Origin of the sequence: Microbulbifer sp. GL-2 (assembly GCF_007183175.1) — a bacterium.
In the GTDB taxonomy this organism is placed as follows: domain Bacteria; phylum Pseudomonadota; class Gammaproteobacteria; order Pseudomonadales; family Cellvibrionaceae; genus Microbulbifer.
This window is the reverse complement of sequence record NZ_AP019807.1, coordinates 2299041-2529726: the sequence shown is the minus strand read 5'-3', so window position 1 is coordinate 2529726 and position 230686 is coordinate 2299041. Positions and strand designations below refer to the sequence as shown.

Genomic DNA, 230686 nt, shown 5'->3' with positions numbered 1-230686 from the left:
CCCTCAAGCTTAACAATAAACAAAGCCAGGCAATCCCATATTCACCTAGTGAAAAATATTTCCTGCAAAGATTACTCTTTGACTTTTCCTCGCATCGTTTTCACTTGAGAGCGCCTATTTTTACTTTGTAGCCGTCTCTCTTTTGCTCCACGGCTAGGTTTGGTGGGAATGCGGCGCTTAGGAATTTCCGCTGCTTGCTCAATCAACTGCTGTAAGCGTGACAAGGCATCTTCTCGATTTTTTTCCTGAGTACGGAAATTCTGGGCTTTTATTACCACTGTACCATCGGAGGAAACCCGCCTATCGCTTAATTGCAGTAATCGCTGTTTTATCTTTTCTGGAAGTGATGACGCAGGGATGTTAAAGCGAAGATGAATAGCACTGGAAACCTTGTTAACATTTTGGCCTCCCGCGCCTTGGGCGCGCACCGCACTGAACTGCACTTCATCCAAAGGTACCTGGATTTTTCGCCGGGCATTCAACATATCACTCCCAATTCTATAAAAACAATCAGCTCGCGCTTGCTTCTGAAAAGCACTTATGCAGTTTAAGGTAATTTCTACTTAACGGTGAAAAAAGCCACAGGTTCGGTACCTAAGTACCTATTATTTCTGCCAGAGTACTTTACACGATGAAGGTCCAGCGCCTAACTGCGAAGCGAGTAATTTTAGAGTTACTACGCATTTACCTAAAAACAATCATTCAGTACTATTGCGCCACTTTTGTAGAGTGCCTCTCAAAGCCACTTCAACACTGACGTGACCACGCAGACAGCCTCTTTGACCGTGACTTATTTTATTGTCCTGGTCAAATCCGCTAGTATTGCCAAGCTTCCTTGAGGTACAGGAACAAAAAACAATAAAGACGTACACCCCGTTGTTTCCTCTGGACTCCTCCCGATGTCTCCCTGGGTGTGCGATTACCGCGACTAGGAGAAAACCATGCCCAACGTCAAACGCAGCCTCGCGGCCGCTATTGCACTTGTGACCATGACCAGCGCCTCTGCATTTGCAGAGGAATCAGCTTTTAGCCAGGTTATTGCCTTTGGTGACAGTCTGACCGACGTAGGCAACTACGACGTATTTACCAATGGTGGTGATGCCAACGATATTGCCATCAATATCCTTTCTCAAAATCTGGGACTGGGACCTGTGACTGCTTCCTGCTCTGGAATGCAATCTCCTTTCTGCCTACCTGTTGTTGATCCAGCACTGAGCACTGCAGAACTTGAAGACTCAGTTTCAATGCAGGTTACCAGCGGTGCACTGAATGCTGGAAGTGTTTGGGCTGTAGGTGGCCACAAAGCTGCTGATGTATTAATGAATGTAATCGGCACCGAGAACTACACAGCTTTCCTTGAAGCCAATGGATTGCAAGATAGCCCTGCCCGACACAATGTCCTCAGCGCGCTGATGCCCCATGTGGGAGCTGATGGCCTTCCAGCCTACCCAGAACCTCAGCTTTTGGGCCTACTGCTTCTTAAACAGGAAGAAGCTAAGCAACTGGCAATAAAAGCGCAAACTGCACAATCACAAGGTGATTTGGCCACTGCACTTGCTCTAGGCGAGCAAGCGAAAGCAGCCAAGAACGAAGCTGAACAAGCATTACAAGCCATTATTGCCTCCACCGGTACCTCTGGAAACCCACACCCTTTGGGCCGGGGCTACCTGGAAACCACCTCTGGAACAGCTGATGCCAATGCCCTCTACTGGGTCAATGGCGGTGGCAACGACCTGCTGAGTGGCTTCCAAAGTGTCGCTGACGGTGAGATGAGCCTGGACGAAGCTACCGCTGAAATCGGTATCGCCTCCGCTATGCTGGCAACTGCAGCCGGCGCCCTGTCTGGCGCAGGCGCCAACTATATTCTGGTATCCAATGTACCCGATATCAGTAAAACACCTGCTGTTTATGCAGCAGCTAAAGAAGCTGTTGAATCCAGCGAGAGCGCAGCTCAACTTGAGGCAGCCGTAGCCGCAGGCCTGATGACACAGGATGAAGCCGACGCAACTCTAACGGCTGCCATTGATGAGGTTCTGGTAGATGCCAGTAGAGCCTCCGAAGCCTTTAACGCCAGCCTGCTAGCCCAAGCCAAAGATATTGACGGCGTGCTGATGGTCGATCAGGCCGGCCTGCTCAAGGTAGCACTGGAAAACGCTGGCCAGCTGGGCCTTTCCGCTGAGTTCGACCAAAGCCAGTACTGCTACGACGGCAGCGGTGGTGAATGTATTGAGCACCCGGTTTACGGTATCAGCCAGGATACTGCTGACGCCTCCAAACTGGTCTTCAACGACACAGTACACCCTACCCAGGTTGGCCAGCAGGTACTCGCCGACTACTATACCGCCATCGTGAACGCGGCCCAGGTTGCCGGCCAGTTGCCCGATATCGGTGCCCAGGCGGCCCGCACCCACACCAACAGCCTGGATGAAAACCTCGCCGGCGTACGTTACAGCCAGGCCCAAACTGGCGTGTTTGTGGGCAGCGTCTTCGGTGACATTGATTACGATAACGGTTTTGCCGCAGATATGAGCGGAGATAGCGATGCCAACCTGATCGGTATGACTTATGCTCTGCGTGACAATCTCGAGCTTGGCTTGGCAATAAGCCGCTCCGATATCGATGTGGATAATGCCCGTTCCGATATCGAGTCTACCTCTACCAACTACAGCCTGTTTGGTCGTTTCCACCACGATATTTTCTTCGTAGAAGGTAGCGCGACCCTGACCGATGTCGATTTTGACCAAGTGAATCGTGCCCTGACCCTCGGCAACAGTTTCTCGTCTGAACTGGAGGGGGATACCTCTGGTGAGAACACTACCCTGAGCCTGACCGCCGGTGCCAACCTGTTTAGTTATTCCAGCTTCCAGTTTGGTCCCTTCGTTGGCGTAACCAAAGCCACCATGGAAGTGGACGGCTATACCGAAGATTCCATCGAAGGCTTTACCTATACCAACCAGGCCGGCAATGAGTTTGACCCTCTGGGTATGAACTACGGCGACCAGGAACGTCGTTACACCACCATGCGTTTTGGCGCCTTTGCCAACAAAAGCTGGAACACCGTTAATGCCTACGCCCAGATCTGGTATGAGGATACTCGTGGCAACGACGAAGACACCCTTGAGGTGGGCGTTAAGTCTATGGCGGGCAACATGAATGCCATGCCCAGCTACTCCAGCGTGGACCAAGGACTCTTCGACGACGGCATGGGCTTGATCGCTGGTATTCGCTGGCAGGCGGCTGAGGCCATCGCCCTGAGTGCGAATGTGACCTCTCGCCCAACGGCAGAGACTGCATCCGTAAACGTAACCTACCGCTTCTAATCCGGCGATAGTGTTTCCGTTTGTGCCCCCCGATTTGGGGGGCACTCTTCCCTCCCCCCGCTCCCCTCTTTGCTACTAACTCTTCACAAACACTCGCCAAGAAGTGCCTCCCAAGGCAAAATAAGTGCCCAATTCACTCACTAACTGGGCCCAATATGTTTCAAATAAATACGCCCAATCTGGTTTTGCTCGAGCTTGGCACTGGCGATGCAGATCTAATGCTCAACTTGCTTAACGATACCGATTTTTTACGAAATATCGGCGATCGCGGTGTGCGCAACCTGGAACAGGCGGGTGAATATATTCAGGCTGGCCCTGTCGCCATGTATCGACAACACGGTTTTGGCCTTTATAAAGTACAGCTTAGTGATGGTACCCCCATCGGCACTTGCGGCCTGATCAAACGCGACGGCCTTGATGATGTAGATATTGGCTTTGCCTTCCTGCCACAGTACCGCGGTAGAGGCTACGCCCTGGAGGCCTCACAAGCCATAATGCGCCACGGACATAAAGCCTTGGGCTTGGCGCGTATTGTCGCTATCACCCGCCCTGACAACACCCCCTCAGTGAAGCTATTGGAAAAGATCGGGCTAAAGGCTGAAAAGAGAATCACCATGCCAGGAGAGACTGAGGCGCTGCTACTGATGGCCTGGGAAGCGAATACAGAAAGAGATTATATAAAAGAGGAATAGGCGCAAAGTTTTTACATACTCAGAAGTTATTAAAAATCTTGTTTCAGCTCCAGCCCTCGGCATTATTTTTTTCTAGTATCGAAAAATTTACCCGTAAACCAATACCTTACAAAGATTGTGGTTACTTCGTTGACATGCTGAAGAGCTGGGCTAGTCTCCTTCTTACCAACCAGGAGAAGACAACCATGATTATCGCGACAGATATGCCTGAAGTCAGCAAATGTGCCGCTACTCAATGCGCCTACAATGCCGATGACGCTTGCCACGCCAGAGCGATTACAATCGGCGATGGGGCAGATCCCGATTGCGATACATTTTTCACCAACTCAAAACATACACGCAGCTCTCGCACTGCTGGCGTTGGCGCCTGCAAAATGGAGGACTGCAAATTCAATGATGACTTTGAGTGCTCCGCCGAGAGTATTCAAGTTGGACACACTGGCAAATCGAATAACTGCCTGAGTTACACTCATTAAGCGGGCGCAACTACTCCAGCCTCAATCAAAAATCTTATAGCCCAATTTAAAAAGCCCGACAAAAATCATTTGCCGGGCTTTTATTTCTATGCGTATTAATAAGCAGGCTAATTTAACTTTCCCACCAGCCTCAATTCACTGCCTGCAAATCTGCTTTTTCTTTCTGTAGGCTGTCACTACCTCGTGGCTCCCACACAATACCTTTCACATCGGAAAACTGCCTGAATAAATCTTTATAGTGAGCATCCAATACTTTTCGTTTGATTTTCAGAGTTGGGGTAAGGAATTCATTTAAAGGAGTCCACTCCTCCTTGCAGATAAACATCGTCTTGATACGTTCGTGATGGGGTAAGCGCTCATTAACCGATTCCAATACTCGGTGAAGTTGTTCATTGACCTCGGCGCGGGGCATTCTCTCTGCAGTTTCAGACAGAGTAGCTAGCATTACCGGCTGATCCATACCATGTCCCAAAACGCACAGTTGTGCCAGAAGAGTCTCGTTGCCAAAGTGGCCCTCCAGTCGGCTGGGCTGGATAAACTTCCCTTTGCTGGTTTTAAAGGTTTCGGAAATTCTCCCGGTAATATGTAACAGCCCATCCCCATCAATATAGCCTGAGTCTCCGGTGTGGTAATAGCCATCACGGATAACTTCCGCTGTTTTCTCAGGCTCCAAGTAATAGCCCTTCATAAGGGAGCCACTCTTGAATAATATTTCTCCCTCATCAGAAATCTTCAACTCACAGCCATGGTATGTTTTGCCTACCGTACCCGGTACGGGGTCCTCTCCAGGCAATACAAAGCAACCGTAAATAAAATTTTCTGTCATGCCGTAACCATCGGCGATCTGCATGCCCATACGCTCATACCAGCGCAACAGCTCTATGGAAATAGGTGAAGCTCCCGTTACCAGCATCCTCGCCTGATCCAGACCAAGTCCAGCACGCACCTTGTTCTTTAGCCAGCTACTGAGCCCTGGTATGCGCAGTAAAACATTTTGTAGCGCGGGCGGAATTTTTTCATCAATGCCTTCTTTAAACTTGGTCCACAACCTGGGAACCGAGAAAAACATTGTAGGCCGGGTAAGCTGTAAGTCCTCTAGGAAAGTATCCAGGGATTCGGGGAAGTGTACCGGGGTGCCCGAATAGAGACAGTGAAATTCAACCAGAATACGCTCTGCAGCATGGGCTAGTGGCAGATAGGAAAATACGCGATCGGAATCATTGAACCCATAGCCCCGAATCATATTTGGCACAACAAAAATGACTGATGACCAGGTATGCATAACGCCTTTCGGGTTTCCAGTCGTCCCGGAGGTATACATTATGGTGAAAAGGTCATCCTCATTGAATACCGGGCTCTCCTCGTAACGCTCACTGGAGTTAATAATCTCCTCCAGCTCTTTATCACAGTGGACTTCACAGCGTTGAATAGCCACGCTCGACAAAGTGTCAGCTACCTCCTGCAACGCAGCATTGTTATCGGTGGCACCACAGAAAAGGATTTTTGATTCAGAGTGCTGCAAAACGTAGGACATGGAAGAAGCAGATTGCCCAGGATATAAGGGGACACTGACCATCCCTGCCAGCATGATACCTACATCGACAATAATCCAGTCGGCGCAGTTTTTCGCGTGAATAGCGATACGGTCTCCGGGCTCAAATTGACTGCGCAGATAACCGGCAATTCTCCGGGACCTATCCATTACTTCACGCCATGTATACTCACGCCACTGGCGACGTTGCATCTGGCGGAGAAATACCGTTTCCGGCTCTTCGGCCTCTCTCTTATAAAGAAGCTCCAGAGGCTGGAGGCCCTTCACCTGCTCGTATCGTTCTTCCGGGGTCATCGCTTTCCTCACTCATTATTGTGTTTATTGTGATTTGGTACGTTCCAGCGCTCTCCATATCCTGCACCCAGGTACTACATGGATTCGGCGTACTGCGTCTAAGGTATTCACCCAAAGTGCCGCTTCGAACTAAATTACCACTTTAGCCTGCCATGGAAAGGCCCTTTTCCGGGAAATGGCAGTCGTGACACATAAGAAAGGCAGAATCTTCTTATCTTTATTGTTGATTCAAAGTTACTGAAGTTCAGTGATTAGTGCAATTCCTCACCTCCATCAGGAAACTTCAATTCTTCTTGAATTAAAATAGACTGACCAGTCTCAATCAAAAAAGAAGTTAGACAAAGTAAATCATACTTTGGGGCATTACAGCTTTCAGCCCAATTAAGGAGCTTGACTTTTGGTACCCAGTCACCCCCAAAGAAACCACCAGCTAGCTCACAAGTAAATCAAAATCGATACCAATCTACTGTATAACCCCTTAACGGTAGACTCTTTAAAAGGAGCAATATTCGACAACCTTAAATTTTTTATAGCCAAAAAAATGAGACTGCACAAAAACAAATAACCAATAAAATAGAAAGACCAGGTTTATTTCGAGAAAACATTCTCATAAATCAAAAATCTAGTTTGTCATACAATAGATCTTTTGACAGCCCCTCATACAATCGAAAAATCGAGATCTATTTCAGTCCGAAATCCCGTTCAGCCTGATAGAGAAGTTATTTCAGTTTTTTATATATAGCCGAATTTTAGCTATCACAACTTAGTGAGTATTGGAGGGCTGGAAAACAGGAGAGGCCTATTAGAGGGAAAATTTCAACAACACACCTTACAAGCATCAGGTAGAGGAAATTAACAAAGGGAATAAAACAGGAAGAAAAGGACAACCTCAAAATATACGAATAAAGAAGTAAGCTAAAGGCAAATGGGGTTCCTCCCATTTGCCCCTCCGAAATACTAACCTACCTTTTCCCCATGCGCCTGCTTATCAGCATGGTAAGAAGAGCGCACCAAGGGGCCACAAGCAGCGTGCTTGAAACCGATTTTTTCAGCATAACGACGATACTCTTCAAACTCATCCGGGTGTACATAGCGCTGAACAGGCAAATGCTCCTTGCTCGGCTGTAAGTACTGACCGATGGTGAGCATATCGATATCGTGCACACGCATATCGTCCATCACTTGGAAGATTTCTTCCTTTTCTTCACCGAGTCCCACCATCAGGCCGGACTTGGTTAATACATCCGGGCGACGTTTTTTGTATTCCTGTAACAGTTTCAGAGACCACTTGTAGTTGGCACCTGGGCGGGACTCCCGATAGAGGCGGGGTACAGTTTCCAGGTTGTGGTTAAACACATCCGGCGCTTCCTTTTCCAGAACATCCAATGCCGCATCCATACGCCCGCGGAAATCCGGGGTAAGGATTTCTACCTGCAGGTTTGGTGAAAGATCGCGGGATTCACGGATACAGTCGGCAAAATGCTCTGCACCACCATCGCGCAAATCATCACGATCAACCGAGGTAATTACCACATAGCGCAAGCTCATAGCTGCAATGGCTTCCGCCAAGTTTTTCGGCTCTTCCGGGTCCAGGGGGTTAGGTTTACCGTGGCCCACATCGCAAAATGGGCAGCGACGTGTACATATTTCTCCCATGATCATAAAGGTGGCAGTGCCACCACTAAAGCACTCACCCAGGTTCGGGCAACTGGCTTCCTCACAGACGGTAGAGAGCTTTTGCGAGCGCAGGATACTCTTGATACGGTCCACTTCTTTAGACGCGGGCACTTTGACTCGAATCCAATCCGGTTTGCGCAGGACGGTATCACTGGCTATTACCTTAACCGGGATGCGCTCGACCTTCTCACCATCACGGAGTTTCTCCCCCTGCTGGAGGCGACGGGTGCGCTTTACCGGCACCAGATCGGGTTTATCAGCCATTACTTAATTCCTGCTGTTCCGCGCTCAGTTGCGCCAAAGTATATTCATCTAGCGGCTGCCACTCTGCCGGTGACAACTCAAGAGTACGCAATAATTCACGCACAAAAATCTCTGCCACCTGTTGCCAGCTGGGCAGCTCCTGCAGTAATTCCGCCATCTGCACCATTTGCATACCGGCGTAACCACAGGGGTTGATACGAAGAAAAGGGGCAAGGTCCATATCGATGTTGATGGCGATACCATGGAAGCTACAACCACGGCGCACACGCAGTCCAATTGAGGCAATTTTATTGCCGCTGCGCGGACCATCAGTCAGGTAAACTCCCGGTGCATCTGCACGGGGCGCTGCCGCGATGCCAAATGTCGCGAGCATCGCCACGGTGGCACATTCCAGCGCAGTAACCAAGTCGCGTACGCCAATTTTGGCCCGGCGCAGGTCCAACAGCGGATAAACCACCAACTGGCCGGGGCCGTGATAGGTAACCTGTCCACCACGATCCACCTGGACCACGGGGATATCACCAGTATTCAGCAGATGCTCAGCTTTACCGGCCTGCCCTTGGGTGAACACTGGCTCGTGCTCCACACACCAGATTTCATCAGCGCTGTTGTCATCGCGCACATCGGTGTAGCGGGACATAGCCTGCCAAACGGTCTCGTAGTTCCGCCGGGCGAGATTGCGCACAATGGTCATCAGAGCACCATATGAACCGCAGGGTGCTCTTTCAGCTCCTCAAACAGGGCTTTGAGCTGGTCTTCACCGGTAGCGAGGATAAAGAATGTCATCGAAGTGAATTTACCGGTACTACTGTCGCGCAGGGTAATCCGATCCTCTTCCAGCCCAGGGGCATGGCGGCGCATCACATCCAGCACAAATTCGTGCGCTTGATCATTGGCATCCCGCACCACTTTGACCATATAGTCTTCGCAGGGAAATTCAATTTTCGGGGGTTGCTGATTGGGGTCTTGGCTCATACCGCTCTCCGAGGTCCGGCTGTCAGATATCGAGAAAAAGCTTAGGCACAGCCGGGCGGCGATTATACAGCGAGCGGTGTATAGAGGACAGGGAGTAACGGGGGAAGTGGACAGGGATTTCGGGGAGCTGGCCAGGGGCGGCTGGGAAACCACCCCGGCTTAAACGGCTTGATAAAACTCAGCTGAAGAAACCTATGACAAAGCGCTTGATGGAATCCCACATACGCTTGAAGAAGCCAGCACGCTCAACCTCCTCGGCGGCAACTGCTTTCACATCGGCAACGGTCTGTCCATCCAGGGTCACAACCACTTTGCCCACAGGCTGTCCCTTCTTGATCGGGGCTTCTAATTCGCCCTCTACGATCAGGTCAGCTTTGATGCCCTCCTCTCCACCACGGGGGATAGTGACGAAGATATCTTTTTCTACTGCGATACCTACACTGGGCTCCTTACCGCCCCAGACACGCTCAGTTTGCAAGACCTCGCCCTGACCATAAACCTTGTGGGTCTGGTAGTAACGGAAACCATAAGCCAGTAACTTCTGGGTTTCTGAAGCGCGTTTTTCATCACTGTCAGTGCCAACTACGATGGCAATCAGACGCATTCCACGCTTCATCGCCGAGGCTACCAGGCAGTAACCAGCCTCTTCCGTATGCCCGGTCTTGATACCATCGACAGCAGAATCGCGCCACAGCAAGCGATTACGATTGGGCTGGTTAATACCGGAGTAGCTGAAATACTTCTCAGAGTAGATATCGTAGTGCTCCGGGTGATCCATAATCAGCGCGCGGGCCAGGACACCCAGATCGCGGGCAGTGGTCAGGTGGCCTTCCGCCGGCCAGCCAGTGGCATTGACGAAGTGGGTGTTCTCCATGCCCAACAGCTCAGCCTGCTGGTTCATTACCTCGGCAAAAACTTCCTCGCTGCCAGATACATGCTCAGCCAGGGCGATACTGGCATCATTACCGGACTGGATAATTACACCGCGCATCAGGTCGATAACCGGGACCTGGTCGCCAACTTTAACAAACATCTTCGAGCCGCCCTTGCGCCAGGCCTTCTCTGAGATGCGTACCTTGTCCTCTTCCTTAACGCTACCCTTCAGAATTTCTTCCGAGACAATATAGGCCGTCATCATTTTGGTCAGACTGGCGGGGGGAACCTGTTTATCAGCATCCTGTTCCACCAATACCTGACCGGTATTGGCATCCAGCAGCAGGTAGGAAGTGGCCGCCAACTGAGGTGGAGCCGGGATAAGTGATTGCGCCTGGGCCAGGCCCGCACAAAGCATCAGGAAAGAACAGGCGATAATCCGTGTGATCATAGGTGAGAGTCTCGTTAATCCTCGTGTTCGTAGGCTGGCTGTTAACCCAATATCCATTTTAAAAGATTAATACACGACCACGATTTATCATCAAAGGTCGCCAGCCAGTAATACTGACAAAATACAAGAAAATTCACGCCAATGCGCAGTATTTTGTGAACGGCAATTTAGTTGACCGTCGCTCGCGACAACAGTCATTGACTACCTGGGCACTTTTGCAAGGCCCCTGAAACAACAACCCAGGTTACTTATTCGTATACCACCTGGGGGTCACCAAGCTGGTTTTCCTGAACAGTTTCCCGCGCAGTAGCCAGGGCCCTCTGCTGAGAAATAGGTCCAATACGGACCCGATAAAAGGTTTTGCCACTGCGCTTTACAGGACTGACAGACACAGGATAGTCAATTGACGCAGCCAGTTGGGCACGGACCTTGTCTGCCTGGCTGGCATTGCTATATGCACCAACCTGGAGATAGGTGTTTTCAGGCAGCTGTATCGTCGTATCCTGCGGCAAGCCCCCTATTACATCACCGGCCAGCAAAGTCTCGGTTACTGGTGGCAGTGAAGCCGGGTCCAGCGCTTCCACTTCCACGCGGGCCACCCCCTTATCCACATAACCCAATTTCTGAGCGGCAGTATAACTTAGGTCGATAATGCGCCCATGTACAAAGGGGCCCCGATCATTTACGCGCACAATAATACTGCGGCCATTATCTAAGTTGGTTACCTTGGCATAACTGGGTAGGGGCAGAGTTTTATGTGCCGCGGACATAGCGTACATATTGTAGATTTCGCCATTAGCCGTGCGGCGGCCATGAAACTTGGTACCGTACCAGGAGGCCTGGCCACGCTCCTTATAACCTTTGACGGCGTCACGCACATGATAAGTGACACCTCTTACCTTGTAAGGGGATTTATTACCGGCCGGACCGATAGGCTCGCGTACAGGGGTAGGCTGTGGCGTGGCCAACATATTCACTGGCGCCGACGGTCCACTATCCTTTACACGGTCAAAGTCCGGTTTGGCCTGCTTGCCAGGCTGGGTTTGCGGCCCCCCACAGGCCACTAAAAACAGGGCAGCAAGAAGAACTCCACGCCGCGTATTGCACTGAAACATAATTCCCCCGGCGCGCGGCAACCTGAGGCTGCCGTCTCCTAACCGCTATTATCTGAAACTGCTTAACAAAATAAAAAGTATTCGATTACAGGCGGCACCTTTGGTTCCCCAACAGTGGTAACTTTTGCCTGTGCGCAGCTTTTGCGCCCTGCTCAGGATTTCCCGCCACGCGCTTTGACGATTTCCTGGGCCAGCTCGTTAACCGCCATAGCGTAGAGGCGGCTGCGGTTGTAGGTGGTAATGGTGGAGAAATTATTAAGTCCCAACCAATACTGCTTGCCCTGCTCTGTCTGCAGCGAGAAAACGATAGCCGGCATTTCCGGCGCTACCTGACTGGTAGCGTTGAAACCCTTCTCCGCCAGCTCTCCTACTGTCCATTCAGGCTGCAGAGTGTCATTGACGATAGTCATATCTGCATTGGGGCGGGGGCTCGCCAGTACCGTTACCGGCTCACCCGGTTTCCAGCCGTGTTTGGCTAGGTAGTTGGCCACGCTGCCAATTGCGTCAGTGGTGTTATTCCAGATATCCACCTTGCCGTCATTGCTGAAGTCCACGGCATAGGCGCGGTAGCTCGAAGGCATAAACTGGCCATAACCCATGGCCCCGGCATAGGACCCCTTCAGCGCAAGGGGATCCATTTCCTGATCGCGGGTCAGGAGCAGATAGTTTTCCAGTTCCTTGGTAAAAAACTGCGAGCGGCGCGGGTAATTGAAGGCCAGGGTGGAGAGGGCATCCAGCACCCGGTAGCCACCCATATTGCCGCCGTATCGGGTTTCGATACCGATGATTGCGACGATCATTTCCGCCGGCACACCGTATTTATTCTCCGCCTCGGCCAGGGCTTCCGCGTTTTTATCCCAGAAGTCAACGCCACCAGCGATACTCTGCGGGGTCAGGAATAATTTGCGGTATTCATACCAGGGCTTGGCCTTTTCCGCAGGTCGCTTGATCGCCTTGAGAATCGAGTCTTTACGTTTGGCTTCACGCATCAACTCTTGAAGCTCTTTGCGATCAAATTGGTGCTCTTGCACCATGTACTCTACGAATTTCTGTGCATTCGCATTGTCACCGTGACCGGGCTCCTGTGCACAGGCGGCCAGGGCCAATCCCATCCCAACCAATAGTCCCGAGGTCCACTTCAAAACGACCGCTCCTATCTTCATCTCGCGTCTCTTTACATCCAGTTATTTAATGGTCAGCGCAGACAGCTATCAAAAGTGCACTCTGCGCCGCTCTGTCCCTACAGCCATGAGGATACCGAATCCAGCCATTAAGGTAATCAGTGAGGTTCCCCCGTAGCTGATTATTGGTAAGGGTACCCCCACCACTGGCAGTAATCCTGTAACCATACCAATGTTTACAAACACATAGACAAAAAAAGTGAGCGTTATACTCCCCGCCAATAAGCGCCCGAACAGGTGTTGCGCCATAAAGCTAATATAGATGCCTCGCGCTATAACCAGAATGTAAAGTAACAGAAGTAACAACACACCGCGCATACCCCACTCTTCCGCCAATACCGCGATAATAAAATCGGTATGGCTTTCCGGTAGGAAATCCAATTGAGACTGGGTTCCCTGCAAATACCCCTTGCCGTAAACACCACCTGAGCCAATGGCGGCTTTGGAATTGAAAATATTCCAACCGGCACCTAAGCGGTCATCATGGGGGTTGAGCAGGGTCAGGATTCGTTGGCGCTGGTAGTCGCGTAATCCCCACTGCCAGATAGGCCAGGCGGAGACCAGTGCACCCAAACCGGCGGCGCCGATCATCTTCCAACTCAGCCCCGCCAGATAAAGTGCAAATAATCCAGAGGCCGCAATCAGAATCGAAGTACCCAGATCAGGCTGACGTACAATCAATGCAGCGGGTATCGCCACTATGGCCAGAGCGCCCAAAACAGTCATCAACGACGGCGGTTGCGCGCGCTGATGCAGGAAGGCAGCCACCATCATTGGCACTCCCAGCTTCATCACTTCAGAGGGCTGGAAGCGAAAACCGGCAATCTCGAGCCAGCGCTGGGCACCCTTGGCGCCAGTGCCAAAAAGCAGTACCCCCACCAGTAGGGCACAACCTCCCAGGTAAGCCCAGGGCGACCAGCGCCGGAAAAAATCCAAGGGAACCTGAGCGACAATAAACATGCCCATAAACGCCAGGCACATAAAAATCGATTGTCGCCGCACATAATTCATATCGCCACCAGAAGCACTGAATAGTACTCCCAAACCTACCGAGGCCAGCACCAACAAAAGCACTAGCAGTGGTACATCGATATGCAGGCGGCGGGCCAGGCTCACCGGTTTTCTGAGACTGCCGTGTGCATCGGACAGTCGGTGGGAAAAATCGCGGCTACCCATTGCCCGCCCCCTCAGTAAAACTCACATCCCGAGCCGTCTTCACCTGTGTCTCGGTGCGTGGCACCCACTCGGCAAACAACTCCCGCGCCACCGGTGCGGCCACCGCACCGCCGGCCTCTCCATTCTCCACCAGGACTGCCACTGCGATACTCGGCTTATCCACAGGTGCGAAAGCTACGAACAAGGCGTGGTCCCGGTGGCGCTCCTGCAACGCTTCAGAATCGTAGCGCGCGCCTTGAGCAATGCCGACCACTTGAGCCGTACCCGACTTGCCGGCAACACGAAAATCCAGATCTTTGCCTGCCCGTTTCCCGGTACCGAAGCTGCGATTGACCACAGCCTCCATCCCCTCGAATACCAGATCCCAGTTGCCAGGGTGGGCTTCCAGGTTATGCAGTATTTCCGCTGGCTGCTCGACACCGTTGATAGTTTTCACCATCTGTGGGCGGTAGTGAGTACCGCGATTGGCAATGGTGGCGGTCATCACCGCCAACTGCAGTGGGGTAGCCAACACAAAACCCTGCCCCAACACCGTATTCAGGCTGTCCCCGGGGAACCAGGGCATCCCCCGTGCGCCGCGCTTCCAATCCCGCGAAGGGAAAAGGCCGGAGCGCTCCATCGGCAGATCGATGCCGGTTTTGGAGCCCAGGCCGAAGTGGGCGGCCATGTCATGCATGCCATCAATATCCCAGCGGTGCGCCATATCCCAGAAATAAACATCGCAGCTCTGTGCCATTGCGTGGATCAGGTCGACCTTTTCTCCGTGACCCCAGCGAATATGGTCGCGGTATATCCGCGGATCATTTGGCAGCTTGTAGAAGCCCGGATCCTTGATTTTGGTCTCGCGGGTGATAAGTCCCGCCTCGAGGCCACCAAGGCTCATCAACGGCTTCAGGGTCGAGCCGGGAGGGTATTGGCCCTGCACGGCGCGGTTAAACAAGGGGACGTCGAGAGAATCACTGAGGGCGCGATAGTCAGCAAAGCTGATTCCGGTCACAAACAAATTGGGATCAAAAGAAGGTTTACTTACAAAGGCCAGTACCCCCCCGGTATTTACATCAATAGCGACCACCGCACCGCGGCGATCACCAAGAGCATCGGAGGCCACCTGCTGCAAGCGCGCATCCAGGTGTAGGGTCAGGGCGGCGCCAGGCTTGGGGTCCTGGCGCTCCAATACGCGTAACACGCGCCCGCGCGCATTGATCTCCACATTTTCATAACCCACCTCACCCAGCAGGGTCTTTTCGTAGGAACGCTCCAGCCCCACTTTGCCAATACTGTTGGTACCGCGGTAAAGGCGCACATCCTCTTGGGTGAAGTTGCTCAAATCGCGGTCGCTGATGCGTCCCACGTAACCAACACTGTGAGCGAATAAATCCCCCAGCGCATAATGACGCACCAATTCTGCCTGCACGGAAACACCGGGCATACGAAATTGATTGACACTGATACGCGCAATTTCCTCTTCACTCAAACGAAAACGCAGAGGCACCGGCTCAAACGGTCGCGGGCGTTTCATACGCTTGCGGAATTTGGCCACATCGCTGTCATCGAGGCGGATCAGGTGACCGATCAATTCCAATGTGGCATCGAGGTCCCGCACACGTTCACGCACGATGGATAGGTTATAGCTGGCGCGGTTATCCGCTAGCAACAGGCCGTTGCGATCGTAAACCAGTCCCCGGGTAGGCGCGACAGAGCGAACCTGGATGCGGTTTTCATCGGACTGGGTCCGGTAATCATCGTAATTAACAACCTGCAGGTTGTAAAAACGTGCGACCAAAACACCCAACAGCACAATCACACCGACGATAGCCACTAACATACGATTGCGAAATAACCGCTGTTCCGTGTGTGGATCCTTGAGGTGGTGGTCGTGAGGCATTGGAATTTATTTGAATGATTTTGACTGGCGCGCGAAAAGTCTAATCGCCCTACATTACCACAGGGCGCGTACGGAGAGAGAACCCCAGTTGGCAAATCTCCCCGCAATTCATCGCAAACGTTTTACTTGTGGTAGGGGTGTCCTGCCAGCAGTGTCCAGGCGCGGTAAATCTGCTCGGCCAAAACTACCCGCACCAGGGGGTGTGGCAGGGTTAGCGGTGACAGGGACCAACGCTGGCGTGCCTTGCCCAGGCACTCCTGGGAAAGACCGTCGGGACCGCCAATCAGTAGGCTGACGTTCCCGCCCAACAATTGCCAGTCGCGCAGCTGACCTGAAAGCTGTTCCGTACTCCAGGGCTTGCCCATCACATCCAGAGCCACTACATGATCACGTGGGCCGAGAGTTGTGAGCATCGCTTCGCCCTCTTTCCTGCGCGCTTTCTCGATCAGCGCAGCAGAGCTTTTCTGGCCGCGCTGCCCCAAAGGGATTTCCACCATTTCCAAGGCAATTTCGCGGGGCAAGCGCTTGGCATATTCTGCGTAGCCTTCCTGCACCCATCCCGGCATTTTTCCCCCGGCGGCGAGAATACGGATCTTCACCTTACTCAGCCCTGGTGCGGATCGCTGCCATCGGCCCCATCGCGGGTATTCGGCGTCATGGACCAGAGTTTTTCCAAGTCATAGAAGTTGCGCACATCTGCCTGCATCACATGTACCACCAGATCACCATAATCTACCAGCACCCACTCGCCCTGTTCTTTACCTTCGACACCAATAGGGCGCACCCCCTCTTTCTTGATCTCTTCCACCACATTATCCGCAAGGGACTTTACCTGGCGGTTGGATGTGCCGGTACAGATCACCAGATTATCCATCACATCGGAGAGTTCGGACACATCCAGGGCAACGATGTCCTTGCCTTTCAGGTCTTCCAGAGCCTTGAGCGCGATATCTTTAATATTTGTCATAACACCTTAATTCATTACTGGTCACCAGTGGCGACCGCTTTTGTGTAGAGTTGATGGTCTTCAATATATTGCAGCACTGTAGCCGGCAACAGGAATCGCGGCGACTGGCCGCTGCCAAGTAACTGGCGAATTTGTGTGGCTGAAATAGGCAGCATGGTCTGCTCGCGCAGTACCAGGCGACCAGAGGCCAGCTCGTGTAAATCGGCAAGGGTGCCGCGATGTTGCAACAGCAACTCCGCCAGTTCCGGATTGCCGTTTGCTTCATTCACCTCGGGTAACTGCCAACCCGGCCTGGTAACCACCACCAGGTGCGCAAGCTCCAGCAGGCGCTGCCAGCGATGCCAGCGATGCAGGCTCAGCAGGGAGTCCAACCCCATACAGAAACTCAGTGACACCTGCGGACCCAACTCCGCACGCAGCTCCTCAAGAGTATCCACTGTATAGGTATCGCCGCCGCGGAGCAGCTCCCGCTCGTCCAGTTGCAGCTCGTCACAACCCTGCAGGCCCAGAGCCAGCATCGCACAGCGCTGATGCGAGGAAACTCCAGGAGTTTGACGATGACGCGGCTGATGGCTGGGCAACAGGCGCATTTCATCGAAGCCTAAGGCCTGGCGCAGCTCGAGCGCCATGCGCAAGTGGCCAAAGTGCACTGGATCGAATGTGCCTCCGAAGAGGGCTATGCTGTGCCGCTTAGTCGCCAAAATTACCTCTTCAATGGCTGCCAGGGTTCGATCGGGATTAACGGCGGATATGGCCATCCCCGAACACAATCCACTTCTGCGAAGTAAGCCCCTCCAGCCCTACCGGGCCACGGGCGTGGATTTTATCAGTACTGATACCTATTTCCGCCCCCAAGCCGTATTCAAACCCATCGGCAAAGCGGGTAGAGGCATTGACGATCACTGAACTGGCATCCACTTCCGCCAGGAAGCGGCGGCTGCGGCTGTAGTTTTCAGTGACAATCGCCTCAGTATGTCCGGAACCGTAGCGGGCGATATGGTCCATCGCCGCATCCATATCCGTCACCACCCTAATTGACAGTACCGGAGCCAGGTACTCCTCACTCCAATCACTTTCACTGGCTTCAATGCACTGCGGTAATATCTCGCAGGTGCGAGCACAGCCGCGCAGCTCGACGCCCTTCAGCGTATAGGCCTCAGCTAATCGCGGCAAAATTCGCCCGGCAATATTTTCCGCTACCAGCAGAGTTTCCATCGCATTGCACACACCATAGCGATGGGTCTTGGCATTCAAGGCAATCTCAAAAGCCTTTTGCTCGTCAGCAAGATCATCGATATAGACATGGCAGACACCGTGCAGGTGCTTGATCACCGGCACACTGGCCTCGCGGCTGACCCGCTCAATCAAGCCGGTTCCACCGCGTGGCACAATCACATCCACATAGTCCGGCATGGTAATCAGGGCACCTACCGCTGCCCGGTCGGAAGTGTCCACCACCTGCACCGCCGTTTCCGGCAATTCCACTTCACGCAACCCTTGGGTGATACAGGCGGCAATGGCCTGGTTGGAGTGCAGTGCCTCGCTGCCACCACGCAAGATAGTGGCATTACCGGATTTCAGGCACAGGCTGGCCGCATCAATGGTCACATTGGGACGGGACTCATAAATAATCCCCACCACCCCCAGCGGCACACGCATTTTACCTACCTGAATGCCACTGGGGCGATAGCTGAGGTCTTCAACTTCACCCACCGGGTCCGGTAGGTCCGCGACCTGTAGCAACCCCTCGATCATGCCGTCGATACGCTCATCGTTAAGCTCCAGGCGGTCGAGCAACGCCGCATCCAGGCCGCGCTCACGCCCTGCCTGCATATCTAGCGCATTGGCCTCTGCCAGCTGAATGCGTTGGGCTTCCAGTTGGGCGGCAATCGCCCGGAGGGCGCGGTTCTTACTGTTGGTATCGGCTCTCGCCATCAGTCTCGAAGCAGCGCGGGCGGCACGGCCCATCTGCTCAAGTTTGACGCGGGTGGATTGCAGATCAGTGTTGTCGGTGGTGGTCACTTGGCTCTCCGTGCGAAATCCGATCGGCCGCGAAGTATACCCCAGTGACAATCGGTTTGAACGGCATAAATCTGAGCTCCCACTGCGGCGCTGGAAGCGCTCTCACTCCCTTGTCCAACGGTCCAGGTTCTCGGCGATACTGGCAAGACGCACTAGCGGGTCCTCGACGGCTAGCAACTCCACCCGGGCCTTATCTTCAAGCGGCAGTAACTGGGCGAGCTGCCAGGACAGAGCATCGGCGGAATCGACATTATCGAACTTAAGTGACAACATCTCGGCGCGCTCTTTCAACTCGTCGAGCACCACCATCAGGCCGTCACAATCTACAGGGATAGGTTTAGGCGCATCATTTGGCAACCATTCGACTTCACCCAGTAACAGGCCATCATCGGCCCGCTCGGTACCTGTAATACGAAAGCGGCGCCTGCCAACCACTTGCACATTCAGTAGCCCCCCTTCTCCCTGGCTCCAGTCGACGATACGCACATAGACCCCAAGCGGCCACACTGACGCGTGCCCCACCTCCCCACCGGAGCGAATCAGCACAACGCCAAAGCCGCTATCGCTTTTCAGGGATTCACTAACCAGGTGCAGGTAGCGCTGTTCAAAGATGCGCAGTGGCAGGGTGACGCCCGGATACAGGGCCATATTCAGGGGAAAAAGAGGGATCTGTTGCAATGCGTCTTCTCACTGATTTGCTGATTCTGTAAAGATACCACCAGCAGCGACCCAGCTGCGGTGACAGAAAAGGCGTTTTTACGCCAATCCACTAAACTGCGATGAAGTTTCCGCTTTGTTCAGGCAATTGGCAGTGGCGTGCTCGCCATACACCCATTAAGCTGCTGCCGTTTATCAACCTAATGGAGACTATTGATGCCCACAGCAACAGCCCGCCATATCCTGGTAGAGAGTGAAGACAAGTGCCTGGAGCTGAAGCAGCAGATTGAGAACGGCGCTGACTTCGGCAAGGTTGCCGAGCAATTTTCCCAGTGCCCTTCCGGCCGCTCCGGTGGCGACCTGGGTGAATTCAGCAAGGGAATGATGGTTCCTGAGTTCGACAAGGTCGTATTCTCAGAGGAGCTGCACAAAGTACACGGCCCGGTGAAAACCCAGTTTGGCTACCACCTGCTGGAAATCACCAGCCGCCAGGATTAATTCAGCAAGAATTAACCTACAAATAAAAAGCCGGGCTCAAGCCCGGCTTTTTATTTGTAGGAAAGAAAATCCCCTCAAGCCTTAGCTGCGCCCTCTGGGATTTCAGCTTCCCTTTTGCCTTTATCCACAGAGTCTGCTCCCAGGGGCTTAAACATCACCAGTAATAATGGCAACAGAGTAAGAGACCCGAGTAACGCCGCTGACATTGCCAGCGCGGTCAGCAAACCAAAATAAATCGACGGCACAAACTTGGACAGCGCCAGGATTGAGAAACCGGCAATAATCGTGATCGCTGTGTAGAACATGGCACGACCAATAGTCGCGTGGCTGCGATGCATGGTCGCCAGGTAGTTGCCGTCTTTAGCGAACTCAGCACGGAAGCGGTAAAGGTAATGAATCGCGTGATCTACACCGATGCCTACGGTAATCGCCGCAATGGTGATCGTCATCATATCCAGCGGAATACCTGCAAGGCCCATTCCACCCAACACCACACAAGCCGCCAGCATATTCGGCACCAGCGCGATAATGGCGATCGACAGGGAGCGGAACAGCACCAGGAACATCAGCAGGATACCCACAAATACCGCACCCAGGGTCAGAATCTGGGACTTGAACAGGCTCTGCAGCATATTGTTGTAAAGCACCAGCAGCCCGGTCTGGTGAATATTTTCCGGCGCTATGCCCATCTCGTTGTGGGCGTAATCGTAGATACGCTCGATCAATTCACCGCGACGCAGATTCGGATCGGTTTCCATTACCCTCAGGGTGATACGCGCCTGGTTATTCTCAGCGGAGAGATAAGGATTTACCAGCACGCTGCGGATTTCCGGCGGCAGACTGGTGTTGGCCACTGCCAGCTCAAAGTCATTGAGCTGGCCGCCTTTTAAATCGCGGGCCACCTTGAACAGGGTTGCCAGGGACTGCACCTTGCCAGTTTCCGGCTGCTGTTCCAGGTAATCGTGTAACTGTTCCAGTTTGGTGAGGCCAGCCACAGTAAACCAGTAACTCTGTTCCTGGGACTCCTCTTCTCCACCGAAGGGGTCATCAGAGGCAAAAGGATCTTCCTCTACTGCAAACGGATCTTCTTCCGCCTCCATGGCAAAGGGGTCTTCCTCCCCTTCGAAGGCCGGCTCCTCAATCTCGGGCTTATCGAGGATGATATCCAGAGTTACAGTGCCACCCAGGCGGCGATCAATCACCAGCATGCCCTGGTAGATTTCAGTGGAATCGTCGAAGTAATCAATAAAGCGGTTTTCCACCTTTAACTGTGAAAAACCCACCACACTGACCACTGCCGCCAGCAAGGCAACACCCAGCACCACAAACTTATGGCGCTCGGCAAAACGGGAGAAGCGCAGGGTAAACGCGTGGGAGTTATCCTCGCTCACTCTGCCCTCACGCTTGGGAAGAATCATCAGGAAGCTGGGAATGATCAGGAAAGACAGCACCAGGGCCAGGGTTACCCCCATGGTCATCATCCAGCCGAAATCGATTACCGGGCGAATGCCACTTACCACTAGTGAAACGAACGCAACAATCGTGGTCAGGGCGGTGTACAGGCAGGGTTTGGCCATAAAGCGCACCGTCTGCAACACCAACTGCTCGCGTCCCCACTGAGGGTTCTGCGCGATATATTCGCGGTAGCGCACAGCCAGGTGGATAGTGATGGCCAGGGTAATAATCAGTAGCAGTGCAACAAAGTTGGCCGAGATCACTGTCATGCGCCAGTCGAGCCAGCTGAGTAGGCCCAGGATCATTACTGCGGTAGTGACGCAGGTAAGCAGTGGCAGCAGCACCCAGCGCGGCTGACGGAAGATCAGCAGCAAGGTAAGGATGATAAAGGCGAGGATACCCACACCGAACACTACCAGGTCGCTCTTGATAAACGTAATCATGTCCGAGGTGATCATGGTCACGCCGCCGAGGAACAGTTCCGCCTCGCCTTTATAGCCGGTGAGTATACCGCGCACCTCATCAACCCGCGCCCGCGCTTCCAGCTCCTGGGCAGTTCGATGCTGCAAATAAACAGCGCTCACCTCTTCCAGACGCGCAGTTTCTTCTGGGCTCAAACCTTCTCCATTGCGCTTACGGCGCAGGGCATCGCGCTCGCGCACCAGCTCAATTCCGCGGCTGTCCAGTTTCAGGTTGGCGAGCAGCGCTGTGGTCTGGCCGTCGGGGCTAAGGATCAATTCGCGATAAATGGGACTGGAGAGAAACTCCTGGCGCGCCAGGTCCCTGTCTGTATCCGCTTTGGACAAGGTGCGAATCTCATCCGTGATATCAGTAAGGGACAGCTTGGGACTATAAAGCAGTGGTACATCCAGAATGGTCTGCACGCTGGAAACACCGTCCACTCCAGCCAGTTCATCGCGCAGTTTGCCCAGGGTCTCCAGGGATTGATCGCTGAACAGGTCGCCGTCCTTGTAGCGGTAGGTCACTACAAGAAAGTCGCCACTGGCGTAGCGCTCGGAGATCTCACGGAAGTAATCCAGGGATTTGTCCGCTTCCAGGGTAAGGGAATCCGCGGAAGCATCAATTTTAAAGCGGGGCAGACCGAGGGCCGCCAACAGGGTGAGCAAGCCGACAACCAATAGCACAGCCACCGGCCGTTTGGTCACCAGGTATTCATAGCAGGTCTTGAAAGCTGACAGCATAAGTTTCCGCTTTTATCCAATAAATCAGTGGGCCGCAATGCGGCGCATATTTTGATCGCCCTGGCAGTGGTTAGGCAAATATAAAATTTGCAATCTCACGGCACTATTGGAAATATTTTCAGGGAGTGTCGATATGTCCCAGGTCGCGCCCGGGAAACAGCAGGTCCCGTACGCGCCGCTTGAGCTCTTTTGCTTCGGGAAAGCCGCCATCGCGCTTGCGCTCCCAGATCAAATTTTCACCAATACAGACTTCGAATACTCCTCCAGTTCCGGGTTGCAATGCAACCTGTTGCAAATCATCGGCGAAGGTATACAGCAGTTCCTGGGCCATCCAGGTGGCGCGCAGCATCCAGTTGCACTGCACACAATAGTGAATCGTTATGCTCGGTTTCACAGTTTCAGCCCCCCATTGGCCTATTCACCCCAATATGGAAGTAGCTTCTGTTCTACGCCCAGCTGGTCGAGCAGCCGTGCCACCACAAAGTCGACAATATCCTCAACCGTACTCGGCTTCTGATAAAAACCGGGGCTGGCCGGCAGGATCATCGCGCCCATACGAGTCAGTTTGAGCATATTTTCGAGGTGAATCTCCGAGTAAGGCGCTTCGCGCGGAACCAGTATCAGCTGACGGCGCTCTTTCAGGGCAACATCGGCAGCGCGCTCAATCAGGTTATTGGAAGCTCCGCAGGCAACTGCTGACAGAGTGCCTCCGCTGGCCGGGCAGATCACCATACTGGCCGGCGCACCAGTGCCGGAGGCCACAGGAGAGAACCAATCGCGTTTACCAAATAAAGTCAGCTGGCCTTCCTTCGCAGCAAAGCGGTCGGCGAGAAAGCTCTGTAGGCTATCATCATCCCCCTCGGGCATCTGCAGGTCGGTTTCCGTATTGATCACTACCTGAGCCGCCTCGGACATCAACAACCAGACACGTACGTTGGATGCGAGCAAGCACTGCAACAGACGCAGGCCGTACTGGGCCCCAGAGGCCCCGGTCATCGCCAGGGTAACGGTTTTATCGAAAGTGGGCTGCTGCAAGGTCATTCCCTCGAGTTTTGCGGTAATAGACTTACAATTTTTTTGCCGGGATTGGGGTTCAGACTGGGCGATTGTATTTCTGTTCCAGGGCGCCGATCAGGCGCTGGTGGATACCGCCGAAGCCGCCGTTACTCATCACCACGATATGGCTACCTTCACCGGCGAACTGGAGTACCGATTCCACTCCGCCCTCAATGGTGTCAAAAATGCTCGCAGGTACCGAAGAGTGATGGGTCACTTCCTCCAGAGACCAATCCATCCCCTGGGGCTGGTACCAGAGCACCATATCTGCACCGCTGCAGGAATTCGCCAGTTTGCCCTGGTGAACACCCATGCGCATGGTGTTGGAGCGCGGTTCAATCAAGGCAATAATCTTGTCCCCTCCGACCTTGGCTCGAAGGCCGTTAAGGGTGGATTCGATTGCGGTCGGGTGGTGAGCAAAATCGTCGTAAACACGGATACCGGCTACTTCACCAAGGCATTCCATACGGCGCTTAACCCCTTGGAAACGGCCCAGTGCGGCGGCACTTAACTCCGGCACCACACCCACATGACGTGCCGCTGCCATAGCGCCAAGGCCGTTGAGCACATTGTGTATACCGGTGAGATCCCACTCCACCCGGGCCACCTTGGCACCTGCAAACTGTACATTAAAGCTACTGCCATCCGCCGCAATATCCACCGCGCGCCAGTCACCCATACCAAGGCCCTCCTGGCCGGCTATGCCGAAGCGCTGCACCTCGCTCCAGCAGCCCTGTTCCAGCACCTGTTCCACATTTTCCTCAGCAGCTGAAACAATCAGACCATTTGCCGGCACTGTACGCACCAGGTGGTGGAACTGGCGCTGGATCGCTGCCAGGTCATCAAAGATATCCGCGTGATCGAATTCCAGATTGTTGATAATGACCGTGCGCGGACGGTAGTGCACAAACTTGGAACGCTTATCGAAGAAGGCGGTATCGTATTCATCCGCCTCTACTATAAAGAAGGGAGATTCCCCCAGGCGCGCCGAAACACCAAAATTACCCGGCACGCCACCGATCAGGAAACCCGGCTGCATATCCGCAGCTTCCAAAATCCACGCCAACATACTGGCTGTGGTGGTTTTGCCATGGGTACCGGACACCGCCAGTACCCAGCGCCCGCCGAGAAAATGGTCACATAGCCACTGGGCTCCAGAGGTGTAGGGCAGCCCCTTCTCCAGTACAGTTTCCACTGCAGGATTACCGCGGGACATGGCGTTGCCAACAATCACCAAATCCGGTGCCGGCTCCAACTGACCCGGGTCATAACCCTCGGTGATCTGGATACCCGCCTGCTGCAACTGAGTGCTCATGGGAGGGTAGACATTAGCGTCACTGCCGGTGACCCGGTGTCCTTCGGCCACGGCCAACTGGGCCAGGCTGCCCATAAATGTGCCGCAAATACCTAAAATGTGGATATGCATGGCGGAAATCTGTACTCCTGCTGGTTGCGGCGCAAGCTTAACACGGCAAAACAGGCCAGTAATTGCCAAATCCCCCGTTTGCCATGCAATTTAATCGCTATTCCATTAGACTCCGCCCCCGCACTGATCGGCCTCATCCCCTGTACGGTGGTAGGAGTTTTCCAAAACGGCCGACACCCGATACAAGCTCCCGGAATCCCTCACTGGTGCAAAAGTAACAATGAGTACCAAGCGGACAACCGGATCGGGTTACCTCCCTAGATTTCTATGAAAACAGGATAACCATGTCGAAGAAGAACGCCTTTTACGCGCAATCCGGTGGCGTAACTGCCGTGATCAATGCCTCCGCCTGCGGTGTAATTGAAGCTGCGCGTGAGAACCAGGACAAGATTGGCAAAGTCTACGCGGGGCTGAACGGTATTCTCGGCGCGCTGCGCGAGGAGCTGATCGACGTGAGCCTGGAGAGCGTGGAAGATATCTCTGCATTGCGCCACACGCCGTCCGGTGCCTTCGGCTCCTGCCGCTACAAGCTGAAGAGCCTGGAAGAAAACCGTGCGGAATACGAGCGCCTGATCGAAGTCTTCAAGGCCCACGATATCGGTTACTTCTTCTATAACGGTGGCGGCGATTCTGCAGATACCTGCCTGAAAGTATCCCAGCTGTCCGAAACCATGGGTTACCCCATCCAGGCCATCCACATTCCCAAAACTGTGGATAACGACCTGCCGCTGACCGATAACTGCCCCGGCTTCGGCTCTGTAGCGAAATACGTAGCAGTTTCCACCAAGGAAGCCGCCATGGATGTAGCCTCCATGTGCGCCACCTCCACCAAGGTCTTTATTTTGGAGGTGATGGGTCGCCACGCGGGTTGGATTGCCGCTGCCGGTGCGCTGGCCCAGGAAGAACAAGGCGATGCCCCACATATTATCCTGTTCCCGGAAGTGGCCTTCGATAAAGAGAAGTTCCTTGCCAAGGTGCAAAAGACCGTAGATGAGAACGGCTACTGCGTGATCGTCGCCTCCGAAGGTGCCCAGTACGCAAACGGCACCTTCCTTGCCGATGCCGGCACCACCGATGCCTTCGGCCACAAGCAGCTGGGTGGTGTGGCGCCTACCCTCGCCAATATGATCAAGAGCGAGCTGGGCCTGAAATACCACTGGGCCCTGGCAGATTACCTACAACGTGCCGCTCGCCACATCGCCTCCGCCACCGACGTGGAGCAGGCCTACGCCGTAGGCCGCGCCGCTGTGGAAATGGCGGCAGCTGGCAAGAACGCTATTATGCCGGCAATTATCCGAGCGGAAGGTCAAGAGTACAGCTGGTCTATCGCAGAAGCGCCGCTGTCTGAAGTGGCTAACGTTGAAAAATTCATGCCTGAAGAATATATCAGCGAAGACGGCTTCGGCATTACCGAAGCGGGACGCGAGTACATGCTGCCGCTGATCCAGGGTGAGGACTACCCTCCCTACAAAAACGGTATCCCTCAATACACCAAGCTGAAAAAGCAGCTGGTGGAAAAGAAACTGGACACTGAGTTTAAAGCGTAATCTAAAAACTCTTTAGCCTGGATTCAAAAAGCCCCCGGATAAAACCGAGGGCTTTTTTGTTGGCACAATTTAAAAAATCAGTTTTGTAATCCTTTGTCCGACCAAACTGCAAATTCATTGCCGCATGGCTCGGTAAAATGAAAACGTCTGCCTCCGGGAAAGGGAAAAATAGGTTTTACCACCCTGGCTCCACAACGCTCGACTTTTTGCAATGTATCTTCCAGGTCAGAACTATATAAAACTATCAGCGCGGCACCGCTGGCCGTAGAGCTGTGCATATCTCCCTGAAAAAAACCACCATCCAATCCTGCGCCGGAAAAAGCTGAGTACTCTGGGCCATAATCAGTAAATTGCCACCCGAAGGCCTCAATAAAAAAAGCTTTGGTCTTTTCCAAATCCCTGGATGGGAATTCAACATAATTAATCTGTTCATGATTATCCATATAACCCTCTCCCGGTATTTATATTAAATTCTATCTAACCCTTAACGGGCTTGCCCGGCGTATCCACTACTCGAAAACTGCCATTAGCAACCGCCAACGGCCTATCATTGTGCATAATCACCGCACGATCCATCATCAGGTCAAAATCCAACATGGCATAGAGAACTACACTACGCCGCCCCTGGTAGATATCCGGCCGATAAACCAATGCAGCCATGCGCACTCCCATTGGCGCATACGAATAGCTGGCCTCGCCAACCAGTTTGCCATCGGCTGTGACATAACAACTGGACTCAGTTTCGTAACTGACAATATGAGTGGATAGATCGGGGAAATCCCCCTCTTCGGAGTAATGGGTGCCAGTCCACTCCAAACTAAGACCACTTAAGCTTTCAAATGTGCGCGACATAGAGGTGATACCCAGACAATTTTCTCTTCACCAGTATGGTCGCCCTGTCTGGAAACAGAGCAAACGAAAATGAGAAAACTATTAGGGATGATGGTATCGACAGAGCAGAGAATAAAAAAGACCGCACCACCAGGGTGCGGCCATTCGCTTCTAGGGAAAAGCTATCAACTTCAAGAATCCTGGAGAAGCGGCGGCAGGGAGTTGATAACCCCACCGCCAGGACAACCAGAATATTTATTATTAATCAAAAATTGATATATATCAGCGTGGCCAGGAAATTTTGACTTCACGAGAGGCGCTATCTTCAGCACCCTCGCTATCACTCACTGTGAGAGTAATTTCGTAATTTCCAGTTTGCGAGTAGCGGTGTAACGCCCAGCGGCCACTACGTTGTACGCCATCACCAAAACCCCACTGATATTGAAGTTTGTTATCACCATTGTATTGACTGCGATCCTCTACCCATACCCAGCGAAAAAAGCGACGTAATTTAAAGTTCGCCTGCAGTGAAGCGATATCATCTTTCACTTCCACAATTTGCTCTGCGGTGGATACTGCACCACGATCATCTTTTACCTGCAAACGTACCAGGTAGCTGCCAGGGACCTCGAAGCTGTGACTGGGATTTTGCTCTGTGCTGGTTACTCCATCGCCAAAGTCCCAAGACCAGTTCACCAGGTAGCCATCTTCATCGTTACTGTTGTCGATAAAGTTGAAAGTAAGATCCACGGATTCCCAGCTGAATTCAGCCGTGGGAGCCAGATTATCCGCTCCCAGATCCAGTTCAACAATTAAAGGATCGTGATCCGATGCGCGGAATGGTCCGCTGGAGTAGAGGTTTTCCTGCTGCTCTACACTCTTATATTCAATGTTGTAATCCAATACGCGCGGCTCATCGGCATTGGTGTGCCAGTCCACTGCAGCGGTAACCAACGGAGCCAGGGAAGCACTGGCGAGAGCGTGATCCAGGTAACCGGACTGGCCGTCATAGACATAGGAGTACGCTTTGCCCGCACCGTACCACTCCAGCAGGTCGGTATAACCCGCATCTTTCAAAGCAGTTATAGGGTTTTCCATGGCGTAGCTGTTGAGGTCACCCAATACCAGCACGCGGTCGATACCGGTTCCTGTAGGGTTGCTATCGATCCAGCTAACCAGTGCATCAGCAGCCAGGGTACGCAGGGAATTCCAGCAACCCTGGCCATCCCCTTGATCACTGTTAAGGCTGCCATCACTTGGGCAGCTGCCCTTGGATTTAAAGTGGTTCACAATCACGGCGAGACGCTCACCGGAGGAAACCTCAGCAAATGCCTGTAACAGCGGCTGGCGATTACCATCGTCGAAGGGATAATCCTGCAGTGTGGCAGCACTGCCGATCGGCATAACACGGTCGCTGCGGTAGATCATACCCACGGCAATTTCATCATCACCGAGCTGTGTGAGATCCGGACTCACAAACTGATAATCCTGGCCAGAGCCATTACTGTTCAGTCCATTTACCAAATCCTGAATAGCACTATCACTACCGTAACCATCGTTCTCAATTTCCATCAGGCCAATGACATCGGCATCCATACGCAGGATTGCAGAAATAATTTTATCTCTCTGGCGTTCGAACTCTTCCGGGGTGTCAGCACCACGTGCAGTGGGGAAGCCGCCCCCGTTACCATCGCCATTGAAGTAATTCAGCACATTAAAACTGGCAATACGCAGGCTGCCATCACCAGGCAGGACAGGAGCTTCATCGCGCAGGTTTACGGAAGAAAACTGCGGTACCTCAACTGGGTGTACTCGATAGGCACCAAACCCATAAGCCATCACGCCGGTAAGTTCTTCCAGAGTATCGCCACTGCGCAGTGTGTTGTATGCGCTCAAACCCGGTGCCGGATAAGGCATTTCCTCAGGATTTTGTACGGTGGAGCCATCATCCAGAATAATTTGATTGAGCTCGTTGGCCGCCGCCTGGGCAATTGCCGCTGAGCCGGGAGCATTATTGTGGGTAGGGATGTAAAGTCTGCCGCTGGAAAGAATAATCTCACCATAACGGCCCAGGTTGTAGTGACCATTGACTGTCAGGTTTTGCGGGAATTTCACCAGCATACCCTCGAGCTGCTCCTGCTCTTGGGCTGAGTTAAATGGCATCTGCACATTGGCAGCCGTTACCTCGTAACCGCTACCGCAAACACTGACACCTTCCACCTGATTCAGCTCGGTGAAATCGTAAAACTCAGCAACAATACCGCCAATCCGCACCAGATCTCCAACCTGAACATCCACCCCGAAAGCATTATCGTGGATAAAAAGACCTTCAGAGGTCGAGTCCCGGCCATCCTGATCACTATCCTCTTCCTGCAGGAAGAAGCCGGCAAGGCCGGTATTGGAATCTTGGAAATTGCCAACTACTACGGCTTCAATTTCGTGACGTTCACCTTCCAGCGAACTTGCGAACCCTTCACCCTGTACCTGACTGATTAGTGTCGCGGCATCACCACAGGCACCTAACTCGATTCCACCGCTGCCATCGCCACCGCCTGTATCACCCTCAATATGCCAACCCAGGTTATCGAAGTTGTTCTGGCCAACACTGGACCACTCCCGGGCGGGATTGAACGCACTACTGCTATCGGTACGACCACTGACCACATCCAGGTTACGTATCAGAGTCTGATTCTGGGTACCGACACTACTATTGCCCCACTGGCTACCGGGATCAGTACCAATTTGACCAATTACATCGACGAAACCGTTAGGGCCAGCAAGTGCTACCGCATCGTCACCATTGAACAGGCCACCGCTATAAACCTGGTCGGCGACATCCAGCATGGCTGCATCAGAGCTGCCGTGGGCGAGAACAAACACTTCATCATCACCCAGGGTTCCAGAGAGTGTGATATTAACAGCGGCAGAATCGGAACCATTGAAAAAAAGCTGTATCGAGTAATTACCCAGATCTACAGCCGCTCCGGTACCGTTATAGATTTCCAGTGCCTTGTTATTGCCGCTGCCCTCGATATATTCCGAGATTATGAGGTCGTTGGCCTGGACCTCTTCAGCCATCAGTGGAAGACCCAGGGCTGCCAGAGCAGCCAAGCCAAATTCTTTCATCGCCATTTTTTCCCAATTGCCGGATTCGCATTTAGCGGCGCAAAGAGTGGCGGGGAATTCCTAAATTTCGATGAAACAAATGTTAAGGTTAAGTTTCAGTGACTCGACTTGGCGACTCATCCTCAATTTGCACTCAACTTGAATAGCAAGCTCTCTCCCTTTAACAAAAAGACAAGCTAATAGTTGCATTTATCACCAGATAATATACATTCACTTATATAAGCACTTATATAAATATTAAATTATGGAATACAGCCAATTGGGAACTCGCCTCAGACATTTGCTTGAGCTACTGGATGGCGATGTCAGTAAGAGCTATAGCAACTGTGGTATAGAAAATTACAAACCGCGGTATACCCCAGTAATGCGCACTCTAATGCGAAAAGGCGACGTTACCATCGGCGAGATAGTAGCCAGTGCTCAACTGTCCCAACCTGCTGTCAGCCAAACCGTTAAAGATATGGTGAAACAGGAGCTGGTAGAAATAGTGAAAGGAGTAGATGCGAGAGAGCGCAAGGTTCGACTGACCCACAAAGGCGCATCACTTCTACCGCGCTTGAAAGCTCACTGGCAAGCCACTGTGTATGCAGAAAACTCCCTAAATGCAGAATTACCCATACCTTTGTCAGACCTGCTGGATACCGCCATCAATGCCCTGGAAAGAAACCGCTTTCAAGATCGTATACAGGGGCAAATACCCGAGGAGATCAAAAAACAATGAAGTCAGTCATAGCTCTTGTTCTGCCCTTACTGTTCTCTGCACTTTCAGGCCAAGCCGAAGACAAATGCCAGTTCAATACCAATTCAGTCATCAAAGCGGCATCTGCCGCTGTCAGAGATAAATACGTACTGGCAGATAAAGCTGATATCCTGTCAAAACAAATAGCTGAATTAGCAGACTCCGCCGAATTAGAGCAGTATTGCAACAATACCCAGACATTCTCCAAAAAAATCACTGATAAAATCCGCAAGTTATCCGACGACAAGCACTTCTACTTGGAACATGTTGGAGACCAGGATGAGTCAAATAACTGGATAGAACAATGGCGAATAGAAGCCCCAAAAAATAACTATGGAGTGAAGAAAATAGAGATATTATCTGGCAATATCGCCTATATATCCCTTTCCTCTTTCCATACTTTTGAAAATGCCAAGCCCACCCTAGGGGCAGCTTTTACACTAATCCAACACAGTAACGGCCTAATTTTGGACCTGCGTAACAATGGTGGAGGCGATGAAAATACTGCAGGTGCTATTCTGGAATCCCTTATCGATACCACTAAGCCGCTCCCCTTTGTAATAGAAAGCAGGCAAAAGAAAATAAAACCAAGTCGTATCACCACCCTACCCTGGCCAGCCTATGGTACGGATAGACCACTGGTGATCTTGATTAACGACCGCTCCTTTTCCGCAGCTGAAAGTGTTGCATTCTCGCTGCAGCAATTGGGCAGAGCCAAAATTATTGGCACTGCCAGTGCTGGCGGGGCGCACATGATGGATACACCTCAGTCCCTACCCTTTGGATTTGAAATTGGCATTCCCAATAGCCGTCCGGTTTCTATATTGACTGAAGGCCCGATTAATTGGGAAGGGAACGGTGTAAAACCAGACATTGAAGCCAACGACCTGAAGAGCCTAGAAGTCGCCTTAAACATTATTAAAAAGCAATTAAATCCTCAATAAACTTATAGGCCAGTACAATGAAGTCATATTAATAAAAGTTACCGTCTTTTGTAGAGCACCGCATTTGAAGAACTGATAGCCTCCATGCGACAAAATAAACTTGCTCTACTACAGATGGTCCGCCAACCTCCTGGCCATAGAAATAGATCACAAGAACTCACAGCCCCAAAAAAGACTTAACTCTTTAAGGAGTTGGAAATTCTGATTTTTAAGAGACACCAACATCCAGATCCAACACCAATAAATATTTGTATTCTAACCCTAGAATACACCGAGGTTGATGCAAGAGCGTTACAGATTCCTGCAGACACACTAATTCTTTGCAAAAGCATGAAAAGAACTTTACCCGGATAATTCATAAAAAATGATCAACTTTACACAAAATATTTTAGACTCACACCGACAGATTTTCATGAAAAACATCCAGCAGGTGAGTCTAATTGGTTTATAGATCTTTTAAGCATGCAGGATTAGAGGTACCATCAACGCCCACATCATTATTACTCCAGGTGTTTAACTGATTGGTGCAAAACGCATTTTCATTGCTATCCCGCAAATCATCCTCTCCATTACCCATGGCTGTGTTATTTTTAACGGTATTACCTATACTTCCACCAAAAATTGCTATACCATCATCAAAGTTCTCATTTACTTTATTATTCTCGATTACATTATTCGTACTATTGCTAGCTATAAGTATTCCGACTAGCCCATTATCAAATACAATATTTCCAGAAATGAAATTTGAATCACTCGTCATTTGAATCCCTTCATTGCGATTAAGGCTAACAAAATTACCTGTTACTGTTGCCCCACCAGAATCTACCCCTAGACTGATTCCATCATCATCAGTACCCACAATATGGTTGACGGTTATGGTTGTAAATTTTCCCTCAACAAGAACCCCATCGCTACCGGTGGCGCTAACATAGTTATTATTGATATTGTTAAAATCTGCTAGAGGGTTAACTAGCACTCCCGCTCCACCGGCAGAAACACCAAGTCCAACTATTTCATTTCCTGTAATAAAATTATAACTGCTCGAAATTATAATTCCGTTATCGATGAAATCTGTTATTTCAGAATCAATAATGGTATGAGTTCCCTTGCCTGCCACGCTGACACCATTTGGGCAAGATTCAACTTTCCCATTAATCATACTTGCTGATACCCCTTTAATAAGTATTCCGCTTTCCCCTTCGCCACTTAACGGTGTACAAGTAACTTTCCCGGCGCCAAGCATACGCAGACTACCAAATGGGCCAACTATAGTAAGTGCATAAGGATTGGCGGCTGAGAGAGGGCAATTAAGCTCCTCCACAAGTAAAGTAGGAGTATTGATAGTATCGTAACATTCAACAGAAAAAGCATATGAAGATGCGAAAAATCCGCAGGCCAATATAGAAGATGTGAGCAACGACTTTGATTTAGATTTCATAATGAAGTCCTTTTACAATTTAGAGAGATAAGTGCGCGCCATAAAAAAATACTTAGCGACTGACAAAGATTACCAACCTATAAAAATTTATTCTCTCAATTTAAATATCGAATTGAAATTTACCAAGTCGCTTTAATCATATTTACTAATTCAACCCACTATTTAAATATCAACAAATGAAATTATAAACTTAATGGAATATACCAACAGCCAAAAACCTTAATTCTAGTTTTAAACTTATGTATTTTGGGCCAATTAAGATATTTTCGTAGTCACAAATACCTTACAAACTAAAGAGAAATTCGCCGCCTAAGTAACTCCTCATGAATCTGGAAGACTGAAGGTACCAACCTTAAATAGACGTCGGGTGAAAAGGACAAACAGACCTAACTCCGCTCCACACGGGTAAATTCTGATCTTCCTAGTTGCCCGTAGGTGCGCCACTCCGGCTCTTAAAAGAGCCCTCCTCTATGGTCAATCGCATTAACGCTGTGCCCTTGTGCTCCTGAGTGCTGGGAAGGTGGACTTGCTCCCATCGGGATGGCTCAATATCGTTCATAATGACTTTAAAAGCCTCATCAAACTCCCGGAAATCATGTACACGCTCCCCACGACAAAACAACACTGCCGAGCGATAGTTGGCACTGTGGTGAAAAGCAGATTTTGCCAGCATCCATTCATCGTATTGCGCAAATGAAATACAGATTGTTTCCCCCGCATCTACTAGCTTCTGCAAACGGCTTTTATTTGTCACATGGAAATACAGGAAGTCACTCTTGCGCCATACAGTCAGTGGAATAATGATCAGCTGCCCACCCTGAGTAAACCCAACATGACCGAGCCTCAGCTCATCAACCAATTGATATACATCTTTACGTTCGTAGCCCGCTCATTTTGCAGCTCTGTACACTATGCTTTTCGCTGTGGTAGGTAGTTCATGAGTGCTATTAATGGCTGCATCCATAAAACCTCCTGATAATGGCAGATAGAGGATGAATACCGTCAATATAGGAAGCTGATCGTACCCTGATAAGATCCAGTTTTAACAATCGTGTGGTACCAGTTTTGAGCACACCTGACCTTATTGACCGGACCCTGGCAACACTTACAAACCCAGCTCCATCCACTCATGGCGAATCCCTTCTGAATGTGGTTGCCCTGATAAAAAGCTCCACACAAGGAAAGATCCTCCTTACCACATCAACTCACCAGTACCCTATGGGCAGAGTTATCCCTGCAGGTGACCGCCTAAAACTGCCCGACTGGGCTATCTGGTTGCTCCTGAAGCACTTGTGCAGGTTTTTGCATACGCGAAAGAAATGTTCACGGGACACCTACCATTGCTTTCCCAGGCCGTAGTGCCTGACTTTATCGCAGAAGGGCATTACGCAAGGCATTTACGTAGGATCTGTATTGGATATCGAGAAAAATAGATGCATTTTTGTCAGCTGATACGCGATGAATTGGAACCACAGGCAAAACTGATCGCCAGTAGTACAGGAATGCACGTAGTGTTTGCAAAGCCTAATTGGAACGATTCCGATTTATTAAAAAAACTTTCATTATGGGGGCGGGTGGCAGCACGCCTCTGTCATTGTTCTACTTAACTAAAGTGATAAATTCTGGCTTGGTTCTGGGCTTTGCCAATACACCTTTACAGAATCGCAAAGCGTGTGTAAGAACTCTAAAGAAGTTATTGTTATAATGAGATTAACTAATGATGAAACACTTTCATTTGCATGCGTCCAACCGACTTAAAAGAGCAACCAAAAATGAATAAAAAGCTAATACGACGCGGACTTATAGCATCTGGACTGATAAATATCGGCGCTGTTCTTATACTTTCAAGAGGCTTTACCAACACTGCTATTAATGAAGCCGATCCAGTAGTGATGTCAAACTTTGGTCTACTTATGATTATGGTGTGGGGTTTAGCTTTTCTTGGCGCTTCAACCATTCCATCAAACATAAAATGGCTAGCTGGTGCTTTTGCAGTAGAAAAGCTGGTTTATACCATCACTTGGATACGATGGATATCAGAAAACAGCCTAACGCAAATTTATGCCACAGATATTTTTGCAGGTGTTTTCTATAGCGTTTATGGTCTGAATGATTTCTTATTTATGTGTTTCTTTGTTTGGGTTTATTTATATTACTCAAAAACAAAAAACAATTAACAACTGAAATTTCTTTAGATCCAGAATAGCTTACCAATTACTCAAACTGGATCAGATCCTCCTTAATGTTGAAGCACCGAAACCACTCCAACCTGGGGAACCTATAAGACTGAAGGTACCAACCTTAAATAGACGTCGGGTGAAAAGGACAAACAGACTTAACACCGCTCCACACGGTTAAGTTCTGATCTTCCTTATTGTCGGTAGGCGCTCCACTCCGGCTCTTAAAAGAGCCCTCTTCTATGGTCAATCGCATTAGCGCTGTGCCCTTGCGTTCCTGGATGTTGGGAGGGCGGACCTGCCCCCACCGGTCAGGCTCAATATCATTCATAATGACTTTAAAAGCCTCATCGAACTCCCGGGAGTCATGCACACGTTCCCCACGGCAAAACAACACTGCCGAGCGATAGTTGGCGCTGTGGTGAAAAGCAGATTTTGCCAGCACCCATTCATCGTATTGTGCAAATGAAATACAGATTGTTTCCCCCGCATCTACCAGCTTCTGCAAACGACTTTTATTTGCCACATGGAAATACAGGAAGTCTCCCTTGCGCCATACAGTCAGTGGAATAATGACCACCTCCCCACTCTGGATAAATCCAACATGACCAAGCTTCAGCTCATCTACCAGCTGATACACAGCCTCCTTTTGATAGTTAGCTCTCTTTGCCGCCCGGCGTACCCTGCTCTTTACAGTGGTAGGCAACTCAGGGCCAAATTGATTGGTAGTGTCCATAAAAACCTCCTTACTAACCGCTGCTCATTCAATCTATGTCGCTAATCTAAGAAGTTACTGGTATTCTGAAAAGGTCCAGTTTTTGCTCTTTCATGGTGCCAGTTTTGAGCGTTCCAGACTTCACTGACCTAACCCTGGATCGGGCCCAACCACTACAGGCCCAGCTGTATCGAATACTTGTACAGCGCATTTGCAGTGGTCGGTTGAGCACCGGCAGTAAATTGCCATCTTCCCGCAGAATGTCGGCGTCTCTGGGAGTGAGTCGCAATACCATCACACAGGTATTGGAACAGTTAAAGGCCGAGGGCTTCCTCACCAGCAGATCTGGTCAAGGCGTGTTTGTCTCTGCATCACTGCCGCCACATGTGGAAGCCCCCCAACGAATGAGCTGGCAATCGAATACTGATCATCCGCCACAGCTGTCCACTTTCGGGAAATCGTTAAGAGATACACCGCCTGTCAGGGAGAGGCTATTGCCCTTTACACCGGGATTACCGGATCTCGATAGCTTTCCTTTTCATCTATGGAATCGCCTCTATCGGCGGCATCAAGACAGAACAGCACTCATCGGCTATGGCCCCAGTGAGGGCTATCAGCCATTAAGACAGGCATTGGCAGAATACTTACGTAACTCCCGGGGAGTCCGCTGTAGCGCCGAGCAAATCATTATTACTAACGGTGCCCAGGAATCCTTGAGTCTTTGTGCACAAGTCATACTAAATCCGGGGGATACCGTAACCATGGAAAACCCCGGCTACAGACGAGCACGCATCGCTTTTCAATCCGCCGGTGCAGACCTCCATTTGGCAGGACTAAAAAATGGCTCTCTGGATGTAGAATCACTGACAAAGCACAATCACACCGCCAAGCTTCTCTATACCACCCCTACACACCAATATCCGATGGGTGGAGTAATGCCTGCCAGTGACCGCTTAAGGCTGCTGGACTGGGCAGCAAGCTCTGAAGCCTGGATATTGGAGGATGACTACGACAGCGAATTCTCATTTGTACACAAACCCGTGGCAGCGCTGCAAGGAATGGCGGAGGACACACCTGTACTTTATATGGGCAGCTTTAGCAAAACTCTTCAGCCCGGTATTCGTCTGGGCTATATGGTGGTTCCCAAATCAGTGATACAGGTATTTAACCACGCCAAAGAGATGCTATCTGGTCACTCACCCCTTCTTTCCCAGGCCATAGTTGCCGACTTTATTGAAGAGGGACATTTCGTACGACACCTGCGTAAAATGCGCATCAACTATCGGGAAAAATGGCTGCATTTTTGCGATTTGGCACGAGATAAACTTGAACCCCAGGCGCAACTCATCGCAAGTAGTGCCGGAATGCACTTGGTACTCGCCACCCCCGGCAGGAATGACCTAGAACTGTCAAAGCAATTAGCCCAGCACCGCTTCGGTAGCACGCCACTTTCTTTTTTCTACCCCGATAAATCATTGAACCATGGCCTGGTATTAGGGTTTGCCAATACCAATAAACAGCAACGAGAGGACTGTATAGAGCTTCTGCAGAGTTTTTTAACACACTCATTCAGCTAGCAAACTTTCAATATCATTATTATTGGCAACAGCATTTCTATGCCATGGTCAGCAGAAAATATTGTTAGTGTATCTCCTATATACACTCTCCCTGCACATGGCTGGCCAGCCCTAGCCTGAAGTTATCCACACTTTCCTATTGCCGATAAAGACAACAACTTGGATGGATACACGCTGAAATAGCGAACTTTTTTGGCACAGGTATTGATCTATGGGGATCGAATTCAACTAGGCTAGGATTTATGCACAATTCCAGCCAAACTTTAGATACTAATCAGGGTAAAGCAGCGCCTTCGTCAACGGCATGGCTAGCCATGATAAGCCTTTTTTTAGGCGCCGCTTGTATCCAACTGGTCATTATGCGCTGCCTGAATGGCAAGATGGCTCCGCAGGCCTTTGCAGCCGTATTAGAGCAGCATATTCGAACGGAAGAAGTCCCCGCAGCTCTTAAATCTTTAGCCATATTTTTCACCCCGCACATCACGATCCTGACCTACTCACTGCATTTTGCCATTCTACTTGCCGGGGTACTCTTAATATTGCGGGTATTAATGACTCTAGGCGCCCTACTCATGTTTGTGAGCTTCATAGTATTATGGGGCTTTACTTATATGGGCGAAAATAGCTGGTTCTTTGAGTTTTTATCACCGGCTTTGTATGCATTAGTCTTAGCGGTAAGCATCTGTAGCTTCACCCCGAACATTCAGAAACCATCCGATCAAGCCTCATCCCATCCAACGCCCTATCACCAGCGTCTATTGGGCAGTATTCTGGCACCCGATATAAGCTTTTTGTCCTGGTGCCTCTGGGTGATTGTGGCATCTAGCGTGTTGTTCGCGATATTTTTGATGTCGCGCAACGGCGGCAATCATATACTTCTAGCCAGCCTTTTATCCAGTATCACCATTGCCGCCCTAGCAATACTTTCAAAATTTTTAGACCGATATCGCATGATCTTTCAGACAGAACAATCCAACCTACTGGTAGGGCATTGGATTAACCTGTTCACCATCACCATTGGTGTTATGTTGATTTTCCAGGTTTATGAAGACAGCTTACTGAACTGGTTTACCGTAGAGGGCTATAGAGGGCTGGTGAACACCTATGTAGAATACGGAAACACCCCGCTATGGTTTCGCAACGTATTAGCCTGGGTTGCAGAGCATGCCAATATTTTTATGCCCATTCAAAGGGTTTTCGAAGTCTCTGCCGCAATCTGCATGGTCATACTAGTTTTTCGTTTTCCTATTGTTCTATTGACCACTGGGCTATTCGCCATTCTCTCCTTTACCGAATTCGGAGTAACCAATGTTTGGCCCCCAGCCCCTGGCAAGCCCCCGGCCTGGGTGTTCGAGCTACTACTCACAACTTTAGTGAGCTTAACCTGTGGCCTTTATTATCTTTTCGATGCTTTAAAATACAAATCCTGGCGTTACTGGCTGCTTGGTTCCAAGGTGTTTGATTCCATATCTAAGCTGGATAAATATCTATTGTTTATCTTGTTTTTCATCCTGGAAATAATTGTATTTTCAGTGAGCCCTATCAGCAAAGAAAATGATATATTAGCATTGCACTTTGCAGCACTCACACTGATCCCTTTATTTTATATATTGACATTATTAGATGTGCATAGAAAAGATAGTAAATAGCATTAATTTTTCAGCAGCCCGGCCCTCCCCCCACTTATCACCTCGAAAACAATGCTCAATAAAAATCATAAACCCCCCAGCATCTAACAAATTATTTCACGCCACTTTTAAATCAAAATTTTTTCTTTATAAAAAACCGACAGGCACATAAGATACCATTTCGCATTTTTAGATTTATTTCTCACAGAAGAAATTGTTAATGGCATTTAAGCCTGAAATCGATTTATTTAAGCACGCTTACACATAAAACTCTCAACTTTAAATGTAGATAGGATAGAATCTGATTTACCAGCAAGAAATCTTTTTTTGGGGGAAAATTTTTCTTCAGAAAAAAGGCGATCTGAACTCGAAAAAATTCAGGTTAGGCAAGGGTATAAAGTGGATGGTATTAGTTGATGGCGAAGGAACTCCATTGAGTGGCGTCATTACTTCGACCACACCAGCAGAAGTAAATTTATAACAACCACTACCGGGTGTTATCTAAAAAAATAACGTATGGAGCATAACAAAGCTGCAAATTCAGACCAGTTAAGCTACAGTTTACCCCGTTGTGGGATTTACCTGACTTTTCCTCATCTTAGGAATAAAATGGAACCTTCGAAACAAGATGGCAGAAAGCTTAGAAGGTATGTGTGATATTGGAAGCGTTGAGCAAGCTTTTACATGGCTAGGAAATTGCCGTCGTTTAGCCGTCAGGTGGGATCGCTATTTATCTTCTTAAAGGGCTTTCTCCATATTACCTATATGTTAGTTACATTAAAGAAATTCTGAAATATATTTTCATAATTATGAAATAAAAATGCGCCCACAATGTGGGCGCATTAAGTTTCTACACTAAATCTTAATTTGTAGTATAACTCCAAACTTTGGATGCATCATCTCCACATTCTACCTTACCGAGAAGCATCGTATCTGTTCTGGATGGATTAGTCTGTGGAATCAAGCAAGTCCCTGTCGATCTATTTTTTATCTGAAAATAGCTACCACCATCAGACAAGGTATATGGGCCAATGAAATCCCAGGTAGTGGAGCTCTCTATATTATTACTTAGACCCAAACTGTTATGCCCAAAGCCTAGATTCAAATCTTGTATATAAGAATCCGCAATGCGATCCCAAATTAAGTATCCACCCTCATGTTTCGTTACAGCTATGGATCCATAAGCGCAACTACCCACTCTAAATGCATCAAACTCACCACTTAGATCATCTCTATAACGAGATAAGCATAAATTCTCTCCTCCCGTTATTCCTGAAGGATGAATGCCTATAAGCTCACCATCGGCTTTGCTAGGTAAATCGACAGTCTCTAAAGCGAAGAACTCTGTCTCAGATGGAACCATTCCGCAGTTAACAGCAACTAAGCTAGAACTATCGCTATTATAGTCAAGACACTTTCCAGTATATTTATTTTGCAAACGGAAAATACCATTGGTATCCAAATCCATCATATACCATGTGGCTACATCACCAAGCCCGCTTACAAATCTTATTCCATCTTCTTTATCCTTTAAATTTCTACCATTACGTGTTATCCGGTACCCGTCGTTGTATTTTGCCAGTTCATAGAGAAATGCATTATCATCACAACCTACTACACCTGATGTTCCAAAGCATACATCTGCTTCTGCATGTCGGATACGAACGAAGGCCTCTTCATCGGGAATATTTACACCGTCAACCTCCCAGATGGAGCCATCTTCGCAATTGCCTGCAGCAAGAGATCCAGCTTCATTTACAATCAGGCACCTTCCCGTATTCGCATTTTTAAATTCAAAGTATGGATTAAACCAGGTTTGAGGCTCTGAAAAAAGTTCCCATACTGAATCTGCTCCCAAACCACTGCGTATAACAAATCCTTCTGCATCCTCGCCTTTATCTTTAAAATTGCGATTATCACTGAGCCTGGTTATTTTAAATCCATCACCATAAGGCAATATAATAAAATGATTAGCCTCTATATCACAATATTTGTCAACTTTTCCATCTAAATTAACACATGTATCAGTTGGCATATGTCTAAGTCTTACGCCAGCGAAACTCTTTACTGCAAACGCATTGAAAAATTCAAATGAATCCTCGGAAATTTGGAATTTTGCCTCCGGCATATCGAAATTGTAACGATCCCATTGATCTGCAACATGCACAAGATCTCTGAAAATCATGTTGCGCTCAGCTTCGCTGGAAAATAAACTGATGTTATTAAGACTATCTAGATAAATATCACGACTCTCATTACATATAGAATCATTTGAATAATTATGGAAATCCTTTAACCATTCATCTCTAAATAAACCATTGCTACATGCGGTTACAAGAGACCGTCTATAGTCATTCAATTTCGTATTTGTAAAATCAAGAGTAGCTGATGCCATGCCAGGTACAGCACCTTCAGAAATTTTAATACCGACCTCACTCAATAATGCATTGTGATCAGTACTTTCATTAGCCGTGATAATTTTATCATATACTTGATACGTATCAAATCCTGCTCTACAGTCACTCTCGTCACCGTCTGGTATGTTTAAATAATCTGCTACATCTTCTCCCAGCATCTCAATCGAGTACAATATATCCTGAGAGATCATCTCCGTCGGTTCAATATTATTCCAGGTTGGATACTCTTCTCGATTGTAACAATAACGATTGTATTCTTGCCTATGAAGCAATTCTAACTGGATAAGAGAAACATATGTAGGGACGAGCTCATTAATCAGTTTACCATAGGATTCAGGAGTTGTGGCACCGATGTCCACATTATTAAGCTCGTTCTCCAGATATCCAGACCAAGTAATTGAAAGGTCTTCTAATTGTTCAGCTAACTCTACATGCTTTTCGTATCTTTTGAAAATTGCTATTTCAGTTTTTGCATCATCGAAAATAGATTTTAATGTTTGTTGTGCGGCAGTGGTAACATTAAGTTCTAATGATTGGAGACGTGAATTTAACTGTTCTAAACAGCCCACAATTTCCGGATCAGCTCCAGGTCTTTCTTGAAATGTCCGCCCTTCTGCAGCCTTAAAAGCAAAAGGAAATACCGCAGATAATGCTGATAAAGGAGAAGCATCCAAAACTTCCTCCATTAACATACCTGCCATAACGAGCCCTACACCCGCCCCATCGTATCCCACAGTTGATGTAGCCTCTCTGGTGGCATAATCATAACATGCGCCAGATAATTCGGTCGCATTTACCGACTGGTTTGAAATTGCTAAGGCTACAGCCGCAATCAGCCCGGCTCCCTTTAAAGGTTTCATAACTCGTTGACCCTATATTTTTCTAAAGGAGTCATCAAGATAATCTGATATTTTTAGAAACGTAAGTTCCAGTATTGAAAAAAATATAGGTCCAGTATCAAATAAAAATCTATCAAGATTACTGTTAATAAATTAGTTACAGATGATACTTTTTGGCAGGAAAAAGATGGTAAGCACTCACTCAAGCCTTTAAGTGACAAACATGACAGATTAACAATCTACTTGAGGATAAATGATATCCTATAAAATTAATTTTATTCTTTGAAATTTATCAATGATGAGCATACCTGATTTTAATGATTTATTAATAGACAAGAGAAAACCGATCAAAGAACAACTTTATTATGCTTTCCTCGAGCGAATTGTTAATGGTCGCCTGGAGACAGGTTCAAAACTACCATCTTCAAGAAAAATATCTGAATATTTATGTATCAGCCGCAGCACTGTCATTCGAGTAATTGATCTATTAAAAAAAGAAGGTTTTTTAACAAGCAAACCATGTAGCGGAGTGTTTATTACCGATAAGCTGCCTACTTATACTTTTGATATTCCATATAAATTTCGAGCTGAAAAATTTAAAAAAAACACCAACTATTTGCCAAGTCTGTCAAACTATGGTGAGTCACAAAATGTATTAGCAATAAATAATTCGCCTTGGCCAGAAACATTGCCTTTTTCTCCAGGGTTGCCAGATCTAAAAGCATTCCCAAACCGGGCATGGAATGAGTTATACCGAAAGAATATAGGAAAAATCTCAATTGATCATTTCAGTTGCTCAAGTGGCTACTTACCATTAAGGGAGCAAATATCTAAATATTTATGTAGTTATCGAGATTTAAATTGCACACCAAATCAAGTCATCATTACCAGTGGTGCTCTTGAGTCATTGAATTTGTGCAGCAGGGTCTTATTAGATCCTGGTGATACTGTACTAATGGAAAATCCAGGCTATAAAAGAGCAAGACATTTATTTGCTGCAATGAATGCAAACATAGAGTTAGTAGCACTAAAGAAAAGGTATATATGTATAGAAGATCTATCAAAGAAAAATATGAGTGTAAAGCTCCTCTACATTTCCCCGAATCATCAATATCCATTAGGAGGAATTATCCCCATTAAAGAAAGATATACTTTATTAAATTGGATAACAAAGTCTAATTGCTGGGTAATAGAAAATGATTATCAGTCTGAATTTTTGTTCAATAGAAAGAGTAGGGATACCCTGCAAGGCTTAAAAAAAAATATCCCCATAATCTATGCTGGTGGATTTAGTAGGACTCTAATGCCTGCCTTACGCTTAAATTATATTGTTGTCCCCAAGGAGGTAGCATCAACCTTTGTAAACGCAAAAGCACACATATCTGGTCCGTCTCCTTCCATATATCAAGCAGTATTATCTGATTTTATAAAAGAAGGGCACTATATAAAACATTTACGAGAGATGCGCAATTCTTACTTTGAAAAATGTAATCACTTTTGCAGCCTTATTAGTAGAGAACTAATAACCTCGGTAAATATTATTTCCAGCAACTCACCAATGGACATTGTAATTCAACTTAAACACCATGATGATGTGGAAATCTCAAAAAAACTATTTAAATATGGATTTGGAAGCACCCCTATTTCCCCATATTATTATGCAGGATATAAAAAATCAGGCTTAATAATCAATTGCGCTAACTCGACAAAATCCGAGAGGGAGTGCTTTATATTTTGTATGAAGAAAATTTTAAAAAATTAATTTTTACTCAAAATCACTTGGCAAAAATGTATTTCTCAAACAGATGTGCCTGATTATTAGCTCTTATTCACTGTTCATTTCTCTATGCTACATTCTTTGATACAAACACACTTTAAATTCACTTGTGATGCTGCATTAAATGTTTAATTGGGTTGAACCTTAATGAAATTAAAAAAATTTACTAATCTTATATTGTCTCAAAAATACCCTTTGCAAAAACAAATTTATAATTTCATTATAAAGCTTATAGAAGATGGTGAACTGCTGCCAGGAAACAGGTTACCTTCCTCAAGAGTCTTGGCCAATTATCTGGACGTTAGTCGAAATACTATTATTCAAGTAGTAGAGAAATTGATAAAGGAAGGGTTTTTAGTAAGCGAAGCTCAAAAAGGAATTTTTATAAATTCAAATATCACAATCTATAAGAAATCAAAGGAAGGCATTCAAAAAGTCAATGTAACTAATTGTAATGTTAAATCTCTTCCCGGTTTATCAAGTTTTGGTGAGTCAATGAAGAGATTGCCTTTGGTTAAATCACATTGGAGTAGTACGCTTCCTTTTTCACCAGGTTTGTCCGATCAAAATACTTTTCCTTACGATAAATGGCAGAAATTATATCAGATGCATCAAGGCAGGATCTCCGTAAGTGGATTTGGTGACCCAAGAGGTTATGCTCCTCTCAGAGAGAAAATTGCAGAATACTTGCGTGTTTCTCGTGGTGTTCACTGCACAAAGGATCAAGTAATAATCACAAACGGGTGTATGGAAGCTGTAAATCTGTGTTCAAAGGTCATATTGAATCATGGAGATTCGGTGCTTATTGAAAATCCTGGATATCCTCGTGCATATCAAGTATTCAGTGCGCTTGGCGCCAATATAAATTTGGTCGAACTAAAAAATGGATGTACAAATACTGATGATATAAAAAATTACAAATTATCAGGAAAAATTCTATACCTTTCTCCTACTCGCCAATATCCTACAGGAAGTATAATGGAATATGAGAATAGGGTTAAGTTACTTCAATGGGCTACTAAGAACAACTGCTGGATTTTAGAGGATGATTATAACATTGAATTTTCAAAAAGAAATAATTTAGTAACCCCCCTACAAGGATTGATTGAAAATTCCCCAACACTTTATATGGGTAGTTTTGATAGAATTTTAATACCCAGTATACGATTAGCTTATCTGGTAGTTCCCGAGCATGTAGTACCAGCTTTTATAAACATAAAAAATATTCTCCAGGGACCTTGCCCATTATTATATCAAGCAATCTTAGCCGATTTCATGAGTGAAGGGCATTTTATACGTTACATACGTAAAATGCGCTCTCTGTATACTGATAAGTTAAACCATTTATGTTGCCTCATTCACGAACATCTTACTCCTCAGGTTAAAATAATTTCAAAAGATTCAGTAATGTATATTGTTTTGCTCACACCGGGTATGAATGATATAAAAATAGTAGAGGAACTTTCAAAGTATGGATTTGGCAGTACAGCACTTTCATTATGTTACTTTGGAAAAATAGAAAAGTCTGGTTTAATAATTGGTTGTGCAAACACAACAAAATTACAGCGTGTAGCCTTTATAGGGCGCCTAGAAAAAATAATCAACTCTAAAGACTTTAACTATTGAAGAATTTTTATATGAACTTTTAATTTTTACCGAATAAGTAAACCTTCTTAAAAACGATTTAAACTTCTCATTCTTTGATGATGCTCGCGGAATTCAATTTGAGCTAGGGATATATTGCATAAACTACTTCCGGTTGTAGTTTATGCAACATTACCCTTATCAATATTCTTAATTTAAAACTATGACTTATTACTGAATACGTAAGAATTATCTATAACGTTTTAATCCATTTAATCTTACTTAACTTTATATACAAAATATATTTTCTTTCAAATAAATTCTAACCAAGAAAATAATACCAGTTTAAAACAAGTTTAGGGCCAGTTAAATTAATCATGATACCAGTTGCAAAAAAACCATGGTGCCAGTTATAGAAATTCATACTTTCAAATGTAGAATTCTTATAACACTAAAAGCCAATTGGCATATAGTGGGTTAACCATAATCAAACTGTATGAAATTCGATCTACCATAAGGACTGTAAAGTGATAATGAATCATCTATTACCCAAATATTTATCCACAATGAGAAAATCATCTCAATTAAAAAGCTCTATGAGTTTTATAAAAAGTAGAGAAATACTCTTATAGTTATTGGCTAAAGAGGATTCTAAATCCTCCGATTATTTATTGGCTAGATTAGAGATATCTAAAGTTTATTAATTAATGGTAGTGCAATTTTTTAATTGCTGCTAGAAATTAGCATTTGATTGGAGAGCTCCATAAATACTTATAACAGCAATATATATTATGAATAAACAAAAACGCTATATAAGGTTATGCATGAAATCTATAATGGTAAATATCACAATTCATAAATAGCAATATAAATGAATCTATTCAAGGTTCCAAATATATATAAGACTAATGATATTAAAAGAAGTTGGTGCTAGTAGTGAGTGCTCCAGATTTTATTGATTTAAATATATCTCGCAATAAGCCACTTCAAGAGCAGTTATATACAGCTCTTGTTGAACGAATAAAAAGCGGAAGATATCCAGCTGGTTCACAGCTACCCTCTTCACGTGCAATGTCTAAATCTATAGGTGTTAGTCGTAATACTATAATTCATGTTATAGAGCAGCTAAAAAAGGATGGCTTTCTGGTTAGTAAAGCATCTAAAGGGGTATTCGTATCTCCAATCTTTTCAGCTTGTATCGATAAAATAACTAATATCAGTAAGAACGCCAGCAAAACTGAATTATCACTTCCTAGCCTGTCGAACCAAGATAAATTAAGCGCGATAGAAAACACTTACTGGCCAGATTCTCACCCGTTTTCACCAGGTATGCCAGATGTAAAATCTTTTCCATATAAAAAATGGGGAAAGCTTTTTCATAGACATCAAGAAAATATAAAATTCAATGGGTATGGTGATATTAATGGATACCAACCATTAAGAGAATTGTTATCTGACTATTTAAATTCCACTAGAGGAACCTTTTGTACCCCTGATCAAATTATTATAACAAGCGGACGCCTAGAGTCTTTGGATTTGTGTGCAAGGTTAACTTTAGATGCGGGAGATACAGTACTGATGGAAAATCCAGGATGTACTAGAGCCAGATTTTTATTTAACACAATGCATGTAAATTTGAAACCTCTTGAGGTTAAACAGGGGGTTTTAAATGTAGATTATTTAATGAAAAATGAACTAAATGGAAAACTTCTTTGCTTAACACCAAACCAACAGTCCCCGTTAGGTGGAATTATTCCTTTTCAAGAAAGATTAGAAATACTCAATTGGGCTGAAAAAAATAAGTGTTGGATATTAGAGGGAGATTCTGACAATGAACTTTTCAACGAAGGTATACCCGTTGATTCAATTCAAGGCTTACATAGCAGCACTCCTGTAATTTATATAGGAGGGTTCAGTAGAGTTTTATTACCAAATCTGCGCTTGGGTTATTTAATATCTCCTAAGCCTCTAGTACCTGCTTTCAAGAATGCAAAAATGCAGCTCTCAGGCCCTTGCCCTCTCACACATCAAGTTATATTGGCAGATTTTATACGCGAAGGTTACTTCACTCAACATGCACGTCAAATGAGGAAGAGTTATCAAGAAAAGTTGGATCATTTTTTTGGCCTAATGAGATGTGACCTATCTTCCAGTATAAATATTATTTCCAAACGTTCTGCTTTAAATTTTACATTAAATATTCCTGGACATAATGATGTAAAGATTTCTGAAAGGTTATTTAAAAAAGGCTTTGGTAGCACTCCAATTTCTCCTTATTATTATTGTGATAACTCAAAAGAAAATGGTCTAGTTTTAGGATGCGCCAATACAAGTTCATGTGACCGTATAAGATTTATTAGCACCCTTAAAGATCTACTAACTTAACTTCCTTTTCACTTATTGATCCCAATTTCTTACAAGAAAAATATTGTCACTATAAATGGCATTACTAACATTTATCAATGTACAAAATATAATCCAGAAAATTTTTAGGTTCTATGGTGAAAACTTTAGATCTTACAGATATATTTATTGATCGAAATCAACCTCTTCAAAAGCAGCTATATAAAGCTCTGCTGAATAAGATTGAATGTCAAGTATTTACGAGCGGGTCAAAACTGCCATCATCTAGGATAATGTCCGAGTCTTTAGGTGTAAGTCGCAATACTATTATTCAAGTTATTGAACAATTAAAAAGTGAAGGTTTTTTAGTTGCCCAGGCAGGTAAAGGGATATTTATATCTTCAAAAATGCCAAACAATATATCTGATAGATCATTCAGTTGTTCGAATAAGGAGAAGTTTTTTTTCTCAGAAAGCACTCACTCTTTACCTGACTTATCAAACTATGGTGAGTCTATAAGATCATCATCATATTCTTTGTCTCGATGGCCTAAACCGCTTCCATTTTCACCTGGTCTGCCTGATCTTGAGGCCTTCCCCCATAATAAATGGTGCAAATTATACCGTCAAAATTTAGATAGAATCACTATAAGTGGATATGGAGACTCACGAGGATATTTACCGCTTAGAAAAAGACTTTCAGAATATCTAAGAATATCTCGTGGCGTTCATTGTTCCGAGGAACATATCATTATCACGAATGGTGAATTGGAAGCTCTAGATATTTGCATCAGAGTCATATTGAATAAAGGTGATTTAGTATTGATTGAAAATCCTGGCTATAAGCGAGCCAGCTTCTTATTTAAGTCTATGGACGTGAACTTACAAGAAATACAAGTAGAAAACGGCATTCTTAATGTAGACAATTTAATTAAAAAAAATTTTGCAGCTAAACTTCTTTTTTGTTCACCAACTCATCAATATCCCTTGGGTGGTATTATGGAGCTTAAGGATCGAGTAAAATTGCTGAACTGGGCTGCAAAATCTAAGTGTTGGATTTTTGAAGACGATTATGAGAGTGAATTTTATTCTCAAAAAAAGCCGGTCGCTGCCTTACAGGGGTTAAGGAAGGATGCTCCAGTCCTCTATTGTGGAAGTTTCAGCAAAACTCTTATGCCGAGCCTAAATTTAGGTTATCTCGTAGTGCCTGAGCCTGTAGCACCAGCTTTTATAGAAGCAAAAGGCCAAATTTCTGGGCCATCTACATTGCTTTACCAAGCGATATTGGCCGATTTTATTGGCGAAGGACATTTTGTACGCCATATAAGAAGAATGCGTAATATTTATCAGGAAAAATGGGTTCATTTTTGCACACTTATTCAGAGTCGATTAAAATCACAGGCACAACTAATTTCTCCAGGTACACCAATGAATCTTGTAATTGCAACCCCTGGGCACGAAGATATAAAACTGTCAAAAGATTTAGCTAACCATGGCTTTGGTAGCACCCCACTATCAACTTGCTACTTTGGAAAAACAAAAAGAAGTGGACTAATTTTAGGTTGCGCTAATACAACAACGTCACAACGTGAAGAATTCATATCTTATCTAGTAAGATACTTAATTAAAAAATGAGACATCTTAAGATTTAATTTCAATTATAAGTTTATCAAATCAGGAATGCTCCTGACATTTTTTGTAAGAAGTATTATTTTTTCCAAAATTAACTTTGCCCCAATTTCCCCCCAAAAAAAGAAGTGCCCCCCGGGAAGGGATTGCGAAAAGTGGCTACCAGAGCATTCAACCAGTTCTTGAAGACGCTCCCACTGAGCAGGAGAGAGGTCCTTCAATGCATTATCCCCAAGCACCCTCTTAATAAGCACTCTATTTCTAATAAACGCCCAGTTAGAAGTATTCAGTAATACGTTTTCCGCATCAGATATCGAATTACCATGAATAATTACAGGAAAAGGATAATCGTCGTAATTGAAAGTGTTCGCGGACTTAAGACTCCATTCTAAGTCTTCCACAAATTGGCCATTCTTATACATCAGGCCCGCGCCAATCAATCCCACAGGGGTGGCCCCCAGGATCCTCTGCCGATAAATATCTTTTGGGAGAATAGTATGGCCATTATAGGTACTTTGATCTTCCAGCGCCTGAAAAAACCAGGGGTATAAGCTCTCCCTGTTTGCCAGTCCTTCTGGTGTCATAGCGATATTTTCAGCATTTGCTTTTGGCAAAAAACCGGGAACTGCAGGATCACCAGACATTGCGACAAACATAGTAATTGAAATTTGCTTTGCAATCGCCTCCTTCCCAAGAGCTCCGGCAATCTTACATCCCATACTCCAGCCGCAAACGATTACCTCACGTTGTAAGTTATTCTTAGAAACTACCTCGTCAATCACTTCAGCGACTTGCTTTCCCCAATCGGCAATAGTAAAGCTGGGATAGAAGCCATCAAAAACCTTATTGGCAATTGGGAAAGAAACAGCCAGAAAGGGGTGGCCTGAGCGATGAACCCAGTAACTGATAAAATCCTCTTCCCGGGCCTCAGGGCAGCCATAGAAGATACGTGCCAGATGAGAGTTACCCGGTATGAATACCATTAAAGGTTTGGATTTTTCCGCAGCAATATAGCGGTAAAGAACAGGAAAGCCAGCTGCAGAGCCCAAGACTTCCCCTTCTTGTAATACTCCAGATTGAGGATACCCCATACCGTTACCTAAATTGAGTGCTGAAAATCAGGCTCAGATAAGATATTTAAGACATCACTACCGAAGATGATAAAGTACATCACAAGTCTTACTAGCTCGAAGTTTTACCCCATACCTCTTCAAGCCGTTGATCCCGCCCACAACGGTAACGGTAGTATTTATAGCGGAGAGGATTACGCTGGTAGTAATCCTGATGATAAGCTTCTGCCGGGTAAAATTTTGCAGCAGGGTTTATTTGGGTAACAACTTTCTTACCCAGCTCAGCCTCTACTTTCTTCTTACTCTCTTCGGCTAACTTCTTCTCTTCTTCACTACCGTAAAAAATCTCTGCGCGATATTGGTCACCCCGGTCACAGAACTGTCCACCCGCATCGAAAGGGTCTACATTGTGCCAAAAAATATTGAGTAGTTCCGAATAACTCACTTTGTTTGCATCATATTTAACTTGTACCACCTCAGCATGACCTGTACCACCAGCAGAGACCTGATCATAAGTGGGATTTTTCACATGACCTCCGCTGTAACCTGAGGTGGTTTCCAGCACGCCATTCACTTTGTCATAGGGTGGTTCCATACACCAGAAACAACCACCGGCAAAAATAGCGGTACGAATATTCGGGGAATCCTGGGCATATCCGAGGGTGGCAGCCAGGAGGATAAACAGAGTAAAGACGCCGCGCATAGCTAATTCCTGTGGACAATTCTCTTGATAGGTAATCTTCTGTCGGCTTATAGGGTGAAACTCTTACAGTGTGACAGTGCCCTGGCAGGCACGCAGGAAAATATCGCGATATTCCACTGCGTTAAAAGACATTGGGTTACTGGCTGCAGACGGATCTTCTGCAGCCATACGACCAATCTTATCGGCATCATCGCTACCAATACCAATTTCTTGCAAAGTATGAGGAATGCCCAGCTGCTTACGCAGGCCAATAACCCAGTTAAGCACTGCATCAAAGCCACTCTCAAACATGTCTTTCCCGGTCAATTGCAAAGAGAGCGCCAATTGTCCCATGGGAACCTCTATGGCTGGCCTGTTCGCTACAAGGACATAGGGCATCAGTATGGCATTGAGTAAGCCGTGATGTTTATCGTAAAGGCCACCAAGAGGGTGGGCGAGAGCATGAATGGCTCCCAGGCCACGTTGGAAGGCAGTTGCACCCATACAAGAAGCAACCAGCATCTGCTGACGCGCCTTCAACTCGGTACCAATCATGTAAGCCCGCGGAAGATACGTCTTGATCAGCCGCATGCCTTGCAGGGCGATCCCCTCTGCCATGGGGTGGTACATCAGTGAATAATAGGATTCCAGGTTATGGGAAAGCGCGTCCATCCCTGTCGCTGCAGTTACTGCTGGTGGCAATCCGATTGTCAGCTCGGCATCCAGAATCACAATATCCGGCAAGATATTGGGATGAAAAATCAATCGCTTGATTTTTGCATTTTCATCAGTGATCACTGCCACCCGCCCGACTTCTGAACCGGTTCCAGCCGTGGTGGGTACTGCAATCACCGGAACCATGCCATTGGGGTCAACACGCTTATAATTATCGCCAATATCTTCAAAGTCCCAAATGGGCCGACTCTGCCCTGCCATCAATGCAATAGCTTTGCCTGCATCAATAGCAGAACCACCACCAAAGGCAATGACTCCATCGCAATTTTTATCCCGTAACAGCTGGACGCCTTGGTTAATATTCTCACCATTGGGATTCCCCTTGATTGAGGAGAAAACTTCCAGCTCTAAACCATTTTCTCTACAGGGAGCATAAGCGCGATCAATAAGCGACATGCCGGCAAGGCCTGGATCAGTCACCAATAGTGGGCGTTGAATATTCAGTTCGCAACAGGCTTTGGCAAGATCTGCTGTCCGGCCAGGTCCGACCCAAATATTGGTAGGGAAATTCCAGTTTACCTGGTATTTGTCCACAATAGCCCCTCTCCTCTTACTATTAACTCGCGTTCGCTGGACCAGTTTCTCACTTCTGCACTTCCTTGACTGAATAAATCAAATTGAAAACAGACTCAAGGTCCTTAACCTCACAACTAACTGTTTATCAAATATGAAAGGCTTCTCCGAAACTCTCCAAAAACCAAACTTCATCACACTTCTTAGCTTCAGGAGGTAGTATGGAGTAAGCTGAGAATATCTCGACAGCAACAAGTCAGAAAGTAATATTAGCGCCTTCATTTTATAAACTCTCCCTATACGACTTGTGGGCCACTAATTAATTGCATGAGCTCTATTTTCAATAGATTCAATGACACTGATCACCGCAGTGTAATCTACTGAGCTACAGTCTCCTTTAAAATGTGCAACCAGCAGATCCCGTCCATCCCCCAGAAACCAGTTTGCCATGCACTTTCCTTTGGACATAAAAGTGACAAAGTAGCCAGAGTAGTTGCCTATCTGTACTGAAGAAACCGGGTGTTCTACTGGATGGTTTTTTAACAATGCACCGGGATCAGTTCCATCTATAAGCAATTCCGCTCTAAGAATAAAGGCTATCAGGTTATCCGTATCTTTCTGTCGAAATTGGATTCCGACATCACTGTATGTGTCTTGATATATTGACCAACCATCGGGCATCTCCAAAATAATATTTTTATAAAGATAAGATTCCGCCATTGATATCGGGGGGGTGATTAAAAGCAATCCAGCAACAAAACACATAATCAGCCGCACAACAACGTCCTCTTTTCTGACCCTCTAGCCCCCAATTTTCAAGTGGAAGGACTTGGGCCTAGTTAATTGCTCAAATCCAACCCTGGATAAAGTACAACCCCTACCGGATTGTTTTACACCAGTCCAAGCCAATTCCGGGTCCAGGTAATCACATCGATTAAGGAATATTGTGCCGGCCTGCAAATGATCGCCAATGGCCATTGCGGCCTCTTCATCTTGTGAAAAAATTGCCGCGGTTAGACCAAAGTGACTGTTATTCATAAATTCTAGGGCTTCACCATCATCATGCACTTTTTGCACCCCCAATACCGGACCAAAAGATTCCTCCCGCATCAGACGCATTTTGTGGCGCACACCAGTAAGTAATTGCGGCGCCATATATTGGGTGCCGCGGTTATCCAGGGGAAAATCACGGGCGCTCAAGTGGGCTTTGGCACCCTCGGCAACGGCTTCATCAATTTGGGCGCGTACCCGATCAGCAGATTCGGCACGCACCAGCGGCCCCAGTGTGGTGTCTGGGTTATCCGGGCGTCCAAGCTGGTATTTGCCAAGCAAGGCAACCGCGCGCTCTACAAATTCATCGAATATTTTTTCTTGAACATAAACTCGCTCAATGGCACAGCAGGACTGCCCAGAATTGAAAAATGCGCCATCGACTACTGCCTCCACTGCTTGCTGTAAGTCTGCATCTTCGCGCACATAGGCCGGGTCCTTGCCACCCAGTTCCAGACCCACCTGAATAAAGCGCCCCGCCACGGTACGCTCCAGTTTTGCCCCGGCATCCACTGATCCAGTAAAGGCGATATGCTGAATCTCTTCGGCGCATGCCAGTCTCTGGGTATAGGCATGGTTCAGATGCAGATATTGGAATACCCCATAGGGCAATCCCGCCTCCCTGAATGCTTCAACCATACGTTCTGCACAGAGAGGGGTCTGCGCAGAGTGCTTTAAAATCACCGCATTGCCCGCTAATAATGACGGCACCACGGCATTTACAGCCGTTAAATAGGGGTAGTTCCAGGGGGCAATCACCAGGGAAATCCCCAGAGGTTCACGACGAATAAAACGAGAGAACCCTGGTTTGGAAGACAGCTGGATATCTGCAAGGGCCTGTTCAGCAATATTTGCCATCATTGAGGCACGCTCGGCGAAGCCATCAATTTCCCCCGGTGCATAGCGAATGGGACGCCCCATCATCCAGCAGATCTCCTCTGCAAGACGATTCTTGCGATCCATAAAAAATTCAACTGCTCTGCGCACAATTTCAATACGCTCAGAAAGCGGGGTTAATCGCCAGGCTCGCTGAGTGGCGCTGGCCCTGTCTAGAGCCACACGAATTTCCGCTTCTCCGGCCAGGGGCCGCTCCAGGTAAATACTGTTATCTATAGGGGAAATACATCGCAAGTGGTGCATATTTAATAATTCCCTTTTAGCCGCTCCACATTAGCCTCCAGCCAATGAAAAAAACTCCTGTACCGCCCTTCTCGTCGGCAATTAATTGGGCGTGAGCATCGTCAATTACAGAATAAAACCGAAGTGCACCTCCTGGTTCAGATAATCTCGAAGTATCTGTCCAGCTCCCAATCACTTACATGACGCCGGTATTCTCGTTCCTCCCACTCGCGGCTGGCGGCAAAGTGCTCGACAAATTCACTTCCAAACAACTCTTTGGCAGCCGCAGAAGCTCTCAGGCATTGAGCTGAATCCCACAGGGTGGCGGGCAGAGTCAGCTGGGGTTCCGGTGCCAAGGCATAGGCATTACCCTCAATTGGCTCACTGGGCTGCCACTGCTGCATCACGCCGTAAAGTCCGGAACCCAATGCCGCAGCCAGGGCCAGATAGGGATTGGCATCCGCAGCACCCAGGCGGTACTCCACCCGCTGGGATTTACTGCTGCCAGGAATAGCCCTCAATGCGGTGGTACGGTTCTCCACCCCCCAGTTGGCACCAGTAGGCGCCCAGAAACCGGGAACCAGGCGTCGGTAACTGTTTATAGTGGGCGCTAACATCGCCAGGAATTCCGGCATCAGACGCTGCTGCCCCGCAATAAACTGACGCATGGTTTCACTGATTCCCTGGGGCTGGTTTCCTTCAAAAAATGCCGCCTCGCCATTATTTACATTGCGTAATGACAGGTGGATATGGCCGCTCTGCCCCGGATAATCACTGGACCAGCGCGACATAAAAGTCGCCATCAATCCCATCCGCTGCGCCAGTACTTTCATAAATGTCTTAAACAATGCAGCCTTATCTCCTGCGGCCTCGGCACCATCCACCGCAATTGCCGCTTCGAGGACTCCAGGACCAGTTTCTGTGTGCAGGCCCTCCAGAGGGAAATCCATACACTCGCCCATACCCAGGATCTCCCGGTACAGTTCAGAGTGCACCGAGTTACGCAGCATCGAATAACCAAACCAGTCCGGGGTGAAGGGTTTCAGGTTGCGGAAACCCTTTTCGCGCACGGAATTGGGGGTTTCATCAAAAAGGAAGTACTCATATTCAAGGGCGGCAAAGGGTTCAAACTCCATAGCTCTGCAGCGCTCCACCACCCTGCGCAGGACTGCGCGGGGACAAACCGACTGAGCTCGATCATCAAACTCGGCCATGAACAGCAGCATATTGTCTTCAAAGGGGATATCCCGGCAGCTGTCTGGAAGGATTCGCACCGGAGCATCCGGGTAACCGGTATGCCAACCAGTAAAGCGTACATTGTCATAGAGCTGGTCTTTAACGTCCCAGCCCAGCACGACATCACAAAAGGAAAAGCCCTTTTCCAGGGAGGAGAAAAATTTTTCGCGGCTCATGTACTTGCCGCGCATAACCCCATCGATATCGAATAGGCCCACTTTTACATGACTGAGGCCACGCCCTTCGACAATCGCACGGGCCTCCTGAACGGTTCTCACCTCCCGAGCTTTGATCATGACCGTCCCTGCCTCGTTGTTGTTATCAATGAGTTACAGGATAGACTCGCCAGCCAATCCCTGACGTCCGATAACGCCCCTAAGAGAGCGACTTTCAGCCGTGCCAAACAGCATATATAATCCGCGCTCCAAATTTTTCGTTTCACCCAGTTCAGGACCAGCAATGAGCTTCGACAAGATCCCCGCAGGTAAAGACCTGCCAAGCGATATCAACGTAATCATCGAGATCCCTGCCAACTCCGATCCCATTAAGTACGAGGTGGACAAGGACTCTGACTCCGTATTTGTGGATCGCTTCGTTGCCACTCCGATGTTCTACCCGGCTAACTATGGCTATGTACCCCAGACACTGTCTGAAGACGGTGACCCCCTGGACGTACTGGTTGTTGCACCCTACCCGGTAATGGTGGGCGCTGTAATTCGCTCCCGCGTAATCGGCGTGCTGAAAATGACCGACGAATCCGGTGTTGACGCCAAGCTGCTGGCGGTACCCCACACCAAGCTGACCAAGCTGTACGATCACGTTCAGGAAATCAGCGACCTGCCCGAGCTGCTGCTCAAGCAGATTGAACATTACTTCGAAAACTACAAAGCGCTCGAAGCTGGCAAGTGGGTGAAAGTGGAAGGCTGGGCCGACGCTGAAGAAGCGCGCAAAGAAGTGCTGTCCTCCCGCGAGCGCTACCTGAAAGAAGAGGGCTAAGCCCCTTTCTTTTGGCTCGACAATCCATTGGATTGTCGGACCGTCAGGCACAAAAAAACCGGCTTTATGCCGGTTTTTTTGTGCCTGAATTATTCTCAGAGGATATTGATCAATTTAATCCACATCCCACTGAGGAATATTGACCACCGCAGCCTCCGGTTCAACCCGCTCATTTTTATCGAGTAAAAGGCCCTCCGCCGCGCGCAGGCTGATATGGTCGGTAGACACCTGTACCGCAGATGCCTGCTTGCGTTCATAATCCTTTAGCAAGTGGCCTTCCATCGGAGCTAAGGTCCAATCGGGAGCCTCGGGCTGGGCCTTTTCCTGCGGCTCTGACGCTTGTGATTTTGGGGCAGGCTTGGACTTTGCGACCACAGCACCACTCTCATCCTTCACTGTCGCCTGGGCACCGATCTTGGCCAAAGTGGCCTGAAACTGCTCCGCCTGAGCGCGACCGAGTCCTTTACGCAAAATCAATGGTCGTCCACTAAACAGTTTTTCAACGGCTTGTGGACTGCTTTTAAACAGGCGCGCCAGGTTGGCCTTCACATCGCCAGCGGTAAACCCTGCAATCAGGTCACCACGGAAAATCAGGCTGTAGGTGGGTTCTGACATCACTCAATCCCTTTGTTATTCGTCCGGGTCCAGGGTCTGATCCATGGTAAAGGCGGGGGCTCCCTCAATGCGTCCACCGACCTGGCGTGCTGGCACACCGGCGACAGTCGTGTGATCGGGTACATCTTGCAGGACCAGGCTTCCAGCGGCAATCTTAACGTCATCCCCTACCCGCACAGGCCCCAATACTTTGGCACCGGCACCAATCATTACCCCATGGCCAATTTTTGGGTGGCGATCACCGGAACCGCGACCACTGCCCCCCAAGGTAACGGAGTGCAGGATAGATACATTATCCCCCACTACACAGGTCTCCCCCACCACCAGACCAGTAGCGTGATCAATCATAATGCCGCCGCCAAACTTAGCCGCCGGATGAATATCCACGCAGAACTGCTCCGAAACTCGGCTCTGGAAGTACAGGGCCAGGGTAAAGCGCCCCTGATTCCATAGCCAGTGCGCTATACGGTGCGACTGCAGGGCGTGAAAGCCTTTGAAGTAGAGGAATGGGGTCAGGTATTTGTCACAGGCCGGGTCCCGATCATACCAGGCGCAAATATCGGCATGCATACTGCGGGAAATAGACGGATCACTCTTCAGGGCTGAGGCGATCACTTCCTGTAGAGAGGTAGCCGTCAAGGCGTTGTGATCAAGCACTGCAGCCAGCTGGTCAGCAACAGCGTGCTCCAGTGATTTATGCCGCAGGATAGTATTATGGAAGTAGCTCGCCAGGATCGGCTCGCCACTGGCTGCTGTGGCGGCTTCAGCACGCATGGATTTCCAGACATCACGGGGCTCGATCTGGCTGTCGATAATGATTTCCTCGCCTCTCTTTTCCACTTTTCCTAACTTCCAATTGTATATGCCAAGGGCCGGAAGCCCGCGAAGCTTGGCAGTAATAGCAGGACCTTTCAAGCGCCGCCCAGAGGGTAAGGTAAAGGGTCACAAGGAGGCACCAGCTTCTCTTTAAAGCGGCATAATTTCTGGATAGCAGTGATCCGGGACCCACACAAAGCGCGTATAGATTTCATCTAACCGCTCACACACAGTGTCGCACAGGGCCAGATCGCCGCGGCGCAGCTGTTCCTGCAGTCGCTCAACAGTCAACAGACCCTGTAACTCACGCGCACGCGGTGCATAACTTAAATGCCAGCGCTCCGGGGCCACACCGCCCTGATCGGTGGCGAAGGGGCGGAACAGCCCGTAGCTGTGGCCGGCGGCGATACGTTCATCCAGCCAAAGGTGGAATGGACCAAAGATACCGTTATCCGCTACTTCCTGGGGGGTCAGTTGCACCTCGTAGTTCTCAGGCATGGCTGCCGCATCGACCATATCAAAGTCGGTGCCCCAGTGATGACGGGAAGCGCCCGGCAGTGCCGACCAGCGCAGTATGGCCATAACCAGATCCTTTGGAGGCAGTTGAGAGACTTCCAATGCTGTGCCCTCGCTGTCGAGCACTGGTCTGAGTCCCTGCGCCTTACCATTCCAGATAGTACGTTGGCGCTCAAAGCTACGGAAGCCTGAAACTATCCTGGGGTCAAAGCCGGCATCGCACGCATCGCGCCTAAGGCGCTGAAAAGCCACCAGCGCCTCTGGGTGCAGCAATTGGCCCGAGGTGGGGTCGAGGATGACATGCTCATCGGTGAGCCCAAAAAGCATACGTTGAAGCGGTACAGATAACATTTGACTCCCATAAGCAGGCGATTTTTGTAATGCGGGCTAAAGTGAACAAACCCAAGGTACCTACTCTATCAAAGAGCGATACGGAATAAGCAGGTCGGACAGGAATTACTGGATAAAGCAAAAGACGCTGTCTCCTTGGCACCGGTGGTAATGATTACTGGCCAACAGTTAATTTATGCTAAGTTCAGCCCCGCGATCGAAGGAGTGATCGTATTAACTGGACGTTAAACTTTGTAGGGAAAACTGAATGCACCCGAGTCAATCAGAATTACTGAAGCTGAAAAACCTGGGCCTGGCCTCCGTCAATATCCTGCACTCTATCGGTATCCGCTCCCATGAAGATCTACGCCGCATAGGCCCGGTGGAGGCATTTATCAGCATCCGCAACCGCGGTATCAACGCCTCCAGAGTCATGCTCTACGCCCTGCAAGGTGCGCTGCTGGACGTACATTGGAACGATCTGGACCCGGATCTCAAGCAACGGCTGGCCAGTGAGGCTGATCGCCTGCTGGCCACCCAGAGTTCCGACTAGACCAAGTACCCCCTATTACCCTCAATTTTGCAGCCCCGGGTTTACCACAAAGTAAACCGAGGGTACGGCCTGGTGCTGCTCACCGCACAGCTGTCACACAAAATGCCCCACCCTAACTAGACTTAACAAAGGGCTATTAGATGGAGAGAGCCGATGTTGCGCATTGGGCTATTCCTGCTGACCAACTTAGCGGTTCTGGTTCTGGTTGGCATTATTTTCAACCTGTTCGGTATAGGAGGCATCCTCCAGGCCAACGGTGTAGACCTGAACCTGGGCGCCCTGCTATTGCTCTGCGCCCTATTCGGCTTCGGCGGCTCGTTTATCTCTCTGCTGCTCTCCAAGACGATCGCGCGGATTAGTACCCGTACCCAGATTATCACCGAGCCCCGCAGCGCTGATGAACAGTGGCTGGTGGAGACGGTGCGGGAGCTTTCACGCAAAGCCAAGATCGGTATGCCGGATGTGGGTATCTTTCCCATGCCCCAGGCCAACGCTTTTGCCACCGGTTGGAATCGAAACAACGCCCTGGTCTCCGTCAGTGCCGGGCTTTTGCAGCGCTTCAGTCGTGAGGAGGCGCGCGCGGTCATCGGACACGAGATAGGTCATGTGGCCAATGGAGACATGGTGACCCTGGCTCTGATCCAGGGAGTGGTGAACACCTTTGTGATGTTCTTCGCGCGCCTGGTAGGTTTCTTTGTTGACCGGGTGATACTGCGCAACGAGCAGGGGCTGGGGATCGGTTACTTCATCACTTCTATCGTAATGGACATCGTATTCGGGTTCTTTGCCATGATTATCGTCGCCTGGTTCAGCCGCCGCAGGGAGTACCGGGCAGATCACGCCGGCGCGACGCTGGCCGGCCCCAACTCCATGATCGCCGCCCTGCAGAGGCTCAAGGTGGAGTCAGAGCGGGGCCATGAAGAGCCGCTGCCCGGTAACATGAAAGCCTTTGGAATCTTCGGCAATATGGGCGCGCTGCTGGCCACTCACCCACCGCTGGATGATCGCATCCAGGTACTACAGAGTTTCCGCAGGTAGCGCCCCAGCCACGAGGTAACATCACCGCCTGTACAATTATCCACAGGACGGAAAAAGAGCCTGGTGAAAAAAGGCTGTGAATAAAATACCAATTGCAGATACAGGTTTGTAATAACGCCGCTACCTTTTCGCCACTGCTGCGGGCGAGGTAAACTTGCCGGCAAAGTGACAATGCAAAGATTGTTATCCATGACAGCGAAAAAGACTCTGCCGATCATTTTCTCCTTATTGCTCCTCTGCTTTTCCTCCCCCCTATTTGCACAGGTACAGGACTTCGCGACCGACGACGAGCGCAACACCATGCAGGTGTTTAATTTCGCCAGCCCGTCTGTGGTCTACGTCACCAATGAAACCCTGGTCCGCGATCGCAGGACCCTGCAGCTGCACGCAGTGCCCAAAGGTGCCGGTAGCGGTTTTATCTGGGATGAACAGGGCCATGTGGTAACCAACTTCCACGTGGTCGAAGGCGCACGCAAAGTTACCATCACGTTACAGGATCGCAGTGAGTGGCCAGCCAAACTGGTGGGCTCGGCGCCGGAAAAGGATTTAGCTGTACTGAAAATAGAAGCGTCCAAAGAGCGATTGAAACCCCTGGTAGTGGGCACCTCCAGCAAACTCGCCGTGGGCCGCAAAGTGCTCGCTATCGGTAACCCCTTCGGCCTGGATACCACCCTAACTACCGGTGTGGTGAGCGCCTTGGGGCGTGAAATTGAAACGGCCAACAACCGTACTATCCGCAATGTGATCCAGACAGATGCCGCTATTAATCCGGGCAATTCAGGTGGCCCGCTGCTGGATTCCCTCGGCCGTCTGATCGGTGTCAACACCGCAATTTACAGCCCAAGTGGCGCCAGTGTGGGCATTGGCTTCGCCATTCCCGTAGATACCGTCAAGAAAATAGTGCCAGAGCTAATTGCCCATGGCCGCCTGGTGCGCCCAATACTCGGCATTGAATCCGCTCCGGACCAGTGGGGCAGCCGCTACGGCTTTGAAGGTGTGGCGGTATTGCGTACAGCGCCGGGCCTACCCGCAGAAAAAGCTGGGCTGCAAGGGATCTACCGCACACGCCAGGGGGGCTGGCAATTGGGAGATGTGATTGTCGAAGTGGAGCAGCAACCCATTCGCAGCTACGACGATCTGCTTAACGCCCTGGAAAAACATCAGGTCGGAGACGAAATTACTCTGGGTATCCTGCGCGACGGGACAATACGCTACACCTCGATTACACTCGCGGCGCCGCAATAGACCAATAAAAGATTCCAGAGCCGACTTTATGCAGAAATACTTCCTGTGCCGTTACGATGAGTTAACCGAAGGGCAATCGAAGGGCTTTTCCCTCGGCGACACAGCCGCCGGAACCGATAATGTATTTGCCGTGATGAAAGGCGGTGAAGTCTACGCCTACAAGAATACCTGTCCCCATCGCGGCATCAATCTCGACTGGCAGGAAGACCAGTTTCTCGATCCCGACGGCGCGCTGATCCAGTGCGCTTCCCACGGTGCCCTGTTCCTGATTGAATCCGGCGAGTGTATTGCCGGCCCCTGCACCGGAGATGCGTTGACGCCTGTACCCGTGGAATACGCTCAGGACGGCCTCTACGCCCTGTTGCCGGGATAAGGTTTTACCCGTCGGGCAATCTCACCCGGCGCGTATGTCCCCAATACTTTCACTGAAACGACAATGACTGCACAAGGACAATTTCTGCAGCGCCCAGGCGCGCCTTGTAAGCGAGCACCTCCACACCTGCAGACACAGCTTTGTCGAGAGCTTCGGCATAAACAGGGTCTATCTCTCGCGCCACTTGCACACTTTCAATGCCGGTGTGCTGGACACAGTAAAGGAGAACCGCGCGCACACCGCCCTCAGCCAATTTCTGTAACTCCCGTAAATGTTTGGCGCCACGGGCACTTACCGCATCGGGAAAATAACCCCGCTCTGCATCTGCCAGAGTGACGTTCTTGACCTCGACATAACAGTCACCCTGCTCACCGGACAAGAGTAAATCTATGCGACTGTTTTCATCGCCGTAGCGCACTTCCCTGCGCAGGGAGTCGTATCCCTGGAGTTCACTGACCACCCCCGTGCGAATTGCCTCTTCCACCAGAGCATTGGCACGGCCGGTATTTACCCCGGCGAGAGCGCCATCCGGTGTGGTGGTGATCTCCAGGGTATGACGATACTTGCGCTTGGGGTTGCCGGAATCCGAATACCAACAGGCGCCACCTTCAACCCAGCAGTTTTTCATGGAGCCGGTATTGGGGCAGTGAATGGTAAAAACTTCACCCTCTGCTGACTCCACATCGGCGAGAAAACGCTTGTAACGACGCAACAGGGTTGCCTTTTGAAAATGGGGGGTAAACTTCACAGGCTGGCACTCTTGTACGTTTTGGCGCCACAAAATAGCAGACAACTATTTGTGGCGCGAATCGCGCAGATTTGATAGCTTCCTCGCTCTCGGTCGCCTGGGGTATCGGCAACCGTAATAAGGATTAGCCTGCCACCGAAAGCTTTTTGACAGGTGAAAAAAGCATCAAGCAAAAAGATTCCGGTCTAGGCTAGATTGAATTTGGTGGTATCGCCCCCATTATCGGGGGTCCGTAAAGAAAGAGAGGCAACGACTATGCCCAAAACTGCTGCGAGCACCGATTCTCTGCACGGCTTTGAGCCCTACAAGGAGACTAAGGGCGAAGAGTACATGAATGAGAAGCAGCAGGAGCATTTCCGCAACTTGCTGTTAGCCTGGAAGGCCGAACTGATGGCGGAAGTGGACCGCACCGTTTCCCATATGAAAGACGAGGCCGCAAACTTTCCCGACCCCGCGGATCGCGCCAGCCAGGAAGAGGAGTTCAGCCTTGAGCTTCGCACCCGCGATCGCGAGCGCAAACTGATCAAGAAAATCGATGCCACCCTGGAGCTGATTGACCAGGATGACTACGGTTTCTGTGAAGCTTGCGGGGTTAATATTGGTATCCGACGCCTGGAAGCACGTCCCACCGCAACCCTGTGTGTGGACTGCAAGACCCTGGCTGAGATCAAGGAAAGGCAGATTTCCGGTTAATCCCTTACCAATAGCAACCAGGTGGTCCTGCGTGATCACCCGGAGAGATGGGGCGGTCGACGGGACCGCCCCCTGTCATTTTGAAAAGTAGTAATCCCTATATCGGTCGATTCGCTCCCTCCCCGAGCGGTCCCCTGCATTTCGGCTCGCTGGTGTGTGCACTCGGCAGCTATCTCGACGCCCAATCCCACGGTGGCCAATGGCTGCTGCGTATGGAGGATCTCGATCCGCCACGCGAGGAACCGGGTGCGGCCACCCGTATCCTGAATTCCCTGGAAGCCCATGGCTTGCACTGGCACGGCCCTGTTGTCTGGCAGAGTAAGCGCCATGCACTCTATGAAGAGACCCTGGAGCAACTGCGTAAAAAGGAGCTCCTGTACCCTTGTTACTGTTCCCGCAGCCAGATCCGCGAAAATGGTGGGCATGACAATTTGAAATGCCGGGTAAAAATCGCTGACAGTGGCGCCTGCGCCCTGCGCCTGCAATGCGCAGGTGGCGAAGAAGCATTCATAGATATATGGCGAGGGAAACAGTGCCAGCCGATACGTGAAGACACTATTCTCAAGCGCCGCGACGGCCTCCACGCCTATCAACTGGCAGTTGTCGTGGATGATATTGCCCAGGGGATTACCCAGGTAGTACGCGGTGCAGACCTTCTCGACACTACTGGCGCACAAATTCGTCTGTTTCACATACTTGGTGCCAAGTTACCAACTTTCGGGCATCTGCCTCTCGTGATGGGACCGGGGGGACGTCAGAAGCTCAGCAAACAAAACCACGCACCGGCTATCGATGACAACAAGGCGGCAGTTAACCTGTGCACTGCACTGGGTTTTCTCGGCTTCCATGTATCACAGGCACTGGAGCAGGGGAGCACAGAACATATCCTCAATTGGGCAACGGCCCGCTGGCAGCGCCACCAGATCGATAATCACGACCGGCAATTGCACTGAGCTTCGGGGACAATTAACATTTTTCCGCCAGCGGCGCCCGCCCCCGGGCAGTGCGCCCCTATCACGGCAGAGGCTCAGCAGTGGACGTGTCACTGAATCCCTGGTGAGTCTGGCAATTCAATAACACCTTTTCCCCAAGCGGGTTTTCAAGACGATCTATGAGCAACCGTACCCTGTTAATTCTGCTCGTACTGGTGGGTTATGTATTTTCCCCCACCATTTTCACCTGGATGATCAACCCCGTTGGCGCCTGGTATCGGCCTTTTATTCTCTGGTTTGTCTTGATCTTACTGGCGATTTTTATCCAGTGGAGGCGCAAGTCAAATGAGCTTTGACATAGCCCATATCGCCCTGATCGGCGTCGCCTATATTGCTACCCTGTTCTTTGTTGCTTTCGCCACCTCCAAGGGCTGGCTGCCCTCTCGCTGGGTTCGCCACCCACTGGTATATGTACTGTCCCTGGGAGTCTCCCTGTCCGCCTGGACCTTCTACGGCATCGTCGACCTGGCCTGGCAATACGGCTACGGCGTATTGGCCTACTACCTGGGCACCGGCGCCATGTTCCTGTTTGCCCCGGTGGCACTTGAACCCCTGGCACGGCTGGCCCAACGCTATCAGCTGTACTCACCTGCAGACCTGTTGGTGTTCCGTTACCACAGCCGCCTGGTAGGAACTCTCGCCACTCTGTTCATGTTACTGGCACTATTACCACTAGTAGCCCTGCAAATTCAGGCGGTATCCGAAACCCTCGCACTATTGTCGAGGGATAGCGTCGCCGCGCTCGGCCTGCCGGACAGTGGTGTCTCCAGCAAAAACCTGATCGCCTTTTTCTACTGCGTACTACTGGCCGTCTTTACCAGCATGTACGGTGCAACCCGCGAGCGCGGCGAGGGCCTGGCTAGTGCCATGGCACTGGAGTCCCTGGTGAAGCTTGTCGCACTCACTGCTGTAGGTGGCTATGCCGTTTACGGCGTATTCGGGGGTTTCTCCGGCCTCGACCAGTGGCTGCTGGAAAACAACGATATGCAGCAGCTGCTCTACACCCCCATTGAACAGGGCTCCTCACACACCTTGCTGCTGGTGTTTATCGCCACCGCCGTGGCCATGCCGCATATTTTTTACCTGAGTATCGCCGAGCGTCCCACTGGCCAGGCATTGCGTACAGCCAGCTGGGGCTTCCCGCTGTTCCTGTTACTGATGGCGCTGCCGATCTTTCCGATTATGTGGGCGGGCTTTGCCCTGGATGTGGCTGAGCCGGTACAGTACTTCTCCCTGGCGGTACCACGCGCCAGTGGTTCAGCCCTGCTTACCACCCTCGCCTTTATCGGAGGCCTCTCTGCAGCCACCGGTGCACTGATCATGATCACCCTCGCGCTATCCACCATGGTGATGAACCACTGGCTGCTACCAGGCACCCGCTGGCACTCCGAAGACAATATGTATCGCCAGCTGGTGTGGTTGCGTCGCGCCTTGATCGCGGCACTGTTTATCGCCGGCTTTGCTTTCTACCTGTTATTGAACAACCGGCTGTCCCTGTCGGACCTGGCCTTGTTGGCATTTATTGGCTCACTGCAATTCCTGCCGGGTATCTTTGCAGTGATCCACTGGCCGCGCGGCAACCGGCGCGGCTTTATCGGTGGACTGCTGGGCGGCATGCTGATCTGGGGCTGCGGCTTGATGCTGCCGTCAATTTTTGACCTGACCGGTATCACCCTGCCCGGAACCTCCATACAAATTCCCCTGGGGATGCCGATCTGGACCCAGGTCACCACCCTATCCCTTGGCATCAACATACTGCTGTTTGTGGCCCTGTCCCTGTTTACTCGCACCAGCGGCCTTGAGCAGTACGCCGCCGACCTGTGCAGTGACGACACTATTGCCCAGGCCTTGCGACTCGGTCTTGATGTGGAATCAGCCGCGGACTTCCGCTTGCGCCTGGCTGAGAGCCTCGGTGCTGCCACAGCAAACAAAGAAGTCAGGCGCGCTCTCAACCAGCTCAACCTACCGGATGACGAGCGCCGCCCTTACGCCCTTCGCCAACTGCGCAACAAGCTGGAGGCCAACCTTTCCGGATTACTCGGAAGGGTCCTTGCCGGCCAGATTATCGACCGTCACTTTCCTTTCCAGAACAGCGATCAACCGGCCAACAAGGATATTCATCTGATCGAAACACGCCTGGGGCGCTACAAGCACCAGCTCACGGGCCTCGCTGGGGAACTGAACAATCTGCGCCTCTATCATCGCCAGATGCTGGAGGAACTGCCCATGGCCGCCTGCTCCTTGGGCCGCGACGGCGAGATACTGCTGTGGAACTACGCTATGCAGGACCTTACCGGCATCGCTGCCAGCGAAGTAATCGGTTCCAAACTGGAGTACCTGGCCGAGCCCTGGCGCGGCCTGCTGGCAGAGTTTGCCGAATCCACCGATGCCAGTCGCTTCAAGCAGCAGGTGAGCCTGGACGGCAACAGCCACTGGCTCAACCTGCATAAGACCCGCCAGAAGCGCAGCCGCAGCGATCATGTCCAGGATGAGCGCGGCGACGGCCATATGTTGCTACTCGAAGACATTACCGAGACCCAGGTGCTGGAGCAGGAACTGATTCACAGTGAGCGCTTGGCCTCGGTGGGGCGCCTCGCAGCTGGAGTCGCCCACGAAGTCGGAAACCCGGTGACAGGCATCGCCTGTCTGGCGCAAAACCTCCAGTTTGACTGTGAAAACCCGGAGGTACTGGAAACCGCTGACCAGATTCTCAGCCAGACGCAACGTATCAGTCGCATCGTACATTCGCTGGTTAACTTCTCACACAGCGGCAGCCAGGAAAGTGAACGGGCGCCGGTGGACCTCTATGCCTGTGTGCAGGAGGCAGTGCACCTGCTGTCCCTGCAGCGGGATAAGACCGAAGTACGCTTCGATAATACAGTGCCCGAAAACCTGATCGCCCCAGGGGACAACCAGCGCCTGATCCAGGTTTTTATCAACCTACTCAGCAATGCCCGCGATGCCAGTCCCGATGGAGGCCAGATTCTAATCGAGGGCTATGTCGTCAACGGCAGCGCATGCGTCTCTGTCACCGACGACGGCCCCGGAATCTCGGCCAAGCACCGAGATCGTATACTCGAGCCCTTCTTCACTACCAAGGAGCCCGGTGAAGGCACCGGTCTGGGCCTGGCAATGGTGTACAGCATTGTTGAAGAACATGGAGGACAGCTGGAACTGGTAAGCCCTGCTAATCGGGAGACCGGGCGTGGCGCCAAGTTTATTGTCCAGCTACCACTGGCGAGTTGAGATACGAGCGATCAAATCGATCAATTTTCACTCAAAAATTGACCAATTCACGGTTTTTGAGTTGCATAGAAACGGCGCGCAGGTAAAACTAGGCGCTTATTGAGCATTTTGTAACCAGGCGTAACACATGAGCCACATCCTGATCGTCGAAGATGAAGCCATTATTCGAACGGCGCTGCGCAAACTGCTGGAGCGGCACCGCTACAAGGTCAGTGAGGCGGGCTCAGTACGCGAAGCCCTGAGTAAATACCGTGTCAGTGAAGTGGATCTGGTGATCTCCGACTTGCGCCTGCCCGGTGCTCCCGGCACGGACCTGCTCAAGCACGCCGGCGAAGTGCCGGTGCTGATCATGACCAGCTACGCCAGCCTCAGGTCTGCGGTCGACTCCATGCGCATGGGCGCGGCGGACTATATCGCCAAACCCTTTGATCACGATGAAATGATTGCCACTGTGCGCAGGGTTATCGGCAAGGCCGAACAGAGCCGCGCCCAGGCCCCCAAGGAAAAAGGTAACACTGGTACCATCGCCGGTATGATCGGTAGCAGCCAGGTGATGCGGGAGCTTTATGGGCGCATCCACAAAGTGGCACCTACCGATGCCACGGTGCTGGTACACGGCGAGACAGGTACCGGTAAAGAGCTGGTGGCGCGCGCCATCCACGAGGAGAGCCGCAGAGCTGGCAAGCCACTGATATCGGTCAACTGTGCCGCAATCCCCGAAACCCTGATCGAATCGGAACTATTCGGCTACGAGAAAGGCGCCTTTACCGGTGCGCAGAGCGCACGCGAGGGCTTGGTGGCGGCTGCCGATGGCGGCACCCTGTTCCTCGATGAAATCGGCGAGCTGCCTCTTGAAGCCCAGGCGCGTCTGCTGCGTGTAATCCAGGAAGGGGAAGTGCGTCCGATCGGCTCGATTGAATCGCGCAAGGTGAATGTGCGCCTGGTAACAGCCACCCACCGCAATCTGCGCCAGCTGGCGGCGGAGCGCAAGTTCCGTGAAGACCTCTACTACCGCATTAATGTGGTGCAAATGACACTGGCTCCGCTGCGCGAACGCGGCCGCGACGTGCTTGCACTAGCTGAACACCTGCTGGAACGATTCTGCACCAAAATTGAGCGCCCGTTACTGCGCCTCTCCCCAGAGGCGGTCCAGGCCGTTACCACTTACACTTGGCCTGGTAACGTGCGCGAGCTGGAAAACGCCATCCAGCGCGCAGTAATCCTCACCGACCGGGACAGCCGGGAAATTGACCACAAGACTTTGGATATTGATTTAGACCTGGTTCCGGTGGAAGAGACTAACGATCTACCACGCCCCAGGAGCCTGCATACAGACCCCCGTGAGGACTTGTCCCTGGAGGACTACTTCGCCCGTTTTGTGATCGAACACCAGGACACCATGAGTGAAACTGAGCTGGCCAAAAAGCTGGGGGTCAGCCGCAAGTGCCTGTGGGAGCGGCGCCAGAAGTTAGGCATCCCGCGCAAGAAGGCCCGCCGCAGTGCGGTTGCCGAAGCCTGATCTGTAACAATGGGGGCTTTCGCCCCTTCCCACCCGCAACATCCCCAACCAGCGCCGCGCATCTCTGGAACAACTTTGCCCTACCAGTGCACCCCCACACCCCTGTTTTCCCTTGTCGCCACAAGGTAACAAGCGGGGTAACAAGAGAAGTGTTACCCATAACGTCCTGCAAGTAACAAATGCCGCACCTTACGTAACGTAATAGGCCTGGAAAAAGTTCCGTCAAATTTCGTAAAGATTATAAACCATTGTTTTATAAGGATTTTTAAAAGTTGGCATACTAAATGCTTTATCTCTAGTACAAAAATTGAAAACGGCCAACAATAAAAATAAATGACCGTTAAAAGCCCTATAACTACTCAAAATAAGTGGGCGAAACATAATAAAAATAATGGGGAGGCCGACAAGAAAAGCAATGAGAGGCCAAAACCGCAAGAACAACAATAAACAATAACAATAAACCCAAAGAAAGAATAAAAATAACAACAAGCGCGTTGCAAACTGACTGAATTGTACCTGGGAGAGGGTGTTTGCTTGATAGCAAATTGATAGCGCAAGGAAGCCGCTGCCTTCATACTGGTAATAATAATTCCCATAATCTTTTCCCCAAACTTCCCGGCACCCGCAGATTGCGGGCGCATTCCTTTGCGTGTGTTAGAATCGCGCCCGCGAATCCGGTTCACCGACAACAGATGCCAATGGCACCCCTGGTTACGGACTTCGCGCCCTGGGCCCGCCCAGGTATATGAGGCCCCAGCAGTGCCGCAGAGAACCCCCTGGTCAGCAGGGGCAGAAACGCGCGGGTACCGAGCCTGCCGCCACCGGAAGTGTGGCCTGAGCACCAGCAGGGCTTTTCCGGTCATTTACGAATGGCAGCAGTCAAAACAGACAGCCGTATGCTCAACAATTTGATTAGTAGTATTAAACGCTGGCGCAAGCCGGCCAACAAAGGTCCCAGGGTTATCGCCCGCAACGATCACAATATCTCCCGCCGAGAGATCAGCCGCGCGGCCCTGACCGTAATGAAGCGTCTGCAAGAAGCCGGACATCAAGCCTATATTGTCGGCGGCGGAGTGCGTGACCTGATGCTGGGTGGCCACCCCAAGGACTTTGATGTCGCCACCGACGCCACTCCCGAACAGGCCAAGGAATTATTTCGCGGCGCGCGTATTGTGGGGCGGCGCTTCCGTATTCTGCATGCGCGCATCGGTCGCGAGGTTATCGAGGTAACCACATTCCGGGGGCATCACAGCGACGGGGAAGAGCATGAAGCAAGGCAGTCCGAGCACGGCATGCTGCTGCGTGACAATGTCTATGGCGACCTCGAGAGCGATGCCATGCGCCGTGACTTTACTGTCAACGCGCTCTACTACACCACCAGCGGTTTTGCCATCCACGACTACACCGGTGGTGTCGAGGATATCGAAAAGCGCCTGATCCGCATGATTGGCGAACCCAGCATTCGCTATAAAGAAGATCCGGTACGCATGCTGCGTGCAGTACGTTTTGCCGCCAAACTGGACTTCTCCATTGAAAGCAAAACTGAGGTGCCACTCCAAGAACTGGCTCCCCTGCTGCGCAATATCGCCCCAGCTCGTTTATTCGACGAGATACTCAAGCTACTGATGGGTGGCCATGGTGAACGCACTTTTGAGCTGCTGCACCGCTATCACTTGTGGCAGCACCTGTTTCCAGACAATGCTATCCAAATAGACAAGAGCCCCGAAGCCCTGGAACTGACCCGCCGCGCACTGCGCAATACCGACCGGCGTATCCAGGCAGATATGCGCGTTACACCGGCTTTCCTCTATGCAGCCCTGATGTGGCCAGCGGTAAATGAAGAACAGAAGAAGCTGGAAGACAAGGGCACTCCGGCAGCGCCAGCCCTGGCCCAGGCCTCCCAAAAAATTACCAGCAACCAGCTGGCCCATACTGCCATTCCCAAGCGTTTCTCTATTCCCATGCGCGAAATCTGGGATCTGCAACACCGCTTGCCTCAGCGTGGCGGCAGTCGCGCCCAACGGCAGATGGAACACCCTAGATTCCGCGCGGCCTACGACTTTTTATTACTGCGTGAAGAAAGTGGTGAGATTGAAGCAGGCCTGGGTAAATGGTGGACGGACTTTCAACAGGCCGATGAAGAGCAGCGCCAACAAATGGTGAGCAAGCTGCAACGCAGTGGCGGAGGCAGTCGCCGCGGCCGAAACTCTCGTGGCGGGCGTCGGCGCAGGCCCAAGGCCGCCGAATAATGGCAAGGGTTTTTATCGGGCTCGGCAGCAACCTGGCTGAGCCGCAAAAGCAGCTGCGCAGTGCCCTGGAGGCCATGGGCAAAATTCCCGACAGCTGCCTGCTGCGCTGCTCCAGCTTTTATCGCAGCGCCCCAATAGGCCCTGGCGAACAGCCGGACTATGTCAATGCAGTGGCCGAACTGGAAACCGCACTGTCACCCATTGATTTACTCGACCGCTTACAGTCCATTGAGGCTACCCATGGTCGAGAACGTTCGGTGCGCTGGGGAGCGCGAACCCTCGACCTGGACATACTACTGTTCGATGAGAGGCAAATAGAAGAAGTCCGCCTGCAAGTACCCCACCCACGCATGGCGGAGCGCAACTTCGTGCTGTTACCATTGGCAGAGCTGGAGCCCCAGTTGCTACTGCCTTCAGGCGAGTCATTGCACCAACTACTGCAAAACTGCCCCCATAATCGCCTGGATAAAATCTGATCAGACTCCAAATAGCACAATAAAAGTACTCGACTGGACGCCCTGCTTAATAGTACTTTGGCGCCTGCAGCCCATCAGGGAAGACGCCCCAACAAGAGGAGTCGAACACGTGGTTATCGACAACAGCGAAACCAATCCGTGTGAATTCGGCCTGTCGGACAGGACGCTGCCGAAGTTTATTGCCGTGGAAGGCAATATCGGCGTAGGTAAAACCACACTGGCCAAGAAACTGGCCACTACCTTCAATTACGACACCCTGCTGGAACAGCCCGAGGAAAACCCCTTCCTTGAGCGTTTTTACCGCGACCCACACAATGCTGCACTGCCAACCCAGCTGCACTTCCTGTTGCAGCGCTCCCAGCAAATCCAGGCCCTGCGCCAGGATGACCTGTTCGAGCCGGTGCGGGTGGCAGATTTCCTGATTGAAAAAGATCAGCTCTTTGCCCAGGTAACCCTGGATAAAGATGAACTGGCACTTTACCAACAAGTCTTCCAGCACCTCACCCTGGAGGCTCCCAAACCGGATCTGGTGATCTACCTGCAAGCGCCGATGGAGGTATTACAGGCACGTATCCGCAACCGCGGAATTCCCGCAGAGCGTGCCATCAGCAATGAATACCTTGAGACACTCAATGACGCCTACACCCAGTTTTTCCACTTCTACGACAGTTCGCCACTGCTGATTGTCAACAGTGAGGAAATCGATATTGTCGATAGCCCTAAGGATTACCGTCAGCTGGTCGAGTACATGCTCACAGTTACCAAAGGCCGGCACTACTACAACCCGGGAAGTTAATCGTTATGTATGCACCTTCTGAATTAGAAAAGCTCGTTAACGTTCAGACCTTGCGCAAGATGAAAGCCAACGGCGAGAAATTTATTACCGTTGCCCTTTACGATGCACCCATGGCTGCCATGGCTCAGAAGACTGGAGTGGAGACAGTACTGGTAGGCGACTCCCTGGGTATGACCGTACTCGGCTATGACAGCACAGTGCCGGTCACCATGGAGCAGATGATTTACCATGTGGAGGCGGTTGCACGCGGCAACAAGAAGTCCCTGATCATGGGGGATATGCCGTTTATGACCTATGCCACCCCGGAGCAAGCACTCGCCAATGCCACCCGTATCATGCAGGCCGGTGCCCACATGGTAAAAATTGAAGGTGGTGCCTGGCTCGCCGAAACTGTGAAAATGCTCACCGATCGTGGCATACCGGTTTGTTCCCACCTGGGTCTCACCCCTCAGTCGGTGCACAAGCTCGGTGGCTACCGGGTCCAGGGGCGCGATGAGCAACACGCTGAACAGATGCTGGAAGACGCCATCCTTCTGGATCAGGCCGGTGCCGATCTTCTGGTGCTCGAGTGTGTCCCCTCCGCACTGGCAAACCGTATTACCGAGACAGTTTCCATGCCCACCATCGGCATCGGCGCCGGGCGCGACACCGATGCACAGGTACTGGTGATCAATGACATCCTGGGCCTTACCGAACAACCGCCCAAGTTTTCCAAGAATTTTCTGGTGGAAGCTGAAGATATTCCCGGTGCACTGCGCAAATACGCCGAAGACGTTAAACTCGGCATATTCCCCGACGACTCACACTCTTTCAGTTAATATTCCATTTAACCGGGCGCTAAACGGTGCCCGGCAATCTCCCTGTCGGTCCCAATGAATGCAGCCCTCCCAGCGGTAACATTATGAATTTCGACCAACTTCTACTTGAGTGGCGTACAAACCAAGGCGCCGATACTGTACCTGCAGGTTGGACTCAGGGGCGCGCCACCTTTGGCGGCCTTGTAGCGGCTATGCTGCACGAAAATATGTCAGCAGAAGTTGCACAGGATAGCAGTCTGCGTTCTTTGACCCTGTCATTTGTGGCCCCGGTAGATACCGATGTTGTGCAAAGCTCTGCAGAGATTTTGCGTGCCGGGCGCTCCGTCACCCAGGTACAAGGACACCTGCGCCAGGGTGACGTAATCACCCTGGCGGGCCTCGCCAGCTTCGGCCGAGGAAGGGAATCCAGCATACTGGTCAATGGACCCATAGCACCGGAATATGCCCCGCCGGAGGAATGCACAGCCCTGCCCTATATCGAGGGTATAGTTCCCGAGTTTACACAGAAATTTGAATACCGCATCGCCCGTGGTCAATTGCCTTTCAGCGGCACAGAAGAAAAGCAATTGGGCGGCTGGGTGCGCTTTAAGGACGGCAGCGATGGCATCGCTGGCATAGGCCATCTACTGGCGCTAATCGATGCCTGGCCACCTGCCACTCTACCGATGCTAAAAACACCAGCACCTGCCAGCTCACTAACCTGGACAGTAGAGTTTATGGAACCACTGCCCAAACAGAGGGCCGATGATTGGTGGCAGTACCTTGCAGAAGTCGAGCAGGCGGAGGACGGTTATGCAGTGATCCAGGCCCGTCTATGGGACACCGACGGCAAGCTTGTTTCCCTATCCCGGCAAATGGTTACCATATTCGGCTAATCAAAATAGTTGACTACAGTGCTCCACGGATGGCGCTCGCTGACTCCCCCCACCACAGATGCTCAGTACATAAACATCAAGTCTTTCGCCATTTTCATTATCTTTTTAAAAAACGTATTTGAACGACATTCAATACAAAAAATAAAATAAAGAAAATCTTTTTTACTCCAATTTGTAATCTACGCTATCCATCATCGCCGGGGCTACAAAGCATCAAACCAAACTTTTGTACTCCCCCCCCCCTACAAGCAAAGATACCGAATTTGGAGAAAAATAATGATAAACAGAATATTTATGTCCCTGATCCTGCTAATCAGCCACCCGGTTTACGCAGCAGACTTTGAAGATGTTTGGGATGCCATCACCTCATGCAATTGGTTCGAATTTATTGGCGATGTCGATGACACTGGCACAAAAGACCTGGATGGTTACGAATACGGCGATACCAGCTTTGCCGATACCAACTCAGGAAATTTCGACATGATGGTGTACAACATGGATGGATTCCTGAAATGTATCGGGGGCAACAGTAAATCTGATTTTAAGCAGATTATTAGCTCTTTCGATAGTAATCCAACAGATCTTTGGCTGATGCAGGAGGTGTGGAATAAAACTAAGGCCAACTATCTGGATGACGACGATAAGCTCAGTAATGACACAGTCCCCTATCGTTCCAAACACTGGAAAGGTACTGGCACTACCTTTGGCAACGGTTTGCTAACCTTTTCAAAATTTCCTTTTGACAGGGACAACCGTAATGACAACGACTATTCCTTTACCACTTATGAGGAGGAAAACTTTAATAGGTGCGCGGGCAACGATTGTGATACCGAGAAAGGATTTACTGTGGCAAAAGTCGAGATAACTGAAAATTATCATGTGCATATATATAACACCCACATGGATGCCGGCCATCAAGATGAAGACTTGAGTGCCAAAGCTGAGCAACTCGACCAAATCGCCGATATGATCGTTGCACATTCAAATAATGCCACCGTCATTTTAGCGGGCGATTTCAATATGGCATTCGATGAGGACGATGATGGCTGGCGAGGAGTCAATTACCTGGCCTGGAAGGACTTTTTCGAGAAAACCGGTGGCAAACACGCCTGTCAATATATGCTTGCGGGCGCCGATACCAGTCTGGAATCCTGTGCCGACGAACTCCAAAACGATACCGATCACGTGGTGGTTATCAACAATAACCCCAGCTACACACTGGAAGTCACCAACTACTATATCGGCTCCCCTGAGTACTCGGGGCTGAGCGATCACGATCCAGTATTTGCAAATTTTTCCTGGGTTAAAAACTAGACATAATAAAAGCTTCTTCCCCCGGGGTGCGGAAGAAGCTTTACAGCCATTTTTTCCAGTAAAAAAATGCAATCTGAACAGTAAGTGCAATCACCGAAAGAATACAGAAAGCAAGAAAGCCCTCCCGAGCCTGAGCCCATGGAATTCCGCCGACGTTAATTCCAAATAGTCCGGTTAAAAAACTCAGGGGCAGAAAAACAGCTGCAACCATTGATAATAGATACATGCGACTGTTGAGCTGGTCCGAGTTACGATTTAGCAACTCCTCCTGGGCGATAGCCGCGCGCTCACGCACTGCATCGATATCGTCAATGTGCCGCTGTAAGCGCTCATTGATATCCGCTAGCAGGGAGTGGCTACTCTCATCGAACCAGGGCGCTGACTCCTGTTGCATACGCGATAAAACCTCTCTCTGCAGACACAGATAACGACGCAGTGCGATGGTTTTCTTACGAAACTGTACCAGAGTCGTTCCCAGTCCTTTCGCCGACCTGTCCAATAACTGGTCCTCCAGGTCATCTACTTTTTCTTCAAAATCCTCAACCCGGTCACTCATACGCAACACCAACAGGTCCGCAAGAGATACCACCAGCGCTGCAGCCCCCCGTGGTCCACAGCCACTGTGCAAGCGAGAAATTAAATCCTCCTCCGCCAGCAAGCGCCTCTTGCCGGTGCTGATCACCCGGTTTTCTTCAACCCATACACGAATAGAGACCCGATGTTCCGACCGTGATTTATGCTTCGGATCCATTCCACACATTGCCAGGAATAATCCATCCCCCACAGGCAGGGTGCGAGGCCTGATTTCTTTTGCCAGTAACGCCTCGGCGGCCACAGGTGGCAATCCACTATCGCGTATCCAGCGCGAGGATTCTTCATCTACACCATCGAAGTGAAGCCACATCAACCCCTGGCGGGGATGCCAGGACTCCACTTCAGACCAAGTCATTTCCCGGCCTGAGCCATTCCTGTCAAGCAAGGTTGCAAGAAGGTGCCCGGTTTCCATGGATATTGGTTTCCATTAGCAGTGCCTCCCCGATCCGAAGGAGGTTCCAAACAACCTTAAATTAGGCGCGCCCCATTGCGGTACTATAAAAAGCTGGGGCGCGCCGGCTTATCCCGAATGGCTTAGATGCGCCAGCTCCGCAGCATACTGTTCCCAGTTTTGCCCATCAAAGGACTTTACCTCTAGCCCCTGCGGGCGCTTATCCAGACAGCGTGCATTGAGGCTATAACCATCTGGGTTTGAACGCGGAATATAAAAGGATTTCACACCGCAATGACGACAAAAATAATGCTCGGCTACACCGGTATTAAAGGTGTAACAGCTCAATGCCTCTTTCCCGGCCACAAGTTCAAAATTTTCTGCAGGCACAATCAGGTGCAGGTAACCAAGCTTTTCACACATGGAGCAATTACAGGCATGAGCTACCAGAGGCTCATCACTGCTTCTATTGTACAGTGCATTAAAACGTACAGCGCCACAGTGACAACCTCCGCGCAGTTTGGTGGTTATTTTATCCATCAGTAGACTTTTCCAAGGTAAACAATGGACGTGCGTATAACAGGGAGAATACTGAGACAGCCAATAGAAGGTGGAACCAATTGGTACGCGCCATGCCTAACAATCGCGAAGAGCCTGTGCCAATTAATAGCCCATTTACTACCACTAGTAGTGCACCACCACCGAGCAACAGCGCCTGTTTGCGTGTGAGCCGGCCCGGCATTATTAACTCCAGCACAGCCACCAATAACCAGAGCAGCAAACCGAGGGCCGAATAGAGGTCAACCACCGCCCGTGACACCAGCATACCGCTCTCGCTCAAGGCTATTGCGCTGGCCAGGACCAGCACCATCACCACATAGGCCGGCGTTCGATTATCTGCTCCCCATGTCAATCCCAGTCGGGACCACAGTAGACCTATGCCGATTAGCAGGAAAGAGGCAAAGCCGGACAGCCTTGTGAGCGCCCGGTGCAATTCAGTAGTTCCGGGATCCATACCGTAGCGGTAAGCACCAACTAACGCTGCGAGGGCCATGCACAAAAGTGCAGCGACAATAATCAAGGCTGCAGATTGGAAGCGTGCACGAGTGAGGTACCAGTATTGATTGGCAATTAACAGACAGGCCAGCCCCAGTAGAAGATCGAGAAGCCAGAAATTAACCAAGGTTTTCCCCTTTTTTCTTTAAATTCTAACCGAAAAATCCCTGTGGCAAATGCTATAAGGGCCCGATTCTCCTTATTAAAAGACATAAAAAAACCCGGCTCAAGGCCGGGTTTTTCAGGTTTCTAAAGACTTACGCCTCTTCGGAACCCTGTTTCTCCTCTGCGGAAGCAGCCTGGTCGGCCTTGGCTTCCTTGATGGAGAGCTTGATACGTCCGCGCTGGTCCACGTCGAGCACCTTCACGAACACCTTCTGGCCTTCGCTCAGGTAGTCAGTTACCGCGTTGACACGCTCTTCAGCGATCTGGGAGATATGCACCAGGCCATCTTTGCCCGGCAGGAAGTTGACGAACGCGCCGAAGTCCACGATGCGTACCACGGTGCCCTCGTAGATTGCGCCGATCTCGGCTTCCGCAGTGATTTCCTCGATACGGGTAACCGCAGCTTCGAGGCTCTCACCGTCTTCGCCGAAGACCTTAATGCTGCCGTCATCTTCAATATCGATGGACGCGCCAGTTTCTTCGGTGATAGAGCGGATAGTTGCGCCGCCCTTACCGATAACGTCGCGAATCTTGTCCGGGTGGATCTTCAGGGTTGCGAAACGCGGAGCATTCTCGTTCACACTGGAACGGGACTCGCCGATCAGCTTGTTCATTTCCACGAGGATATGCAAACGCGCGTGCAGAGCCTGCTCCAGCGCAGTTTCCATGATCTCTTCAGTGATACCCTCGATCTTGATATCCATCTGCAGGGCAGTCACACCAGAAGCGGTACCGGCAACCTTAAAGTCCATATCACCCAGGTGATCTTCATCACCGAGGATATCGGTCAGGACTGCATAGCCTTCCTCTTCCTTCACCAGGCCCATGGCGATACCGGCAACCGGTGCCTTCAAGGGTACACCTGCATCCATCAGCGCAAGACTGGAGCCACACACGGAAGCCATGGAGCTGGAACCGTTGGACTCGGTGATTTCAGAAACCACCCGTAGAGTGTAAGGGAAGCTCTCCGGATCAGGCAGAACGGCAGCGATACCGCGACGGGCCAGACGACCATGGCCGATTTCACGGCGACCGGTAGCACCCACACGACCCGCTTCGCCTACGGAGTAGGGAGGGAAGTTGTAATGCAGCATAAAGTAATCTTTACGCTCGCCTTCCAGGGCATCGATAATCTGCGCATCGCGGGTAGCACCGAGAGTGGCAACAACCAGTGCCTGAGTTTCACCACGGGTGAACAGGGAGGAGCCATGGCCCTTCGGCAATACGCCAACTTCTACATTAATCGGGCGTACAGTCTTGGTATCGCGACCATCAATACGCGGTTCGCCACGCACTACTGCACCACGAACCGTTTTCTTTTCGAGCTTGCCGAAGTAGCTTTTTACATCACCGGCATCAACTTCTTCGCTCGCCAGGGCATCAGCCGCTTCATTGCGCAACTCGTTCAAGCGAGCGGTGCGCTGCTGCTTGTCAGTGATACGGTAAGCTTCGGCTACCTTGGTACCAAACTGGCTTTCCAGGGCCGCTTTCAGCTCGGTGTTTTCTGCTTCCGGTTGCCAGTTCCACTGGGGCTTGCCAGCTTCAGCTTTCAACTCTTCACAGACTTTTACTACCGCCTGCATTTCCTGGTGCGCATAGAGTACTGCACCCAGCATGATATCTTCCGGCAGCTCTTTCGCTTCCGATTCAACCATCAACACAGCATCTTTAGTGCCCGCAACCACCATATCCAGCTCAGAGGTTTTCAGAGCTTCGTAACCCGGGTTCAGCAGGTAGCCATCTTTTTGGGTATAGCCTACGCGCGCAGCGCCAATTGGGCCCGCAAAAGGAATACCGGAAACGGACAGAGCTGCGGAGGTGCCGATCATGCCGGCAATATCTGGATCCACGTCCTTCTCTGCAGACAGGACAGTGATCATCACCTGCACTTCATTCATGAAGCCCTTGGGGAACAGGGGACGGATCGGGCGATCGATCAGGCGCGAAGTCAAAGTTTCTTTTTCAGATGGGCGACCTTCACGCTTGAAGAAGCCGCCGGGAATTTTGCCAGCCGCGTAGGCTTTTTCCTGGTAATGCACGGACAGAGGGAAAAAGCCCTGATCAGGCTTGGCTTCTTTGGCACCTACAACGGTACACAGAACAACGGTTTCACCCATAGTGACCAAGGCTGCACCCGTCGCCTGGCGTGCAATGCGGCCAGTTTCGATAGTGACTTGGTGTTGTCCGTACTGGAAAGTTTTGCTTACTGGATTCACTAGTTTCTTTTCCTATTTCCTTACGGTTACTGGCCCATTCCAGTAACCCCTACATATTTGCCGGGGCCGGGACTACAAACCCCAAAACCCTGGGCGATACGGGGATGTATCGCCACCGGCCAGGGTAGCCGGTGCATACATCGCAGTTCCAATCAGAGAACTTTTCCCTGTCGGCATCTGCGGTGCAACTTCCGAAAAATGACAATCGCGCCACTTTTCAGTAAGCATTAAAGAAGAATGCCCGCCAGAGGCGGGCATTCCAGGGTCTTAGCGACGCAGGCCGAGCTTAGCAATCAGCTGGGCGTAGCGACTCAGATCCTTGCGCTTGAGGTAGTCCAGCAGCTTACGACGCTGGTTTACCATGCGGATCAGGCCACGACGGGAGTGGTGATCCTGCTTGTGCGCAGAGAAGTGACCCTGCAGTTTGTTGATGTTGGCGGTGAGCAGGGCTACCTGAACTTCCGGGGAACCGGTATCGCCTTCAGATTGGCCGTGCTCTTTCAGGATGGCTGCTTTTTCAACTGCAGTCAGTGCCATAACGAATTACCTCGTCGTAATATGCTTTAAAAGATTCGGCTGGCCCATGCATATTTACAGACCAGCTAATCGTTATTGTGGGCGCAACCGCCCGACACTCTCACTTCCATCGTATACCGACTTACACCAATATAGCGGTTTGTGCTCAAGTGCCACTTACCAGACGCCGCGGCGCTACGCACCCGTCGTCAGTAATTTCTCCCACGCCCAGAAAATCGCCATTTTCCAGGAAGAGGCGCACCATATCACCTTCTGAACCGATACGGTAGACCTGCAAATCCATTACCGGCTGCCCCTGACGCACATAGTAACCAGAGTCGTCTGGCAGTATGAGTTTGGGTAGTGAAGAGGCAGGAGAGTCCACCGGTAATAAGTGGTGATCAAGCTCTTCCGCCATGCCCTCTCCGCGCTCATCAGTCAACTCATCCAGGGTAACCGCCTCAGCCTCATCATAAGGACCGGCGGCACTGCGATGTAGTTTTTCCACATAAGCACCAACTCCCAAGGCCTGCCCCAGATCCTCAGCGATGCTGCGAATGTAAGTGCCTTTGGAGCAGTGTACTTCCACCTCTGCACGAGGCTCGCTACCGGGGGTAAAGTTCAGCAGCTCGAATTCAAAAATCTTTACTTCGCGCGCCTCGCGCTCCACCTCCAGCCCCTGACGAGCCAGCTTGTACAGCGGCTGGCCCTTGTGTTTAAGTGCGGAATACATGGAGGGAATCTGCTTGATAAGACCGCGAAAGTCCTCCATGGCCTTGAGCACGTCTTGCTCAGTAAGGCCTGAAGCATCTTTGCTTTCCAACACATCGCCATCGGCGTCACCACTGGCAGTGGTCATACCGAAAACAAAAGTACTGCGATAACGCTTGTCCGCATCGAGCAGATACTGGGAAAACTTGGTCGCCTCACCGAAGCAAATCGGCAGCACACCCGTGGCTAGGGGATCCAGCGCACCGGTGTGTCCGGCGCGGTTGGCAAAAAAGAGTCGCTTGGCTTTTTGCAGGGCGTCGTTGGCAGTGATACCGGCGGGCTTGTTCAATAAAAGCACGCCGTGGACCGGCCGGCCCCATTTTGGTCTGCGGCCCATGGATTAATCTTCCTTGGAGTCGCTATCGTCGTCTTGGTGCTTGCGGTCTTCATTAACCGCCTTCTCGATCAGTGCGGAAAGTGCCTGGCCACGCACTGACGTCTCGTCGTAGCGGAAGTACAAACGCGGGATACTGCGCATCTGGATAGTGCGCGCCAGTTGGCTGCGCAGGAATCCCGCGGCCTTGTTCAACACCTCGATAGAAATGTCGATCTTGTTGCGGTCATCCTCACCTACAAAGGTGACAAACACTTTAGCGGTGGCCAAGTCGCGGTTAACTTCAACATCGTTGACATTGACCATACCCAAACGCGGGTCGCGCACTTCGTGCTGAATCAGCTGGGCCAGCTCACGGCGCATGGCATCTGCGACGCGGTCAGCGCGGTGGAATTCTCTTGCCATTGTTTACCTATAGTGAATGGCGATTTAAAGACAGGAAAACCCGCACGACAGCAGCCGCACGGGTTTGTCCTTCATCCGGTCCGGAACTCTTTACAGTTCGCGGGCAACCTTGACGATATCGTAGACTTCGATCTGATCGCCAGGCTTCACATCGTTGTAGTCCTTAACCCCGATACCACACTCCATGCCGTTGCGCACTTCCTGCACATCGTCTTTGAAGCGGCGCAGGGATTCCAGCTCGCCCTGGTAGATTACAACGTTGTCACGCAATACGCGGATTGGCTTGTTGCGGTGAACAGTACCCTCGGTAACCATACAACCAGCAATTGCGCCAAACTTCGGAGAGCGGAAAACATCACGCACTTCTGCGATGCCAACGATCTCTTCACGGATCTCTGGATCCAACATGCCAGACAAGGCCTGCTTCACTTCATCGAGCAGGTTGTAGATTACGCTGTAGTAGCGAATCTCAACGCTTTCGGTCTCGGCGGTCTTGCGCGCTGCTACGTCAGCACGGGTATTGAAGCCCAGTACGATAGCACCGGAAGTCAGGGCCAGGTTGATATCATTTTCGGCGATACCACCTACACCACTGGATACCACATTAACGGAAACTTCCTCGTTGCCGATATCTGCCAGCGCACTCAGGATTGCTTCCAGAGAGCCGCGAACGTCAGCCTTGATCACAACCGGCAGCACTTTGCGCTCACCGGCTTCCATATCCGCAAACATGTTTTCCAGCTTAGCGGCTTGCTGGCGCTGCATACGCTCGCGGCGTTCACTGTCCCCTCGCTGCTCCGCTACTTCACGAGCCTTGCGTTCGTTGGCAACCACCATGAACTCGTCACCGGCATTGGGCGTTGAGTCCAGACCCAGCAGCTCCACCGGAGTGGAAGGGCCGGCTTCTTTCACCTGCTTGCCGTGTTCATTGGTCATGGCCCGTACACGACCGTAGCTCTGGCCGGCGAGAACAATATCACCGCGCTTCAGCTCACCATTCTGCACCAGAAGGGTGGCAACCACACCGCGGCCTTTTTCCAGGCGGGATTCAATCACAACACCGGTAGCCGGTACATTCACCTTGGCTTTCAGTTCAAGCATTTCCGCCTGCAGGGAAACGGCTTCCAGCAACTCGTCAATACCTTCGCCAGTATGCGCGGATACATTAATGAACTGGGTATCGCCGCCCCAATCTTCCGGGATTACGTCTTTCGCAGCCAGTTCATTCTTAACCCGATCGGGGTCAGCAGCTTCTTTATCACACTTGTTTACTGCTACCACCAGCGGTACGCCAGCAGCGCGGGCGTGATTCACTGCTTCCTCGGTTTGAGGCATTACGCCATCATCGGCGGCAACCACAAGAATAACCACGTCGGTGGCCTGGGCACCGCGGGCCCGCATGGCGGTAAAAGCGGCGTGTCCAGGGGTATCCAGGAACGCAACTTCGCCCTGACTGGTTTTCACCCGATAAGCACCAATATGCTGGGTGATGCCACCGGCTTCACCGGAAGCAACCTTGGTCTTGCGGATGTAATCCAGCAGGGAGGTCTTACCGTGGTCCACATGGCCCATTACGGTAACCACCGGAGCTCTTGTCACCTCGGTACCTTCCTGAGACTGGGATTCCGCTACTAGGCTATCCTCGAGCTCAGTCTCAGAACGCAGTACCACTTTGTGGCCCATGTCCTCAACGAGCACCTGGGCGGTTTCGCGATCCAGGCTCTGGTTGATCGTGGCCATCTCACCCATTTTCATCAGGCGCTTAATCAGCTCACCGGCCTTGACATTCATCTGCCTGGCCAGCTCACCGACAGTAATGGTTTCACCCAACTGTACTTCGTACAATTGCTTCTCCGTGGGCCGTTTAAAGACGTGCGTCGGTTTTACCTTCACGTTCGGGCGAGACAGGGAGCGTGTACTGCGCTTACCTGCTTCATCTTCTTCAAATACTTCCAACGCCTGCTCATATAGTGCAGTTTTGCTGGACTTCTTCGGACCGGACTTGGAGCGACGACCACGGCGTTTGCGAGGTTCATCCTCGGTGGTGCGCGCTCCTTCGGTCGGGGCTGTCTCAAGCTTGCGGCGCAGAGAGGGTTTAATATCTTCGGTCTTGGTAGCCGCTTTAGCAGGTACAGCAGGCTTTGCCTTGGCTGCCTGTGTAGCTTTTTCCTTCTTCTCCTGCGCAGCGCGTTTATCGGCCTCGATTTTTGCTTTTTTCTCTTCGAGTTCGCGTTTTTCCTGCTCCGCCTGCTGCTTACGACGTTCCATCGCAGCGATACGCATCGCCTCGATATCGTCTACATAACTTGAACGGATTGGAGCTGCGGGCTCCGCCTTTTTGGCGGGCTTGCTCTCGGCTTTCTGGGTCACTTCTGCCTCTTTTGCAGCCATCTCTGCGGCTGCGACCTTCGCTTCTGCCTCTGCGGCGGCCTTGGCTTCCGCTTCGGCTTTTAAGCGCGCTTCTTCTTCCTCAGCGGCCCGACGGGCAGCCTCTGCTTCTGCGGCAGCCTTCGCTTCCGCTTCGGCGGCCGCTATAGCTTCCGCCTCAGTTTGCAGCTGTGCCTCATCGGCTTCAGATATGCCATCTACAGCATTTGCTTCCGCTTCAAGCTCAGCCTGTGGGCGCTTCACATAAGTACGCTTCTTGCGAACTTCCACGTTCACAGTCTTGCGGCCGGTGCCAGAGCCGGTTTTTAGCGTAGTCGTGGTCTTGCGCTTCAAGGTGATCTTGCGTGGGCTCGCACCCTGCTCCCCGTGACTGCTTTTCAGGAAACTGAGCAGGACCTGCTTCTCCTCATCTGACACCACCGCATCCGCAGAGGTGTGAGGCAAACCCGCTTCTTTCATCTGCTTGAGCAGACGGTCTTCGGTGGCACCAACCGATTTGGCGAGTTCGCTAACTGTTACTTCGGCCATTCTCTCTCCTAAAAGTCACTTGGTCGGAGGGGGTTACTTATACGTGTATCTTATGTCTTTGTGTTTAAGCCTGTTCGCCGTTGTCATCGGCAAACCAGGGCTCACGCGCTTTCATAATCAGCGCTGCAGCGCGTTCCTGATCGAGACCATCGATATCGAGCAGGTCATCCACCGCCTGTTCCGCCAGGTCTTCCATGGTGGCAATACCACGGCTGGCCAGCTGGAATGCCAAGTTGCGCTCCATGCCCTCCATATTGAGCAGGTCTTCCTGGGGCTCGGAGGCATCCAGTTTTTCCTCGGAGGCAAGCGCCTGGGTCAACAGAGAGTCCTTGGCGCGGGCTCGCAGTTCCTCGGCGATATCTTCGTCGAAGCCCTCGATCCCGATCATTTCCTCAATAGGGACATAGGCCACTTCCTCCAGGGAGGTAAAGCCTTCATCAACCAGTATGCCGGCGACATCTTCATCGATATCCAGGCGATCGATAAACACCTGCATAATCGAGCTGGATTCGGCTTCCTGTTTGTTCTGCCACTCGTCTGTACTCATGACATTGATCTGCCATTGGGTCAGCTCGGAGGCCAAACGCACGTTCTGGCCACTGCGACCGATAGCCATAGCGAGGTTTTCGTCCGCTACCGCTACATCCATGGAACCGGCATCCTCGTCTACAACAATGGATTCGATTTCCGCCGGTGCCATAGCATTGATTACGAACTGGGCCGGGTTGTCATCCCACAGCACGATGTCTACGCGCTCGCCTGACAGCTCGTTGGAAACTGCCTGAACACGCGCACCGCGCATCCCCACACAGGCGCCGACCGGGTCAATTCGACCGTCGTTAGTATTCACGGCAATCTTGGCGCGCAGGCCAGGATCACGGGCGGCCCCTTTAATTTCGATAACCTGTTCGGAGATCTCCGGCACCTCGATGCGGAACAGTTCAATAATCATCTCCGGGCAGGAGCGACTCAGCATCAACTGCGGGCCACGGGCTTCCGGTTGAATCTCCAACAGGATTGCGCGCACGCGGTCACCCAGGCGAAAGATCTCGCGGCCAACCAGCTGATCGCGGGGCAAGCGTGCTTCTGCGTTATTGCCCAGGTCAACAGCGATAAAGTCGCGGGTCACCTTCTTAACGGTGCCACTGACCATTTCGCCAACCCGATCGCGGTACTCATCCACAACCTTGGCACGCTCAGCTTCACGCACTTTCTGCACAATGACTTGCTTGGCAGTCTGTGCGGCGATACGGCCAAACTCTACATTTTCCACCTGCTCGCGGTAAACATCGCCCGCTTTTAGCTCGGTATCTTTTTCGTGAGCCTCTTCCAGGGTGAACTGGGTACCCAGTTCCGCGAGGGTTTCATCATCGACGACTTCCCAGCTGCGGTAAGTCTCATAGTCACCGTTGCGGCGATCGATGATTACCTCAATGGTTGAATCCTCGTCGTAGCGCTTCTTCGTGGCCGTTGCCAATGCCGCTTCGATGGCCTGGAAAATAATTTCCTGGTCAACGCCCTTCTCGTTGGATACCGCCTCGGCTACCAGCAAGATCTCTTTGTTCATGCAACTGTGCCTCAAAATCGCCTGAGCTCAGGCTCCTACAGGTTACTTGGTAAATTGGGGAATAATATTTGCCTTCTCGATACTGTCGATCGGCAACAGGTATTCATTTTCGCTATCCACGCGCAAAACTACTTCATCACCCTCTACACCAGCCAGTAGACCGCGCCATTTACGCTGTCCATCCAACGGCATACGCAGGCGAACTTCGATCTGGGCACCGGAAAAGCGTTCGAACTGCTCCAGCTTATAGAGAGGGCGATCGAGCCCAGGGGAAGAAACTTCAAGTGTGTACTTACCACTGATCGGGTCTTCCACATCCAGCACGGCGCTGGACTGACGGCTCACCTTCTCACAATCTTCAACGGAAATGCCGTTCTCAGAATCGATATAGATGCGCAGCAGCGCGTTGCGACCATGGGTCTGGTATTCAATACCCCACAGTTCGCATCCCAGCGATGCCACCACCGGCGCCAGAAGCTCTTCCAGCAATTCGCGTTTGCTCGCCATTTACGTCACCACATACAAAAAATGGGCCTGCGGCCCACTTCGAAAAATACCTGCAACTTTTCTTGCAGATACGAAAAAGCCCCTGACGGGGCTTTGACCGCACATTCACGCAGCCAGTATGCGCAAATGCAAAATTTGGTAGCGGGGGCAGGATTTGAACCTACGACCTTCGGGTTATGAGCCCGACGAGCTACCAGGCTGCTCCACCCCGCAACAACGAAAGCGCAATCAAAGCCTTATAAAAAGACAAAATTGGTAGCGGGGGCAGGATTTGAACCTACGACCTTCGGGTTATGAGCCCGACGAGCTACCAGGCTGCTCCACCCCGCAACAACAAATGCGCAATCAAATATTTACCCGGAGGTAAATTGGTAGCGGGGGCAGGATTTGAACCTACGACCTTCGGGTTATGAGCCCGACGAGCTACCAGGCTGCTCCACCCCGCAACAACTCCAAGAAACAAAGCCTGGTTGACCTTTGTTTCCCTGCGGTGGGCTAACCCAACCACTCAAGAGGCTGCGCATTCTATGGTCACAACCCCGGTGAGTCAAGCCGTAATTGGCATTTGTTTTTACTTTGCGTGTAGAACCACTCCCTAAATACCTCGCAGATCAGTATAGAAAAGGAAGAAAATCCCGCAAGAGCGTTTCTTCAACAATTACTGATTTGCGCCTGCTTGCAAAAACACAAAGCCCGGCCAGCAGATGGCCTCCTTTTAATTGCGGATTCCGCTACCTAATTGCATAGCGTGGGCAGCCCCGTCACAGCGCCAACAGTCAAACAATAAAAATCCATAAGCTCACAGTTGAGGCCCAAAATAAACAGGGGTCTATCGGGCTCAGCCTGTTACTTTTTAAGCAGCTAATCATGCACCGCTGGCAACTTGCTACTCTATGCATTACTCAGCGGGTGAGCTGATGCACAATAGCCTGCCGCACCGGTGGAAAATGTTCACTGAATCGTAATACCGCCTTGCGCAATAATTTTGCCGGCAGGCGATCATTGGTAAACAGATCGACCACCCGGTTTGTGCCCGAATAAATAGGCTGAGACTCCAGGCGGTGCTGAACCTGGTAGCGAGACAAAGCGCGTGCCAGCCGTGCTGGCTGGTAAAGACGGGTAACACCGTCCAGCTGTCGGGTTAAGGTGTCCGCACCCGCAAGCCCCAAGTTGAAACCGTGTGCGGTTACCGGGTGCATCCCCACAGCGGCATCCCCGACCAAGACAAAGCGTTCAGCATAAAACCGGTGTGCGTAAACTGCGACCAGCGGATATTTATGACGCTTGCCACAGGACTCCACCGGCCCCAGCGCCGCAGCGCTCTCACGCTGCACATGGGCGGCAAACTCTGTGTCGCAGTACTGCATTACTTCCTCCCCACGGCTTGCCGAAATGGTTACCACCGCCGAGGAAATATTCGGTTCGGCCAGGGGCAGCAACGCCAGAGTGGAACCATAGCGAAAACACTCACGCGCAATCCCGCCGTGCGCGCACTCTGTGCGCACCCGGCCAACAACTGCCACACGACCAAAATCGCGCATATCCGCACCTATTCCCACCATACGGCGCACCTCGGAAAAGCGGCTGTCTGCCGCCGCCACGAGTGCCGCAGCGAGATGATTCTCACCATTGATCTCCAACAAACGTCTGTTGTCGCCCAAGCCTGTGCCGGTCACCGCACTGTCACAGCGCAATTGAATGTTGCTTTCCCCACAAGCCACTTCATAAAGCGCACGGCGTATCGCAGCATTGGGCACAATAAATCCCAGAGGCCCGCGCCCACGGTTATCGAAATTCAAGCTTGAGGGCGAATTACCATCAACCACTTGCGCCGACTGTAGAACACTGACCTCATCAGTATGCAACTTTTGCCAGACCCCAAGGCTTTCCAGAATTCTGACCGATTTATGAGTCAGGGCAATCTCGCGCCCATCATCCTCGGGATTTGCCAGGCTATCCTCGCTCTGGCACTCCAAAAGCGTTACTCTACTGTCGCGCCGGGCCAACATTACCGCCAGGGCCAGCCCTGCGGGGCCAGCCCCGACAATAGCAACATCTGTTTGCAACATTCCAACCCCCTAGAGCAAGCCCATTCTCATAACAGTTGATACCCGGTCAACAATAAAAAGAAGTACCGGTTTTACCCCTGGCAAAACGCACTGCACCGGCCAGATTGATGCAGACTTTAAAATGGGAACACCCTGGCAATACTGATGCAGATCAGGAAATAGAGGCTAATTTCCAGCTGTAGAGCAATATTATTTACAGCGCCAGGCGCTCTAACCGCCCCTTCGTACAGTTAAACCTTCAATTGAGCTCAACACTTATGTAGGAGGACTCTTGCGTGGAACTTGAAATAAATATAATTGATGCTTTTACCGACACCCGGTTTGGTGGTAACTCAGCCGCAGTCATCATTACCGAGCAATGGTTAAGCAACAGCCAAATGCAGGCCATCGCTACCGAAAACAACTTGTCCGAGACTGCCTTCCTGCTCAAACATTCCGAAAAAGAATTCCAGATTCGCTGGTTCTCCCCGATGAATGAAGTTGATTTTTGCGGCCATGCAACACTAGCTTCCGCATATGTGATTTTTTCAAAAAATCCGAAACTGGAAACCCTGTACTTTTCTGCGGAAGCTGTGGGTGAAATGCAAATAACTCACAGCGAAGACGGCGAAATCGCCATGGACTTTCCCAACAGGGCTCCGCGACCTATAGAACAAGTACCCAGAGACTTGATTGATGGGTTATCCAAAATACCCTCTGAGGTTCTGCGCAACCAACAGGCCTACTTTGCCATTTACGATACAGAAGAGGATGTTTACCAACTGCAACAGAATGCAGGGAAACTTAAAAGACTCGCACCTTATGATGTCGTCGTTACAGCCCGCTCAAAAAAATATGACTTCGTTTCCAGGTATTTCTGGCCATCTAATGGGGGAGTTGAAGATCCGGTAACTGGATCTATCCACACAGGGCTGGCCCCCTACTGGGCTGCACAACTGGATAAGTCGCGACTCACTGCCTTCCAGGCCTCCAAGCGTGGCGGGTTACTCCATTGCCAACTCAAGGGAAACAGGGTCGTTATCTCTGGCAAAGCTGTCCAATACCTAAAAGGGACTATTGAAATTTAACAAATTGATTTCGAACCAGGGAAAACTGGGTCATTGAGCAATTTCGCCACATTAATTTAAAAAATACCACTGCACCTGAATCGTCAGGCTATTTCTATAACACATTACAAAAAAATCAAGGAGTAACTATGAATAAGACAGGATCGTGCCTTTGCGGAGATATTCACTTCGAGGTAGAAGGCGATTTTGAAAGCTTTTTCCTGTGCCACTGCAGTCACTGTCGTAAGGACACCGGCTCTGCCCATGCCGCCAGCCTGTTCTCAACATCAGCCAAGTTAAATTGGATATCAGGGAAACAGCAGGCCAAAGTCTTCAAGTTGCCCGCCACCCGCCATGTAAAAAGCTTTTGCAGTAATTGTGGCTCAGCCCTGCCGTTTGAGGATAAGGACGGTGGCTACCTGGCCGTGCCAGCTGGCAGCCTGGACTGCAGGGTCCCAATCAAACCCACCGCCCATATTTTTATGGCCAGTAAAGCAGACTGGGAGCAGAACCTGGACAAAGCACTCCAATTCGACGCCTTTCCCCAGATGGATAATACCGAGAACAATTAGTGGTACTGGAACCAAACTTCTGAAACGCCCCCGGGAGCGGCAACTGCCGTTGATCACCTTGCACCGCTCCAGAGGGCACTAGAATTGTTAGCCTGGGTGCCCATCCATTCGAGGCTGAAACAGTACTGGAGTGTAATACATCAGGAACAGTGAGTAGCCCACCATCCAGGCGATAATCGCCGCAAGAAAACCGCTGGGCGCCGGCGCCCAGAAAATTCTAGCCAGTGCGGACAGAGCCAGAGCGGCAAATGCCAGAGGCATCAGGCGTGGCGCCTGCAACATGCGCCCAGTGTGGCCGAGACTGACTCGACTGGTCATAGCAAGGATTAAACCGCCGATACCACCTACCGCAAACGCATGCAATGCAGGGCTATGCCAACCCGGTGCAAGCCCACTCCAGGCCAGTGCGGCAAGGAAACATCCCAACACTACCAACCAATAACTCAAGTGCAGCGACCAAACCATGGGCTCGCCCCAAATCTTAGTCGGATGCCAGCGCAGTACTCGAGTTAGCTGAAAAATACCTAGTGCCAGAGCCAGCACTGCCCAAACCATACGGGGCAGATCAATGGCCACACTCAGTAACAACAGGACGGCAGCGATATGAGTGCCCCACTCGACAATCGGCAGCTTATCGCGCTGGCTTAGCTGGAAGCGCCGCGCTGTAAAGAAAGGAATCACCCGCCCGCCGATCACCAGAATAATCGCTGTAACCAACAACAGCGCCACCAGGGCAATCCTGCTCTGCGCGCCGGGTAGTAGCCAGTGGCTGGCAGACAGTCCAGCAAAGGCGAGCATGGCAGGTAATACAAACAGGTTGCGCCACTGCCTTGTGCGCAATACCCGTGCGCCAAGCAGAAATGCTGCCAATAAGAAAAAGGCCACTTCCGCACAAACCGGCATCCACAGCGGCACAGCCGCAATAAGATACCCCAGGCGCGCCAACAGCCAGAGCCCAACCAGACTCATTAATTGCAGCCCTTTAGGAGAGGGGATTCCAGTCCAGGTTTGCATGGCAGTACCAAGGAAGCCCACAACTACTGCGGCGGCAAATCCAAACAACATTTCATGGGAATGCCAGGCGACACCTACTCGTAAGGCGGGAAGCTGCCAACCGGAAAGCTGTAATTGCCAGATCAGCAGGGCAATCATGCTCCAGAGTGCCCCACCCCAAAAAAAGGGACGGAATGGCATCCGCCAAAATGGGGCAATGGATTCCGCGCTGGCGCGGTCAACGATGGGTATCACAATCTGTTCTCCTTACATAAAGGGAGATTATTTCTCCCGAGACAATCAACCCAGCGATCGAAAGGGTTTTCCCAAACCGTAAGCTCTTCACCAGCTGAGAGTTGTGCTACGACAGGCAGCACAAGCTAGCGATGGCCAGTGGCGACACATCCCGATTCCGCTCAATTATTCGACCTTATGGTCGACTCGGCAGATAATCGCAATGCGAGATAACGCTTGAGGTTCCATCCCAAAAATTGATTGAGCTATTTATTTTCACTCAATCAACAACAATAGTTAATAGGTAAATGCCATAGTTTTTAAATTTATAACCCTATATGAAAACGGGTTATTCTATAAACCAATCAGTCACCTTTGAAGCCACCTCACCCAAACCATAGAAAAAATAGAGGAAAAATGAAAAATACAGACACACTAAAGTTAAAGTTGCACTTTAACTTTTTAGCACCGTTATTAAATAAATTTGAACTTACCATCTACAAACCTGATAAAGAATAAAAACTGATCCTTACAGGTAAAAGTGCGGGCATTCGAAACAGGCATACTTAACATATCTCAAAAAGCAACCCTTAATTACCCTGTAGCTTTCCGGGAAAGCTGCAAAACATCAGAGCTGCTTAGGCGGGGCTATCCAAATTCTGGTTATGCGGCCTTCCATGCACGAATAGAAGACACACAATCAGCGCAGCCAGAGGTATTAACACTAAAGACCCGGTAATACCCTCAGAGAGACTGGGTGCCAAAGCCACGATGGTGGTATTCATCGCCATTCCAATAACCCCCCAATAATCTGAAACATAAATACCAACGCTGCGGCCAAATTTGCTCGATTGGATCCCAAAGCGGTTACCGCAACCGTAGTAATTGTGAGAAAAAACAGACCGAGCCCCACTCCCAGGGAGATAATGCCTGGCACCAGGTGCAGATAATGACTGTGTTCAAGTAAACTGGATAACAGGAACATACCGAAGCCCAAAAATATAGCAGCGGCTGACAATATCACCTTGGCACCCATAATTTCATACAGCCTGTCCGCGATATAGGAAACAATCCCGTAAGCCAGCATCACCGCTAACAAGCCGGCCCCAGACCACACAGCGGAAAAATTTAGTTCCTTGATAAGAAACTGGGGAATGTACAGTAGCATGGAGACAAAGGTTACAGAGAGTAGCAGCGTGGTAATTCCCACGGTAAAGGACTGCCAATTAGTGGCCACATCAACGCACCACCCACCCCCATCAGGGCCCGACTACCCAGCAGCATCCAATCATCAATCGCCAGCCCACCGTGCACAGAAAAAATATAAAAATACTGGTACCAATAAAGAAAAGCTTGCGACGGCCAAACATATACGCTAAACAGCCGCCTGTAACAATCAGCACACAAAAGACCAAAGACCAAAGACCAAAGACCAAAGACTAAAGACCAAAGACCAAAGACCAAAGACCAAAGCATATCCATTAATAACCCGCTGCACAGTAGAAAGGTCCGAATTAAACTGCTTCTCCATAGCAGGTATTGCCACAGAGAAGGCTGTAAAGTCATTGGCAATAAGGAATATGGCAATGGTTAAGGCTGCAAGACCAATGATTTTCTTTCTGGAGAGAGGGGTTTTAGAGCCGGGCATAGGTGATCCAGACCGTTAACTCCATTCGCTACCGTGTGAAATATCCTTATGAGTCTGGCCCAAAAGACAGGACCCGGCTAATCGTCACCAAATCCCCCAATCATCACTGCCCCTATCCAGATTTAACCGTCTGGGGCAGTACCCATCAGATAGAACTCAACTCAATAACCGAATAGGAACCTCTCCCTACCAAATACATTGAATTGTATCCATTAACCCCTAACCTTAAATAAAGCAGCAGCCAAACCTATTAGGTATATGCTTGACACATAAATAACCAGGGGGATGGATATAAGACACCTTCTGATAGTTTGAAAAATTCCACGTAATACTGGATATGTAGTAGAAAACTCAACCTGCGACAGGGATTTATAGATCTATCTTGATTCCGTCCTGTAAACAACAGGTAATAGGCAATGCTGTTAACCCTGTAATTTTTATGCAATTCCCATCAACTTTTAACTAAACAGTGAGAGTTAAATATGCTTAATCGAAAATTCGTAGAAGAGGTGTTTAATTTTCTATGTACCGACCCTCAACCATTCCTAGAACGAGTCTCAAATAATGTGCACTGGACCGTTAAAGGAACTCATAAAATGGCCGGGGAGTATAACTCAAAGAAGGATCTGGTTGAGCGTGCCTTCGCGGGAATTGGCCGGGTACTTCAGGAGGGTAAGGTAATGATGAAGATCAAGCGAATATTGGTCGACGGTGATTACGCAGTGGCAGAAATGGAGAGCATTTGTACCGCGTTGAATGGCAGACGCTACAATAATACCTACTGCTGGATTGTTAAATTTGAAAATGGCCTTATTACTGAAGGCACGGCCTATGTTGATTCTGCTTTGGTTCAACAAATTTTGGATGAAAATTTATAATCGGAAGATTTTCTCATTATCAAACGGTTTCCTCGATTGGCTAGAGTCCACTGGGGATGTATATTCCCATTAACAGGCCCGGCAATAAATATTATTACTGGGCCCGTTGAGCAATTTGAAACCGAAATTTTACGACCCCTATTCTCTAATTAATGATCTCTCAGTTTTGGTAGTCGATGGTCATATCGAAGTTAGCTTTCACACATCTGGCATAATCGCCTTCGTTCAGTGCAGAGTAGGCCGTTTGATAGTTCACCAGCTGACAGGCGAAGCTTTTATTATTGGGGTTACCGGCAGACCAGCTCCAGTCTTTATCCCAGTAAATATCCAGGGATGCGGAACCACCGGTCTGGAATTGGCCCATGTTGGCACAGCCCAACTCTTCATCTGCAGGTATATCTACACCCAGAAACTCAGCAAAGTTCTGGTAGTAGTCCATACGATACTGCGAACGATAATCCTCGGAACCTTTACTACACTCGATAGCACCATTGATGATATTGGTAGTGACACCGAATCCAGACGTCAGGTTATTGGCCAGATCGACTCTGTTCGGCACCCAGGTACCATCCACCACATGTAACATGCTCGGCTTGGGGGGCTGTGGGTACACGAAAAAGAAAATGGCACTGGCGAGGTTCAACCAAGTATCTGCAACCAGCTCCGGATTCTCCAGTAGGGTGTAAATATCACCGTACATAGCCTGGGAGAATGGACCGTAGTTGTAATTCCAGCTCAGCTGCTTTGAGCCTCGACCAAAGTAGCTCTTATAGCCACCGTCGGCATTGATCGCACAGGGCCATACCTCAGCCGCCCAGCTGCTACCGGGATCACAGGCACCGTAACCACCAGATGCTTCCTCGGTCCAACCGATCTCGCGAATCCAGTACAAACCCTGCCGCCACTCAGGTTCATCCCAGGCCGTCGCATGAGCACCTGTTTCCTGACCGAAATGGGCAAACATGACTGCCAGTGCTTTTCGGCAGATCGCATCGGAGTCGCGGCCATCGGTATACTCACCACAGAAAGCGGGGAACTTGGCCACGGCACGCAGGAAGTTGGTATAGGTATAATCTTCAGCGCGCAGTGGGAAAAGGTAATCCCAAGTATCTGAGGAAATGATGCTCTCGACACGCTGGACGTTTTCTGGATTGGCATTACGGCCGGGCTGAACTGCTTCAACGATGACATTACCGCGGGTCTCTACGGTGTCTTTCACCTCCTGCAGAAGTGAATCAGTCGATAAAGCATTTTCAGCTGCTTCAAGCTCGCTCATATCCATCACGTGGCCATCAACAGAAGCGCAGCCAGTCTGGCTAATGCTAACCTCATCCACATTACTGGCGGCGGTTGAGTCGGTAGCCGTCAACTGGAAAGTGTAAGTTACATTGCTATATACCTCAGGCAATACTGCCTGGGTGGTATTGCCCACGTAGTTCGATAGCTTGACCGAAGGGCCACTAGTTTGGCTCCAGATAAATGACATATCACTGCCACCACTGGACCGAGAGCCATCCAGAGTAACACTACCGCTACAACCCACGCTGTTTGCGGAAGCCGAAATGACTGCTGTAACAAGGTTGTCGGAGTCACTGTTAGCATCGGGCCCAACATCCATCGCAAAGTTCTGCACTGTAACCTGGGCCTCTTCGGTGGCATCCCCATCACTAACAATCAGACTGAAGATATAGGTAACATCGTATGCAACGGCAGGTAGTATCACTGAAGTCGAGGCGCTGGTTGCAGAGGCAATTTCTGCTTCAGGAATAGTAGGGGAAAGCTGAGCCCAGCTGTAGTTGAAGGTGCTGTCACCACCAGAGGCATTCGCGTCGAGTAGTAGGGTACCACCACCTGTCACCTGGGTTTGGGAAGCAGAGATGCTCAGGGGGATAGGTGTGGAAGCCGAATCGCCGTCATTACCATCACCGCTGTTACCATTAGCTTCACAACCATTTGACTCTTTAAGAATCCAGGGAGAACCCCAGGTATTTTGCACGGTCAGGGCTTCGGCAGGAGCTTGATCACCATTTGCCCACCATTGTGCAACAAAGATATCGTCGGCATAGCAGACCTCACTTCCTTTTAGGTAGCTCTGACCCGGCTGGTAGGCAGCTAGAGAACTGGGATCATCACCGCCAGGGCCAGAATCATCGCTACTGGAATCACCGCTGTTGTCACCAGAACCATCACAAGCTCCAGCTTCCAGCAAAACCCAGGGGGAATCCCAGGTATTTTCAGCTGTTAGCGCATCGGCAGGCTGCTGATCCGGTGTGGCCCACCACTGGGCTTTGAAGAGATCATCGGCATAGCAAACCTGGCTACCGCCACGGTACTGCTCGCCGGCAACATAGTCTTCAGCGGGCGGAGAGGCCGCCACACCCTGGGTGCCGATCATCAGTGCCGAAGCAGTAGCCGTGCGAATAAAAAGATGGTTCATGGAGTCTCCAGTTATCTTTTTAGGGTTTTATTACAAACACCATCGTGCACGAAGGGGCCACTAAATAGTGGGCAAGTGGTATTGCAGCAAGTAGTTTTTAAGGACTTACGTGAATAATTCGAGGGAGCATTGACATATCAAAAACTAGAAAGGTAACCCGGCCAATCATTTTTGGGCACGATCAATAGAATAAAATCTAGAATCAGACCTAAGTAGTATTGGAAACGAGACACCCAACTCCGTCTTTATTCTTGCAAGCAGAGCTTTGTTACACACACTAAAAAATTTAATATTTTGATACGCTCTACTGACAACATCCCATACGGACACTGCTGATTCGATATGGCAGAATAAGATTGGTTCCCTGTTAGCTGTATTGATTTACTGAAGCCAAAGACAGGGCTGGAATTTTTATTCCATATAAGGCAACCTAATTAACTCAAGATACTCTATTTGTGTTAAAAAAAACGATAAAGAATCAAAAAATGAAACAAAATTAAAAAACCAAGCCCCATTAAAATACCAGGCCTGCCAACCAGGGGAGAAGCCTGGAAAACCCAGAGGTAAAAGATTAACGCAAGGAAAAATATGCACCAAAAGCAAAAAAAGATAAATTCAAAGCTTACACAATTACCTCAAACTTTTGACCTGTCATCAATAGAAAAATCAACAAGCCATGAATTTTTGCACACACCATTCTTTCTAAATGCTTACAAATAAAAACTAAAGGAAAAACCATCTTTCACCGAGAATTCTGAAACAGGTTTCATATTTTTTATTTCAAAGTAAAAACACCCTGGAAGAGCTTACTACAGCTCTCCCGATGTAATTTCCTGTAACCTGGGATATTCCTCAACAGCTTTCAAACTGCTGTAGCCGACCCTGCCGCTTTTCCTCAGAGAAATCACAACTGGTTAGGCGGAACATTAAGGAGTAATCAGATATACAACGAGTGTCGTGAATATCACCTGGAAGAAAAGCACTGCAATCACCTGGGTGCATAGTATAAGAACCCCGGCTAACAAGCTGCTCCCCTCCTCCCTCTACCCGAACTTGGCCATAGGTAGACATTTCCACCTGCCCATGCTGAAGGGCATAAAAAACCCACCCTTTGCCATGGTTATGCGGATTACGATACAGGCCTTGAGGTTCCACATGAGCCAGTAATATAAAACCCCTTTCCGGGTCTCTATACAATTCGGATGTGGCTTCTCTCTTTTTATGCAGCTCTACAAGCCATCCCTCAGAACCTGAGGTATTTGCCAATCCGGCAAGCGCCGTCCGACAACGAATAATCGTGTCTGAATTCAAGCCGCTCCAGTATTCACACAGTTCTGCAATACATTGTTCCAGTGCATTGATAGCCATAACTTATCTCCTGTTCTACGAGTGGTTAAGCTAGCGAAACCTGTCGAGAAAGTAACCCCCGTGTAAAAACCAAAAATCACTTTTTGCATATCAGGCCTAGCCCAAGTACAAAGACAAGGTACAACTTAAAGCTCCCTTTAGGTCAAGCCGTAAAGCATATCGATTTCAGGCTGTGATTTTTAAAGGGAATACCTAATTGGCATAAATCGCCAGAGATAGAACCCGGCAGGCGAACTTGTACCTACCGGACTTTCAGGAAAGTGTGGATTAGCCAACAGCCAAGCGGTGACGACTGGCCAGGATTGATAGAGACTGAGCTATCAGTGCAATAACAAGAAATAAAAGAGCCAGTAGGTATACCTGATTCAGTCCCGTCTGGACCAGGGTTGGATCAGCACTACGCATATATGACAAGTGTGAAACCCCAGCAAAAACCACACTCATCAACGATGCCCCAGTGAGCAATCCAAGATTTCTGGACAGGTTCAGGAGACCTGAAATATTACCTTTAACATCACTGCTGGCACTGTTCATGGTAAAAGTGTTATTGGAGGACAAGTAAGTTCCATACCCAATAGCCATTGCTATGGAACAAACCAAATAACCAGCTACACCATGCTCCACCTGTAAATTAGCCATACCCATAGCTCCCAGTGCCAGAAAGGTCAGGCCGATAATCACCATACTACGTGACTTGAATCTGTCTACCAAGCGCCCGGCAATATTGGAACAAATGGCAACGACAAAAGACCCGACGGACATTACCAAGCCGGTCTGGGAGAAGTTCAACCCCAGGGCCAGTGTCAGGTAAAAAGGCCCAACAACCAGAGAACTCATTACCGAGGCGGCGACAAGCAGGTTGGTAGCAAGGTTGGTGTACAGTGCATAGCTGCCAAGCCGGGGCACAGTTTCACCACGCCTACTCAAGAAAAGGCCCCAAATGCATAGTGCCGAGAAAACCAGTGTAACTATGTTGATGAACCCATAGTTATCATTCAGTGGTTTTATCGATAGGGTATAAAAAAGAATCGCTGAAAATATACAAAGTGCTGCAAGAAAATTACGCGGGCGATCATCATGCTCATCAGGCGTAACCTTGGCATCTTCCGGTAAATATCGCTGTGCCAACCAATAAACAGCCACACCCAACGGTACTTTAATGAGGAATACCGCCTGCCAAGTGGATATTTCCAACAGTAGTCCGCCCAATACAGGCCCGGTACCAGTGCCTACAGCCGAGACACTACCCAACAGCCCCACTGCCATACCTACTCGAGCCTTGGAAAAGGCATCACTGGCAATTGCCATGGAAACAGCGGTAAACATTGCCGCACCAATACCCTGCAGTGCACGAAAGAAAACCAATACCCAGATATTTGGCGACAATCCACAGAGTAAGGTTGATACGCAAAAGAGCAGTACACCCTGGATAAAAATTTTTTTTCGCCCCACCTTATCACTTGCGCGTCCGGCAACAGCCAAGGCGGCGGTGAGGAAAATCATGAAAGCAATAATGATCCACTGCCCACGCGCGTAAGTAGTCCCAAGACCTGTGACCAGCTCTGGTAATGCAATATTTACACTGCTGACCGCCAGCGCATTAAGCAGGGTAGCCAGACACAAGGCTGTTAGGATTCCCCGACTGGATAAGTTGCCAGAGATATCTTTGCCAGATGGTTTGAGGAGCTTTTTTACTGCAGGCATAAGATTCAAATATGATTTGCCATAAGACTGTGATCCAGATCGCGCTACTAAAACCTGCTTCCACCTGAGTAAGGGGAAACAATGTGAGAAGAGATGAGGTTGCTTCCGCCGGTAGGCGCAAGAGCAACAAGTAGCACATGCCAATTGTCTATCACAGTAGATAAGTTAATTAGGTATAGCTAGAACTACATGTGCCCCTCTCTTTTTACTTCCCTAACCCCTCACTTATCCTTAAGGTTACCCCTTTACTCTTAACTCAAAGCTTGCCAGAAACTAGAGTGAAAACTAGGATACAACTTCAAGCCAGCTTGAGGTCAATAAAAATGAGTAATCATCGGGAAATCGATATTCGTGAAGTATCAAAACGCACGGGGCTGCCCTCCTCGACATTGCGGTATTATGAGGAAAAAGGGCTAATCAAGTCTATCAGCAGGCGTGGAATCACCAGGATTTTCCCTGTTAGCGTGGTGGAACAGCTGTCGTTGATCTCCCTTGCACGTTATGCAGGGTTTTCCCTTGATGAAATTGCCTCCATGTTCACCTATAGCAGCCAGCCCAATATCGATCGGGAGCAACTGCTTGAAAAAGCTGATGAACTTGATAAGAACATTCGCAGACTGAAGGCCATGCGCGATGGTTTACGGCATGTCGCTAACTGCCCAGAGGAAAACCAGCTGGAATGTCCCAACTTCCAGGAGCTTATTAAAAAGGCCATGAAGCTACAACATAAGGAAGACCGTAAAACTAAACCCGCTAAGCCTGGAAAGCGACATTGAAGGCCAAGTGAATTATAGTACCTGCACTCAGAATTACGTCATCATGCCCGAATCTTCATGCTCCAGTACATGGCAGTGGACCATGCGGGGCATATCTGGCATCGCCTCCAGTGGGAAAAGTACATATATTTCTGCACTGCCACCGCCTGAGATAGATACCGTGCTTTTCATCCACGCATATAAACTGGCGGTACCTACCCATTGAATTTAATAAACCTGAACTGGCAACTATGGATATGTACCAGGTGCAACATCAAATCACTGCCCTCTGAGATACTCCAGTGTAGATCCTATCAATTGGTACCTTAAATCCTGGATCGGTAAATAGGAAAGAGACACCATTGATTACATTAGCTGTGCACTGTGCCTTTAATGGCATCGGTGGGGCCTGAGTAGTTAATTGCAATACTTTTTCCACCACTGCCGGATCTGTACGCCCAGCGTCAATCATCTTTGGTAAACCTGCAGCATTGATCCGCTTATTAGCGCGGGTTTATCAGTTCATTTACATCGCCAGGCGCTGACTGATCGGTGGCAGATTTTGTGGTATTTTTGATAGTGGCACCAACTGGTCCGGTAAGTTGCCCCTACCTTCTAAAATCCCGATCAGACCAGGCCATTTGTTCAAGCGTATCTACATAGTACGAGAGAACAACTTTCAGATGCTTCACTGGTGTTGATCGTTGATACTCCTTTCAGGGTTGCACATCCCCGGCGCAAAGGAAGTCTGCAGAAGAACTACCAGGAACTGGCACAGTGCTCCACAAAAATCTGTACTTATTGTCGCAATGTCAAGAATCAGGTTACACCATTTCGTAACTTGACAGGGAGCGACTTTTCCCCTGCCCCATTCTGTCAAATTACTAGGGCCCACGGATCATTGCTGAGATTCACTTTGATCCTCTACGATCAAATCCTACCCAGTTTTATTAATGAGTAAGTATTTATATGGTCGACACACAGAAAAGCCCCAAAGCTTGGGGCTTCCATTTGAAAAAGTTCAAGCCACTCTTGAATAAATTTCTCAGTTTGGGCCCGTCATATAACTCAGATCTTCACTATTGGCCTCGGAGGTCTCAATTTCCACGGCTGCCCCAGTACTAAGGCGCTCAATTTCAACAGACTCAACCCTGACAGAAAAAGCTTTACTCTCAGAAATTGAATCGATTTCAGCTTGAACAATATTATTGGAAGATTTACTGCAGGCCACTATGATCGAAATCAAAAATACAGTAGGTATGAGTTTTAATTTCTGGAAACTAAAATACATAGCTTTTCCCAAAATAACAAATAGATATTCGACTAATTAAAATTCATAGGTAATGAACCAGAAGGTTTCATCAATTGGTAGCTGGTAAGAATGGTCAAGCACAAAATTCAGAGTTCCATTATCACAAGTGAATTGACTAGAGGCAATCAACTCAGAAGCTTCAGGTATCCCATTACTGTTTTCATCATGATATAACCTTACAGCCTCAATGTCTTTGACCTCATTCAACTCCCCTTCGGCCTTCAGTGCGAAGCCTTTAAGCAGCGCATCAGCGGAATCACTCTCAAGTACTAAAGCCAGTACCACCCTCTCTCCTTCTCCCTCAAAGATTGCTGTCTCCAACATCTCAGACTTAATAGTAATAATTGGTTCGGTTACCCCTAAAGTGGCAATCGCGCCAGTATCCGTCACCGTACCATTAGCTATCTCATCTGCGTCGTTCGGACCACCATCTTGCAAAGTCAGTTGTAAACAATAGTGTCCCTCATTAATACCTGGCGTGTAGTCATCACTTCCCGGCTTTGGACATCTACCCGACACACCCATCGCAGACGCAATGCTATTTTTTTCATCCTCAATAAAGTTGACCCAGCCCACACCCTGCCGATACTTCACATAACGAGCATCCGCCAAGGTGGCGGCGGTCAATGGAATGGTAACCTGGGTACTTTCTGCAGGTTCTATACCATTTACGATGTAATCAAAAATACCATGCAAGAACTGATAATTATTTTGGGTCGCTAGACCTTCGCCGTAGAATCGATCAATATCTTCAAGGGTGATACCACTGATATTCTGCCCAGCCGTATAAGCGCTATCCCCAAGAGCAAGAGAAACGCCCCCAGTACTCTGCATATCAGCCCCTGTAATACTGGTGGGCAATAGATTGTCAGGTCCTTTCTTATCCAAATAATCAGGTATCCGGTCTTTATCCAAGTCCGTTACACTCTCTACAATATCGCTAATGCCGTCTCCATCAGTATCCTCATCATTCCTAAACCGGGGAACAGAATCCTCAATCCGAATCAACATACTGGAGCTAGCCTCTCCACCACTAGAATGGGAAACAACCAAACCAACTTTATAAGTGCCTTCCAAACCTGAAGGGTCGAAAGTAAAGCTACTATCGCTATATCCATTCATTGATATCAGAGTTGGAGAACTCCAACTATAGCTGAGGGTATAAGGGTCATCCATAAGGAAATGAGCTACAAGCGATCCAACAGTGACCTCACCCGCATCACTATATGCTAGGGCTGAACCAGTAAAAATTTCATCGGAGGGTACACCCAACTGATAAAAATATGTTGAAAGGCTTGCAATGTAATTATTATCTGTGGGACCTAACGGAGGTATCTCATTATCAATAATTGGGGGATCTAGTTCCGGGTACTCAACGGTTATCACCGTAGGGTCATTTAAAGAAACATCTATAACACCATCGGTACCTTCTCCCCCAACCACCTCACCACCAGATTCATCTACAGTTGTTACACCTACGCCAGAAACACCCTCACTCACCACACCACCGTGCTCCACGACTCCCGAATTTGTATCTACACAATTCTGTATGGCAGCTGTAGGATTAATCAAAGTCACACCAGTAGAAGTACAGTCACCCAACCCTTGTGAAGTTTCACCTCGTCCGCTTAGAACGGAAGCCCCATCAACGCCAACAGTTACAACAGCTGCATTCTCGCCGATCCAAATAGCACTGATATCGGCACCGTCAACCTCTGCCTCTTCCAACCCGCCAAAGAGCACTGAATAACTATGCTCAACTCTTGATACCGATTCGATATATAAATTAGATATCGAATGATTATTCCCCTTAAATACTGCTGTAAAGGGATTATCTGGACTTCCAATCAGTTGCCAACGGAATCCACTCCAGTAGGCATCATCTTGGTGAGTAACTCCACTACCATCTATGTCAAAATCCAAATCATGGGCCAATTCAAACCCAGAGCAGCCCGATGGGGGACAGCCAGTGCTGCCACCATATAGGGAAGCACCGTCCAGATTATTGCGAATCTCATTGAGGTCAGCGAGGTCATTGATTTCTATCAGGCCATCATCATCTAAATCGAAGTCGGTGCGATTGCTTTCAGAAAATGCTACTCCCGATTGCAAAGTAAAAAATACAGCCAGTAAGCTATTAAGAATTATTGTTTTGGAGATTGGACTTCTCGGTACCATTTGAATTCCCTTTTCTAGGACTCTCTCATCGACAACCCATACGCACTACCAGTAACTCTGTTATTGATACTTAACTACATCTTAATATCTGAGAAAATACAGAACTATCTATAACCAACCAGCAGCGGTCTAAAATTTGTCTTACGCCATTTATTAGTATTCAACCATACACATTAGCGATCAACTTTCTTCAGCTGCCTTCCAGTTACAGCCTCTTACAAAATTGTACGGTTCAACTAAGCTTCAATATCGTAAATGCTAAAAAAGGTCTACTTAGGGCTTATATCCAACAACTTAAAGTCAAAAAACCATTCAACTTACAGGTAGAGCACCACTTTAACCAGAATTAAAAATGTATACGGATTGACGTAAAGCAAGCAGGAATAGAAGAGCCTAGATATATTGCTCCAGGCGTGATTGATATTTCAGAAATAAAAAAAGCCCCGCAATTTGCGGGGCTTTTCGGATTGCTTCAGGTATCTGAAGGCTTTGATGTGGTGCCAGGGCGGGACTTGAAAAATAACCTGAAAGCCAGTGATTGCGGGATACACATGGAGCTTCAACAGAAAAATAGCACCATATGTAGCACCACTTTGAATTCCTACCCCCAACTAGAGGGGTTTAACAGCAGTACGTACCACTGAAGCCTCTATACACATCTTGCCGTACCACCTGAATTTGACCCTAGCCTTAGCCTGTTTCCATGTACCTCAAACCGCGAATCTGGCGGTTTGGCTAGCATTCGACAGGGGATCAGCTTGAGCAGGAACGGCTTCTTGAGCGCATAAGATGGAGCCGCGAATCGCGACGTCACCTCAGCATTCAGGTCGCCTATGTTTCATCACCTCCAAAACCACAGGGCTGGTGGTTTTGAGAGTTAAACCAAAACCGGCAAATCACCGGTTTTCACTGCCAGACCAAAACCGACGCTTTGTCGGTTTGAAACGCCCAGAACAACTACCTAATTATCACTCCCCCCTACCTGAATTAAGCCATTGTGAAATCTAAGCTAGGACGGTAGTGCCGGATACAAGGCTGCCAGATATCCAACCTACCCCCCGTGGGTTCAGCTGGTCAGAACACCAAACCCCGAACTAGGGGTTTGCCCCTAACTGGCTCTAAGGAGGGTATAACCCCCTAGGAAAAATCAGATATCTGTTAACAGAGCGGGGTCCGAATTACCCGTGTGTTAGCCTCTCAGGAGGACCCGTTGAACCCTAAGCTTGGCTTAGAGTTCAGCCATAGCCATCAAGCCAACTAGTGGGCGGTTAATCTACACGCTGTCCCAGAAGTAGAGATATCGAATGCCCTGGCCCGCCAAAGACTCAGCCATAAACGGGAGCTACCCCATTACGCCAGGTAGATATTCACAGCCTGAGCCACCATGTATGGAAGTGAATTAAACCCACACCTTTACCGTCCAGGGTACGCACAATCTGCGTACTCTAAACGAGAAGTAAGCACAGTCGAATAGATTCCCCACGCCGTCACGGATAGAGACCATGAAACAATTCAGTAATGCCCTCTCAATATTCTGCTGAGATATACCGCCCCCACATCTCACACGTTGATGATATCCCCCTGGTCCGCAGTCTCAGCCCAGTCAAAGGGGCGAGGGGAGGGCGAACTTCCACCACTTAAAATAAAGGTGTTACAGGTGTACAGGTGTTACAGATTCGCTGTAAGCCGCATGGTTATGGGCTTTGTACTGTCACACCTTTCTGTTACCCCTAATGTTTCACAGCCCAAAGGTGTTACAACATACTTCTAAAGTGCGGCAATTGTGGCTACGTACAACTAGTAATCTTTTGACCAAACATCTAGGCACGCGATAGCGTCTTACAGCAAATCAATCAATAGAAAACAGAGTACTTGAGGCAAGCCAGCCCTCACTATGGTCAAACCACTGAGGCAGGCAGATTTGAGCAGGGCCAAATTAAGAAAGGAGAGTAAGAATCCACGCGAAGCGAGTCTATGATCCCAGTAGCTGCATGACCGCAATAATTGCCAGCCCGACAGCAATACTGAAAGCAATATGCAATCGATGAAATGACTTGTTCTGCGCAGGTTGACCACAATACATACCTTTACTGCAATCTTGACACTCAACAAGGGGGTACCCCCTTCATTTCAACTTAGCCCCTTTACTTTTCATCCGGCCCTTAATCTGAGCCGCAAAGATAGTAGCCTTAGTACGGGCATCTTCCGGGGATACTTCCCCCTTTTGGGGGGTGAACTGCTTCTCCGTATCAGACAGAGGCTTAGTCGTCTTTGTCGTCATCCTTGCATATCTCTTCGATGGTTTTTTGGGTGCCAGAGGCGAGGTGATCAGGCTCCTCAGTATCCTCGGAAATTTTCTTTAGTTCATGGCTGCGGCGCTTGGCAAATTCTTCGATCTCCTTTTGCGTCCAGCCTTTCTTTTGTCTGGCCTCAGCCAGGCGTTTCACTTTATCTTTATCAGTCATCACAATATATCACTTGTCAGGTAGTTGCCCTTGGCGATGTACTGATATCCGTATCTCTCGTAGAAGGCTCTCACCGTTTCATTAACCGGATTCATGATCCTAATATGATTGGCATTGATCATCCGCGCATAGATTTCATACGCTAGGATAATTGTATCGAATACATTGGAGCGTTCGCCTAGGTCGCGCGGCATGGCTTCCACCACGTCCAGGCGCATCCCTGTGGCGTGGTAGGTGGGGCGGCCTATGGAGATAGCGATTAAGGTGCTGTTTTCCCATAGTGCTATCTCAAAACGCTTGGGGTAGCTCTTCTTGTAGTAGCTGTAGTTTTGCGGCCAGTCCCAGTTGTACTGCCGAAGCCTTGAGGATTCCCAGCTTTGGGTGGCCTCTAGGGCCCGAGGGGTTATCTGAGTTAGTTTCAAATTACCCGTTAGTGAATTCTGTGTAACTTCCAAAGCGAGTGCGCGCAGCTTTTCGTAGCGCTGCTCTGCCTCGATCCTTGAGGGTAGTGACATTGTGTTACCTCACTCCTTGAAGCTGTTAATCCTTTTTTCCACGATACCACAGGCTTGCCGTACGACTCAGTGGGCCTTGCGCTGGGTAGTGAATCATCTTGGGATTTCATGTATTCGGCAAGCCCGTATTGGTAGGAAAATTACTATTACTCCCAATAGATGTCAGCCTTCAAAAGGCTGAACAAACACACCAGTTTCCCCTTCAAAGCGAACACGACCAGTAGCAAGTAGAGCCCGCTCAATAGCTACAAGATTCTGAATACGCACAGAAGGGATTCCATCCTCTCGATCAATCTTGTTAACTGTCGAAAGTCCCACTCCACTTTTTTCTGCTAGATCTTGGGCGCTCCATTTCAGGCCACTTCTAGCCATCCGTACCTGTATTCCCGTAATCACTTGTTTATTCATCCTGTCTCATGATTCCAAGATGGTAACAATAAAAGTTAACAAGTTAATAATTTTTGTTGACATTATAATATAAACAACCAATACTGTTAGAAAGTTAACAAAAATTATTACTTTCGATGGATTCAGGGGGAGCTATGGGAAATCTTCTAGCGGATTATTCAACAGTACCTACTCAAGTTTTTCTATCTCAATTACAAGAGTTGGAGGCACTCTGCCTTGCCCGAGAGTTAATCATGGAGTGGCCCCAACCAGGACCCCGTGAAGTAGCCCTTAAGGCTATCACCCAGGAGGAAAAGGCCATCCTCCCAGGGCTAATCTTTCCACTTAAACGCTCTCTACAGGAAAATGAATCATCCTAGCTCAATACTAAGAGGAAGATGTATACAGGAAGGCTAATGGGAAACATCAAACAAGAAAATGAGTCAATTATCAAAATTGAATCACCAGCAGACACCGCCTAGTTGTTAAGTTTTCTGGTGCCACAAATTTTCACAGATGGGTTCAACTACTGATAGAACCTCAATACACTCATTATCAGTATAAATACAATAATGAACAATAGAATCTTCTCGATAAATATTGCAGCTAAACATGTGAAATCGCTCAATTAAATCTGATGCTCTTGTTCGCTGAAATGTAACGCCTGGATTACCTATCGTACTTTCAGGCGATAATAAAAAGCTATCATCTGATCGGTGGTAGTACATAGGGCCAGCCAGCGGAAACCTTATACGTAATGCTTGCTTATTAGAGAACCTGTCACAGTTGGCCTCTAAAAGTATTCGAAAACCCTCCGAGTCGTCATGGATCGCATTAAAAGAGAAGTTTCGATACTCAGGAAATGGGTTCCAGCTTAAATCCATAGTATTTCTGTAAACTTAACGCTCAGCGTTGGCTGTCGCTCTGCCGCTGATTGTTATGTGAGTTACCCTCGGTCCGCCGGATGGTTTACCCCATCGTATGTTGGGACACCACCGATTTTGAGAGGATTTACACCCTCCAGGCACGCCACATTGAAACCGTATTGAGTAGGATTAGAGCGTCTTTGGTGATGTGTGTAAATACCGCAATTACCGCAGAAATAGTGTTTCGCTGTATTAGTATTGAATTGATAGAGCTTTAAATGTTCCTGCCCTTCTAAGACATTAATGCCATCTAGCGATACTGATGCGGCGATTGCACCTCTCCTGCGGCACAAAGAGCAATCACAACGCCGAAGATCAATAAGACCATCAGGTAGATCCAGTTCAATTTTTACAAAGCCGCAGTGACATGAGGCTAAGTGTTTTGGCTGAATTTTTACTCCATCAATCTCTTTCAGATTTACGCCCATAGCTCTTTCCTTGTGCTCACATAAAGCCTCAATAACCGGTGCTCTTTATAGCGTCCAAGCTCATAGATTCTTTATGTGCAATCTCTAACGGTTTTGCTAAACGCTTGACTATTTCCCAAGCAGAATACTCGGAAACTTTAAAGTTTCCGTCATTAGAAGTTATGGCTATCGCGGCATTGATATCTGGTAAAATTACAAGCAATGCATACCACATAGTATTTGAGCCGTTGTGCCAATGAACATTACCAACACCTAACTCTTCCGGTGGACCAATTACCCAGCCATAAGCATAGCTATTAAGGTTTGGATGATGTAGACGCTGAAACGATTCTCTTTTGAGGAATGAACTACGCCCTTGTATGCCTTGAAGATGTTCATCAGCATACAACGCCAAATCATTAAGCGATAAATGTATTGTACCAGCAGGTCCAATTATTGGCGTGTTATCATCTTTTCCACTCTTAGTAAAACCAAATAATTTTTTATGCCCCCATGGCTGACTCAATTTCCCCTCTATGTCTTTAGGGGCACCAAAGCCGCCACTCTCAATCCCTAGAGGTGAAAAAACCTCTTTTCTAATTAAATTTTCCCATGAAACTCCTGCCTTCTTTTCAGCTATTACACCTGCAATCGTATATCCGACATTTGAATATACAAAGGTGCCACCTGGCGTTACTTCAGGCCGCTGAGAGAGTATATATCGCACTGCTGATTCTCTTGCAGCCGTTCTTTCACTACCAGCGTTTGGATTTTTTAAGCTAACCAAAAGCGAGAAATTGGGTGTTGCTCCCGATGTATGTGCAAGCAGGTTGCCTAGAGTCACATCATTCCATTCTGTATGGATGTCCTTTTCGTCAGGAAAGACATCTTTGATAGATGTATCCCACTTCAAATCACCTTTTTCAATCAGGCGAGCAATCATCGTAGCCGTAAAAGATTTAGTAATGGAACCAATATGCCATAGGTCCTGCTGTGAGACGAGAACACCATCGCCTTTTTTACGCTCGCCGCTAACCGAAAGTCCAATGATCTTGCTGTCCTGAATGACTACCGCACCAAGACCGACCAGATTTTCGGATTTTCTTATTTCGTCCACATGCCTTTTTAAAAATTTGTCGATCTGCGTAATTGGGTTTGCTTCCGAAGCAAGGCTATTAATTGAAGAAAGCACCAAAGGGACTATTAAAAATGATAAGGCTTTCATTGCGTTCTCTCAAATCACATAACGCCCAGCGTTGGCTGTCGCTCTGCCGCTGATTGTTATGTTGTCGGCACCCCATAGAATACTTCAGCTGCTTCTTTTTTAATGTTATCAAATTTTTTCTTGGTTATTTTACCCGATTCGAACTCTGATTTTGCTTTTGAAACTTTTGCTCGATACTCCATTTCCAACAGCCCCAGAATGTACCCATATTTCTCTTTGGTTATTCGACCAGCACTTAGCTCTTCGAGCGCTAACACTTCATTCCAGTTTGCTCCCGAAGGTGCTTCAGGTATTGAAAAATCCTTAGAAGTAAGGTTTGAATCCTTAAGCAAGTAACCTTGCTTAATTGCTCTCTGTGCACACTTATAATTATAGTAATCAACCATGTGAGATGCTGAACGCCAATCGATAAAAGCATTACGGCATACTTTAGTTAAACTGGGGTCTTCAGCGTGAACCAATTTTTCAGCTTTCATCGAGCAAGCCGTTAGATTACTTATGATTATTACGAAAAATATAGTTTGAATTATCTTCATTTTGCATTGAACTCGGAAACAACATAACGCTTAAAGCACCTGCAGTAAAACCAGAGCAAAGTGGAGGTTTTGGTGTCAGGTGCCTTTACTTGTTAAATCAACTTACTCTTTCTACATGATTCTTTCTAGGCCTTACAAAAAGAACCGCTTTCCATTACCGGAATTCGAGGGACTCTCTTTCGAAAAGTGGGCTCTGATACTTCAACAACCTTACCATCATCAATTTCTTTTCGCACTAAATTCACATAACACTTATTTGAGGCCGTCTTGAACTTAAGGATGTACTGCTGGTCAGGCTTTGGCAAAAAAGATACCTTTTGCGAGCAGTATGAATAAAAATCATTAGACTCCACATGAAAGGCAATTTCTTTATTTGCTGTCAACACTAGAGGTTTATTTTTTCCTATAAGAAAATTACTCTCTTCTGGCATAAAAACCTTATTTGAACAGTCATCTCCATTCAAATAAATTTGCATCAACTTTAAATTTTCTTGTTGTATCTCAACTGTTGCATTCCCTTCCATGTTCGGGGGGACATAAACGCTAGTACAAGAAGAAAGTATGACAGCCATCAAAAACAAAAATAATTTTTTCATATTACCCAACATTCCTTAAAATAATTTAACGCCGCCGGCAGGGGCAGCTTACCTTGTGCGCATTTTGCGCGAAAATGTGAGCACAGCGACCCGCGCAAAACACGCACAAGGTAAGCTGTCCCGCGCAGGGCTCATGGCCCGGAGCATTTTGCCCGGCTTTGTTATATGCTTGCTCTACCATGCCATTTATCTAATGCAACTTTAACACATGGCCAACTCTTAAAGTCCGGCACACATCGTTGATTTTTGTGAAATCCAAATGTTTTAGTTTTAAGATCAAATGTGGCAAGTAACCTTTTAATGAACTTTGATTTTTCTTGATCTAATTTTCGAGATTCTTCATTAGTTAGAATTATAACCTCAGAATAGCCAAAAAACCCGACCTCCTGATGAAGGACCAAAAAATCACGGCCTTCACTATCCTTATAATGAATATGTTCATAGGGGGATAAACTGAGAACTTCTATAGACTCAGGTTCGATAATATCCATTCGATCTCCAGGCATATAACGCCCTAATAACGGGCCGAAACGGAGTTGGTTGTTTTGTGCTATTTAAGCACAAAACGAGCAACGCAGTGTAGGTCCTTGTTGATTAGTTTGTTAGGCATTTTTACGCCTAGATATAAACCATGCGATGTAGAAATAAAGTAAAGAAGCAAGGAGCGAATAAATAACAGACAGTATCGGGAATATAATTGCAGCAAAGACGTTACGCCCACCATCGCCGATATAAGCGTCCATATATTTTTGATCGGAAGCCGACCAAGTAGCCGTTTCCTCAGCAGTCCAAAAACCATCCCCATCTCGATCTAAAGAAGCAACCCTGTAGCCAAGGTATATGTCATACCCTAACCATTGAACAATAACAACACCGCTCATAATGGCGGCCGATACGACAACCACGAGGGAAAAGCTTCGCAACGAAACCGCTCGTTTTCTTACCCAGTAAGCAACAACAAATGGCACACCCAATAGGAGAAAATAAATGGCTGCGTAAAATATTTGAACTGGTTCCATATGGATGCCTAACGCCTTGCTAAGGGGCAGCCGAAGCAACGCGTAGGCTGTCCCGCGGAGGGCCACAGGCCCGGAGTGTACTTCAGCAACTTGTTAAGCATGGGCGCTACCACAAAACATATGTGTATTGTATTTGGCCAGATTCTGTATTGATTTTACAGTTAGCCAGAATCTTGCCAACGACAAATTTTTCAAAATAGCCATCTTTATATGTAAACTCATTATTGTCGCTTAGCTTATTGTATATTTTCGTGGCAGCCTCCGGAGAAACTTTAATCTCACTAGTTTCGTCGTACCAGGCTCCTTGTGGTGCTATTGAATAAGAGTGAGGCCTATCTCCAACAACATACTCTGATTTAAACTCATCGCCACAAACACCTAAAAATACTTCTTCAATAGGTAGTGGGTCAGTTGGCCATACTAAAGCTATGACAAGCAAAATACCCAATAGCAATGGAGGAAGTATTAGAACTCCGAGAATTATTCTGATTGGACGACTCAGCTTCATAGATGCTTAACGCCCCGCACAGCGGCGGACAAATAAGCGCAGCGTTTTGGCTGTCCCAGCGACCAGCGGGAGCGATTGCTGCGGCTTGTTAACTGCCTTGCTTGCTATTAATGAATGTAGTGGTTCTTTTGAGGTGTTCATAATCAAGTTGTGAGATTTCGTATGCCTTCCACTCGTTTAAATCAAAGGGTATCTCTGATAGGCCACCATATTGATCATGTAAGTTGGTATCTTCATCATAGAAACACGCATTGCCATTTTCATAAACCTCTATCTGCTCGCGTGTAATTCCAGAGCGCTTGCAAATGGCAAAGTACCAAACCGAAGTTCCCCAGGAGCTGTATTCATCACCCCTCGTTTCTTCCCAGACTCTCTTGTAGTAGGTCAGATCCATATGCAGTTAACGCTCCGTTAAGCGGCAATTGCAAGCATGGTAAAGTGAGCGAGAGCGAACCACGCTTGCAAATGTCCGCTTCAACGGTTTGTTATACTTGTGTTCAATTTTTTGAAATAGCAGACCTTACAGACATTAAGACTTGGCCCAATAAGTTTTTCCCGCGCCACATATTAGGATTAAGTATTTCTTTAGTGTCTGCTGCATACCCAACCCCCCAAACTAGGTCATAGGGAGATGCTTCAGCAATTGTTTTTTGGCCTGTTTCGATTAATCTTTCACCCAAATCAGCGTGCTGAGTGAACTTTAAATAATTCCCATACCAAACAATACCAAATTTATGCATATTCCATAATTCTGAGTTGTAGCCACTAACTTCTCTCCCTAGCTTTTGTTGAATCGAAGGCTCTGATTCTTCCATGATATTCTTTGCAGTATATTTATCACCAAATAGTAGCGCCTTCTTGTACATCATGTACTGCTCACAACAATTGTAAACAATACCATCCGGATCAATCATATCGCGTAAGGTCCACTGACCAAATTGATGTTTCCAGAAAAAATAAAACTCTTCAGTTTCTCGCATTATCACTCTATCTATACTATTGGCACTAAAGGTATAACGCCCGCCGCACAGGCGAGCAACTTGTTGCGAGTCCAGCGCACGAAGTGCGCGCTTGTGCCGGCTTTTGTTAGAGAACGAGCGCACTACCGGCACTGACATGAAACGGTTCCCCAACAACCTCAACTACTTCTGGAACAGGCAAGCTGTTACCACAACAGTCTATCTCTATGTATTCAACCATTCCTGATTTCCCTGAGAATATTAGGACCTCTAACGTTTTACCGGCTTCTGCAAGATTAAAGTTTGCTTCAAAAATTACACCATACTTACCTGGAACTGCAATTGCTTTGGTAAAAGTCGGGACCAGGACCTTGAAGCTATTACAACCGCATTGACAGAACTCAGAAAATACGGCTTTATCCAGGTGATTTTTTAGCGCTTGTGCATCAGGGAATTGACACCTCTCTAAAATAAAGTTAATCCAATCCCGCGCCCTGTGTTCGTTATTCATTGGTTCTCTAACGCCCAGCGCACAGGCGAACGGAGCGCAGCGTAGTGAGTCCAGCCCGCGTCTTTTGCGGGCGATTGTGCCGCTGCTTGTTATGTGTTTGTTTCATACTGCCCCCTTAGCCGCTTAAAAGCGTATAAGGCATAGATAGTCGGCGGCCCAATAGAGATAACCACAAAGAGGTAGTTTTCCCACCAGGACGGTGGCGGGCCACATTCATCTGTAACACACTGCCCAATGCCTACGTACAAAGTGGACAAGATTAAGACCACAAGAAACCATGCCAAGCAAAAAGCGATAACTTTCAGTAGCCCGATAAGCACAGCTTTCATAATCTCTCCGCTTACTTTTACACATAACGCCGCAAACAGCGGAGAGCGAAGCGAATCCGCTGCTTTGCTTTGTTAGGCATTGCCTATTCTCTTTACTACTTGATTCATTGTGTAGTGAACAAATTGCTCACCTAATTGCGTCAACTCGTAAGGCTTAGTATTTTCAAATGCAGATTCCATTGTTCCGCTACCCGCTGTGCGCTTTTTCCCTTTAGTGCTTTGTTTTTGAAATTGACCGTCATGTGTAGTTTGCCGAGACTGTCTTATAACGCCACCAGTGCTCAGATCTCTTATAAGCAGTTTAAATAGATCAGCTTCAGCACTATCTTCTCTGGGCATTTCGTGACTAACAGTTTGCCATATTCCAAATCTGGTGATTCCAGGGCTTTGATAGATTGCTCTGATAACTTTGAAATGAATTTCATGGTACAAATCTAACCAATCATTAAAAAGCCTAACTTGATCATCAGGACAAAGGTGTGATGCAGCAGCATTCGAAATCAGGTTTACTACATAAGCTCTCTTTTCTTCTGTTTCTGACGCATCCCAAGATCGAAATGCACGCCGAACCAAGCCGAGGTATTCGTCAGATTGTATTCTTTCTTCATAGTCTTCATGAACGGAATCTAAGCGACTAGCCATTTCGTCAAGCGCCAACATAAGAAGCTCAACTTTCGCCTTGTGAACTTTCAACCACTCTTCGTGTAATTCGTTTACTTTTCCTTGTTCACGTTCCCCATGAACCGAAGCTCCGGTCGATAGAACTTGTCCTATCCAAGGTATTGCAGACATAGCATTAGCGACAACTCGACAGTATTTCTTCCACTTACCTTGATCTTTTAAAATAGCGAGGTCGTAAGATATGAATTCTTCGGTCCTGCCAATTTCTATTTCTTTATTACCTTCCATAGCTCGATCTCATTCTTGCCTAACAGTTTATTAAAGAGCCAGTGGCTCACTATCGATTTGGCCACTATTTCTGAAGTAGACCCTTCAAGCTATGTAAAAAAGCCTTTATTTACAGTAGGTTATAAATTTACGATCAAATAATAACCAGAGATAGTAAGCCATCGGCTCAAGTCGCCTGGTAACACCTCCTGCTCTTGAACACATTTTACCCGCAATTAAATCAATAAGTTAGGGGGAACCTTTCTGCGGATGTCAGCCATGGCTCTATAATTCGGGGCTTGACACCTGTGATTATTGCACCCATAACTGTGTTTATATACAGTTGTGAGGGTACGATCATGGATGATATTCGTCACAGGCTTCCCAGGCATTCAACCAAATTCATCCCCAGCATTCGACTTCATATTCGTGAGGCAGGTCTAGCCTATCGGACTGAACAGACTTACGTTCACTGGATAAAACGCTTTATTCACTTTCATAAACTACGACACCCTCGGGAAATCGGTATTGCCGAGGTCGAGGCGTTCCTAAACCACCTGTCGGTAAAACGGCATTGTTCAGTTAACACCCAGCGGATCGCGCTAAATGCACTGGTATATCTTTATAAACGTTTTTTGGGGGTTGATACTTCCAACATTGGCTTTTCGCCTGCAAAGCAACATCGTCGCCTTCCAATTGTTTACAGTCGGGAAGAGATTAGAGCCATTATCTCAAAGCTGAAAGGTGTCTACTGCCTTCAAGTTAAACTAATGTACGGCACAGGGCTCAGATGTGCCGAACTCTTATCATTGAGAGTTAAGGACATCGATTTTGGCAGTAACAATGTGTTCGTACGGGGAGGCAAAGGTAATAAAGACCGAACCACAATACTTCCACAAGGCCTGATACCTGACCTGCGCACTCAAATTCAACAGGTCGAAATGACTCATGCATGGGATATCGCAAATGGCTATGGGGATGTCTATATGCCGGATGCATTAGAGCGGAAGTACCCCTCTGCTGCCCGTACCACAGCTTGGCAATTCTTGTTTCCAGCTTCGCGCGTTGGCCCTTGCCCCCGTAGCGGCGTGATAAGACGGCATCATCTTCATCCTTCGGCACTTGCAAAGCAGTTACGGCGTGCTGTGCAGGAATCTGGCATCAACAAGCCGCCCAGAGCACATGCATTCCGGCACAGTTTCGCCACTCACCTATTAGAAGTTGGCTACGATCTTAGGACAATTCAGGAGCTACTAGGGCATGCGGATATATCCACTACGGAGATTTACACTCATGTTGTGAATCGGGGCGGCAAAGGTGTATTGAGCCCCACAGACCGTTTGTAATCCTAATTGAAAAGATAGAATAGTAAAATGTTGGTGTTTGATTCTAAAACCTTTAAATGCCAAATTAATTTAATACCGAAGAGGCATCGTCTACTGGGGCAGGCTTTGTGTAAAGCTTGAATATCTGGATGGATAGTACACGATTACACATAGTCTGGTCCGCAAAGCTGCAAATAGAGTGCACTTTGAAATTGGCCAACTAAAGCCACCGGCAAGCTTTGGGTTTATCCCCTACAAGCTAATTGTTTACCAAATAGGCAGTTACTTATTTTGAGAGTGTAAACGGCTGCACACCGTTTACAACACCTGTAAACGGTATGGGCTACGCGGCCTTTTTCGTAAGTAGTCCCTTTTCTCCATCATCTTCAACAGGAATCAAGTGAGGTCGAATGATCAACACCCGCTCAGGGTTACGCCCACTGTTTGGCAAACGCGTTGGTATCGAGAATTTCCCGTTGCCATCACGCTCCAAAGCACCACAGGCGGCCAGTAGTTGCTTCGCCTTGCGATCACTAAGCCCCTTGCAAACCTCAGCTTTGAAAGTGGCCGGGTAAACGTAGTAAACAGTTTCAGAGCAAGCCTGCCCCTCAAGGGCATTACTGTCTTGTAGCGTTTTCCGGTAGCCGCAGCGCTTCAGGGTGCGAACAGTGTGATCATCAGCGGTAAAGTCCTCTCGATCCCAGCGGGTAAAGTGGGACTCTCCGTAGAGATCAAAAAATAATCTCAGTGCTGACAAGGTCTGCCGGTCCTCCAGGTTTCCAACACCGCCACGGGCCGATACCCAAGCACTAAAACAGGATTTGGCCGCTTCCATAGCCATACCTTTAGTCCAGCCTGTAATTCCCGCAGTGGAAGCCAGCTCTCCGGCAAAGCCAACAAGAGCAAACTTGTCTGCTGCTCTGCGTACTTGACCACTTACATCATCAGACAGCTCTGCGGCAAAGTTCACAAGCTCTCGGCGAATCTGGCTTGCCAGCTTTTCCAAGTTGCTAGCGCAAAGCTCTCTGATAAACGTATAAAGGGGTACTCCATGGAACAAGGAAGCTTTCTCAACCATATAACGCGATAACGCAGCACCACCAGCAAACCCATGCAGTTCATCAAAGATACCGGCTCCGCTCCCTGTATCCGAGGGAATAGCCAGTAGCCGAACCTCTTGCCCAGCTTTTGCTTTCTTGCCCACTTCAGCCATCTGTTGATCAAGCGTACGCTCTCCTGTAGATAGGAAGACAAGCCTCCATTCAAATGCATTCCCGCGTACGCCTCCGCGATCATTAGCCCTTGCCTTGCCAGTGCCATTTCCCAGCATATAGGCAATATCCCCCACAATACGGGGATCGCATTGGCTGATCTCATCAAGGATTAAAAGGCCGTCAGAGTGGGAGGCAGCAATACTCTCTAGTGCGTTATCCGTACTGCGCCAGGTACGAACAAAATCAGGACCGCCATACACTGAAGCAGCTACTTTTAGCAGGGTCGTTTTGCCTTGGGAGCTATCACCAAAGAAGTGAAAGCCGGTCGTTTCCATACCAATGAGATTTAGTAGGGGCCCGGCAAATGCCGCTGAAACCGAAAATAACAATCGGGTATTGTTCTTACAATAGCTCGCTACATGCTCACGCCATTGCTGAAGCTCACCACTTAACTTTATCTTGTTGAGATCTGGGCTTGTGGAGTAAAAATACAGTGGCTCTACAGGGGTTCCCAGGGTTTCATTCGGTAGTAGGTATGCATTGCCATGCCAGCCCAGTTTGTTCACTAAAACATAGCGATTAGGGCTTTTTGTCGTTTGCAGATATTGAATAATTCTACGCCTTGGCTGCTGCCCAGCTTCAGCGCGGAGTCCCATGCTATATAGCTGCTTAAGCACTTCTGCACCGCCCTCGGTCGCTAGGTACTCACTGGGTATATTCCACTCTTTAACAATGCCATCAGGGTCAAGGAAGCGAACCAACGTACCCCAGTTTCTTCCTTGGGAGTCACGAGTTAAAGCAAGCACATCCAGGCGATCACAGATTCTCATTAGTGAAGGCTCATCATCTGCCCCCTGAACAGGGAAGAAAACCCCACGATCATTTACTACAAATTGCCCAGACTCGGCCCCTTTATTACTTCCTCCCTTATTTTGGGCTGGATGTTCTGTTGCCACGGGTTGATAGGACGTTAAAAACTTTCCCTCTGTAATTAAGGCTGTAAGCTGCTCTCTTGTAATACCGACAGCTTCCACATCAGCCGCATCGCCTTTTGCTGGCCACTTAGGTCCTAAGGACTCTAAACACACTGTAGAAACCTTACACTCCATAGTGTGTAGGATCGCGGCCAGCTTAAGCATACAGTCTTTGCCTGCTGCATCATTATCGGGCCAGAGAAGTACTTCCCTTCCATGTAGGGGCTTAAAATCTGCTTTGCCCAGCGCTTTACTGCCACCGGGCCAGGTCATGGAAACATAACCCGGCAGCAGGCTAGCAGCTGCATCCGCAGCCTTTTCACCTTCGGTTAGCAATACCGGAGCTTTAGAGCGCTTTACCAATAGATCCAGCTTATAGAGTGGCCGCTTTTTTACCGGCTGCTTCCATCTCCAAGAGTTGCGTCCATTTGAATCCCGGCAATAGGTTAAGGGGCGATAGTCTTTTGATCTTGCATCGCCTTTCTGAATGTCAAAACGCATCACCTTCATTAGCAGTGAGCCGCACTGCCCACGGTACTCCCAAACTTTAGAGGGTTTACCGTTATGGGGATGGGTTGTTGGGCAAGAATGCTCTGCTTCTAAAGGTACCGGCAATACGGCTTCCCAGGAGTTACCGGCTGGCTTTTTGGTTTTCGACTTATAGGTTGAGCTAGGCGGTATAGACTCCCCTTCAGAGAGCCCCAGAAAAGCAGCAAGCCTTTGTGCTGCCTCTCCATTGTTTACCCCCTCAAGATAGGCAACCAACGATACGAGGTCCCCACCTTTTTCATCAGCTGCAAAATCCGCCCATGCACCGGTATTGCGATTTACTGAGAAGGACCCTTTGCTGCTATCAGATCGAGTTGGGTTAAGAGCAATATATTCAGCTCCCTGGTATGAGCCATCTGGAGCCCAGTGCGCCAATACTTCATCAGCCCGATCAAGGGCGAAGTCTGCCACTCGTTTAATATCAAAGCGTGCCATTAGTTTTCCTTATATTTTTAGCTTTAACCCCCGCCCCATAAGGCTTCCAACAGAACTGCGGGCCTCATTCCTGTTACACCTTTTTGCTGTAACACTCTTGGGGTAACAGAAAGGTGTGACAGCGGAAAGCCAATAAATACGAGGCTTTCAGCCATGCTGTAACACCTGCACACCTGTAACACCTTTTTTAAGAGGGGGTAAGATCGCCCCGAATAGAGGCAATAGTCTTATTTAGCGTGGTGATAAATTTGGCGGTAGGGAAACCGCTACGCCCTTAGGTTCCGTAAACCGTTTTGCATCGCGTAAGTTGGCCAAACGGATACGTTTTGCTTTGTCCTGTTCGTGATATTCATCATCATTGTAATGATGTAATCGCGTCAAGATCGCTAATTTAGCCTGATAAAAAAGCCAGGTTTCCGAGTTAGCGGTAGGGATACAACCATCGTTATAAAGAATAATTCGCCTCGGATCAGGATCACCTTTAAAGGAGATTACTGCCGCTTTTTTGGGTGTAATTCTGATATTGAAAAGTACAGGGTACTCTTCATAGTAGACAAATGATCTGCCGCTAAAACCAACTGGCTTGTAGTTTCGATTGAGTAGTGCGTAGCGACCGCATGGCTGCAAATCTAGGCAATATGGCATGGCGAGGGTACGTATATTAGCTGACATTTCTAAGCCCTCCATTGCGAAGCTCTAGGGCATCAGCTTCTTCCGATGGGTGGTATTCCAATTGGATACCATCCCAAACTAACCAACCTCCCAGAGAGAGACCTGCTCTAAGGCGGTAAAGGTTCACCACCTCAGTATCAGGAAGTCCTAGTGCTATTGTATTGGGGGAGGAGAGATACCAATGGGCGCGGCCATGTTGCTGATCAACAATAGGGTTAAATGAGTCAGAACTTATAGCTAGAAACGCTGCTTCACCCGTTGGCCATAGAAACAAAAGCAACTCATAACCAGGGATAGGACAGCCCATATCAAATGTCTCCATGATAGAGCTGAGGAAGAGTTTCCGGTCTTCAGGGCTTAGATTTGAATTCGAAAGAAGTATTTTATGCTCAAACTCAGCGCTTTCTGTTTTCCGATAGCTTCGAGCAAATTCAGCTACTTGCTGGTGTGTGTAGGGAGAGGAAGCACGAAAAGTCATTACTTGCCTCCCGCACGAGAAATAGCAATACGATCCTGTATCCATTGACGTACCTCTGAAGAGAGCCAACCGCTGGCGCGCTCACCAAGTTTGATAGGGGTGGGGAATTCGCCTTTTTTCACCAGGGCATAGATATAAGTCTTCTTGAGCCCAGTCTGTCGCTCTACCTCTGGCAGGCGCAAAATAGGGTCGCTCGGCGGGCTAGGTAAAACATCCGGCATTTGGGGATGAGTATTTGAGAGGGGCATATTCAGTCTCCTTTAACAAACCACAGTGAACGTCTGTGGCGGTGAGGAGATTGAATCAATGAAAGGAAAGCCGAGATATCCGCTTACCGGTTAAAGATTCTTTCTACCGGTTCAAAGAATCTTTTTACCGGTAGAAAGATAAATTAGACAGCATTACCAATTGCAGTACGGTTCCTTGTTGTTTCGGATTTTACCGATTTCCTGCTCAAGAAACTTCTTAGCGGCATCATCATCCTTCCACTGAGAGCCATCAGCCGATGTTCGCCTCTCCTTAGCTTCTTGAAGATACTTATATGCAACTTTGCTCGCAGTTCCATAGCTTTGGCTAAGCTTTTCACGAATATCAAATAGCCACTTTCGAATACTTGATGTCCACCGATCGCGCTTTTCTCTTCGGCTCCGCTGATCATCGCTGAGTACCTGCCCGGCTTTATGCTCACCTTGAAATTTTACGGCCTGGCGAATAAAACCTTCAGCCTCAGCTAAACAATGGTCGATCCATTTCCTGTCTTCTCGCATTATTGGCTGAGCGTCACATTCAAGAGCATCAAGCAAATCAAGGCCCTTATGAGCCCATATGATCGCATAGAGGGAATATATCTCAGCATCTGTAACTCGCTCATCCAACACTGGGAAAGGCCGACAAATCTTTCGAGCAAAAGGTAAGACAAACTTCGGGTCTATCTGACTCTCCAAGAGATTCATAGGGCTTTCGTCAGTAGCAAAAGCAGCGGGTTTCCAATCATTTCCAAGGCGTTCTGCCTGTTGAAATACAGCATCTCTACAATGTTTTAATTGACGGGCCTGCATCTTTTTCCACTCTTCGATGCTATCCGTCTGCCCCCAGATTTTTCTTCCTTGCTGAATTATTGAAACGAGCCGGCCTGCTTTTGAGGATGGGGACATATCTTCTAATCTGGGCCATGGGCCGGCTAAAGGATCGAAATCAGTCCGCCCTAACTTTGGATTTGAGTGAGTAGGAGCCCTATGAGTAAGGCTCGCCCCAAGCTCCATTGCATAGAGTATCGCTTCTTCATAGTCACGATTCTTAAAGGCCGCTTCAAAACACGCCCCAGTAGCAAGTATATGTAGCACCCGAAGAGGCGAGTCTATCTCGTTCGCTGCATTATCCTTTTTGACTTGATTAACAAGCTCGAAAAATGAATTTGGGGCTAAAGTGCTTGTTTTCCCTTCATTGGCAATTAATCCCTCACTTTGAAGAGAGGAGGAAATCTGCCCTCTAAGCTGGGCAAGGAAATCTTTCAAGTTTTCTTCCGGTGCCCGAGTATTTCCTTCAAACCGCTTCAGAGCTGTTTCAATACTCATTACAAGCTTATCGGTCTCAATAATTCGTAGTGAATCATCCATAACTGTATCCCTACTGAACCCACAATGAGCGAGCTACGTTAAAAATTGCCTCAACCTAACATCCAGCCTTCGAAGGAAAGCTCTAACTTTGCTGTGCAAATATCGGTACTACCTTTCCACTTCCCCGCATCTCATCAAGGTAATTTGCCCACCACTGCATCATCTCTTTTCGCTCATCCATATAACGAGCGTGGTGGGTATATGCAGCACGTACCCCATTCCTTTCCATGTGGGAGAGTTGCCTCTCAATAGCATCAGGATTGAAGCCAGTCTCATTTAAGATTGAGGAAGCTGTAGCGCGGAAGCCATGGGGGTTTGCTTTACTTCTTCCTTCCTGGGAACCATCCCAGCCCATTTTAAAAATTGCCTTACGCATAGTGTTATCGGACATGGGCCGGGCCCTTTCGCGCTCAGAGGGAAAAAGTAGAGAGTACTGGCCAGTTAAAGACTTCAACTCTTCAAGTGCAGAAAGTGCTTGTGAAGACAGCGGCACAATATGATCCGTGCCCATCTTCATACGATCACCAGGGATACGCCATAGAGCAGATTCAAAGTCGAACTCTTCCCAACGTGCACAACGCAATTCGCCAGGTCTAACAAAGGTGAGTATCAGTAACTGAATAGCAAGCTTGGTTAATATCCGGCCCCGCTTTTGGTAGAGGTCTAACTCTTTCAGGAAACCAGGTAACTCTTCTCGTGGGAGGGAAGCCCGATGATTACTTTTTCGGCTACGCAAAATACCCGTTAACTCAATCGCTGGATTGTGAGTAAGTTTGCCAACCTGAACGGCATAGCGACAAACCCGGCGAATATCCTGTAAAACCCGTTGCGCAACATCCATAGCATCCCGCTCCTCAATATCGCGGACAATGGCTATTACATCTTGGGGATGAAGATCGGCAATGGGCCTTTGGCCAATTCGAGGGAAGGTATTATCTCGTAACCTAGTCCATACACGGTTGGCATGGTCCTCTGTCCAGGTTCCTTTCTGGTGGTTCCACCACTCTTCAGCAACAGCAGCAAAACTCAGGTCAATATTGACTCTGGCTTGGTGCTTCTCAACTCGTTTCTGTGCTGAAGGGTCGCGGTCCTCTGCTAGCAGCTGTTTTGCTTCAGCTACTTTTTGCCTCGCCTGTTTGAGACTTACAGAGGGGTAAACTCCCAAGGCCAGCGTTTTCTGCCTTCCTTTGAATCGGTACTTTAGCCGCCAATACTTGGAACCATTGGGTTTGATCAATAGGCGTAATCCCTGCTGATCTGTAAGCCACTGATCCTTGTCGCTTGGTTTGGCCTGTTTGATTTGTGTATCTGTAAGGGCCATTGGTGGTGCTACCTGTTTCTAAATTGAACCGAGGTAGCACCAAATGTAGCACCAGATAGCACCGGATGACAATGAACTAGAGCGGAGGACTATGTAACGTCCAGATAGCAAAAAGCCCCGATTTACGGGGCTTTCTGGATGATTCCGAACTTCTTCGGATCTTGATGTGGTGCCCAGGGCGGGACTTGAACCCGCACGAGCATAGCTCACTACCCCCTCAAGATAGCGTGTCTACCAATTCCACCACCTGGGCTTAAATCTTACTGTTGTTCGTCACTTTCCTGATCAGCTGCAGGCTCATCTGAGCCGCTGTCAGTGGGAGCCTGGGGAACATCACCGGCTTCCAGGTCTGCTTCAAGTTGCGGGATATCACTCTCGATCTCGGGCAACTCTGTAGCAGGGGCACCCTGCTCTATTACAGCAGGTACTTGTGGCAAGTTGGCATCGACATTAGTGCCGGCGCCCTGACTAGCCAAAAAGGCCAGCCCCAAACTGGTGACGAAGAATACCGTCGCAAAAATTGCTGTCAAGCGGGAAAAGAAATTTCCGCTGCCCTGGCTACCAAATACGGTCTGGGATGCGCCCGCACCGAAGGAAGCGCCAGCTTCAGCACCTTTACCCTGCTGCAGCAAAATCAAGCCGATAATGCTCAGCGCGGTCAGAACGTGTACAACTAAAACCAATTTTTCCATTTTCTGGAAACTCTCTGCCGGGGTTGAACCAACCCGTTATTCAGTATTCCCTAACCCACCCGCTGTACTTTAAACAGCAGCGCGGCAAATTGCGGCGAATTCCTTCGCATCAAGCGAAGCCCCACCAACAAGGGCACCGTCAATATCAACCTGCGCAAAAAGTGCGCTGGCATTAGCGGATTTTACACTACCGCCATATAAAATTTGTACTTCGGCACCAATATCTCCGAGCTGAGCACGGATAAATTCATGCACGCTTTGCGCCTCCTCAGGAGTCGCAGTCTTTCCTGTACCTATTGCCCAAACAGGCTCATAGGCCACAACAGCGTCTTTCCAAGCGCTGGAGTCTATACGATTTCTCACTGCTGCCATCTGCTCGGCAACCACTTCGAGGGTACGCCCCTGTTCCCGCTCTTCGAGGGTTTCACCCACGCACAAGATCGGGATTAGGCCAGCCGCCTGAGCTGCAACAAATTTTCCTGCTACCAGTTCATTACTCTCTAAGTAGAGACTGCGACGCTCTGAGTGACCGACAATCACATAGTGAGTATTCCAGTCGAGCAGCATACCTGCTGAAACTTCACCGGTAAAAGCCCCTGCGGGCTCCTGGCTTAAGTTTTGCCCACCAACCACAAATCCACCTTTGTCCTGCGCTGCCTGTGCAGCCAGGGAGAGGTAGGGGAAAGGCGGACATACAACCACACCAGAAATCACTCCCTCCAGGTCGAGGTCAGTGAAAAAACGCTCGGCAAACTCTCGGCTGCCATTCATTTTCCAGTTAGCTGCTACCAGCGGTGTTCGCATGTGTGCTCCTTCAAGGGGCGCAAATCTTAGCGACATTGCCGCCAACATACAACCAAAAATATACGACTTTATTTGGAGTCAAATGCAGTCCGGCTTACCAAGTTCCCGATGAACCCGGGTCAGCTATTGCCTACCCGCTCAACCACAGTGGAAATCTGTTGTGCCAGTTGCTCGACCAGAGCGCTGTCGCGCCCTTCAACCATCACACGAATTAACGGCTCAGTACCAGATGGGCGCAACAAAACACGCCCGCTGTCAGCGAGTTGACTCTCGGCCTCACTGACAGCTGCCATCACATCCTGGTGCTCAAGCACACCATCCCTATGCCCAAGTCGCACATTAATCATGTGCTGGGGTAGCATTGTCATACGCTTCTTGAGTTGATGCAAAGGTTCATCAAATTCGCACAGGGCTCTCAGCACCTGGAGCGCAGCAACGATACCATCTCCAGTGGTGGAGGCGTCAGCACAGATAATATGGCCGGAAGACTCTCCGCCGAGCATCCAGTCATTTGCAGACATTCTCTCCAGAACATAGCGATCACCAACTTTGGCTCGCTCAAATGGGATATTGCGCTCTCTCAATGCCAGCTCGAAGCCATAATTGCTCATCAGCGTGCCGACCACACCTTTACAGCCACCGAGAAACTCTTGCTGATGCAAACCGATAATAAAGAGCAGCTGATCGCCATCAACAAGTTCGCCATTGCTATCCACAAACAGCACTCGATCACCATCGCCATCAAATGCAATACCCAGGTCCGCGCCCTGCTCAATAACCGCTTGCTGCAACTGTTGCGGTTTGGTGGAGCCGCACTCCAGGTTGATATTCATCCCATCTGGACTGACTCCCAAGGCTGTGACCTCAGCCCCTAACTCGCGGAATACTTTGGGGGCAATATGGTATGTGGCCCCATTGGCACAGTCCAATACGACTTTGAGCCCATCCAGGGAGAAGTTCCAAGGGGTAGAGGCCTTGCTGAATTCGATATAGCGTGCAGCCGCATCATCGATACGGTGGGCCTTGCCTAGATCCACCGAAGTCTCCATAGGCAAATTCAGCGCCGCTTCTATTTCCAACTCAACTTGGTCGGGTAGCTTGCTGCCCTCAGCACTAAAAAATTTAATGCCGTTATCGTGATAGGGATTATGAGAGGCACTGATCACAATACCTGCCCGCGCATGAAAGGTGCGAGTCAGGTAGGCAATTGCAGGGGTTGGCATGGGGCCAAGCAGTCCTACATCTACGCCGGCATTAATCAAACCTGCCTCCAGGGCGGCCTCAAACATATAACCAGAGACCCGGGTATCCTTACCTATCAGGATGCGAGGCCTCCCAGGACGATTTCCCCCAGCCTTTTTCCCCAGCACTTTGCCTGCTGCATATCCCAGTCGCAGCATAAAATCCGGAGTAATAGCACCTTCGCCTACACGCCCACGAATACCGTCAGTGCCAAAAAATTTTCTTTCCATAACTCTTCCCAGTAACGTTTTACACCGCTTATTTTCATTTTGTGAAAATGCAGGAGTCTCCCAGCGGCTCGGGATAACTGCTACAGGAGAATTAGTTAGTTATCGCAATCAATCATTTGTCGCAAACGCAAGACATCAACCGTCTCTGCAACATCATGGGCCCGCAGGATGCTTGCTCCACGTTGCGCGGCCATCATGGCCAGCGCCAGGCTCCCAGACAATCTCTCACCCACTTCACGTTGTAACAGTCGCCCAATCATAGACTTGCGTGATAATCCTGCCAATATAGGCATATTGAAAGAGGCCAGCTGCGACAAACCACGCAACAACGCCAGGTTATGCTCATCTGTCTTGCCGAAGCCGAAGCCCGGATCGAGGATCAATCGCTCGCGCGCAATTCCCTGTCCCTCGCACGCTGCGACTCTCTGCTCCAGGTAAGCAGCCACTTCTTCCACCACATTCATATAGGAGGGCGCTTTCTGCATGCTGCCTGGCTGCCCTTGCATATGCATCAGACAAACGGGTAATCCCGTTTGCTCAGCAGCCTCCAAGGCACCTGGACGTTCCAGGGCGCGGACATCATTAATCAGGCCAGCTCCTGCCGCTGCCGCAATATGCATTACAGCCGGGGAGCTGGTATCGACAGAGACAATCGCCCCAAAGTTCGAGCAGATAGCTTCCACTACCGGGATAACGCGGTCCAGCTCCTCCTGCTCCGATACCGGACACGCCCCAGGGCGGGTGGATTCGCCACCTACATCGAGTATCGCGGCACCTTCGCCCAACATCTGCTCAGCTCGGCGCAGAACCAGAGATAAGTCCAGGCTTCCCGCAGCATAGTAACTGCCGCCATCCGAGAAAGAGTCCGGTGTCGTGTTCAAAACCCCCATCACAACAGGCTGAGACAGATCCAGAGGTTGTTTTCCACAGGTAATTTTCATGTGCAGCAATAAAAAAACGGAATGTCAGGACGGAATAAGCGAGAGCCTTATCACCGACCGGGCATTCCGTTTGTTATGTCCTAGTAATCCTTTTTTAGAGCTCAGTGCTCATTCAGTGGGCCGCCCACGGTGTTACTCTTGTCGGCTTCGGTAGAAGTTTCATTTGTCTCGGTATCAGTTTCGCCTGTGGAGCTGTTACCACCGGAGCCAAAATTATTGTCCTGCCAGTCTTTAGGCTGACGAACCTTACGTCTCGCCATCAGGTCATCAACCTGCTCGGCATCCAGGGTTTCATACTCCATCAGCGCATCTTTCATCGCCTCAAGAATATCCCTGTTTTCCTCCAGCAGCTTGCTGGCACGGTCATAGCAGTTATCGATGATACGGCGCACTTCTGCTTCGATCTCATAAGTGGTCTTACCAGACACCGGGTTACCCTGTCCGGGCTGTCCACTCTCATCCTCACCGTAATGTAACGGGCCCAACTTCTCCGACAGCCCCCATTTGGCCACCATATTGCGTGCCAGATCGGTAGCTCGCTCAATATCGTTGGAGGCTCCAGTGGTGACTCCATCAATGCCCAAGGTCATTTCCTCGGCAATACGACCACCAAACAGGGAGCACAGCTGCGATTCAATCGCACGCTTGGAAATACTGTACTTGTCTTCCTCCGGCAGGAACTGGGTAACACCAAGGGCGCGACCACGAGGAATAATGGTCACTTTATGCACTGGATCGTGTTCCGGCACCAAGCGGCCGATAATCGCGTGACCCGCTTCGTGATAGGCAGTATTCACCTTTTCCTTTTCATTCATGACCATGGACTTACGTTCCGCACCCATCATGATCTTGTCACGGGCACGTTCAAACTCTTCCATGGTAACGGTGCGCCGATTAGCGCGTGCTGCAAATAAGGCCGCCTCATTTACCAGGTTGGCCAGATCGGCACCGGAGAAACCGGGTGTTCCACGGGCAATAGTTTGGGCGTTAATTTTATCGTCCAGGGGCACCTTGCGCATGTGCACCTTAAGGATCTGCTCACGCCCACGAATATCCGGCAAGCCGACAAACACTTGACGGTCAAAACGACCAGGACGCAAAAGGGCATGGTCGAGAACATCCGGGCGGTTGGTGGCGGCAATTACAATCACCCCTTCATTGCCCTCAAAACCGTCCATTTCCACCAGTAGCTGGTTCAGCGTCTGTTCGCGCTCATCGTGACCACCGCCCACACCGGCACCCCGGTGACGGCCAACGGCGTCAATCTCGTCGATAAAGATAATGCAGGGAGCCTGTTTTTTGGCTTGCTCAAACATATCACGCACGCGGGAAGCACCCACACCAACAAACATCTCTACAAAATCAGAACCTGAGATAGAGAAGAAGGGCACCTTTGCTTCACCGGCAATGGCCTTGGCCAGCAGGGTCTTACCGGTGCCGGGAGGTCCACACATCAGCACACCGCGGGGAATATTACCTCCCAGACGCTGGAACTTGGTGGGGTCTCGCAGAAACTCTACCAGTTCCTGCACCTCTTCCTTAGCTTCATCCACACCTGCAACATCGGCAAAGGTGGTCTTGATCTGGTCTTCACCCAGCAGGCGCGCCTTGCTCTTGCCAAATGCCATGGGCCCGGATCGCCCTCCGGCACCGCCCTGCATCTGGCGCATAAAGAACATAAACACGGCGATGATGATCAGGATTGGGAAGCTGGCCACCAGCAGTTGCTGCCAGATACTGGGGGACTCCGGCTCACGACCAACGAACTGCACATTGCTGCGCACCAGTTCGTTAGTGAGTTCATCATCAATTATTTGTGGCTGGATAGTCTTAAAGCGGTTGCCATCCGCCTTCTCCCCGGTGATCACCAGGCCATCTACAACCACACTCTTTATCTGGCCCGACTGCACATCCTGAACAAAGTCGGAATAGCTGAGAGCCTCATCCCGTGACTGCGGTTTGAAATTCTGAAATACCATCAGCAGCACCGCCGCGATGATTAACCACAGTACAAGGTTCTTTGCCATATCATTCAAAGGGATAGCCCTCTCGCTTTCGCACTCAAAATCCGTTCATCCGGCAACGCCGGTCGCACCTATACTGGTTCAAACCAGTATAGGTGCGGGGGTCAACAGCCCTGCCCCCGATCTTGGTATCGCTTATACCATATCGGGCGCCCAGACCAGAAATACACCGCTAGCCTTAACTGCCCTTAAAGCCTCGCGCTACCAAGTAGACCTCGCGAGAGCGGGGTCTGGAAGCGCCGGGTTTACGGGTCACAACACTGTTGTAGCTACCGCGCAAATCGCGAATCAGCTCGTCAAAACCCTCGCCCTGGAACACCTTGGCAACAAAGGCCCCGCCCGGTTTCAGAACCTGGCGAGCCATATCCACAGCCAGTTCCACCAAATACATGGAGGCGGGCTGATCCACATCGCGTATTCCACTCATATTGGGGGCCATATCTGAAATCACAAGGTCTGCCAGATCATCACCTAAGTGTTGCAGCAGCTCATTGAGCACTGACTCCTCGGTAAAGTCGCCCTGTACAAAGTCCACTCCCGCCAAAGGGTCCATAGGCAATATGTCAGACGCCAAAACCCGGCCTTTGTGCCCCACCAGCTCCATTGCGACCTGGGACCAGCCACCCGGCGCCGCCCCCAGGTCGACAACAGTCATGCCTGGTTTGAACAAGCGGTCCTTATTTTGGAGCTCCTGCAGCTTGTAGCTGGCACGGGAGCGGTAGCCCTCTTTTTGAGACTGTTTGACGTATTGGTCATTAAAATGTTCACGCAACCAGCGGTGGCTGCTCTTAGATCGGCCCATCAGGTACAATGCCTACAATCACTACAGCTTAATTATAAGAGCGGCCACAGACCGCGAATGTCCCAAACGTCCGCTGGCGACAATCGAGGTCTGTGGCCGCTCCCACATCGATATCCACAAAGTGGTAATGGAGTATTGTATGCCTTTAACCGCCGACCGCAAAAAAGCTCTTCGCTCTCTCGGTCACAATCTGAAACCTGTCGTGACCGTAGCTGGCAATGGGCTGAGCGAGGGCGTGATGGAAGAACTGGAGCGAGCACTTGAAGACCACGAGCTGATCAAGGTCAAATTAATGATTGCCGACCGCGAAGTTCGTCACCAGATTGTGGGGGAACTCTGTAAGAAATCCTCCTCGGAACTGGTGCAAGAGATTGGCAAGATTGCATTGATTTACCGTGCGGCGCAGAAGCCCGACATCAAGAAGTCAAACTTATTGCGTTGAGAAAATAGGGGAGCGGTTTTATCCCCTCCCCATAAGTCCAATTCTCAGTCTTGGCCTGCTGGAACACACTTGGCCTCCAGCGCCCAGCGCGGCCCATCTGGCAATCGCGCCAACCAGCAGCGATCCCCCTCCCAAAAAAGCTTAAACTTTATTGGTCGCCCCATATCACGGCCAATGAGCCTCATCTGGCGCGGCGTCTTGTCAAAAACCAACAGGCTATTTTCTAAAAACACATTGGGACTGAGATGAATTTCTATCCCTCCCATTGCCTCAGAAACAACCCGCTGCACTTCACTGCGGGACTGAGGTTCCGAATCGGCGAGTAGCGCGGGTTGTAGCAGCTCTAAAGATGTCTGTTGAGCTCCACAACCAGCCCCCATCATGGCCATAAAAATTAAGCTGATCTTTGTAAGCACCTTCACTCTTATTTCACCATTATCCGGCTACTGCGATATATTGGTTTCGGAATGCGTACATTTGGTTCAAGACCCTGCTCACTTATACCCGAGTCGGAAAAAGCCTTAATCTCAAAGCTTCCACACTCTCCAGTCTCGATATAGTTTAGAGCCGTGGCAAAACGTGCTTCATTGGTTTCACCCAATAAATGATTAAAGTCATCACCCACTTCACAGCCAGGCAATTCCGCTCCGGTATGGGACGTACCGCCAGGGAAAAAGCCATCAGTATACTCGCCAAAACCTTTGGCATTTGAACCGGCAAACTGAATTGTAAAATAGGTAGTACCGCAATTATCAAGATCGTAAAAACCATAGGGCTTGCCACAGGTGGCTCCACCAATCTGAATAACCTCAATATCTATTCCACGTAACCCATTGATAATGGCTTCACTGGAGGAGCAGGTATTTCCGCCAGTCAAAACAAAAAGACGTGTCAAGTTGAGAGTTGGCAACGACTCGCCCTCTAGAGAATCATCTGTAATACCTACCGCGGTGGTATGAAAGGGGGTTGGTGCAACTGATTCTCCAGTAACCGGGTTTATCTCCGGATGCTTATCATTAAAGCGTATATTTTCAAAGGGCTGACCGACACTCACATCGCCAGCAATCATATAGGCCAGCTCTGCAGCAAGATCCAAATAACCACCCCGGTTGTAACGAAGATCCAAAACAAGCTCATCAATATTTTGAGGCACAAGATCTCTAACTTCAGTGATCAACTGACCTTCCGCTCTGCCGAGATGGTCATTAAACAGGATATAGCCTACTTTGCGACCAGAATTTGTAGTCTCAACCTTAACGTGCTGTACAGGATCTGACTCAACCAATTTTGAGGCTAAGGTGACCTCTACAGTTTCAGTAGCACCTAGAGGCAAAATTTCGAATGTATGAACCTCATCAGGCTCGGACGGCCACATACCATTATTTAACGTGTCGACATCCTCACCATAAGCCAAGTCGATACCATCCACGCTGATAACCTTTGCACCACGAGTAATTGTATTCGGCAAATTTTCATCATCTTCAATATCTAGATAAGCGACAACAGCTTCACGTGGCAATTCATCTGGTGCAGACAGCAACCCCCACTGGATTCCGTATCCGATCTCTTTTTCTGATCGTAACATTTCAGTAGATTCGGAAAAATGAAAACGATCTTTGGCGCTGCCTGAAGGGGTTGTAGCATTTGTTTTCAATAGCTCAAAGTAAGCGATAGAATCTGTAAAGCCAGAGGGGTCCCTATCTTCAATTTCGTCATACCAAAGATAGAGTTCATTACTCATTGAACGCAGCCAGTTATTTTCATCTTCCCGCGTTCCCAGCCGATCAATAAATAATTCACCGGTGTCTGGATCAATACCACTTCTTGGTGAAACACATCTGCCCATAAAGGTCGAAGACGGCAAAAAATTATCCTTTACCCATGAACCCTGAGTATCATCTACAGAAGCATCATCACTACCGCCACCGGAACCACAAGCTGCAAGAGCAATTACGCCAATGGTAATCAGCCCCTGTAGCATAAGTTTGTCAAAACGGGTCCCCATCCCCCATCTCCTTTATTTTTTGTTAAATACTGTAAAGGTGTGGAGGTTACCACTATTGAAAAATGCTTGCGATAGTCAAAGAAGCTTGAAAAGTCCTACTTCCAACACACAACAATCGGGCCTGTAACGCCTGATACCAATTTGGTATAAACGCCCCAGGCCCGTATTGTGAAGCTACCAAAAGATTGGTCATCAAGCACAATTAATTACTCGCCAACCTTCCCAAGCACTCCCTGAAGGCTATCCTTGGCATCTCCAAACAGCATACGTGCGTTTTCCTTATAAAACAGAGGATTGGCAACACCCGCATAGCCAGAGGCCATGGAACGCTTAAGTACCACTACCTTGCGGGCTTTCCAAACTTCAAGAACAGGCATGCCGGCAATGGGCGAGTTAGGCTTTTCTACAGCATCAGGGTTTACTGTATCGTTCGCACCTATAACCAGAACCAGATCTGTATTGGGGAAATCCGGATTGATTTCATCCATCTCCATTACTATGTCATAGGGCACATTAGCCTCTGCGAGTAAAACGTTCATATGTCCGGGGAGGCGCCCCGCTACCGGGTGGATACCAAAACGTACCGTTTTACCCATCTTTCGCAGACGATCAGTCAGGTCACTAACGGCTTGCTGAGCATGGGCAACGGCCATACCAAATCCCGGTACGATGATAATGCTATCGGCCGCATTGAGATCATCCGCAAGTTCCTGTTGATCTATGGCGATAACCTCGCCATCAACTTCCTCATCAGAGACCTCACCACCATCGGAACCGAAACCACCGAGAATCACACTGATAAAAGATCGATTCATACCGCGGCACATAATATAACTAAGGATGGCACCGGAAGAGCCCACTAGGGCACCAACAACTATCAACAGATCATTGCCCAGCATAAATCCGGTTGCCGCAGCAGCCCAACCGGAATAGCTGTTGAGCATTGAAATGACCACTGGCATATCAGCACCGCCAATAGCGGCTACAAGGTGAATACCTAATAGCAGCGCAATCGCCGTCATCAGTAGCAGATTGATAACCGTACCAGCGTGCACATCTGCGGGTACGAATAATACGCCCAATACAATACAGGCCAGAATAGCAATCAGGTTCAACCAGTGACGCGCGGGCAACATTAGAGGTTTACCCGAAACAAGTCCCTGCAATTTACAAAAGGCAACCAGGGAACCGGTGAGAGTAATTGCCCCAATAAAAACCCCGAGATAAATCTCAGTACTGTGCACAACATGAGCTGCACCATGCAGCGTGATACGTGGATCGAGGAAACCGCCCCAACCGATCAAAACCGCTGCGAGACCGACAAAGCTGTGCAGCAGCGCCACCATTTGTGGCATCTGGGTCATGGCGACACGTTTGGCCAGTGACAACCCGATCACTGCACCAACAACCATGGCTATAGCCACCATCCAATAGGCTCCGGCAGCCACACCCGCGATTGTAGCGACTATGGCAACAGCCATACCCACCATGCCGTAGATATTTCCCCTGCGTGCAGTCTCATGGCTTGACAGGCCACCGAGGCTCAAAATAAACATCACCGCAGAGAAGAGATAGGCCATTGCAATCATACCGTTCATCACACACTTCTCCTTTAGCGGCGAAACATTTTCAGCATGCGGTAGGTTACAAAGAAACCACCGAATACATTAATACTGGCTACCAGCACCCCGACAAAAGCGAGCAGGGTCACCAACCCGGAACCGGTTACCCCCAGCTGCACCAGTGCACCCACAATTACAATCCCGGATATAGCATTGGTCACACTCATCAATGGTGTGTGCAGCGCATGGGTGACATTCCAGATCACCTGCCAGCCGATAAAAACTGCCAACACAAATACCGTAAAATGAGAAACGAAATCTGGCGGCGCAACCCGTCCCAACCAGAGAAGCAAAACCGCAGCGATGGCCCAAAAAACAAAAATTGACAGGGGAGACTTCCGCTTTTCAGCCTTCTTCTCAACAATAACTTTGGCTTGCTCAGCAACCTTACTATCAGTTTTTGGCTGCACAGAAATTTTAGGTGCAGGTGGCGGCCAGGTGACTTCCCCGGATTTAACCACTGTTGCACCGCGAATCACTTCATCATCAAAGTTCAGGTCCACCTCTCCATCTTTTTTCGGGGTCAACTCTCCGAGCAAATGGGCTAAATTGGTGGAATACAACCTTGAGGACTGAGTGGCTGCACGGCTCGGTAGATTGGTATAACCAATAATAGTGACACCACTATGCTCAACCTTTTCATTCGGTACCGTATAATCACAGTTCCCACCCATTTCCGCTGCCAGGTCCACCACTACCGCTCCTTTCGGCATACTGTCAACCATATCGGAAAGCCACAGTTTAGGGGCTGGCTTACCAGGAATCAGAGCTGTGGTAATAACAATATCCACTTCTTTGGCTTGAGCGCGAAACAACGCCATTTCCGCCTCGATAAACTCCTTGGACATTTCTTTGGCGTATCCACCGGAGCCGGAACCCTCTTCCTCTATTTCCACGGTGAGAAATTCCGCTCCCATGGATTCCACCTGCTCGCGTACTTCCGCACGAGTATCAAAGGCCCGCACAATTGCACCCATACTTTTAGCGGTACCAATTGCAGAGAGGCCAGCCACACCAGCACCAATTACAAGTACTTTTGCGGGTGGGATTTTTCCGGCAGCGGTAATCTGCCCAGTAAAGAAACGGCCAAAGTTATGCGCGGCTTCTATTACCGCGCGATAACCGGCGATATTGGCCATGGAGCTGAGTGCATCCATCTTTTGTGCGCGAGAGATTCTGGGTACGGATTCAACCGCTAACGCATTGATTTTCCGTTCAGCAAGTTTTTGCAGAAGCTCGGCATTTTGTGCCGGTTTCAGAAAGGCAATCAGCGTGGTTCCTTCAGGAATAAGTGCCAACTCTGGGTCAGTGGGGGCTTGTACTTTCAGCACTACCCCCGCGTCAGCCAGGCACTTTTGTATATCCTCATGAATTTCTGCACCGGCTTCAGCATAAGCTTCATCGGTAAAGCGGGCCTTTTCACCAGCCCCCCTCTCCACCGCTACGGAAAACCCCAAATCGCGTAAACGTTTTACACTATCGGGAGTTCCCGCAACACGTGCCTCCCCCTCCGCGGTCTCTCTCGGTATGGCTATTATCACCGCCCTGCCCCTCTTAGTTTGTATTATGAACTTACAGCTACATCTACCTCGAAAAGTATTGGATTGCCCAATTTATAGACAGATCGAGTGTAAACGCCGTAACGGGGGATGAAAAGAGGAAGAGCCTGATAGTGGTAATTGGTGAAATTAATAAGACTATCTGTTCGGGTTGATATAGAGAGAGGGCCAATTGGAAAAAGGGTGAAATTTCTCAATTGCAATTTTATTTAACCCGTAGGACCATAAATTATCAAAAATACTACCCCTTAATAGTTGAACAAAAACTGCTCTATTAAAAGAGTTTTAATTCACTTGCTCGACTCCTATTTAGAGCTTGGCAGCCTAACCAATCACCTGGACCTCATCCCCAAAAGAGCAAAATAGCCTTTACTGACAATTTTTCATGGAAGAATTTTCATCCTGACAACCCCCCAAGGTATTCGATTTTTATCCAAACCCATCTTAATGGCGGGACAATCATCCTGAAAAGCAGGAAAGATAGTGACAGAAAGCCTTAAAGTATCTATTCATCGAAAGTAAATTTTCTAAAACCAAAAAAAATCACACTCACTTTCCAGTAATTTCCACAAAAGCCCCCCACTTGTGCAAAAAAAGCATTATCCGCAGAATATCGCACCAGGAAATAGCAGTGGAAATCCCCCACACTTCATGGAAATAGAAGAATATATTTTGTTTATCCCTCCTTGCGCACTTGGCATAACTATTGATTGACACTTGGAAAAGTGCCTGCAAATCATTAAATGAGTGCCGCAATAGACAGTGACTAATGTAAGCCCAGGTATCATGCTGGTCGATGACCATCCCGAGCGCTCTCAACAGGTTTGTGAGCGGCTACGTGCAGCCGGCTATACCGTTCTCGCCAATATCAATAGTGCTGAAGGTTTACTTTTCCAGGTAGAGAAATACCGCCCCGATGTCGTATTGATCGATATTGAATCTCCAGACAGGGACATCCTGGAAAGTCTGGCAATCGTCAATCGCGAGGCGCCTACACCTGTCGCCATGTTTTCCAGTCGTTGTAATGCAGAATTTATCAGCCGCGCAGTTGAGTCTGGGGTAAGCGCCTATATGGTCGAAGGCATTACAGCGGAGAGGGTGGCGCCAGCTATAGAAATTGCCATGGCGCAATTTAAGAATTTTCAGCAACTACGCAAATCTCTCGAGCGAACCAAACAACAGTTAACAGACCGAAAAACCATTGAGCGGGCCAAAGGATTACTAATGGCCAAGAAAAAGCTCAATGAAGAAGATGCACATAAGATCCTGCGCAATCTTGCAATGAGTACCAACTCCACCATCCGCACAGTAGCAGAACAAATTATTCACCATTTCCAGAGCGAGCAATAAATTACCGATGTCACCATCTCTACGCCCGGAAAAAAGCTCCATTAATTTACTCTACCTGCGCCTGACTGACAGTGCGCCCCTGATTGTCGCCAAGGAAAAAGGCTACTTTCAACTGTTTGGCCTGGATGTACAGCTGCAAAGGGAAACCTCCTGGGCAACACTGCGCGACAAGCTGATCGGAGGTAAAGCCGACGCGGCCGCCATGCTTGCACCCATGCCTCTGACTCTCACGCAGGCCCTACCCAATTGCCATGAGCAGTTACTGAGTGGGCTTATTCTCAGTTCCAATGGTAATGCCATTACCCTCTCGGAAGACCTATTCCGGCGCTTGCAAAATTATAGTGAAGGCGAGTCACAAGCTGATATTGCCGCAGCACTCAAACAATACCTGCAGGAGAACCCTGCCTCCACACCGGTGCGGCTTGCCAGCGTTTACCCTTTTTCCAGCCACAGTCTGCAGCTACGACACTGGCTGCGCTCAGCCAACATAGACCCTGACAGAGATATACAGCTAATAGTGCTGCCTCCGGAGCAGATGCTGGAAAATTTACACAATGGCACCATTGACGGCTGCTGCGTGGGAGAACCCTGGAACACCCTCGCCGCTCACAAAGGTACCGGTGTGATTACTGCTGCCTGCAATAGCCTGCTTCCAGCAATGCCGGAAAAAGTCCTCGCGGTTACTGAAAACTGGCACCAAAATCATCCTTCGACTCACCTTGCCCTGCGTGCAGCCCTATTGCAAGCCTGTACCTGGCTCGCTGCACGTGGAAATCGGCGCATCGCCGCCAGCCTGCTATCGCAGAAACAATATCTGGACCTGCCGGAGACCCTGCTACAGCTCTCCCTCAGCGACCAGACACTTTTGCGCAGGGGTTCAGCAATTATTGCCAACCCCGGGTGGCATCTCTTTGCCCATACAGATAACGACACTGGTCGCCCCTGCGCAGTTAAAGCGAAACAACTGTTGGAAATGTGTGCGGATTTCAGCGGAATTTCAACCGGGGCAGAAAAGGCTTTTCGTGCGGACCTCTACCGGCAAACAGTGGACTTCCTGCTCGCACAAAAATAATGGCACATTAATTGAATGGAAATAATTCGATGATGCAATTGACTTCCCTCAGGCGCATCAGCGCGGTGAAGCAGTTGTTCGCCGAACATCTCGGGCAACGAAGTCCATCGTCTGCAGCCGACCGGCTGCAGCTGTGGGCTTTTTTTATGCCTGCGGAATTAGCAAACAAAGGAAATGCGCATGTCCAGTGATTCACTCAACTTATTCTCGTTCCGCGGGAAGATAAAAATACTTCACCTAACCTGGGTAGCTTTTTTTATCACCTTCTTTGCCTGGTTTAACCATGCTCCCCTGCTGATGGCCATCGCCAAGAGTCTCGCCTTGACCCCAGATCAGGTTAAAACCTTACTGATTTTAAACGTGGCCTTAACAATCCCCGCTCGAATTGTAATCGGGATGCTAACCGACAAATATGGGCCGCGCCTAACCTACTCCCTGCTACTTGCAATCGGCAGTGTGCCCTGCTTTATTTTCGCTCTGGCAGAAAATTTTGTGCAGGCAGCAATTGGTCGTTTCCTGCTCGGGTTTATTGGCGCTGGGTTTGTGGTCGGAATTCGCATGGTGTCGGAATGGTTTCCCGCCCGTCAGCTGGGTACCGCCGAGGGTATTTATGGGGGATGGGGCAACTTTGGCTCCGCCGCAGCAGCCATGTCCTTACCAACAATCGCATTATTCTTCGGTGGTGACGACGGGTGGCGTTATGCCATTGGCCTGACCGGGATTATTGCTCTGGTTTACAGCGTAATTTATTACGTCTCTGTTACCGATACCCCCAAAGGTTCGACTTACTTCAAGCCAAAAAAAATAGGGGCCATGGAAGTCACCAGCCCTGGGGATTTCATACTGCTACTGGTTATGAAGGTCCCCATGTACGCAGCACTGGCTTTGCTTACCTGGAAGTTATCCACTGGAGTGGCACTGATTTCCAACTTTACTGCCAATCTGATTTATAGCGGCTTGGTGCTGCTCTATCTGCTGGATGCACGCAAAACTTACAGCATTAACCGAGAAGTATTTCAAAACCCACCAGCACAGATGCACCGCTATAAATTCAAGCAGGTTGCAGTTTTGAACTTACTCTATTTCGCCACCTTTGGCTCCGAGCTGGCGGTGGTCTCTATGCTGCCCCTGTTTTTCTCTGAGACCTTTACCCTGGATCCGGTCAAAGCCGGTCTGTTGGGCTCCGCCTACGCATTTATGAACCTGATGTCGCGTCCTGCAGGTGGACTGATTAGCGATCGATGGGGTCGCAAATCTACGCTATTAATACTTACCGCCGGGTTAGCCTTAGGTTACTTCATCATGAGCCTGATTGATGCAGAGTGGCCTCTGTACCTGGCTGTGGCCGCCGCTATGGCATGCTCGTTTTTCGTGCAGGCTGGCGAGGGCGCTGTATTTGCTGTTGTGCCCCTGATCAAGCGCCGCCTTACCGGTCAGATTGCAGGTATGACCGGTGCCTACGGTAATGTGGGAGCGGTTTTCTACCTCACGGTATTGAGCATGGTGTCCTACCAAACTTTCTTCCTGGTAATCTGTGTCACAGCGCTGCTCGGTTTCGCCGCACTATTAATGTTGGAGGAACCAGAAGGACAAATGGCAGAAGTACTCCCTGACGGCAGCGTATCCATGATCGATGTCGCTTGATCACGATATGATGATTACAGTGGGACCGAGTCCCGCTGCAGCCGATAGTTCTCCAGGGAATAAACAAGAGGCCCTGCAACTATTCAGTGCCTCTTGTCCCGGACACCGCCAGCACAACGATGATGCCTGCGCGGTGCAGCTTTCCCAAGGTGCTGAGTTGCAGCAACACGGCAGTCTCGCTGCAGTGGCCGATGGTGTCGCCAATGCTGAGGCCGGCGGCGAGGCTGCACGGGCTGCAATCAATGGTTTTTTTTCCGATTATTACAGCACCCCTGAAACCTGGGCGACAAAGCATGCTGTCGCACGTGTACTGCATTCCCTTAACAGCTGGCTGTTTCGGCAAAGTGGCGGTAGCACGGAAATTCGGCGGGGGTGGCTGACCACTTTTTCAGCGGTTATTTTCAAAGGCACCAGCGCCCACTTGGTACATATCGGTGACTCACGTATTTATCGTCTGCGCAATGGCAGTTTGGAGTGCCTGACACACGATCATAGCCACACCCTTGGCCCCAGGCGCACTTTTCTCAGTCGCGCATTGGGAATGGATGCCCATATTGATGTGGACTACCGCTGTGAAGCTTTAAAAGCCGGTGATATTTTTCTGCTCAGCAGTGACGGGATCCATGACTTTCTGCCTGAAAGCACTATCATCGAGCGATTAGTAAATTTCTGTGAATCCACACCCCAGCAGTTGATCGATGCAGCTTTGCAGGCAGGCTCTACCGATAACTTGAGTGCTGTAATTTGCCGGGTAAATTCTGTAGGCCTGCCCCAATGCGATGAACTGGCGATGCGCAATCGCGAGCTGCCGTTCGCCCCTGACTTGCGCCCCGGACAACTACTCGACAATTTCCAGGTTCTGCAGGAGCTACATGCCAGCAGTCGAAGCCACCTATACTTGGCGCGGGACCAGGAAACTGACGCGCTGCGAGTAATAAAAACCCCCTCTGTAAATTTTTGTGATGATCCCCTATACATTGAACGCTTTATCGCTGAAGAATGGACCGGACGACGAGTTTCCCATCCCGGGGTTATTAAGGTGTTCGCCCCCAGCTGCGAGCGACGCTGCTTATATCATGTACTCGAATACATCGAAGGGCAGACACTGCGTCAGTGGATGCAATTAAACCTGCAGCCGCAGATTCCCGAGGTTAGGGAACTGCTCGGCCAACTGGTAAGTGCACTGCGCAGCCTGCAACGCATGGAAATCGTACACGGCGATCTAAAGCCGGAGAATATTATGATGCGCAATGATGGCCGTCTTGTGATTATTGACCTCGGCGGAGCCGACGGTCCCGGTCTAAGGGAGCAACTGCACCTTTCTGGCGAATGCGTCCCCGGCAGCAAGAACTATGCGGCACCGGAATTCTTTTTTGGTGATAGTGCCAGTCATCGCTCGGATATCTTTTCCCTTGGGGTTATCGCTTACGAATTACTCACTGGTAAATACCCCTACCCCGAACGTCTCGGCAGTAATCACTATCGCCTAAAAAATTATAGCCAGATGCGCTTTACCAGAGCTTCGGCATATCGAAGCGATATTCCTCACTGGATCGACAGCGCCCTGCAAAAAGCCTGTACTGCAGACCCCAAAAAACGTTACAGCGCCCTATCGGAATTTGTACGGGATCTGCAAATCCCCAATCCGGAATTTAAAGTACCCCACAAGCGCCCACTGCTGGAGCGCGACCCTCTACTGTGTTGGCAGTTGTTGGCCTTGGCCCTGCTGCTTTCTCACCTGCTCTATTTCATCTAGCCATAGCATACAAGTTTTGAATAAGCACTTTCACAGCGCAGAAAAAAGCTTTCATGCACTAATTTGTCGCAATTATCGTAAAAAATCAGACCAAAGTAGCGACATTCCCATTAATAAAATTGGCATGGAGTTTGAATGTATTTAATTACCAAAAAAGATATTCCCAACTTTGAGGCAACGGCGCCTGTACTCTTCGGCAGAAGAGGAGATGCCCTTGCTTTTTTACCTGGGCCCACCCCTGCCGAAAAAAAAGACTTGAGACGGCAGGAAAGGTAAATGACGGAAAATTCAGAAAAACAAAAGCTGGTTGTAATTGGCAATGGCATGGTCGGGCACCACTTTCTCGAGCAGCTGGCCAGTCATCAACAAGCCCCAGATTTTGAAGTTACCATCTTCTGTGCAGAACCGAGACCCGCTTATGACCGGGTTCACCTGTCCGAGTATTTTGCAGGTCGCAACGCGGAAGACTTGTCCATTGGTAACCTGGAGCAGTACCGGCAATGGGGCTTTAAAATCCTGCTCAATGATCAGGTTGTAGAAATCAATCGGGAATATAAAGCCGTTATTGCCGCCAGTGGTATCTCCGTTTCTTACGACCGACTTATTCTCGCCACGGGCTCTTATCCATTTGTACCGCCAATTCCCGGACACAAGCATGAGCGTTGCTTTGTCTACCGTACAGTAGAAGACCTCGATGCAATTCGCACCGTCGCGACCACAGCTGAGACTGGTGTCGTGGTTGGAGGTGGCCTGCTCGGCCTTGAGGCTGCCAATGCCCTGAAAACTCTGGGACTTAAGGCACATGTAGTGGAGTTCGCCCCGGGGTTGATGGCCACCCAGCTCGATGACGGTGGTTCAAAACTATTGCGCGATAAAATTGAAGCAATGGGAGTTGATGTGCATACCAGTACTGCCACCGAACTGATAGAGGAAGTCGATGGCCGCCTGCGCATGTACTTTAAGGGGGGAGGGAACTCGCCACCGACATGATTGTGTTCTCCGCCGGTATACGCCCACAGGATACACTAGCCAAATCCGCCGGCTTAAAAATTGGCGAGCGCGGCGGTATTGTTATTGATAGCAGCTGCCGTACCTCTGACCCCGATATTTTTGCCATTGGCGAGTGCGCCCTATACCAACAACGGATCTATGGCTTGGTCGCCCCTGGATATAGCATGGCGCGCACCGCAGTCGCGCAGCTGGTTGGAGAGGAAGAGAGCTTTAATGGTGCGGACATGAGCACCAAATTAAAACTTCTGGGTGTCCAGGTCGGCTCTATCGGTGATGCCCATGGGCGCAGTGAAGGCGCCGCTGCTATCACTTTCGTGGATGAGCAAAGCGGCATTTATAAGCGCATGATCACCGACAGCGAAGGGAAAAAGCTGCTCGGTGCCGTGATGGTTGGCAATACCGATGATTACGATACCCTGCTGCAGTACCACCTGAATGATATTGAACTTCCGGAAAACCCAGAGCAATTGATTTTACCCGCGACCGATGGCGCCACACCCACATTGGGGGCCTCTGCCCTACCCGCATCTGCCACTGTGTGCTCTTGTCACAATGTGAGTAAAGGCCAGATCGTCGACATTGTCGCTGGAGGTTGTCATACCCTGGCGGAAGTTAAAGACGCAACCAAGGCTTCCACCGGTTGCGGTGGCTGTGCAGCACTGCTGAAAAATATTGTTGACGAGGAACTGGCCGCGCTGGGCATGGAAGTAAATAACCACCTCTGTGCGCATTTTCCCTTCTCCCGCCAGGAGTTGTTTCACATCATTCAGGTGGAAGAGATTAAAACCTTCGATGAGCTATTGGATAAACACGGTTCCGGTCATGGCTGCGAAGTTTGCAAACCCACAGTAGCCTCAGTGCTCGCCTCTCTGTGGAATGAGCACATCCTGGAACAGACCCATGTCGGCTTGCAAGATACTAACGACACCTTTATGGCGAATATGCAGAAAAATGGCAGTTATTCAGTAGTGCCGCGTATTCCCGGTGGAGAGATCACTCCAGAAAAACTGATTGTGATTGGTGAGGTGGCCAAACGCTATAACCTTTATACAAAAATTACCGGCGGCCAACGAATTGATTTATTTGGTGCACGCCTGGAGCAGCTGCCAGAGATATGGAGCGAGTTAATTGATGCCGGCTTCGAGACCGGTCATGCCTATGGAAAATCACTTCGCACCGTTAAATCCTGTGTCGGCAGTACCTGGTGTCGCTTTGGTGTACAGGACAGCGTTTCCATGGCACTGCTAGTGGAAAATCGTTACAAGGGCCTGCGTTCCCCGCACAAAATTAAAATGGCTGTATCGGGTTGTACCCGTGAGTGCGCTGAGGCACAAAGCAAAGATGTAGGGATTATCGCAACCGAAAAGGGCTGGAATCTATTTGTCTGTGGCAATGGCGGCATGCGCCCTCGTCATGCAGATCTTTTTGCCACTGACCTGGATGACGAAACCCTGGTTCGCTACATCGATCGCTTTCTGATGTTCTATGTACGCACCGCTGACAAGTTACAGCGCACTTCTGTATGGCTGGAAAATCTCGATGGCGGTCTCGAATACCTTCGCGAAGTCATTATCGATGACAAGCTAGGCATCTGCGCAGAGCTGGAGGCACAGATGGCACGCGTAGTTGACACCTACCAGTGCGAGTGGAAATCAGCGATCAATGATCCAGAAAAACTCAAACGTTTCCGCCAGTTTGTCAACAGTGACCAAACTGATGACAAAATTATTTTTGTCAAAGAGCGCGGACAACCGCGACCAGCGACCGTAGAGGAAATTGTAGAGACCGCAGAATCCGCTTAATCACCATACCGGCAGTACATTCTGTCGAGTTGCTACAAGCAAATATTCAATTTCAAATTCTTTCCAGCACCTGTGAGGAAATTATTATGAGCTCGGCCGCCCTGCAACAAAGTCGCTTGTGTTCAATTGCCATAACCCACCCCCAATGGTTACCAATCTGTCAGCGATCAGATTTGGTAAATAATTCCGGGGTGTGTGCCCTTTGGGGCGATACTTCCGCGTCCCCTGCGGAGACCATCAATAGAACCACTAAAACTATTGATCAAAAAAGTATCGCCCTGTTTTTTTTACCCAACCAGGAGCAACAGCTTTACGCCGTTGACAACTGGGACCCAATCGCACAAGCTGGCGTAATTGCACGAGGGATTATTGCAGAAATGGAAGGGGAATTAACCGTTGCTTCCCCACTCTACAAACACCATTTCCGCCTTAGCGATGGAGTCTGCATGGAAGACAGCAGTATCAGGCTTGCCACCTACCCACTGGCATTTAATGGGGATACGGTTTACATCGACTGCAATAAGATACAGTAATGGCAGTAAAGAATTTTTTGAGCGCGCGCCGCTCCTGCACCACCTGTCCCTATTGTGGAGTAGGCTGTGGAGTTACGGTCGACAAGGAAGAACGCGCGGAAAGTACTGCTATCTCAATTAGCGGTGATACCCAGCACCCCTCCAACTTTGGCAAACTGTGTGTCAAGGGCTCCGCGCTCGGGGAAACACTCGGTGAGCGCGGACGCCTGTTACGCCCTCGTATACATGGCGAGGAGTGTGACTGGGAAAGCGCAATGTCATTTGTGGCTGATGGCTTTGTAAATAACATTCGTGAATATGGGCCTGACTCTGTAGCATTTTACCTTTCCGGGCAGCTGTTAACCGAAGATTACTTCGTTGCCAATAAATTAATGAAAGGATTTATTGGCAGTGCCAATATTGATACCAATTCACGTCTGTGCATGTCCTCGGCGGTTGCCGGTTATAAGCGCGCATTCGGAGCCGACGCTGTACCCTGCTGTTACGGTGATCTGGAACATGCCGATCTCATCATATTAATTGGTTCCAACGCCGCCTGGACCCACCCTATCCTTTTCCAGCGTATGCAGGCGGGCAGTGCGAAATTAATTGTCATCGACCCTCGTGCCAGTGCCACCAGTGAGATGGCGGATCTACATCTGGCTATTACTCCGGGTAGTGACGCCGCACTGTTTACAGGCCTGCTCAATTTCCTTGCACAGCACAATCAACTTGACCATCAATATATCCAGCAGCACACTCAGGGTTTTGAAGATGCACTCGCCTCAGCCCAGCACTGGTCACTGCAACAAACCGCGCTTAACTGTGGAATATCCACAGAAAAACTGCTGACCTTCTTCCGGCTATTTTCTGAAACGGAAAAAACTGTCAGCTTTTATTCCCAGGGTATTAATCAATCCAGCAGCGGTACCGATAAAAATAACGCTATTATAAATTGCCACCTGGCTACAGGGCGTATCGGTAAACCGGGAACTGGCCCCTTTTCTATCACCGGGCAACCCAATGCCATGGGAGGACGCGAAGTGGGCGGTCTGGCCAATATGCTCGCCGCCCACATGGAATTTAATATGGATTCCATCGATCGAGTGGGGCGTTTCTGGAAAGCACCACAGGTCGCACTGACTCCCGGATTAAAAGCTGTAGATATGTTTCGTGCAGTAGAAAGTGGGCAGATTAAGGCTATCTGGATTATGGCCACTAATCCGGCAGTGAGTATGCCTGAGGCCGACCGCGTAGCTGAGGCTTTGCGCAAGTGTCCTCTGGTAATTGTCTCCGACTGCGTTGCCGATACCGATACCGCACGCTGCGCCGATGTATTACTACCTGCTACAGGATGGGGTGAGAAAAACGGCACAGTTACCAATGCAGAGCGGCGTATCTCACGGCAACGTCCATTCCAAGCCCCTCCCGGTGAGGCCCGCCACGACTGGCAGGCAATATGCGACTTGGCCAGTCGTCTGGGGTTTGCCGAACAGTTTAGTTATTCACATCCTGTGGATATTTTCCGAGAGCACGCACAACTGTCAGGTTTTGAAAATAATGGCAGTCGTGCCTTTGATATTTCTCTCTTTAATAATATCCAACGGACGGAATACGATAATTTTCAACCGATACAGTGGCCGGTTAATGAAGTGAATCCCAGTGGCAGTGTACGCCTGTTTGACGATGGAAATTTTTTTACCGAAAACGGGCGCGCTAATTTTGTCGCTATCACTCCCCGCGCTCCCGAGCAACACACCAGCAAAGGTTACCCTTTGTGGCTGAACAGTGGTCGCATGCGCGACCAGTGGCACACCATGACCCGCACCGGGCGCTCACGCAAATTACTCGATCATAGTGAAATTGCCGAGATCCAGATCAATCCGAGAGATGCACACGAATACGGAATTGAAGAGGGTGCCCTGGTAGCGTTACACAGCAAACAGGGAAGGATGTATGGCCGCGCAGCTCTCAACGGAGCGCAAAAGCACGGTGAGCTTTTTGCCCCCATTCACTGGAGCCAAACCCTGGCCCAGGAGGCCAAAGTCAGCGCCCTTACCGGAGCCGCAGTAGACCCCCTCTCCGGCCAGCCGGAATTCAAACAGGTTCCGGTTAAACTGCAGGCGCTGTCTTGCGCTAGTTATGCCACCCTAATCTGCCCCGACGCAATAGCAGAAACTCTTTGGCAGTGGCTGCAAACACATAGTGACGACAACCTGCAGCACTGGTACCGGGTACCCTGTGCGGGTGGCTACCGTTTCGAATTGGCTCTGCGCCTCCCTCTCGATGGCCGCAAGCTGGGAACAGAACTGTTGCAGGGTGTAGCGGATATTCACTGGCAGCAGATAGAGACATTATCAAACCGGCGCTGGCTGGCCTACAACAGCGAAATTCAATTGCTGGTGATTGCAAATAACGACAGGCAAAGTCTGCCAGATCGGCGCACCTTGGAGCGCTACCTGGAGATACAAATGCCACGGGTTCCGGCCCAACTGCTGCACGCAATTCCAGCGGGTGTGCGAATGGTCTGCACCTGTATGCAAATTTCACGACCGCAAATCGAAACGGCTATCAGCAACGGTATCAATTCCGTGGAAACTTTGGGCAGCGCGCTCGGTTGCGGTACTCGTTGCGGCTCCTGTAAACCGGAAATTGCTGCCCTGATACGTACCGCACGTGAAAATGTTTTCGCCGGGCAGTCTGTAGCCGCGGTAATGAAGACTGAGGTGGTCAGGCCTGCCAGGGATAAGCGTGAAGAGCTTGAAGATAATTATGCCACCGGTGCCTAAACCACAATTTCGCATAGCGGGGCGGCTATATCCGCCCACTACTGTTCCTACTACCCGACCTAACCGATACTTTTGAGTCAGGGTTTTGGCCGGCTACAGATTTTGCACAGCCAGTACCTGACAGTGCAACATCCTTTGTGACGCAGCAATCCCCTTCTCTGAACTATCCCGACTTTATTCCCCCCTACACTTAGCTCCGAAGTATCACCATTGGGATAAGCCACGATATTCAACCTCAATGTACAGAGCGAACTTCCATGTTCAAAATTGACCATATCGATCATGTGGTTCTACGTGTGACATCACTAAGTACTATGCGGGATTTTTATGAAGACATTCTAGGCTGCAAAATGGAGCGGGAAAATGACGACCTCGGCCTCTACCAGATGCGTGCGGGCAACTGCCTGATTGACCTGGTTACGGTGGATCACCCCATTGGCCTGGCGGGAGGTGCGGCTCCAGGAAAGGAAGGACGCAATTTGCATCACTTTTGCCTGCGTGTTGATCCATTCAACCCGAGGGAAATTCATAAGTACCTCAGCGAAAGAAGTATTGAGGCCTCTCCAGTGGAACAACGCTATGGTGCTGAAGGTATGGGACCCTCTATCTATATTTCTGATCCAGAAAACAATCTTATCGAGTTAAAAGGGCCACCAACTACCTAGGACACCTCTGCATAATTCCAAATATTATCAAGTCCGAAAAATGGAAAAGCTATGAAATCCGAAGTGATTGATTACACCGTCAACGGGGATTCCTTTAGAGGTTATCTCGCATGGGATGAAAACATTAGCGAGAAACGCCCGGGTATAATTTTGGTGCATGAGTGGTGGGGACATAACGCATTTGTACGGCAGCAGGCTGAAGAACTGGCCGAGCGAGGCTATAGCGCCTTTGCGATTGATATGTTCGGCACCGGCAAGCAAACAGACGACCCTGTAGAGGCACAGAAATTCCACGATGAAGCCCTAAAAAGCCCCGTAGTACTCGAAGCGCGTTTCCGCACGGCACTGTCGTTGCTGCAGCAACACTCCTGTGTCGACCCCCACCGTATTGCTGCGCAGGGATACTGCTTTGGGGGAGGAGTGGTCCTGACCATGGCACGACTCGGCCTTGAATTGCGTGGAGCTGTCAGTTTCCACGGTGCTCTGACCAGTGATGTTACCGCGGAAAAAGGCAAAATCCAGGCAGAGATACAGGTCTACACCGGCGGTGCCGATGCGATGATTCCACCGCAACAAGTCGGCGATTTTGTGAAGGAGATACAGGAAGCCGGTGCCAAATTAACACTTGTGAGCTACCCCGGTGTGAAGCACGGATTTACCAATCCTATCGCAACCGAACGGGGTGAGAAATTCGGCTTGCCGCTCGCGTATGATCAAGCAGCAGCACTGGATTCACAGCAGGGGGCTCTGGATTTTTATCAGAAAATTTTCAACTGATTCTTTAAGCCCGGTTACTGTCTTGCCGGGTTTAAATCATCCTGCTGATTTTCAGCGCTTTAGTCTTCACCTCCTAGATACAACGCACCACTTCCCTGCTCAGCTGCCTGGTCTCCAGGGTTTCGCAACGGACAGCTATCCATGGAGAGACAGCCACAACCTATGCAGCCCTCCAAGCGATCACGTAACTGGGACAACTGGCGAATACGCTGATCGAGATCCTCACGCCAACCTACAGAAAGTTTGGCCCAGTCCCTAGCTGTAGGTGTACGCCCATTGGGCAGGGTTGCGAGTGCCTCACGAATTTCGGCCAATGGAATCCCGGTGCTTTGCGCCACCTTAATAATGGCCACCCGCCGCAATACATCGCGCGAGTATCGCCGCTGGTTGCCACTAGTGCGCCAGCTACTAATCAACCCCTTACTCTCATAGAAGTGCAGCGCACTCACTGCCACATCACTGCGCTCCGCCACCTCTCCAACAGTTAATTCACGCCGGACGCTTTTTCCAGGCTGTATAATGCCTTTCCGGTTTTTTGTCCCTGTCATCAGAAACCCTCTTGAATCCATTGACCTCAATGTTACTTGAGGTTTTACACTGCGCCGCAATCCAATGCAAGCAAGGTGAGGCAAGTGATGAACTGGAAGCGCAAAAAATCCACCCCGACTCCTCAGACACCATTAGAGCCGGGCTTCTTCCAATGGATGGTGGCAGCACAGAGCCCAAGTTTCAGTCTGGCCAGACAGGCTGAGCAACCGATGAACCCCACAGCAGTCAGTATGAAGTCGAGAGCGCCCGAAACTGGATCCAGACCATGAGCGCCGCAACTGCTTTTGCTTCGCCCGCTGACTTCGCGGTTCCCATACCGCGTCGCCTGACACTCTTGTGCTTGGCGGCACTCACAATCATGTCCGGAGCAACCGTGGCGCCATCGCTACCGGCACTGGCAAACCACTTTTCCCAACATCCCGACAGTGCACTGCTGAGTCGGCTGGTATTAAGTTTGCCCGCTCTGATGATCGCCATTTTTGCGCCCTTGGCCGGAATTATCTCGGACCACTATGGACGGCGCCGGCTACTGCTATCGGCGGTAGGCCTGTATGGCTTGGCCGGAACTTCTGCTCTGTTGCAAAACAGTCTTGAGGGCATACTCGTCAGCCGTATGCTACTGGGGGTTGCCGTGGCCGGTACCATGACCTCTGTCACCGCCTTGGTTGGGGACTATTTCACCCCCAAGCAGAGACAGGTTTATATGAGCCAGCAGGGTGCTTTTATCAGTCTGGGCGGGGTTATTTTCCTGTTGACCGGCGGCCTGTTGGCAGATCTTCATTGGCGCGGTCCCTTTGCCATTTACGCTGTGGCATTGCTGTTGATTCCTGCCGTGCTGCTTTACTTACCAGAACCACTGCGCAACGGCGCAATCAAAAACCTGAAAACCTCAGTAACAAAGAAATTCCATTTACTCGGTTTTTCCGCCCTGCTCGGTGCAGCCATGTTGAATAGCTTGGCATTTTTCCTGATCCCTACTCAGCTGCCTTTCCTACTGCGGGAAATTGGTGTCAACTCCCCCAGCCATGCGGGAATTGCTATAGCCGCAGGCAACCTGATGGGCGCCCTCGCCTCACTAACCCTGTTCCCCCACGCACGTAAAAAGTTTGGAAAATTCGGAATTTTTGCTTTCAGTTTTGCCACTATGGCGACGGGTATGGGGCTGATCTCCATTGCAGAATCTTATACCGAAATTATTCTTGCCATGGCCATTTACGGCGGTGGTATGGGAACGCTCATACCACATATATTTTCAACAGGGCTTGAATCGGCTGTTGAACATATGCGTGGTCGAATTTCCGGAGCACTTACCGCCAGTGTATTTATCGGGCAGTTTATATCGCCTTTTCTCAGCCAGCCGTGGATCAATCGCTTTGGCCTTGCCAGTGCTTTTTCCACAGCGGCTATCGGATTGCTGTTGCTGGCGACAATAGCCCTGATAACCCGCTGGCTTAAAACAAAAACATCCACTGAAATTATTTTGCGGTAGGATGTAGACCCTCCCGACAACGCAGCGCCAAAGAAGAATCTGTCACTTTGGCAAGGAGAGAAAGTGGAACCTATTATTTCGATCCAGGGCCTCGGCAAAACCTATGCCGGAGGATTTACCGCACTCAACAATGTGGACCTGGAAATTAAACGCGGGGAAATTTTTGCCCTGCTCGGCCCCAATGGTGCCGGCAAAACCACCCTGATCAGCATTGTGTGCGGTATCGTCAATGCCAGTAGCGGCAGTGTTCGCGTAAATGGGTACGACATTCAGGCCGATTACCGCAAAGCCCGCGGTGAAATCGGTCTGGTGCCGCAGGAAATTTCTACCGACGCCTTTGAAACCGTCTGGGCTGCAGTTAAGTTCAGTCGAGGGCTTTTTGGTAAGGCCCCAAACCCAGCTTACTTGGAAAAAATTCTGCGGCAGTTGTCCCTGTGGGAAAAAAAGGACAATAAAATTATTACCCTTTCTGGCGGTATGAAACGCCGCCTGATGATAGCCAAGGCGCTCTCCCACGAACCCAATGTCCTGTTTCTGGATGAACCCACTGCTGGCGTGGATGTGGAGCTGCGCCAGGATATGTGGGAAATGGTGCGCGGTCTACAGGATTCCGGTGTCACTATTATTCTCACCACACACTATATCGAGGAGGCCGAGGAGATGGCCGATCGCGTCGGGGTGATCAATCGCGGAGAGCTGGTATTGGTGGAAGAGAAAAGTACCCTGATGCAGAAAATGGGTGAGAAGGAACTCAGCCTCAATCTGCCTGAACCCCTGCAGAAAATACCCGACGCTCTAGCTGACTTGCCCCTCAGCCTCAATGGGGACGGCAGCCAGCTGGTATACCGCTTCGACGTAAAAAGCGAAGATACCGGCATCGCGGAATTCCTGCGCCGTCTCAACGCGGCCAATATCGATTTTCGTGACCTGCACACCAGAGAGAGCTCCCTGGAAGAAATCTTTGTAACCCTGGTAAATGGTGCGCGTCGGGAACGCGAGGAGCAGCTGAGCAAGGAGACGCAGGAATGAACTGGTACGGAATTGCAGCAATTTACAAATTTGAAATGGCGCGCACCTGGCGTACGCTGATGCAGAGCATCGCCTCACCGGTACTCTCCACTTCCCTCTACTTTATTGTGTTCGGTGCCGCCATCGGCTCGCGCATGGGTGATATCGACGGCGTCAGCTACGGGGCCTTTATTATCCCCGGCCTGATTATGCTGGCTCTGTTGAGTGAGAGTATTTCCAATGCCTCCTTTGGGATTTTCTTCCCGAAATTCTCCGGCACTATTTATGAAGTATTGTCCGCTCCAGTATCGGCCTTCGAGATAGTGGCGGGTTATGTGGGTGCAGCAGCCTCCAAGTCCATTCTGCTTGGGCTACTGATCTTGCTAACCGCACGCTTTTTTGTCGATTATGAGATTGCCCACCCTTTCTGGATGATCATATTTTTGGTGTTAACTGCCGTTACTTTCAGCCTGTTCGGATTTATCATCGGTGTCTGGGCGGATGACTTCCAGAAGCTGCAAATTATCCCACTGATGATTATCACTCCCCTGACTTTCCTCGGTGGAGCCTTTTATTCCATCAGCATGCTACCGGAGGTCTGGCAGAAAATTACCCTGTTTAATCCGGTGGTCTATCTGATCAGCAGCTTCCGCTGGGCTTTTTACGGAGTGGCCGATGTTAATCTTGGCTTCAGTGTAGGCATGATCCTGCTATTCCTGGTCCTTTGCCTGACGACTATCTGGTGGATTTTCCGCACCGGCTACCGGATTAAAACCTGACCAAGGAATATGGGAATGGAGGAGATTCACAAGGGGGGCTGTGGCGCTGTGCGCTTTCGGGCAACCGGCCACCCGCGTCGAGTGAGCCTCTGTTCCTGTAGCTGGTGCAGAAAGCGCACCGGCAGCTTACTCAGCGTGTCGGTATATTTCGGCAAGGAACAGGTGGAGCTGCTCAGCAATGAACTAAAAACCCATCGACTTAAGTCCGATGCCGGTCGTTGGATCGAATGCCAATTCTGCATGCAGTGCGGCAGCGCCCTCACCTGGACCCTGGAATTCCTCCCGGATTATCGCGGCATTGCCGGAGGCGCATTCGACGACCCGGCATTTATCCGGCCCGAACGCTACGTCTACAGCCAAAACAAACCGGGATGGCTACAAATAGATGAAGGTATCAACCGCTGCCCGACTATGCCGGACAACCCCAACCAGTAACGCCTGTCAGCGATAACCCCGTATAAATAAAGCGACAGCCTTACGCACTCGCTCGCGCCGCTCCTCCTCCGCCTGTATCTCACAGCAACCGATCAACACACGCATATGCCGGCAGCCCAGCAATATACCCATAAAATCCTCGGCGGCTTCCGCCGGGTCTTCCACCCGCAGCTTCCCCATCTCGGTAGCACGGCGCAGTAACTGCTCAATATCCTGCAGAATACGCTGGGGGCCTGCATTGAAAAACAACTGAGCCAGCTTTGATTCCTGCGAGGCCAGGGCACATAAAAGCCGTAACAGGCGAATGCTATCTTCGCTATCCACCATGCTCAGGAAAGCTTGACCAATGCGTTCCAGTACCTCTGCCACCGAGTCGCCTTCTTCCAGTTCGAAAATAGGCAAGGGCAACATCATTTCACAGCGGGAAGTGATAGCAGCACTGAATAGCGTCTCTTTATCGGAGAAGTGGCTGTACACCGTCAGTTTCGATACACCCGCAGCAGAGGCCACCGCATCCACACTGGTGGCAGCAAAGCCCTGGGTCAGAAACAGCTCCTTGGCTGCATCGAGAATGGCCTGACGTTTCGCCAGATCCTTGGGGCGACCGCGCTGGGCGGCAGCCTGAGACTGTTCAGACATAGCACTCCATATACTGGACTCACCAGTTTAATAAATTTACTATACTCGTCAGTATAACATTACCGGCCGCCCGGCCATGACCTGTCCACTTCCGGACTTACCTTGTCGCCTCGCCGCCGAGGAAGGGAGTTCTTATGTACCGTTCGCTACTCTTCGCCGCACTGTCGTTCAGCCTGCTATTGTCCGCATGTACGCCATCCGAACCCACCGAACAACAAGAAAAACCCCGCCCTGCGGTGATGGTCCAGCCACAGGTAGCCAGCGCCCAGCTGGATGCTTATCCCGGTGAGGTACGCGCCCGCTTCGAGCCGGCCCTGGCCTTTCGCATCAGCGGCAAGGTCCAGCGACGCCTGGTCAACGTGGGCGACCGCGTTGACCAGGGACAATCACTGGCCCAGCTGGACACCGAAGACCTGCTCCTGCAACTGGATTCCGCGCGCGCACGTCTCACCTCTGCAAAGGCCGACCAACGCCTGGCAAGCAGCGAGCTTAAACGACACCGCAAACTACTGGAACGTCAACTGGTCAGCCACTCCCAGTTCGATACGGTGGAGACCCGTTTTGAAGCCAGCGAGGCACGCTTGCAACAGGCCCAGGCGCAGCTGGATGTAGCGCGTAACCAAGCCGCTTACGCCGAGTTAAAGGCCCCGGAGAGCGGAGTCATAGCCCGCCGCATGGCCGAAGCTGGTCAGGTTGTGGCCGCCGGCCAGGGCATATTTGAACTCGCCACCGACGGTGAGCGCGAAGTGAGAATCGACCTGCCGGAGCAAGCTATCGGCCATTTCCGCGTGGGTCAGCCCCTCACAGTGGAACTCTGGTCACAGCCGGGCAAATCTTTCCCTGCGCAGGTACGCGAACTCTCTCCCGCCGCGGACCCGGTATCGCGCACTTTTGAAGCGCGGGTGGCTTTTACCAATCAAACCGCAGGAATTGAAATAGGCCAGAGCGCCAGAGTTTTCGTCCCCAAAGCGACATCCACTGATGTCCTGCAAGTACCCATGTCTGCGCTGAGTGCCGATGAAGGCAAGGCATTCGTATGGGTGCTGGATCGCGAAGATCAGACCCTGCACAAAACTGAAGTTACCGTAGGGCCCTATGGACAGGAATTTGTACCGGTATTCTCCGGCCTTCGCGCCGACGACTGGATCGTGGCCGCCGGCACCCACCTGCTATTGGAGGGACAGCTGGTGCGCCCGGTCGACCGCATGAACCGCCCGATTGATCCAGATAGGGCTCTCGCTCGCCAGGATTGAATAGCGGCTGGGCCAAAAACCTGATCGGGCGCAGAGTAAAAAAGCGCTCCAACGAATTTGCCGAGACGCGGCCCGCCAAGTGCGGTTGCGTACCTACACAGAGATACTGCCATGGGTTTTAATCTTTCCGAATGGGCACTGAAAAACCGCCCGCTGGTACTCTACGCCATGATCGTACTGGGACTGCTTGGCGCGGCCTCTTACACACAGCTGGGACAGAGTGAAGACCCACCCTTCACTTTCAAGGTGATGGTGATTAATACCCTTTGGCCAGGTGCCAGTGCCGAGGAAGTATCCCGCCAGATTACTGAGCGTGTGGAAAAAAAGCTGCTGGAGACCGGCGACTACCAGCGCATTTCCTCTTTCTCCCGCCCCGGCCAGTCCCAGGTACTGTTTGTCGCTCGCGACGATATGCACTCACGAGATATTCCCGACCTCTGGTACCAGGTGCGTAAAAAGATCAATGATATTCGGCACACCCTGCCACCAGATATCCAGGGTCCATTTTTTAACGACGAGTTCGGCACCACTTTCGGCAATATCTATGCACTGACCGGCAGTGGTTTTGATTACGCCCTGATGAAGGATTATGCCGAGCGCCTGCAGTTGTCACTGCAGCGCGTAAAGAATGTGGGCAAGGTTGAATTGCTGGGCCTGCAAGACGAAAAGATCTGGGTGGAGATCTCCAACACCAAGCTCGCCTCCCTCGGGATTCCCCTGACGGCAGTGCAAAGCGCCCTGCAATCGCAAAACCAGGTTGCCGACGCAGGTTTTATTGATACGGTAAGTGATCGAATACGTATCCGTGTCAGCGGCCAGTTTCACTCGGTCGATGAAATTCGTCGCTTTCCCATCACCGCCGGTGGCCGCACACAGAGACTCGGGGATATCGCCGAAGTGCACCGCGGCTTTAGCGACCCCGCACAGCCGCGCATGCGCTTTATGGGTGAAGACGCTATCGGCCTGGCCGTATCCATGAAAGAAGGCGGCGATATCCTCAAACTGGGCAAACAGCTCGATGCCACTTTTGCAGAACTGCAGGAAGACCTTCCGATCGGTATGCAGTTGCGCAAAGTGTCCGACCAACCCGCAGCAGTACAACGCGGTGTGGGAGAGTTCCTGCAGGTATTGGCAGAGGCACTGGGCATCGTACTGCTGGTCAGTTTCTTTTCCCTCGGCAGCCGCCCCGGCCTGATTGTCGCGCTATCGATACCATTAGTGCTGGCCATGACTTTTGCGTTGATGAGTTACTTCAATATCGGCTTGCACAAAATTTCTCTGGGCGCTTTGGTACTCGCCCTCGGCCTGATGGTAGACGATGCCATTATCGCCGTGGAAATGATGGCAATAAAAATGGAGCAGGGGCTCAGCCGCCTGAAAGCAGCCGGTTTTGCCTGGACCAGCACCGCCTTCCCCATGCTCACCGGCACCCTGATTACTGCCGCCGGCTTCCTGCCAATCGCTACTGCCCAGTCCGGCACCGGCGAATACACCCGTTCCATTTTCCAGGTGGTTACTCTTTCTCTGATTGTGTCCTGGATTGCCGCCGTGGTGTTTGTACCCTACCTGGGGCACTACCTGCTGCCCAACCTGTCACGCCGTGATCACAGTGGCGAGGTGCGGGACCCCTATCAAAAACCCTTTTACCAGCGCTTTCGGCGCCTGATCACCTGGTGCCTGCGCCACCGAAAAACTGTGATTGTGGCAACGCTGGCAATCTTTATCGGTTCCCTGGCCCTGTTCCGACTGGTGCCGCAACAGTTCTTTCCCTCATCCGGACGACTGGAACTGCTGGTGGACTTAAAATTGGCCGAGGGTGCTTCGCTAAAATCCACCGAATACCAGGCAAAACGCCTGGAAGGGCTGCTGGATAAAAACGAGCAGGTGGAAAACTACGTGGTGTATGTGGGCACCGGATCACCGCGTTTCTACCTGCCACTGGACCAGCAACTGCCCGCTGCCAGCTTTGCCCAATTTGTGGCGATGACTCGCAGTGTGGAGGAGCGCGAACAGGTACGCAGTTGGCTGATTGAAACCATGCGGGAGGAATTCCCCACCCTGCGCAGCCGCGTGTCCCGACTGGAAAACGGCCCGCCGGTGGGTTACCCGGTGCAGTTCCGTATCTCTGGTGAGCATATTCGTGACGTGCGCAACCTGGCCCGCCAGGTGGCTGAGCGCGTGCGTGAAAACTCCAAGGTTACCAACGTACACCTGGATTGGGAGGAGCCCAGCAAAACCGTCAACCTGAATATCGACCAGGACCGCGCCCGCACCATGGGTGTGAATAGCGCCTCGCTATCCCGCGCCCTGCAAAGCTCCCTCACCGGTATCAGCGTGAGCCAATACCGCGAGGACAATGAGCTGATTGATGTGCGTGTACGTGGCGACGAACAGGAACGCTACGCTCTCAGCCAACTGGGCAACCTGGCGGTACAAACCGACAGTGGCCGCAGTGTGCCCCTAAACCAGATTGCCACCCTGGAGTACGGCTTTGAGGAAGGCATCATCTGGCACCGCGATCGCCTGCCCACAGTGACTGTGCGCGCTGACATCTATGGTAAGGAACTGCCCGCTACTGTGGTGAACGAAGTCTGGCCGCGCTTGCAGGGTATTCGCGACCAATTACCCGCGGGATACCTGCTGGAGGTTGGTGGCAGTGTCGAAGAGTCCGAGCGCGGACAGAAGTCGGTGAATGCCGGAATGCCACTGTTTGTCCTGGTGGTATTCACCCTGCTGATGTTGCAACTTCGCAGTATGTCTCTATCCACCATGGTATTCCTCACCGCGCCCTTGGGTCTGATCGGAGTCACGCTGTTTCTGTTGCTGTTTGGCAAACCATTTGGGTTTGTAGCCATGCTCGGCACCATCGCCCTTGCGGGTATGATTATGCGTAATTCAGTGATTCTAGTGGACCAGATCCAACAGGATATCAGCCAGGGGTTGAGTGCCTGGGAGGCGATCATTGAATCCACTGTGCGGCGCTTCCGCCCCATTGTGCTAACTGCTCTCACAGCGGTACTGGCGATGATTCCCTTGTCGCGCAGTGATTTCTTTGGCCCCATGGCAGTCGCCATTATGGGCGGGCTGATCGTGGCCACCGGGTTGACCTTGATTTTCTTGCCTGCGCTTTACGCCGCCTGGTTCCGCGTGCGTGAAGAGGCACCAGAAACGGCAGTAGAAACCCCATCGGACTTACACGGAGCTGAGCCTCAGACGTCTTAATAACCACAGAGGCCTTAATGAAAAGGCTCAGCCAAACTCCATAGCAAAAAGGCCCGGATGAAATCATCCAGGCCTTTTTGCTATCACCAGCTTTTTCAATCTTTTACAGCCAGTATCAAAGTGCGATCAGGACTTCCTGGATTTTGCAGCCAGGGAGTCGTAAACAATCCCGGTCCAAATATCCGGGGTCATGAAGCCCTGCCCATACTGTTTATCGAAATCCTTGGTAGGCTTGGCGGCGATCACCTGATCGCGGCTTTTGCCACTATCGAGCAGTTTCTGGATGCGATCCCGCAGGGTCACCAGCATATCCCGCTGCACTTTCATCTCCGCGGGATTACTCAAGGGGCCATGCCCGGGAATTATTTTGGTATCTTTCCCCGACATCGCCAGGGCAGTGTCCATGGCCTCAATCATGCCATCCACTGAACCACCGGAGGACAGGTCGATAAACGGATAAGTACCATTGAAGTAGATATCCCCCATATGGATTACATCGGCTTTGGCAAAGTGCACGATGGAGTCTCCATCGGTATGGGCAGGTCCCACATGCTGCACCCGCACCTCATCGCCATTCCAATAGAAGGTAGTGGCATCGGTAAAGGTAATTACCGGCAGAGCTGCAGGTGATGAAGGCTCAACCTTGCGCTTGAAGGCCTCAATAAACTGTTCGGTGCTTAAACGTTTGCGCACATTCTCGTGGGCAACTATCAACGCACCACCCTTGCCCAGATTTTCATTGCCGCCGGTGTGATCACCGTGCCAGTGGGTATTAATCACAAAGCGCAGCGGTTGATCCTCCAGGTCTGCCACTGCTTTCTGTATTTTTGCAGTCAGCGGAGCATACTGATCATCCACCAAAAAGGTGCCATCCTCTCCAGCTAATACCGCAATATTACCGCCAGCACCCTGGAGCATATAAACGTTCCCTGCCACAGGCTCACTGCTGATTTCCACCTTGGCAAAGCGGTCTTCCGCCAACACTGGCGTACTGAATAACGACGTCACCAGCATCGCAATAGCTGCTACCTGCTTCATGAAATTTTCTCTATTGTTATATTCACACTGTTTCATTTAAGAGTTCTGGCTAAGTAACTTCGGCGTTACTCCAGACTCCCGGTTTGACAACATGGCCATCAATATATCCGGGCGATCGGTAACAATACCATCCACTCCCAGGTCGATATAGTGTTGCAGGTCGGCACGGCTATTTACCGTCCACACTGAAATATGCAAATTCAACTTGTGCGCCGCGCGCAAAGTGCCGGCAGTAACCACATCAAGACCTAAGTGGAACATTGGAAGTTGCATTGTCTGATAATGGGGAGCAAGCAGGCTTTCCGCACGAATCAATTGAGCAAAATACAGTAGCGCGGCTTCCCAGGAGACTGCGCCAGTAGCAACGTTGGGACTGAGACGCCTAAATGCGCGAACGACTCCGTGGTGAAAGGAGGAGACAATCACCTGGTCCTGCTTCCCTGTACTCTGTATTACCTCACTTAAAGCCTCTGCGGCAGAGTATTTAGCACTCTTTAATTCCAGAATCATCAAGGTATTGCCCACTGATTCCAGCGCTTCTTCAATCGTAATAATTTTCAGTGGGTGTTCGCGATAGGGGTAGTTCTCACCATCGGGGCTCCAATGATAAGCAACATTTAATTCACGTAGCTGGGCCAGGGTCATATTTTCGACATAACCACTGCCATCCGCAGAATCCTCCAGGTCCGGATCATGCAATAAAACCAAATGACCATCTGCGGTAAGCCAAAGGTCCGCCTCAATACCATCGACACCCAGCGCCACCATTTTCTGCAGGTACAGTATCGTGTTGCCTGGGTAGAGACCGTTACCGCAATCGTTACCATGGGCAATCACCATAGGACTCGGTGTCTGTGAAAGCCGAAGTGCCGACCATGGCGCCGGCCTTGAGCGAGCGTAAAGCAGCAGCACAATGAGCAAAAGGCAGAAAACGAGCAATATAGACATGAATCAATACCGTCCACACACAAGGGAGAGTCCATTCCATCAAGACTCCGGCAGATCGCCCATAAGGGTAATGGTGGCAACCTGTCCTGAAAGCGACACCTGTCAGCAAAAAAGTAAGGAGTTAGCCATTAGCTGCAGGCTCAGCAACCAGGTTTTCTCCCAGTTTTTTATTGTCTGCTAACGGATCATCTTCCCTGTTGCTATTCCGGTTTGCCCTCTCCCTCCAATAATGCAGGAATAAACCCTGCAACCATAGCGGCAGAAAAATCACCAAATCATAGACGCGGTTAATCAGGATGCCACAATGCATTACTACTGTGGCTAGCAAACGTAAACAGCCACATAACAGGCGCAGGCCAACTACCAAGGATAGTCCGATCACCGTACGAGCAGAGACTATAAACTGCTCCAGGGGAATCGCGGTAAAAGTCAAAATCAGCGGGAGAATAAAACCGAGCCCCATCTGTGCCAGGGTAATGGACCAATACATTTCCACTCCTACCGCTGACGACGCCCCCTCAACTGTATTGCCAACCAACAGCTGGTCCTGGTGTAAAAGCAACTCACGGGAAAAAGCCAAACAGGCCTCCACTGCGGAAAAAAGCAGTAACAGGATCAAAGCAACCCAAATCAGGCGCTGTCGTGTGTTATCCGCCAATGCTGCTATAGCTGGAAACAGCCGCGTTACCCGCAGGCACTCCATCAGTACAATGCCGAGACTGATTTGTAACAAAATCAGTACGTAAGCAACAATATCCGCAATAACGACACTACCCAGGAAAGTATTACCGCCCAATACTTCCGCCACCGGGCGGGCAATTAGCTGGAAATTGACTGTTATACCGGCCACTGCCACTGTCAATGCCAGTGACGCAACCAGGAAGCGACTGAAGGAGGAAGCCGACAAGAAACGTACACTGCGGTCACTTTCCTGCAATATCTCCTCATAGCGCTCCATGTGGCTATCCAACACCTTGGATCGACGAATCACCGACTCCACATTTTTATTAATTCTTCCCAAATTGGTCAGCATTGCTCGCCAACTGGGCAACATGCGCTTCAGTAACTGGTGCCGTTCACGGGTCGATTCACGATAGGATTCAAGCGCTTTGGACTCTGCCTTGCGCATGGAATGGTTAATTGTTTCCAGCACGTCCGCCACAACAGAATCATCCTGGGATGGAATTTCTGACACAGAGCGTATGGCGCGCGCCCAGTTGGAAGGTTCAGGTGGCACCTCGGCACTGCGTACATAGTCCTCATCGAGGGTGGTCAGCTGTTCACACAAACGCCGGTGAAGCGTTGGATATTGCGTCAACTCCCGCTGCATCATCCCTTCTATACGCTCAAACTCTCTTTCTATGTGCCGCTCTGCCGTCGACCTGCCCGCAGCCAGCAAAACCTCCCTATTGCGCTCCAAAAGGCGCTGCTCGGTAGTCCCCAGCGTATTTGCCGCAAAGCGTAACCAGCGGGAGCAAAAACGTGCCAGTGCATATACAGCCCTATGCGCCGGCTCCCTGGCTAGAAACAGTACGCAAAAGCCCAACAGAAACCAGACCCACAGCGGTAGACTATCTATTAATGGACTCACGAAATTACCCCCTGAGTGACAAACCGATTGACCATCCTATCAGCTGACAGTCATACAATCGCCCAAAATGTCACACTTTATATTGCTATAAGACGACACATACTGAACGGCAAGAAATCCAGGCACAAATGGTACCAGGGTATCTTTCATGGCGTTAAAAATAGAAGCAAGAGTGGATTTTTCAGCATCGCCACTCAAAAAAGAGAGCTCAGGCATACGAATCTACTGGTATTTCGTGATTCGCTTTAATTGATGATCAATAACAATAGACCCTTACGCTCTATTTACCGTCTATTGGCCTGTTAATCAAGTTAATAGTTCTTGGCTTCTCCATAATATTTATTTACATGCCATATTCTCACTGGCCGTTAAAAGCAACCCTGCGTAAGAAATGAAAAACAGCCAAAAAAGTAAAACCAGACAGCCCTTTCCTTCATCACACTGGCAAGATTCCCAAGCAAATACCATTAATAAAACAACCAAACTCTGCTTATAGAAGAAAAAAAGGGGGGGAGGGGAAACATATTAAAGGCAGACAAATAGAAAAACACACCTTATCCAGCCCAAAAAATACTAACTAAGACGACACTCAAAGGCACAAGAAAACTTTCCCCACAGTTAGTTCCACCAACAGAAAATAACCGCGACATTTTTCTGAAAATACCTTTTTTTTGAAAAAATAAGGCATCCTTTTTTCCTAACTTCCTAGACCTCACGTCTACACTCCAAACTAAATTCTCACTAAGTGAGTCATTTTCCCTAAATATAAAAAGGGAATTTGCGTACGCAGGGATGCTCCTCAAAAAAAGCATCAAAAGCCAATCTGGAAACTTAAGCGACAGGAGTCGATAGAGTATCTCAAGTTTAAATCTGCGAGTGATCTATCTGTATCAAGGAGAGGTACGAGGTATATGCCGGTTCTTTTTTTTAGCAACTCCGGCCTTCAGGGCGATCTTTTATTTTCATTATTCTCTCAATCCATCCCGCTCCCATGGGAAAAGGCGAGCATTGGAAAACAACGTCATTGCCTACAGCACTACGAGGCAATAATCATTGACTGCTGGCAAGTGGGCATCTCCACCAGTTCCAAGGAGTTTTTATCTGACCTAAAAAAGATAAAGCATCCGAAATCCATTCTTATCAATTTTCCAGCAGACCTGCCAATGCATATCTCAGAGAAACTACGCCAAAGTAGCTTCTATTTACTTTGTGACAGCAATACCAGCCAGGAAAACCTGATACATAAATTAAATACCGCCATTCACAGCTGTGAAAGCAGGCAGCATGGCAGCATTCCAAACATCCTACCCCTGACACGTAGAGAACAGGAAATTCTGGGACAACTGACTACGGGCGAACCCAACAGTGCGATTGCTAGCAAACTGCACTTGAGTGAACACACAGTTAAAAACCACATGTATAACATTTTCAGAAAAATCGGCGTAAAGAATCGCCTGCAAGCTAGTAATTGGGCAAAACTCAATCTCCAGGAAGAGAAAATATGAGGCTAAACCCGCTGATTATTCTCCTCACTACATCACTTGCCTTCGCTCAGGATGACACAGTTGTTCCTCCTGCAGACACAGACTCAGGCAAGCTGGAGGATGAAATCAGCGGGTTTAACATCGACCGTACAATAACGCGCACCGGGCATGATTTTGCTCGATTTTTAAGTGAATACAGAAATCTTAACTATCCAGATGCCACATACAACTTAACAATTTATGAGCGCCCCTCCGCACGATGGGGGAACCTTATCTGGGTAACGTATAACGACAAAATTGTTTTTCGGCGCTTTATCAGCCCGAGCACCAACAACATACACCGACTGGCCGATGAAGCGGCACAGTATATTCACCAAGCAGTACTACAAGACCGCGTAAGCAGTGCGTTCACCGATAATTTTGATTTGGGAAAGGATGAATTTTAATGAAGCTCAGATCGCTGATAATTTCCACCGCCCTGCCCGTGGCCTTGTTTTTTTCCAGCAATGGCAATACCACTGAATTAATTTACGAACCAGTAAATCCTAATTTTGGTGGCAATCCGTTAAATGGAACCTACCTACTACAAAATGCCCAATCGCAGGATAGAAATGAGGATCCTGACAAGCCAGATAGTCTGTACGAGCAGCCCAGTGCGCTGGATCGTTTTACCGACTCCCTGGAAACACGGCTACTCAATCAGCTGCTCACAGATGTCGGCGATGGAAACAGTGGCGAACTGATCACAGATGACTTTATCGTGCAGATTGTTGACAACGACGGTGTATTGACTGTGTTGATCACCGACCGGGGTACTGGAGATAAAAGCGAAATTGTTGTGAGTGGGCTCAACCCGACTAACTAGCATAATACCCAAATCCGAAGGAAAAACTGGCAATGCATAATGCAATAAAAAAAGCCATAGCTTTGCCCGCACTGGCGTTCATACTAACACTTAGCGGTTGCTCCGCAGTGAAGAGCCTTGGTGATGCACTTTTTGGCCCTGGCCGTACTGATGCAATGCTAACCCCTCGTATGAATACCTATAGGGATCTGCTCAATCTACCTGAGCCAAGGGGTAAAATTCTAGCTGCGGTATATAGCTTCCGCGACCAAACCGGGCAATACAAACCAGCTCCAAATAGCAGCTTCTCAACCGCTGTCACCCAGGGTGGGGCAGCGATGTTAATGGATGTATTGAATGAGTCCGGATGGTTTATCGCCCTTGAGCGTGAGGGGCTGCAGAATTTATTGACTGAACGTAAAATCATTCGCGCCGGACTCACCAAGCCAGATGCCCCCGCCAATAACAGCGTCCCCCTGCCAACCCTAATCGCAGCAAATGTTTTACTGGAGGGGGGAATTGTCGCTTACGATCAGAACATTCAGACCGGTGGTGCTGGCGCACGATACTTTGGCATTGGTGCGGATGAGCAGTATCGTGTCGATCAGGTAACCGTCAATCTGCGTGCAATTGACATACGTTCCGGACAAATTCTTCACTCAGTACTCACGTCAAAAACTGTCTACTCAAAAGCCATCAGTGCCGATGTATTCCGTTATGTCAGATTCAGACGCCTACTGGAACTTGAGGCGGGAACAACATTTAATGAACCCGCGCAACTTGCTATGCTTTCTGCAATGGAATCTGCGGTAATTCACCTGATCAGCGAGGGTATTGTCCACAACTCCTGGGCACTGGCGAATCCCGACGATATCAACAATCCCGTGCTGCAATACTACCTGAATGACAGCACTGTGATCATGTAATGAGTCCATCCACGACAGGACTAGCTAAAAGGCTGAGGGAAAAATGCCAAGTATTAACAAGCACTATCACCCGCTAGGCCTTGCAGCCGCTCTGCTTTTAACTACAGGAATCTGCTGCGCCTCAGATCTGGATTCCAGCAGCGAACTGGCAGTCTCCAGTGAGTTGAGTGCCGCAAATTTACTCTCAGTATCCAACCTCACAGTTATAAATCAGGAAGGCGGTGTCAACTATACGGAAGTACGCCAGACTGGACATACTAATTACACATCCGCACATCAGGATGGCAATCGGAATAGCCTCTCCGTCACCCAGGCTGGTGAAGACAATGTCATTCTTTCCCGTCAGGTTGGAGACCAAAACGTGAGCGGCCTAATCCAGGTAGGCTATGAAAACTTTATTGATATAGAACAATACGGCATGGGGAATTCTGCAGGAATCTCCCAATTCGGAATACAAAACAGTGCCCATGTGCAGGAAATTGGTATATTACACAAGGTCAACATCTACCAAAGTGGGAATGGGCTGCACACCTCTGTTACGGTAACAGGCACCGCGACCACCACCTATATCAGCCAGTACGACTAAAGCTGGCACTCAAACTGCTACTACAAAGTCCTATAAAATTTTCACCTGAGGTTCCCCCCTATTTCCCCCTTTTGCTGTGGTCTGATACAACTGACATATTTAATGGCAATCATCAGCAGTAATCCCCGACCAGAAAAATATCAGACCATCGTCCTCTTATCTCGGTAAGCCAAAACAAAGCCAGTCATTTAAATAAACCAGAACATTAAACTCATGACACTGGTTACAAGTGAATCGAACTATTTTCTCACTTTTTAGTGACTTCCCTCCTATAGCCAACACAGAGAATTCGGACAACACTCTAAACATATCTGATCAATTGTTGTTTACACCTTTTGGACATTACGTCATGCATACATTAGGTTTTTATTTAGATATTACAGTCTCTAGCCCCAGCCGGCTCATCTCCAGCAAGGTCCCAAATGTAGCACCTGGGAGACACCTGAATTTTCAAACTGGCATTAAAGCAATACCGCCATCCTAATGAAATTTATCCGACAGCAAAGAAGCATCCGTTGTCGGTAGCAGTATTTAGTCACCGTTTAACAATACGCTTGATTCCCAATCGGGATTGAACAGTATTGTAGTAATTTCTGACATCAGGGTAGATGTCAAAATATCTCAACGTGCAATTTGCGTTGAATTATAAAGCGTCTGTAGTAAAGGAGTATTTTATGAAGACGTTAACTCCAGTAGCAGTAGCGATTGCTATTGCCACAAGTGGTAGCGTATTTGCTGCCAGTAACACTACCATTCAGAATCAAGGCGGTGTCGGTAACATAGCGACTTCCACTCAAGTTGGTCCAGGTAATGACAACAATCTGGTACTACAAACTCAAGCCGGCACCATCAACACTTCAACTGCATTGCAAACTCTTGGTAGTGACCTCAATACCATTAATCACCTCCAAAGTGGCGCCCTGAACAATGCCACATCCATCCAGTCTGGCGGCACGCTGAACACCGCCTCGGTCGCTCAGGCTGGCAATGGAAATACTGGTATTACTACTCAGACTGCACCGGCATTCGCATCCACAGCGCTAATCAACCAAACTGGTGATTTTAATACTGGCGCGGTAACTCAAGTCGCCAGCGCACTGGATCTTGCTTCAATCAATCAAGTCGGCAACTTTAATATTGCAAATATTACCCAGACACTCAGTAGTGCAAATACAGCCATTGCCAATCAAGCTGGTGAAATCAATATCGCCACGCATATTCAAACAGGTGAACTCAATACTTCGGTTTCAACTCAGGTGGGTACCCTCAATAGCGCAATCATTTTCCAGGCTGGATTAGGCAGTGAATCATTAACATTACAAACGGGTTTCAGCAACGTATCCCTTCATGCTCAAACCGGCTTCTTCCACGATGCCTTTACTAATCAACTGGGCATACTCAACGTTTCTACCATTACCCAAGCTGGATTAGGTCACGATGCAATCGTCAATCAGGTGGGCACTGCCAACCTGCATACCATTACTCAATTTGGATTTAATGAAACCGCTGTTGCCACTCAGATCGGTACTGGCAACGTCGGTATAATAGTGCAGTAGGAATACCGATCAAACCTTTTGAAAATGGATGTCAAATCACTCGTAATAGGAAGTTAGAGGTTTAACATGAAAAAGTTAGCTCCAATCGCAGCAGCACTTGCCCTTACAGTATCCGCCAGTGCTTTCGCGGCAAACAATACAGCTGTCCAAAATCAATTTGGAGTTGGAAACCTGGCCACCGCCACTCAAGTCGGCCCAGGGGTTAACAACAATACCATTCTTCAAACCCAGGTTGGTTTGCTTAATCTGTCGACCGGATTACAGGCCGCAGGAAATAGTAACAGTACTATCAGCCATACCCAGGCTGGTGCTTTTAACGCGGCTACATCCTTCCAGATCGGTTCTACTGCAACTAATGCAGCTATAACCCAAGTTGGAGCCGCAAATGTTGGTACTACCACACAAACAGCACCGTCCATAGGCAGTTCGGCTGTCATTAATCAAACTGGGTTTGTAAACTTTGCGACTACTTTGCAGACTATCAGCTTCTTTGATACTGCCATTATTAATCAAAATGGGCTTCTCAATCTCGCAGTAGTAGTACAACCACTGGGTCTATTAAATACTGCCGCTGTCTCTCAAACCGGTACTTTGAATAGCGCATTCCATACTCAAATTGGTGCTTTCAACACTACCACTTCAAACCAGATCGGCTCACTAAACAGCGCTTCATCCATTCAGACTGGTTTAGCCAATGATTCCGGCATACTGCAGGCTGGCAGCTTAAACTTTGCCCTCCACACTCAAACTGGCGCATTCAATGACGCTCATTCTAACCAGGTTGGCCTGTTGAATATCGCCACCAAAACCCAGGTTGGCTTCTTTAATGATGCAGTCTCTACCCAGGTAGGATTACTCAACAGTCATTTCACCACGCAGATTGGTTTTAACGAAACTGCGATAGCCACCCAGGTTGGCATCGGTAATGTTGGTGTAGTTACACAGTAGTTCCCTAGAGAGAGAAGCTTGTGGCGGCCATTAATTGGCCGCCTTTTTTATCAAGTTTTCTTGAAATCCTTTGGCACAGCACAAAGTCATTTTCATAAAAATATATTTCATCAACTCCTTAACTACTGCAGATAGAAGGCAACAATCGACAGTGCAATTCTATACAAAAAAACATTTACATATCAGCATAATTAACCGCCCCCTATAAAGCCTAGAAAATGTAGCCACCCCATATATACCAGCACACAAACAAATAGCTACTACAGATTTATCATCAATTATACTCAGAGCGCATTAAGCGACAAAAAGCATAAACGACTCCCTTTCAGCTGAACAATCATTTAGATATAAACTTGTTACTCTCCAAACAATCAACCTGACCTTAAAATCTGCATTAGGGCTTAGCGACCAAACACAACATTAAAGAAAACTAAAAAAAATCATTAATTACAACGAGAATGCTGTCAAGACACTTATTTTGAGTTCGATTCAGCTAAAGTTTTTCAATACAGGTTTTTTCATCCTTTGGCATTCAAGAGTCAATGGATTCGCAGAAATGAAATTTGATACAAATGCATTTGAATTACGGTAATACACAGGAGTACACAGTGAGAAAGATTACCGTTTTGCCTCTGGCCATACTGCTATCGGCAACTGGCATCGCCCATGCAGCAGATAACACGTCAACTGTTGTACAGGACGGCAGTAATAATATCGCTACAGTCGATCAAACTGACATCAGCGCCATCGACAATCATATCGAAGTTAATCAAAACGGCAGCCACCACAATGCCGAGGCGATGCAGGTTAACGAAACCGACAGCACCATTTATCAGGTTCAGCAAGGTACGCTGAATGATGTATATAGCCTACAGATAGGTGGCATCCGTAACAATGTGCTGATTTATCAGTTAGGAACGGGTAATAGGGCCAGCACGTACCAGGCATCAGTACAAAATAGTGAAGTAATAATTCGCCAAAGTGGCGCTAATAGCCAGGCGGAGATACATCAATATTTTGGTAGCGACAATATTTCTGTTATTGAGCAGGTCGGCGACATACATGGAGCACTTATTGGCCAGTATGCCAGCTTTAACTCAGAAGCCTATATCTATCAGGAAGGTTCCTATCACGAAGCTATGATCAGCCAGGAAGGTTCAGGTCACTACGCCAACATCAGCCAGTCGGGAATTTCCCAGGTCGCTGATATTACCCAGGCTGACATGTATAACGAAGCCGACATTATTCAAAATGGTGAAAGCAATGACACCACAATTGTACAGGTTTCCTGGTACAACAGTGCCTTTGTCCATCAGGACGGGTTCATGAACCAGGTCAATATTATGCAGTCTGGTGGCGGCGGCCTAGGTGGAGGTCATACAGCAATAGTGAATCAGTCTGGGGGCATGAACAGTGCCACGGTGATCCAGACCGGATTTGCTGAGTCCGCAAATATTACTCAAGTTGGCACAGGAAATACCGCTATCGTACATCAGTAATTTATAGATTCTAAGCCAAGGGCCTAACGGCCTCGATAGTGTTTTCCCGTTTTTAAGGGTATATTTCAATATACCCTTAAAGACAATTTTTACACCTGCCAATCTGATTCTATATGAGAATTTATTTTCATATAGTCGACACTTTTACTTCTTCCTTTCATTATATCGATAAATAACAATTAGGCAGCACTTGAGAATCCATATTTTGCAGTAACAATATCCTAACAAAGAAACATTACTTTGCATCAAATTTTCCACACTGATATTAATGGCACGATATCCTCAGGTTCCATAATTGAGGAATACAATAATCAGGTAGACGGATAGATCCAGATTGGTATCGAAATAATGTCTATTTGAAAAAAATTCCTCTACGCACGTTTACGTGCCACAAATATACCGCCTATATTGGTAGCTAAATCTACCTGACGAGACTACCAAATTCCTTTTTACCACGGATTTTCAATCAACACATGGAACTTTATTCCTAGAAAAATAGAACTTATCTCCTATAGCCGCAATCCAATGCAGCAACAAAACTGAAGAGGACGGAACGAACATTTGGACTCCTAAGCAGTAACAGGGATGCCAATTAGCATGTACCAGTTTTCCTCTCGCCTCGATTTTCCATCGACACGCTCTTATTTGCGGCCACCCCTCATGGATGGCTGTATTCTCGATTTACAGCTGCGCTGACTCTACCAGGCTAGCGCATTTACTGTAAAAACCTTGGCACAGGATGACGTGCCCCCCTATCAGCATTTGAACGCTGACCCCAATCGTGATGCTCATTTTTATGTAGTAATGGAGACACTCATGAAAACTTTGACCCCTATCGCCGCTGCAATTGCTCTCGCTATCAGCGGTACCGCTTTTGCGGCGGATAATGTTACCGAGCAATATCAATATGGAAACGGCAACTCGGTAAATTCTTTTCAGGTTGGCGCTGGAAGCCATGATAATTACGTCAAGCAAGTACAATATGGTGATCACAATGCTGCTGTCGCTTCACAAGGCGAGGAGCATGATAGTGAAGCCATACAGTACCAATATGGTGACGGTAACTTCTCCAATATCACCCAAATTTTCGGGCACGATAACCACGCTACTTCCAAGCAGGTAGGTGACCACAATACCTCCGTAACCCTGCAGGTTAACGAACACCATAGTAAGTCTTACCATTACCAGGAAGGTAACGGTAACGATGCTAAAACGCTTCAAACTTTTGGTGGCTACAATGTTGCCAAAATCAAGCAATACGGCGACTATGGCCAAGCGTCAATAAAACAATTGGGTAGCTACAATGGTGAGGTGAAAATCATACAAAAAGGCGATCACGCTGACACCGATGTTATCCAGACTGGTGAAGGGAACTACGTTCATATCTACCAGGGTCATGGTGGTATGAACGATGCCGACGTTCATCAGGGTGGCAACCACAATGATGCTCATATCAAGCAGAAAGGCTGGATGAACGACGCACATATCAACCAGCCGGGTGATTATAATTACGCAAGCATCAAGCAGCGCGGCTACAAAAATGATGGCGAAATTGATCAACATGGCGACCACAATGATGCCAGTATTCGCCAAAAAGGCTGGAGAAATGACGCGGACGTTGATCAATACGGTGATGAAAGCTACGCAAGCATAGAGCAGCATGGGTATAAAAATGATGCCGATGTTCGCCAAGCTTACGGGGAGCACAATTACGCTTCTATTGATCAGAAAGGCCTGTACAACGAAGCGGATATTTCTCAGGCTGGTTACTATAACTACGCTAATGCCGAGCAGCTTGGATATGGCAACGACGTTTATCTGGGCCAAATCGGTAATAAGCACAAGGCGCTAGCTGTCCAGGTTGGTGGATACAATGAGAGCTTGGTCGGCCAGTTTGGTCACTGTGAAACTGCACTGGTCCTCCAGGTAGGCCATGCAAACCAGAGCGTTGTTTTCCAGTAGAAAACTATTAGAAATAAAAAGGGCGGCCTCTGGCCGCCCTTTTTTTCAAAGTCTTTAATTACAAATGTGCTACCGTATCAATCTCATACTCCACCGCGCCGGAGGGGGTGTGGACTACCACGATATCCCCCACTTCCTTGCCTATCAGCGCACGGGCAATTGGTGAATTCACCGAGATTTTTTGTTTTTTCACATCGGCTTCATCATCACCCACGATTTTGTAAGTCACTTCCGCATCATTATCCAAGTGGATAATTGTCACCGTGGTGCCAAAAATTACCTTATCACTGGGATCAATCGATTTCACATCGATCACTTGTGCGTGGGATAGCTTGGCCTCGATTTCCTGGATACGACCCTCGACGAATCCCTGCTTCTCCCGCGCCGCATGGTATTCGGCATTTTCCTTCAAATCACCGTGCTCGCGCGCCTCGGCTATCGCCTGTACTACTGCAGGGCGCTCGATTTTTTTCAGATTGTCCAGTTCTGAACGCAGCGCTTCCGCGCCTTCAACGGTCATTGGTACCCGGTTCAATGTGGGACCTCCATTATTGTTACGACGAAACCGGGCCCAGTGTAATCACTGGGCCCGATTGGGATTTCACAAATTGGTTTTAAACTATTACGACAGCTTCACGACCCGCTGGTGAAGATCTTGCAGGCGGCGAACCTGCAGCGGCTGCTCCTGGCGCATCGCCATCGCCATGGCTTGAGCTGCCGCCAGGGTGGTTGTGTAACACACCTGGTGGTTCTCAGCGCTGCGGCGGATATCTGCGGAGTCACGAATAGCCTGGCGCCCTTCGGTGGTATTCACCACCAGCGCAATCTCGTCGTTTTTAATCATATCGACGATATGCGGGCGACCTTCACTCATCTTGTTGACGGTTGTAACGGGAATATCGTTTTCTTGCAAGACCTTGGCGGTGCCACGGCTGGCAATTACCTCAAAGCCAAGCTCCACCAGATCGCGGGCAACGCCCACTGCATCGGGCTTATCAAAGTCACGCACAGAGATAAATGCACGCCCAGACTCCGGCAGGCGATCGCCGGCGGCAACCAGGCCCTTATCGAAGGCTTCTGCGAAGGTCGCACCAACACCCATCACTTCGCCGGTGGACTTCATCTCGGGGCCGAGAATCGGGTCCACTTTGGGGAACTTGTTGAACGGGAATACCGATTCTTTTACCGAGAAGTAGTCCGGTACGATTTCTTCGGTAAAGCCCTGCTCTTTCAGACTGATACCCGCCTGACAGCGCGCAGCCACTTTTGCGAGCGAGGTACCGATGCACTTGGATACGAAGGGTACGGTACGGGAAGCGCGCGGGTTCACCTCGATCACGTAGATCTCGCCGTCCTGATAGGCCAGCTGGGTGTTCATCAGGCCAATCACGCCCAGCTCGCGCGCCATGGCTTTCACTTCTTCGCGCATACGATCCTGCACATCTGCCGGCAGGCTGTATGGCGGCAAAGAGCAGGCGGAGTCACCGGAGTGAACGCCACACTGTTCGATATGCTGCATGATGGCGCCGATCACAACATCTTTACCATCGGATACCGCATCGATATCCACCTCGATGGCGGCGTTGAGGAAGTGGTCCAGTAGTACCGGCGCTTCGTCGGAAACCTGTACCGCTTCTTTCATGTAAGTGAGCAGCTCGTCTTCTTTGTAGACGATCTCCATAGCGCGGCCGCCCAGTACGTATGAGGGGCGCACTACCAGCGGGTAGCCCACATCTTTTGCCGCCAGAATAGCTTCAGAAACTGAGCGTACGATAGCGTTCTTCGGCTGCTTGAGACCCAAGCGCATAATCATCTGCTGGAAGCGTTCGCGGTCTTCGGCGCGGTCGATCTGCTCCGGGGTAGTACCGATAATGGGCACACCTTCATTGGCCAGGTAGCGCGCCAGATTCAGTGGAGTCTGGCCGCCGAACTGTACAATCACACCTTCCGGCTTCTCTATGGCGACAATCTCCAGCACGTCTTCCAGGGTTACCGGCTCGAAGTAGAGTCGATCGGAAGTGTCGTAATCGGTGGACACTGTCTCCGGGTTACAGTTGACCATAATGGTCTCGTAGCCATCTTCGCGCATCGCCAGGGCGGCGTGTACACAACAGTAGTCGAACTCAATGCCCTGGCCAATGCGATTGGGGCCACCGCCAAGTACCATGATTTTCTTCTTGTCAGACGGCTCTGCTTCGCACTCCTCGTCATAGGTGGAGTACATGTAAGCAGTGGAAGTACTGAATTCCGCAGCACAGGTGTCCACGCGCTTGAAGGATGGGAATACGCCGAGCTTGTGGCGGAATTCACGCACGCTCTTCTGACTCACTCCCAACAGGTCGGCGAGGCGACGGTCGGAGAAACCTTTGCGTTTAAGGAAGCGCATATGCTCGGTAGTCAGCGCTGAGGTGGGCAGTGACTTGAGCGGTTCTTCGATTCTGATCAGCTCTTCAATCTGAACCAGGAACCAGGGGTCGATACCCGACAGGTCATAAACTTCGTCAACACTCATCCCCATGCGGAAGGCATCGCCCACGTACCAGATGCGCTCGGCGCCAGGTACAGAGAGTTCGCTCCGCAGGCGGCTCTCGGCGCCATCCTTGCTCGGGTCGATCTTGCTTTCCAGGCCGAAGCTGCCCACTTCCAGGCCACGCAGAGCTTTCTGCAGGGATTCCTGGAATGTGCGGCCGATAGCCATCACCTCGCCCACAGATTTCATCTGGGTGGTCAGGCGCGCATCGGCTTCACCGAATTTCTCGAAGGTAAAGCGTGGAATCTTGGTGACAACGTAGTCGATGGACGGCTCGAAGGATGCCGGGGTAGCACCGCCGGTAATATCGTTTTGCAGCTCATCCAGGGTGTAACCCACCGCCAGCTTGGCCGCGACCTTGGCGATCGGGAAGCCGGTGGCTTTGGAGGCCAGTGCGGAGGAGCGGGATACGCGGGGGTTCATCTCGATCACAACCACGCGGCCAGTCTTCGGGCAGACACCGAACTGTACGTTGGAGCCGCCGGTCTCAACGCCGATCTCGCGCAATACCGCGATAGAGGCATTGCGCATCAGCTGGTATTCCTTGTCGGTCAGCGTCTGCGCCGGCGCTACCGTGATGGAGTCACCGGTGTGTACGCCCATCGGATCGAAATTCTCGATGGCGCACACGATGATGCAGTTGTCGTTCTTATCGCGAACCACTTCCATCTCGTACTCTTTCCAGCCGAGCAGGGATTCGTCGATCAGCAGTTCGTTGGTGGGGGAGAGATCGAGACCACGCTTACAAATCTCTTCAAACTCCGGCCAGTTGTAGGCCACACCGCCACCGGAGCCGCCCATGGTGAAAGACGGGCGGATAATGACCGGGAAACCGAACACTTCCGGTACCTTCTTCGCCTCTTCCATGGAGTGCACGATCTTGGCACGCGGAGTTTCCAGGCCGATGGCCTTCATGGCCTTATCGAACAGGTCGCGGTCTTCCGCTTTCTCGATAGCGTCCTTATCCGCACCGATCAGCTCGACATTAAATTTCTCCAGGACACCGTGCTTGTCCAGATCCAGGGCGCAGTTCAGTGCTGTCTGGCCGCCCATGGTGGGCAGGATCGCGTCTGGGCGCTCCTGCTCAATAATTTTGGATACGGTGCGCCATTCCACTGGCTCGATGTAGGTGGCATCGGCCATCGATGGGTCCGTCATGATGGTAGCCGGATTGGAGTTCACCAGGATCACCCGGTAACCTTCTTCGCGCAGCGCCTTACAGGCCTGGGCGCCGGAGTAGTCAAATTCGCACGCCTGGCCGATCACGATGGGGCCTGCGCCGATAATCAGAATGCTTTGGATATCTGTGCGTTTTGGCATCTTTCTTCCGTTCTACTACCGGCTTAGGCCGGCTGCGCTTAATTTCATTCGTGTCTTGTTAAAACCGCCGCAAAAGCGGCGGTTACTTGCCCTACCCTGGGCGGCTGCGCCCTTAGGCGCGCTCTTTCATCAAATCGATAAAGTGATCGAACAGCGGCGCCACATCATGTGGGCCCGGGCTCGCTTCCGGGTGTCCCTGGAAGCTGAAGGCCGGCTTGTCCTTCAGCTGAATACCTTGCAGGGTGCCATCAAACAGGGACTTGTGAGTAACTTCCACATTGTCCGGCAAGCTGCCGGCATCCACTTCAAAGCCGTGGTTCTGCGCGGTAATCATTACCTTGGTGCTGTTCAGGTCCTGTACCGGGTGGTTACCACCGTGGTGACCGAACTTCATCTTGGCCGTTTTGCCCCCCACTGCCAGGCCCAACAACTGGTGGCCCAGGCAGATACCGTAGGTGGGGATGCCAGCGTCGAGAATTTCGCGGATGGCGGCAATGGCATATGCGCAGGGCTCGGGATCGCCGGGGCCATTGGACAGGAAGACGCCGTTGGGATTCATCGCCAGCACTTCGGAAGCCGGGGTCTCCGCCGGTACTACCGTGATGTCGCAGCCGCGATCCACCAGCATACGCAGGATATTGCGTTTCACACCGAAATCGTAAGCCACGACTTTGAAGGGCTGTTCCGGCGCGGCCTTGTGGCCTTCGCCCAGCTCCCAGGTGCCCTCATTAAAGGGATAGGCTTCCTTGGTGCTGACCACTTTGGCCAGGTCCATACCTTTCAGGCCGGCAAACTCCTTGGCCTTGGTCAGGGCTTCCTCGCGGTCAATATCGTCGCCGGCGACGATACAACCGCTCTGTGCGCCTTTGTCACGCAGCAGGCGGGTCAGGCGACGGGTGTCGATATCGGCGATACCGACGATATTGCGCTCGCGCAGATAGTCTTCCAGGGACTGCTCGTTGCGGAAGCTGCTGGCAATCAGCGGCAGGTCGCGGATCACCAGGCCGGCAGCCCAGATCTCAGCACACTCTTCGTCTTCCTGATTGGTGCCTGTGTTGCCGATATGCGGGTAGGTCAGAGTCACAATCTGGCGGGCATAAGAGGGATCGGTGAGGATCTCCTGATATCCGGTCATTGAGGTGTTGAACACCACCTCGCCAACAGAACTGCCGTGGGCACCGATTGCGCGTCCTTCAAAGACACTACCATCAGCGAGCACCAGCAGCGCGGGAGTTGTACTCTGCATAAAGTTGTGGGGCATGAAAGCCTCCGACGTAGGGACAGCTTTAGTCAAATTGAACTCCAATCTTCAGAACTGCTTCCGGGCGGGGTTTGCGGGCTTCGGAGCACACGGACTCCTGACTGGCGCGCGCATAAAAAAGCGAGATGAAACATCGCAGCTTCATCTCGCTTTAAAAATCTGTTCACGCGTGAATCTCACAAATTGACCGACGCTTGCCGTCAGCTTTTTAGTAGGCTCACGCTGCGCGATTCAGCTTCGCGGCACTGGCCCAAATCGGGCGCAGATTCTACGCGAATTCACTTCTGGGCGCTAGTGCAAAAATACGTCAATCGCGACCGGGCAATCTCCTCAGTCCGGCTTTTGCCCGAGACGGAACAGGCTCTTGCCCATCTTGAGCTCGGCCTTTTCCAGCATGGTCTTGTTCATGCGCAGGGCCACCTCATTACCGCTGTCAGCAAACTCGATCATGCCCCCGGTCGCGGCGAAGCTGTCGGCATCACTGACGGTGAGAACCGGGAAGAACTCGACGGCCACCAGAGCCTTCAGCAGGAAGTTGCGCTCCATAGAGCCGAGCACCACAATCTGACACTTGCGAGCACGCAGCATATCCTTCAGGTCAATCTTCTCCAACTCCACACGGCGACCATCAATACGCTGGTTCTTGAAGCGCTCAGCCAGTGGCTCGCCGAGGGAGTCTCCCCCCATCAAACACACTTTGAACGGTGCACTCTGGTTGGCAAAGGCATTTACCGGCCACTGCAGGTGATAAGCGAAGTGCACGATATAATCCACCATCACCCGCCGCCCCAGAGGGGTATCGGAGAGGTTTACCGCCGCCTGAACAACCGGCGTAGCCAGTAAAGTCAGCGACAGGAAAAACATTGGGGACAAACGGAGGAGGAAGAGGCTAAGGCAGCTTCGAGTTTTCACAGTCGTTCAAGCCCTGGGGGTTGCACCGTCCGGGCCGTACGAGCAGCCGCCCCGGCAAACGGTATCAATCGGCGAACGCCTTCGGCTTGGGACCTACGCCGAGGCTCTGGTTGCGCGCCAGCGGAGAGCCCGGCCACCCCTGAAGGTTAGTCCACCAGGCCTGGCCGCGTTGGCCGCAATAGCGGCTTATCCAGTCGCTACACCGCTTGTGGATTACCCCCACTGTCGCCGTTCGCCTTTACCGATGGGCGCCACTTCAGGGCCTTCTCGATAGAAATAATCATGGCGCCGGCCACATCCTTGCGCGTGGCACTTTCAATGCCCTCAAGGCCAGGTGAGGAGTTCACTTCCAGCAACAGCGGTCCCTTGCGCGAGCGGATAATATCCACACCCGCCACCTTGAGTCCCAATACCTTGGCCGCCTTTATGGCGAGACGCTTCTCTTCAGAAGTAACTTTCACCACCGAGGCGGTGCCTCCCTGGTGAATATTGGCACGAAACTCACCTGGTGCCGCCTCTCGCTGAATCGAGGCCACCACCCGCCCATCGATTACAAACAGTCGCAAATCCTTACCTTCTGCCTCGCGAATAAACTCCTGCACCAGCAGGTTGGCTTTCAGGGATTTGAAGGCATTGATAACAGACTCCCCTGCCTTGCGAGTCTCCGCCAACACCACACCTCGCCCCTGGGTGCCCTCCAGCAACTTCACCACTAATGGCGCTCCACCCACCATTTCAATCAGCTCGTTGGTATCCACAGGTGAATTGGCAAATCCGGAGGTGGGGATATTCAGGCCACTCTGCTGCAATAACTGCAGAGAGAAAAGCTTGTCCCTCGACTGGCTGATCGCCGCGGAACCGTTCAGGGCAAAGACATCCAGGCTCTCGAAATGGCGCGTCAAAGCACAGCCGTAGAAAGTCTGGCTGGGCCGAATCCGTGGAATAACCGCATCCAGATTATTTAGGATTCGGCCATCGCGGTAATGCACTTCCGGTTCATCCGCATCCAGTTTCATATAACACTGACGAACATCGAGAAAGGTCATGCGGTGGCCGCGCTCGGCACCCGCTTCCATAATACGGCGGTTGCTGTAGAGGTCAGGGTTGGACGCCAGTAGCCCGATCCGCAGACCGGTACCGGCGATATGGTGCTCGTCGCGGTAATACTCATCCAGCTGGCTCTGGGGGATCTCACCCAGGCAAAAGCTTTCCGAGGGGTCCACCAACATGCGTCCGAGCATGGCCTCGCGCCCCAGCAACATACGGTAGCCCATACTGTCGCGATTGGTCAGGGTCAACTCGATATCCCAGACACTGCCACCGACAGACATGGAGGTACGGATCACCGGGCGCTTCTCACTTTCACCGGAGGAACTGCGCACCAGCCGCTTGTCCAGCAGGCGCGCCTCACAACGCACCGAAGGGCGGCGCTGGTGCTGCAAGGGGTGGGCCTCAAAACTGACCCAGGGCTCTCCGTCGCGCTTAAAGGTGTGAATATTGTACGCGTGTAGGCAGGAGGTCTTGGCTCCAGAATCCACCCGCGCCTTAACCGCCGGAATACCGAGTGCGGGAAATCCACACCACTCCTCACTGCCGACAATCAGCTTCTTTTCCAATAGAAGATCCTCAAAGGAGATTACAAGGTGGCCAATCGGATTAAATGCCCGTTGGCTTATAAGATTCGCCCGCAAAAATCACGGGCAAATGAAAAACTCAGATTATTTTGGTTACATCCCTATCGATACTCAAAAATGGCTATTTATTGAGGGGATCAGTTCAATCCAAGCACATCGCGCATATCGTAGTGTCCTGGCGCGCGTACTGCGTTATCGTCCGCCAGCCACAGGGCAGCACGCACCGCGCCACGGGCAAAGGAGAGCCTGCTGCTGGCGCGGTGGTTGATCTCGACCCGTTCACCGTCAGCCAGGAACATCACCGAATGCTCGCCGACCACATCGCCGCCGCGTACAGTGGCAAAACCGATGGTGTCGCGTTCACGCGCACCGGTCTGGCCCTCGCGGCCATAGATTGCCACCTTGTCCAAGTCGCGCCCCAAAGTCTCGGCTACCACCTCCCCCATACTGAGGGCGGTTCCAGAAGGAGCATCCACTTTGTGGCGATGATGCGCCTCTACAATCTCTATATCCGCATCCTCCCCCATCACTCGCGCAGCGGTTTCCAGCAATTTGAAGCACAGATTTACCCCGGTGGAAAAATTACTGGCCAGGCACAAAGGCACCTTTTCCGCGTTGGCCAACACACGATCTTTCTGCTCGGTATCAAAACCGGTAGTGCCGATCACAATGGGGCGGCCGTGGGCGGCACAATAGGCAGCGTTATCCACAGTGGCTTGCGGCGCAGTGAAATCGATCAGCACATCGAAGTCGGCATGTTCCAGGCTATCCAAAATAGCGAGGCCATTGCGTCCCAGTCCGGCAACTTCACCGGCATCGGCTCCCACCAGGCTTGAACCTGGACGCACCAATGCGGCGGAAAGTTCGGCATTTTCGGCAAGCTCCAGCGCCTCCGCCAATGCCCGCCCCATGCGCCCACCAAATCCGCTTACCGCTACTTTTACTGCCATTTTCACCGCTCCTGAGTGCATCCATAAGGCTCAAAATTCTACCTCGGGCCCCGCGTGGCGCATAGTGAAATAGAATCCCGCACGTTAGAGAAAATACAGGGGAAAAACCTCAACTGGGCAAGTAAAAACACAGTGGAAATATGAACAGGAACCTTTATTACCAAGAGACCGTTCACCGCCAAAACGGTCACAGACGCCACTGCTAGTCTTTATGCAGAGGGATAAATGGAGCGCCAATATGCGACTGATGATCCGATCCAATCATCTGCCACATCTGTTTGTGGTGGTGATTACCCTGACCCTGGCTTTTGCCAGCATGCCCAGCACAGCCCAGCAGGGTGTAAATGCGGATTTTTGGGAAAAATATGACGACATATCAGATTGGGTGACATTGCGCCTGCAGCTCACTCCCGAACAGGAAGACGTCGTACTTCCCATCATGAAAGAGAGCTTTGCGGAAAAGAAGGCGGTATTGGAGGCTTACGGCTTATTAAGTGATGCAAAAATTAACTTAACTCCCAAGCAACGAGGAGAAATAGGCGCACAACTGGCTTCCATTAGCGCACAAACCTTGCAGGATCTGAGAGGAAAACTAAATCAAAAACAATTAAAGGAAGCGGGCAGAATCCAGCACGAATTTTTGCGTGAATTTTCCGCCAGACTGCGAGCACGTACAGCCCAGGGAGGCTGACCCGGTAAAGCTATTTACCGGGCCATTGCACTTGTTACTCAGGAGGGAAGATTAAATCTTCATATCCCCAAAGAAATTCTTTACCCCTTCAAACCAACCGGTCTGACGCGGAGCGTTTTTCTTTTCACTGAGGGTGTTGGCAAAGTCCTGCAGCAGCTCTTTCTGCTTGCTTGAGAGATTCACCGGAGTTTCCACCACCACTCGACAGAGCAAATCACCGGTGGCGCCACCGCGCACCGGAGTAACCCCCTTGCCACGCAGGCGGAACAGTTTGCCGGTCTGGCTCTCCGCAGGAATCTTCAGCTTGACCTTGCCATCCAGGGTCGGCACTTCCAACTCACCACCAAGTGCTGCGGCAGCAAAACTGATGGGTACTTCACAGTAGAGGTTCTTGCCGTCGCGCTGGAACAATTCATGCTCCTTCACAACCACCTGCACATAGAGGTCACCAGAGGGACCGCCATCTGGGCCCGCCTCTCCCTCGCCAGACAGGCGAATGCGATCGCCGGTATCCACACCGGGGGGCACTTTTACCGACAGGGTCTTGGTTTCCTCTACGCGACCACGACCATGGCAGCTGCCACAGGGGTCGGAGATAATGGAACCGCGACCACGGCAATTCGGGCAGGTCTGTTGCACAGAGAAGAAGCCCTGCTGCATACGCACCTGGCCAGCACCGCCACAGGTGCCACAGGTTTGTGGCGAGGAGCCTGGTTTGGCGCCCGAACCATGGCAGGTATCACAGGAAGCCAGAGTAGGCACACGGATCTTGACCGTGGTTCCGCGCACGGCGTCTTCCAGGTCCAGTTCCAGATCGTAACGCAAGTCGGAGCCACGCGCCGGGCCACCGCGACGGCCACCACCGCCGCCACCAAAAATATCGCCGAAGACATCGCCAAAAATATCGGAGAATCCACCGAAACCGCCGGCTCCGCCACCGCCCATCTGGCCCTCTACTCCGGCGTGACCGAACTGGTCGTAAGCCCCGCGCTTCTGTGAATCGGACAGGACTTCGTAGGCTTCGTTGGCCTCTTTGAATTTATTTTCCGCTTCCACATCATCGGGATTGCGGTCCGGGTGAAACTTCATGGCCACCCGGCGGTAAGCTTTCTTCAGCTCTGCATCTGAAGCGCCGCGCTCGACGCCCAGGACTTCGTAATAATCGCGTTTCGACATAAAACTATGTTCTCTGGTCCGGCATCAAGAACGGCCAAACTCTCTTTCTACTTCTCAGTCCCTAACCAAGCCCCGCAAATGACTACTGCGGAGCCCTGCCAAACCACTTAAGCGCAGCTCATATTGGCAGGTACCTGAAACAACACAGGGCGCAGGGCCTGTAAAGAAGGCGCCGCGCCCCTGAGGTTCCCCGGCAGCACTGTAAAAGCTACTGCCGGAAATGCAAGCGAACGCTTACTTACCTTCTTTTTTGTCGTCCTTTACTTCTTCGAACTCAGCATCTACCGCGTCGTCGCCAGCGGAGGACTGCTGCTCACCCTGTGCACCAGCGCTGGCACCTGCATCGGCAGCGCCTTCAGCGCCAGCGGCCTGAGCCTGCTCAGCGTACATTTTCTGTGCAACCGGACCAGAAGCTTCGGTCAGCTTAGTGGTAGCAGCTTCCATGGCAGCCTTCTCGTTGCCTTTCACTGCCTCTTCCGCTTCGGTGATCGCCGCTTCAATCGCAGACTTCTCTTCAGCGGTAGCTTTGTCACCAGCTTCTTCCAGGGTCTTCTTGGTGGCAGAGATCAGACCGTCGAGAGTGTTGCGGACCTGCACCAGCTCCTCGAACTGCTTGTCCGCTTCGGCATTGGCCTCCGCGTCCTGGACCATCTTATCGATCTCATCCTCGGACAGGCCGGAGGAAGCCTTGATTACGATGGACTGCTCTTTGCCAGTGGCCTTGTCCTTTGCGTGTACATGCAGGATACCGTTGGCATCGATATCGAAAGTCACTTCGATCTGCGGCACACCGCGAGGGGAAGGTGGGATGTCAGCCAGATCAAAACGACCCAGGGATTTGTTCTGGGAAGCCTGCTTGCGCTCACCCTGTACCACGTGGATGGTTACCGCGGTCTGGTTGTCTTCCGCAGTGGAAAACACCTGGGACTTCTTGGTAGGAATAGTGGTGTTTTTGTCGATCAGCGGAGTGGCAACACCACCCATGGTTTCGATACCCAGGGTCAGCGGGGTTACGTCCAGCAGCAATACGTCTTTTACATCACCAGACAGAACTGCGCCCTGAATGGCTGCGCCCATGGCAACGGCTTCGTCCGGGTTAACGTCTTTGCGCGGCTCTTTGCCGAAGAACTCAGTCACTTTCTGCTGAACCATTGGCATACGGGTCTGACCGCCTACCAGGATCACTTCGTCTACGCCGGAGGCGGACAGGTCGGCGTCCTGCAGGGCGATTTTTACCGGCTCCAGGGAGCGGTTAACCAGCTCTTCAACCAGGCTTTCCAGCTTGGCGCGAGTCATTTTTACTACCAAGTGCTTGGGACCGGTAGCGTCTGCAGTGATATATGGCAGGTTGACTTCGGTCTGCTGACTGGAGGACAGCTCGATCTTGGCTTTTTCTGCAGCTTCTTTCAGGCGCTGCATCGCCAGAGGATCACCTTTCAGGTCGATGCCCTGGTCTTTCTTGAATTCTTCTGCGAGGTAGTCGATCAGACGCATATCGAAGTCTTCACCACCGAGGAAGGTGTCACCATTGGTGGACAGTACTTCGAACTGCTTTTCACCGTCGACATCGGCAATTTCGATGATGGAAATATCGAAGGTACCACCACCCAGGTCGTATACCGCTACGGTGCGATCACCACCCTGTTTGTCCAGGCCATAGGCCAGGGCTGCGGCGGTCGGCTCGTTAATAATACGCTTAACGTCCAGGCCCGCGATGCGGCCGGCGTCTTTGGTCGCCTGGCGCTGGGAATCGTTAAAGTAGGCCGGTACGGTAATTACCGCAGCTTCCACTTTCTCACCGAGGAAATCTTCCGCGGTTTTTTTCATTTTCTTCAGGACTTCGGCAGAGATCTGCGGCGGAGCTTTTTTATCGCCTTTTACTTCTACCCAAGCGTCACCGTTGTCAGCTTCAGTAATGGTATATGGCACCATTTTGATATCTTTCTGAACAACGTCGTCTTTAAACTTGCGGCCGATAAGGCGTTTAACCGCAAACAGAGTGTTCTGGGGATTGGTCACCGCCTGACGCTTGGCGGACTGGCCCACCAGGATTTCGTTGTCGTCAGTGAAGGCAACAATAGAAGGCGTAGTGCGATCGCCCTCGGCGTTTTCGATTACACGCGCTTTGTCACCATCCAGTACCGCTACACAGCTGTTAGTGGTACCCAGGTCGATGCCGATAATTTTTCCCATCTGTAAATTCCTCGTTTGATGCGCGCTGCCAGCTCTGTTCTGTTTACAACGTGCGAATAATTCTTCTGATGTCAGCTATATTGGTGCCGGCCGATAAAATTCAAGGCCGCTTCACATATCCGCCTTATGGCGCTTTGCTGACCACCACCATGGCCGGGCGCACCAAGCGACCGTTGAGGCGATAACCTTTTTGAAATACGTCCAGAACCGTGTTCGGCTCCACCTCCCCGTTGGGCACCTGGGTCATGGCCTGGTGCAGTTCCGGGTCGAAGGGCTCGCCGGCCGGATCGACAACTTCCACTGAATTTTTCGTCAGGGTATCGACGAAAGACTTGTGGGTCAGCTCAATACCTTCCACCAGCGCTTTGTTGGATTCATCAGCGCTGTCAATGGTGGCGAGGGCGCGCTCCAGGTTGTCCACAACCGGCAACAAATCCTGCAACAACTTTTCCACTGCAAACTTGCGTGCGCGGTCGATATCCTGCTGGGCGCGGCGGCGGGCATTCTGCTCCTCCGCCTGAGCGCGCAGGGCGATATCCTTCTGCACCACCAGCTGCTCTTGCAGCTTGATAATTTCATCGTGCAGCGCATCGGCACTTTCCGCCTCTTCGTGCAGGGCATCCTCAGCCTGCTCGCGCTCGGCTGCGGAGGGGTCTTCTATCTCCGCGGAAACCGCCTCATCGGTAGCTGTTGTGTGCTCGTCAGCCAGCGCTTCCGGCTGCACTCCCTCTTTGGTCTGATCTTCTTCGCTGCGCTCTCTGGCCACTGCTTTCTCCGTCGCGTCGACTCTGTCAGTAATGAGTTGGGGCCCGTCCCGCGGGCTCTGCAGGCTATATGGGGCCATCCCCGCACAGTTCAAGTGGTTTTTAGCGCTAGCGCACAACGGCAGGGTAATGTGCGCTTGACGCTATAGCTAACCAGGTGCGAATACTGTATAAATAACCACTAATTGGGCTTCACACCCATCCATAAGAAAGGACACAGAAGCGATCTCTATATGTTGCTGCACCTGTCTATCAGCCAATTTACCCTGGTGGACCAACTGGAGTTGGAGTTCGGTCCCGGTACCAGCACCCTTACCGGCGAGACCGGCGCGGGAAAATCCATCACACTGGACGCATTGGGGCTCGCCCTCGGTGGGCGCGGCAATGCCGAGCTGGTGCGCGCCGGAGCCAATCGGGCAGATTTCAGCGCCACCTTTGATATCTCCGACCATCCGAGCGCCAGAGCCTGGCTGGAATCCCAGGAGCTGGATGCCGGACAGGAAGTCATCCTGCGCCGCACCATCGGTGTCGATGGTCGCTCACGGGCTTATATCAACGGCCAGCCGGTAACCCTACTGCAGCTTCGTGCCCTGGGTGAGCAACTGATAGATATCCACAGCCAGCACGAACATCAGTCCCTGCTGAAGAAAGAGACCCACCGGCGTCTGCTGGACGAATTCGCCCAGGCCCAAGAACTGGCCGCCGAAACCCGCAGCCGTTACAAAACCTGGCAGGACCAATACCGCCGTTATCGCACCCTGGCCGACAGCATCGAGGAGGCCGAAGCGCGACGTCACCTGCTGCAATACCAGCTCAAGGAGCTTGAACAGCTGGATTTGGACGAAGGTGAGATAGAGTCCCTGGAGAGCGAACAGCGCCAACTGGCCAACGCTGGCGATATCCTCAACGGCAGTTATCAACTGGCTGCATTGTTGTCCGGCGGCGAGGGCGATATCGCCGAGCAGCTGCACCGCGCCCTGCAACTCCTCTCAGCTATGCCCGAGCAAGCGCCGGCACTGGTGGAGGTGGCGCAAATGCTCGACAACGCACGTATCCAGGTAGATGAAGCGGCCGGTACCTTATCTCGCCACATCGACCGCTTTGAGATGGACCCCGAGCGACTGTCGGAAGTGGAGGAACGCCTCAGCGCTATTTACCAGACAGCGCGCAAGCACCGAGTGCAACCCAAAGAACTGCCGCCCCTGCAGCAACAGCTGCAGGAGGAGCTGGATGACATAGGTTCCGCGAGCGCCCTCGAGCGACTCGCTGCGGAATGTGAAAAGCTGGAGCAACAGTTCCGCAAGGCTGCCGGCAAGTTAAGTAAGCTGCGCACAGAGGCTGCCCTGGCCTTGGCAACTGCGGTGAATCAACAGCTGGCCGACCTGGCCATGCCTCACGCGCGGGTGGAATTGGCCCTGCAGACACTGGACAAGCCCTGCAGTCATGGCCTTGAAGAGGTGGAAATCCTCATTTCCACCAACCCCGGTCAACCTTCACGCTCCCTGGGCAAAATAGCCTCCGGTGGCGAACTGTCGCGGGTCAGCCTCGCTATCCAGGTGGTTACCGCCCAAACCTCCCGCACCCCCACCCTGGTTTTCGATGAGGTAGATGTAGGCATAGGCGGCGCCACCGGTGATGTTGTCGGGCGCCTGCTGCGCCAGTTGGGCGAGGCTCGCAATGGCCGCAGTGGCCAGGTGATTTGCGTTACCCACCTGGCACAGGTGGCCGCCCGGGCCCACCGCCAGTACCTGGTGGAAAAACACAGTGACGGCGAGCAGGCCTTTGTAGCCCTGCGCGAGCTGCAAAACGGCGAGCGTCGCGAGGAAGTCGCGCGTATGCTCGGCGGCGCCCCCACAGCTCAATCCCTGGCCCACGCGGAGGAAATGCTCTCCAGGACCCTCTAGCGTGAGATACAGCCAAGCAGGTTTATTTCACCTGTTTGGCTGCCGTCCACCTCGGCTCAATCTGACCGCACAGGCAGGTAAAACAAAGCAAAATCCACCTTCCGTGCAATCAAATCCCGCAGATCAATAAATGACCGCCACACAATCGGGCAAAATAGCCTGCCTACCGGTGATATGTGCCGTTTTAGGACGAATAGACCAAATATGACTGGGTGCGGCGGTAGAAGTCACCATATACTGGGCCGCTTGTTTGACTTTGTTTGAGTAGTATCGGCCGAGTTTATGCAGAGAACGATTTTTAACACCCCCATTGTCACTCCCCTGCTTCGCCAGGTGGCCAGGCTACTACTGAAGTTGCACGGCTGGCGCGTTAACGGCGACCAGCAGTCGCTAAAGCTGAAGAAGTACGTACTGATTGGAGCACCCCACACCACCAATTGGGACGGCTACTATTTTATTCTCGCCGCGCTCAAACTGAAGATGACCCCTCAGTGGATGGGCAAGGATAAACTGTTCAAGTTTCCCCTCGGCGGCCCCATGCGCTGGTTCGGTGGCATCGCTGTAGACCGCAGCAAGGCCAACAATCTGGTGGATGCCACTGTTCGCCAGTTCAAGCTGCGCAAAGAACTGGTGATCGCGATCCCACCGGAAGGCACCCGAGCTATAGCTGAGCGCTGGAAGTCCGGCTTCTACCATATCGCGCGCAGTGCCAAGGTACCGTTGGTATTGGGCTCAATCAATTTTTCCAAGAAGGAAGTGGGTATTGGCCCTATCGCCCAGCTGGGTGAAAATCTGGAAGCCGAGTTGCATAAGTTGAGGGAGTATTACGCGGACAAGATCGGTAAATTCCCCGAACTCTACACGCCGCCCTGCCAGCCACAGAAATAAATAGCGAAATGAAATGGGTGCGGCGGGCGCCGCACCCTAAAAGTTCTACTTCTCTTTCGCCTTCACATACAGTACCAGGCTGTGGCCTGTCAGCTCGTAGCCGTGCTCGTCGGCAATCTGCCGCTGCAGCTCCTCGATTTCCTCATTGTGGAATTCGATTACCTTGCCGGTATCGGTACACACCATGTGATCGTGGTGATCGCCACGGTCCAGCTCAAACACGGAATGGCCGCCATCGAAGTTGTGACGCACAACCAGGCCCGCACTCTCAAACTGGGTCAAAACCCGGTAGACAGTAGCCAGGCCAACATCCTCACCCGCTTCCAGCAGTAGCTTATACACATCTTCAGCACTCAGATGCTGCTCACTGGTGCTCTCCAGCAACTGTAGAATCTTAACCCGCGGCAGAGTGACCTTGAGGCCGGCTTTGCGCAATTCCTGGTTTTCGTTCGGCATGAATAGATTTTTCCCGACAGGATTTTATGAATTATCTTTACTTGTAACAGCCCGCTGTAGAGGTCTATACCCATTTCAGGCCCCAGAGTTCCGTCTGTCAGCGAGCCAACTCTTCGGGTATTATCCCATGCCCTACGGAGTTAGCGGAACCCCGATCACCCCGACAGGGGCAAATCGCGCAAGCGGGGGAACTTTCCTCCTCTAGCAGGGCCTACCCGGTTAGCCGTTTAAAATCGGTGCGAGAGGTGCCGAGTGAAAGAACAAAATGGAGCAATGAATGCCGTCTAGCCTGAGATTTCTCGCCATCGCCAGCCTGTGTGCCCTATTGGGCGCCTGTACGCTGGTTAAGTTTCCCGGCGTACACCGCATTGAGGTACAACAGGGCAATATCATTACCCAGGAAATGGTGGACCAGCTCAAGCCGGGCATGACCCGACGCCAAGTACAGTTTGTTCTTGGCACCCCGCTGCTGGAAGACACCTACAATCCCAACCGCTGGGATTATGCCAATCGCCTGCGCGACAAGAAGGGCAGAGTCACCCAGAAGCGCTTCAGCGTTTACTTTGATGAAGACTCTCTGGTAGCCACCAGCGGCGACTGGCAGCCCGCGGGTTGGCCCTGAGTTCAGGGCCCCTCTGCATCCTTCTTTTTCTCAGCCAGGCGTTTGGCCTTCTCGGCGCGCTGCTTGCGCGCCTCTTTCGGGTCCGCGATCAATGGGCGGTACACCTCAACCCTGTCGCCCGGTTGCAGTTGGTAATTTTCTGCAGGCGGTAACCCCTTACTGCCGAAGGGCTGAGCGAAGATCCCCATTTTGGCGCTGTCCGGGTCCACCTCGGGATACTCTTCCGGTATACCAGAGCGGATCAAAGCCTCTCGCGCAGTAGTGCCCTGCTTTACCAACAGGCGCATCAAGCGCTGCTCATGGGGCAGTGCGTAAACCACCTCCACCGAGATCATCTTGTCTTCTGTCATTGGGGCTTTCCATATATCACTTCGGCGCGCTCACACATTACCGCCACCATCTGGTTGGCCAGGTCGCTGAAGATCTTACCGGCAGCAGCGGCGATCAAACGGCTCTTCATGGAAAATGCCAGGGTAAAAGTCACCTTGCAGGCATCTTCGGATAACGGAGTAAACTGCCACTGACCTGTAAACGACTCAAAGGGACCGTCCACTAGTGTCAGTGTCATACTTTTTGGCCGCTCCAGCTGGTTGCGGGTGACAAAACTCTGGCGAATTCCTGCACGCGATAATTCCAGGCGCGCCTCCAGGGTTTGTGCATCACTGTGTATAACTTCCGCTCCGCGACACCCCGGTAAAAACTGCGGATAACTGGCTACATCATTCACCAGATCAAACATTTGTTCCGCGCTGTACATTACCAGCGCGCTGCGTTCTATTTCAGTCATTCCTACTGCCTAACCCAGTCCACCAGGCACAATCGCCCAGGATCGTCGTTCGGTCGCTAATTTTGCCAGCCAGCGCTACTCAAGCAAGACAATTCCTGTAACAATCGCGTTTTTTGCCATCGGGGCACCCCCTGTCTCGCTGGAATAACAAAAACGACAAGCTGTATCCGATAAAAAATAATAGCGAGAGTACTATGACCGCCGTGAGAGAGCATTTTGGGTCAAGGCTGGGCTTTATCCTGGCCGCTGCAGGTTCCGCAGTTGGAATTGGTAATTTGGTAGCATTTCCAGTGGCAGCAACCAAGAGCGGGGGCGGTGCCTTCCTGTTAGTCTACGCTCTCTTCGTTTTCCTGATCTGTCTGCCGGTTATGATGGCCGAGCTGGCATTGGGGCGGCGCTCCGATAAAGATCCGGTTGGCGCCTACCGCCAACTTTCCAGTGGTTCACGCCTATGGCGTATTCCCGGATGGCTGGCACTGGCCACGCCCTTTATGATCGCGGTTTTCTATTTAGTGGTTACTGTGTGGGTACTCGGGTACCTGATTGAAACCGTAACCGGCAACCTGGCCACGCTGGCAACACCAGACTTCTTTATTCACTTTATCAATACTCCGCAGGTATTTATTTACCTGGTAGTGCTGATGCTGATCATCAATGCCATTCTCGCTATGGGGGTTAAAGACGGTATTGAGCGTGCTGCAAAAACGCTGATGCCGATGCTATTCGTTATGCTGCTGGGACTGGTCATTTTTGTTCTCACCCTGGATAACGCCATCCTGGGAGTGAAGTACTACCTGGTACCGGACTTCAGCAAGATCGACGGTACGGTAGTGAGTAAAGCTATGGCCCAGGCCTTCTTCTCGCTGTCCCTGGGTATGGGCATCATGATTACCTATGGCTCTTATATGAAGAAAAGGGACTCGATTCCCGGGTCCTCGCGCGCAGTAGCCATCACCGATACCCTGGTCGCATTTACCGCGGGCCTGCTGATACTGCCGAGTATTTTCCACTTCAATCCGCAGATTGACCCCTCCGAGCTGAGCGAGTCCTCCGCCGGTATGATCTTCCTGTTCCTGCCGAAGATCTTCCTCGCCCTGCAGGACAGCATCGGTTATATGGGTGCAAGCGCAGTGGCCGCCATCTTCTTCTTCCTGGTACTGGTAGCGGCGATCACATCCCTGGTTTCCATCATCGAAGTCCCCATCGCCACCCTGCGTGACGAACGCAATATGACGCGCAAAAAAGCCATTTACGTTGTCGCCGGAGTACAGTTTGTACTGGCCATCGCTTGCGCCGTATCCTTTGGCATGGTCAACTGGTTGACTGAATTCGTAGAGTTGGCCGGCGTTAACAAGTCCTTCTTCGATTTGGTAGAGATCATTTTCTACGACACCATCCTGCCGCTGAACGGCCTGTTGGTGTGTCTGTTTGTGATCTACAAGTGGAAGAAAGCCAACTTTGACAAGGAACTGCAGGAAGGCGATGCCGCCTTCGCCGGTTCCTTCTCACAAAAATACATAAACTTCTCCCTGGGCACCTTTATCCCATTGATACTGCTGTTGATCTTTATCAACACCGTGGCCCTGAAGTTTTTTGGACACAGTTTTATCTAGTCATTAGAAGTTTTCATGGCCAAGAAAAAGAAAGCGCAAACATCCAATACCATCGCCCTCAACAAGAAGGCCCGTCACGACTACTTCATTGAGGAGAAGTTTGAGGCGGGTGTTGAGATGCAGGGCTGGGAAGTGAAAAGCTGTCGTGAGGGCAAAGCCCAGCTCACCGACAGCTATGTCATTTTCAAAAATGGTGAAGCCTGGCTGCTGGGTTCCAATATCCAGCCGCTGCCCAGTGCCTCCACCCACTATGTCACCGAGCCCGACCGCACCCGCCGCCTGCTGCTCAACAAGCGCGAGCTATCCAAGCTGATTGCCGCCGTGGAGCAGAAGGGGCACACGGTGGTAGCCACCGCACTGTATTGGAAAGGGCACCTGATCAAATGTGAAGTTTGCCTGGCCAAAGGCAAGGCTATGCACGACAAACGTGAAACCGAGAAAAAGCGCGACTGGAACCGCGAGAAGCAACGCCTGATGCGCGCGACGCACAAGTAGTGCACAGAGAACAAATACAAGAATAATTACGGGATTTACCATGAGTGCACCTCGAGGACAGTTCAGCTCGAATATTGGCTTTTTGATGGCCGCGGCGGGGTCCGCCGTGGGCCTCGGCAATATCTGGGGCTTCCCCACCAAAGCCGCCAGTAATGGCGGCGCCGCCTTTGTAGTGGCCTACCTGGTTTTGGCCTTCGCCCTCGCCTACCCGGCACTGATGGCCGAGCTCACCATTGGCCGTTATGCACGGCGCAATATGGTTCAGGCACTCCGTGCCATCTCCACTGGCCCTGTGAGTCGCTTCTTCGGTGGCCTCACTGGCTTTGGCGGTATCCTTGTCGCCTCCCTGATCCTGAGTTTCTACGCCATAGTGGCCGGCTGGATGGTGGCCCACCTGGCCGAGCCTTTCGCCGCCCTGTTTGGCGCCCAGGAAGCCGCGCAGTGGCTTACTGAAAACAGTACCCAGCGCAATTTGATCTTTACCGCAATCTTCAGTGGCCTCACCATGTTGATTATTGCCAGCGGTGTAGAGAAAGGCATTGAACGCTGGTCCACCCTGCTGATGCCCTCCCTGATCATCCTGTTGCTGCTTTTAATCGCCTACGTACTCACCCAGCCCGGCGCCTTTACCGGCCTGGAAGTGTACCTGATGCCGGACTTCAGTCACTTCACTCCGAAGCTGCTGATCTCCGCTATGGGCCAGGCCTTCTTCTCCCTGTCCCTGGGTGTGGGCACCATGCTGATCTACGGCTCCTACCTGAGCCAGCAGGAGAGCCTGCCGCGCCTCGGCGCCCTGGTCACCCTGATTGATGTGGGTATCGCCTTCACCGCCGGTCTGCTGATTCTGCCCGCAATGTATGTAGCCCAGGAAGCTGGCACCCAGATCTTCGCTGCTGACGGCGCCCTGATTGCCGGGCCCAACCTGATCCTTCAGGTACTGCCAGCACTGTTCGATACCATGGGTGAGGCCGGAGTATTCGTTGCTATCGCCTTCTTTGCCCTGATGGTGATTGCCTCCCTGACCTCCTCCATCTCCATGCTGGAAGTGCCGGTGGCCTTCTCGATTGAGAACCTGGGTATCCCTCGCCGTATCGCCACCCCGGTGGTGGGCCTGATTATCTTTGGTATCAGCAGCACCATTATTTTTAATTTCGACGCACTGTTTGGACTGGCAGTCAGTATCAGTACAGAATACGGACAACCCCTGCTTGGCATTGCCCTATGTATCTTTGCCGGCTGGATCTGGCGCCGTGACCAGCTGTTGAGCGAGCTGAAGAAAGGCCATGAGGATATTGAGCACACCCTGTTCTGGAAAATCTGGCCCTGGTATGTGCGCATCGTCTGCCCACTGTTGATCCTGGTCGCCTTCGCCCAGTCAGTGATATAACTCCCCCCTCTTACCAGTCCCGGTGGTAATTACTGCCGGGACTACCCTCTCTCCCTGTACACACCAAGCACCCCAAAAAACATCTAGCACGTAAAAACGTATTGCTGGGCCCAACTTTGAGGTATACTTGAGTGACACACGAGAGTGTTTCAAATCGGGGATGACTTGGATTCGACGCCGGTGACGAAACCTTGGGTGCATGCCGTGATGGCAGCCAATCACGTTAATCCAAAGCTGTATTTTATTAGTTGCCAACGACGACAACTACGGTGCCCAACTCGCTGCGTAAGCAGCTTGTGAAGCACTAACTAAGGGTTCGCCCTTAGCAGCCTTCAGTAAGGTTCCAGTACCGCGCTGCAGACTGTCATACAGAACTGGATCGCCGTGAAATTTATCTGAGGTGGATCGGTTAAAACTTTTTCAGAATCGTCTGCTACGTCCTGCCCGTTGGGCTGTAGTGGATTAAATCAATAGACGGAACTAAGCATGTAGAGCCTCAGGCAGAGTGCTGACGGACGCGGGTTCGACTCCCGCCATCTCCACCAAATTGCTGTCTCAGACAGCCCACGAAAGCCCCGCAAACCTAGAGTTTCCGGGGTTTTTGCTTATCTGGACCATCCCAATCAATGTAACCCAAATCCAGCCATTTTTGGTGGGGTTAATTGCGGGGTCGAGCAGGTTTACGCAACTGCCCCACCACAGACTTGACCGGCGCACTCACCCCCACCAAGAAAAAGCACCTGGCAGCAATTACAGACCCTGCTGAAGTTGGGCACCTACTAACTGCCATAGACGAATACCAGGCCACCCCGATAGTAAGAGCAGCCCTAAAACTATCTCCTCTCCTGTTCTGCCGCCCTGGAGAATTGCGAAAACTTGAGTGGACGGAAATCAATTGGGATGCCAAGTACATAAAACTGCCCAGCAAAAAAATGAAAATGGGCCAGCCACACATTATCCCTCTTGCTGAACAAGCTCTAGCCCTACTGCAAGAACTGGAGCGGCGAAAAGGCCATGGCAAATATGTTTTCCCATCAGCTCGAAGCCAGAGCCGTCCACCGCCTAATAAGGATGTGAGGGCTGCGCTCAGGTCACTGGCTATGACAATGAAACCATGACCGCCTAAGGCATCCGTGCAATGGCCCGTACTCTATTAGACCGCGACACTCGGCTGATTTAATTTAGAATTCGCGTTTTCATCAAGCAAAAAATTGAATGTGGCACATTCATCTCAAATCAGAGAGGTGGAACACATTCTTCAATGTGATTTACGAGGATAAAGGGATATGTCCATCAACGAACATGCAACCAAGATACAGGTGAGTCGACTGGTTAACACCGCTCTGACAGCGATTAAGGATAAAGATCCGAGATTTGATCAGACTCTGGTTCGCACTCTGGATCAACTCAACTTAATCAGCCGGAACCTGAATACCGCCAAACATAACGTACAGCACTTTGGTGGAATGATGGCGAGCGGCGCTCATGGACAAAACGCCTACCGTGCCAATCAATCCATAAACTCCAAGCTTAGGACCCTCTCATCACTTGAAGCCTTCCTCGCAGAAGAATGGAAAAAGCTTGGTAAAGCAGTTGACGCATATAGGAAACAGCTACCATGGGAAGGCAAGACCGAATTGGAACTCCTGGATATGCTTGCGGGAGAAATCGAGTCGTTCGATAAATTACTCAAGAAAAACGTCATTCAGGCTCCAAAACACCAGTCCAATCCACATCAAACGATGACCCTTCAAAGAGAAATCACTCAATTAAAGGCAATTCCCGCTCATACAGCGCCAAGTATGCTTGTCTTAATTTCCATCGGCCTTCGGTTATTTGCAATGTACGTCGGCTCTAAAAGAGTGACTAGCAATAGATAATCTCGATTTCCCTTTTGGCAGTTAGCTAGGCGCTGGACGTTTTTCATCTGGCAGGCTCTATGCCTGTCGGAACCTTCTAAATAAGCGGGGCAAATCAATATTGTGTTAGGAATACCCATATTTCTACCCATTAATCTGCTTAAACAATACCTTAAAGAACTCACTTCAAAAAGAACAAAGCCTCATCCATCGGTCATGTGATGCACCCCTTACAATACTCACGAGATGCACTTATACACGAGAGAAAGGTTTATCAACAATCAAGCAGGCCGCTCGCCTGTTGACATCGATAAAGGTTTTTTCACATCAGTAAGAGCCACCACAAATGGAAAAATACAAATCTATTGGCAATAGTCTTCGCCGTTACCTTAGCTGTCATTAATGCATCAATAAAGCTCTATACTCTATACTTCAAGCGCACTGAAAAACTTAAATAAAGGACTGCCATGAGCAAACCTGAGCACGAAGCGTTTATGCAAGCAGCCATTGATGAAGCGCGCAAGGGCTTGGCCGCAGGCGGTATTCCCATTGGCTGTGTATTAGTGCGCGATGGTGAAATTATTGGCAGAGGCCACAATCAGCGTATCCAGCAAGATAGTGTTATCAAGCATGCTGAAATGGACGCGCTGGAAAAGACTGGGAGATTACGAGCGATCGAATATCAAGAATGCACGCTTTATACGACCCTTTCGCCCTGCCCTATGTGCAGCGGAGCCATACGTCTATACGGGATTAGGAATATTGTTATCGGTGAAAACACAACCTTTCAGGGAGATGAACTATTACTCAGATCTGAAGGCATAAGCCTAACCATCCTAAATAATTCTGACTGCATTAATCTTATGAATGAATTTATCCAGCAGCACCCTGAGATCTGGCATGAAGATATTGGCGAGTAGAAAATATAAAAACAATGAATAAAAGTTAAATTAAATTAAAAACAATAAAATAATTATTACCGCACCTAGAGAATGAGCATTCAATCCCTCAATTTTATGAATGCCCTGCCGTTAAAGCCTCACTACAGAGTGAGCTAAAAATGCTTGATGAAAAGAAAACCCGGCTAACGCAAAGTCTGAATACATTAGGTCAGTATGTTGACTAGCTTCTACCAGACAGGGATTAGCTTTTTTCTTTTATCATTTAGACCAGAGTCATGTAGGTTTCCCATCATGAATATGGTGCCACATCGCATTTTCACCCCCACTAAAAAGCCCTGTCTTATCCGGCTCTTCAAAATCTGATAACAGCTTTTTGGCACCTTATTTAGCCCTCTCCTTCCTCCGCTTTTCATATCCAAGGAAGCATTTTTGATCTGTCACACAATACTCCTCCAGTAACAATAACCTGATAGCTATGGATAAAGTCTTTGCTGCTGCAATAGTCCCGTAACTTTTCACCGAAAGGCTTCATTTAGGACCTCCCAATAACGGCGCAAAAAATGCTATCAAACAAAAGACATCAACATTTTTCCTGATAATGCCTTCGACCTTGTTGGCTGGTGCCCTTTTGAAGAGTAACTTAGGGCGGGTGGCAATTTTCTAGTAGGCCTGATGTTCGATTGCCGCATCAAAGAGGGCTCGTGGTGTTACCCGGCCACTCGCCTTTTCAAAAAAATCAAACTAATGAAGATTACGGAGCATCATCATGGAAGAGACTCTCACACTCTCTCCTGACAGCCTGCAGCGCCAACTCAAAAAGCAAACCGCGTCCCTCACACTCTCTCCTGACGACCTGCAGCGCCTGCTAGGCAAGCAAGCTACACAATTAGATAGTTCGACCTCTCTCTCTTTCGAATTCACGCCAACATCTCAAACAGACCCACTGCGACGCGACCCCGTTCTGGGCAACCTTTTGCAACATGAAGCTCGCATGCTCGAGTGGCTCGGTGAATCTGAAGGCAATGCACGTCAGTTCACGCTCGACCCAATTGCGACTTTTCAGCGGGTATGCGACCCGAGCCCCGAGCTGGTCGAGGAGCTGCGCGGCCTGTTTGACCGAGAAGAGCCAAGCGACTTAATTGAAGAAGAAATTGAAGAGCAGCAAGGTCTGCAAGAAGTTGAATCCTCGCCAGATCCGGACCTTTCGCAAGGCTGGGACTTGATCAGTGCCTCGACTCAAGGAGCGGTCAACAATTGGATTAGCGAGCTCTTCGAAGGCGACTCCGGCCAATGGTCCTTCAGTGGAAGTGTCGGCAAGGGCCCCGCCAAGGTTCGCTACGAGTTCGCATTTGATTGTCCCGCCTTCATCGCTCCCGAAGACCAAAAGGCGACGCTCGACCTGACCATCACAGGGTTCATCAAGTTCCCAGGTATCACAAGCAACATCGAAGATGCACAAGGCCAAAGCCCCGGTCACGCCCGGCTCGTTCTTGACCTCGACAAAATGCAAGCCAGCGCCAGCATCAACCACTATGGGCAAGTCACCGTGACCATCCAGAAGCCCAACTGGGACATGATGGAACTTGACCTCAGCGACATTCAACTTTCAAAGTCGATCAAGGGCCTCGACATCACCGACGCGATGAAAGGAGCAGTCGACCAACTCATCTCAAGTTTTGATTGGCCGATCAAATACACGGTTGCTCAACACACTCCCCTGCCCGCCGGGAACCTGGACATCGGAGTGATGTATACAGCCTTTGATGGCGACTCCGACTCAAACCTGTTCGGACTTGGGATATGCCGTGGGAATCGCCAGCCAATAGACGCGCTTCTACCACAGACTGTCCCTAGCAACTGTACATCCGCACTCATCGTATCCAACGACATCATTTTGACTTCGGTGGCTACGGCGATTGCTGAAGCAACGCCACTGACTTCATCGCAGCTGACGGTGACCGATACCTACCCCGAAAAAATGTACCTCAACACAGACGTCGAGGATGTGATTGAGGGTGCGCATATCAAAATCAAAGAAAATAACCTCCAAGCGGCGTTCAACAACGACGGCGATCTTGTTATCAGTGCCGACATCAGGGTGAAGCGTGGGGCCATGACCTTGTGGGTCTACCAGACCTTAAAGCTCTCTGCGACGATAAGCTTCAACGCCTACGACGATGTGCTCAACATTCAGGTGAAAACAAAAGCGAAGCTCCCCTTCTGGTGGGCGTTCGTACCGCTTGGCTGGGTGATTCAATTGATCATCTCGATTCTGAGTTCGAAGAAAGGGAGTGTCGACATCGCGATTCCCGGCTTCCAGGTTAAGAAAACGAATTCGCCCGCTTATCTCCAAGTTGGCGGTGACTGGGCCTATATGCCAATCAAGCTTCATTCCACCCCAATCGCGCCTCCGAATATTCAGATGATGCACATCAATCAGCAGCTGGATGAAAACGGCGGAAGGTTCCGGTTTGACTTCAGCAAATACGGCTCAGAAGTGACGAGCTTCATCGTTGCCGCCACCTACTGGTTCTTCAAGTACGAAGGAGGTACGGACCACCAAACTCAAACGCTGGGCCTGTCGCTCACCCAGGTTCACAACAAGAATGCCGTCCTCACCGTCACTCCAGACGCCACCTTGTTCGGCCAGAAGAAAGGTTTAAGTCCCTCAGACTCCCAATTGACATTGTCCTGCATCGCAGTAGTCGACGGCCCCAAAGACGGTGTGATCCTACCGAGAACCATCACCGATATCCCCAATGAATCAACCAGCCCATACATCCCCCTCGATGAGCCAGAGGCTTATGCTGCCCTGGGAGGCTGGGCGTGCGAGTACCACAAGGACAACGACCCGAGCGAACCCCCAAAGTCACACCACGTTCGCACCATTGAGCTCGATGCAACCACCGCGGTTCCGAACAATTACGAAGTGGGTATCCAATCGACTGCACAGATGCACGATGACTCAGGCAACAATGCCATCGCATCGATTGACGGCAATCTCATTGAGCTGAGCAATAGCGCCCCTCTGATCGCAAAGTACGAGACAAACCTCCAAAAAACGAGTGATGACGTGTATGTCGAGATGGGCCAGCCCATCAGCGACGCGGCAGTGTTCTTGTCTGGCTATCGAGTCCACTACGACAGCAGTGACCGCGACATCCGGCAAGTCGGCGGAGGTTCGGAAACCTACTCCACATCAGGCTCGCAGGTCATACTGCACAATCCACACGCACTCATCGGCGACGGCGACTCAGGAAACAGCAAGCACACCCAAGAGAACAGCGAATCACACGTGTCGTTCCTAATTATCGCGGTGCCGGAGTAATTCGCACGGTTGCTCGGGAGACCATTACACACCCGAGCAACCTATGCAGTTTCTGCGACGGTGTACACGCCCAGTCTTCTTTGGGCGCCGCACCGTCGATACCTCACAGCAAACTGTAGTGTTGCACACCCTAGTAACGAAAAGTAAGCAGCCTTTTATCAACTTTATCGTAAGTAAATGGAAATTCTTTAGCAGACAGTTTTTTGCATTGCAGGCACAAATCAGTATTAAGCCGAGTTGTATCTTCAATTAACGAAGCACCGTTGCTATATATTATTGGTATGACTGCCATGCGATATAAAAGAGCAAGCCAGAAATTAGTAAACTTGGCTTCAAGGAGTTTTAGCTAATCTCATATGCTGCACAATTCTATGCCGCTATGCTAGAAGCTGACGAAATTAGAATCATGAAAGCTATCTCAGCCAAAACTCACACTTACTAGAAAGCACAGTGAACGAATAGATTAGTACTACGCATATGCCCCTTGCCGGATTACTGTGTTTCTAAATTGAGGTAAATATATGAACGACCGAATAAAAAAAGCGCTTGAAGACGCGGAGAAGCGACTTGAAGAACTATTGCCTGATATAGAAAAGCGTCACAACGAAGCAACCCAGAACAGTCCTGATGAACCAGACAACCTGAAAGAAGGTGTCGTAGATGATTTGGAAATCCCAAGAGCTATAAAGCAACACCCCTAAATAGATAACAACAAACGAAAACAATTATGGAAACCCTAAACCTAAAACTCCCCTATTCCGACATAACCCTAATTCTCGACTCAATACGTCACTACCTAAATCACATTGAAACCCTTGATAAAAATTCAATTGATGAAGACAGCCTGGCTGATTTACTCAACGATGCAGAGAACCTAAAGGGTGTTGAAGCAAACTTGGCAGAAGTATTCAGTAAAAAGTTTGAACCTTACTAGCATCAAACCCAAAGACATTTGGATAATTACAGCTACCCGCCACACTTATCCACCTGATACACACCTACTTCTGCTGATAGACAACCATCCCCCAAACTAACTCCCCCACTACATCCCCCTAAAGCCCATCCTGTGATAGATTTAGTCGTAATAATCATTCAAAAATCATAATGGGCCCCCATGGCCCAGCTGTAGGCCTGCATCACATGGACAAGAAGCAGTTTTCCGAAGCGGACATCATCAGTAAATATATCCTCCCCGCCATTGAACAATCCGGCTGGGACCGGCACAACCAGCTGCGCCAAGAGGTAAAACTGCGGGATGGCAAGGTGATAGTGCGCGGGCAAGTAGGCGCGCGTAAAACCGTTAAATCCGCCGATATCGTCCTCTACCTCAAACCCGGTATGCCGTTAGCCGTGATTGAGGCTAAAGCCAATAAGCACGAAGTCGGCAAAGGCATGCAACAGGCCCTCGACTACGCCAAGTTACTGGATGTGCCCTTTGTGTTTGCCAGTAACGGCGATGGCTTTGTCTTTCACGATAAGACCGCGCTAGACCATGGCGGCCCACTTGAGCGGCAAATCCAACTGGACGACTTCCCCTGTCCCGAAAGCCTATGGCAGAAGTACTGCACCTGGAAGGGCTACACCAAAGAGCAACTGCCGGTTATCACCCAGGATTACTACGATGACGGCAGCGGCAAAACGCCGCGCTACTACCAGTTACAGGCCATCAACAAAACCATAGAGGCCGTCGCCTCAGGGCAGGATCGCATACTGTTGGTGATGGCCACCGGAACCGGCAAAACCTATACCGCGTTTCAAATTATCTGGCGGCTGTGGAAGGCGAAGAAGAAAAAGCGCATCTTATTTCTGGCCGATCGCAATATTCTGGTAGATCAGACCCGCACCAACGACTTCCAGCCATTCGACACAGCCATGACCAAAGTCAGCGGTCGCACTGTCGACCCGGCCTATGAAATCCACCTGGCCCTCTACCAGGCCCTCACCGGGCCAGAGGAGCACCAAAAAGCCTACAAACAGGTAGACCCGGACTTCTTCGATCTTATCGTGATCGACGAATGCCACCGTGGCAGCGCTGCCGAGGACAGCGCCTGGCGAGAGATTCTCGAATACTTCAGTTCCGCCACCCAAATCGGCTTAACCGCCACGCCTAAAGAAACTGACGAAGTCTCGAATATCGATTACTTCAACGCCCCCATCTACACCTACTCCCTCAAAGAGGGTATCGAAGACGGCTTCCTCGCCCCCTACAAAGTGGTGCGGGTAGACCTGGATGTAGACCTGCAAGGCTGGCGCCCCACCAAGGGCGAGCTGGACCAGAATGGCGAAGTGATTAAAGACCGCATCTACAACCAAAAAGACTTCGACCGTGTGATGGTGATCGACGAGCGCACCCAACTGGTGGCAGAGACGATCACCGCCTATTTAAAGCGCACCGACCCCATGGCCAAGACGATTGTCTTCTGCAATGACATCGACCACGCCGAACGTATGCGCCGCGCTCTGGTAAACCTGAACAAAGATCAGGTCGCCAAGAATGAAAAGTACGTAATGAAAATCACCGGCGATGACGAGATCGGCAAGGCCCAGCTGGATAACTTTATTAACCCCAAAAAAACCTACCCGGTGATCGCCACCACCTCCGAACTCATGACTACCGGCGTGGATGCCAAAACCTGCAAGCTGGTGGTGCTGGATCAAAACATCCAGTCCATGACCAAGTTCAAACAGATTATCGGGCGCGGCACCCGCATTGATGAAAAATTCAACAAGCTCTGGTTTACCATCCTCGACTTCAAGAAAGCCACCGAGCTGTTTGCAGACGAGCGCTTTGACGGTATCCCTGAAAAAGTCTTAGCCGCTACCCCAGCGGAGATTATCGACCCAGACAATCCCGCCTTCGATAGCGAACTCAACCAAATCGAAGACCAGCCACAAGCGGACGAATCCGATACGGATAACGAAGAAGCCACACTAACCGGCGGTGCCTCCAGTAGCTCCATCCAATACCCCAACTTGCTAGAGGAAGACGAGCCCTTTATCAAATACCGGGTCAACGGCGTCGCGGTGAAAAAGATCGCCGAGCGCGTGCAGTACTACGATACCGACGGCAAACTGGTTACCGAATCCTTTAAGGACTACACCCGCAAAGCCGTCAGCAAATGCTTTGCCTCCCTGGACGACTTCACCCGCAAGTGGAAAGACAGCGAGCGCAAGCAAGCCGTGATTGAAGAACTCGCCGCAGAAGGCGTGATCTGGAAGGCCCTGGAAGAAGAAGTAGGCCGGGATATGGACCCGTTCGACCTTATCTGCCACATCGTATACGATCAGCCGCCACTGACCCGGCGCGAACGGGCCGAGAACGTCAAGAAGCGCAACTACTTCAGCAAATACTCCGATGTTGCGCAAAAAGTGCTCGATATGTTGATCGAGCAGTATGCCGATGACGGTATAAAACAACTGGAACAGACGAGCTACGCCGAGCTCAAGGTGCCGCAGATTAAAACCCTGGGCAGCCCCAAAACCATTGTCCAAAAAGAGTTCGGCGGTAAAAACGAATACCGCCAGGCGCTGCACGAGCTGGAAGACCAGCTCTACTGCGACGACGACCTCAGCGCCTAACCACTAACGCCGCCCAGCTACCACACAAATACCCCAGCTGCGCTCAGCCAACGAGCGCAGCCATTTACGATTGAGAAGTACTATGTCCGTCAGCACTGTCATCAAATCTATCCAAGATATTATGCGAAAAGACGCCGGCGTCGATGGCGATGCCCAGCGCCTCGGGCAGATGTCCTGGCTGCTGTTCCTGAAAATCTTTGATGCCCAGGAAGAGGAACTGGAGTTTGAGCAGGACGACTACCGGGCCCCTATTCCCAAAAAATACCTGTGGCGCAGCTGGGCCGCCGACAGCCAGGGGATTACCGGCGATGAACTGCTGGAGTTCGTCAACGAACAGTTGTTCCCCAAGCTCAAGGGCCTATCGGCGCCGATCAGCAGCAACCCCCGGGGCTTTGTCGTCAAGGAGGCGTTCAATGACGCCTTCAACTATATGAAGAACGGCACCCTGCTGCGCCAGGTGATCAACAAGCTCAACGAAATCGACTTTACCGACTCCAGCGAACGCCACCTGTTTGGCGATATCTACGAGCAGATCCTGAAAGACTTGCAGAGCGCCGGCAACGCCGGGGAGTTCTACACCCCCCGCGCCGTGACCCGCTTTATTGTGCAGATGATCGATCCACAACTGGGGGAAACCATCTTCGACCCCGCCTGCGGCACCGGCGGCTTCCTCGCCTGCTCCTTCGACCACGTAGAGAACAACTACGTAAAAACCGCCGAAGACCAGCTGACCCTACAAGAGCAAATCCGGGGCGTAGAGAAAAAACAGCTACCGCACCTGCTGTGTACCACCAATATGTTGCTGCACGGCATAGAAGTGCCGGTGCAAATCAAGCACGGCAATACCCTCAGCAAGCCCCTATCCAGTTGGGATGAAGATATCGATGTGGTGGTCTCCAACCCACCCTTCGGCGGTACCGAGGAAGACGGTATCGAGAAAAACTTCCCCGCCGAAATGCAGACCCGAGAAACCGCCGACCTATTTTTGCAGCTGATTGTCGAAGTATTAAAAAACAAGGGCCGCGCCGCCGTAGTACTGCCAGACGGCACCCTGTTTGGCGAAGGTGTAAAAACCAAAATCAAGAAAATGCTGCTGGAAGAGTGCAACCTGCACACCATTGTGCGCCTGCCCAAATCGGTATTTGCCCCCTACACCAGTATCAAGACCAATATCCTGTTTTTTGAGAAAGGCACACCCACCAAGGATATTTGGTACTACGAAGTGCCCCTGCCCGAAGGGGTAAAAGCCTTTAATAAAACCAAACCCATGCAGCTGGCCCATTTCGATGAGTGTGCCGACTGGTGGGGCGAGGGCAAACGCCAGAAAACCAAGCTCAAGCGCAAAAACCGCCAGGCCAACGAGAACGCCTGGCAGGTGAGTATCGATGAGATTATCGAGCGCAATTACAACCTGGATATTAAAAACCCCCACCAGGAAGAGGAAATCAGCCACGACCCCGATGCCCTACTGGCCCAGTACAGCAAGCAGCAGGCGGAGATCCAGAAGTTGCGCGACCAGCTGAAAGGTATCTTATGCGAAGCCCTTACCGGCCAGAGCGAGGGTTAACAGCAATGAGTGCGGAAAAATTAATTACTGAGAACTTGGAACTTTGGACCTCTGCGGTTAAAGCCAAGAAAACCCAGGGCCGTGGCAGCAATAGCAAAAGAGAGCTGTACGGCATTAGGAAACTGCGCGAGCTGATTCTGGAGCTAGCCGTACGCGGTAAGTTGGTGCCGCAAGATCCGAATGATGAGCCGGCTAGTGTGTTGTTGGAGCGGGTTGCTGCTGAGAAAGCACAGTTGATGACAGGTAAGAGTACTAAGAAGCGGAATTCTTTACCTAATATTTCCAGTAATGAAGAACCTTTTGAGCTGCCTAATAGCTGGTCATGGATACGATTTGATGAGATCGTCGAGATTGGTAGTGGAATAACCAAAGGCAGGAAGTTCGCCGGCAAAGAAACGGTTATCGTTCCTTATTTACGTGTGGCTAATGTTCAGCGTAGCAAGTTAGCACTAGAAGAAATAAAAGAAATTGAAATTGCTAAGGAAGAAATAAAAAAATATCAAGTGCAATACGGCGATCTACTTATTACAGAAGGCGGTGATTGGGACAAAGTGGGACGCACTGCAATTTGGCAAGTTAGATCTGAATACATGGCGCATCAAAACCACGTATTCAAAGCCCGTATAATAGGGAATGAGTTGGATGCAGAATGGCTCGAAAAGTACCTCAATTCAAAACCTTCAAGAGACTACTTCGCCGGATCAAGTAAACAAACTACAAACTTAGCTTCAATCAACAAGAGCCAGCTTAGAAATACAACTATTGCTATTCCACCTCTAAATGAGCAAGAGAGAATCGTTACAAAAGTTAACGAACTAATGGCCCTCTGCGACCAGCTGGAGCAGCAAACCGAAGCCAGCCTGGACGCCCATCAACAGCTGGTGGATACCCTGCTGGCAACCCTAACCAGCGCCCAAGACGCCGAAGAACTCAAGCAAAACTGGGCCCGCCTGAGCGAACACTTCGACACCCTAATCACCACCGACTACGCCGTAGAACAACTCAAGCAAACCATCCTGCAACTGGCCGTAATGGGCAAACTGGTACCCCAAGATCCCAACGACGAACCAGCGAGTGCATTGCTAGAGCGGATTGCAGCGGAGAAGGCAGAGCTGATTAAAGAAAAGAAGATTAAGAAGCAAAAGCCTTTGCCGAAGATTCGCAATGAGGAAAAGCCGTTTGATTTACCTCGAGGGTGGGAATGGGTAAGGCTTGAAGCCCTATCTCATCTCATTACAAAAGGCTCCTCCCCTAAATGGCAAGGTGTGGCTTACACAGAAAATTCAGATGATATTCTTTTCATCACAAGTGAAAATGTAGGCGTAAATAAGCTTCTCCTAGACAAGAAGAAATATGTAGAAAAAAAGTTTAATGATCTCGAACCTCGGTCCATTTTAAGGAAAGGCGATATATTAATGAACATCGTTGGGGGCTCGATAGGCCGAACTGCTGTTTACGACATTGAATCTCTGGCCAACATCAATCAAGCCGTATGCCTTATCAGAATCTTTGATGAACATATAAACAAAAGATATTTACTTAAATTTTTTAACAGCGAGACCTGTAGAGGGTACATGTTTGACCAACAGGTAGACAATGCACGAGCAAATTTAAGCATGGGTAATATCTCTAAATTTGTAGTTCCGGTTCCACCATTACACGAACAATACAGAATTAACACCAGGGTCGATAAGCTAATATCTCTTTGCGACCTGCTAACAGAAAGACTTAGTAAAGCTCAAACCACTCATTTACAACTGGCAAATACTGCTATTCTTGACGCTACGGAACTTTTTTTGCGTTGAATGTTAACAGCGGCCACTTCAGCCACTACCCCTGCGCAAGCCATACAAAGAGCACAGCAGAACGGCCAACGAATTAAAAGAATTAGACAATAGGGAAATCGTAGTATGACCAACGCATGGATGATCCGCGCCGGGCGCGGTGGTATTTACAGTGAAGACTTCGAGAAAGGCTTTGCCGCAATCGGTTGGTCACAGCTGGGAGACCTAAGCCAGTATTCAAGCACCGAGCGCTTGCGGGACGAATACATCAAGATTTACGGCAATGACAAGCCTGCGGCTACCGGCAATGCCCTCGCTATGATCCTGAAGTTTCGCGATCAGATTACCGCTGGCGATTATATTGTGAGCTACAACCCGGAGACCCGGAACTACCTGTTGGGCGTAGATAAAGGAGAATACCTCTACCAGCCAGATATTATCGGTGACTATGCCAACCTGCGTAAGGTGGAATGGCTCGGTAAAGTCAGCCGTGACCAATTGCCCCAGAAAGCCAAAAACTCCCTCGGCTCCACCCTCACCCTCTTCTCCCTGAGCCAAGAAACCATAGAGGCCTTCTTAACCATATTTGAAGGCCGTACGCTAACGCCCCAGGAAGACGAAGCCGCAGAAACTGATAGCGCACAGCTCAAAGACGAAACCGTGGCCCAGAGCCATGAGTTAATCAAAGACAAAATCGCCGCACTGCTGCCCGAAGAAATGGAAGAGCTGGTTGCGGCGATACTGCGTGCAATGGGTTTTAAGGCCAAGGTGTCCCCCAAGGGCCCTGATCGCGGTGTCGATGTGATCGCATCTCCAGACGGCCTGGGCCTTACCCAGCCACGCATTAAAGCGGAAGTAAAACATCGCGATGGCTCCATGGGTGCGCCTGCCATACGCGGCTTTATCGGCGCCCTGCGGGAAGGGGATTCCGGCCTATTCGTGAGCACTGGCGGCTTCACCCGCGAAGCCCGCTACGAAGCCGACCGCTCCACCTTTCCCCTCACCCTAGTGGATCTCGATGACCTGGCCGATCTTATCGTCAGCCACTATGAAAACTTCGATTTGGAAGGCCGGGCATTGATGCCGCTGGTACGGATTTACTGGCCGGTAGATTAAGGGCTCTTTCGCATGGATTCACCTAACTATATTTTTAATATGGTTAATGTAGAAAGGCTTTAACAACCTAAAAGACCCGAAATCTCAAAAAATTGACTGGATTTCTCACTCGAAAGAATCCAAATCTTGATAAAATCCCGGTAAAGGATTAGCCCATTCAGCATTATGTAAATTTCTTGGGTGGTAGTAATACGGAGATACGTTGTGGAATATGATCATGGACAGCGTGTAACCCCAGAGGTTTGGGAGTTATCGCCACTCGACCTTTCCATCTATCAGTACGAGCAAAGGTGTAAGAACTACCACTATCGTAAGTGTAAAGTGCCTAATGAAACTGAGGCACAACGTGAAAAACGATTGAAAGACCTGAAGGAAGCTCGCAGGCTGCTAGATCTTGAATATGGCCGCATCATGTCTTTGATATCTGTTGATGGTCAACTTCAAAAATATCGTGATGAGCATAAGAGTTTATCTAAGAAGGAAAGACGCAAAAAATATAAAGAAGAAGAGCATCACCCAACAAAGGTATTAGAGGAAAACCTCAGGTTAGCTGGACGTGCTCAGCCTAGCCCTAGATTCACAGCTCATCATTTGGTAGAGGGCAAAGGAAAACTTCCAACCACCAAGCAAGCTCGATTACTTCTATTTAGGAACGATATTAGAATTAATGATCCAGACAACGGAGTTTGGATGCCCCGTGATGAAAGTGATCGCGGGCACTGGTCCATGCCAAGTGCTGTCCCTCACAGCCGTATCCATACTCACAACTATGAACGATGGGTATATGGTCAGATTCAACATTTAAAAACAGAGGCAGAGATTAGAACTAAGCTCTCGATATTAAGAGCCCACCTAATGAATGGCACCCAACCTGAGCAGGTGTTAAAGAAACCAAACGAACAATGGGATGGCCGAAGTGACATATAAAATCAGCTTTAATTACACAGATTTCTATAACTTAGATTTAGACCTTGAAGAACTTGGGGATACTCTTGATGAAACTCTGGGTGAAGATGAGTTCTACAGTTATAGCTGGGACAATATCTCTCTTAAAGATTATTGGGTAGATATAGGCGCAAAGTTTGTAGACGTCGGGCTTAACAACAATGCAAACCCCGATATTACAACATGGAATGGCGCAAACTTAGTATTATCCCCGCATGCCTATGACAAACTGAAAAACCACCTCAGCTCACTGGGGGAGTTTTTACCACTCACTATCAACAATCAGACTTATTTTGTTTTCAACTGCCTAAATACTGTGCAGGCGGACAAAAGTGTAAGCGAAGCAGACATTGTGGATAATTTATGGATGGGAGTGAAAAGCATAGGATTTGATGAACGTAGCGTTAAAGACAATCTAATTTTCAAGAGCAAGTTTGACCGCTGTTCAGCGCTCTATTGTGGAGACAAGTTCAAAAGTTTAGTAGAAGAGCTAGACCTTAAGGGGCTTATATTCAACAAAGACCTCCTAACCTCTTTCTAATTTGTACGTTAGTGGCACAATCAATTGGAAAGTTAATCCGTACAAGATAATTAGTATATTGAGTAAAATGAAAACCTAATATTTGCAATCGATGATTGAGTTTAGCGAGCACGAAACCACTATCAAGGGTGTGGCATTACATTATTCCAGAAAATTAGAAAATCAATTTGCCGAGGATCTCGTACTTGGAGTAAATGATATCACCTCCGCTAACAAAGCCAGAAAGCTCACCCAGTTTTTCTGGGACATGGCAGACCAAGCAGCTAAAGATTACCAGGCCGACGAAGAATTAGAGTTTAAAGTGGATCTTGAGGATTGCATGGAAAAGCTAATGAATATTTTCATCGGCTATACCAAAAGAGCAGGCTTTAACCAACAATGGATTGAAGAATCCAATAGGATTAACGATTCATAGTTCTCATTAAAATGATCACTATTTTGGATTCCATTTTCAATGAGCAATTGCCATTCGGCAAAATGAACTCATAAGAAATATAGGCGCCCAAATAATCTTATTGGATTTTATTAAGTTTTCTTCAGCGTCAAAGCTGCGTAGAATCGATAGATATTTATCAATATTTTGGGCCGTGATCAAACCGGCTTCTACAAGCCAACAGCCCAAGATAAAACAAGAACAACAAGAATTTTATAAAAGACCCATTCCCAAAGGAGAACGGTAGCGTGACGTAAGAGTAAGTAAAAGGCGCTGACCCAAGGTGCGGCAACACCCGGGGCCAGCTAACCAAGTTGATATCTAACCTATCAAAATGGCTCCATGAATGGTACGCTAGAAACCCACTCGTCTTCAATAAAAGGTTGCAAATTCAGTAACCTGAGGCGATTCCCCAAGCACTGGGAGTCTAGCGCCCGCCTTTTCTTCTTTTACGCCTACCGTTCTCGCGCCCCTCCTAATGCCCGCAACCGATATTACTTTCCTGGCCTTCCCGTTGCGGGAGGTTTGCCAATGCTTTGCGTCTCATTAGGAAACCAATATGTTGATTTTAAACCGCCGTACAGGCGAGAACCTCAGGATTGGGGAAAACGTCTCAATCACAATATTAGAAGTTAAAGGTAATCAAGTACGGGTAGGCATAATCGCTCCCAAATCCTTACCGGTTCACCGCGAAGAGATTTATAGGAGAATCAAAAAACAGCAGGGGCGGGATAATGGGAGATAAAAAGCAAATTTTCCCAGTAGAGTGAGCCCTAACAATCCTGCTTTGGCCCTACTGCTCCAAGGGCTATAACAACCAAAACCCTGATGTAATCGAATAATCTGTCCAGTATTTAGAGCGTCCTTATTCCAGAGGCCCTAAATACTGGACAGAAAACTTCTACAGTATTTGGGTAGGATCAATTATTGTAGCAACTTACCCAGCTGTACCACTTAATGCAGACGATGCAAAGGCCGGCAGAATACGTTGTTCTATCAAACCCAAGGTTTTGTCATCATCTCTGTGGCCGGTGATCGCAATCACCAAATCAAGATCTTCAATGGAGATCACATACTGGCCACCACCGCCCCAGCCAAACTTTGCAATATATTTCTTGTTGCCAACCTTCAGAGGCGTTCGCCAGAAGAAGTAGCCGTATGAAAAATTGCTATAGTCAAACTCATCATCTGTGGGAATAGCAACTTTACCAGTAGCCTTGGCAATATATGCCTCCGGTATTAACTGGTGGCCGTTCCATTTTCCTTTATTAAGTACCAAAGTGCCCCACTTAACCATACTGCGCGATGTCATCATGGCTCTTGATCCTGCCTGGGGCACTCCACTAACAGCTTCCTTCCAGTGATAGATATCGATCCCCATCTTTTCCAGTAGCTCCTTTTTAATAAAGTCGCTGGCGGAACCGGGAACCACGGCATCCAGAACCAACATTGCAATCATTGGGTCTGAGCCTTGATATAAATAAGTTTGCGAATCAGAAGTGATCGGCTTACTGTGACTTAAATAAATTTGGGCTAGCTTTTTCCCGGTTAACTGTTCTTTGTTTTCCAGTAAGGCAGCGAGTTTTTCCTCTGCAATACGGATTCCTGACTGCATGCTCATAGCATGATTCAGTGTGACAAGGTCTGCGCCTTTAACAAGCTGCTTCCTATCCAATCCTTTCAGGAAGGAAGTGACAGGCTTGTCCAAGTCTTCCATAGTCAAATAACCTAACTGTATCGCCCGCCCAATTGCCAGGGCTGTATAGGCCTTGCTGGCAGAGGCTTGTGGGTGAGGAAAATTGACACGGCCGAGAGAGTAGTAGGATTCAAAAACCAGTTTGTTGTTTTGGGCAATTAGTAGGCTATCGTAAGGTGTATGTTGATTGTCTGCTATTTCCTGAGCCAACTGTTGCAAGCTCTCTTTGATTGCCTCTATCTCACCAACAGGAATACCATCTTTTCTATCCGCTGGGGCTGTATCAATAAATGCTTTTTTAAGCATTGGTAATGATCTCTCCAGGCCTGTGAGGTCACTACCATAGTCGGCCATATTTATTTCTGGAGCATGTAAGTCTCCTGCGCCCGCAGTGGCGCTTATGCCGTACATTAAGCCGATTGCGATTAGCTTTTTAATAATCATCTTAGATCCCAAAATTTAATTTTTAATTAATATGATTCGATATACCATTGATTAGTGTTTCAGCTTATCGGCAAGCCAATAAACACTGCGCACGGATGTCTTTGGAAATGCTGTAGTGTGATTCGCCGATTCGATAACCACCGGCTCCAGAGTTAAGTTAGCTAGTTCTTGGTCCTTTAACTCACTAACGAACCTTTCTACCGTAGCGCCCAGCTCCTTCTCTAATTCTCCGTAAGCAATAAATACATTTGTTTGCTTGGGTAGTTCCATCAATGGTTTGTTAGGCTCTGATTCAAGCCGAGAATCCATATAAGTGCCTATCAATCTTGATGGGCTACCGATAATGTAGTTTTGAAAAGTATCCGGTTGGCTTATTAAGGCATAAACCCCAAAGAGCCCCCCGAATGAGTAACCGAAATAAGTACGGTTATCTGGATTCGCGCGGTAATTGCTTTCGATATACTTAATAACGTCATTTCTTATAAAGGCGAGATGCTGATGGGCCTCTCCTTTATAGGTTTTTTTATCTTTATTATCTGAGGGTAATGCTGGCTTAAAGTCCCGATATCGACTCGACCATTCATTTTCATCAGCTGACATATCTTTCTGCCAGCCAATACCCACCAAAATTGCATCTCCCAGTGCGTATTCAGTAGTGGCCGATAGTATTTCAACTGCCCATAAAGCATCTGTATAGTAAATAACCGGATGCTTCTTAGTATCACTCTCCTCGTATTTCTCGGGCAGCTTAATAAACAGCTCGTATTCTCTGTTACTGCTGGAGTCTTGAATGGGTATTACTTGGATTGTGGATAGCTCCAGGGCCTTATGCTCACCTGCTTCAAGGGCAGCGATAGGCAGCAACAGGAGAAAGGCGACTAGTAAACGCTTTTTCATATCAGTATTTATACCGTTACATGTGATCGGAGAAGCGCTCAATCTAAACAAGGAGCCAGTGAAACGCCTGAAATGCTCCTGATTTTTGGATGACTTTACGCTGCTGGCATAAAGTTCTTATTTATCAATGGGTTACAAGGCACGCTTTAGATGTAATCAGGGTTTATGCTAGTATCGACGGCAAAAATTCAGCTCAAATTTTGTTCAGGTAGATACATCAATGGCTTTACAATATTGGGTGGGTGACTTCTTTATCGATTTATCCAGAAACCAGATCACCCGAAGTGAGCAATCGCAAACTATCCCCCCAAAAGCCCTTGCCGTCTTAACCCACTTGGCAAAGCATCAGCGAAAAGTGGTGAGCCAGGATGAGCTACTATCTGAAGTCTGGCCCGATACAATAGTTACACCAAATACGCTGCAAAGAAGTATTGCGCAACTTAGAAAAGCCTTGGGCGAGGATCGAAAGCAGCAATCTTATATTAGAACTCACGCCAAACAGGGTTATAGCCTGGAATGCGATATTGTTTGGCAAGATGATGATTCTATTCCACAAGATAAGACAGCACCGAGAGAGGAAGCTCCCTCCCCTTCTTCCCCTAGGCCTGAAATAGATATAAAACCGGTTAATCCAAGCCACCAAACCCAGACTATCAAACCAAATCGATTTCCAATCTTTGCACTTGTCGGGTTGGTATTATTAGTATTTGTTATATTTAAATACTCTCCGCCCGAGCAAAACTCTCAGCTTGTATTTGATCGAATACAGGCAGTAACCGCAACTGACCGCAAAGAATTTGGCCCCTCTTATTCGCCAGATGGTGAATATATTATTTTTAATCGTTATCTAGATAAGCTCTGTGTTAATAAAATATGGGCCAGAAATATTCATACCCAGAAGGAGACGGAATTAACTCCAGAATGGGGTACTTATGGCCGCCATACACTATCACCAGATGGCAAGAAACTGGTATTTATTTCCGAAGAAGACTGCACCATACCGCTAACCCAGAATACCTGTTACAACCTTGTAAGCCTGGATTTTCAAAAGGCATTAGTCAGCCCACAGCAGCCAAATGTATTAATGCGCTGTAAGAACTCGGCCATTAAGAACCCCGTATGGTTAAATAACAATAATCTCGCTATTTTGCATAAAGAGACTAACCGTTGGCGGTTGATCAACTATTCGGTCAGGGATAATACCAGTCGAGTCCTTTATGATCTGGAGAATGGAAATCTGGCCTACTTTGATTACTCAATCACTGATGGATTAATAGCTGTAACCAGCCATCACCAAGATGGCCAGCTTTATATCGATATGCTGGATTCCAAAGGGGCGCTTTTATCCAGCCACCCGATTGACTATCCAGATGAAATATCTCAACACAGAGCCATTTCCCCTAACTTTTCACCGATGGAGGATGAGTTAATCTTTAGTACAGGACGACGCCTCTTCTCTCTCACTTATGATGGCAAGGTCAGTAAAATTCAGTTGCCTTTGGACCAGTCCGCTAGCTCACCAGATTTTCATCCTAATGGACAGAGAGCACTGGTTATTAAGGGGCAATACGATAGTGACATTGCCTCAATTCCCCTTAGCCAGCCTGGAGTAATCGATACACCTTCAGAAGAAGATGTCAGCAAACTCTATCCAAGTACCTCACGATCGATTTCCGGGGAGGATGACGGCATTTTCCAACCCGGAGGTGACTTGATTGCATTTACTTCCAGGCGCTCTGGTGAAGATCAGGTATGGGTAACCGATGGCCATAATTTACAGCAGCTTTCCCAGTTTCCAATTGATACCAATATCTACGGTATCAATTGGTCTGCAGATGGACAAAGCATTCTGGCCAATGCCAATAACAAACTCAATAAAATTTTCCTGGATGGACGTGTAGAAGGCTTTCCGCTAGAAGCGCCTGTTGACCAGCTCTTCCAGTGGGATAGTGTTGATAATTCTGCGTTGTTATCTTTGACAATTAAAGGGGTAACAAAATTTTCGGAGGTAGACCTGGATACCCTTGAGCCCAGGTTTATTATCGATAAACCAATTAACTGGGCACAGAGAAGTGAGAATGGCCAGTTGATCTATATGGATCATATGAACCGATTCTGGCAGCCCGGCCCTGCAGAAGATCAACTCATCGATAAGCTGTATTTACAAGGTGGTGAAAAACGATTCGTTATCAAAGATAACATAATCTACTCAATTAACCCCGAAAATCAACTGTGGTCTTTTAACCTTGCTACTCGTGATTTCAACCTGATTAAAGAAATGCACAAAGACATTGATTATCTAACAGATATCAATCAAGAAAACTTGCTTATTTCCTATGTTGTTGCAGCAAAAAAAGAGGTCGCCGAGCTTATCTTAAGATAATAAAATAATTATTTCATTCTTCCTGAAGAAACAGGAAAACTTCCTGCAAGCCACTTGAATACTCTACTTCAGTTGACTGCAACTTAATATTTTTAAGAAGCATTACAAACTGATCAACCAACTCCATATAGAACTGGCCTGATTAGATAGACTATGCCGTGAGGTGGGGCAGCACCCCACTTTGCGCTGGGTGAACTGCACGAAATATCGATGTGATCCTCAATTTCAGACTGCATCACTCTGACCCCATCATTTTTATTCCACCAGTCTATTTGCCCCTAAAAATACTAAAAAGAAACGGCATGTAAATCTGACAACTGCCTGGAATCAACTAAAACCATACAGCTTGCAGCCACAACACAAACCCGACCTTTGAGTCATTAAATTTCAAACTGCTTAATCCATACATTTCACATTCTAAAAAAACACTCCTACAACTCGCCCTGGTGAAATTTATTCGCTTACTGAAACCGGCACTGCGTATTAGCGGGTAGAAATTTCTTTGAATAATTAACAAAAAATTCTTTCGGATGATTTATATGTCATGGTAGCATTTCGCAACTTTCGGATCTTACTTGTAATTTAAATGGATTTAATAGCATGTACCAAAATTTATTCGAGCAGAAGATCGTTGAACTGAAGTCTAGCGGGCAATACAGAGAATTTTCTTGTATTAATAGAGTGAGCGGCGACTACCCAAATGCTCTACTGGGATCAAGAAAAAATTCTGACCCTGTAGTTGTTTGGTGCAGTAACGATTACCTGGGAATGTCTCAAAATCCTCAAGTTACAAGCGCAATGAAAAGCGCTGTCGATCTTCATGGTGCCGGCTCTGGGGGCTCCCGAAATATTGGCGGGACACACAAATATTACATTTCGCTAGAAAAATCTTTAGCAGACTGGCATGGTAAGGATGCCGCTCTGGTTTTCCCGACTGGCTATAGCTCCAACGATGCCACCCTTCAATGCTTACTAAGACTATTTCCAGACTGCGTGGTTTTTTCTGATGAAAAGAATCACGCATCCATTATAAATGGCATCAGAAGCACAAATGTTGAGCGGCACATTTTCAAACACAATGACTGTGATCATTTGGAAAGCCTGCTCAAAGATCAACCTAAAGGTAGATTCAAAGTTATTGTATTTGAGTCTATTTACTCTATGGATGGAGATGAGGCACCAATACAGGAAATTGTTAATTTATCCAAGAAATATAATTGCTTCACTTATCTAGACGAAGTACATGCCATAGGGATGTATGGCCCAAGAGGTTCTGGGATTGCAGACAGAGATTATTTGTCAAATGAAATAGACATTATTCAAGGAACCATGGCAAAAGGGATAGGTGTAATTGGTGGCTACATAACTGGTGATTCAAAAACTATTGACTTGATCCGATCATTTGCATCAGGCTTTATCTTTACCACCTCCCTACCCCCAGCCGTTGTGTCTGCCTGCCTGGCAAGCGTTGATCATTTGAAATCAAATGACAAAGAGCGAACTGCCCTGCACAAAAAAACCGATGAATTACGCAATTCACTTAAAATCGAAGGGATACCCATCATGGGATGCAGCACAACTCATATCATCCCGGTTCTTATTGGAGATGCAAAGAAGTGCAAGGAAGCCGCCAGGATATTACTCGAAGAGTATAAAATATACATTCAACCAATTAACTCTCCCACAGTACCCCTTGGAACGGAGCGGTTTAGAATCAACGCCACACCAAACCATACCAGTGATCAAATTAAATTTTTATCCCAATCAATTAGGGAAGTCTTTAACAGGCTATCAATTCCTTTAGAGATCGGCCACCCCTTAAACAGGGACAATGCAGCCTAGGTTTACTTAGAAGTACACGGACATCCTCCTGCGCACGTCAATGTGTGGGAGGATCAGCAACCCTTAAGCACAGGCGTACCTGTCAAATCTATTTTTAAGACCGCTTATCGTACAATTCACACCCTCTAAGCAACCAACAGTTGAAAAAATTAAAGAGTGCAGCTCCACTGCCTGGATTATGTATGATTGAAACAATCCATCAAAACAGCTTTTTACTTTCACAAATTTTGATTTCCATTGCAATATTATTTGATATCTTATCCTTTCAATTCAAGGCTCGAAAGAAAATACTGTTATGCCTGGTCATAGCTGGAATCTTTATCTCAACTCATTTTCTTTTGCTGGGCAATATAACCGCATCGCTTTTAATGGCTGTTGCTGTAATCAGGTATGCATCCAGTTATTTTTATGCGTCCACCAAACTATGCTCACTTTTCCTGATAATTTCTCTTGCCGTAATGATCTCCACCTTTTCAGGCATCTTAAGCATATTAAGCTTTTTAGGGTCTTCGTTTCAAACCATGGGTGCATTCTCCAAAAATGACAAAAGATTAAGAGAGTTGATGCTGATAGGAACATCTATATGGCTGATACATAATTTTATGGCTGGTTCTCCTGGGGCGGTAATTATGGAAGTTATATTTCTAAGCAGTAATATCATCGGGTATTACCGATATTACATTCTCAAAAGCCCAATAAAAAACCAGGAGTAGCACAAAGAAGTACTTGTATAGTTCCAAGATAGACTTTTTTGCTGCGCACTGAGGCACAACTAATGATGCATGATTTGACCTATATTGATGTAAAGGAGTATTTCAAATGCCGCAAGCGTGAAATAAGTTTCTTTCTTAAATATAAATCCTGAATATCAACAATGTGAGTATGATCGCTAGCTATTCAAAGCTAATTGAATAGCTACCTAAATAGCTTCATAAGTTGTTCAACTACCCACATATGGAGCTGGCTGTGATTAGATCGACTATGCCATGCTGCAATAACTTCAAACTTTGGGGGTTGGGTATCCAGATTGAGAGGAATAACTTTCTTGTTTGGTAGTAACCTGGAGGGGTAAAAAGCTATTGTGTCAGTTGCGGCAATGATATCTGGTGCGGCTGAAAAGCAAGGTACAGACATAACAATATTACGTTTCAGCCCCTGCAGTGCAAACCATTCATCATGAGAACCCCTCAGGTTTGCCCGTGAAGGTGAAATAATCAATTGAGGATGCTCGGCTACATCAGCCAAGGTTAATGATTTACCCTTCAAAGGGGATTTTTTTCCTGCAATACAGACATGCTGCTCCTCGAATAACAGTTTGTACGGCAGGTTATCCGGGATAAAATCCGGGAAGGTGAGCGCTAGATCAATTTCGCCAGCTACCATTAACTGATTCAGGTTATCTGTTTCAAAATCCCTGACAATGACTTTCAGTTCCGGGGCTGATTTACGTACTATCTCTAGCAGCTGGGGTAATACCGATTGAATGGCGTAATCAGTGGCACTGATACTAAAAATGCCTTTATAGGTTGCCGGATCAAAAGATATTGGGGTTAGTAAAGACTCTATATCTTTCAATATGCTGCTAATCCTGCCGCCCAGCTGTTCGGCAATAGGGGTGGGCACCATGCCGTTGCCTTGCCTAATGAACAGCCGGTCATCAAATACTTCTCTCAATTTGCGCAGCTGCTCACTGATCGCTTGCTGAGTTAGTCCCACCTTTTCGGCTACCCGCGATAGATTCCTCTCTTGCAGCAGCGCTTCCAATATACGTAGCTGCTTCAGATCCAGCCGGCTTATACCATTCATAGTTGTAACCTAGACAAAGAGTAGTTGTTTCTAATTGTATCCTTGAGTATCTAATATTCCCACCATCGTAAGACACAGCCAAATCTGGCTAGGGCTATTCAGTAACTCAAGTAGTTACTTTACTAATTATCTGGAGATAGATATGAGCCAACCCGCTAAACACTTCGCTCCGCAAGCGTCCTATAAATTGTTTATTGGTGGTGAATGGGTTGATAGCAAATCGGGGCGTACGATTGACAGCCTCAACCCTGCTACAGGCGAATTACTGACTCGTATTCCCTCGGCTGATACAAGTGATGTAGATGCCGCAGTCAATGCGGCTGAAAAGGCGTTCCCTACCTGGAAGCGCACATCTGCTATAGAGCGGCAAGATGCACTGCTCAAGATTGCTGACATGCTTGAGACAAAGAAAGAGTTTTTTGCCCACTTAGAGGCACAGGAAACCGGTAAACCAATCCGCGAAACATCGAATATTGATATCCCCCTGGCTATCGATCATTTCCGCTATTTCGCTGGTGTTATCCGCTCCCACAGCGACGAAGCAGTGATGATTGATGATCAAACCATGAGTTTGGTATTCAGCGAGCCAATGGGAGTAGTCGGTCAAGTAATCCCATGGAACTACCCTCTGCTGATGGCCGCCTGGAAGATTGCACCGGCAATCGCCACCGGTAACACCTTAGTGATTAAACCATCCGAGATGACCTCATCTACCTTGCTGGAACTCACCAAGATTTTCAAAGACGTACTGCCCGATGGTGTAGTAAATGTCGTCACCGGCATAGGGCCAGAAGCGGGCCAGGCCTTACTGGATCACCCGAAAGTCGCGAAGCTGGCCTTCACCGGGTCTACCGGCATCGGCTATAACGTGGCCAAAGCTGCGGCTGATAAATTAGTGCCGGCAACTCTGGAGCTGGGCGGTAAATCAGCCAACATTGTATTCCCCGACACAAACTGGGAAAAAGCCCTGGAGGGCGGAGCCCTGTCTATCCTGCTGAACCAGGGACAGGTCTGTGAATCTGGTGCCCGCCTCTTTGTTCACGAAGACATTGTCGACCGTTTTACCACTGAGCTAAAGGCCAAGTTTGAAGCCGTGAATGTCGGCGACCCGATGGACCCCAGCACACAAATGGGTAGCCAGGTTAGTGAAGCGCAAATGAACCGTATTCTCGGTTACATAGATATTGCCAAAGAAGAAGGTGCAAAGATCCTTACCGGCGGTAAGCGGCTACAAAAACCGGGATTGGAAAAGGGTTTTTACATTGAACCGACAATCATTACCCATGCCGACAACGCTATGAAAGTCGCACAGGAAGAAATCTTTGGCCCAGTTGTGGTAGTGATTCCTTTCTCCTCTGAGGAGGAAGTTATAGCGATGGCCAACCAATCCGATTACGGCTTGGCAGGTGCTGTATGGACCCAGGATATCAACCGTGCACTGCGCGTTGCACGAGCGGTAGAAACTGGCCGCATGTGGGTGAATACCTACCACGAACTACCGGCCCATGCACCGTTCGGCGGTTACAAGAAATCCGGTATCGGGCGCGAAACCCATAAGTCGATGATCGATGCCTATACCCAGAAGAAGAATATCTTCATCAGCCTTAATGAAAAGCCCTACGGTCTTTTTTAAACCTCACTGCAATAAGCTTTTAGCAGGAAAGTAGTTATGAAAAACGAAGCACTATTCAGTGAAATCAACCTGGGCCCTTACACCCTGAAAAACCGCATTGTTCTGCCGCCGCTTACCCGGTCGCGCAGTACTCAGCCCGGCAATATCGCTAATGACCTGATGGCCGACTACTACGCGCAGCGCGCTGGTGCTGGCTTTATGGTCACCGAGGGCACGCAAATCGAACCCAGGGGGCAGGGCTACGCCTGGACCCCCGGAATTTATTCACAGGACCAAATCGAGGGCTGGAAAAAAGTGACCAAAGCCGTCCATGACCAGGACGGTATTATCTTTGCTCAGCTTTGGCATGTAGGACGTGTATCCCACACCTCTCTGCAGCCCGGTGGCGAAGCACCGGTTGCGCCATCGGCAATCCCTGCAGATGCAGTTAAGGTATTTATCGAAACAGACCCAGGTGAAGGCGCTTTGGCTGATCCCAGTGCGCCCCGCGCATTAACGACAGCGGAAGTTAAGGAACTGGTTCAGCTCTATGCCCAGGCGGCACGTAATGCTTTGGAAGCAGGTTTCGACGGCGTTGAGCTGCACTGTGCCAACGGTTATCTTGTGAACCAGTTTATTTCCGAGCATACCAATCAGCGCGACGACGAGTACGGTGGTAGCCTGGAGAACCGGCTGCGCTTCCTCAAAGAAATTGTTACGGCAGTGTCAAAGGAGGTAGGCAGCAACCGACTCGGCGTTCGATTTGCACCGCTGTTTGAAAGTACCGATGAAGACCGTGTTTACCTCGGGCTGGTAGAAAGCGATCCGCACACAACCTACATCGAGGCTATTAAGCTGCTAAGCGAAGCGGGTATTGCCTATCTTTCACTGGCGGAGGCGGATTGGGATAACGCACCGGATTTACCCGAGAATTTCTACCAGGAAGTACGGGAAATCTTTGACGGGCGCATCATGTATGCGGGCAAGTATTCCCCAAAGAAAGCCTTGCGGGTACTGCAGGCAGGTAACGGAGATATCTTTGGTTTTGGCCGCCCTTTCATTGCCAACCCGGACCTTCCTGCGCGTATCCGCAATGAATGGCCGCTCAATCAGGTTGATCCGGCAACTATGTATGGCGGTACCGATGAAGGCTATACCGATTACCCTATCTACGAACCATAATTTTTAGTAGCTCTTTGACAGGATGTCATAAAAAAGCCCCAGCAATTGCAGGTTACTGGGGCTTTAAACTTATTCGTAAAACCTCTTAAATTGTTGAGGCGATTATTAAAAACTAAAAGTCCACTCGGGAATCCAGTTCAAAGCCCAGGTCTCCAGGACTTTATCAAAGCCGCTCAACACCATAATCCCAAGCAACAAAAGTATGGCACCAAGTGCTACTTTACCGCCAACAGCAAAAGCACCAACTGATGGTGATAAGCGACTATAGATTTTCCGCGATAGTCCCCCAGCCACCAGTAACGCCGCACCAGTACCCAGCCCGAAAGAAAACATCACCATAAATGACTGGCCTAGCTGCTGACCCATGGAAGCAAGCGCGATTGCTGCACCTAGGGTGGGACCTACACAGGGCAACCAAATTATTCCTGTGAGGAAGCCGATACCAAACTGCCCGGCCCAGGCGCCATCGCCAGTAATGCTCGCCCCTGCGGTGACTTTCGACAAACGCAGAGTCACCCAGTCAGAAAGTGGTTTAATCAGCAGAATAAGGGCAACGGCCACAAGCAGGATTGCCGCAATATAACGAAATAGCTCTGGGTCCAGCCCTAAAGAGACCAGCAGAAAACTGAGCACTGTTCCAGCCAGGGCAAATGACAAGCTAAGCCCTATGGCAAGCGCATAAGGCCCCCAGCGTCCTGCACTGCTGGAAGCGCCAACCACCATTGGCACCAGCGGCCAAACACAGGGCGATAGAATGCTGAGTGTGCCTGCAATCAGGGCCAGGGGGATAGCACCGAGTTCAAGCATTTTTGCTACAAGCCTTCACTGAATCGAAGATATTCTGGTGGATTACATCGGCACGTGTTTCGGCAACACTAAACCAAACCTGCTCTTCTCCACGGTAGAGCAGCAGAGTCGACTGTCTGGGCGCGCGGAAATGCTTTACCCACTTTTTCTGTTGGTCGAAATTCACATTCAGGATTGTCAGGCCACACTGAGGATTGTCCTTCTGGAACTGCGCCAGAATCTTCCCCTGCTTTTTACATGTGGGGCACCAATCAGCCCGCACATCAATCAATACAGGTCGCTTGGCAGCCTGCAGCTCCATAAAACGCTCTTTTGAGAAAGGCTCTCCGGCGGAAACATGGGGGACGATGAAAAGGAGGGAAGTTACAAGCAAGGTGCGTAGGAATAAGTGAAGAACTTTCATGCGAATCATATCCTCAGTATAAAAATGCACACCCCAGTGGAAAGGTGAAATTGGGTGCATTGCAACCTTAGTCGGAGTAGGCCGTTAATTATTACACTCTATGAGGAGAAATTTCATGGGGCATACTCTCTTTGTTGTTACTTTATAGTGCCCTCACCTTTACCATGGCTTCGCTATTGACCTGTGCTGTATCCGAGTAAATTCCGGGTTAATTATATCTCTGTAAGCGAAGTGACTCAAAACCAGGCTTTCGTCATTTCGAAAGCTTCGCCTGATTATTCAGGCGGGAAGTAGAATCTGCTGGACTTAGAAATTAACGGCAAGGCCATTAGCCTGTTTTGAATTTATTGAAAGGTGGATATACAACGCTGAATTATCCCGTTTTTATTTCCTGCCAATCTTTTTATGTATTACCACGAGTATCAGTGGAATAACCAGCCAACCCAGAGACCAAACCACAGGACTGATGAAAGCCAGACCAATGGTAAGTACTGCGACAGCCGGTTCAGTAGTGGCGCTCTTGAATACATTATCTTTTTCTTTCTGAGTCAAGGATGCATTGGCGAATCCTCTCTTGCGAGCATACTGCCAACCTGCAAGCCCGATAAAACCAGACAGGGCAAGGCATACACTCTGACCGACGGTAGAGGAGAGACTGACTAACTTGGGATCACTAATCGCAAAGTAGAGATAAAAACACACGACCACCTGCTGCAATAACACCAGTGAAGTATGAATATTATTGGATTGCTCAACAGGCCCAAGTAATTTATGCGTCAGGTTCCACTGTACAAGTGTTAATCCGACAGCAATAAATAGGCGAAAAATTTCCTGGGAATTTTCCAGTAAAAGGCTTAGAAGTCCAAATTCAAGCTTTGTCCAAGCCATATCTTCTCCCGAAGGGAGATATAAAACGAAGTTGACGAATAGAAGGGCATAAGCAACATCAACAAAGTTTTCAAGTCGCCGTAGGCGACTATGTCTTATTGCAATCGTTCCGGTATCTATATGGCGCATAAAGAGGCCCAGGCTTTTAGCCACAGTGAATCTCGTTATAGCAGACACCGAACACTACATGGGCACTGGGAATCGACTGAGAGTCAATAATCCTGACACCCTCCTGAGATAATAAATGCTTTATTTTCAATAAGTTATATTATTTTTCTAACGTCTCCCCCTTTTTATGTAGATGAGATAAACAAAATGGCTGCCCCCTTCATTGCTCCCACCCAGATTTTAGCTTGAGGAAAGCAGTACAATTAGTGAACTATTTGGTACCGCTACCAACTTTATTGCACTAAAAGGTAAAAATCAGGCTCAGGCGGATAATAACTAGACATATCGAGCAAGGATCAAACAGCACATTTCTAATAATCGATTGACTTCAAAAGGAATCTACATAAGATCCTACGAAATTATCCCGGATAAAGAAGTAACCATTTACGTGGTTATCAGGTTATAGAGCTTGGTGAGTAGCCCTCCTTACAAGACACCTACTTTTTCAGGATTAAGCTAATACAGTTTTAACAGCCAGAAGAAAAAATGAACAAGATTTTTACCATTATTGCACTTTCTCTTGTTACCGCTTCCTGCATGAAGTTGGAAGTAAAACCGGGCAGAGTGATTGGGGATACCGTTGATGCCGGTAAAGAGGCTTACCAGAGCATAAAAAGAAGCCGGAACGGCGAAGAGGAGCGTGACTTCAGCCATAAAATCAGCTTTGACCCAGCAATCTCTAACGCAGTCAATATCACTAACTGCAAAAAGGAAATGATGGAGATTATCTCTGCTACCGACCTCACAGTATCCAAGGTACTTACTGAATCCTCTGAAGTTACAGGCGAAGATGAAAATAAAATTGTTCAGTGTGCGGTTAAAGCTGTAGTAAGCAAAAACGCTTAATTACTTTTAGCCTGCCGACTGAGTATACAGCCTCAAGAATGGTTATTCTGGGGCTGTAATCTTAAGTCAAATTCAGTTAAATCCTTTACTTAGAAAAAAACACTGGTGAAAACCAATATTACTGCGCATATAAGTTACTTCACAATGTTCACCTCCCAGGGGGAGAAATAGAATGACAAAATACTTGGCAATTATCCTTGCCCTTTACTCCACCCTACTTCCTCCATCATTGCACGCAAACAGCCCTGGTAAAGAAATAGACCATCTGATTAATTTTGTATCCTCCTCTGAATGTACCTTTATCCGCAATGACAGCGAGTACAGTAGTTCGGATGCTGTGAAACATATGAATAAAAAATATCAATATTTCTCAAGCAAAATCTATAGTGCCGAAGAATTTATCGAGCTGAGTGCCACTAAAAGCACCTTTAGTGGCAAGCCTTACCATATCAAGTGCAAAAATCAACCTGCGCAAAAATCTCAAAGCTGGCTTTTAAATGAGCTGGCTCGGTATCGTGAAGCTGTGAGATTAGAGGCCGAAAACACTCAGCCAGCAGAAGAAAATAAGCAAAAGGGATAGCGATTTCCCTAACCCATCCCTCTTGAGGGACCCAACTAAAGCGTTGCTTTGAATGGTAAATCAATATTACCCAGCAACCATAAGAAATGGGGTAATTATGGAAAGTGAGTTACTTTCACTTCGTGCCGAACTGGCCCTGCTGGAGCAGGACAACCGTCGTCGTCTGGAGACCTTTGAACGGCGCCTATCAGCACTTGAAGGCCAACTTCAACGAGGTAGTGTAGACCGGGAGAAAGCCCTGCTTGAAGACGCTGCTGAGCTGGAAGATGAGCTGGCCCTTCTTATGGGCACACATCCTGAGGCCACCAAGGCCCCTGCGCAAACCCAACCCTCAGCCATATCATCTACAGCGGTATCATCATCTACATCGCTAGAATCTAAGTCCCCCGAACCCAAGCCTCACCCTCAAAGAGAAAATAAGCCACCAGTATCCTCAGAATGGTTGCAGGAGGGATTGTCTAACGTTTTGGCGCCGGCTCTGGAACCTCTCAATCGGGTCTGGGAACCCCTTGCGGGCTTTTATCGTCACTATCAACGTCAGGGCAAGGCACCGGTATTCTTTATGACTGCTACCGGTATCCTGGCACTGGTGTTTGGCTTTGCCTACTTATTGCAGTTCTCTTTTAACGCCTACCTGGGACCGGCGGGTAAAGTTACTCTGGGCTTTTTGGTCGCTGCGGCGACAACCTTTGGTGGAGTTACTTTTACCCGGCGTATGCCGCATATGGCAGATTACGGTTCCGGGCTAATTGCCCTCGGGGTGATTCTTCTCTACCTATGTGGATACTTTACAGGGCCCTACTATCAGCTGGTACCGATTCCAGTTGGGGTTGGCCTATTGGTGGTAACGACAGGCCTATCGTATTTGCTCGCCCTGTTGTTTCAAACCCGGGTAGTGTCCATGGTTACCCTACTCGGCGGGGCTACCATGCCTTTGGTTGCCAATCATTTCGACCCCTCGGCGGTTATCTATCTCAGCTATCTATTGGCACTCGCTCTCGCCATGCTGCACCTGTCCAGGCAAATACGCTGGCCGCAGCTTGCGATGGTAACCATGGCACTGAGCGCCGGTATGTTTGAGTTTTCAATCTCAAACCTGGATGAGACAGCTGCTACCTGGGGGCCATTGCTGATATTACATGGCTTCTTTTATGGCTTTGCCCACTATGCCTTGCGAGGAATAAGCACTGAGGAAATAGAATCCAAGGGCCTGGAGCCAAGGCGTTTAGTCATTATTGCCGCGAACCTGGTGCTGTTTCTCCACATCAGCTGGGCCTTGGCCCCGAGCAGTACGGCCGTGGGCATTGTATGGCTGCTCAATCTTCTGCCCTGGATCGCCCTCGCGCTCTATTCCCGCAGGCTATTTGGTTACAGCACCACCAGTGATTCCGCCCGTGTAGTCCAGAACATGGCCTTGTTGCACGGTGGATTGCTGGCGGGCCTGGCAATCCTGGCGCTATGCAGCCCGGCTTTGCTGGGGATCGTGTGGTGCCTTGAAGGGCTGTTACTGATTTTTCTTGGTGCGCGCTTTGGTTTTATCAATGTACGCAGTGAGGGTTACATCGCCCTTGCCGCCGCAGGCCTGACCATGTTGTGGCAGGCATTGGCCTGGGTAGGAAATGGAATTGTTCCCGCTCCATTGCTGCTGTCTTTAAATGCAGATGCGGGTTGGGGGAACTGGCTGGCACTTTGCGCTGCAACCTTTGCCCTTACCCTATTGTTGCGGCATTGTGCTGACCAAATCAGCCTAAAGGAACGCTATTTAGCCGCTCTTGCGGACAATACTTTTGGACTGCTTTTATCGGCAAGCTTCCTGTTGTCAGTTGGTATATTCTGGCCCCAGGGCATGTGGCTACTTGCCCTGCTGCCAATGGGTTATTTGATCTGGCGCGGCCAGCGCACTGGATCGGCATTTAGTGAATGGTTGGGGCTCAGCCATTTCCTACTGCTGTTTATCCCCCTTTTGGCGAGTGCGTCGATTGTGGGTAACTTCCATTTCTACGATCAAATCCCTTATGGCAAAATTGCCAGTGTGGAGGCCTTTCTCACTTTATGGGGGCTTACAGCGCTATACCAGCGCCTGAATATGCAATCCAGCGGCTTCTCCCTGGCACTCAATTTACGCAAACTGTTTTATGCCCTGTTACCAGTATTTTTTCTGCCGACAGTACTCCACAAAGCCAGTGATTACTTCCCTATCGCCGTGTGGTTATCCTGTGCTATCGCCCTATTCTTATACACACGCCTGCGGTTGGAGTTATTGAAGCAGGAATTGCGTATTTTGATTACAGGCGCGAGCCTTGTGGCAATATTTGGCTGTGCACTGCGAGAGTTTGGGGACTGGCAAGGGTTGGCCATGGGTGGGCTGCTCTTGGGGTTGGTATCATTAGCAGCGCTTTTGTGGGTTGGACAGGGATTGCAGCGAAAGCCAATTGGCCGAGACTGGCAGTTAGCCCTGCACCAGGCGCTTAAACCTATCTTCCCTCTGGCTTTTTACTACCTCGCGGCAACGCTATTTATTATCAGCTACGCCCTGAGCAGGGATTTCGGCCTGGCCCTATTGCTTAGCCAACTTTATTTCGCCGGACTGTATATTTTTAAACCCAGGCTGGCACCACTACGCAACCAGCTTACACCGTTTTATATGCTCAGCCTGCGCCTGTTCGAGTTTCTTACATTACTACAAGTTGCTGCAGTAATTGCCAACTCCAACAAAGCACCAATATTGGGGCTTTATAACTTGATTGCATTAGGTATTGCTTCATTGCTGGTATACCGACACTTCCTCGCTAATAGAGCCGTTTGGCCCGGCCGTAGGCTGTTTAATCTATGGGTGCTGCACCTCACTGCAATCCCGGTTTATATCGCCCTGCTGGCACAGTTACTCGAAACCATGTGGCTACCGGCAATATCATTTGCCCTGGTAGTACATGCAACTCTGTTACTGTTCCAGACCCTGAAACCAGATACCAAGAAATTACTGAAGCTTTCACTGCTTTTATTTGGCGTGGCCGCGCTGAAGATCGTACTGTGGGATATGCAGGATTTTTCTCTGGTACAGAAAATTGTAGTCTGTATGTTAGTGGGGCTGTGTATGCTGGGGGCAGCGTTTCAGTATCAGAAATTCTTACCCCGGAACAGGCTGCCTCAATAGGCGGCCTATCAAACGGTAGCAGCATCGGGATGCCTGATACTCACAGTCTCCCGATTGCTTACTTGCCACGCAAAAAGCAGTACCTTGAGAATCAACAGAAAATATCGTCAGAAATGCCTGAAGCAATAATCTCATAGCCAAAGAATGAATATCCCTTTAGATTTCAACAGTATTTCCAATCAACTACCCACTAAAAGCCTGATTAGAGGTAAAAACTACT

General features: G+C 49.7%; 200 protein-coding genes, 4 tRNA genes, 1 other RNA gene and 2 pseudogenes (1 of these 207 running past the window's edge). 94 read left to right on the top strand and 113 right to left on the bottom strand.

All coding sequences use genetic code 11. The features are described 5' to 3' along the window. Nucleotides 1-71: 71 nt before the first annotated feature. Entirely contained in the window at nt 72-485 is a 414-nt protein-coding gene (arfB, locus tag GL2_RS10990) for an alternative ribosome rescue aminoacyl-tRNA hydrolase ArfB (RefSeq protein ID WP_143730697.1), read from the bottom strand. A 456-nt stretch (nt 486-941) separates the two neighbouring features. On the opposite strand from arfB, the gene GL2_RS10985 reads away from it, so the two are divergent. The 3 genes from GL2_RS10985 (at nt 942) to GL2_RS10975 (ending at nt 4488) form a co-directional block, all read left to right on the top strand. After that, nucleotides 942-3320: an autotransporter outer membrane beta-barrel domain-containing protein gene (locus GL2_RS10985; protein WP_143730696.1), complete on the top strand. Its 2379-nt coding sequence runs from the start codon at nt 942-944 to the stop codon at nt 3318-3320. A gap of 155 nt (nt 3321-3475) precedes the next feature. Then, nucleotides 3476-4012, top strand: a complete 537-nt coding sequence (locus tag GL2_RS10980) for a GNAT family N-acetyltransferase (protein WP_143730695.1) — start codon at nt 3476-3478, stop codon at nt 4010-4012. Between the two features lie 185 nt (nt 4013-4197). Further along, nucleotides 4198-4488, top strand: coding sequence for a DUF1540 domain-containing protein (locus GL2_RS10975; RefSeq protein WP_172621120.1), 291 nt, complete (start codon nt 4198-4200; stop codon nt 4486-4488). Between the two features lie 130 nt (nt 4489-4618). Here the strand turns inward: GL2_RS10975 and GL2_RS10970 are convergent, their stop codons facing one another. The 14 genes from GL2_RS10970 to GL2_RS10905 form a co-directional block, all read right to left on the bottom strand. Continuing rightward, complete coding sequence (locus GL2_RS10970) at nt 4619-6334, bottom strand: AMP-binding protein (RefSeq protein ID WP_143730694.1); 1716 nt, start codon at nt 6332-6334, stop codon at nt 4619-4621. Nucleotides 6335-7291: 957 nt separating this feature from the next. After that, on the bottom strand, nt 7292-8275 hold the full coding sequence (gene lipA, locus GL2_RS10965) for a lipoyl synthase (RefSeq protein ID WP_143730693.1): 984 nt from the start codon (nt 8273-8275) through the stop codon (nt 7292-7294). Beyond that, the gene (lipB, locus tag GL2_RS10960; protein ID WP_143730692.1) at nt 8268-8969 is read right to left on the bottom strand and encodes a lipoyl(octanoyl) transferase LipB; all 702 of its coding nucleotides are present in this window, start codon (nt 8967-8969) and stop codon (nt 8268-8270) included. The genes lipA and lipB overlap by 8 nt, the downstream gene beginning before the upstream one ends. Further along, a complete protein-coding gene (locus GL2_RS10955) occupies nt 8969-9250 on the bottom strand; it encodes a YbeD family protein (protein ID WP_143730691.1) in 282 nt (93 codons plus the stop codon). The genes lipB and GL2_RS10955 overlap by 1 nt, the downstream gene beginning before the upstream one ends. Nucleotides 9251-9428: 178 nt before the next feature. Continuing rightward, the gene (locus tag GL2_RS10950) at nt 9429-10574 is read right to left on the bottom strand and encodes a D-alanyl-D-alanine carboxypeptidase family protein (protein ID WP_143730690.1); all 1146 of its coding nucleotides are present in this window, start codon (nt 10572-10574) and stop codon (nt 9429-9431) included. Between the two features lie 248 nt (nt 10575-10822). Beyond that, a complete protein-coding gene (locus GL2_RS22210) occupies nt 10823-11689 on the bottom strand; it encodes a septal ring lytic transglycosylase RlpA family protein (protein ID WP_143730689.1) in 867 nt (288 codons plus the stop codon). A gap of 152 nt (nt 11690-11841) precedes the next feature. Next, entirely contained in the window at nt 11842-12852 is a 1011-nt protein-coding gene (gene mltB, locus GL2_RS10940) for a lytic murein transglycosylase B (RefSeq protein WP_143730688.1), read from the bottom strand. Between the two features lie 48 nt (nt 12853-12900). Continuing rightward, the gene (gene rodA / locus GL2_RS10935) at nt 12901-14046 is read right to left on the bottom strand and encodes a rod shape-determining protein RodA (protein WP_143730687.1); all 1146 of its coding nucleotides are present in this window, start codon (nt 14044-14046) and stop codon (nt 12901-12903) included. Then, nucleotides 14039-15931, bottom strand: coding sequence for a penicillin-binding protein 2 (gene mrdA, locus GL2_RS10930; protein WP_143730686.1), 1893 nt, complete (start codon nt 15929-15931; stop codon nt 14039-14041). The genes rodA and mrdA overlap by 8 nt, the downstream gene beginning before the upstream one ends. A 122-nt stretch (nt 15932-16053) precedes the next feature. After that, complete coding sequence (rlmH, locus tag GL2_RS10925) at nt 16054-16530, bottom strand: 23S rRNA (pseudouridine(1915)-N(3))-methyltransferase RlmH (RefSeq protein WP_143730685.1); 477 nt, start codon at nt 16528-16530, stop codon at nt 16054-16056. Nucleotides 16531-16535: 5 nt separating this feature from the next. After that, nucleotides 16536-16898: a ribosome silencing factor gene (rsfS, locus tag GL2_RS10920; protein ID WP_143730684.1), complete on the bottom strand. Its 363-nt coding sequence runs from the start codon at nt 16896-16898 to the stop codon at nt 16536-16538. Between the two features lie 14 nt (nt 16899-16912). Further along, on the bottom strand, nt 16913-17656 hold the full coding sequence (gene nadD / locus GL2_RS10915) for a nicotinate-nucleotide adenylyltransferase (RefSeq protein ID WP_172621119.1): 744 nt from the start codon (nt 17654-17656) through the stop codon (nt 16913-16915). Continuing rightward, entirely contained in the window at nt 17637-18866 is a 1230-nt protein-coding gene (locus tag GL2_RS10910) for a glutamate-5-semialdehyde dehydrogenase (RefSeq protein ID WP_232053835.1), read from the bottom strand. The genes nadD and GL2_RS10910 overlap by 20 nt, the downstream gene beginning before the upstream one ends. 156 nt (nt 18867-19022) lie before the next feature. Next, a complete protein-coding gene (locus GL2_RS10905; protein WP_143730682.1) occupies nt 19023-19598 on the bottom strand; it encodes an LON peptidase substrate-binding domain-containing protein in 576 nt (191 codons plus the stop codon). 195 nt (nt 19599-19793) lie between these two features. Here GL2_RS10905 and GL2_RS10900 point away from each other — a divergent pair, with 195 nt between their 5' ends. After that, on the top strand, nt 19794-20075 hold the full coding sequence (locus tag GL2_RS10900) for a peptidylprolyl isomerase (protein WP_143730681.1): 282 nt from the start codon (nt 19794-19796) through the stop codon (nt 20073-20075). Between the two features lie 74 nt (nt 20076-20149). Here GL2_RS10900 and GL2_RS10895 read toward each other — a convergent pair whose 3' ends face one another. The 4 genes from GL2_RS10895 to mpl form a co-directional block, all read right to left on the bottom strand. Continuing rightward, nucleotides 20150-22732 (bottom strand): RND family transporter, encoded by a 2583-nt coding sequence (locus GL2_RS10895; protein WP_143730680.1) that lies wholly within the window; start codon nt 22730-22732, stop codon nt 20150-20152. Nucleotides 22733-22850: 118 nt separating this feature from the next. After that, nucleotides 22851-23081: a SelT/SelW/SelH family protein gene (locus GL2_RS10890; protein WP_305073140.1), complete on the bottom strand. Its 231-nt coding sequence runs from the start codon at nt 23079-23081 to the stop codon at nt 22851-22853. 65 nt (nt 23082-23146) lie between these two features. After that, complete coding sequence (locus GL2_RS10885; protein ID WP_143730678.1) at nt 23147-23773, bottom strand: flavin prenyltransferase UbiX; 627 nt, start codon at nt 23771-23773, stop codon at nt 23147-23149. A gap of 52 nt (nt 23774-23825) precedes the next feature. Next, nucleotides 23826-25214: a UDP-N-acetylmuramate:L-alanyl-gamma-D-glutamyl-meso-diaminopimelate ligase gene (gene mpl / locus GL2_RS10880; RefSeq protein WP_143730677.1), complete on the bottom strand. Its 1389-nt coding sequence runs from the start codon at nt 25212-25214 to the stop codon at nt 23826-23828. A gap of 284 nt (nt 25215-25498) precedes the next feature. Here mpl and GL2_RS10875 point away from each other — a divergent pair, with 284 nt between their 5' ends. Next, nucleotides 25499-26761 carry a 6-phosphofructokinase gene (locus tag GL2_RS10875; protein ID WP_143730676.1) on the top strand — a complete coding sequence of 421 codons (1263 nt, stop codon included), beginning with the start codon at nt 25499-25501 and terminating at the stop codon, nt 26759-26761. Between the two features lie 77 nt (nt 26762-26838). On the opposite strand, the gene GL2_RS10870 is transcribed toward GL2_RS10875, so the two are convergent. The 3 genes from GL2_RS10870 to GL2_RS10860 form a co-directional block, all read right to left on the bottom strand. Beyond that, nucleotides 26839-27204 (bottom strand): VOC family protein, encoded by a 366-nt coding sequence (locus GL2_RS10870; protein WP_143730675.1) that lies wholly within the window; start codon nt 27202-27204, stop codon nt 26839-26841. A gap of 34 nt (nt 27205-27238) precedes the next feature. Next, nucleotides 27239-27613, bottom strand: coding sequence for a hypothetical protein (locus GL2_RS10865; RefSeq protein ID WP_143730674.1), 375 nt, complete (start codon nt 27611-27613; stop codon nt 27239-27241). Between the two features lie 261 nt (nt 27614-27874). Continuing rightward, nucleotides 27875-30718, bottom strand: a complete 2844-nt coding sequence (locus tag GL2_RS10860) for an ExeM/NucH family extracellular endonuclease (RefSeq protein WP_143732865.1) — start codon at nt 30716-30718, stop codon at nt 27875-27877. A gap of 259 nt (nt 30719-30977) precedes the next feature. On the opposite strand from GL2_RS10860, the gene GL2_RS10855 reads away from it, so the two are divergent. Next, complete coding sequence (locus GL2_RS10855; RefSeq protein ID WP_197736440.1) at nt 30978-31439, top strand: MarR family winged helix-turn-helix transcriptional regulator; 462 nt, start codon at nt 30978-30980, stop codon at nt 31437-31439. After that, a complete protein-coding gene (locus tag GL2_RS10850; RefSeq protein WP_143730672.1) occupies nt 31436-32401 on the top strand; it encodes a S41 family peptidase in 966 nt (321 codons plus the stop codon). Before GL2_RS10855 ends, GL2_RS10850 begins: the two co-directional genes overlap by 4 nt. Before the next feature lie 445 nt (nt 32402-32846). Here the strand turns inward: GL2_RS10850 and GL2_RS10845 are convergent, their stop codons facing one another. Both GL2_RS10845 and GL2_RS10840 read right to left on the bottom strand, forming a co-directional pair. Then, nucleotides 32847-33839, bottom strand: a complete 993-nt coding sequence (locus GL2_RS10845) for a right-handed parallel beta-helix repeat-containing protein (protein ID WP_143730671.1) — start codon at nt 33837-33839, stop codon at nt 32847-32849. Between the two features lie 421 nt (nt 33840-34260). Next, nucleotides 34261-34698 (bottom strand): pyridoxamine 5'-phosphate oxidase family protein, encoded by a 438-nt coding sequence (locus GL2_RS10840; protein ID WP_197736439.1) that lies wholly within the window; start codon nt 34696-34698, stop codon nt 34261-34263. 913 nt (nt 34699-35611) lie between these two features. Between GL2_RS10840 and GL2_RS10835 the strand changes: the two genes are divergently transcribed. Beyond that, on the top strand, nt 35612-36016 hold the full coding sequence (locus tag GL2_RS10835) for a hypothetical protein (RefSeq protein ID WP_143730670.1): 405 nt from the start codon (nt 35612-35614) through the stop codon (nt 36014-36016). Nucleotides 36017-36140: 124 nt separating this feature from the next. On the opposite strand, the gene GL2_RS10830 is transcribed toward GL2_RS10835, so the two are convergent. Beyond that, a complete protein-coding gene (locus GL2_RS10830) occupies nt 36141-36752 on the bottom strand; it encodes a pyridoxamine 5'-phosphate oxidase family protein (RefSeq protein WP_143730669.1) in 612 nt (203 codons plus the stop codon). 104 nt (nt 36753-36856) lie between these two features. On the opposite strand from GL2_RS10830, the gene GL2_RS10825 reads away from it, so the two are divergent. Both GL2_RS10825 and GL2_RS10820 read left to right on the top strand, forming a co-directional pair. Continuing rightward, nucleotides 36857-38308, top strand: a complete 1452-nt coding sequence (locus GL2_RS10825) for a PLP-dependent aminotransferase family protein (protein WP_197736438.1) — start codon at nt 36857-36859, stop codon at nt 38306-38308. A gap of 242 nt (nt 38309-38550) precedes the next feature. After that, entirely contained in the window at nt 38551-39957 is a 1407-nt protein-coding gene (locus GL2_RS10820) for a hypothetical protein (RefSeq protein ID WP_143730667.1), read from the top strand. An 841-nt stretch (nt 39958-40798) separates the two neighbouring features. Here GL2_RS10820 and GL2_RS10815 read toward each other — a convergent pair. Next, nucleotides 40799-43213: a hypothetical protein gene (locus GL2_RS10815; protein ID WP_143730666.1), complete on the bottom strand. Its 2415-nt coding sequence runs from the start codon at nt 43211-43213 to the stop codon at nt 40799-40801. A gap of 274 nt (nt 43214-43487) precedes the next feature. Between GL2_RS10815 and GL2_RS10810 the strand changes: the two genes are divergently transcribed. The 4 genes from GL2_RS10810 to GL2_RS10795 all read left to right on the top strand — a co-directional run bounded on the left by GL2_RS10810 (nt 43488) and on the right by GL2_RS10795 (nt 50530). Further along, nucleotides 43488-44954 carry a PLP-dependent aminotransferase family protein gene (locus GL2_RS10810; protein WP_143730665.1) on the top strand — a complete coding sequence of 489 codons (1467 nt, stop codon included), beginning with the start codon at nt 43488-43490 and terminating at the stop codon, nt 44952-44954. 162 nt (nt 44955-45116) lie between these two features. Next, nucleotides 45117-46595 (top strand): PLP-dependent aminotransferase family protein, encoded by a 1479-nt coding sequence (locus GL2_RS10805; RefSeq protein ID WP_143730664.1) that lies wholly within the window; start codon nt 45117-45119, stop codon nt 46593-46595. 894 nt (nt 46596-47489) lie between these two features. Then, nucleotides 47490-48938, top strand: coding sequence for a PLP-dependent aminotransferase family protein (locus GL2_RS10800; RefSeq protein ID WP_172621118.1), 1449 nt, complete (start codon nt 47490-47492; stop codon nt 48936-48938). A gap of 116 nt (nt 48939-49054) precedes the next feature. Then, a complete protein-coding gene (locus tag GL2_RS10795) occupies nt 49055-50530 on the top strand; it encodes a PLP-dependent aminotransferase family protein (RefSeq protein ID WP_172621117.1) in 1476 nt (491 codons plus the stop codon). A gap of 23 nt (nt 50531-50553) precedes the next feature. On the opposite strand, the gene GL2_RS10790 is transcribed toward GL2_RS10795, so the two are convergent. The 6 genes from GL2_RS10790 to GL2_RS10765 all read right to left on the bottom strand — a co-directional run bounded on the left by GL2_RS10790 (nt 50554) and on the right by GL2_RS10765 (nt 57225). Then, nucleotides 50554-51615, bottom strand: coding sequence for an alpha/beta fold hydrolase (locus GL2_RS10790; protein ID WP_143730661.1), 1062 nt, complete (start codon nt 51613-51615; stop codon nt 50554-50556). Between the two features lie 91 nt (nt 51616-51706). Then, nucleotides 51707-52297 carry a peptide-methionine (S)-S-oxide reductase MsrA gene (gene msrA / locus GL2_RS10785; protein WP_143730660.1) on the bottom strand — a complete coding sequence of 197 codons (591 nt, stop codon included), beginning with the start codon at nt 52295-52297 and terminating at the stop codon, nt 51707-51709. Nucleotides 52298-52360: 63 nt separating this feature from the next. Continuing rightward, nucleotides 52361-53545, bottom strand: coding sequence for an iron-containing alcohol dehydrogenase (locus GL2_RS10780; protein WP_143730659.1), 1185 nt, complete (start codon nt 53543-53545; stop codon nt 52361-52363). 294 nt (nt 53546-53839) lie between these two features. Then, on the bottom strand, nt 53840-54301 hold the full coding sequence (locus tag GL2_RS10775; protein ID WP_143730658.1) for a hypothetical protein: 462 nt from the start codon (nt 54299-54301) through the stop codon (nt 53840-53842). Between the two features lie 24 nt (nt 54302-54325). Beyond that, the gene (locus tag GL2_RS10770; RefSeq protein ID WP_143730657.1) at nt 54326-55714 is read right to left on the bottom strand and encodes an aldehyde dehydrogenase family protein; all 1389 of its coding nucleotides are present in this window, start codon (nt 55712-55714) and stop codon (nt 54326-54328) included. A gap of 137 nt (nt 55715-55851) precedes the next feature. After that, nucleotides 55852-57225, bottom strand: coding sequence for a glutamine synthetase family protein (locus GL2_RS10765; protein WP_143730656.1), 1374 nt, complete (start codon nt 57223-57225; stop codon nt 55852-55854). A 163-nt stretch (nt 57226-57388) separates the two neighbouring features. On the opposite strand from GL2_RS10765, the gene ppa reads away from it, so the two are divergent. Beyond that, nucleotides 57389-57925 (top strand): inorganic diphosphatase, encoded by a 537-nt coding sequence (gene ppa / locus GL2_RS10760; protein ID WP_143730655.1) that lies wholly within the window; start codon nt 57389-57391, stop codon nt 57923-57925. A gap of 114 nt (nt 57926-58039) precedes the next feature. Here the strand turns inward: ppa and GL2_RS10755 are convergent, their stop codons facing one another. The 3 genes from GL2_RS10755 to GL2_RS10745 form a co-directional block, all read right to left on the bottom strand. Then, nucleotides 58040-58540, bottom strand: coding sequence for a hypothetical protein (locus GL2_RS10755; RefSeq protein WP_143730654.1), 501 nt, complete (start codon nt 58538-58540; stop codon nt 58040-58042). Between the two features lie 15 nt (nt 58541-58555). After that, on the bottom strand, nt 58556-59380 hold the full coding sequence (cysE, locus tag GL2_RS10750) for a serine O-acetyltransferase (protein ID WP_143730653.1): 825 nt from the start codon (nt 59378-59380) through the stop codon (nt 58556-58558). Nucleotides 59381-59506: 126 nt separating this feature from the next. Beyond that, nucleotides 59507-60223 (bottom strand): M15 family metallopeptidase, encoded by a 717-nt coding sequence (locus GL2_RS10745; RefSeq protein WP_232053820.1) that lies wholly within the window; start codon nt 60221-60223, stop codon nt 59507-59509. A gap of 247 nt (nt 60224-60470) precedes the next feature. Between GL2_RS10745 and GL2_RS10740 the strand changes: the two genes are divergently transcribed. The 4 genes from GL2_RS10740 (at nt 60471) to GL2_RS10725 (ending at nt 63411) form a co-directional block, all read left to right on the top strand. Beyond that, nucleotides 60471-60755 carry a TfoX/Sxy family protein gene (locus GL2_RS10740; protein WP_143730652.1) on the top strand — a complete coding sequence of 95 codons (285 nt, stop codon included), beginning with the start codon at nt 60471-60473 and terminating at the stop codon, nt 60753-60755. A gap of 153 nt (nt 60756-60908) precedes the next feature. Next, on the top strand, nt 60909-61793 hold the full coding sequence (gene htpX, locus GL2_RS10735) for a protease HtpX (RefSeq protein ID WP_143730651.1): 885 nt from the start codon (nt 60909-60911) through the stop codon (nt 61791-61793). A gap of 171 nt (nt 61794-61964) precedes the next feature. Then, nucleotides 61965-63038: a S1C family serine protease gene (locus tag GL2_RS10730; protein ID WP_232053819.1), complete on the top strand. Its 1074-nt coding sequence runs from the start codon at nt 61965-61967 to the stop codon at nt 63036-63038. A 28-nt stretch (nt 63039-63066) separates the two neighbouring features. Continuing rightward, nucleotides 63067-63411, top strand: a complete 345-nt coding sequence (locus tag GL2_RS10725; RefSeq protein ID WP_143730649.1) for a Rieske (2Fe-2S) protein — start codon at nt 63067-63069, stop codon at nt 63409-63411. A gap of 49 nt (nt 63412-63460) precedes the next feature. Here the strand turns inward: GL2_RS10725 and sfsA are convergent, their stop codons facing one another. Continuing rightward, a complete protein-coding gene (sfsA, locus tag GL2_RS10720; protein WP_143730648.1) occupies nt 63461-64159 on the bottom strand; it encodes a DNA/RNA nuclease SfsA in 699 nt (232 codons plus the stop codon). Nucleotides 64160-64414: 255 nt separating this feature from the next. Between sfsA and dksA the strand changes: the two genes are divergently transcribed. The 11 genes from dksA to GL2_RS10670 all read left to right on the top strand — a co-directional run bounded on the left by dksA (nt 64415) and on the right by GL2_RS10670 (nt 77137). After that, a complete protein-coding gene (gene dksA, locus GL2_RS10715; RefSeq protein ID WP_143730647.1) occupies nt 64415-64852 on the top strand; it encodes an RNA polymerase-binding protein DksA in 438 nt (145 codons plus the stop codon). Nucleotides 64853-64932: 80 nt separating this feature from the next. Further along, nucleotides 64933-65805, top strand: coding sequence for a tRNA glutamyl-Q(34) synthetase GluQRS (gluQRS, locus tag GL2_RS10710; RefSeq protein WP_197736552.1), 873 nt, complete (start codon nt 64933-64935; stop codon nt 65803-65805). A 158-nt stretch (nt 65806-65963) separates the two neighbouring features. Next, nucleotides 65964-66140 carry a hypothetical protein gene (locus tag GL2_RS21485; RefSeq protein WP_169337099.1) on the top strand — a complete coding sequence of 59 codons (177 nt, stop codon included), beginning with the start codon at nt 65964-65966 and terminating at the stop codon, nt 66138-66140. Then, nucleotides 66130-69090: an ATP-binding protein gene (locus GL2_RS10705; protein WP_143730645.1), complete on the top strand. Its 2961-nt coding sequence runs from the start codon at nt 66130-66132 to the stop codon at nt 69088-69090. Before GL2_RS21485 ends, GL2_RS10705 begins: the two co-directional genes overlap by 11 nt. 127 nt (nt 69091-69217) lie before the next feature. Further along, on the top strand, nt 69218-70609 hold the full coding sequence (locus tag GL2_RS10700; RefSeq protein WP_143730644.1) for a sigma-54 dependent transcriptional regulator: 1392 nt from the start codon (nt 69218-69220) through the stop codon (nt 70607-70609). 869 nt (nt 70610-71478) lie between these two features. Continuing rightward, a complete protein-coding gene (gene pcnB / locus GL2_RS10695) occupies nt 71479-72858 on the top strand; it encodes a polynucleotide adenylyltransferase PcnB (RefSeq protein ID WP_232053818.1) in 1380 nt (459 codons plus the stop codon). Then, nucleotides 72858-73334: a 2-amino-4-hydroxy-6-hydroxymethyldihydropteridine diphosphokinase gene (gene folK / locus GL2_RS10690; protein WP_143730642.1), complete on the top strand. Its 477-nt coding sequence runs from the start codon at nt 72858-72860 to the stop codon at nt 73332-73334. Before pcnB ends, folK begins: the two co-directional genes overlap by 1 nt. 109 nt (nt 73335-73443) lie before the next feature. After that, nucleotides 73444-74130: a deoxynucleoside kinase gene (locus tag GL2_RS10685; protein ID WP_143730641.1), complete on the top strand. Its 687-nt coding sequence runs from the start codon at nt 73444-73446 to the stop codon at nt 74128-74130. 5 nt (nt 74131-74135) lie between these two features. Continuing rightward, nucleotides 74136-74948, top strand: coding sequence for a 3-methyl-2-oxobutanoate hydroxymethyltransferase (gene panB / locus GL2_RS10680; protein ID WP_143730640.1), 813 nt, complete (start codon nt 74136-74138; stop codon nt 74946-74948). Nucleotides 74949-75031: 83 nt separating this feature from the next. Then, nucleotides 75032-75823: an acyl-CoA thioesterase II gene (locus tag GL2_RS10675; RefSeq protein ID WP_143730639.1), complete on the top strand. Its 792-nt coding sequence runs from the start codon at nt 75032-75034 to the stop codon at nt 75821-75823. Between the two features lie 276 nt (nt 75824-76099). Beyond that, the gene (locus GL2_RS10670; protein ID WP_143730638.1) at nt 76100-77137 is read left to right on the top strand and encodes an endonuclease/exonuclease/phosphatase family protein; all 1038 of its coding nucleotides are present in this window, start codon (nt 76100-76102) and stop codon (nt 77135-77137) included. Nucleotides 77138-77177: 40 nt separating this feature from the next. Here GL2_RS10670 and GL2_RS10665 read toward each other — a convergent pair whose 3' ends face one another. The 14 genes from GL2_RS10665 to ubiM all read right to left on the bottom strand — a co-directional run bounded on the left by GL2_RS10665 (nt 77178) and on the right by ubiM (nt 90644). Then, nucleotides 77178-78143, bottom strand: a complete 966-nt coding sequence (locus tag GL2_RS10665) for a zinc transporter ZntB (RefSeq protein ID WP_143730637.1) — start codon at nt 78141-78143, stop codon at nt 77178-77180. A gap of 108 nt (nt 78144-78251) precedes the next feature. Continuing rightward, nucleotides 78252-78662 carry a GFA family protein gene (locus tag GL2_RS10660; RefSeq protein ID WP_143730636.1) on the bottom strand — a complete coding sequence of 137 codons (411 nt, stop codon included), beginning with the start codon at nt 78660-78662 and terminating at the stop codon, nt 78252-78254. After that, a complete protein-coding gene (locus GL2_RS10655; protein ID WP_143730635.1) occupies nt 78655-79305 on the bottom strand; it encodes a hypothetical protein in 651 nt (216 codons plus the stop codon). Before GL2_RS10655 ends, GL2_RS10660 begins: the two co-directional genes overlap by 8 nt. Before the next feature lie 130 nt (nt 79306-79435). Continuing rightward, the gene (gene pnp / locus GL2_RS10650) at nt 79436-81559 is read right to left on the bottom strand and encodes a polyribonucleotide nucleotidyltransferase (RefSeq protein WP_143730634.1); all 2124 of its coding nucleotides are present in this window, start codon (nt 81557-81559) and stop codon (nt 79436-79438) included. A 267-nt stretch (nt 81560-81826) separates the two neighbouring features. Next, on the bottom strand, nt 81827-82096 hold the full coding sequence (rpsO, locus tag GL2_RS10645; protein WP_143730633.1) for a 30S ribosomal protein S15: 270 nt from the start codon (nt 82094-82096) through the stop codon (nt 81827-81829). Between the two features lie 145 nt (nt 82097-82241). Next, complete coding sequence (gene truB / locus GL2_RS10640) at nt 82242-83183, bottom strand: tRNA pseudouridine(55) synthase TruB (protein ID WP_143730632.1); 942 nt, start codon at nt 83181-83183, stop codon at nt 82242-82244. A 3-nt stretch (nt 83184-83186) separates the two neighbouring features. Next, a complete protein-coding gene (gene rbfA, locus GL2_RS10635) occupies nt 83187-83585 on the bottom strand; it encodes a 30S ribosome-binding factor RbfA (RefSeq protein ID WP_143730631.1) in 399 nt (132 codons plus the stop codon). 90 nt (nt 83586-83675) lie between these two features. Continuing rightward, nucleotides 83676-86501, bottom strand: coding sequence for a translation initiation factor IF-2 (gene infB, locus GL2_RS10630; protein WP_143730630.1), 2826 nt, complete (start codon nt 86499-86501; stop codon nt 83676-83678). 64 nt (nt 86502-86565) lie between these two features. After that, entirely contained in the window at nt 86566-88068 is a 1503-nt protein-coding gene (nusA, locus tag GL2_RS10625; RefSeq protein WP_143730629.1) for a transcription termination factor NusA, read from the bottom strand. A gap of 42 nt (nt 88069-88110) precedes the next feature. Continuing rightward, nucleotides 88111-88575: a ribosome maturation factor RimP gene (rimP, locus tag GL2_RS10620; RefSeq protein ID WP_143730628.1), complete on the bottom strand. Its 465-nt coding sequence runs from the start codon at nt 88573-88575 to the stop codon at nt 88111-88113. Between the two features lie 136 nt (nt 88576-88711). Beyond that, nucleotides 88712-88788 (bottom strand) — tRNA-Met (locus GL2_RS10615). A gap of 40 nt (nt 88789-88828) precedes the next feature. After that, nucleotides 88829-88905 (bottom strand) — tRNA-Met (locus GL2_RS10610). Nucleotides 88906-88944: 39 nt separating this feature from the next. Next, nucleotides 88945-89021 (bottom strand) — tRNA-Met (locus tag GL2_RS10605). 456 nt (nt 89022-89477) lie between these two features. After that, on the bottom strand, nt 89478-90644 hold the full coding sequence (gene ubiM, locus GL2_RS10600; protein WP_143730627.1) for a 5-demethoxyubiquinol-8 5-hydroxylase UbiM: 1167 nt from the start codon (nt 90642-90644) through the stop codon (nt 89478-89480). Between the two features lie 275 nt (nt 90645-90919). Between ubiM and GL2_RS10595 the strand changes: the two genes are divergently transcribed. Together GL2_RS10595 and GL2_RS10590 are read left to right on the top strand one after the other, a co-directional pair. Continuing rightward, a complete protein-coding gene (locus GL2_RS10595; protein WP_143730626.1) occupies nt 90920-91711 on the top strand; it encodes a PhzF family phenazine biosynthesis protein in 792 nt (263 codons plus the stop codon). Between the two features lie 128 nt (nt 91712-91839). Continuing rightward, a complete protein-coding gene (locus GL2_RS10590; protein ID WP_143730625.1) occupies nt 91840-92262 on the top strand; it encodes a GFA family protein in 423 nt (140 codons plus the stop codon). 87 nt (nt 92263-92349) lie between these two features. Here GL2_RS10590 and GL2_RS10585 read toward each other — a convergent pair whose 3' ends face one another. The 3 genes from GL2_RS10585 to GL2_RS21890 all read right to left on the bottom strand — a co-directional run bounded on the left by GL2_RS10585 (nt 92350) and on the right by GL2_RS21890 (nt 95137). Continuing rightward, nucleotides 92350-93510, bottom strand: coding sequence for an NnrS family protein (locus GL2_RS10585; protein WP_197736551.1), 1161 nt, complete (start codon nt 93508-93510; stop codon nt 92350-92352). A gap of 760 nt (nt 93511-94270) precedes the next feature. Beyond that, the gene (locus tag GL2_RS21895) at nt 94271-94726 is read right to left on the bottom strand and encodes an MFS transporter (protein WP_232053817.1); all 456 of its coding nucleotides are present in this window, start codon (nt 94724-94726) and stop codon (nt 94271-94273) included. Nucleotides 94727-94885: 159 nt separating this feature from the next. Next, nucleotides 94886-95137: a hypothetical protein gene (locus tag GL2_RS21890; protein ID WP_232053816.1), complete on the bottom strand. Its 252-nt coding sequence runs from the start codon at nt 95135-95137 to the stop codon at nt 94886-94888. A 482-nt stretch (nt 95138-95619) separates the two neighbouring features. Between GL2_RS21890 and GL2_RS10575 the strand changes: the two genes are divergently transcribed. Further along, nucleotides 95620-96015, top strand: coding sequence for a nuclear transport factor 2 family protein (locus tag GL2_RS10575; protein WP_143730624.1), 396 nt, complete (start codon nt 95620-95622; stop codon nt 96013-96015). A gap of 160 nt (nt 96016-96175) precedes the next feature. Here GL2_RS10575 and GL2_RS21705 read toward each other — a convergent pair whose 3' ends face one another. From GL2_RS21705 to GL2_RS10560, 3 genes are all read right to left on the bottom strand, one after another. Continuing rightward, the gene (locus tag GL2_RS21705; RefSeq protein ID WP_197736550.1) at nt 96176-98452 is read right to left on the bottom strand and encodes a chitinase; all 2277 of its coding nucleotides are present in this window, start codon (nt 98450-98452) and stop codon (nt 96176-96178) included. A gap of 852 nt (nt 98453-99304) precedes the next feature. Then, complete coding sequence (locus GL2_RS10565) at nt 99305-99820, bottom strand: hypothetical protein (protein WP_143730623.1); 516 nt, start codon at nt 99818-99820, stop codon at nt 99305-99307. Nucleotides 99821-100087: 267 nt separating this feature from the next. Next, complete coding sequence (locus tag GL2_RS10560) at nt 100088-101524, bottom strand: MFS transporter (protein WP_143730622.1); 1437 nt, start codon at nt 101522-101524, stop codon at nt 100088-100090. Nucleotides 101525-101847: 323 nt separating this feature from the next. On the opposite strand from GL2_RS10560, the gene GL2_RS10555 reads away from it, so the two are divergent. Beyond that, nucleotides 101848-102300, top strand: coding sequence for a helix-turn-helix domain-containing protein (locus GL2_RS10555; protein WP_143730621.1), 453 nt, complete (start codon nt 101848-101850; stop codon nt 102298-102300). 33 nt (nt 102301-102333) lie between these two features. Here GL2_RS10555 and GL2_RS10550 read toward each other — a convergent pair whose 3' ends face one another. The 5 genes from GL2_RS10550 to GL2_RS10530 all read right to left on the bottom strand — a co-directional run bounded on the left by GL2_RS10550 (nt 102334) and on the right by GL2_RS10530 (nt 109157). Continuing rightward, complete coding sequence (locus GL2_RS10550) at nt 102334-102471, bottom strand: multicopper oxidase domain-containing protein (RefSeq protein WP_143730620.1); 138 nt, start codon at nt 102469-102471, stop codon at nt 102334-102336. A gap of 1135 nt (nt 102472-103606) precedes the next feature. Next, nucleotides 103607-105769, bottom strand: a complete 2163-nt coding sequence (locus GL2_RS10545) for a hypothetical protein (RefSeq protein ID WP_143730619.1) — start codon at nt 105767-105769, stop codon at nt 103607-103609. 2261 nt (nt 105770-108030) lie between these two features. Then, nucleotides 108031-108234: a hypothetical protein gene (locus tag GL2_RS10540; RefSeq protein ID WP_143730618.1), complete on the bottom strand. Its 204-nt coding sequence runs from the start codon at nt 108232-108234 to the stop codon at nt 108031-108033. Beyond that, the gene (locus GL2_RS10535) at nt 108234-108749 is read right to left on the bottom strand and encodes a hypothetical protein (protein ID WP_143730617.1); all 516 of its coding nucleotides are present in this window, start codon (nt 108747-108749) and stop codon (nt 108234-108236) included. Before GL2_RS10535 ends, GL2_RS10540 begins: the two co-directional genes overlap by 1 nt. Nucleotides 108750-108911: 162 nt before the next feature. After that, nucleotides 108912-109157: a transcriptional regulator gene (locus GL2_RS10530; protein ID WP_143730616.1), complete on the bottom strand. Its 246-nt coding sequence runs from the start codon at nt 109155-109157 to the stop codon at nt 108912-108914. A gap of 134 nt (nt 109158-109291) precedes the next feature. On the opposite strand from GL2_RS10530, the gene GL2_RS10525 reads away from it, so the two are divergent. Continuing rightward, complete coding sequence (locus tag GL2_RS10525; RefSeq protein ID WP_143730615.1) at nt 109292-109516, top strand: hypothetical protein; 225 nt, start codon at nt 109292-109294, stop codon at nt 109514-109516. Nucleotides 109517-110082: 566 nt separating this feature from the next. Here GL2_RS10525 and GL2_RS10520 read toward each other — a convergent pair. The 11 genes from GL2_RS10520 to GL2_RS10470 form a co-directional block, all read right to left on the bottom strand. Continuing rightward, nucleotides 110083-110490: a GFA family protein gene (locus tag GL2_RS10520; RefSeq protein ID WP_143730614.1), complete on the bottom strand. Its 408-nt coding sequence runs from the start codon at nt 110488-110490 to the stop codon at nt 110083-110085. Between the two features lie 28 nt (nt 110491-110518). Next, a complete protein-coding gene (locus GL2_RS10515) occupies nt 110519-111694 on the bottom strand; it encodes a serine hydrolase (protein WP_143730613.1) in 1176 nt (391 codons plus the stop codon). 56 nt (nt 111695-111750) lie between these two features. After that, nucleotides 111751-112170 carry a hypothetical protein gene (locus tag GL2_RS10510; protein ID WP_143730612.1) on the bottom strand — a complete coding sequence of 140 codons (420 nt, stop codon included), beginning with the start codon at nt 112168-112170 and terminating at the stop codon, nt 111751-111753. A gap of 185 nt (nt 112171-112355) precedes the next feature. Next, on the bottom strand, nt 112356-112826 hold the full coding sequence (locus GL2_RS10505; protein ID WP_143730611.1) for a hypothetical protein: 471 nt from the start codon (nt 112824-112826) through the stop codon (nt 112356-112358). 161 nt (nt 112827-112987) lie between these two features. Then, nucleotides 112988-113317 (bottom strand): hypothetical protein, encoded by a 330-nt coding sequence (locus tag GL2_RS10500; protein WP_143730610.1) that lies wholly within the window; start codon nt 113315-113317, stop codon nt 112988-112990. Between the two features lie 111 nt (nt 113318-113428). Next, the gene (locus GL2_RS10495; protein ID WP_143730609.1) at nt 113429-113845 is read right to left on the bottom strand and encodes a hypothetical protein; all 417 of its coding nucleotides are present in this window, start codon (nt 113843-113845) and stop codon (nt 113429-113431) included. A 106-nt stretch (nt 113846-113951) separates the two neighbouring features. After that, nucleotides 113952-114353, bottom strand: coding sequence for a hypothetical protein (locus GL2_RS10490; RefSeq protein ID WP_143730608.1), 402 nt, complete (start codon nt 114351-114353; stop codon nt 113952-113954). Nucleotides 114354-114441: 88 nt separating this feature from the next. Beyond that, on the bottom strand, nt 114442-114747 hold the full coding sequence (locus GL2_RS10485) for a hypothetical protein (RefSeq protein ID WP_143730607.1): 306 nt from the start codon (nt 114745-114747) through the stop codon (nt 114442-114444). A 103-nt stretch (nt 114748-114850) separates the two neighbouring features. Continuing rightward, a complete protein-coding gene (locus GL2_RS10480) occupies nt 114851-115471 on the bottom strand; it encodes an NADAR family protein (RefSeq protein ID WP_143730606.1) in 621 nt (206 codons plus the stop codon). Beyond that, on the bottom strand, nt 115440-115823 hold the full coding sequence (locus tag GL2_RS10475) for a hypothetical protein (protein WP_143730605.1): 384 nt from the start codon (nt 115821-115823) through the stop codon (nt 115440-115442). Before GL2_RS10475 ends, GL2_RS10480 begins: the two co-directional genes overlap by 32 nt. A 401-nt stretch (nt 115824-116224) precedes the next feature. Further along, nucleotides 116225-117061 (bottom strand): hypothetical protein, encoded by an 837-nt coding sequence (locus GL2_RS10470; protein WP_143730604.1) that lies wholly within the window; start codon nt 117059-117061, stop codon nt 116225-116227. 338 nt (nt 117062-117399) lie between these two features. Here GL2_RS10470 and GL2_RS10465 point away from each other — a divergent pair, with 338 nt between their 5' ends. Then, nucleotides 117400-118386 carry an integron integrase gene (locus tag GL2_RS10465; RefSeq protein WP_143730603.1) on the top strand — a complete coding sequence of 329 codons (987 nt, stop codon included), beginning with the start codon at nt 117400-117402 and terminating at the stop codon, nt 118384-118386. A 322-nt stretch (nt 118387-118708) separates the two neighbouring features. Here GL2_RS10465 and GL2_RS10460 read toward each other — a convergent pair whose 3' ends face one another. The 13 genes from GL2_RS10460 to rlmE form a co-directional block, all read right to left on the bottom strand. After that, complete coding sequence (locus GL2_RS10460) at nt 118709-121537, bottom strand: DUF927 domain-containing protein (RefSeq protein ID WP_143730602.1); 2829 nt, start codon at nt 121535-121537, stop codon at nt 118709-118711. Between the two features lie 231 nt (nt 121538-121768). After that, a complete protein-coding gene (locus GL2_RS10455; protein WP_143730601.1) occupies nt 121769-122209 on the bottom strand; it encodes a hypothetical protein in 441 nt (146 codons plus the stop codon). Continuing rightward, nucleotides 122199-122687 (bottom strand): hypothetical protein, encoded by a 489-nt coding sequence (locus GL2_RS10450; protein ID WP_143730600.1) that lies wholly within the window; start codon nt 122685-122687, stop codon nt 122199-122201. Before GL2_RS10450 ends, GL2_RS10455 begins: the two co-directional genes overlap by 11 nt. Continuing rightward, entirely contained in the window at nt 122687-122935 is a 249-nt protein-coding gene (locus GL2_RS10445; protein ID WP_370452144.1) for a helix-turn-helix transcriptional regulator, read from the bottom strand. Before GL2_RS10445 ends, GL2_RS10450 begins: the two co-directional genes overlap by 1 nt. A gap of 153 nt (nt 122936-123088) precedes the next feature. Further along, nucleotides 123089-124303, bottom strand: coding sequence for a hypothetical protein (locus GL2_RS10440; RefSeq protein WP_143730599.1), 1215 nt, complete (start codon nt 124301-124303; stop codon nt 123089-123091). 82 nt (nt 124304-124385) lie between these two features. Next, entirely contained in the window at nt 124386-125624 is a 1239-nt protein-coding gene (locus GL2_RS10435) for an integrase arm-type DNA-binding domain-containing protein (protein ID WP_143730598.1), read from the bottom strand. 167 nt (nt 125625-125791) lie between these two features. Next, a tRNA-Leu gene (locus tag GL2_RS10430) sits at nt 125792-125877 on the bottom strand. 7 nt (nt 125878-125884) lie between these two features. After that, entirely contained in the window at nt 125885-126316 is a 432-nt protein-coding gene (secG, locus tag GL2_RS10425; protein ID WP_143730597.1) for a preprotein translocase subunit SecG, read from the bottom strand. Between the two features lie 69 nt (nt 126317-126385). Continuing rightward, nucleotides 126386-127120 carry a triose-phosphate isomerase gene (gene tpiA / locus GL2_RS10420; RefSeq protein WP_143730596.1) on the bottom strand — a complete coding sequence of 245 codons (735 nt, stop codon included), beginning with the start codon at nt 127118-127120 and terminating at the stop codon, nt 126386-126388. A gap of 119 nt (nt 127121-127239) precedes the next feature. Continuing rightward, the gene (gene glmM / locus GL2_RS10415; RefSeq protein ID WP_143730595.1) at nt 127240-128592 is read right to left on the bottom strand and encodes a phosphoglucosamine mutase; all 1353 of its coding nucleotides are present in this window, start codon (nt 128590-128592) and stop codon (nt 127240-127242) included. Between the two features lie 95 nt (nt 128593-128687). Further along, nucleotides 128688-129533: a dihydropteroate synthase gene (gene folP / locus GL2_RS10410; RefSeq protein WP_143730594.1), complete on the bottom strand. Its 846-nt coding sequence runs from the start codon at nt 129531-129533 to the stop codon at nt 128688-128690. 101 nt (nt 129534-129634) lie between these two features. After that, a complete protein-coding gene (ftsH, locus tag GL2_RS10405; RefSeq protein ID WP_143730593.1) occupies nt 129635-131560 on the bottom strand; it encodes an ATP-dependent zinc metalloprotease FtsH in 1926 nt (641 codons plus the stop codon). A gap of 175 nt (nt 131561-131735) precedes the next feature. Beyond that, a complete protein-coding gene (rlmE, locus tag GL2_RS10400; RefSeq protein ID WP_143730592.1) occupies nt 131736-132359 on the bottom strand; it encodes a 23S rRNA (uridine(2552)-2'-O)-methyltransferase RlmE in 624 nt (207 codons plus the stop codon). A 139-nt stretch (nt 132360-132498) separates the two neighbouring features. On the opposite strand from rlmE, the gene yhbY reads away from it, so the two are divergent. After that, nucleotides 132499-132801, top strand: coding sequence for a ribosome assembly RNA-binding protein YhbY (gene yhbY, locus GL2_RS10395; RefSeq protein WP_143730591.1), 303 nt, complete (start codon nt 132499-132501; stop codon nt 132799-132801). Between the two features lie 44 nt (nt 132802-132845). On the opposite strand, the gene GL2_RS10390 is transcribed toward yhbY, so the two are convergent. From GL2_RS10390 to GL2_RS10375, 4 genes are all read right to left on the bottom strand, one after another. Then, nucleotides 132846-133217: a hypothetical protein gene (locus tag GL2_RS10390; protein ID WP_143730590.1), complete on the bottom strand. Its 372-nt coding sequence runs from the start codon at nt 133215-133217 to the stop codon at nt 132846-132848. An 8-nt stretch (nt 133218-133225) separates the two neighbouring features. Then, the gene (locus GL2_RS10385; protein ID WP_143730589.1) at nt 133226-134806 is read right to left on the bottom strand and encodes a S41 family peptidase; all 1581 of its coding nucleotides are present in this window, start codon (nt 134804-134806) and stop codon (nt 133226-133228) included. Nucleotides 134807-135012: 206 nt separating this feature from the next. Beyond that, nucleotides 135013-136404, bottom strand: coding sequence for a Re/Si-specific NAD(P)(+) transhydrogenase subunit beta (pntB, locus tag GL2_RS10380; protein ID WP_172621116.1), 1392 nt, complete (start codon nt 136402-136404; stop codon nt 135013-135015). Nucleotides 136405-136418: 14 nt separating this feature from the next. Then, nucleotides 136419-137969: a Re/Si-specific NAD(P)(+) transhydrogenase subunit alpha gene (locus GL2_RS10375; RefSeq protein ID WP_143730587.1), complete on the bottom strand. Its 1551-nt coding sequence runs from the start codon at nt 137967-137969 to the stop codon at nt 136419-136421. A 780-nt stretch (nt 137970-138749) separates the two neighbouring features. On the opposite strand from GL2_RS10375, the gene GL2_RS10370 reads away from it, so the two are divergent. From GL2_RS10370 to GL2_RS10330, 11 genes and pseudogenes are all read left to right on the top strand, one after another. After that, entirely contained in the window at nt 138750-139337 is a 588-nt protein-coding gene (locus tag GL2_RS10370; protein ID WP_232053815.1) for an ANTAR domain-containing response regulator, read from the top strand. 7 nt (nt 139338-139344) lie between these two features. Then, on the top strand, nt 139345-140409 hold the full coding sequence (locus GL2_RS10365; protein ID WP_143730586.1) for a CmpA/NrtA family ABC transporter substrate-binding protein: 1065 nt from the start codon (nt 139345-139347) through the stop codon (nt 140407-140409). 29 nt (nt 140410-140438) lie between these two features. Continuing rightward, nucleotides 140439-140600, top strand: coding sequence for a hypothetical protein (locus tag GL2_RS21480; protein ID WP_172621115.1), 162 nt, complete (start codon nt 140439-140441; stop codon nt 140598-140600). Further along, nucleotides 140590-142053, top strand: coding sequence for a NarK family nitrate/nitrite MFS transporter (locus GL2_RS10360; RefSeq protein WP_143730585.1), 1464 nt, complete (start codon nt 140590-140592; stop codon nt 142051-142053). Before GL2_RS21480 ends, GL2_RS10360 begins: the two co-directional genes overlap by 11 nt. A 7-nt stretch (nt 142054-142060) precedes the next feature. Then, nucleotides 142061-143809: a bifunctional protein-serine/threonine kinase/phosphatase gene (locus GL2_RS10355; RefSeq protein WP_172621114.1), complete on the top strand. Its 1749-nt coding sequence runs from the start codon at nt 142061-142063 to the stop codon at nt 143807-143809. A 135-nt stretch (nt 143810-143944) separates the two neighbouring features. Continuing rightward, the gene (locus GL2_RS21475) at nt 143945-144085 is read left to right on the top strand and encodes a hypothetical protein (RefSeq protein ID WP_172621113.1); all 141 of its coding nucleotides are present in this window, start codon (nt 143945-143947) and stop codon (nt 144083-144085) included. Then, nucleotides 144086-146622: pseudogene (gene nirB / locus GL2_RS10350) on the top strand (nitrite reductase large subunit NirB). It abuts the gene before it with no gap. Between the two features lie 86 nt (nt 146623-146708). Continuing rightward, nucleotides 146709-147155: a nitrite reductase small subunit NirD gene (nirD, locus tag GL2_RS10345; protein WP_143730583.1), complete on the top strand. Its 447-nt coding sequence runs from the start codon at nt 146709-146711 to the stop codon at nt 147153-147155. Beyond that, entirely contained in the window at nt 147155-149923 is a 2769-nt protein-coding gene (locus tag GL2_RS10340) for a nitrate reductase (RefSeq protein WP_143730582.1), read from the top strand. The genes nirD and GL2_RS10340 overlap by 1 nt, the downstream gene beginning before the upstream one ends. 257 nt (nt 149924-150180) lie before the next feature. Further along, a complete protein-coding gene (locus GL2_RS10335; RefSeq protein WP_143730581.1) occupies nt 150181-150588 on the top strand; it encodes a VOC family protein in 408 nt (135 codons plus the stop codon). A gap of 51 nt (nt 150589-150639) precedes the next feature. Further along, nucleotides 150640-151365, top strand: a complete 726-nt coding sequence (locus tag GL2_RS10330; RefSeq protein WP_143730580.1) for a dienelactone hydrolase family protein — start codon at nt 150640-150642, stop codon at nt 151363-151365. Between the two features lie 59 nt (nt 151366-151424). Here the strand turns inward: GL2_RS10330 and soxR are convergent, their stop codons facing one another. After that, entirely contained in the window at nt 151425-151913 is a 489-nt protein-coding gene (gene soxR, locus GL2_RS10325; RefSeq protein WP_143730579.1) for a redox-sensitive transcriptional activator SoxR, read from the bottom strand. A 266-nt stretch (nt 151914-152179) separates the two neighbouring features. On the opposite strand from soxR, the gene GL2_RS10320 reads away from it, so the two are divergent. The 4 genes from GL2_RS10320 (at nt 152180) to GL2_RS10305 (ending at nt 155625) form a co-directional block, all read left to right on the top strand. Then, nucleotides 152180-153403, top strand: a complete 1224-nt coding sequence (locus tag GL2_RS10320) for an MFS transporter (RefSeq protein ID WP_143730578.1) — start codon at nt 152180-152182, stop codon at nt 153401-153403. Between the two features lie 63 nt (nt 153404-153466). Further along, on the top strand, nt 153467-154432 hold the full coding sequence (locus tag GL2_RS10315) for an ABC transporter ATP-binding protein (RefSeq protein ID WP_143730577.1): 966 nt from the start codon (nt 153467-153469) through the stop codon (nt 154430-154432). After that, entirely contained in the window at nt 154429-155190 is a 762-nt protein-coding gene (locus tag GL2_RS10310; RefSeq protein ID WP_143730576.1) for an ABC transporter permease, read from the top strand. The genes GL2_RS10315 and GL2_RS10310 overlap by 4 nt, the downstream gene beginning before the upstream one ends. 15 nt (nt 155191-155205) lie before the next feature. After that, nucleotides 155206-155625, top strand: a complete 420-nt coding sequence (locus GL2_RS10305) for a GFA family protein (protein ID WP_172621112.1) — start codon at nt 155206-155208, stop codon at nt 155623-155625. A 6-nt stretch (nt 155626-155631) separates the two neighbouring features. Here GL2_RS10305 and GL2_RS10300 read toward each other — a convergent pair whose 3' ends face one another. Continuing rightward, nucleotides 155632-156264 carry a TetR/AcrR family transcriptional regulator gene (locus tag GL2_RS10300; RefSeq protein WP_143730574.1) on the bottom strand — a complete coding sequence of 211 codons (633 nt, stop codon included), beginning with the start codon at nt 156262-156264 and terminating at the stop codon, nt 155632-155634. Nucleotides 156265-156398: 134 nt separating this feature from the next. On the opposite strand from GL2_RS10300, the gene GL2_RS10295 reads away from it, so the two are divergent. Both GL2_RS10295 and GL2_RS10290 read left to right on the top strand, forming a co-directional pair. Continuing rightward, a complete protein-coding gene (locus GL2_RS10295; RefSeq protein WP_143730573.1) occupies nt 156399-157517 on the top strand; it encodes an efflux RND transporter periplasmic adaptor subunit in 1119 nt (372 codons plus the stop codon). Nucleotides 157518-157628: 111 nt separating this feature from the next. Next, nucleotides 157629-160739: an efflux RND transporter permease subunit gene (locus GL2_RS10290; protein WP_143730572.1), complete on the top strand. Its 3111-nt coding sequence runs from the start codon at nt 157629-157631 to the stop codon at nt 160737-160739. 126 nt (nt 160740-160865) lie between these two features. On the opposite strand, the gene GL2_RS10285 is transcribed toward GL2_RS10290, so the two are convergent. The 3 genes from GL2_RS10285 to GL2_RS10275 form a co-directional block, all read right to left on the bottom strand. Further along, nucleotides 160866-161777, bottom strand: a complete 912-nt coding sequence (locus GL2_RS10285; protein WP_143730571.1) for an MBL fold metallo-hydrolase — start codon at nt 161775-161777, stop codon at nt 160866-160868. 36 nt (nt 161778-161813) lie between these two features. Beyond that, nucleotides 161814-162725, bottom strand: coding sequence for a glycerophosphodiester phosphodiesterase (locus tag GL2_RS10280; protein ID WP_143730570.1), 912 nt, complete (start codon nt 162723-162725; stop codon nt 161814-161816). Nucleotides 162726-162846: 121 nt separating this feature from the next. Beyond that, on the bottom strand, nt 162847-164316 hold the full coding sequence (locus tag GL2_RS10275) for a hypothetical protein (RefSeq protein ID WP_143730569.1): 1470 nt from the start codon (nt 164314-164316) through the stop codon (nt 162847-162849). A 911-nt stretch (nt 164317-165227) separates the two neighbouring features. Here GL2_RS10275 and GL2_RS10270 point away from each other — a divergent pair. From GL2_RS10270 to GL2_RS10230, 9 genes are all read left to right on the top strand, one after another. Further along, nucleotides 165228-165821 (top strand): helix-turn-helix transcriptional regulator, encoded by a 594-nt coding sequence (locus GL2_RS10270; RefSeq protein ID WP_143730568.1) that lies wholly within the window; start codon nt 165228-165230, stop codon nt 165819-165821. Continuing rightward, nucleotides 165818-166246 carry a CsgE family curli-type amyloid fiber assembly protein gene (locus GL2_RS10265; RefSeq protein WP_143730567.1) on the top strand — a complete coding sequence of 143 codons (429 nt, stop codon included), beginning with the start codon at nt 165818-165820 and terminating at the stop codon, nt 166244-166246. The genes GL2_RS10270 and GL2_RS10265 overlap by 4 nt, the downstream gene beginning before the upstream one ends. Beyond that, on the top strand, nt 166246-166665 hold the full coding sequence (locus tag GL2_RS10260) for a curli assembly protein CsgF (RefSeq protein ID WP_143730566.1): 420 nt from the start codon (nt 166246-166248) through the stop codon (nt 166663-166665). The genes GL2_RS10265 and GL2_RS10260 overlap by 1 nt, the downstream gene beginning before the upstream one ends. Nucleotides 166666-166697: 32 nt before the next feature. Then, nucleotides 166698-167570, top strand: coding sequence for a CsgG/HfaB family protein (locus GL2_RS10255; RefSeq protein WP_143730565.1), 873 nt, complete (start codon nt 166698-166700; stop codon nt 167568-167570). Between the two features lie 43 nt (nt 167571-167613). Next, the gene (locus GL2_RS10250) at nt 167614-168156 is read left to right on the top strand and encodes a hypothetical protein (RefSeq protein ID WP_143730564.1); all 543 of its coding nucleotides are present in this window, start codon (nt 167614-167616) and stop codon (nt 168154-168156) included. 608 nt (nt 168157-168764) lie between these two features. Further along, nucleotides 168765-169712: a hypothetical protein gene (locus GL2_RS10245; protein ID WP_143730563.1), complete on the top strand. Its 948-nt coding sequence runs from the start codon at nt 168765-168767 to the stop codon at nt 169710-169712. 66 nt (nt 169713-169778) lie between these two features. Continuing rightward, nucleotides 169779-170660: a hypothetical protein gene (locus GL2_RS10240; RefSeq protein ID WP_143730562.1), complete on the top strand. Its 882-nt coding sequence runs from the start codon at nt 169779-169781 to the stop codon at nt 170658-170660. 608 nt (nt 170661-171268) lie between these two features. Beyond that, entirely contained in the window at nt 171269-172159 is an 891-nt protein-coding gene (locus tag GL2_RS10235) for a hypothetical protein (protein WP_172621111.1), read from the top strand. Nucleotides 172160-172975: 816 nt separating this feature from the next. Further along, entirely contained in the window at nt 172976-174121 is a 1146-nt protein-coding gene (locus GL2_RS10230; RefSeq protein WP_172621110.1) for a hypothetical protein, read from the top strand. A 58-nt stretch (nt 174122-174179) separates the two neighbouring features. Here GL2_RS10230 and greA read toward each other — a convergent pair whose 3' ends face one another. From greA to dapB, 7 genes and pseudogenes are all read right to left on the bottom strand, one after another. Beyond that, nucleotides 174180-174656 (bottom strand): transcription elongation factor GreA, encoded by a 477-nt coding sequence (gene greA / locus GL2_RS10225; RefSeq protein ID WP_143730559.1) that lies wholly within the window; start codon nt 174654-174656, stop codon nt 174180-174182. Nucleotides 174657-174743: 87 nt separating this feature from the next. Next, complete coding sequence (gene carB / locus GL2_RS10220) at nt 174744-177971, bottom strand: carbamoyl-phosphate synthase large subunit (protein WP_143730558.1); 3228 nt, start codon at nt 177969-177971, stop codon at nt 174744-174746. 112 nt (nt 177972-178083) lie between these two features. Further along, nucleotides 178084-179232: a glutamine-hydrolyzing carbamoyl-phosphate synthase small subunit gene (gene carA, locus GL2_RS10215; protein ID WP_172621109.1), complete on the bottom strand. Its 1149-nt coding sequence runs from the start codon at nt 179230-179232 to the stop codon at nt 178084-178086. 330 nt (nt 179233-179562) lie between these two features. Beyond that, nucleotides 179563-180144 (bottom strand): YfiR family protein, encoded by a 582-nt coding sequence (locus GL2_RS10210; RefSeq protein ID WP_232053814.1) that lies wholly within the window; start codon nt 180142-180144, stop codon nt 179563-179565. A 197-nt stretch (nt 180145-180341) separates the two neighbouring features. Beyond that, complete coding sequence (rimK, locus tag GL2_RS10205) at nt 180342-181274, bottom strand: 30S ribosomal protein S6--L-glutamate ligase (protein WP_232053834.1); 933 nt, start codon at nt 181272-181274, stop codon at nt 180342-180344. 132 nt (nt 181275-181406) lie between these two features. Beyond that, a pseudogene (locus GL2_RS21885) lies at nt 181407-181760 on the bottom strand (ATP-dependent zinc protease); the annotation flags it as partial. A gap of 155 nt (nt 181761-181915) precedes the next feature. After that, on the bottom strand, nt 181916-182728 hold the full coding sequence (gene dapB / locus GL2_RS10200; RefSeq protein WP_143730556.1) for a 4-hydroxy-tetrahydrodipicolinate reductase: 813 nt from the start codon (nt 182726-182728) through the stop codon (nt 181916-181918). Between the two features lie 238 nt (nt 182729-182966). Between dapB and GL2_RS10195 the strand changes: the two genes are divergently transcribed. Next, complete coding sequence (locus GL2_RS10195) at nt 182967-183419, top strand: hypothetical protein (RefSeq protein ID WP_143730555.1); 453 nt, start codon at nt 182967-182969, stop codon at nt 183417-183419. Between the two features lie 51 nt (nt 183420-183470). Here the strand turns inward: GL2_RS10195 and dnaJ are convergent, their stop codons facing one another. The 3 genes from dnaJ to grpE all read right to left on the bottom strand — a co-directional run bounded on the left by dnaJ (nt 183471) and on the right by grpE (nt 187554). Continuing rightward, complete coding sequence (gene dnaJ / locus GL2_RS10190) at nt 183471-184595, bottom strand: molecular chaperone DnaJ (RefSeq protein WP_143730554.1); 1125 nt, start codon at nt 184593-184595, stop codon at nt 183471-183473. 234 nt (nt 184596-184829) lie between these two features. Next, nucleotides 184830-186788 carry a molecular chaperone DnaK gene (dnaK, locus tag GL2_RS10185; protein WP_143730553.1) on the bottom strand — a complete coding sequence of 653 codons (1959 nt, stop codon included), beginning with the start codon at nt 186786-186788 and terminating at the stop codon, nt 184830-184832. Between the two features lie 124 nt (nt 186789-186912). After that, nucleotides 186913-187554, bottom strand: a complete 642-nt coding sequence (grpE, locus tag GL2_RS10180; RefSeq protein WP_143730552.1) for a nucleotide exchange factor GrpE — start codon at nt 187552-187554, stop codon at nt 186913-186915. 231 nt (nt 187555-187785) lie between these two features. On the opposite strand from grpE, the gene recN reads away from it, so the two are divergent. Further along, a complete protein-coding gene (gene recN, locus GL2_RS10175; protein ID WP_143730551.1) occupies nt 187786-189456 on the top strand; it encodes a DNA repair protein RecN in 1671 nt (556 codons plus the stop codon). A 282-nt stretch (nt 189457-189738) separates the two neighbouring features. After that, nucleotides 189739-190344, top strand: coding sequence for a 1-acyl-sn-glycerol-3-phosphate acyltransferase (locus tag GL2_RS10170; RefSeq protein WP_143730550.1), 606 nt, complete (start codon nt 189739-189741; stop codon nt 190342-190344). Nucleotides 190345-190389: 45 nt separating this feature from the next. Here the strand turns inward: GL2_RS10170 and fur are convergent, their stop codons facing one another. Then, complete coding sequence (fur, locus tag GL2_RS10165) at nt 190390-190800, bottom strand: ferric iron uptake transcriptional regulator (protein WP_143730549.1); 411 nt, start codon at nt 190798-190800, stop codon at nt 190390-190392. Nucleotides 190801-191077: 277 nt separating this feature from the next. On the opposite strand from fur, the gene GL2_RS10160 reads away from it, so the two are divergent. Then, nucleotides 191078-191422, top strand: coding sequence for an outer membrane protein assembly factor BamE (locus GL2_RS10160; protein WP_143730548.1), 345 nt, complete (start codon nt 191078-191080; stop codon nt 191420-191422). 2 nt (nt 191423-191424) lie between these two features. Here the strand turns inward: GL2_RS10160 and GL2_RS10155 are convergent, their stop codons facing one another. Further along, a complete protein-coding gene (locus GL2_RS10155) occupies nt 191425-191772 on the bottom strand; it encodes an RnfH family protein (protein WP_143730547.1) in 348 nt (115 codons plus the stop codon). Then, nucleotides 191769-192209, bottom strand: a complete 441-nt coding sequence (locus GL2_RS10150; protein ID WP_143730546.1) for a type II toxin-antitoxin system RatA family toxin — start codon at nt 192207-192209, stop codon at nt 191769-191771. Before GL2_RS10150 ends, GL2_RS10155 begins: the two co-directional genes overlap by 4 nt. A gap of 194 nt (nt 192210-192403) precedes the next feature. Here GL2_RS10150 and GL2_RS10145 point away from each other — a divergent pair, with 194 nt between their 5' ends. From GL2_RS10145 to csrA, 18 genes are all read left to right on the top strand, one after another. Next, a complete protein-coding gene (locus GL2_RS10145; protein ID WP_143730545.1) occupies nt 192404-193822 on the top strand; it encodes a sodium-dependent transporter in 1419 nt (472 codons plus the stop codon). Between the two features lie 15 nt (nt 193823-193837). After that, nucleotides 193838-194317, top strand: coding sequence for an SsrA-binding protein SmpB (smpB, locus tag GL2_RS10140; RefSeq protein ID WP_143730544.1), 480 nt, complete (start codon nt 193838-193840; stop codon nt 194315-194317). Nucleotides 194318-194357: 40 nt separating this feature from the next. Further along, nucleotides 194358-195704, top strand: coding sequence for a sodium-dependent transporter (locus tag GL2_RS10135; RefSeq protein WP_143730543.1), 1347 nt, complete (start codon nt 194358-194360; stop codon nt 195702-195704). Between the two features lie 156 nt (nt 195705-195860). After that, nucleotides 195861-196249: a transfer-messenger RNA gene (ssrA, locus tag GL2_RS10130) on the top strand. A 117-nt stretch (nt 196250-196366) separates the two neighbouring features. Next, complete coding sequence (locus GL2_RS10125; RefSeq protein WP_197736549.1) at nt 196367-196822, top strand: tyrosine-type recombinase/integrase; 456 nt, start codon at nt 196367-196369, stop codon at nt 196820-196822. Between the two features lie 168 nt (nt 196823-196990). Further along, entirely contained in the window at nt 196991-197584 is a 594-nt protein-coding gene (locus tag GL2_RS10120) for a hypothetical protein (RefSeq protein WP_143730542.1), read from the top strand. 446 nt (nt 197585-198030) lie between these two features. Then, nucleotides 198031-198483 carry a nucleoside deaminase gene (locus GL2_RS10115; RefSeq protein ID WP_143730541.1) on the top strand — a complete coding sequence of 151 codons (453 nt, stop codon included), beginning with the start codon at nt 198031-198033 and terminating at the stop codon, nt 198481-198483. Nucleotides 198484-199231: 748 nt separating this feature from the next. After that, nucleotides 199232-201793 carry a hypothetical protein gene (locus GL2_RS10110; protein ID WP_143730540.1) on the top strand — a complete coding sequence of 854 codons (2562 nt, stop codon included), beginning with the start codon at nt 199232-199234 and terminating at the stop codon, nt 201791-201793. 521 nt (nt 201794-202314) lie between these two features. Beyond that, a complete protein-coding gene (locus tag GL2_RS10105; protein WP_143730539.1) occupies nt 202315-202494 on the top strand; it encodes a hypothetical protein in 180 nt (59 codons plus the stop codon). Between the two features lie 26 nt (nt 202495-202520). Then, nucleotides 202521-202727, top strand: a complete 207-nt coding sequence (locus tag GL2_RS10100; protein WP_143730538.1) for a hypothetical protein — start codon at nt 202521-202523, stop codon at nt 202725-202727. 206 nt (nt 202728-202933) lie between these two features. Further along, nucleotides 202934-205372 (top strand): EcoAI/FtnUII family type I restriction enzme subunit R, encoded by a 2439-nt coding sequence (gene hsdR / locus GL2_RS10095; RefSeq protein ID WP_143730537.1) that lies wholly within the window; start codon nt 202934-202936, stop codon nt 205370-205372. Between the two features lie 82 nt (nt 205373-205454). After that, nucleotides 205455-206939: an N-6 DNA methylase gene (locus tag GL2_RS10090; protein WP_143730536.1), complete on the top strand. Its 1485-nt coding sequence runs from the start codon at nt 205455-205457 to the stop codon at nt 206937-206939. A 5-nt stretch (nt 206940-206944) separates the two neighbouring features. Further along, nucleotides 206945-208744, top strand: a complete 1800-nt coding sequence (locus GL2_RS10085) for a restriction endonuclease subunit S (RefSeq protein WP_143730535.1) — start codon at nt 206945-206947, stop codon at nt 208742-208744. 105 nt (nt 208745-208849) lie between these two features. Then, nucleotides 208850-209839, top strand: coding sequence for a restriction endonuclease (locus GL2_RS10080; protein ID WP_143730534.1), 990 nt, complete (start codon nt 208850-208852; stop codon nt 209837-209839). 204 nt (nt 209840-210043) lie between these two features. Beyond that, nucleotides 210044-210766 (top strand): AHH domain-containing protein, encoded by a 723-nt coding sequence (locus tag GL2_RS10075; protein ID WP_143730533.1) that lies wholly within the window; start codon nt 210044-210046, stop codon nt 210764-210766. Then, nucleotides 210756-211325: a hypothetical protein gene (locus GL2_RS10070; RefSeq protein ID WP_172621108.1), complete on the top strand. Its 570-nt coding sequence runs from the start codon at nt 210756-210758 to the stop codon at nt 211323-211325. The genes GL2_RS10075 and GL2_RS10070 overlap by 11 nt, the downstream gene beginning before the upstream one ends. A 91-nt stretch (nt 211326-211416) precedes the next feature. Then, nucleotides 211417-211740 (top strand): hypothetical protein, encoded by a 324-nt coding sequence (locus GL2_RS10065; RefSeq protein ID WP_143730531.1) that lies wholly within the window; start codon nt 211417-211419, stop codon nt 211738-211740. 577 nt (nt 211741-212317) lie between these two features. After that, nucleotides 212318-212503, top strand: a complete 186-nt coding sequence (csrA, locus tag GL2_RS10060; RefSeq protein ID WP_143730530.1) for a carbon storage regulator CsrA — start codon at nt 212318-212320, stop codon at nt 212501-212503. 192 nt (nt 212504-212695) lie between these two features. Here the strand turns inward: csrA and GL2_RS10055 are convergent, their stop codons facing one another. Next, nucleotides 212696-213898 carry a serine hydrolase gene (locus tag GL2_RS10055; RefSeq protein WP_143730529.1) on the bottom strand — a complete coding sequence of 401 codons (1203 nt, stop codon included), beginning with the start codon at nt 213896-213898 and terminating at the stop codon, nt 212696-212698. A 51-nt stretch (nt 213899-213949) separates the two neighbouring features. Next, complete coding sequence (locus GL2_RS10050) at nt 213950-214795, bottom strand: alpha/beta hydrolase (protein ID WP_143730528.1); 846 nt, start codon at nt 214793-214795, stop codon at nt 213950-213952. Nucleotides 214796-215015: 220 nt separating this feature from the next. Between GL2_RS10050 and GL2_RS10045 the strand changes: the two genes are divergently transcribed. The 3 genes from GL2_RS10045 to GL2_RS10035 all read left to right on the top strand — a co-directional run bounded on the left by GL2_RS10045 (nt 215016) and on the right by GL2_RS10035 (nt 219733). Continuing rightward, entirely contained in the window at nt 215016-217178 is a 2163-nt protein-coding gene (locus GL2_RS10045; RefSeq protein WP_143730527.1) for a winged helix-turn-helix domain-containing protein, read from the top strand. Nucleotides 217179-217778: 600 nt separating this feature from the next. Beyond that, a complete protein-coding gene (gene hemA / locus GL2_RS10040; RefSeq protein ID WP_143730526.1) occupies nt 217779-219020 on the top strand; it encodes a 5-aminolevulinate synthase in 1242 nt (413 codons plus the stop codon). A 182-nt stretch (nt 219021-219202) separates the two neighbouring features. Then, nucleotides 219203-219733, top strand: coding sequence for a YgjV family protein (locus GL2_RS10035; protein ID WP_143730525.1), 531 nt, complete (start codon nt 219203-219205; stop codon nt 219731-219733). 202 nt (nt 219734-219935) lie between these two features. Here GL2_RS10035 and GL2_RS10030 read toward each other — a convergent pair whose 3' ends face one another. Beyond that, nucleotides 219936-220826, bottom strand: a complete 891-nt coding sequence (locus tag GL2_RS10030) for a LysR family transcriptional regulator (protein ID WP_143730524.1) — start codon at nt 220824-220826, stop codon at nt 219936-219938. Nucleotides 220827-220968: 142 nt separating this feature from the next. Between GL2_RS10030 and GL2_RS10025 the strand changes: the two genes are divergently transcribed. After that, nucleotides 220969-222459, top strand: a complete 1491-nt coding sequence (locus tag GL2_RS10025) for an aldehyde dehydrogenase family protein (protein WP_143730523.1) — start codon at nt 220969-220971, stop codon at nt 222457-222459. A gap of 36 nt (nt 222460-222495) precedes the next feature. Next, nucleotides 222496-223620 carry an alkene reductase gene (locus GL2_RS10020; RefSeq protein ID WP_143730522.1) on the top strand — a complete coding sequence of 375 codons (1125 nt, stop codon included), beginning with the start codon at nt 222496-222498 and terminating at the stop codon, nt 223618-223620. A 105-nt stretch (nt 223621-223725) separates the two neighbouring features. Here GL2_RS10020 and GL2_RS10015 read toward each other — a convergent pair whose 3' ends face one another. The 3 genes from GL2_RS10015 to GL2_RS10005 form a co-directional block, all read right to left on the bottom strand. After that, nucleotides 223726-224427, bottom strand: coding sequence for a cytochrome c biogenesis CcdA family protein (locus GL2_RS10015; RefSeq protein ID WP_143730521.1), 702 nt, complete (start codon nt 224425-224427; stop codon nt 223726-223728). Further along, nucleotides 224420-224830 carry a thioredoxin family protein gene (locus GL2_RS10010; RefSeq protein ID WP_143730520.1) on the bottom strand — a complete coding sequence of 137 codons (411 nt, stop codon included), beginning with the start codon at nt 224828-224830 and terminating at the stop codon, nt 224420-224422. Before GL2_RS10010 ends, GL2_RS10015 begins: the two co-directional genes overlap by 8 nt. Before the next feature lie 384 nt (nt 224831-225214). Then, complete coding sequence (locus GL2_RS10005) at nt 225215-225871, bottom strand: hypothetical protein (RefSeq protein WP_143730519.1); 657 nt, start codon at nt 225869-225871, stop codon at nt 225215-225217. Nucleotides 225872-226372: 501 nt separating this feature from the next. Here GL2_RS10005 and GL2_RS10000 point away from each other — a divergent pair. The 4 genes from GL2_RS10000 to GL2_RS09985 form a co-directional block, all read left to right on the top strand. Continuing rightward, nucleotides 226373-226732: a hypothetical protein gene (locus GL2_RS10000; RefSeq protein ID WP_143730518.1), complete on the top strand. Its 360-nt coding sequence runs from the start codon at nt 226373-226375 to the stop codon at nt 226730-226732. Between the two features lie 172 nt (nt 226733-226904). Continuing rightward, nucleotides 226905-227312: a DUF5329 domain-containing protein gene (locus tag GL2_RS09995; protein ID WP_143730517.1), complete on the top strand. Its 408-nt coding sequence runs from the start codon at nt 226905-226907 to the stop codon at nt 227310-227312. 97 nt (nt 227313-227409) lie between these two features. Then, nucleotides 227410-230466 (top strand): DUF2339 domain-containing protein, encoded by a 3057-nt coding sequence (locus GL2_RS09990; protein WP_172621107.1) that lies wholly within the window; start codon nt 227410-227412, stop codon nt 230464-230466. Between the two features lie 144 nt (nt 230467-230610). Further along, on the top strand, nt 230611-230686 hold the beginning of the coding sequence (locus tag GL2_RS09985; RefSeq protein WP_143730515.1) for a DEAD/DEAH box helicase. 3125 nt of this gene lie beyond the right edge of the window; only the first 76 of its 3201 coding nucleotides appear in the window; its start codon is at nt 230611-230613; its stop codon lies off the right edge, out of view.

Excerpts from the sequence above, each read along its gene's own strand:
- GL2_RS21890 (WP_232053816.1), bottom strand. The coding sequence starts at position 95,137 with ATGCCCGGCTCTAAAACCCCTCTCTCCAGAAAGAAAATCATTGGTCTT.
- GL2_RS10265 (WP_143730567.1), top strand. The coding sequence starts at position 165,818 with ATGAGGCTAAACCCGCTGATTATTCTCCTCACTACATCACTTGCCTTC.
- GL2_RS10035 (WP_143730525.1), top strand. The coding sequence starts at position 219,203 with ATGATTGAAACAATCCATCAAAACAGCTTTTTACTTTCACAAATTTTG.
- GL2_RS10080 (WP_143730534.1), top strand. The coding sequence starts at position 208,850 with ATGACCAACGCATGGATGATCCGCGCCGGGCGCGGTGGTATTTACAGT.
- folP (WP_143730594.1), bottom strand. The coding sequence starts at position 129,533 with ATGAAAATTACCTGTGGAAAACAACCTCTGGATCTGTCTCAGCCTGTT.
- GL2_RS10505 (WP_143730611.1), bottom strand. The coding sequence starts at position 112,826 with ATGAAAAAATTATTTTTGTTTTTGATGGCTGTCATACTTTCTTCTTGT.
- GL2_RS10455 (WP_143730601.1), bottom strand. The coding sequence starts at position 122,209 with ATGTCAGCTAATATACGTACCCTCGCCATGCCATATTGCCTAGATTTG.
- GL2_RS10115 (WP_143730541.1), top strand. The coding sequence starts at position 198,031 with ATGAGCAAACCTGAGCACGAAGCGTTTATGCAAGCAGCCATTGATGAA.
- GL2_RS10900 (WP_143730681.1), top strand. The coding sequence starts at position 19,794 with ATGCCCACAGCAACAGCCCGCCATATCCTGGTAGAGAGTGAAGACAAG.
- GL2_RS10290 (WP_143730572.1), top strand. The coding sequence starts at position 157,629 with ATGGGTTTTAATCTTTCCGAATGGGCACTGAAAAACCGCCCGCTGGTA.
- GL2_RS10810 (WP_143730665.1), top strand. The coding sequence starts at position 43,488 with ATGATGAGCATACCTGATTTTAATGATTTATTAATAGACAAGAGAAAA.
- GL2_RS21480 (WP_172621115.1), top strand. The coding sequence starts at position 140,439 with ATGATGCAATTGACTTCCCTCAGGCGCATCAGCGCGGTGAAGCAGTTG.
- GL2_RS10910 (WP_232053835.1), bottom strand. The coding sequence starts at position 18,866 with ATGGGCCGTGCCGCCCGCGCTGCTTCGAGACTGATGGCGAGAGCCGAT.
- GL2_RS10675 (WP_143730639.1), top strand. The coding sequence starts at position 75,032 with ATGAATTTCGACCAACTTCTACTTGAGTGGCGTACAAACCAAGGCGCC.
- mpl (WP_143730677.1), bottom strand. The coding sequence starts at position 25,214 with ATGCATATCCACATTTTAGGTATTTGCGGCACATTTATGGGCAGCCTG.
- GL2_RS10020 (WP_143730522.1), top strand. The coding sequence starts at position 222,496 with ATGAAAAACGAAGCACTATTCAGTGAAATCAACCTGGGCCCTTACACC.
- GL2_RS10135 (WP_143730543.1), top strand. The coding sequence starts at position 194,358 with ATGAGTGCACCTCGAGGACAGTTCAGCTCGAATATTGGCTTTTTGATG.
- GL2_RS10850 (WP_143730672.1), top strand. The coding sequence starts at position 31,436 with ATGAAGTCAGTCATAGCTCTTGTTCTGCCCTTACTGTTCTCTGCACTT.
- GL2_RS10950 (WP_143730690.1), bottom strand. The coding sequence starts at position 10,574 with ATGATCACACGGATTATCGCCTGTTCTTTCCTGATGCTTTGTGCGGGC.
- GL2_RS10525 (WP_143730615.1), top strand. The coding sequence starts at position 109,292 with ATGGGAAATCTTCTAGCGGATTATTCAACAGTACCTACTCAAGTTTTT.
- GL2_RS10010 (WP_143730520.1), bottom strand. The coding sequence starts at position 224,830 with ATGAAAGTTCTTCACTTATTCCTACGCACCTTGCTTGTAACTTCCCTC.
- GL2_RS10435 (WP_143730598.1), bottom strand. The coding sequence starts at position 125,624 with ATGGCCCTTACAGATACACAAATCAAACAGGCCAAACCAAGCGACAAG.
- GL2_RS10730 (WP_232053819.1), top strand. The coding sequence starts at position 61,965 with ATGCAAAGATTGTTATCCATGACAGCGAAAAAGACTCTGCCGATCATT.
- lipA (WP_143730693.1), bottom strand. The coding sequence starts at position 8,275 with ATGGCTGATAAACCCGATCTGGTGCCGGTAAAGCGCACCCGTCGCCTC.
- htpX (WP_143730651.1), top strand. The coding sequence starts at position 60,909 with ATGTTGCGCATTGGGCTATTCCTGCTGACCAACTTAGCGGTTCTGGTT.
- GL2_RS10885 (WP_143730678.1), bottom strand. The coding sequence starts at position 23,773 with ATGACCTTGCAGCAGCCCACTTTCGATAAAACCGTTACCCTGGCGATG.
- GL2_RS10895 (WP_143730680.1), bottom strand. The coding sequence starts at position 22,732 with ATGCTGTCAGCTTTCAAGACCTGCTATGAATACCTGGTGACCAAACGG.
- GL2_RS10260 (WP_143730566.1), top strand. The coding sequence starts at position 166,246 with ATGAAGCTCAGATCGCTGATAATTTCCACCGCCCTGCCCGTGGCCTTG.
- GL2_RS10805 (WP_143730664.1), top strand. The coding sequence starts at position 45,117 with ATGAAATTAAAAAAATTTACTAATCTTATATTGTCTCAAAAATACCCT.
- GL2_RS10090 (WP_143730536.1), top strand. The coding sequence starts at position 205,455 with ATGTCCGTCAGCACTGTCATCAAATCTATCCAAGATATTATGCGAAAA.
- pntB (WP_172621116.1), bottom strand. The coding sequence starts at position 136,404 with ATGAACGGTATGATTGCAATGGCCTATCTCTTCTCTGCGGTGATGTTT.
- GL2_RS10770 (WP_143730657.1), bottom strand. The coding sequence starts at position 55,714 with ATGCACCACTTGCGATGTATTTCCCCTATAGATAACAGTATTTACCTG.
- arfB (WP_143730697.1), bottom strand. The coding sequence starts at position 485 with ATGTTGAATGCCCGGCGAAAAATCCAGGTACCTTTGGATGAAGTGCAG.
- GL2_RS10085 (WP_143730535.1), top strand. The coding sequence starts at position 206,945 with ATGAGTGCGGAAAAATTAATTACTGAGAACTTGGAACTTTGGACCTCT.
- GL2_RS10120 (WP_143730542.1), top strand. The coding sequence starts at position 196,991 with ATGTCCATCAACGAACATGCAACCAAGATACAGGTGAGTCGACTGGTT.
- csrA (WP_143730530.1), top strand. The coding sequence starts at position 212,318 with ATGTTGATTTTAAACCGCCGTACAGGCGAGAACCTCAGGATTGGGGAA.
- tpiA (WP_143730596.1), bottom strand. The coding sequence starts at position 127,120 with ATGCGAACACCGCTGGTAGCAGCTAACTGGAAAATGAATGGCAGCCGA.
- rimP (WP_143730628.1), bottom strand. The coding sequence starts at position 88,575 with ATGGCGAGCAAACGCGAATTGCTGGAAGAGCTTCTGGCGCCGGTGGTG.
- GL2_RS10560 (WP_143730622.1), bottom strand. The coding sequence starts at position 101,524 with ATGCCTGCAGTAAAAAAGCTCCTCAAACCATCTGGCAAAGATATCTCT.
- smpB (WP_143730544.1), top strand. The coding sequence starts at position 193,838 with ATGGCCAAGAAAAAGAAAGCGCAAACATCCAATACCATCGCCCTCAAC.
- truB (WP_143730632.1), bottom strand. The coding sequence starts at position 83,183 with ATGGGCCGCAGACCAAAATGGGGCCGGCCGGTCCACGGCGTGCTTTTA.
- GL2_RS10830 (WP_143730669.1), bottom strand. The coding sequence starts at position 36,752 with ATGGACACTACCAATCAATTTGGCCCTGAGTTGCCTACCACTGTAAAG.
- GL2_RS10565 (WP_143730623.1), bottom strand. The coding sequence starts at position 99,820 with ATGGCTATCAATGCACTGGAACAATGTATTGCAGAACTGTGTGAATAC.
- GL2_RS10510 (WP_143730612.1), bottom strand. The coding sequence starts at position 112,170 with ATGAAAGCTGAAAAATTGGTTCACGCTGAAGACCCCAGTTTAACTAAA.
- GL2_RS10050 (WP_143730528.1), bottom strand. The coding sequence starts at position 214,795 with ATGAAAAAGCGTTTACTAGTCGCCTTTCTCCTGTTGCTGCCTATCGCT.
- hsdR (WP_143730537.1), top strand. The coding sequence starts at position 202,934 with ATGGACAAGAAGCAGTTTTCCGAAGCGGACATCATCAGTAAATATATC.
- hemA (WP_143730526.1), top strand. The coding sequence starts at position 217,779 with ATGTACCAAAATTTATTCGAGCAGAAGATCGTTGAACTGAAGTCTAGC.
- GL2_RS10725 (WP_143730649.1), top strand. The coding sequence starts at position 63,067 with ATGCAGAAATACTTCCTGTGCCGTTACGATGAGTTAACCGAAGGGCAA.
- GL2_RS10360 (WP_143730585.1), top strand. The coding sequence starts at position 140,590 with ATGTCCAGTGATTCACTCAACTTATTCTCGTTCCGCGGGAAGATAAAA.
- GL2_RS10460 (WP_143730602.1), bottom strand. The coding sequence starts at position 121,537 with ATGGCACGCTTTGATATTAAACGAGTGGCAGACTTCGCCCTTGATCGG.
- dnaJ (WP_143730554.1), bottom strand. The coding sequence starts at position 184,595 with ATGTCGAAACGCGATTATTACGAAGTCCTGGGCGTCGAGCGCGGCGCT.
- rlmE (WP_143730592.1), bottom strand. The coding sequence starts at position 132,359 with ATGGGCCGATCTAAGAGCAGCCACCGCTGGTTGCGTGAACATTTTAAT.
- GL2_RS10955 (WP_143730691.1), bottom strand. The coding sequence starts at position 9,250 with ATGAGCCAAGACCCCAATCAGCAACCCCCGAAAATTGAATTTCCCTGC.
- GL2_RS10865 (WP_143730674.1), bottom strand. The coding sequence starts at position 27,613 with ATGTCGCGCACATTTGAAAGCTTAAGTGGTCTTAGTTTGGAGTGGACT.
- panB (WP_143730640.1), top strand. The coding sequence starts at position 74,136 with ATGTATGCACCTTCTGAATTAGAAAAGCTCGTTAACGTTCAGACCTTG.
- secG (WP_143730597.1), bottom strand. The coding sequence starts at position 126,316 with ATGGAAAAATTGGTTTTAGTTGTACACGTTCTGACCGCGCTGAGCATT.
- GL2_RS10355 (WP_172621114.1), top strand. The coding sequence starts at position 142,061 with ATGATGATTACAGTGGGACCGAGTCCCGCTGCAGCCGATAGTTCTCCA.
- GL2_RS10660 (WP_143730636.1), bottom strand. The coding sequence starts at position 78,662 with ATGGATAAAATAACCACCAAACTGCGCGGAGGTTGTCACTGTGGCGCT.
- dnaK (WP_143730553.1), bottom strand. The coding sequence starts at position 186,788 with ATGGGAAAAATTATCGGCATCGACCTGGGTACCACTAACAGCTGTGTA.
- GL2_RS10280 (WP_143730570.1), bottom strand. The coding sequence starts at position 162,725 with ATGTCTATATTGCTCGTTTTCTGCCTTTTGCTCATTGTGCTGCTGCTT.
- nirD (WP_143730583.1), top strand. The coding sequence starts at position 146,709 with ATGAGCTCGGCCGCCCTGCAACAAAGTCGCTTGTGTTCAATTGCCATA.
- ppa (WP_143730655.1), top strand. The coding sequence starts at position 57,389 with ATGAGCTTCGACAAGATCCCCGCAGGTAAAGACCTGCCAAGCGATATC.
- GL2_RS10270 (WP_143730568.1), top strand. The coding sequence starts at position 165,228 with ATGCCGGTTCTTTTTTTTAGCAACTCCGGCCTTCAGGGCGATCTTTTA.
- GL2_RS10155 (WP_143730547.1), bottom strand. The coding sequence starts at position 191,772 with ATGACAGAAGACAAGATGATCTCGGTGGAGGTGGTTTACGCACTGCCC.
- GL2_RS10530 (WP_143730616.1), bottom strand. The coding sequence starts at position 109,157 with ATGAATAAACAAGTGATTACGGGAATACAGGTACGGATGGCTAGAAGT.
- GL2_RS10520 (WP_143730614.1), bottom strand. The coding sequence starts at position 110,490 with ATGGGCGTAAATCTGAAAGAGATTGATGGAGTAAAAATTCAGCCAAAA.
- GL2_RS10835 (WP_143730670.1), top strand. The coding sequence starts at position 35,612 with ATGAATAAAAAGCTAATACGACGCGGACTTATAGCATCTGGACTGATA.
- GL2_RS10980 (WP_143730695.1), top strand. The coding sequence starts at position 3,476 with ATGTTTCAAATAAATACGCCCAATCTGGTTTTGCTCGAGCTTGGCACT.
- pcnB (WP_232053818.1), top strand. The coding sequence starts at position 71,479 with ATGGCAGCAGTCAAAACAGACAGCCGTATGCTCAACAATTTGATTAGT.
- GL2_RS10100 (WP_143730538.1), top strand. The coding sequence starts at position 202,521 with ATGGAAACCCTAAACCTAAAACTCCCCTATTCCGACATAACCCTAATT.
- dapB (WP_143730556.1), bottom strand. The coding sequence starts at position 182,728 with ATGGCAGTAAAAGTAGCGGTAAGCGGATTTGGTGGGCGCATGGGGCGG.
- GL2_RS10975 (WP_172621120.1), top strand. The coding sequence starts at position 4,198 with ATGATTATCGCGACAGATATGCCTGAAGTCAGCAAATGTGCCGCTACT.
- rodA (WP_143730687.1), bottom strand. The coding sequence starts at position 14,046 with ATGGGTAGCCGCGATTTTTCCCACCGACTGTCCGATGCACACGGCAGT.
- GL2_RS10150 (WP_143730546.1), bottom strand. The coding sequence starts at position 192,209 with ATGACTGAAATAGAACGCAGCGCGCTGGTAATGTACAGCGCGGAACAA.
- GL2_RS21485 (WP_169337099.1), top strand. The coding sequence starts at position 65,964 with ATGAGCAACCGTACCCTGTTAATTCTGCTCGTACTGGTGGGTTATGTA.
- GL2_RS10670 (WP_143730638.1), top strand. The coding sequence starts at position 76,100 with ATGATAAACAGAATATTTATGTCCCTGATCCTGCTAATCAGCCACCCG.
- GL2_RS10105 (WP_143730539.1), top strand. The coding sequence starts at position 202,315 with ATGAACGACCGAATAAAAAAAGCGCTTGAAGACGCGGAGAAGCGACTT.
- GL2_RS10845 (WP_143730671.1), bottom strand. The coding sequence starts at position 33,839 with ATGAAATCTAAATCAAAGTCGTTGCTCACATCTTCTATATTGGCCTGC.
- carA (WP_172621109.1), bottom strand. The coding sequence starts at position 179,232 with ATGCCCCACAACTTTATGCAGAGTACAACTCCCGCGCTGCTGGTGCTC.
- GL2_RS10230 (WP_172621110.1), top strand. The coding sequence starts at position 172,976 with ATGAAAACTTTGACCCCTATCGCCGCTGCAATTGCTCTCGCTATCAGC.
- GL2_RS10255 (WP_143730565.1), top strand. The coding sequence starts at position 166,698 with ATGCATAATGCAATAAAAAAAGCCATAGCTTTGCCCGCACTGGCGTTC.
- GL2_RS10045 (WP_143730527.1), top strand. The coding sequence starts at position 215,016 with ATGGCTTTACAATATTGGGTGGGTGACTTCTTTATCGATTTATCCAGA.
- GL2_RS10310 (WP_143730576.1), top strand. The coding sequence starts at position 154,429 with ATGAACTGGTACGGAATTGCAGCAATTTACAAATTTGAAATGGCGCGC.
- GL2_RS10055 (WP_143730529.1), bottom strand. The coding sequence starts at position 213,898 with ATGATTATTAAAAAGCTAATCGCAATCGGCTTAATGTACGGCATAAGC.
- GL2_RS10015 (WP_143730521.1), bottom strand. The coding sequence starts at position 224,427 with ATGCTTGAACTCGGTGCTATCCCCCTGGCCCTGATTGCAGGCACACTC.
- GL2_RS10000 (WP_143730518.1), top strand. The coding sequence starts at position 226,373 with ATGAACAAGATTTTTACCATTATTGCACTTTCTCTTGTTACCGCTTCC.
- GL2_RS22210 (WP_143730689.1), bottom strand. The coding sequence starts at position 11,689 with ATGTTTCAGTGCAATACGCGGCGTGGAGTTCTTCTTGCTGCCCTGTTT.
- dksA (WP_143730647.1), top strand. The coding sequence starts at position 64,415 with ATGCCCAAAACTGCTGCGAGCACCGATTCTCTGCACGGCTTTGAGCCC.
- soxR (WP_143730579.1), bottom strand. The coding sequence starts at position 151,913 with ATGACAGGGACAAAAAACCGGAAAGGCATTATACAGCCTGGAAAAAGC.
- GL2_RS10475 (WP_143730605.1), bottom strand. The coding sequence starts at position 115,823 with ATGAATAACGAACACAGGGCGCGGGATTGGATTAACTTTATTTTAGAG.
- mrdA (WP_143730686.1), bottom strand. The coding sequence starts at position 15,931 with ATGCCTCACGACCACCACCTCAAGGATCCACACACGGAACAGCGGTTA.
- lipB (WP_143730692.1), bottom strand. The coding sequence starts at position 8,969 with ATGACCATTGTGCGCAATCTCGCCCGGCGGAACTACGAGACCGTTTGG.
- GL2_RS10450 (WP_143730600.1), bottom strand. The coding sequence starts at position 122,687 with ATGACTTTTCGTGCTTCCTCTCCCTACACACACCAGCAAGTAGCTGAA.
- GL2_RS10890 (WP_305073140.1), bottom strand. The coding sequence starts at position 23,081 with ATGCTGCGCGCCACCTGGATGGCCCAGGAACTGCTGTATACCTTCGCC.
- GL2_RS10590 (WP_143730625.1), top strand. The coding sequence starts at position 91,840 with ATGAATAAGACAGGATCGTGCCTTTGCGGAGATATTCACTTCGAGGTA.
- GL2_RS10445 (WP_370452144.1), bottom strand. The coding sequence starts at position 122,935 with ATGCCCCTCTCAAATACTCATCCCCAAATGCCGGATGTTTTACCTAGC.
- GL2_RS10495 (WP_143730609.1), bottom strand. The coding sequence starts at position 113,845 with ATGGAACCAGTTCAAATATTTTACGCAGCCATTTATTTTCTCCTATTG.
- GL2_RS10755 (WP_143730654.1), bottom strand. The coding sequence starts at position 58,540 with ATGTCAGAACCCACCTACAGCCTGATTTTCCGTGGTGACCTGATTGCA.
- GL2_RS10365 (WP_143730586.1), top strand. The coding sequence starts at position 139,345 with ATGTCACCATCTCTACGCCCGGAAAAAAGCTCCATTAATTTACTCTAC.
- GL2_RS10245 (WP_143730563.1), top strand. The coding sequence starts at position 168,765 with ATGTCAAAATATCTCAACGTGCAATTTGCGTTGAATTATAAAGCGTCT.
- GL2_RS10065 (WP_143730531.1), top strand. The coding sequence starts at position 211,417 with ATGATTGAGTTTAGCGAGCACGAAACCACTATCAAGGGTGTGGCATTA.
- fur (WP_143730549.1), bottom strand. The coding sequence starts at position 190,800 with ATGCCGAACGAAAACCAGGAATTGCGCAAAGCCGGCCTCAAGGTCACT.
- GL2_RS10145 (WP_143730545.1), top strand. The coding sequence starts at position 192,404 with ATGACCGCCGTGAGAGAGCATTTTGGGTCAAGGCTGGGCTTTATCCTG.
- GL2_RS10490 (WP_143730608.1), bottom strand. The coding sequence starts at position 114,353 with ATGAAGCTGAGTCGTCCAATCAGAATAATTCTCGGAGTTCTAATACTT.
- GL2_RS10555 (WP_143730621.1), top strand. The coding sequence starts at position 101,848 with ATGAGTAATCATCGGGAAATCGATATTCGTGAAGTATCAAAACGCACG.
- GL2_RS10330 (WP_143730580.1), top strand. The coding sequence starts at position 150,640 with ATGAAATCCGAAGTGATTGATTACACCGTCAACGGGGATTCCTTTAGA.
- GL2_RS10500 (WP_143730610.1), bottom strand. The coding sequence starts at position 113,317 with ATGGATATTATCGAACCTGAGTCTATAGAAGTTCTCAGTTTATCCCCC.
- rpsO (WP_143730633.1), bottom strand. The coding sequence starts at position 82,096 with ATGGCACTGACTGCAGTTGAAAAAGCAGCCATCCTGAAAGAGCACGGC.
- GL2_RS10815 (WP_143730666.1), bottom strand. The coding sequence starts at position 43,213 with ATGAAACCTTTAAAGGGAGCCGGGCTGATTGCGGCTGTAGCCTTAGCA.
- GL2_RS10700 (WP_143730644.1), top strand. The coding sequence starts at position 69,218 with ATGAGCCACATCCTGATCGTCGAAGATGAAGCCATTATTCGAACGGCG.
- GL2_RS10250 (WP_143730564.1), top strand. The coding sequence starts at position 167,614 with ATGCCAAGTATTAACAAGCACTATCACCCGCTAGGCCTTGCAGCCGCT.
- GL2_RS10160 (WP_143730548.1), top strand. The coding sequence starts at position 191,078 with ATGCCGTCTAGCCTGAGATTTCTCGCCATCGCCAGCCTGTGTGCCCTA.
- infB (WP_143730630.1), bottom strand. The coding sequence starts at position 86,501 with ATGGCCGAAGTAACAGTTAGCGAACTCGCCAAATCGGTTGGTGCCACC.
- GL2_RS10465 (WP_143730603.1), top strand. The coding sequence starts at position 117,400 with ATGGATGATATTCGTCACAGGCTTCCCAGGCATTCAACCAAATTCATC.
- GL2_RS09995 (WP_143730517.1), top strand. The coding sequence starts at position 226,905 with ATGACAAAATACTTGGCAATTATCCTTGCCCTTTACTCCACCCTACTT.
- GL2_RS10575 (WP_143730624.1), top strand. The coding sequence starts at position 95,620 with ATGCTTAATCGAAAATTCGTAGAAGAGGTGTTTAATTTTCTATGTACC.
- GL2_RS10970 (WP_143730694.1), bottom strand. The coding sequence starts at position 6,334 with ATGACCCCGGAAGAACGATACGAGCAGGTGAAGGGCCTCCAGCCTCTG.
- GL2_RS10440 (WP_143730599.1), bottom strand. The coding sequence starts at position 124,303 with ATGGATGATTCACTACGAATTATTGAGACCGATAAGCTTGTAATGAGT.
- mltB (WP_143730688.1), bottom strand. The coding sequence starts at position 12,852 with ATGAAGATAGGAGCGGTCGTTTTGAAGTGGACCTCGGGACTATTGGTT.
- GL2_RS10550 (WP_143730620.1), bottom strand. The coding sequence starts at position 102,471 with ATGAAAAGCACGGTATCTATCTCAGGCGGTGGCAGTGCAGAAATATAT.
- GL2_RS10765 (WP_143730656.1), bottom strand. The coding sequence starts at position 57,225 with ATGATCAAAGCTCGGGAGGTGAGAACCGTTCAGGAGGCCCGTGCGATT.
- GL2_RS10335 (WP_143730581.1), top strand. The coding sequence starts at position 150,181 with ATGTTCAAAATTGACCATATCGATCATGTGGTTCTACGTGTGACATCA.
- nusA (WP_143730629.1), bottom strand. The coding sequence starts at position 88,068 with ATGAACAAAGAGATCTTGCTGGTAGCCGAGGCGGTATCCAACGAGAAG.
- GL2_RS10515 (WP_143730613.1), bottom strand. The coding sequence starts at position 111,694 with ATGAAAGCCTTATCATTTTTAATAGTCCCTTTGGTGCTTTCTTCAATT.
- recN (WP_143730551.1), top strand. The coding sequence starts at position 187,786 with ATGTTGCTGCACCTGTCTATCAGCCAATTTACCCTGGTGGACCAACTG.
- rbfA (WP_143730631.1), bottom strand. The coding sequence starts at position 83,585 with ATGGCAAGAGAATTCCACCGCGCTGACCGCGTCGCAGATGCCATGCGC.
- GL2_RS10985 (WP_143730696.1), top strand. The coding sequence starts at position 942 with ATGCCCAACGTCAAACGCAGCCTCGCGGCCGCTATTGCACTTGTGACC.
- GL2_RS10300 (WP_143730574.1), bottom strand. The coding sequence starts at position 156,264 with ATGTCTGAACAGTCTCAGGCTGCCGCCCAGCGCGGTCGCCCCAAGGAT.
- carB (WP_143730558.1), bottom strand. The coding sequence starts at position 177,971 with ATGCCAAAACGCACAGATATCCAAAGCATTCTGATTATCGGCGCAGGC.
- GL2_RS10470 (WP_143730604.1), bottom strand. The coding sequence starts at position 117,061 with ATGGAAGGTAATAAAGAAATAGAAATTGGCAGGACCGAAGAATTCATA.
- GL2_RS10545 (WP_143730619.1), bottom strand. The coding sequence starts at position 105,769 with ATGGTACCGAGAAGTCCAATCTCCAAAACAATAATTCTTAATAGCTTA.
- GL2_RS10110 (WP_143730540.1), top strand. The coding sequence starts at position 199,232 with ATGGAAGAGACTCTCACACTCTCTCCTGACAGCCTGCAGCGCCAACTC.
- GL2_RS10305 (WP_172621112.1), top strand. The coding sequence starts at position 155,206 with ATGGAGGAGATTCACAAGGGGGGCTGTGGCGCTGTGCGCTTTCGGGCA.
- GL2_RS10875 (WP_143730676.1), top strand. The coding sequence starts at position 25,499 with ATGTCGAAGAAGAACGCCTTTTACGCGCAATCCGGTGGCGTAACTGCC.
- GL2_RS10385 (WP_143730589.1), bottom strand. The coding sequence starts at position 134,806 with ATGGGGACCCGTTTTGACAAACTTATGCTACAGGGGCTGATTACCATT.
- GL2_RS10745 (WP_232053820.1), bottom strand. The coding sequence starts at position 60,223 with ATGTTATCTGTACCGCTTCAACGTATGCTTTTTGGGCTCACCGATGAG.
- rsfS (WP_143730684.1), bottom strand. The coding sequence starts at position 16,898 with ATGACAAATATTAAAGATATCGCGCTCAAGGCTCTGGAAGACCTGAAA.
- GL2_RS10860 (WP_143732865.1), bottom strand. The coding sequence starts at position 30,718 with ATGAAAGAATTTGGCTTGGCTGCTCTGGCAGCCCTGGGTCTTCCACTG.
- GL2_RS10820 (WP_143730667.1), top strand. The coding sequence starts at position 38,551 with ATGCACAATTCCAGCCAAACTTTAGATACTAATCAGGGTAAAGCAGCG.
- msrA (WP_143730660.1), bottom strand. The coding sequence starts at position 52,297 with ATGCGCGGCGTCTTTACTCTGTTTATCCTCCTGGCTGCCACCCTCGGA.
- GL2_RS10025 (WP_143730523.1), top strand. The coding sequence starts at position 220,969 with ATGAGCCAACCCGCTAAACACTTCGCTCCGCAAGCGTCCTATAAATTG.
- GL2_RS10540 (WP_143730618.1), bottom strand. The coding sequence starts at position 108,234 with ATGACTGATAAAGATAAAGTGAAACGCCTGGCTGAGGCCAGACAAAAG.
- ubiM (WP_143730627.1), bottom strand. The coding sequence starts at position 90,644 with ATGTTGCAAACAGATGTTGCTATTGTCGGGGCTGGCCCCGCAGGGCTG.
- GL2_RS10705 (WP_143730645.1), top strand. The coding sequence starts at position 66,130 with ATGAGCTTTGACATAGCCCATATCGCCCTGATCGGCGTCGCCTATATT.
- GL2_RS10340 (WP_143730582.1), top strand. The coding sequence starts at position 147,155 with ATGGCAGTAAAGAATTTTTTGAGCGCGCGCCGCTCCTGCACCACCTGT.
- GL2_RS09990 (WP_172621107.1), top strand. The coding sequence starts at position 227,410 with ATGGAAAGTGAGTTACTTTCACTTCGTGCCGAACTGGCCCTGCTGGAG.
- nadD (WP_172621119.1), bottom strand. The coding sequence starts at position 17,656 with ATGGCCATATCCGCCGTTAATCCCGATCGAACCCTGGCAGCCATTGAA.
- GL2_RS10535 (WP_143730617.1), bottom strand. The coding sequence starts at position 108,749 with ATGTCACTACCCTCAAGGATCGAGGCAGAGCAGCGCTACGAAAAGCTG.
- GL2_RS10240 (WP_143730562.1), top strand. The coding sequence starts at position 169,779 with ATGAAAAAGTTAGCTCCAATCGCAGCAGCACTTGCCCTTACAGTATCC.
- folK (WP_143730642.1), top strand. The coding sequence starts at position 72,858 with ATGGCAAGGGTTTTTATCGGGCTCGGCAGCAACCTGGCTGAGCCGCAA.
- GL2_RS10285 (WP_143730571.1), bottom strand. The coding sequence starts at position 161,777 with ATGAAGCAGGTAGCAGCTATTGCGATGCTGGTGACGTCGTTATTCAGT.
- GL2_RS10320 (WP_143730578.1), top strand. The coding sequence starts at position 152,180 with ATGAGCGCCGCAACTGCTTTTGCTTCGCCCGCTGACTTCGCGGTTCCC.
- GL2_RS10870 (WP_143730675.1), bottom strand. The coding sequence starts at position 27,204 with ATGGATAATCATGAACAGATTAATTATGTTGAATTCCCATCCAGGGAT.
- GL2_RS10480 (WP_143730606.1), bottom strand. The coding sequence starts at position 115,471 with ATGTCAGTGCCGGTAGTGCGCTCGTTCTCTAACAAAAGCCGGCACAAG.
- GL2_RS10030 (WP_143730524.1), bottom strand. The coding sequence starts at position 220,826 with ATGAATGGTATAAGCCGGCTGGATCTGAAGCAGCTACGTATATTGGAA.
- GL2_RS10295 (WP_143730573.1), top strand. The coding sequence starts at position 156,399 with ATGTACCGTTCGCTACTCTTCGCCGCACTGTCGTTCAGCCTGCTATTG.
- GL2_RS21705 (WP_197736550.1), bottom strand. The coding sequence starts at position 98,452 with ATGAACCATCTTTTTATTCGCACGGCTACTGCTTCGGCACTGATGATC.
- GL2_RS10170 (WP_143730550.1), top strand. The coding sequence starts at position 189,739 with ATGCAGAGAACGATTTTTAACACCCCCATTGTCACTCCCCTGCTTCGC.
- glmM (WP_143730595.1), bottom strand. The coding sequence starts at position 128,592 with ATGGAAAGAAAATTTTTTGGCACTGACGGTATTCGTGGGCGTGTAGGC.
- GL2_RS10485 (WP_143730607.1), bottom strand. The coding sequence starts at position 114,747 with ATGGATCTGACCTACTACAAGAGAGTCTGGGAAGAAACGAGGGGTGAT.
- GL2_RS10195 (WP_143730555.1), top strand. The coding sequence starts at position 182,967 with ATGCGACTGATGATCCGATCCAATCATCTGCCACATCTGTTTGTGGTG.
- GL2_RS10790 (WP_143730661.1), bottom strand. The coding sequence starts at position 51,615 with ATGGGGTATCCTCAATCTGGAGTATTACAAGAAGGGGAAGTCTTGGGC.
- GL2_RS10665 (WP_143730637.1), bottom strand. The coding sequence starts at position 78,143 with ATGGAAACCGGGCACCTTCTTGCAACCTTGCTTGACAGGAATGGCTCA.
- GL2_RS10740 (WP_143730652.1), top strand. The coding sequence starts at position 60,471 with ATGCACCCGAGTCAATCAGAATTACTGAAGCTGAAAAACCTGGGCCTG.
- yhbY (WP_143730591.1), top strand. The coding sequence starts at position 132,499 with ATGCCTTTAACCGCCGACCGCAAAAAAGCTCTTCGCTCTCTCGGTCAC.
- ftsH (WP_143730593.1), bottom strand. The coding sequence starts at position 131,560 with ATGGCAAAGAACCTTGTACTGTGGTTAATCATCGCGGCGGTGCTGCTG.
- GL2_RS21475 (WP_172621113.1), top strand. The coding sequence starts at position 143,945 with ATGTATTTAATTACCAAAAAAGATATTCCCAACTTTGAGGCAACGGCG.